At 63.7% G+C, this 207,475-nt stretch carries 192 protein-coding genes and 2 pseudogenes (1 of these 194 running past the window's edge); 86 read left to right on the top strand and 108 right to left on the bottom strand.

Translation table 11 applies throughout. The annotated features are described in order from the left end of the window. Both AC07NV_RS21925 and fliQ read right to left on the bottom strand, forming a co-directional pair. Positions 1–8,060, bottom strand: a pseudogene (locus AC07NV_RS21925) (hypothetical protein); the annotation flags it as partial. A 289-nt stretch (positions 8,061–8,349) separates the two neighbouring features. Further along, positions 8,350–8,619, bottom strand: coding sequence for a flagellar biosynthesis protein FliQ (gene fliQ / locus AC07NV_RS21920; protein ID WP_495168507.1), 270 nt, complete (start codon positions 8,617–8,619; stop codon positions 8,350–8,352). Between the two features lie 160 nt (positions 8,620–8,779). On the opposite strand from fliQ, the gene AC07NV_RS21915 reads away from it, so the two are divergent. Genes AC07NV_RS21915 through AC07NV_RS21805 form a run of 23 tightly spaced genes read left to right on the top strand, consistent with a single transcriptional unit; the run spans position 8,780 to position 24,016 of the window. Beyond that, entirely contained in the window at positions 8,780–9,493 is a 714-nt protein-coding gene (locus tag AC07NV_RS21915; RefSeq protein ID WP_495168506.1) for a flagellar hook-basal body complex protein, read from the top strand. Further along, positions 9,493–10,266 carry a flagellar hook-basal body protein gene (locus AC07NV_RS21910; RefSeq protein WP_495168505.1) on the top strand — a complete coding sequence of 258 codons (774 nt, stop codon included), beginning with the start codon at positions 9,493–9,495 and terminating at the stop codon, positions 10,264–10,266. Before AC07NV_RS21915 ends, AC07NV_RS21910 begins: the two co-directional genes overlap by 1 nt. Before the next feature lie 8 nt (positions 10,267–10,274). After that, entirely contained in the window at positions 10,275–10,949 is a 675-nt protein-coding gene (locus tag AC07NV_RS21905; protein WP_495168504.1) for a hypothetical protein, read from the top strand. Further along, positions 10,946–11,530 (top strand): flagellar basal body L-ring protein FlgH, encoded by a 585-nt coding sequence (locus tag AC07NV_RS21900; RefSeq protein WP_495168503.1) that lies wholly within the window; start codon positions 10,946–10,948, stop codon positions 11,528–11,530. The genes AC07NV_RS21905 and AC07NV_RS21900 overlap by 4 nt, the downstream gene beginning before the upstream one ends. 59 nt (positions 11,531–11,589) lie before the next feature. Next, positions 11,590–12,645 carry a flagellar basal body P-ring protein FlgI gene (locus AC07NV_RS21895; RefSeq protein ID WP_495168502.1) on the top strand — a complete coding sequence of 352 codons (1,056 nt, stop codon included), beginning with the start codon at positions 11,590–11,592 and terminating at the stop codon, positions 12,643–12,645. A gap of 10 nt (positions 12,646–12,655) precedes the next feature. Next, the gene (locus AC07NV_RS21890) at positions 12,656–13,000 is read left to right on the top strand and encodes a hypothetical protein (RefSeq protein WP_495168501.1); all 345 of its coding nucleotides are present in this window, start codon (positions 12,656–12,658) and stop codon (positions 12,998–13,000) included. A 1-nt stretch (position 13,001) separates the two neighbouring features. Continuing rightward, on the top strand, positions 13,002–13,436 hold the full coding sequence (gene flgC, locus AC07NV_RS21885) for a flagellar basal body rod protein FlgC (RefSeq protein WP_495168500.1): 435 nt from the start codon (positions 13,002–13,004) through the stop codon (positions 13,434–13,436). Continuing rightward, the gene (gene fliE / locus AC07NV_RS21880; RefSeq protein ID WP_495168499.1) at positions 13,433–13,750 is read left to right on the top strand and encodes a flagellar hook-basal body complex protein FliE; all 318 of its coding nucleotides are present in this window, start codon (positions 13,433–13,435) and stop codon (positions 13,748–13,750) included. Before flgC ends, fliE begins: the two co-directional genes overlap by 4 nt. 9 nt (positions 13,751–13,759) lie before the next feature. Beyond that, positions 13,760–14,977, top strand: a complete 1,218-nt coding sequence (gene fliF, locus AC07NV_RS21875; RefSeq protein WP_495168498.1) for a flagellar basal-body MS-ring/collar protein FliF — start codon at positions 13,760–13,762, stop codon at positions 14,975–14,977. Beyond that, positions 14,967–15,371, top strand: coding sequence for a hypothetical protein (locus tag AC07NV_RS21870; RefSeq protein WP_495168497.1), 405 nt, complete (start codon positions 14,967–14,969; stop codon positions 15,369–15,371). Before fliF ends, AC07NV_RS21870 begins: the two co-directional genes overlap by 11 nt. After that, the gene (locus AC07NV_RS21865; protein ID WP_495168496.1) at positions 15,368–16,075 is read left to right on the top strand and encodes a FliH/SctL family protein; all 708 of its coding nucleotides are present in this window, start codon (positions 15,368–15,370) and stop codon (positions 16,073–16,075) included. Before AC07NV_RS21870 ends, AC07NV_RS21865 begins: the two co-directional genes overlap by 4 nt. Next, the gene (locus tag AC07NV_RS21860) at positions 16,072–17,388 is read left to right on the top strand and encodes a FliI/YscN family ATPase (RefSeq protein ID WP_495168495.1); all 1,317 of its coding nucleotides are present in this window, start codon (positions 16,072–16,074) and stop codon (positions 17,386–17,388) included. Before AC07NV_RS21865 ends, AC07NV_RS21860 begins: the two co-directional genes overlap by 4 nt. After that, a complete protein-coding gene (locus AC07NV_RS21855) occupies positions 17,385–17,837 on the top strand; it encodes a hypothetical protein (protein ID WP_495168494.1) in 453 nt (150 codons plus the stop codon). Before AC07NV_RS21860 ends, AC07NV_RS21855 begins: the two co-directional genes overlap by 4 nt. Continuing rightward, positions 17,834–18,598, top strand: a complete 765-nt coding sequence (locus AC07NV_RS21850) for a hypothetical protein (protein ID WP_495168493.1) — start codon at positions 17,834–17,836, stop codon at positions 18,596–18,598. The genes AC07NV_RS21855 and AC07NV_RS21850 overlap by 4 nt, the downstream gene beginning before the upstream one ends. Next, positions 18,599–19,045 carry a flagellar hook assembly protein FlgD gene (locus AC07NV_RS21845; RefSeq protein ID WP_495168492.1) on the top strand — a complete coding sequence of 149 codons (447 nt, stop codon included), beginning with the start codon at positions 18,599–18,601 and terminating at the stop codon, positions 19,043–19,045. It abuts the gene before it with no gap. Beyond that, on the top strand, positions 19,045–20,223 hold the full coding sequence (gene flgF, locus AC07NV_RS21840; RefSeq protein ID WP_495168491.1) for a flagellar basal-body rod protein FlgF: 1,179 nt from the start codon (positions 19,045–19,047) through the stop codon (positions 20,221–20,223). Before AC07NV_RS21845 ends, flgF begins: the two co-directional genes overlap by 1 nt. Beyond that, a complete protein-coding gene (locus AC07NV_RS21835) occupies positions 20,220–20,948 on the top strand; it encodes a FliM/FliN family flagellar motor switch protein (protein WP_495168490.1) in 729 nt (242 codons plus the stop codon). The genes flgF and AC07NV_RS21835 overlap by 4 nt, the downstream gene beginning before the upstream one ends. Positions 20,949–20,975: 27 nt before the next feature. After that, positions 20,976–21,230: a FliM/FliN family flagellar motor switch protein gene (locus tag AC07NV_RS21830; protein ID WP_495168489.1), complete on the top strand. Its 255-nt coding sequence runs from the start codon at positions 20,976–20,978 to the stop codon at positions 21,228–21,230. Between the two features lie 12 nt (positions 21,231–21,242). Further along, positions 21,243–21,623, top strand: coding sequence for a hypothetical protein (locus tag AC07NV_RS21825; protein ID WP_495168488.1), 381 nt, complete (start codon positions 21,243–21,245; stop codon positions 21,621–21,623). Between the two features lie 26 nt (positions 21,624–21,649). Further along, a complete protein-coding gene (fliP, locus tag AC07NV_RS21820) occupies positions 21,650–22,327 on the top strand; it encodes a flagellar type III secretion system pore protein FliP (RefSeq protein ID WP_495168487.1) in 678 nt (225 codons plus the stop codon). Continuing rightward, positions 22,324–23,070, top strand: a complete 747-nt coding sequence (locus AC07NV_RS21815; protein WP_495168486.1) for a sigma-70 family RNA polymerase sigma factor — start codon at positions 22,324–22,326, stop codon at positions 23,068–23,070. Before fliP ends, AC07NV_RS21815 begins: the two co-directional genes overlap by 4 nt. A 14-nt stretch (positions 23,071–23,084) precedes the next feature. Next, positions 23,085–23,648, top strand: a complete 564-nt coding sequence (locus AC07NV_RS21810) for a tetratricopeptide repeat protein (RefSeq protein WP_495168485.1) — start codon at positions 23,085–23,087, stop codon at positions 23,646–23,648. Positions 23,649–23,659: 11 nt separating this feature from the next. After that, complete coding sequence (locus tag AC07NV_RS21805; RefSeq protein ID WP_495168484.1) at positions 23,660–24,016, top strand: hypothetical protein; 357 nt, start codon at positions 23,660–23,662, stop codon at positions 24,014–24,016. Between the two features lie 33 nt (positions 24,017–24,049). Here the strand turns inward: AC07NV_RS21805 and AC07NV_RS21800 are convergent, their stop codons facing one another. From AC07NV_RS21800 to AC07NV_RS21740, 13 genes and pseudogenes are all read right to left on the bottom strand, one after another. Then, a complete protein-coding gene (locus AC07NV_RS21800; protein ID WP_495168483.1) occupies positions 24,050–25,171 on the bottom strand; it encodes a tetratricopeptide repeat protein in 1,122 nt (373 codons plus the stop codon). 22 nt (positions 25,172–25,193) lie between these two features. Then, positions 25,194–27,230, bottom strand: coding sequence for a flagellar biosynthesis protein FlhA (locus tag AC07NV_RS21795; RefSeq protein WP_495168482.1), 2,037 nt, complete (start codon positions 27,228–27,230; stop codon positions 25,194–25,196). A gap of 10 nt (positions 27,231–27,240) precedes the next feature. After that, positions 27,241–28,320, bottom strand: a complete 1,080-nt coding sequence (locus AC07NV_RS21790; RefSeq protein WP_495168481.1) for an EscU/YscU/HrcU family type III secretion system export apparatus switch protein — start codon at positions 28,318–28,320, stop codon at positions 27,241–27,243. Further along, entirely contained in the window at positions 28,317–29,039 is a 723-nt protein-coding gene (locus AC07NV_RS21785) for a flagellar biosynthetic protein FliR (protein ID WP_495168480.1), read from the bottom strand. Before AC07NV_RS21785 ends, AC07NV_RS21790 begins: the two co-directional genes overlap by 4 nt. Before the next feature lie 96 nt (positions 29,040–29,135). Then, positions 29,136–30,527, bottom strand: a complete 1,392-nt coding sequence (locus AC07NV_RS21780; RefSeq protein WP_495168479.1) for a hypothetical protein — start codon at positions 30,525–30,527, stop codon at positions 29,136–29,138. 412 nt (positions 30,528–30,939) lie between these two features. Further along, positions 30,940–31,353, bottom strand: a complete 414-nt coding sequence (locus AC07NV_RS21775; protein WP_495168478.1) for a hypothetical protein — start codon at positions 31,351–31,353, stop codon at positions 30,940–30,942. Positions 31,354–31,358: 5 nt separating this feature from the next. Further along, positions 31,359–41,297 (bottom strand): LysM peptidoglycan-binding domain-containing protein, encoded by a 9,939-nt coding sequence (locus tag AC07NV_RS21770; protein ID WP_495168477.1) that lies wholly within the window; start codon positions 41,295–41,297, stop codon positions 31,359–31,361. Between the two features lie 261 nt (positions 41,298–41,558). After that, positions 41,559–42,734, bottom strand: a complete 1,176-nt coding sequence (locus AC07NV_RS21765; RefSeq protein WP_495168476.1) for a winged helix-turn-helix domain-containing protein — start codon at positions 42,732–42,734, stop codon at positions 41,559–41,561. A gap of 251 nt (positions 42,735–42,985) precedes the next feature. Then, a complete protein-coding gene (locus AC07NV_RS21760) occupies positions 42,986–43,435 on the bottom strand; it encodes a hypothetical protein (RefSeq protein WP_495168475.1) in 450 nt (149 codons plus the stop codon). Between the two features lie 38 nt (positions 43,436–43,473). After that, positions 43,474–44,412 carry an SH3 domain-containing protein gene (locus AC07NV_RS21755; RefSeq protein WP_495168515.1) on the bottom strand — a complete coding sequence of 313 codons (939 nt, stop codon included), beginning with the start codon at positions 44,410–44,412 and terminating at the stop codon, positions 43,474–43,476. A 126-nt stretch (positions 44,413–44,538) separates the two neighbouring features. After that, positions 44,539–44,610: pseudogene (locus AC07NV_RS21750) on the bottom strand (zinc-ribbon domain-containing protein); the annotation flags it as partial. Between the two features lie 256 nt (positions 44,611–44,866). Further along, a complete protein-coding gene (locus tag AC07NV_RS21745) occupies positions 44,867–45,958 on the bottom strand; it encodes a flavin reductase (RefSeq protein ID WP_495168474.1) in 1,092 nt (363 codons plus the stop codon). 114 nt (positions 45,959–46,072) lie between these two features. Continuing rightward, positions 46,073–47,053, bottom strand: coding sequence for an NAD(P)H-dependent flavin oxidoreductase (locus tag AC07NV_RS21740; RefSeq protein ID WP_495168473.1), 981 nt, complete (start codon positions 47,051–47,053; stop codon positions 46,073–46,075). Between the two features lie 125 nt (positions 47,054–47,178). Here AC07NV_RS21740 and AC07NV_RS21735 point away from each other — a divergent pair, with 125 nt between their 5' ends. The 6 genes from AC07NV_RS21735 to AC07NV_RS21710 all read left to right on the top strand — a co-directional run bounded on the left by AC07NV_RS21735 (position 47,179) and on the right by AC07NV_RS21710 (position 54,025). After that, positions 47,179–48,357 (top strand): acyl-CoA dehydrogenase family protein, encoded by a 1,179-nt coding sequence (locus tag AC07NV_RS21735; RefSeq protein ID WP_495168472.1) that lies wholly within the window; start codon positions 47,179–47,181, stop codon positions 48,355–48,357. A 110-nt stretch (positions 48,358–48,467) separates the two neighbouring features. Further along, entirely contained in the window at positions 48,468–49,562 is a 1,095-nt protein-coding gene (locus AC07NV_RS21730; RefSeq protein WP_495168471.1) for an acyl-CoA dehydrogenase family protein, read from the top strand. Then, positions 49,559–50,764 (top strand): acyl-CoA dehydrogenase family protein, encoded by a 1,206-nt coding sequence (locus AC07NV_RS21725; protein WP_495168470.1) that lies wholly within the window; start codon positions 49,559–49,561, stop codon positions 50,762–50,764. The genes AC07NV_RS21730 and AC07NV_RS21725 overlap by 4 nt, the downstream gene beginning before the upstream one ends. A 13-nt stretch (positions 50,765–50,777) precedes the next feature. Next, a complete protein-coding gene (locus AC07NV_RS21720) occupies positions 50,778–51,560 on the top strand; it encodes an SDR family NAD(P)-dependent oxidoreductase (protein WP_495168469.1) in 783 nt (260 codons plus the stop codon). Positions 51,561–51,627: 67 nt separating this feature from the next. Then, the gene (locus AC07NV_RS21715; protein WP_495168468.1) at positions 51,628–52,878 is read left to right on the top strand and encodes an acetyl-CoA C-acetyltransferase; all 1,251 of its coding nucleotides are present in this window, start codon (positions 51,628–51,630) and stop codon (positions 52,876–52,878) included. 16 nt (positions 52,879–52,894) lie between these two features. Continuing rightward, positions 52,895–54,025 (top strand): CaiB/BaiF CoA transferase family protein, encoded by a 1,131-nt coding sequence (locus AC07NV_RS21710; RefSeq protein WP_495168467.1) that lies wholly within the window; start codon positions 52,895–52,897, stop codon positions 54,023–54,025. 4 nt (positions 54,026–54,029) lie between these two features. On the opposite strand, the gene AC07NV_RS21705 is transcribed toward AC07NV_RS21710, so the two are convergent. Beyond that, a complete protein-coding gene (locus AC07NV_RS21705; protein WP_495168466.1) occupies positions 54,030–54,743 on the bottom strand; it encodes an acyl-CoA dehydrogenase family protein in 714 nt (237 codons plus the stop codon). Then, positions 54,740–55,879, bottom strand: coding sequence for an acyl-CoA dehydrogenase family protein (locus tag AC07NV_RS21700; RefSeq protein WP_495168465.1), 1,140 nt, complete (start codon positions 55,877–55,879; stop codon positions 54,740–54,742). The genes AC07NV_RS21705 and AC07NV_RS21700 overlap by 4 nt, the downstream gene beginning before the upstream one ends. Positions 55,880–55,929: 50 nt before the next feature. Here AC07NV_RS21700 and AC07NV_RS21695 point away from each other — a divergent pair, with 50 nt between their 5' ends. Together AC07NV_RS21695 and AC07NV_RS21690 are read left to right on the top strand one after the other, a co-directional pair. After that, complete coding sequence (locus AC07NV_RS21695) at positions 55,930–56,733, top strand: crotonase/enoyl-CoA hydratase family protein (protein ID WP_495168464.1); 804 nt, start codon at positions 55,930–55,932, stop codon at positions 56,731–56,733. Further along, positions 56,730–57,518, top strand: a complete 789-nt coding sequence (locus AC07NV_RS21690; protein ID WP_495168463.1) for a tyrosine-protein phosphatase — start codon at positions 56,730–56,732, stop codon at positions 57,516–57,518. Before AC07NV_RS21695 ends, AC07NV_RS21690 begins: the two co-directional genes overlap by 4 nt. A gap of 6 nt (positions 57,519–57,524) precedes the next feature. Here AC07NV_RS21690 and AC07NV_RS21685 read toward each other — a convergent pair whose 3' ends face one another. The 8 genes from AC07NV_RS21685 to AC07NV_RS21650 form a co-directional block, all read right to left on the bottom strand. Further along, the gene (locus AC07NV_RS21685; RefSeq protein ID WP_495168462.1) at positions 57,525–58,859 is read right to left on the bottom strand and encodes a Xaa-Pro dipeptidase; all 1,335 of its coding nucleotides are present in this window, start codon (positions 58,857–58,859) and stop codon (positions 57,525–57,527) included. A 53-nt stretch (positions 58,860–58,912) separates the two neighbouring features. Further along, positions 58,913–59,644 carry a sulfotransferase-like domain-containing protein gene (locus tag AC07NV_RS21680; protein WP_495168461.1) on the bottom strand — a complete coding sequence of 244 codons (732 nt, stop codon included), beginning with the start codon at positions 59,642–59,644 and terminating at the stop codon, positions 58,913–58,915. Positions 59,645–59,747: 103 nt separating this feature from the next. Then, on the bottom strand, positions 59,748–60,668 hold the full coding sequence (locus AC07NV_RS21675; RefSeq protein WP_495168460.1) for an aminotransferase class IV: 921 nt from the start codon (positions 60,666–60,668) through the stop codon (positions 59,748–59,750). Between the two features lie 9 nt (positions 60,669–60,677). Further along, the gene (locus tag AC07NV_RS21670) at positions 60,678–61,310 is read right to left on the bottom strand and encodes a phosphatase PAP2 family protein (RefSeq protein WP_495168459.1); all 633 of its coding nucleotides are present in this window, start codon (positions 61,308–61,310) and stop codon (positions 60,678–60,680) included. After that, the gene (locus AC07NV_RS21665; protein ID WP_495168458.1) at positions 61,307–61,906 is read right to left on the bottom strand and encodes a hypothetical protein; all 600 of its coding nucleotides are present in this window, start codon (positions 61,904–61,906) and stop codon (positions 61,307–61,309) included. Before AC07NV_RS21665 ends, AC07NV_RS21670 begins: the two co-directional genes overlap by 4 nt. A gap of 20 nt (positions 61,907–61,926) precedes the next feature. Further along, positions 61,927–63,324: a dihydrolipoyl dehydrogenase gene (lpdA, locus tag AC07NV_RS21660; RefSeq protein WP_495168457.1), complete on the bottom strand. Its 1,398-nt coding sequence runs from the start codon at positions 63,322–63,324 to the stop codon at positions 61,927–61,929. Positions 63,325–63,351: 27 nt separating this feature from the next. After that, positions 63,352–63,657: a hypothetical protein gene (locus tag AC07NV_RS21655; RefSeq protein ID WP_495168456.1), complete on the bottom strand. Its 306-nt coding sequence runs from the start codon at positions 63,655–63,657 to the stop codon at positions 63,352–63,354. After that, entirely contained in the window at positions 63,657–64,976 is a 1,320-nt protein-coding gene (locus AC07NV_RS21650; RefSeq protein ID WP_495168455.1) for a pyruvate dehydrogenase complex dihydrolipoamide acetyltransferase, read from the bottom strand. The genes AC07NV_RS21655 and AC07NV_RS21650 overlap by 1 nt, the downstream gene beginning before the upstream one ends. Positions 64,977–65,148: 172 nt before the next feature. Between AC07NV_RS21650 and AC07NV_RS21645 the strand changes: the two genes are divergently transcribed. Further along, positions 65,149–65,601, top strand: a complete 453-nt coding sequence (locus AC07NV_RS21645; RefSeq protein WP_495168454.1) for a universal stress protein — start codon at positions 65,149–65,151, stop codon at positions 65,599–65,601. On the opposite strand, the gene AC07NV_RS21640 is transcribed toward AC07NV_RS21645, so the two are convergent. Further along, the gene (locus tag AC07NV_RS21640; RefSeq protein WP_495168453.1) at positions 65,598–65,987 is read right to left on the bottom strand and encodes a hypothetical protein; all 390 of its coding nucleotides are present in this window, start codon (positions 65,985–65,987) and stop codon (positions 65,598–65,600) included. The genes AC07NV_RS21645 and AC07NV_RS21640 overlap by 4 nt on opposite strands. A gap of 118 nt (positions 65,988–66,105) precedes the next feature. Here AC07NV_RS21640 and AC07NV_RS21635 point away from each other — a divergent pair, with 118 nt between their 5' ends. Next, positions 66,106–66,885: a helix-turn-helix domain-containing protein gene (locus AC07NV_RS21635; RefSeq protein WP_495168452.1), complete on the top strand. Its 780-nt coding sequence runs from the start codon at positions 66,106–66,108 to the stop codon at positions 66,883–66,885. 12 nt (positions 66,886–66,897) lie between these two features. Here AC07NV_RS21635 and AC07NV_RS21630 read toward each other — a convergent pair whose 3' ends face one another. From AC07NV_RS21630 to phaR, 4 genes are all read right to left on the bottom strand, one after another. Beyond that, complete coding sequence (locus AC07NV_RS21630) at positions 66,898–69,198, bottom strand: ribonuclease R family protein (protein ID WP_495168451.1); 2,301 nt, start codon at positions 69,196–69,198, stop codon at positions 66,898–66,900. A 48-nt stretch (positions 69,199–69,246) separates the two neighbouring features. Then, positions 69,247–69,984 carry a hypothetical protein gene (locus AC07NV_RS21625; protein WP_495168450.1) on the bottom strand — a complete coding sequence of 246 codons (738 nt, stop codon included), beginning with the start codon at positions 69,982–69,984 and terminating at the stop codon, positions 69,247–69,249. Between the two features lie 168 nt (positions 69,985–70,152). Then, positions 70,153–71,679 (bottom strand): proline--tRNA ligase, encoded by a 1,527-nt coding sequence (gene proS, locus AC07NV_RS21620; RefSeq protein ID WP_495168514.1) that lies wholly within the window; start codon positions 71,677–71,679, stop codon positions 70,153–70,155. 39 nt (positions 71,680–71,718) lie between these two features. Then, positions 71,719–72,258 carry a polyhydroxyalkanoate synthesis repressor PhaR gene (gene phaR, locus AC07NV_RS21615; protein WP_495168449.1) on the bottom strand — a complete coding sequence of 180 codons (540 nt, stop codon included), beginning with the start codon at positions 72,256–72,258 and terminating at the stop codon, positions 71,719–71,721. Between the two features lie 506 nt (positions 72,259–72,764). On the opposite strand from phaR, the gene AC07NV_RS21610 reads away from it, so the two are divergent. After that, complete coding sequence (locus tag AC07NV_RS21610) at positions 72,765–75,914, top strand: TonB-dependent receptor domain-containing protein (protein WP_495168448.1); 3,150 nt, start codon at positions 72,765–72,767, stop codon at positions 75,912–75,914. Positions 75,915–76,006: 92 nt separating this feature from the next. Here the strand turns inward: AC07NV_RS21610 and AC07NV_RS21605 are convergent, their stop codons facing one another. Beyond that, positions 76,007–76,204 carry a hypothetical protein gene (locus AC07NV_RS21605; RefSeq protein WP_495168447.1) on the bottom strand — a complete coding sequence of 66 codons (198 nt, stop codon included), beginning with the start codon at positions 76,202–76,204 and terminating at the stop codon, positions 76,007–76,009. A gap of 90 nt (positions 76,205–76,294) precedes the next feature. On the opposite strand from AC07NV_RS21605, the gene AC07NV_RS21600 reads away from it, so the two are divergent. Continuing rightward, complete coding sequence (locus tag AC07NV_RS21600) at positions 76,295–76,978, top strand: 2OG-Fe(II) oxygenase (protein WP_495168446.1); 684 nt, start codon at positions 76,295–76,297, stop codon at positions 76,976–76,978. Here AC07NV_RS21600 and alr read toward each other — a convergent pair. After that, positions 76,975–78,024: an alanine racemase gene (gene alr / locus AC07NV_RS21595; RefSeq protein WP_495168445.1), complete on the bottom strand. Its 1,050-nt coding sequence runs from the start codon at positions 78,022–78,024 to the stop codon at positions 76,975–76,977. The two genes, AC07NV_RS21600 and alr, sit on opposite strands and share 4 nt — an antisense overlap. Before the next feature lie 43 nt (positions 78,025–78,067). Next, positions 78,068–79,699, bottom strand: coding sequence for an MFS transporter (locus AC07NV_RS21590; protein ID WP_495168444.1), 1,632 nt, complete (start codon positions 79,697–79,699; stop codon positions 78,068–78,070). 107 nt (positions 79,700–79,806) lie between these two features. Here AC07NV_RS21590 and AC07NV_RS21585 point away from each other — a divergent pair, with 107 nt between their 5' ends. Beyond that, positions 79,807–80,571, top strand: coding sequence for a cyclase family protein (locus tag AC07NV_RS21585; RefSeq protein ID WP_495168443.1), 765 nt, complete (start codon positions 79,807–79,809; stop codon positions 80,569–80,571). 67 nt (positions 80,572–80,638) lie between these two features. Here AC07NV_RS21585 and AC07NV_RS21580 read toward each other — a convergent pair whose 3' ends face one another. The 12 genes from AC07NV_RS21580 to AC07NV_RS21525 all read right to left on the bottom strand — a co-directional run bounded on the left by AC07NV_RS21580 (position 80,639) and on the right by AC07NV_RS21525 (position 92,011). After that, positions 80,639–81,046 carry an MAPEG family protein gene (locus AC07NV_RS21580; RefSeq protein WP_495168442.1) on the bottom strand — a complete coding sequence of 136 codons (408 nt, stop codon included), beginning with the start codon at positions 81,044–81,046 and terminating at the stop codon, positions 80,639–80,641. A gap of 61 nt (positions 81,047–81,107) precedes the next feature. After that, positions 81,108–81,479: a tRNA-binding protein gene (locus AC07NV_RS21575; protein WP_495168441.1), complete on the bottom strand. Its 372-nt coding sequence runs from the start codon at positions 81,477–81,479 to the stop codon at positions 81,108–81,110. Positions 81,480–81,483: 4 nt separating this feature from the next. After that, positions 81,484–83,490, bottom strand: a complete 2,007-nt coding sequence (locus AC07NV_RS21570; RefSeq protein WP_495168440.1) for an ATP-binding protein — start codon at positions 83,488–83,490, stop codon at positions 81,484–81,486. A 4-nt stretch (positions 83,491–83,494) separates the two neighbouring features. Then, entirely contained in the window at positions 83,495–83,887 is a 393-nt protein-coding gene (locus AC07NV_RS21565; RefSeq protein WP_495168439.1) for a lysozyme inhibitor LprI family protein, read from the bottom strand. Next, positions 83,884–84,135 carry a hypothetical protein gene (locus tag AC07NV_RS21560; RefSeq protein WP_495168438.1) on the bottom strand — a complete coding sequence of 84 codons (252 nt, stop codon included), beginning with the start codon at positions 84,133–84,135 and terminating at the stop codon, positions 83,884–83,886. Before AC07NV_RS21560 ends, AC07NV_RS21565 begins: the two co-directional genes overlap by 4 nt. Continuing rightward, entirely contained in the window at positions 84,132–85,175 is a 1,044-nt protein-coding gene (gene bioB / locus AC07NV_RS21555) for a biotin synthase BioB (protein ID WP_495168437.1), read from the bottom strand. Before bioB ends, AC07NV_RS21560 begins: the two co-directional genes overlap by 4 nt. 24 nt (positions 85,176–85,199) lie before the next feature. Beyond that, positions 85,200–85,646, bottom strand: a complete 447-nt coding sequence (locus AC07NV_RS21550; RefSeq protein ID WP_495168436.1) for a hypothetical protein — start codon at positions 85,644–85,646, stop codon at positions 85,200–85,202. Then, positions 85,643–86,923 carry an O-acetylhomoserine aminocarboxypropyltransferase gene (locus AC07NV_RS21545; protein ID WP_495168435.1) on the bottom strand — a complete coding sequence of 427 codons (1,281 nt, stop codon included), beginning with the start codon at positions 86,921–86,923 and terminating at the stop codon, positions 85,643–85,645. The genes AC07NV_RS21550 and AC07NV_RS21545 overlap by 4 nt, the downstream gene beginning before the upstream one ends. Beyond that, entirely contained in the window at positions 86,920–89,067 is a 2,148-nt protein-coding gene (gene scpA / locus AC07NV_RS21540; protein ID WP_495168434.1) for a methylmalonyl-CoA mutase, read from the bottom strand. Before scpA ends, AC07NV_RS21545 begins: the two co-directional genes overlap by 4 nt. A gap of 88 nt (positions 89,068–89,155) precedes the next feature. Next, positions 89,156–89,593: a methylmalonyl-CoA epimerase gene (gene mce / locus AC07NV_RS21535; RefSeq protein WP_495168433.1), complete on the bottom strand. Its 438-nt coding sequence runs from the start codon at positions 89,591–89,593 to the stop codon at positions 89,156–89,158. 10 nt (positions 89,594–89,603) lie between these two features. Further along, complete coding sequence (locus AC07NV_RS21530) at positions 89,604–90,353, bottom strand: hypothetical protein (RefSeq protein WP_495168432.1); 750 nt, start codon at positions 90,351–90,353, stop codon at positions 89,604–89,606. Positions 90,354–90,478: 125 nt separating this feature from the next. Continuing rightward, positions 90,479–92,011, bottom strand: a complete 1,533-nt coding sequence (locus AC07NV_RS21525) for an acyl-CoA carboxylase subunit beta (RefSeq protein ID WP_495168431.1) — start codon at positions 92,009–92,011, stop codon at positions 90,479–90,481. 203 nt (positions 92,012–92,214) lie between these two features. On the opposite strand from AC07NV_RS21525, the gene AC07NV_RS21520 reads away from it, so the two are divergent. Beyond that, positions 92,215–93,624 carry a helix-turn-helix domain-containing protein gene (locus AC07NV_RS21520; protein WP_495168430.1) on the top strand — a complete coding sequence of 470 codons (1,410 nt, stop codon included), beginning with the start codon at positions 92,215–92,217 and terminating at the stop codon, positions 93,622–93,624. Here the strand turns inward: AC07NV_RS21520 and AC07NV_RS21515 are convergent. Continuing rightward, complete coding sequence (locus AC07NV_RS21515) at positions 93,621–94,517, bottom strand: LysR family transcriptional regulator (RefSeq protein ID WP_495168429.1); 897 nt, start codon at positions 94,515–94,517, stop codon at positions 93,621–93,623. The genes AC07NV_RS21520 and AC07NV_RS21515 overlap by 4 nt on opposite strands. A gap of 110 nt (positions 94,518–94,627) precedes the next feature. Between AC07NV_RS21515 and AC07NV_RS21510 the strand changes: the two genes are divergently transcribed. Next, on the top strand, positions 94,628–95,413 hold the full coding sequence (locus tag AC07NV_RS21510; protein WP_495168428.1) for an SDR family NAD(P)-dependent oxidoreductase: 786 nt from the start codon (positions 94,628–94,630) through the stop codon (positions 95,411–95,413). A gap of 128 nt (positions 95,414–95,541) precedes the next feature. Here the strand turns inward: AC07NV_RS21510 and AC07NV_RS21505 are convergent, their stop codons facing one another. The 3 genes from AC07NV_RS21505 to pgi all read right to left on the bottom strand — a co-directional run bounded on the left by AC07NV_RS21505 (position 95,542) and on the right by pgi (position 99,579). Beyond that, positions 95,542–96,558 (bottom strand): SDR family oxidoreductase, encoded by a 1,017-nt coding sequence (locus tag AC07NV_RS21505; protein ID WP_495168427.1) that lies wholly within the window; start codon positions 96,556–96,558, stop codon positions 95,542–95,544. A 60-nt stretch (positions 96,559–96,618) separates the two neighbouring features. Further along, positions 96,619–97,965, bottom strand: coding sequence for a glutathione-disulfide reductase (gor, locus tag AC07NV_RS21500; RefSeq protein WP_495168426.1), 1,347 nt, complete (start codon positions 97,963–97,965; stop codon positions 96,619–96,621). 108 nt (positions 97,966–98,073) lie between these two features. Then, positions 98,074–99,579, bottom strand: coding sequence for a glucose-6-phosphate isomerase (pgi, locus tag AC07NV_RS21495; protein WP_495168425.1), 1,506 nt, complete (start codon positions 99,577–99,579; stop codon positions 98,074–98,076). A 196-nt stretch (positions 99,580–99,775) separates the two neighbouring features. On the opposite strand from pgi, the gene lepB reads away from it, so the two are divergent. Genes lepB through era form a run of 3 tightly spaced genes read left to right on the top strand, consistent with a single transcriptional unit; the run spans position 99,776 to position 102,161 of the window. Further along, the gene (gene lepB / locus AC07NV_RS21490; RefSeq protein ID WP_495168513.1) at positions 99,776–100,594 is read left to right on the top strand and encodes a signal peptidase I; all 819 of its coding nucleotides are present in this window, start codon (positions 99,776–99,778) and stop codon (positions 100,592–100,594) included. Continuing rightward, on the top strand, positions 100,591–101,271 hold the full coding sequence (gene rnc, locus AC07NV_RS21485; RefSeq protein ID WP_495168424.1) for a ribonuclease III: 681 nt from the start codon (positions 100,591–100,593) through the stop codon (positions 101,269–101,271). Before lepB ends, rnc begins: the two co-directional genes overlap by 4 nt. Beyond that, positions 101,268–102,161, top strand: a complete 894-nt coding sequence (gene era, locus AC07NV_RS21480; RefSeq protein ID WP_495168423.1) for a GTPase Era — start codon at positions 101,268–101,270, stop codon at positions 102,159–102,161. Before rnc ends, era begins: the two co-directional genes overlap by 4 nt. Before the next feature lie 15 nt (positions 102,162–102,176). Here era and AC07NV_RS21475 read toward each other — a convergent pair whose 3' ends face one another. The 7 genes from AC07NV_RS21475 to plsY form a co-directional block, all read right to left on the bottom strand. Further along, entirely contained in the window at positions 102,177–103,958 is a 1,782-nt protein-coding gene (locus AC07NV_RS21475; RefSeq protein ID WP_495168422.1) for a vWA domain-containing protein, read from the bottom strand. A gap of 137 nt (positions 103,959–104,095) precedes the next feature. After that, positions 104,096–105,223: a lipase family protein gene (locus tag AC07NV_RS21470; RefSeq protein ID WP_495168421.1), complete on the bottom strand. Its 1,128-nt coding sequence runs from the start codon at positions 105,221–105,223 to the stop codon at positions 104,096–104,098. Between the two features lie 68 nt (positions 105,224–105,291). Then, positions 105,292–107,856, bottom strand: coding sequence for a type I DNA topoisomerase (gene topA, locus AC07NV_RS21465; protein WP_495168420.1), 2,565 nt, complete (start codon positions 107,854–107,856; stop codon positions 105,292–105,294). A gap of 66 nt (positions 107,857–107,922) precedes the next feature. Then, positions 107,923–108,591: a hypothetical protein gene (locus tag AC07NV_RS21460; RefSeq protein ID WP_495168419.1), complete on the bottom strand. Its 669-nt coding sequence runs from the start codon at positions 108,589–108,591 to the stop codon at positions 107,923–107,925. Positions 108,592–108,767: 176 nt separating this feature from the next. Beyond that, entirely contained in the window at positions 108,768–110,372 is a 1,605-nt protein-coding gene (locus AC07NV_RS21455) for a vWA domain-containing protein (protein ID WP_495168418.1), read from the bottom strand. A gap of 111 nt (positions 110,373–110,483) precedes the next feature. Continuing rightward, complete coding sequence (gene dprA, locus AC07NV_RS21450; protein ID WP_495168417.1) at positions 110,484–111,569, bottom strand: DNA-processing protein DprA; 1,086 nt, start codon at positions 111,567–111,569, stop codon at positions 110,484–110,486. Next, entirely contained in the window at positions 111,566–112,168 is a 603-nt protein-coding gene (gene plsY, locus AC07NV_RS21445) for a glycerol-3-phosphate 1-O-acyltransferase PlsY (protein ID WP_495168416.1), read from the bottom strand. The genes dprA and plsY overlap by 4 nt, the downstream gene beginning before the upstream one ends. Positions 112,169–112,289: 121 nt before the next feature. Between plsY and murI the strand changes: the two genes are divergently transcribed. Next, a complete protein-coding gene (gene murI, locus AC07NV_RS21440) occupies positions 112,290–113,093 on the top strand; it encodes a glutamate racemase (protein ID WP_495168415.1) in 804 nt (267 codons plus the stop codon). 6 nt (positions 113,094–113,099) lie between these two features. Here murI and AC07NV_RS21435 read toward each other — a convergent pair whose 3' ends face one another. Beyond that, positions 113,100–113,624 (bottom strand): hypothetical protein, encoded by a 525-nt coding sequence (locus AC07NV_RS21435; RefSeq protein WP_495168414.1) that lies wholly within the window; start codon positions 113,622–113,624, stop codon positions 113,100–113,102. A 231-nt stretch (positions 113,625–113,855) separates the two neighbouring features. Here AC07NV_RS21435 and hemA point away from each other — a divergent pair, with 231 nt between their 5' ends. From hemA to AC07NV_RS21415, 4 genes are all read left to right on the top strand, one after another. After that, a complete protein-coding gene (hemA, locus tag AC07NV_RS21430) occupies positions 113,856–115,076 on the top strand; it encodes a 5-aminolevulinate synthase (protein ID WP_495168413.1) in 1,221 nt (406 codons plus the stop codon). After that, the gene (locus AC07NV_RS21425; RefSeq protein WP_495168412.1) at positions 115,073–115,762 is read left to right on the top strand and encodes a nitroreductase; all 690 of its coding nucleotides are present in this window, start codon (positions 115,073–115,075) and stop codon (positions 115,760–115,762) included. The genes hemA and AC07NV_RS21425 overlap by 4 nt, the downstream gene beginning before the upstream one ends. 11 nt (positions 115,763–115,773) lie before the next feature. Continuing rightward, entirely contained in the window at positions 115,774–115,929 is a 156-nt protein-coding gene (locus AC07NV_RS21420; RefSeq protein ID WP_495168411.1) for a hypothetical protein, read from the top strand. A gap of 102 nt (positions 115,930–116,031) precedes the next feature. Then, positions 116,032–117,303, top strand: coding sequence for a YceI family protein (locus AC07NV_RS21415; RefSeq protein ID WP_495168410.1), 1,272 nt, complete (start codon positions 116,032–116,034; stop codon positions 117,301–117,303). Positions 117,304–117,312: 9 nt separating this feature from the next. On the opposite strand, the gene AC07NV_RS21410 is transcribed toward AC07NV_RS21415, so the two are convergent. From AC07NV_RS21410 to AC07NV_RS21390, 5 genes are all read right to left on the bottom strand, one after another. Next, positions 117,313–117,906: a GNAT family N-acetyltransferase gene (locus AC07NV_RS21410; protein WP_495168409.1), complete on the bottom strand. Its 594-nt coding sequence runs from the start codon at positions 117,904–117,906 to the stop codon at positions 117,313–117,315. A gap of 48 nt (positions 117,907–117,954) precedes the next feature. After that, positions 117,955–118,614 (bottom strand): class I SAM-dependent methyltransferase, encoded by a 660-nt coding sequence (locus AC07NV_RS21405; RefSeq protein WP_495168408.1) that lies wholly within the window; start codon positions 118,612–118,614, stop codon positions 117,955–117,957. Positions 118,615–118,616: 2 nt separating this feature from the next. Then, entirely contained in the window at positions 118,617–119,834 is a 1,218-nt protein-coding gene (locus tag AC07NV_RS21400; protein ID WP_495168407.1) for a BtaA family protein, read from the bottom strand. A 182-nt stretch (positions 119,835–120,016) separates the two neighbouring features. Next, entirely contained in the window at positions 120,017–120,463 is a 447-nt protein-coding gene (locus tag AC07NV_RS21395; protein WP_495168406.1) for a hypothetical protein, read from the bottom strand. A 49-nt stretch (positions 120,464–120,512) separates the two neighbouring features. Further along, on the bottom strand, positions 120,513–121,502 hold the full coding sequence (locus AC07NV_RS21390; protein WP_495168405.1) for a threonine ammonia-lyase: 990 nt from the start codon (positions 121,500–121,502) through the stop codon (positions 120,513–120,515). Positions 121,503–121,567: 65 nt separating this feature from the next. Between AC07NV_RS21390 and AC07NV_RS21385 the strand changes: the two genes are divergently transcribed. The 5 genes from AC07NV_RS21385 (at position 121,568) to AC07NV_RS21365 (ending at position 125,968) form a co-directional block, all read left to right on the top strand. Beyond that, complete coding sequence (locus AC07NV_RS21385; protein ID WP_495168404.1) at positions 121,568–122,776, top strand: saccharopine dehydrogenase family protein; 1,209 nt, start codon at positions 121,568–121,570, stop codon at positions 122,774–122,776. Between the two features lie 162 nt (positions 122,777–122,938). Then, positions 122,939–124,024 (top strand): alpha/beta fold hydrolase, encoded by a 1,086-nt coding sequence (locus AC07NV_RS21380; RefSeq protein ID WP_495168403.1) that lies wholly within the window; start codon positions 122,939–122,941, stop codon positions 124,022–124,024. Further along, on the top strand, positions 124,021–124,374 hold the full coding sequence (locus AC07NV_RS21375; RefSeq protein ID WP_495168402.1) for a DMT family protein: 354 nt from the start codon (positions 124,021–124,023) through the stop codon (positions 124,372–124,374). The genes AC07NV_RS21380 and AC07NV_RS21375 overlap by 4 nt, the downstream gene beginning before the upstream one ends. Positions 124,375–124,386: 12 nt before the next feature. Continuing rightward, on the top strand, positions 124,387–125,559 hold the full coding sequence (locus AC07NV_RS21370) for a carboxynorspermidine decarboxylase (protein WP_495168401.1): 1,173 nt from the start codon (positions 124,387–124,389) through the stop codon (positions 125,557–125,559). A 22-nt stretch (positions 125,560–125,581) separates the two neighbouring features. Beyond that, positions 125,582–125,968: a hypothetical protein gene (locus AC07NV_RS21365; RefSeq protein WP_495168400.1), complete on the top strand. Its 387-nt coding sequence runs from the start codon at positions 125,582–125,584 to the stop codon at positions 125,966–125,968. Here the strand turns inward: AC07NV_RS21365 and AC07NV_RS21360 are convergent. Next, a complete protein-coding gene (locus tag AC07NV_RS21360) occupies positions 125,961–127,625 on the bottom strand; it encodes an FAD-dependent oxidoreductase (protein WP_495168399.1) in 1,665 nt (554 codons plus the stop codon). The genes AC07NV_RS21365 and AC07NV_RS21360 overlap by 8 nt on opposite strands. A gap of 255 nt (positions 127,626–127,880) precedes the next feature. Between AC07NV_RS21360 and AC07NV_RS21355 the strand changes: the two genes are divergently transcribed. Further along, positions 127,881–129,074 carry a type III PLP-dependent enzyme gene (locus AC07NV_RS21355; RefSeq protein WP_495168398.1) on the top strand — a complete coding sequence of 398 codons (1,194 nt, stop codon included), beginning with the start codon at positions 127,881–127,883 and terminating at the stop codon, positions 129,072–129,074. Between the two features lie 40 nt (positions 129,075–129,114). Here the strand turns inward: AC07NV_RS21355 and AC07NV_RS21350 are convergent, their stop codons facing one another. Beyond that, positions 129,115–130,005 (bottom strand): PhzF family phenazine biosynthesis protein, encoded by an 891-nt coding sequence (locus AC07NV_RS21350; RefSeq protein WP_495168397.1) that lies wholly within the window; start codon positions 130,003–130,005, stop codon positions 129,115–129,117. A gap of 66 nt (positions 130,006–130,071) precedes the next feature. Here AC07NV_RS21350 and AC07NV_RS21345 point away from each other — a divergent pair, with 66 nt between their 5' ends. The 5 genes from AC07NV_RS21345 to AC07NV_RS21325 all read left to right on the top strand — a co-directional run bounded on the left by AC07NV_RS21345 (position 130,072) and on the right by AC07NV_RS21325 (position 133,919). After that, positions 130,072–130,371 carry an ArsR/SmtB family transcription factor gene (locus AC07NV_RS21345; RefSeq protein WP_495168396.1) on the top strand — a complete coding sequence of 100 codons (300 nt, stop codon included), beginning with the start codon at positions 130,072–130,074 and terminating at the stop codon, positions 130,369–130,371. 56 nt (positions 130,372–130,427) lie between these two features. Then, a complete protein-coding gene (locus AC07NV_RS21340) occupies positions 130,428–131,753 on the top strand; it encodes an MFS transporter (protein WP_495168395.1) in 1,326 nt (441 codons plus the stop codon). Between the two features lie 77 nt (positions 131,754–131,830). Next, positions 131,831–132,976 carry a CaiB/BaiF CoA transferase family protein gene (locus AC07NV_RS21335; RefSeq protein WP_495168394.1) on the top strand — a complete coding sequence of 382 codons (1,146 nt, stop codon included), beginning with the start codon at positions 131,831–131,833 and terminating at the stop codon, positions 132,974–132,976. 64 nt (positions 132,977–133,040) lie between these two features. After that, positions 133,041–133,472, top strand: coding sequence for an MAPEG family protein (locus tag AC07NV_RS21330; protein WP_495168393.1), 432 nt, complete (start codon positions 133,041–133,043; stop codon positions 133,470–133,472). A 12-nt stretch (positions 133,473–133,484) separates the two neighbouring features. Next, complete coding sequence (locus AC07NV_RS21325) at positions 133,485–133,919, top strand: MAPEG family protein (protein ID WP_495168392.1); 435 nt, start codon at positions 133,485–133,487, stop codon at positions 133,917–133,919. A gap of 2 nt (positions 133,920–133,921) precedes the next feature. Here AC07NV_RS21325 and AC07NV_RS21320 read toward each other — a convergent pair whose 3' ends face one another. From AC07NV_RS21320 to AC07NV_RS21285, 8 genes are read right to left on the bottom strand one after another with little or no spacing between them, the layout of a single operon-like run. Next, positions 133,922–135,121 (bottom strand): class I SAM-dependent RNA methyltransferase, encoded by a 1,200-nt coding sequence (locus AC07NV_RS21320; RefSeq protein ID WP_495168391.1) that lies wholly within the window; start codon positions 135,119–135,121, stop codon positions 133,922–133,924. Between the two features lies 1 nt (position 135,122). After that, complete coding sequence (locus AC07NV_RS21315) at positions 135,123–136,475, bottom strand: NAD(P)H-hydrate dehydratase (RefSeq protein ID WP_495168390.1); 1,353 nt, start codon at positions 136,473–136,475, stop codon at positions 135,123–135,125. A 36-nt stretch (positions 136,476–136,511) separates the two neighbouring features. After that, positions 136,512–136,901, bottom strand: a complete 390-nt coding sequence (locus AC07NV_RS21310; protein ID WP_495168389.1) for a hypothetical protein — start codon at positions 136,899–136,901, stop codon at positions 136,512–136,514. Beyond that, the gene (ilvD, locus tag AC07NV_RS21305) at positions 136,898–138,760 is read right to left on the bottom strand and encodes a dihydroxy-acid dehydratase (protein WP_495168388.1); all 1,863 of its coding nucleotides are present in this window, start codon (positions 138,758–138,760) and stop codon (positions 136,898–136,900) included. Before ilvD ends, AC07NV_RS21310 begins: the two co-directional genes overlap by 4 nt. Positions 138,761–138,819: 59 nt before the next feature. Then, positions 138,820–139,551, bottom strand: coding sequence for an N-formylglutamate amidohydrolase (locus AC07NV_RS21300; protein ID WP_495168387.1), 732 nt, complete (start codon positions 139,549–139,551; stop codon positions 138,820–138,822). Then, positions 139,548–140,396 (bottom strand): 4-(cytidine 5'-diphospho)-2-C-methyl-D-erythritol kinase, encoded by an 849-nt coding sequence (locus AC07NV_RS21295; protein ID WP_495168386.1) that lies wholly within the window; start codon positions 140,394–140,396, stop codon positions 139,548–139,550. The genes AC07NV_RS21300 and AC07NV_RS21295 overlap by 4 nt, the downstream gene beginning before the upstream one ends. Next, a complete protein-coding gene (locus AC07NV_RS21290; protein ID WP_495168385.1) occupies positions 140,393–142,033 on the bottom strand; it encodes a tetratricopeptide repeat protein in 1,641 nt (546 codons plus the stop codon). The genes AC07NV_RS21295 and AC07NV_RS21290 overlap by 4 nt, the downstream gene beginning before the upstream one ends. Before the next feature lie 13 nt (positions 142,034–142,046). After that, positions 142,047–143,702 carry an electron transfer flavoprotein-ubiquinone oxidoreductase gene (locus tag AC07NV_RS21285; protein WP_495168384.1) on the bottom strand — a complete coding sequence of 552 codons (1,656 nt, stop codon included), beginning with the start codon at positions 143,700–143,702 and terminating at the stop codon, positions 142,047–142,049. Positions 143,703–143,822: 120 nt separating this feature from the next. Here AC07NV_RS21285 and AC07NV_RS21280 point away from each other — a divergent pair, with 120 nt between their 5' ends. From AC07NV_RS21280 to AC07NV_RS21260, 5 genes are read left to right on the top strand one after another with little or no spacing between them, the layout of a single operon-like run. Then, positions 143,823–144,611, top strand: a complete 789-nt coding sequence (locus AC07NV_RS21280; RefSeq protein ID WP_495168383.1) for a uracil-DNA glycosylase — start codon at positions 143,823–143,825, stop codon at positions 144,609–144,611. Positions 144,612–144,623: 12 nt separating this feature from the next. After that, entirely contained in the window at positions 144,624–146,378 is a 1,755-nt protein-coding gene (locus AC07NV_RS21275) for a lytic transglycosylase domain-containing protein (protein ID WP_495168382.1), read from the top strand. Between the two features lie 11 nt (positions 146,379–146,389). Beyond that, a complete protein-coding gene (gene moaB / locus AC07NV_RS21270) occupies positions 146,390–146,914 on the top strand; it encodes a molybdenum cofactor biosynthesis protein B (protein WP_495168381.1) in 525 nt (174 codons plus the stop codon). Positions 146,915–146,960: 46 nt separating this feature from the next. Next, positions 146,961–148,049 carry a PA0069 family radical SAM protein gene (locus AC07NV_RS21265; protein ID WP_495168380.1) on the top strand — a complete coding sequence of 363 codons (1,089 nt, stop codon included), beginning with the start codon at positions 146,961–146,963 and terminating at the stop codon, positions 148,047–148,049. A gap of 58 nt (positions 148,050–148,107) precedes the next feature. Then, entirely contained in the window at positions 148,108–148,398 is a 291-nt protein-coding gene (locus AC07NV_RS21260; protein ID WP_495168379.1) for a GIY-YIG nuclease family protein, read from the top strand. A gap of 45 nt (positions 148,399–148,443) precedes the next feature. Here AC07NV_RS21260 and AC07NV_RS21255 read toward each other — a convergent pair whose 3' ends face one another. The 11 genes from AC07NV_RS21255 to tpiA form a co-directional block, all read right to left on the bottom strand. Continuing rightward, positions 148,444–150,048: a long-chain fatty acid--CoA ligase gene (locus AC07NV_RS21255; RefSeq protein WP_495168512.1), complete on the bottom strand. Its 1,605-nt coding sequence runs from the start codon at positions 150,046–150,048 to the stop codon at positions 148,444–148,446. A gap of 102 nt (positions 150,049–150,150) precedes the next feature. After that, positions 150,151–150,561, bottom strand: coding sequence for a GFA family protein (locus AC07NV_RS21250; RefSeq protein WP_495168378.1), 411 nt, complete (start codon positions 150,559–150,561; stop codon positions 150,151–150,153). A gap of 10 nt (positions 150,562–150,571) precedes the next feature. Then, positions 150,572–154,060: a DNA polymerase III subunit alpha gene (gene dnaE / locus AC07NV_RS21245; RefSeq protein WP_495168377.1), complete on the bottom strand. Its 3,489-nt coding sequence runs from the start codon at positions 154,058–154,060 to the stop codon at positions 150,572–150,574. A gap of 141 nt (positions 154,061–154,201) precedes the next feature. Next, positions 154,202–154,678, bottom strand: a complete 477-nt coding sequence (locus tag AC07NV_RS21240) for a glutathione peroxidase (protein WP_495168376.1) — start codon at positions 154,676–154,678, stop codon at positions 154,202–154,204. A gap of 27 nt (positions 154,679–154,705) precedes the next feature. Continuing rightward, positions 154,706–155,383: an ABC transporter ATP-binding protein gene (locus tag AC07NV_RS21235; RefSeq protein ID WP_495168375.1), complete on the bottom strand. Its 678-nt coding sequence runs from the start codon at positions 155,381–155,383 to the stop codon at positions 154,706–154,708. Continuing rightward, the gene (locus AC07NV_RS21230) at positions 155,376–156,626 is read right to left on the bottom strand and encodes a lipoprotein-releasing ABC transporter permease subunit (protein ID WP_495168374.1); all 1,251 of its coding nucleotides are present in this window, start codon (positions 156,624–156,626) and stop codon (positions 155,376–155,378) included. The genes AC07NV_RS21235 and AC07NV_RS21230 overlap by 8 nt, the downstream gene beginning before the upstream one ends. A gap of 377 nt (positions 156,627–157,003) precedes the next feature. Further along, complete coding sequence (locus AC07NV_RS21225; protein ID WP_495168373.1) at positions 157,004–157,603, bottom strand: GNAT family N-acetyltransferase; 600 nt, start codon at positions 157,601–157,603, stop codon at positions 157,004–157,006. 191 nt (positions 157,604–157,794) lie between these two features. Continuing rightward, positions 157,795–158,478: a Crp/Fnr family transcriptional regulator gene (locus AC07NV_RS21220; RefSeq protein ID WP_495168372.1), complete on the bottom strand. Its 684-nt coding sequence runs from the start codon at positions 158,476–158,478 to the stop codon at positions 157,795–157,797. Positions 158,479–158,503: 25 nt separating this feature from the next. Then, complete coding sequence (pyrG, locus tag AC07NV_RS21215; RefSeq protein ID WP_495168371.1) at positions 158,504–160,135, bottom strand: CTP synthase; 1,632 nt, start codon at positions 160,133–160,135, stop codon at positions 158,504–158,506. Positions 160,136–160,243: 108 nt separating this feature from the next. Beyond that, entirely contained in the window at positions 160,244–160,687 is a 444-nt protein-coding gene (gene secG / locus AC07NV_RS21210) for a preprotein translocase subunit SecG (protein WP_495168370.1), read from the bottom strand. A 197-nt stretch (positions 160,688–160,884) separates the two neighbouring features. Beyond that, positions 160,885–161,634 carry a triose-phosphate isomerase gene (gene tpiA / locus AC07NV_RS21205; protein WP_495168369.1) on the bottom strand — a complete coding sequence of 250 codons (750 nt, stop codon included), beginning with the start codon at positions 161,632–161,634 and terminating at the stop codon, positions 160,885–160,887. A gap of 202 nt (positions 161,635–161,836) precedes the next feature. On the opposite strand from tpiA, the gene AC07NV_RS21200 reads away from it, so the two are divergent. The 10 genes from AC07NV_RS21200 (at position 161,837) to lexA (ending at position 171,841) form a co-directional block, all read left to right on the top strand. Continuing rightward, positions 161,837–163,762: a SurA N-terminal domain-containing protein gene (locus AC07NV_RS21200; protein WP_495168368.1), complete on the top strand. Its 1,926-nt coding sequence runs from the start codon at positions 161,837–161,839 to the stop codon at positions 163,760–163,762. Between the two features lie 5 nt (positions 163,763–163,767). Continuing rightward, positions 163,768–165,285: an anthranilate synthase component I gene (trpE, locus tag AC07NV_RS21195; protein WP_495168367.1), complete on the top strand. Its 1,518-nt coding sequence runs from the start codon at positions 163,768–163,770 to the stop codon at positions 165,283–165,285. A 35-nt stretch (positions 165,286–165,320) separates the two neighbouring features. Next, positions 165,321–166,400 (top strand): alpha/beta fold hydrolase, encoded by a 1,080-nt coding sequence (locus AC07NV_RS21190; RefSeq protein ID WP_495168366.1) that lies wholly within the window; start codon positions 165,321–165,323, stop codon positions 166,398–166,400. Positions 166,401–166,515: 115 nt separating this feature from the next. Then, complete coding sequence (locus AC07NV_RS21185; RefSeq protein ID WP_495168365.1) at positions 166,516–167,106, top strand: anthranilate synthase component II; 591 nt, start codon at positions 166,516–166,518, stop codon at positions 167,104–167,106. After that, positions 167,103–167,636: a YcxB family protein gene (locus tag AC07NV_RS21180; RefSeq protein ID WP_495168364.1), complete on the top strand. Its 534-nt coding sequence runs from the start codon at positions 167,103–167,105 to the stop codon at positions 167,634–167,636. The genes AC07NV_RS21185 and AC07NV_RS21180 overlap by 4 nt, the downstream gene beginning before the upstream one ends. Then, positions 167,633–168,631 (top strand): anthranilate phosphoribosyltransferase, encoded by a 999-nt coding sequence (gene trpD / locus AC07NV_RS21175; RefSeq protein ID WP_495168363.1) that lies wholly within the window; start codon positions 167,633–167,635, stop codon positions 168,629–168,631. The genes AC07NV_RS21180 and trpD overlap by 4 nt, the downstream gene beginning before the upstream one ends. Further along, complete coding sequence (gene trpC, locus AC07NV_RS21170; RefSeq protein WP_495168362.1) at positions 168,628–169,422, top strand: indole-3-glycerol phosphate synthase TrpC; 795 nt, start codon at positions 168,628–168,630, stop codon at positions 169,420–169,422. Before trpD ends, trpC begins: the two co-directional genes overlap by 4 nt. Then, positions 169,419–169,889: a cyclic pyranopterin monophosphate synthase MoaC gene (gene moaC, locus AC07NV_RS21165; RefSeq protein ID WP_495168361.1), complete on the top strand. Its 471-nt coding sequence runs from the start codon at positions 169,419–169,421 to the stop codon at positions 169,887–169,889. The genes trpC and moaC overlap by 4 nt, the downstream gene beginning before the upstream one ends. Further along, complete coding sequence (locus tag AC07NV_RS21160) at positions 169,886–171,076, top strand: molybdopterin molybdotransferase MoeA (RefSeq protein ID WP_495168360.1); 1,191 nt, start codon at positions 169,886–169,888, stop codon at positions 171,074–171,076. Before moaC ends, AC07NV_RS21160 begins: the two co-directional genes overlap by 4 nt. A 66-nt stretch (positions 171,077–171,142) precedes the next feature. Then, complete coding sequence (gene lexA / locus AC07NV_RS21155; protein WP_495168359.1) at positions 171,143–171,841, top strand: transcriptional repressor LexA; 699 nt, start codon at positions 171,143–171,145, stop codon at positions 171,839–171,841. On the opposite strand, the gene AC07NV_RS21150 is transcribed toward lexA, so the two are convergent. After that, positions 171,795–173,954 carry a ComEC/Rec2 family competence protein gene (locus AC07NV_RS21150; RefSeq protein ID WP_495168358.1) on the bottom strand — a complete coding sequence of 720 codons (2,160 nt, stop codon included), beginning with the start codon at positions 173,952–173,954 and terminating at the stop codon, positions 171,795–171,797. The genes lexA and AC07NV_RS21150 overlap by 47 nt on opposite strands. Before the next feature lie 70 nt (positions 173,955–174,024). Here AC07NV_RS21150 and gltX point away from each other — a divergent pair, with 70 nt between their 5' ends. Both gltX and AC07NV_RS21140 read left to right on the top strand, forming a co-directional pair. Further along, positions 174,025–175,479, top strand: a complete 1,455-nt coding sequence (gene gltX / locus AC07NV_RS21145) for a glutamate--tRNA ligase (RefSeq protein ID WP_495168357.1) — start codon at positions 174,025–174,027, stop codon at positions 175,477–175,479. Positions 175,480–175,517: 38 nt separating this feature from the next. Beyond that, the gene (locus AC07NV_RS21140; RefSeq protein WP_495168356.1) at positions 175,518–176,801 is read left to right on the top strand and encodes a citrate synthase; all 1,284 of its coding nucleotides are present in this window, start codon (positions 175,518–175,520) and stop codon (positions 176,799–176,801) included. A gap of 58 nt (positions 176,802–176,859) precedes the next feature. Here AC07NV_RS21140 and AC07NV_RS21135 read toward each other — a convergent pair whose 3' ends face one another. The 3 genes from AC07NV_RS21135 to AC07NV_RS21125 are packed head-to-tail and all read right to left on the bottom strand — an operon-like array spanning position 176,860 to position 180,432. Beyond that, positions 176,860–178,227 (bottom strand): sensor histidine kinase, encoded by a 1,368-nt coding sequence (locus tag AC07NV_RS21135; RefSeq protein WP_495168355.1) that lies wholly within the window; start codon positions 178,225–178,227, stop codon positions 176,860–176,862. Next, complete coding sequence (locus tag AC07NV_RS21130; RefSeq protein WP_495168354.1) at positions 178,224–179,159, bottom strand: hypothetical protein; 936 nt, start codon at positions 179,157–179,159, stop codon at positions 178,224–178,226. Before AC07NV_RS21130 ends, AC07NV_RS21135 begins: the two co-directional genes overlap by 4 nt. Positions 179,160–179,217: 58 nt before the next feature. After that, positions 179,218–180,432, bottom strand: coding sequence for a hypothetical protein (locus AC07NV_RS21125; RefSeq protein ID WP_495168353.1), 1,215 nt, complete (start codon positions 180,430–180,432; stop codon positions 179,218–179,220). 256 nt (positions 180,433–180,688) lie between these two features. On the opposite strand from AC07NV_RS21125, the gene gyrA reads away from it, so the two are divergent. Together gyrA and AC07NV_RS21115 are read left to right on the top strand one after the other, a co-directional pair. Next, on the top strand, positions 180,689–183,406 hold the full coding sequence (gyrA, locus tag AC07NV_RS21120; RefSeq protein ID WP_495168511.1) for a DNA gyrase subunit A: 2,718 nt from the start codon (positions 180,689–180,691) through the stop codon (positions 183,404–183,406). Then, a complete protein-coding gene (locus AC07NV_RS21115) occupies positions 183,403–183,711 on the top strand; it encodes a DUF952 domain-containing protein (RefSeq protein WP_495168352.1) in 309 nt (102 codons plus the stop codon). Before gyrA ends, AC07NV_RS21115 begins: the two co-directional genes overlap by 4 nt. 97 nt (positions 183,712–183,808) lie before the next feature. Here AC07NV_RS21115 and AC07NV_RS21110 read toward each other — a convergent pair whose 3' ends face one another. Then, complete coding sequence (locus AC07NV_RS21110) at positions 183,809–184,189, bottom strand: glycine zipper 2TM domain-containing protein (RefSeq protein ID WP_495168351.1); 381 nt, start codon at positions 184,187–184,189, stop codon at positions 183,809–183,811. 165 nt (positions 184,190–184,354) lie between these two features. On the opposite strand from AC07NV_RS21110, the gene AC07NV_RS21105 reads away from it, so the two are divergent. Continuing rightward, entirely contained in the window at positions 184,355–185,197 is an 843-nt protein-coding gene (locus AC07NV_RS21105) for a TauD/TfdA dioxygenase family protein (RefSeq protein ID WP_495168350.1), read from the top strand. Here the strand turns inward: AC07NV_RS21105 and AC07NV_RS21100 are convergent. Next, positions 185,194–185,862 (bottom strand): lysoplasmalogenase family protein, encoded by a 669-nt coding sequence (locus AC07NV_RS21100; RefSeq protein ID WP_495168349.1) that lies wholly within the window; start codon positions 185,860–185,862, stop codon positions 185,194–185,196. The genes AC07NV_RS21105 and AC07NV_RS21100 overlap by 4 nt on opposite strands. A 106-nt stretch (positions 185,863–185,968) precedes the next feature. Between AC07NV_RS21100 and trmFO the strand changes: the two genes are divergently transcribed. Continuing rightward, complete coding sequence (gene trmFO, locus AC07NV_RS21095; RefSeq protein WP_495168348.1) at positions 185,969–187,315, top strand: methylenetetrahydrofolate--tRNA-(uracil(54)-C(5))-methyltransferase (FADH(2)-oxidizing) TrmFO; 1,347 nt, start codon at positions 185,969–185,971, stop codon at positions 187,313–187,315. Positions 187,316–187,343: 28 nt separating this feature from the next. On the opposite strand, the gene AC07NV_RS21090 is transcribed toward trmFO, so the two are convergent. Further along, positions 187,344–187,811 (bottom strand): EF-hand domain-containing protein, encoded by a 468-nt coding sequence (locus AC07NV_RS21090; protein WP_495168347.1) that lies wholly within the window; start codon positions 187,809–187,811, stop codon positions 187,344–187,346. Between the two features lie 148 nt (positions 187,812–187,959). Between AC07NV_RS21090 and AC07NV_RS21085 the strand changes: the two genes are divergently transcribed. Continuing rightward, a complete protein-coding gene (locus tag AC07NV_RS21085; RefSeq protein WP_495168346.1) occupies positions 187,960–188,865 on the top strand; it encodes a hydrogen peroxide-inducible genes activator in 906 nt (301 codons plus the stop codon). Here AC07NV_RS21085 and AC07NV_RS21080 read toward each other — a convergent pair. From AC07NV_RS21080 to pgsA, 3 genes are read right to left on the bottom strand one after another with little or no spacing between them, the layout of a single operon-like run. Next, positions 188,862–189,305 carry a molybdenum cofactor biosynthesis protein MoaE gene (locus AC07NV_RS21080; RefSeq protein ID WP_495168345.1) on the bottom strand — a complete coding sequence of 148 codons (444 nt, stop codon included), beginning with the start codon at positions 189,303–189,305 and terminating at the stop codon, positions 188,862–188,864. The two genes, AC07NV_RS21085 and AC07NV_RS21080, sit on opposite strands and share 4 nt — an antisense overlap. Then, the gene (gene moaD, locus AC07NV_RS21075) at positions 189,302–189,559 is read right to left on the bottom strand and encodes a molybdopterin converting factor subunit 1 (RefSeq protein ID WP_495168344.1); all 258 of its coding nucleotides are present in this window, start codon (positions 189,557–189,559) and stop codon (positions 189,302–189,304) included. The genes AC07NV_RS21080 and moaD overlap by 4 nt, the downstream gene beginning before the upstream one ends. A 7-nt stretch (positions 189,560–189,566) precedes the next feature. Next, positions 189,567–190,139 (bottom strand): CDP-diacylglycerol--glycerol-3-phosphate 3-phosphatidyltransferase, encoded by a 573-nt coding sequence (gene pgsA, locus AC07NV_RS21070; protein WP_495168343.1) that lies wholly within the window; start codon positions 190,137–190,139, stop codon positions 189,567–189,569. A gap of 135 nt (positions 190,140–190,274) precedes the next feature. On the opposite strand from pgsA, the gene AC07NV_RS21065 reads away from it, so the two are divergent. Next, on the top strand, positions 190,275–191,546 hold the full coding sequence (locus AC07NV_RS21065; RefSeq protein ID WP_495168342.1) for an MFS transporter: 1,272 nt from the start codon (positions 190,275–190,277) through the stop codon (positions 191,544–191,546). Here AC07NV_RS21065 and AC07NV_RS21060 read toward each other — a convergent pair. From AC07NV_RS21060 to nadC, 3 genes are all read right to left on the bottom strand, one after another. Continuing rightward, positions 191,543–191,767 (bottom strand): hypothetical protein, encoded by a 225-nt coding sequence (locus tag AC07NV_RS21060; RefSeq protein WP_495168341.1) that lies wholly within the window; start codon positions 191,765–191,767, stop codon positions 191,543–191,545. The genes AC07NV_RS21065 and AC07NV_RS21060 overlap by 4 nt on opposite strands. A gap of 94 nt (positions 191,768–191,861) precedes the next feature. Then, positions 191,862–192,557: a ribonuclease T2 family protein gene (locus AC07NV_RS21055; protein WP_495168340.1), complete on the bottom strand. Its 696-nt coding sequence runs from the start codon at positions 192,555–192,557 to the stop codon at positions 191,862–191,864. Between the two features lie 61 nt (positions 192,558–192,618). Next, entirely contained in the window at positions 192,619–193,467 is an 849-nt protein-coding gene (gene nadC, locus AC07NV_RS21050) for a carboxylating nicotinate-nucleotide diphosphorylase (RefSeq protein WP_495168339.1), read from the bottom strand. Between the two features lie 105 nt (positions 193,468–193,572). On the opposite strand from nadC, the gene AC07NV_RS21045 reads away from it, so the two are divergent. Continuing rightward, positions 193,573–194,709 (top strand): NAD(P)H-dependent flavin oxidoreductase, encoded by a 1,137-nt coding sequence (locus AC07NV_RS21045; protein ID WP_495168338.1) that lies wholly within the window; start codon positions 193,573–193,575, stop codon positions 194,707–194,709. 35 nt (positions 194,710–194,744) lie between these two features. Here the strand turns inward: AC07NV_RS21045 and AC07NV_RS21040 are convergent, their stop codons facing one another. Beyond that, entirely contained in the window at positions 194,745–195,191 is a 447-nt protein-coding gene (locus AC07NV_RS21040; RefSeq protein WP_495168337.1) for a peptidylprolyl isomerase, read from the bottom strand. Between the two features lie 173 nt (positions 195,192–195,364). Between AC07NV_RS21040 and mgtE the strand changes: the two genes are divergently transcribed. Together mgtE and AC07NV_RS21030 are read left to right on the top strand one after the other, a co-directional pair. Further along, a complete protein-coding gene (gene mgtE / locus AC07NV_RS21035) occupies positions 195,365–196,816 on the top strand; it encodes a magnesium transporter (protein ID WP_495168336.1) in 1,452 nt (483 codons plus the stop codon). Positions 196,817–197,037: 221 nt separating this feature from the next. Beyond that, positions 197,038–197,166: an entericidin A/B family lipoprotein gene (locus AC07NV_RS21030; RefSeq protein ID WP_447930778.1), complete on the top strand. Its 129-nt coding sequence runs from the start codon at positions 197,038–197,040 to the stop codon at positions 197,164–197,166. 21 nt (positions 197,167–197,187) lie between these two features. Here AC07NV_RS21030 and tatC read toward each other — a convergent pair whose 3' ends face one another. The 9 genes from tatC to AC07NV_RS20985 all read right to left on the bottom strand — a co-directional run bounded on the left by tatC (position 197,188) and on the right by AC07NV_RS20985 (position 204,492). Continuing rightward, positions 197,188–197,943, bottom strand: coding sequence for a twin-arginine translocase subunit TatC (gene tatC / locus AC07NV_RS21025; RefSeq protein ID WP_495168510.1), 756 nt, complete (start codon positions 197,941–197,943; stop codon positions 197,188–197,190). A 41-nt stretch (positions 197,944–197,984) separates the two neighbouring features. Then, positions 197,985–198,383 (bottom strand): Sec-independent protein translocase protein TatB, encoded by a 399-nt coding sequence (gene tatB / locus AC07NV_RS21020; RefSeq protein ID WP_495168335.1) that lies wholly within the window; start codon positions 198,381–198,383, stop codon positions 197,985–197,987. Between the two features lie 32 nt (positions 198,384–198,415). Next, positions 198,416–198,652, bottom strand: coding sequence for a twin-arginine translocase TatA/TatE family subunit (locus AC07NV_RS21015; RefSeq protein WP_495168334.1), 237 nt, complete (start codon positions 198,650–198,652; stop codon positions 198,416–198,418). Positions 198,653–198,677: 25 nt separating this feature from the next. After that, positions 198,678–199,271: an SMC-Scp complex subunit ScpB gene (gene scpB, locus AC07NV_RS21010; RefSeq protein WP_495168333.1), complete on the bottom strand. Its 594-nt coding sequence runs from the start codon at positions 199,269–199,271 to the stop codon at positions 198,678–198,680. Beyond that, positions 199,268–200,056: a segregation and condensation protein A gene (locus AC07NV_RS21005; protein ID WP_495168509.1), complete on the bottom strand. Its 789-nt coding sequence runs from the start codon at positions 200,054–200,056 to the stop codon at positions 199,268–199,270. The genes scpB and AC07NV_RS21005 overlap by 4 nt, the downstream gene beginning before the upstream one ends. 7 nt (positions 200,057–200,063) lie before the next feature. Next, positions 200,064–201,071 carry a beta-N-acetylhexosaminidase gene (nagZ, locus tag AC07NV_RS21000; protein ID WP_495168332.1) on the bottom strand — a complete coding sequence of 336 codons (1,008 nt, stop codon included), beginning with the start codon at positions 201,069–201,071 and terminating at the stop codon, positions 200,064–200,066. Positions 201,072–201,179: 108 nt separating this feature from the next. After that, positions 201,180–201,959, bottom strand: coding sequence for an SPOR domain-containing protein (locus tag AC07NV_RS20995; protein WP_495168331.1), 780 nt, complete (start codon positions 201,957–201,959; stop codon positions 201,180–201,182). Next, positions 201,959–203,686, bottom strand: a complete 1,728-nt coding sequence (gene argS / locus AC07NV_RS20990; protein ID WP_495168330.1) for an arginine--tRNA ligase — start codon at positions 203,684–203,686, stop codon at positions 201,959–201,961. The genes AC07NV_RS20995 and argS overlap by 1 nt, the downstream gene beginning before the upstream one ends. Positions 203,687–203,820: 134 nt before the next feature. Next, complete coding sequence (locus AC07NV_RS20985; RefSeq protein WP_495168329.1) at positions 203,821–204,492, bottom strand: hypothetical protein; 672 nt, start codon at positions 204,490–204,492, stop codon at positions 203,821–203,823. A gap of 153 nt (positions 204,493–204,645) precedes the next feature. On the opposite strand from AC07NV_RS20985, the gene ispH reads away from it, so the two are divergent. The 3 genes from ispH to rnhA are packed head-to-tail and all read left to right on the top strand — an operon-like array spanning position 204,646 to position 207,046. Then, positions 204,646–205,632 carry a 4-hydroxy-3-methylbut-2-enyl diphosphate reductase gene (gene ispH / locus AC07NV_RS20980; protein WP_495168328.1) on the top strand — a complete coding sequence of 329 codons (987 nt, stop codon included), beginning with the start codon at positions 204,646–204,648 and terminating at the stop codon, positions 205,630–205,632. Beyond that, positions 205,632–206,591 carry a homoserine kinase gene (thrB, locus tag AC07NV_RS20975; protein WP_495168327.1) on the top strand — a complete coding sequence of 320 codons (960 nt, stop codon included), beginning with the start codon at positions 205,632–205,634 and terminating at the stop codon, positions 206,589–206,591. The genes ispH and thrB overlap by 1 nt, the downstream gene beginning before the upstream one ends. Next, on the top strand, positions 206,588–207,046 hold the full coding sequence (rnhA, locus tag AC07NV_RS20970; protein ID WP_495168326.1) for a ribonuclease HI: 459 nt from the start codon (positions 206,588–206,590) through the stop codon (positions 207,044–207,046). Before thrB ends, rnhA begins: the two co-directional genes overlap by 4 nt. Before the next feature lie 18 nt (positions 207,047–207,064). On the opposite strand, the gene AC07NV_RS20965 is transcribed toward rnhA, so the two are convergent. Both AC07NV_RS20965 and AC07NV_RS20960 read right to left on the bottom strand, forming a co-directional pair. Next, positions 207,065–207,241 (bottom strand): YegP family protein, encoded by a 177-nt coding sequence (locus AC07NV_RS20965; RefSeq protein ID WP_179496516.1) that lies wholly within the window; start codon positions 207,239–207,241, stop codon positions 207,065–207,067. An 88-nt stretch (positions 207,242–207,329) separates the two neighbouring features. Next, on the bottom strand, positions 207,330–207,475 hold the end of the coding sequence (locus AC07NV_RS20960; protein WP_495168325.1) for an NAD(P)/FAD-dependent oxidoreductase. Its footprint extends 985 nt past the window's final position; the window shows 146 of its 1,131 coding nt (coding positions 986–1,131); its start codon lies off the right edge, out of view — the gene reads right to left on this strand; its stop codon occupies positions 207,330–207,332.

Genomic DNA, 207,475 nt, shown 5'->3' with positions numbered 1-207,475 from the left:
CCGTCGAACAGCTGTGTCGTCGTGCGGCCGATCTCGTCGATCAGTGTCCGCGCGTCGCCGTGGATGTCGTATTTCGTCTGCTTGATCCCGCCGTCGGCGGCAATCTGCTGGGACACCAGCGCTTCGCTGCCGTTGTAGCCGGTACCCGCGAGCAGGGTGAGGAGCGTCAGGTTGCCGCTGTTCGCCACCTTGGTGCCGCTGCCATCATAGCTGCCGTTCGCGTCGCGCGTTGCGACCAGGCGGCCCGATTGGTCGTAGTAGAAGTCCTGTGCAGCGCGGACCGTCTGGACGGCGCCATTCTCCAAAGTGATGCTGGCTGCCGGGCCTTCGCTACGGATCATCCGGCCGATATTGTTGTAGCCATATGTGGTCGTCGCACCCGCGGCATTGGTCTCGCTCACCACCTCGCCGAACGCGTTGGTGCTGCGCGTCGAGGTGAGAGTCTGGACGGTGCCCGCACTCAGCCGCCGCTGTTCCTCGGTGACGCCGACCGCCTGTCCGCGCGCGTCGTACATCGTATAGGTCGCGTTGACATTTTCGTTGCCGGCCAGCGCCAGCGCCTGGTCGAAGCTCAGCCCCGCAAGACTCGCCCCCGCCGAGGTGATCGCGATCGTCTGGTTGCCGTTCTTGTCATAACCGAAATGCTTCCACACCCCGTCGCCCGATGTCGTCGCGACCAGCCGGCCCGCGCCATCGTAGCGGTTCTCGCCGCTCGTCGCGCCGTTCACCGTCGTCGTCACGACCTCGCCATAGGCGTTATAGACGTTGCGATAGGGAACGCCCCAGTCCCAACCGGCGCCGGCGGTATAGTCGTAATAATAGCTGAGCGTCTCCGTCACCCGGCCCAGATGGTCCTGCAGGCTGTATGCCCGCGACGCGATCACCGTGCCATCGGACCGTTGATGGTTGACCAGCGTGCCCGGATTGCGCCCGGCGATGTCCTGATAATGATAGACGGTCTGCCCGCTGGCATCCTGAACCCATTCGAGCACACCGCCCGTTCCATATTGGTACCGGGTCACGCGCGCGGCGGTGTCGCCTGCGCCCGCCGCGACGGTGCGGGTCAGGTCGCCGAGGCCGTTGTAGAAATAGTCGATGGTCGGGGTGACGCTGGTGCCTTGGTGGCTGGTGAAGGCGCTGCGGATCTCGCGCCCTACGCGGCCCGCGCTATCGTAGAGATACTGGATATCCTCGCCCGTCGCTTCATATTTGCGCACGACCTGGCCAAGACCGTTGTACTGGAAATAGAGGGTCGCGTGGATGTTGCTCGTCCCGCCCGAGCCGTTGTGGACAAGGACGTCGAGGCGCTGTTCGATCAGGCGGTTTCCGTTGCGGTCGTAGCTATATTGGGTGACGCGATCGGCGGCGCTCGTCGATACGCCCGGCGGTGAGGCCGTCGTCGGCGATCCGGTGAAGCGCGTCGCATGGCGCCGCTCGGCGAGGACATTCCCTTCGCCATCGTAGCTCCAGGTCGTGAGATAGCCGCCGGCGTCGAGCTGCGCGGTCTTGTTCCCCAGCCGATCGTAATAATAATAGGCCGCGTTGCCGTTGGCATCGAAGCTGCGCACCACATCGCCAATCGCCGAATATTCGTAGGTCGTGACGATCGGATCGGTCGACCGCACCCAAGTCGAGCCGTTGAAGACATAGCTGGCGATCCCCGCGACGCTGCTGGTCAGCAGGCGGTTCAGATTGTCATATGCAAAATGGGTGACGCGTGCGTCCCCGCCCGGCGCCGCGGGTTTTTCTTCCTTGGCGCCGCCGTCGGCGGGTATCGCCACCGCGGTTCCATAAACCGTCGTCGCGGTGATATTGCCGTTCTCGTCATAGATATTGGCCGAATAGGTCCCAACCGCATTGATCGTGACGACAACCCGGTCGAGATCGTCGTAATAATAGACCGTCCGCGCCCCTGCCCCGTCGGTCGTGCTCGTCACATTGCCGCGCGCGTCATAGCTGATCCGGTCGATGCGCGTGTCGACGATGTTGAGGCCGCTCGAGGGAACGACACGGATGACATCCATCCGCGTCTCGGTCCGCCGGTTCGCCTTGTCATAGACATAGCTGGTCGTGCGTGCCTCGGGCAGGCCCGCAGCCTCGATCTTCTGGATACGGTTGCCGCGCGCGTCATAGGCGTAGCTGTTGGTGACATAATAGGCGAGGACATTGGCGTCCTTGTCCGCCGACGGCGCGGGCAAGGTTTCGGCGACGAGAAGACCGCGGCGGTCGTAGGCATAATAGGTCGTGCCCCCCGCGATCTTCGAGGCGCCCGCCGACTTGCCGATCGTCCGTTCGCGGTTCCCGAAGGCGTCGTAGACATGGCTTTCGAACCAGCCCTCGGCATCGGTCGTCTTGATGACGAGCCCGCGTTTGTCATATTCGAACGATGTCGTCGCGTCCTGCGCATGCGCGGTCACGCTGGGCGGGGTCGTGGTGCTGGCTGCGCTCACGGTCTTGTTGTAGCGCCGGGTGATCGTCGCAATTTCGCCGAAGCGGGTGTAACTCGTCTCGGTGACATAATCCTCGGCATCGCGCACCTTCGCAACGCGGCCGAGCTCGTCATAATAGCTATGAGTGACCCCGCCCTTCGGATCGGTCGTCTTCACCACCTCGCCGAACGCGTTATATTCGTAAGCCGTCACCCCGCCCGCAGGGTCGGTCGCGGTGAGAACTCGGCCCACTTCGTCATGGGTGTAATAGGTAACCTTACCGCGTGCGTCGGTCCTGCTGGCCCGGTTGCCGAGCCCGTCATAGCCATATTGGACGACGCTTTGTTCGGCTTCGCCCCACGCCGAATATTCCGCAACGACACGGCCAGCGCCATCGGTGGCAAAATGCATCATGCTCTGATCGGCGGTGCCATAGGCGTAATAGATTGTCGCGGGCACGCCGTCGGCGCGGTATGTATAAACGGTGGCGACGCCTTCGCCGTCATAGGAAATATAGAGGCGCCCGGCGGCATCATAGACCTTTCCAAGCGAAAGGGCCGGGCTCGAAGCGGCGGTTATGGAATCGATGTCGCCAATCGTCGTCGCGTCGGTTACCGTGACCTTGCCGGACCAGAAAACCTCGGCCGTGACGCGTCCTTCGGCATCATAATCGAACCGCCGGACATAGTTTTCGCCATCGACCGTGAAGCGCAGGTCTCCGCCCGCGGTATACCAGTTGCGTCTGATGCGGTTGGCGGCGTTCCCGATATTGGCGTCGCGCCAGTCGTTCATCGTCCCTTCGACCGGAAGCGAGCTCGTCGGGCGCGTCGCCGCGAACGCGACGGTTTTGACGACATTGCCCATGACATCGTAGGTGAAGGCGGTGACCGCGCCGTCGGTGTCGATCGCATAGGAAACGCGGCCCGCCGCGTCGTAGACCGACCAGCTCGTCCGGTTCGCGGCATGCGAGGCGTTCGCCGCGACGAGCGCCTTCACATTGTCGTAGGTGAAGTCGCTCGTCGAAATCGCCACCGCATGGCGGATCGTCGATCGAACATGCCCGATCGCACCCCATTCGACATTGCTCTTATAGACATATTCGGTGACCTGGCCCGCATTGTCGACGGCAAAGCGCAAGAAGCCCTGGCCGTCGTAGACGAAGCGGCCCCGTCGGTTGGCGCTCGATGCCGGCGCCGCGCTCGCGCGGAGCTGGTCGAGGCTGCCCGCATCCCAATAGGAAGCCGGGGTCTTCGCCGCATAGGCGATCTCCTCGACCTTCTGCCCAGCCTTGTCGTAGACGACTTCGGCCAGATAGCCTTCGCCGTCGAGCGATCCGATCAGCAGTCCGTCGCGGTCGTAGAAGTTGCGGCTGACGGTGTCGCGCCCATCCGCCACGGGAACCGTCAAGGCCGTCGGCGGCGTTATCCGGAACGCCGCCAATTGTGCGGCCGAGAGCCAGCTGTAATGACGAACGGTCTTTACCAGCCGGTCCGACTGGTCATAGCTGAACACGGCAACGCCGCCGGTTCCGTCGATGCTCTGGATCAACCGTCCGGCATCATCGTATATGGCCCAGCTCCAGATGTCATAATGGTGCGCCGCGGGCCGCAACGCTTCCATCTCCACCGTGGTGTTCGGATCGCTGATTAGCGCGAGCTGCGCCGCGGTCAGATAGATGGCATAGGTCGCCGTCGCCGCGATCCGCCCGGCGGCATCATAGCGATATTCGGTGACCTGTCCGTAGTGGTCGATGTCGGCGACCTTGCGGCCCGCCTTGTCGTAGACCGTGTAGCGCTTGTTCCCGGTCGCATCGGTCGCGATCCGCAAGCGGCCGCTCTGGTCGTATCGATAGCTCGCCGACCCGCTCACGTCGTAGCTGCCACCATGCGCCGTCCCGACCAGATCGCCCGCTTTGTTATAGCTGCTGATTGTGACGCCGCCCGACGCCGTCGTCACCGTCGTCGTCAGCGCGGCGTCGTTGAAGACGATCGTCGTCGTGCCCCCCGCCATGTCGGTCGAACCGACGAGGCGGCCGAGCCCGTCGTAGACGAAGGTCTCGGCAGCCAGCGTCGCGGTTTGGCGGTTCAGGAGTTTGCCGGACTGATCATAGGTGGAATAGCTGTGCGTGTAGCCTTCGGACGTCCAGCCCGTCCCACCCGAGGTCATATAGCCATAGTCGACCTTTTGCGTCATGTTGCCGCGCGCGTCGTAGACCATATAGCTGTGCTGAAGGCTCTGCTTGTCCGCGATACTATCGCGCCATGCGTTCATCGCCGCTTCGGACAGGGCACCCGATCCCACCGGATAGCCATGCTCCGGATATTCGGTAACCGTATAGGTCTCGCCGCTGCCATGATATGTATATTCGGTGACGCGTCCCTCGGGCGTCACCACATAGCGCAGATGGTTCTCGCCGTCGTAGACATAGCGTGTGGTCAGGTCGGTACTGCCGCCGCGCAACAGGCTGGCTTTCGGCGCGGCCGCCAGCAACTGGGCCCCATCGCGGTATCCGCCGGGATGGTCGACATAGAAATAGGGCATCGCCGGTTCATTCTGGGCGAAGGTACGAGTGATCCGGATGCGCGTGGCCTGCGTGGTCGAAAGGCCGCTAATCTGCCAGAGCGCGCCCACTACGCCGTTCGCTGTCCCGGGGCCCGATAGGATTTGCACCGTCGAGTCCGCGGCCAGCCCCCAACCGCTCAGGGTGCCATATATTCCGAGCGATTGCTCGGTAATCGTTCCCACGGCCTGCAGGGTAAGCTCGAACGTCATTTGATCGCCTGCCGCAACGGCGGTGTAAGCATTCCCCGACGCAGCCGACCAGTTCGCACCAGGTGCGGACGTATAGAGCATCGCAGGGTGGCCATCGATCACGCCTCCCGGAACGGCGGCTACCCCGCCAATCGACCATTGCGTGAGGTCTGCGGGCACGATGTTGTCGACGTAAGCCGCCCCCGCATGCGTCCCTTTGCGCGTTTCGGTGAGCAGTTCGTTCTTCGCGCCATAGGTGCGGGTGACGGCATTGCCGTTCGCGTCGGTGCTGGTCAGCAGATTGCCGTTGGCGTCATAAGTGAAGCGGCTGATCCGTCCGCTTTCGTCATAGGTGACGCCGAACGGGTTGGCATTGTCAGCGGCGAGGTCGCCATTTTCCAGCTCGACGACCTCGGGCGCGAGCCAATCAGCCGACCAGCCGTGCTGCGTTTCGTCATAAAAGTTGAAATAGCGCGCAACCACCGAGGTGCTCGGCATGGTTTCGTTCCAGCGGAAATTATTCACATCCCAGATGCGCGCGCCCGTGACCGCATCATATATGCCGCCGAGGCTGCTATATCCCACATTGGCCGATCCCTGCGGCAGCACATATCCGACAACCTTGTACCAGCGATCCTCCTGCAGAAGACCCCGCTGAGAATCGTCGGTCCAACTCAGGAAATAAGGGTTGACGTTCTCGGCGCCGTCCCAAGCGTTTTTCACCGTGGCGGGACTGGAAGCGATAACGCCGAAATAGAGAAAATGGCGCGACAGGTCCGATTTCCGGACATATTGGGTGAAGCGATAGGTCTTAGTCGGGTCGACCGTGAAGCTGTTGGTATAGTTTCCGCCGCCATCCGCCGTGCCATCGAACTGGCCGGTTTCGAGCCCGACCTGCCACGACCCATCGGGACCCAGCATCTCGCTCCACCGCGCTTCATTGTCGCCATCAACCGTTGTGCCATCGTTCCAGCCCGCGGGAAGCGGCCGTTCGATCAGGTTGCGGTCCTTGACGATGTCGAGCTTTTCGCCGGTCCGCAGGATCGCGAAGTCCGACACCTCGCGGACCTCGGGCTTATAGAAATGGGTGCTCTTGCCGATGGCCGTTTCGTAATAGTTGAAGAAACGGGTGAACGCGATATTCGAGCCGCGATCCTCGCTCCAGCGAAAGGCGTTGACCACCGTGATCCGCTCGCCGGTCGTCGTGTCGTAGATTCCGCCATGATCGTAGCTGCCCACATTTGCCGACCCTTCGGGCAGAACATAACCAACGACCTTGTACCATTTTCCAACCGTCAGATTGGCATTCTGCCAAGCGGCGCTCGCCGAGAAGAAGTAGGGATTGGTCTCGGCTGTACCGTTCTGAGCAAACTCGACAACCGCGGGGTTGCCTGTCGCTGTTCCAAAATAGATGCTGTGTCGTGCGGGCGCATCCAGTTTGAAATAATAAGTGAACTCATAGGCTTTCGAGGCATCGATATCGAACGCAAGGCTTTGTGCGCCACCGCCTTCCGTTCCGGCAGCATCATTCTGCCCCGCCTTCATCGACACGACGGTCGTACCATAGGGACCGGTCGTCACCGTCCACTCGGTTTCATGGGTATAATAGCCGGTCCACCCCGACCCGATCGTGCCGTTAGCCGGCAGCGTCCCATCGACATCCTGCGGCCAGCCGCTGTCGTCGACGAGATTCTCGCCGCGCCCGGCGACTTCGCCGTCGCCCCAGCCGGCGGCGTTGATCAGATTAGCCGGGATCGAGGCATTGACGCTGTCGGTCTCGATGGTGCGGATCAAATTGCCGCTGGTGTCATATTCATATTGCAGCACTTGCGAGACGCCGCCCTTGGTCGCGGGCGGGCTCATCAGCTGCACAAGCTGCTTCTTGTTGTCGTACCAAAGCCGCGTGACCTGGTCGTTGGGGCCGGTGACGCTGGTGACGTTTACGCCATAGCCGATGCGCGTCACGCGCAGGTCGCCCGCGGCGACGGTCTGGGTCAGCTTGGTGACGCGGCCTGCCGCGTCATAGGCAATGGCGAGGCTCGACCCATCGGTCTGCGTGATCGTCGCGACGCGGCGGCTCGACCCGTCGTAGCTGTAGTTGGTGACATAGGTCTTGCCGTCGGCGATGCTGTTGTCGGTCGGGCTGAGGTCGACCGTCACCTGCGTCAGCCGGTTCAGCCCGTCATAGGCATAGCGCGTGCGCGTCAGCGTCTTTGCCGTGCCGGTCGCAAGGTCGGTGTAGCCGGTGACAATCTGGCTGAGATTCTCGCCCGACCACTGATATTCCTGATACTCGCCGTTGCTGGTGGTCGCGCGCGACAGACGCCAGCCGGAGGTGTGGGCGTGATAGGTGAAGGCGACGCTGTTGCCGTCGGTATCGGTGATGCCGAGCAGCGTACCGCCACTGTCGTAGCCCTCTTGCGTCTGGGTGTCGCCGTCGGTCCAGATCCAATGGCCGACATTGAAGATCTTGTCGTGCGCGCCCGCGCCGTCGGTGGCACGGTAATAGCCGAGCCCCGCGTCATAGGTGTAGGTGATGACCGACCCGTCCTCGCCCACCCGGTCGACAGTGGCGCCTGCGGTGTTCGCGGTCCCGGTCCAGTTCTGCAGCCGCCGCTGCGACCCGAAGCGCCAATGATCGCCATTATCGTCGCTGACCTGCGCCAGGCTGTTGTAGGTTCGCGATACCGCGCTGTCGGGACCGCGCCCGATCAGGAAGTCGTCCTGCTGCGATATCAGCAGGTTTCCTGTCGCCGCATTGACCGAAACGCTCTCGCCGCTTCGCCCCTGGACCGCCGATCCCAACAGGCCAGCGCCGCCCAGAATATTGCCCGAACCACGCTGGAAACCCGCTCCAGCTCCAGTGAATATCGATACCATCTAAAAACGTCCCGCAAATATGTTCCATGCAGACTCGTTGGCTGCAAAGGTCCGTTCCGGCGGAATCAGGTAAAGTTTAGGGGCTATGGGCTTATTTGAAGGCTGAATTCATCCAGAATGGATGAAACAGGCATTTTCCCCGTATCGTCTCACGACGCGGCAGAACTTCAACGCGACGCGACAACCATCAAACCGCGAAGCCGGTCACCAGCGGACAAGAAGCGAGTGTGCGAACGCCCGCCGTCCCGACCTGCCGCGAAGGCTTGCTGTCAAAGGGGGCGAGACCAGGTCAGCCGCCCAGTGCGGGTATCGTCAGATACAGATCGCGGGCAAAACCGGTCATGCGCGCGATCATCCAAGGGCCCAGCAAAATCAATATCATGCCGGCCGTCAAAATCTTGGGAACATAGCTGAGCGTGATTTCCTGAATCTGGGTCGCGACCTGGAACACCGATATGATCAGGCCCACGATCAGGGTGGCGACCATCACAGGCCCCGCCACGATCGCGGCGTTCCACAGCATGTCGTTGAGATAGTCGAGTGCCCGATCGGGAGACATGAATCAGCCCTGCCACAGTTAGCGCCAAGATATGCGCGGAAATGCGGGCACTGTATAGTTGCAAAAACCCTTCGTATATTAATGGATTATCCCGCTTGACCGTTGCGCAAAATAGATGAAACTAGGTGATCCCCGAGTCTGGGGATGGGGCGAGAAAATCATGGGGCTTATTGAGGCAGCGACGGCGGCCATTACGGGCGCGGAGCGTCGCATCGAAGTTGCGTCAAAGAATATCGCGAATGTCCAGACGCCCGGTTACAAACGGGAAATTCCCTATACCGAGATTGCCGGTGCGATCGACAATAGCGCGCTGGGGCGAAGCAGCCTTCCCTCTACTCAAACAGCCATTTTTACTGAGCCTGGGGTGCTGACCGAAACCGGCAATCGCCTGGATTTTGCGATCCGCGGCGAGGGATATGTGCTGCTACGCGACGGTGAACGCTTCTTTCTGGCGCGGGGCGGACAGTTCCGGCGCGACCCGGAAGGCGCCCTCGTCGATGCGCAGGGCCGGATTGTCCAGCAAGCGGGCGGCGGCGACTTGCTGCTCGATACCGAGACCCCGGAAATTCTGCCTGACGGAACCCTGCTGTCCGATGGCGTCCCCGTGGCGAATATCGGCCTTTATGCGATCGGAAACGATATCGACGCCGCGTCCATCCGGTCGGGCATGAGCCTCGATCAGGCGCTGATGCTCGGCGAGAGCGATCGGGGCGAAATCGCACAGGGCATGATCGAGCGATCGAACGTCGTCCTGTCGGATGAAATGATCGGATTGGTGCGAACCCAGCGAATGGCCGAAGCCGGTGCGCAAATGGTGCGCGCCTATGACCAGCTGGTGGGCCAGGCAATCTCGACATTCGGCAGGAGAGGATAATGAACCAGGCGTTGGAAATCGCTGCCGTGTCGCTGCGTGCGCAGCAGCGCGCGCTCGAAACCATGGCGAACAATATTGCCAATGTGAACACGCCAGCGTTCAAGCGCTCCGATGTGATCTTTGCCGAGGTGGTCGGAAGCGGCCCCGCTCCCGTGAACCGGGCGGAGGAAATCGCCCGTACGAATGCGCTGCAATCGGGCGGAGTTCATTTTGCCGCGCGCGACATGATCTCCTTGCAGGGCGAAATGCGGCCTACCGGGAACGCGCTGGATATCGCTGTCGACGGGCGCGGCTTCATCGAGCTGGCCGGCCCCGACGGCCAGACGTTGCTGTGGCGCGGCGGCCGGCTGATGGTCAATCGCGACGGATATCTGGCTGCGGCGGACGGCGGCATGCTGCAATCGTTGATCGCCGTCCCCGACGACGCGTCTCAACTGACGATCGGACGCGACGGCGTGGTGGCGGCAAAGACCGCCGATGGCGATACCGTCGAACTCGGCCAGATCATGCTGGTGCGGGTCGACAGCGATGCCAGCCTCGAGCGCGCCAAGCCGGGCCTGTTTCGCGCCCTCGACGACGCGCGCGTGACCGAGACCGTTGCCGGCGAAGACGGAACCGGCACGATCGAGCAGGGAATGACCGAAGAGTCGAACGTCGATTTTTCGGCCGCGATGGTCCAGTTGCTGATGATCCAGCGCGCCTATGCCGCCAACGCCCAGGTCATCCAGGCGGCCGACCAGATATCCTCGCTGTCGAACAATCTGAAGCGATAGAGCGTCAGGTGCCCGCATCGATCTTTCTTTTGGCTCTGCTCGCTGCCGCGGCGAAGCCCGATGCGGAAACCGGCATCCCGATCACCCTGCGCGACGATGCCCTGCGGATCGCAGACATCGCGATCGCACCTTCGGGTGGCGATCGGATCATCGCCCGATTGCCTAGCCGCGTGGCAGACATTGTTCTGACCGAGGAACAGCGCCACAGCCTGTTGCGGAGCCGCGTGCCCGGCGGCCAATTCCGATTGCGCCATGCCGGGCTCGTCCGGGTCGAGCGCGGTGCGACGCAGAGTCCCGCACACCGCCTGGGTGGCCCTTGCTATACCGCGCGGACCGACCTCCCCGCGGGCACCTATCTCGATCGCGATGCTGTGACCGAGGCCGCTTGCAAGGCAGAGGGCGGCGATCGCCGGCTGGGCTATGACGCCGGCGCGGGCGCCGCCATGGCCCGCGGCACCATTCCGGCCGGCACCTATCTGGGACGACTGCGGCCAGATGACCGCGCGCCGATCGCCTCTGGAAAAACGATGGTGCTGCGAACCCGCATTGGGCCGGTCACGGTCGAGCGCACGGTGACGAGCCTGCAACCGGGCCGCCACGGCAAGCGCCTTTTCGTGCGCACCGGCGACGGAAAGCTGCTCGCGTCGCGGCTCGCCGACGCCCCATCGCCGGAGGACAGATGATGCGCCCCGCCCTTCTTTCCGCAGCCTTTCTTTCCGCCGCCCTGCTATTCGGGTCGGCCGCGCAGGCCGAACAACTTTATCGCGGCGGTCAATGGGCGGGGGTCGCGACCGATAATCGTGCCCGTTCGGTCGGCGACGTCGTCATGATATTGATATCGGAAAGCGCGAGCGCGACCAACCGCGTCCGCAGCAATTCGAGCAAGAACACCAGCCTGTCGGGCGGCATCTCGGTCGGCTCGATCGACGAGAGCGCAGACCTCGGCTTGCGCGGCGGTTATTCGGGCAGTGGCGAGGTCGAACGGAGCGATCGCTTCATCGCGCGCATGGCTGCTAAGGTGGTCGAGGTTCTGCCCAACGGCGATTTCATCGTCGAGGGCAAGCAGAACCTGATGATCAACGGCGAACAGCGGAATATTGCCGTGCGCGGGCAGGTACGCCAGATCGATATCACGAGCGACAACTCGATCCTGTCGGCGCGGATTGCCAACGCCGAAATCAATTATGACGGCAAGGGATGGGTCAGCCGCAGCGCCAAGCCCGGCCTGATCAACCGCATCTTCAGCTTCCTGGGAATCGGCTGATGCGCAGGTTCCTCCTATCGTTTTTGGCTCTACTCGCGTGCGCCTCCCCCATTGCCGCGGTGGCACAGGATGCGCCGATCAAGGCTCTGGGGCGGTTCGACGGCTGGCGCGAAAACTCGCTGATCGGCTATGGCATCGTCATCGGGCTTGCCGGAACCGGCGATACCCGCCGCAGCGAGGTGACGCGGCAAGCGCTGCGCAACGTGTTGAGCCGCCTTGGCACCAGCGTCACCGAGGAACAGATCAACAGCCGCAACGCCGCGGTGGTCATCGTCACCGCGACCCTGCCCGCATCGGCCAATCCGGGAGACCGGATCGACGCCGTGGTGTCATCGATCGGCGATTCACGCTCGCTTGCAGGCGGCACCTTGCTGATGACGCCGCTGATGGGTCCCAATCAGCAGCCTTATGCGCTGGCGCAGGGACCGTTGACCGTTGGCGGCCATGACTTCGAAGATCGCTTGAACCGGCAACAGCGCAATTTTCCGACCACCGCGGTGCTGGCCGGCGGTGCCACGATCGAGGCGCCTGTCGATGCGCAGATCCTGAAGAGCAACGGCGAGATTTCCTTCCTCCTGACCCATCCGAGCTTTACCACCGCGTCGCGGATCGCCGGTGCGATCAATGGCCGGCTGGGGAGCGGCATGGCCTATGTCCGCAATGCCGACGAGGTCGTCGTCCGCTTTGCCGGCGGTCAGAACGCCCTCCCCATGTTCGTCGCCGATATCGAGAATCTGCGGGTTGATCCCGATAGCCTGGCACGGATCGTCATCAACGAGCGCACGGGCACGATCGTCGCAGGCACCGACGTGCGCATTTCAAGCGTCGTCGTATCGCAGGGCGACATCCGGGTGACTGTCACAAGCGAGAATTACGCAAGCCAACCGAGCTTCATCGGCGGCTTTGCCAACGACGTGCAAAGCCTGATCGTTACCAATACCAAGCTGGATGTCGATGAAGGGACGAAGGACGCGACCCTGACCTTTCCCAACACGACTGTCGGCGACCTCGTTCAAGGCCTGTCGCGTTCGCGTGTCGGCACGCGCCGCATCATCAGCATCCTCCAGGCGATCAAGGCGGCAGGCGCCCTGCACGCCGACATCGTGGTTCAATAGGGGAATATTCATGTCGTCTGTTTCGGAAATTTTGGCAATCAAGGCGATGGACGGCCTCTATCTGCGCGCGGCCGCGATCGCGGAGAATATCGCCAACAGCAACTCACAGTCGTTCCATCTCCAGACGGTCGATTTCGAGGGGGCGTTGCGACAGGCTGCGCTGCAAGGTCCCGATGCCTTGGCCGATTTCAAGCCCGGCCTGAAAAGAGCCCCCGAGGCGATGACTGGCGGCGATGTACGTCTCGATCTGGAGATGGCGAGCGCGTCGGCAACATCGCTCCGCTACTCGGCGCTGTCCGACATTCTCAATCGCCAGATGCAGCTCAATCGTCTGGCAGTCAGGGGTGGGCAATAAGATGGAAGCAATGCAAATCAGCCGTTCGGGCATGGACGTCGAGTGGCAACGGCTGCAGGTCATCGCCCAGAACGTCGCCAATATGAACACGACGCGAACCGCAGGCGGCGGCGTGTATCAAGCCCGCCGGCTGGTGTCGGGTCCGGTCGAAGGCTTTGCCCAGATCCTGTCGCGGTATCCGGGGCAGCCCCTACCGCCAAAGCGCGGTGTGACCGTCTATGACATCGCCGCAACGAACGCGGCGACGCAGCGGATTTTCGATCCGTCGCACCCCCATGCCGACGATGGCGGCTTTGTGACGATGCCGGCGATCAGCCAAGCGGAAGAGATGACATTGATGATCAAGACCAGCCGCGCCTATGAGGCCAATCTGGTTGCCCTGTCGGCAGCGCAGCAAATTTATTCGAGCGCGCTGCAGGTCGGTCGTCAGGCATGAGCGCGATCGAAGCCGTGGCGGCAATCGGCGCGACCCCGATGGAGACGGCGATCGCGCCCGCCCGTCAGGCCGCGGCGCCCCAGCTTGCGGCGCCCGTGGATTTTTCGACCCTGGTATCGGAAGGTCTGGCGTCGATGGACGCCAAGGTCGCGCACGCCGATCAGATGGTCAGCCGCTTTGCGCTCGACGACAGCGTTCCGCTCCATCAGGTGACCATCGCGCTCGAAGAAGCGCGGCTGTCGGTCGAGTTCGCCATGCAGGTCCGCCAGCGCTTCGTCGAAGGGTATCGCGAACTTATGAACATGCAGCTTTGATATTCGATCATGCCGAACCTTCCTCGCCAGCAAATCATCTTGATCGCCGTCCTGCTCGCCGCGACGGTCGGCCTGCTGTCGATCGCCTATTTCCTGTTCCTTCGCACGCCGATGATCCCGGCGTACCAGAATATCCGGCAAAGCGATGCGTCGGCGATCGTCGCCGAACTGGACAAGGCGGGAATTCCATTCCGCCTCGAAAATGAAGGCCATGACGTCCTTGTCCCCGAGGATCGCGCATCCGAAGCGCGTGTTGCGGTCGCAGGATCCAATGTGGCGATGGGGGGTACTGTCGGGTTCGAACTGTTCGACAATTCGGATATGGGGCTCACCGAATTCGCCCAGAAGATCAATTTCCAGCGCGCGATGCAGGGCGAACTGGCACGCACCATCATGACGATGCAGGGTGTCGAGTTTGCGCGGGTTCACCTCGCCCTGCCCGAACGATCGATCTTCCGCGCAAGCCAAGGCGATCCGACGGCGGCCGTCACGGTACAGATGATCGCGGAGCGGCCGCTGACGCCGCAGCGTATCGAGGGAATCCAGCGGCTGGTGGCGTCGGCAGTGCCGGGATTGGCGCAGACTGCCGTGTCGGTTCTGGATGAAAATGGCGATCTGGTCAGCCCGACTCCCGCGGGTGACAACGGCTATGGCGCACCGCTCGACGAACGATCGGCACTGGGCCAATATTATGCCGCCAAGGCATCCGACGCGATCCGCGATACCGCGCCGGGAACCCGTTTCGAGGTAACGGTCAACGTCCGGCGGCCGTTGCAGCCGGAGGGCGCCGACGGCACCGAAACCGGCCGCGGATTGCCCGACCGCGACACGATGATTCTCGATGTGTCGATTCGGACGGCGGCGGTCCTGGCGAGCGATGCCGAAGAGCGAATCCGCGCCGCAGTCTCCGACAACCTCAGGCTGGATCCTGCACATGGCGACACGTTGAAATTTACCGTTGGCCCGATCGGCATGGCCTTCCAGCAAGCCGACCTGCCGCAGCCCGTGGCTCCGCCCGCTCCCGACATTCGCCGCGATCCGGCCGGTTCCGCTTCGACCTGGCCGTTCGGGACCAGTTGGCGCCCTTGGGCCTTGCTGGTCGCTCTCCTTGCGATATTCGCGCTCGCCGTGCGCCCGCGGCGCCGGCTGGACGATGCACAGACTCAGTCCTTTGCCGAACATCTGAAGTCGACCGCAGCCGATCGCGAGGGCCGCGATGCAAGCTGAATCGATCGACCTCGACACGCTGCTGACGCAGTTCGGCAAGCTTGGCCGCCGGGACCGCAAGGCGGTGCTGGCGCGGTTGGCACCCGCCGAGCGCGATCGGGTCGAAGCCGTCATCGCGGCACAAGGTGAAGCCCGGCAGCAAGAAGCGGAACGGATCCGGCGCGCGGGACGCCAATTTGCGGGCTATTCGCCCTGGCTTGCCGAACTGCTGCAACAGGCCTGCGCGAACGATGGCGAAACAGAATTGCATCTGAGCGATGCGGCGCGGCGCGCGATCGTCGATGCCCACCGCGCGCTTCTCGACGACGATGAGGCCGAGCCGCACGGATTCGCCGCCCAGCTGCGCGCTTGGGGCGCTATGATCCTATCGCCGCAGACGGTAAGAAATCCATGACGCTCATCAAGGGCAATAGCGCCATTGCGAAGCGCGCCGCAGCCTTTCGATCCCCGTCGGTCGCGGCCGAGGTCGCGTCCGCTCGTCATCAGGTCGCGATCCAGAACGACATCACCGCAGAGGCCGAAGACAAGCAGGGCGCGCAAGTCCGGGCGTTGATCGACCAGGTCGAGGCGCTGGAAGCGGCGCTACGCACGGCGCAAGACCAAAATGAAATCGACCGTGCGGAGGCTTTCGAGCAAGGGCGCGAGGAAGGGCTCGCGGCGGCGGAGACGCGCGAGCATGAGCGCATCGCGGTTCTGCAAGGCGCGGTAACCGAGGCGCTGGCGACATTGGAACGAAAGGTCGATCAAGAGCGCGACCTTGCAATCGACATCGCGCGCGCGGCGCTGGACCGCGTCGTTGCCGACCCGGCGCTGTATCACGGACTGGTTGCGGAAACGGCAAGACGCCATGCGGCGGGTTTGCAACGCGGCAGCATTGTCGGATTGCGCGTCAGCCCCATAGACTTCCCCGACGCCGATGCCCTCGCGGCGCTGCCGCAACTCGGTACCCACGCAAAAGTCGAAGCCGATCCCGCACTGGAGGCGGGCGCCTGTATCTTCGACCTCTCGCTCGGGTCGTTCGACGTCTCCATCCCGCGGCAATTGGCAGCCATCGAAGGCGCGCTCGAACAAACCTATCGCAAGGCTGTGTCGGCATGACCCGCCATCACCCCGCGATCGACCTGATCCGGCGCACCGAACTCGGGGCGTTCACGGGGCAGGTTTCGTCGATCGCACAAAATGGCCTCGAAGCGCTCGGTCCGCTTTGTTCGGTGGGCGAATTTTGCTCCATCGCCACCGAGGACCGTGGAAATATGCTGGCGCAGGTTGTCTCGGTCGACGATCGCCGGATTCGTTTACTGCCGCTGGGCCCAACCGATGGGATCCAGATCGGCGCGGAAGTCGTTCGCGCGATCGAACGCAGCCGGCTGAGAGGGGGCGATGCCTTCGCCGGCCGCGCGGTCGATGCGTTCGGTGAGCCGATCGATGGCAAAGGCCCGCTCGCGCTCGCAGCGCACGAACCCGCCAGCGACACAAGGCCCGGCAAGCTTGATCGCACGATCGTTGCCGAACGCGTTTCGACGGGTATCCGCGCCGTCGACGGCTTGATCCCGATTGCCAAGGGCCAACGGATCGGGGTCTTTGCAGCAAGCGGCGTCGGCAAGACGACGCTGGTCGAACAGATGTCCGGCCGTGTCGATTGCGACCATTGCCTATTATGCCTGATCGGCGAACGTGGCCGCGAGGTCGAGCGACTGTGGCGCATGCATCTGGAAGGCGAAGGCGGTAATCGCTTTACCTTGGTCGCGGCGACGTCCGACGAAAGCGCCACCGCACGGGTGCGGGCGCTGGACCAGGCGCTGGCCATTGCGGAGGAGTGGCGCGCGGCGGGGCGCCACGTCGTATTGTTCGTCGATTCGGTCACCCGCCTCGCGATGGCACTACGCGAAATCGGCTTGGCAGCGGGCGAACCGCCGACGCTGCGTTCCTATACGCCCAATGTTTTTGCGGCGATGCCCCATTATGTCGAACGGTGCGGCGCTGACCGGCGCGCCGGTCAAATCACCGCCATTTTCACCGTCTTGGCCGAGTCGGACGATGTCGATGATCCGATCGTCGAGTTGATGAAGTCACTACTCGACGGCCATATCATATTGTCACGCCGCCTCGCCGAAAAAGGGCATTTCCCACCGATCGACATCGGCGCGAGTGTCAGTCGTGTTGCCGACCAGGTGATGCCCGCGGCCGCGCTCGATGCGGCGCGAAGCGTTCGCCAATATTTCGCCGAGCATGACGATGCGCGCCCGATGATCGAAAGCGGCATCTATCGCGCAGGAAGTAGCGCCGATATCGATCGCGCTATCCGATTGCAGCCGCATATTGCCGAGTTCCTCCGCCAGGAGGCAGACGTGGTCGCATCACTCCCGGACACCGATGACATGATGCGCCGGATTCGGGCCATGGTCCAATGATCCGCCACCGTTCCCCGGCGCACTTCGGCCGGCTGGCCATGCTCCAGGATCTCGCCGCGCTCGAACGACGGCGTGCGCTCGAAAACGCCTGTGCCTTGACCGATCGCCGAACGACCGAGGCAGGCGAACTGGCACAGGCCCTTTCGACCGCCGAAATTGCGCTGGAGCAGGTTTACGCCGAAGACCGGCTCTGCCTCGACAGGTTGAGGCTGGCGGCCTGGATTGTCGGAGACAATGAGCGGGCGTTGACTCGCGGCACGGCGGCGCTCGAAGAAGCGAAATCGGACGAGCATGAGGCCGGATCGGAATGGATGGCAGCGCGCCACCGTACCGAATGGTTCGCCGACCAGGCCCGCCTGTCGCACAAGAAAGAAGCCGATAGGCTCGACGAAGCGGCCGAGAGCGAAGCCCGGTCCCTGCGGCTCGCGATGCGGGAAAGCCTGGCGTGAAAGTTTCAGCAAATCTTCCATCGGGCACGAAGCCCGCGAGCCGGTCCCTCCCGGCCTCTCTCCAACAGCCAAAGGGCCGTAATGGCGGTTTTGCCGAATTGCTCCGCGGCGCGAACGGGCATCGCGCGGCGGATTTCCGAGTGCCCAATCTGGTGGTCGGAGCTGGCAATAGCCGGTTCGAAGTCGAGACAAAAATCGGCGACGACGCGATACGTTTCGACGCACGTCCGATCGTTGCGCCGACCGGCGGCACGAAATCGGCAGGCGGTACCGACGCAGGTATCGAGCCTTCGCCGATCGCAAAGATCACCGAAGCCAGCGTGCCGACCTATGCCGAACTGGCGAAGCTGGTCGCGCATCTGGCCCAGAACTTGCCAGCCATCGCGGAACATTTGACGGCGAGGTCCGGCCCGGCTGCGATCGCCGAAACCGCCTCTGCCCGGCCCAGCGGTGCGCCCCTCCCTACCGGAATGCCGGCAGCGGCCCCGCCCGCGCCGGGCGGCCGCGAGCCGCTCCCGCTGATCACCAAATTGACCGAAGCGATCGCCGCGAAGCCAACCGCTGCGCCGCCGCCTTTACAAACCAGCACGCTCGCGGCGCGCGTGACGGCACTGCCGCGTGAAATTGTCATTATGCTGCGCGGGGTGACTTTGTCGGCGGAGGAACGCGAAACACTGGCCGATACCGTGCAGCGTGAACTCGCTCCGCTTCGGCTGAACGAAAGGACGATCCGGATCATGGGCGCTGGGGGGACCGTCTAGATGCAAGCCGTCAACCCCGTCGGGCCCACCCCTTCGCCGTCGCCATCGGGCAATGGTGCCACCAATTCGAAGGCAACCGATGCTTTTGGCCTGAGCTTTGACGCGCTGCTGAAAATCGTCCTGACCCAGTTGACCTATCAGGACCCGTTGAAGCCGATGGACAATTTCCAGTTCGTCTCCCAGCTGGCCCAATTTTCGCAGATCCAGCAAGGGCAGCAGTTGATCGACGGGATGAACACGCTGGTTTCTGCGCAAACCACCGGACAGGCCGCGAGCCTGCTCGGAAAGCGCGTGGACTTTCAGTCGCGCGAGGGGACGCTGAGCGGCAAGGTGAAGGCGGTCGCCTTTGTGAACGGGGCCGCCACGCTAACGATCGAAACCACGCAGGGCGTCACGATCAGCGAATTGCCGCTGGCCAATGTCAGCCAAATCAGGGAGGCAAACTGATGTTCGGTTCAATCTATATCGGGTTGAGTGGGTTGAGTGCCTATTCCAAGGGCCTGCAGGCCGTCAGCAACAATGTGAGCAACATGAACACGCTCGGGTACAAGGCGAGCGACGTGACGTTTGCCGATGTGTTCGGCCGACAGAGCCAAGGCGGGTTGGACTATAGCAACGCGTTCGAGAACGGCGGGCACGGCGTGACCATCAGCGAGCGCTCGATCAACTTCAAACAGGGCGAGATTCGTCAGACCGACCGCGATCTCGACCTGGCAATCGACGGCAATGGTTTCCTGACCCTGATCGACGGCGACTCCAATTTCTATACCCGCACCGGCAGCTTCGAGATTGACGACGACGGCTATATCGTCCTGCAGGGCACCGAATACCGGCTGGCGGTTCTCGACAGCTCGGGCCGCCCGACGGCGGTTAATATCGACACGAGCCGGACCGATCCGCCGGTCGTGACGGATCGGATCACTTTTTCGGACAATCTTTCGCGTACCGCCACGACCCACACCATCCCCGATGTCAAAGTCTATGACGCGCGCGGGAACGAGTCCCGCTGGACGATCAATTTCTCACGTACCGAAACCGTGTTCGACAAGTGGACGGTGAAGGTGACAGACGCCACGGGCCGCGAAATTGGTAGCAAGGAGCTGAAATTCGTAGGCGAGAACGTCGCGGACGATACCAAGGAATTGCTGTTCGCAGACAGCACCACCGGGCTGTCGATCACCTTCGATTTTTCGAAGAATGTGAAATCCTTCTCGACCGGGACGGTGTCGTCCTTGAGCGCCGCCAAAGTCGCGGGTCACGCAACGGGGTCGATCGCCACCGTCAAGGTCAACGAAAAGGGCGAGATCGAAATTGCCTATACCAACAAGGAAAAGAAGCAACTCGGCGCGATCGCAGTTGCCGATTTCCGCGACCCGCAAGCGCTCGAGCAGCGCAGCCGCTCCCTGTTCGTCTATACCGGGCTGGGACAGCGCCAATATCTTCCCGCCGAAGATACGCGGGTCGGTACGATCAAGGGCGGTCGCCTGGAAGCGAGCAACGTCGATCTGGGCGCGCAGTTCGGCGACCTCATCCTTATCCAGCGCGGATTCCAGGCCTCGTCACAGATCATCAGCGTGACCAATGATATGATCCAGCAGCTGTTCGGTATCAGAGGCCAAGGATGAAGGCTGGCCGCCCCTGGATTCCCACGACGGCACTACGCGAAAGCCGTGTGGCCCAGCCGTTCGCTGCAGTTGTTGGAGCATGGGCGGAAACTTGGTTCGCCACGGCTGGCTGGCGTCCGGCCGACGCTTTCGATGCGGGCGTTTCGCTCGACTGGTCGGTAATATGTGACGAAGGATCGTTCCAGTTACAGGCCAAGCCGAAGGCCTTGCTGGAACTCGCCTTTGCCGCGCTGGGCGAAAAGCCTCGGCAAGGCCTGACCGATACCGATTTGCGGTTCCTGCGCCGGCTGGGCAGTCGCATTGTCGACGATCTGGCCCGGGGTGTCGGCGCGATAGCGCCTTCGGGATCCGCGGCGGCCGATGGACCCGCACAGCCCATATGGCGATTGACGATCGGACGCGGCCAACAAGCGTGGCTCGCGATAGCGCTAAGCCAGGTGACGCTCACCGCGGTAGCGCGCGCGAGTTTCCTCTCCGTAGCGGCGAAGTCACCACTGACATCCATACGCGAGGCACTCGACGATGTGCCGGTACCGCTTTCCGGGCGCATCGGATCGGCAAGGCTTGCTGTCGAGCAGATCGGCTCGTTGGAAGTCGGGGATTTGCTATTGCTCGATGAAAGCATCGGCGCGCCGCTTCACCTGGCTGTCGCCGGCCGGCTCAGCAATCTTTGTTTTAAAATCGACGAGGGCGGCGATCGCTTGGCCCTAACCATGCAGGAATGACGAATGCCGAGTAAGGACAAGAATGACATGCCTGATGCTGTGGCAGACAGCGGCAATCGCAAGCGGCTCGTCGATCATGTCGAGGTGATCTGCGAGGCGATCCTGGGCAGTGGCAGCATCACGATCGGGCAGCTCGACAAGCTGGCGCCCGGCGAGACGCTGGTGCTCGATAGCTCGCCCGCCGATCCGGCAGAGATTCGTGTCAATGGCAAGGTCATCGCACGCGGCGAGGTCGTAACCGTGGACGACCGGTTCGCGATCCGCCTGACCGAAATCGGCTGACGCGCCGAACCCATGTCGATTTCGTTTCTACTGACGACTGCCCGTGCTGCGCATGCCTTTGGCGAGAAGGCCGAGCCGGTCATTCCCTGGGCGCGGATTGTCATCGCCTTTCTGATTTGCATCGCCTTTGCCGTCGGCGCGATATTGTGGCTGCGGGCGCGGCAAGGATTGCCGAACAATGTTCGCAAGCTGTTCGACCAGTTCGGGCAAGGTGCGCAAGCCGGTTATTCGGAGCCGTTGGAGATCGAGCGCCGGTTGCGTGTTTCCGCCACCGGCCAACTCATCATCCTGCGCTGCGGCCAGCGACGTTACCTGGTCCATACCGGCCCGCAAGGCGCGCAGAATCTCGATCGTCTGGACGACGCTCCGATAGTTGGCGAACCCGCCCCATGAAAAGGGTGCTCCTCCTCCTTTCCGCAATGGGTTTGGCGTTGGTAGCGATGCCTGCGCTAGCGGCGACGACGCCGGGCGTCGAGACCGAAGTAACGCGCACCGCACTCCTGCTCACTTTGCTTGCCGTCATCCCGGCGCTCATCGTCAGCACGACCAGTTTCTTGCGTATCGTGATCGTCCTCGCCATGGTTCGGCACGCGTTCGGCATGCCGCAGACCCCGCCCAATGTCGTGCTGACCAGCCTGGCGCTCTTCATGAGCCTTTTTCTGATGGGTCCGACACTCGACCAGGTCAACAAGGACGGGCTTCAACCCTATCTTGAGGGCCGCGCAACCACCCAGCAGGCGATGGAAGGCGCCTCGGCGCCGCTCAGGGAATTCATGCTGGCGCATACGCGGGAAAGCGACATCGAGATGATCTATGTCGTCGCGCGAACACCGTTGCCCGAGCGCGCCGAAGACATTTCGATGCTGAAGCTGATCCCCGCCTTCATGCTCAACGAACTGCGCGTGGCTTTCACGATCGGGTTCGTCGTCTTGCTCCCCTTCCTGCTCATCGATCTGGTCGTATCGAGCATCCTGCTCGCGCTGGGCATGATGATGGTGCCGCCCGCGACCATATCGCTCCCGATCAAAGTGTTGATGTTCGTATTGATCGACGGCTGGAGCCTGATCATGCAGGGGCTTTTGGGAAGCTTTTCGTGACCAGGACGGCGGCGAGCAAAGGATTGGCCCTGCTCGTCGACGAAGAGCGCGCGGTTGCCGCATTGTGGCGCAATCATTTGGAAGCCGGATCGGCGAAGACCAGGCTCGCGCTGTTCCGGCATTATCAAAACTATGCCCGCCGCCTGGCCGCGGACCATGCTCGCCGCATGCCGAATCTGGGATTGGATCGGGGCGATTTCGACCAGCTTTCGGTGGAAGCCCTGCTTCATTCCATCGACCGGTTCACGCCTGAACTCGGTACGCGTTTCGAATCTTTTACCCGGTTGCGGATCAAAGGGCATATCCGCAACGCCCTGATCAAAGCCAGTGAAGCGAGCGCCCAATATAGCTATCGCCGCCGCGTCGAGCGCGACCGGTTGCGATCGCTACGCGACCAAGATGAAAGCGGGGCCGTCAAGTCGATCGACGGGCTGGCGGCAATGGCCGCCAAGATTGCCATAGGTCTGATTCTGGAAGATGAGGCGAAGGTCGAGCCCGACGATCTGCCCGCCAGCGAACCATCGGCCTATGACACGCTCGCATGGCGCCAGCTCTGCGGCGAGCTCGGTCGACGCCTCGACCATTTGCCCGACAAGGAAGCTTTCGTGATTGAGCAACATTATCGTCAAGGCCTGCAGTTTCAACAGATTGCAATCCTCATGGGGTTGAGCAAAGGTCGAATATCGCAATTGCACGCTGCAGGGCTGGAACGGCTCCGCAAGCAGATGTCACGGATTGGCTGAGAGGGAGCGGCAGAATGGCAGACGCGTTGGCAAGCGATGCAGAAATTGCGGACCTGATCCAGGCGATCGAGAGCATCGACCGCGGCGACGACGATCATGTCGGCGCGATGATCCGGCGTTATCCCGATGATCCGCGTTTGCATTTCATGCAGGGGTCGATCTTCGCCGGAAAAGGACGCGCGATCGAAGCACATAAGGCGATGAGCCGCGCGCTCGAACTCGCGCCGGCCTTTGCCCTTGCCCGTTACCAACTCGGCTTTTTCGAAATGACGTCGGGTGAACCCGACCGTGCCTTGTCGACCTGGGGGCCCTTGCTTGCTGCACCGCGTGACAATTATTTGCGCGTGTTCGTCGAAGGCATGACGCACTTGATCCGCGACGAATTTGTCGAGGCGATCTCGCGGTTCGAGGCGGGCATCGCGCTCAACAACGAAAACCCGCCGATGAACAACGACATCCATTTGTTGATCGCCGAATGCCGGAAGCTGCTCGAACGCAACGAGGGCAATGGCGATGACGAAATGTCGGCGACGAGCTTGCTGCTGAATCGCTTCGGCGGCAGCGGCACGCTGCAATAGGCGCCGCAGCCTTGGTGATGATCGGAAATGTCGACCAGGTCATGGCCCTGGTCCGGAACCAACTGGAACGGATGAACCGCGACAAGCGGGTCGGATCAACCAGCAAGTCGAGCCGCGGTGGGCAAACGCGCGCAACCGACAAGAGCCGGCTACAAGCCCTGTCGAATCTGTCCGACCTGCCCGATGGCGAGTTCGAACGCCTGCTGGTCGGAGCCCTGCTGTCACGTGAGTTCGGCGAAGAAGTCGCGCAGGATTCCCGTTTTCAATCGGTCGTCGACCGGACCTGGCAGATTATGCGCGACGATCCAGAGCTGCTTGCCGCGATACAGGAGGTACGACGCGGTTTGCAGAGTGCTCGCGAACGCTAAATCGGGAGCGTGGCGGCGGCTAGGGTCAGGACCCTAGAGCGCCATACCGACGAGCAGCTCAGCCAAGGTTTTGCCGTCGGGGGTCAAAGGCTGGCTGGCGGCGATATCGAAAATCCGTTGTGCCCTGTCGTTGTCGCCGTCTGCCGCCGCGATGATCATCGCAGCCAGCGCCGCCGAAAAGGACTCGCGATCGAGCCGCAGCGCAATTTCCAGCCGTCGCCTGGCCGTCTCAAAGTCGCCTGCAAAGGCGTCGAGCGCAGCCAGCGAGCCATGTGCTTCGCCGAAATTATCGTCCTTTTCCAAGGCCGTTTCAAAGCGTGACCGCGCCGTCTCGGCATCCCCGGCAAGCAGGTGGGCCCAGCCCGCGGCCAGCCAGCTGCCAAGATGGTCGCCAAATTGTTCGGCGCCGCGATCGAGGAAAGGCAGTGCAGCATGGCTATTGCCGCTCGCCAGCTCCACAAGGCCGAAACCGACACTAGCCCGTGGGTTTTCCGGTCTGGTTTCGAGCGAGCGCGCGAAGAGCGTGCGGGCTTCGTCGATGTGCTGCTCGCCGAGTTCCAGCGTGCCGAGCGTCGAGAGCGCATCGGGGTGCTCGCCCCCCTTTTCGGCGCAGCGCCGCGCGAGGTCGGCGCGGTCGATGTCCATCGCCAGGACAGATGCCGCTGCGGCCAGCGGTGCATAGTCAGGAAAGCGCGCGAGATAGTCGTCCAGCTTTTCTTCGGCCGCGTCGAATTCGCCGAGATGATGATGTATCTGCAGGTCGAGCATCGCCGCTTGCGGCAATCCACCCTCGCCCACGTCGCCGAGCGTATCGCGCGCCGCCGCATGGTCTCCCGCCAGTGCCTGGCTCCAGGAAAGATTGAAGCGGACCGCCTGATTGTCGGGATGATCGGATAACAGCCGCGCGAAGTGCCGCTGCGCCACGACCTGGTCGCCGGAACGCATCGACGCGATGCCGGCGATGTTGCGGCTGCCGTCGTCGAGGCTATCCGAAGCGGCGAACGGTTCGAGAATTTTGCGGGCCAGTTCGGCACGATCGGCCCCCAGTGCGGCCTCGGCGCAGTCGGCCGCCAGCCGAAGATTGCCGGGATCCTGTTCCAGGAAACCGAGCAATTGTTCGAGCCGCACCTCTGCTTCACTTTTTGTCATGGTCATGGGCCGATCCCTGTCGTCTGTTTCAGCTGGCCGAAGCAGGTTCGAGTTTAATGACGTCGAACGAGCTTAGCGAGACGCGAAGCGGAATTTCTTCCACCGATATCACCGAAAGTTGCGGCATTGTGCGCTGGGTGAGACGTGCCATCGTCCGGCGTAGCGGCCCCGCGCACAGGAGCACGGGTGCACGGCCCTGCCGGATCATCCGGTCGACGAGCGGCGCCAATCCTTTCAACAATTGCTCGGCGAGCCTCGGATCGATCCCGAGCAGATTATGGGTGCCGGCCGCCCCCACCTCGGCGATTATGCGGTTCTCGGCACGCGGATCGAGGCTGAGGACGGCGAGGTCCTCGTGATGCCCCCGCAACCCGTTACAAATCGCAACGCTGAGTTTCTGCCGCAACCGTTCGACCAGTTCGGCGGGGTCGCGCTCGCCGCGCCCCACGTCGACCAGCGTTTCCAGAATGAGGTCGATGTTGGCGATCGAGACGCGTTCCTGAAGGAGCATCTGCAGTACGCGCTGGACGTCCGAAACCGTCATCACATTGGGGATCAGTTCTTCGACCAGCCCCGGCTGCCGCTCGCGGACCTGATCGAGCAGTTCGACCGTTTGAGCGCGGGTCAACAGCGCCGGCATTTCCGCTTTGATGATCTCCGAAAAATGCGTGATAAACACCGTTTCGGCATCGACAACACTATAACCGGCATCGCGCGCGCCGGCGACCTGCCCTTCCTCGATCCATGTTCCCGCTATGCCAAAGGCGGGGTCACGGCCGTTGATCCCTGGCAAGCTTGGCGCATCGGGGTTCGATCGCAGCGCCAATTGGCGGTCGGGGAAAATCTGCCCGCTGCCGTGTGCGACGCCCTGGATCGCGATTTCATAATCGAGACCGCCGATTTCCGTCGACCCGCTGAACCGCACCGCCGGATGGGCTATCCCGAATACCCGCTCGTGCCCCGCCCGCCCGGCCGCGATCCGGTCGAGAAGAAGATCTTGACGCAACTCCCAGCGGTCCATCAACTCGGCGCCGAGGCGAATTTCAATCGCCGGAGGCAGGCGCCCTATCGCCGAGGCCGCACCATCGTCCTCGTCGCCCTTTTGGACCGCTGCCTTTTCCAGACGCCGGATCCGCATCCAGGCGTAAAAGCCGGCCATACCGACGATCGCGATCGGCCATTTCGGCATGCCCGGCAGAAGCATCAACGTCAGCAAGATGCCCGTCACGATTAACGGGATGCGCGGAACCGACGACAATTGGCTGAAGATTTCCGTACTGAGTTGACGGTCCGCCGAAGACCGCGTGACAATGATACCGGTCGCGATGGAAATGATGAGCGCGGGCAACTGGGTCGCGATACCGTCGCCGATTGTCAGCAAAGTGAAGCGCTGCAGCGATTCCTGCCAGCTCATCCCCATCGTCACGATACCGACGATGAAGCCGGCGATGATGTTAATGAGAAGGATGATGATCCCGGCGACCGCGTCACCCTTCACAAATTTGCTCGCGCCATCCATCGCACCATAGAAGGAGGCTTCGCGTTCCAGTTCCTCGCGCCGCGCCTGCGCTTGATGCTGGTCGATGAGACCCAGGTTGAGGTCGGCATCGATACTCATCTGCTGACCCGGCATGGAATCGAGCGTGAAGCGCGCCGCGACTTCGGATACCCGCTGCGCTCCCGAAGTGACGACGACAAACTGGACGACGACAAGGATCGTAAAGACGACGAGCCCAATGACGAAATTGCCCTGCACCGCATAAGAGCCGATCGAACCGATCACGTCGCCAGCATCGGCTCCCGTCAAGATCAGGCGGGTTGCCGCAACGTTCAGCGACAGGCGGAAAAGAGTGGTGACGAGCAACAACGAAGGGAAAGTGGAAAATTCGACCGGTTTGCCGACATAAAAAGTCAGCAACAATATTGTGAAAGCCAAGCCGAAATTCAGGATGATCGCAAAATCCAGCATCGCCGGCGGGATGGGCGAGAAGAGTATGAGGATGATGATCAAGGTGCCAAAAACGAGCACGAGGTCCTTGTTGCGTTGGAAGATACCCTTGAACATCTTTGTAACCTTAAGCTGTCGTCGGCGACGCGATGTCCGCCTGGGCAAAGGAGCGATAAATGGCGGCCACTGAATGGAAATGATGCGGCTGAATGGGCTGCCCGGAGGCGCAATCGGCGTAGAGTTGCCGTGCCAGTCCGACATTGGGAATGATCGGGATGCCCAGGAGGCGGGCTTTTCGTTTCATCAATTGTGCGAAATGGCCCTGCCCCTTTGCCCGCACTTCGGGTGCGCTCATCGTCTGCGGATCATAGCGCAGCGCGACGGCATAGTGATCGGGATTGACGATCAGCATGTCCGATCCCGCAACATTGCCTAGCCCTTCGGTTTGCGCGCGCATCTGTGCATGAATATCTCGCCGCTTCTGTTTGAAACGCGGTTCGCCTTCGCGGTCCTTGGTTTCACGGGTCAGCTCGCGGCGGCTCATCCGCATCTGCTTTTGATATTCACGGCGAACGAGCAGTTGGTCGATGATCATGAAAAAGAATGCGAGCGCGATGAAGACGAACAAGAGCCGCATGACGCTCGATTCCATCGCGACGGCCAGACGCCCGGCATCCGACATGGTCGGGCCGAACTTGTCCACGGCGGCCGAAATGACGAGCCATGCCGCCACCGAATAGACGACCATCTTGAGGATATTCTTCAGCGTTTCCTTCAGCATCCGGATCGAAAAAAGCCGTTTCAAACCCTTCGCGGGATTGAGGCGCTGGAAATCGGGTTTGAGCGGTTGGGCGGTAAAGAAGAAGCCGCGCAGCTGGATCAGATCGAGAGTGACGAGGATGATCAATATGGCGACGCCCAGGGCCAGGAGCGGCTGCAGCGCGAGCCAGAAGAGCGATTGTGCCAGATTCACAGCCTCCGCGGGCCCCTTTGCCGTCGCGACACCGCCGAGAAAGGACTGGCGTAACGTCGCCGCAAGCTGAGAAAAATAGGCATGTCCGCCAATCAGCGCCACCGCGGTCACGGCTAGAAGGCTGCCAACGAACCCGAGGTCCATTCCGCGCGCGACTTGCCCCTTTTCGCGCGCCTTGCGGAGCTTGAAGGGCGTCGCCTCTTCGGTCTTGTTCTGCTCTTGCCCTTCGCTCACCCGACGTTCCACCAACTGGTCGGCGCGGTGACGGCGAGCCGCAATATCCGGAGAAAAAGTGCGCCAGCCAACGCGATAGCCAACGGCAAAGTGACGAGAAGCAGCATCGCCTTGACCTGGAAGCCAAGCAACAAGACGTTCATCTGCGGCAAGGTGCGCGAAAGAAAGGCGATAACGATATCGGCAAGGAAAATGGCCAGCATCGCAGCACCGACGAGGCCGATGGCGAGGATGAACACCGTGCCGATATAGGATCCGAGCGCCGCCATGTCGGGGGTCAGGACACCATAGCCGACGGGCAATGTTTCCACCGAAGCAACCCATAGCGCGAGCAGGTCATATTGCGCACCGGTCGTGAAAAAGAGGGCTGCCGCGCCATAGACCAGAACGGTGCCCGCCAGCGGCATTTCTGCGCGTGTGGTCGGGTCGGCCAATGTCGCGAGACCATATCCGGCCTGGAAATCGAGAACGCCCCCCGCCCATAGGATCGCGCCAAAAGCGAGCTGCAATGCAAGGGCGATCGAGACGCCGATCGCCAGCTCCCCCGCCATCAGGCCGATGAAATTCTGTCCCGCCAGACGGTCCGCGGTCAGTGCCGGCCGCGCATCGACAAGCCAAAGCGAAAGGCCGACCGCGATCAACACGCGAACGGTGACAGGAATGCGCATGAGAGAAAAAGGCTGGGCAAAGGCGAGCGCGGGCGCGAGCCGCAACGACACCAATAGAGACGCCTCTAGCGAATCGACCCAAGCCCCCATAAAACAAGGGTATTGAACCTCGCAGCCGGGCGGTCAAGCGGTCACTTTCAGCTGCAATTATGCGGTGCTCAGCATGTCGAGCGCGGCATCGATCGCACCGGGCGCGGCAGGTATCCAACCATAATCGTCGTCGCGATCCTGAACGCGGCGGATCGTGGCACCAATCGACGGCGTCACGCGGCCACAAGCGCAGGGGCGATAGTCGACCAAGAGATGATCGGCGGTCACGAGGCCGCCCCAGGCGCTGGCAAAAGCGAGGTCGAGGAAAGCGCCGCGCCCTTCCTGAACCCCTTCGCGCGGCCGCGGTTTCCAGCCGCCTGCAGGATCGAGCACCCACATGACGACCCACGGCGGCACGTGGAAACGCCCGGCCGGGCATTTGAGATAACCGGTGTTCATCTCGCTTGCGCCATAGCCCTCGACCGCGAACGAGGGGCCCAGGAAGCGGTCGAGTATGGTTTCATATTCGGGCGGCGCGTTAAGGCCTTTCAGTCCGCCGACAGTGATATGCGCCGAACCGCGCGCGAAGTTACCGCCGACGCCGCGTTGCAGGCCCGCCGCCGCGATGGCGGCGAGTCCGTGCGGACTGCCCATCATCATCACCCTCCGTCCAGCGAGCCGATCCGCGACCGTGTCGAGCATGCGGTCCTGATAGGTGGCGAAGTGGAACTGACGATGCTCAGCCTCGGCCAGTTTTTCGGCGACATGCGGCGACGGCGGCGGCATGTCGAGCCGCCCTTGCGAGCGTGCGAGCCGCGCGCGGACGACGTAGAGTTCGTAATCGGCGCCCAGATCGTCGTCGAACAGCGCAGTGAAGTCGGCGCGCGACTTCGCACTCATGATCCGCGCGCCATCGGCCATCTTCTGCTGCGCCGAGCGTCCGCCTGCGGCGCCGGGCCAGAGGATGTGATACCACATCTCGTCCTCGACCATCCCGTTCGCCCGCATCAGGTCGACGAACCCGACGCGGTTGCGCGTGTGGCGCTGCACCGCATCGTCCATCGCGCGCCCGATCAGGGACAGCCGCCCCGTCGTGCCGGTGCTGTGCGCGACATCGAGCCCGCGCTCGCGCTCGAGCCAATCGAGCCAGGCGTCGATGGTCGCGAAAGACGGCGCATCGGCGAGGCCGAGGTCGACAGTGGTGAACGCCTGAAGCCAGCGGCTCATCTGCGGGAAATCGAGCGCGTTCAGCCAGGCGGGGTCGTAGCTTTTGTAGATCGAGTGCGGGAAGAAGAGCTTCGGCGCATCGTCGAGCGCGATGTCAGCGGAGAGGCCCTGCGCATCGGCGAGCGCGGCGAGCGGCGGAATGGCGGGGAGGAACTGGGTGAGCCGGTAGGCGAGCGCCTGCTGCTGGAGCGGCTCGGCCTCGGCGGGCGACAGCGCGTGCATCGCGGCGCCATCGTTGGAGAAATAGGCGATGGGGTCGTCGACGAAATGGGGCGTCATCATGCGGCAACCTCAGCTGTTGGGTGTGCGCCAGCGAATGACAGAAAACTGCGTAACTTCACGCTGGAAACGCGGGCATCGACGGCGCTGCCCATGGGGCGACTTTACAATCGCGGCGTATCGTAACGGCCCGAACGTCGTGAAGATCGTCCACCGCGCGGATCGGCCAATGCGAAGACGGCGGTTGCCGAAAAAGCCGCGGAAGGGGCGCCGAAATATGTCTTTGGGGGCTCCGGGCGCGGCGGAGGCGACGAACATCCGATGCAACCTGTCCTGAAGGTGAAGGGGCGGGTGAAGATGGGCATGATAGGAGAGACGGCGCGGCATGCGGAAAGGCTAACGCGGCGCGATTTTGTAGGACAGCGGTTTTTGAGAATGGGCGATCATCTAGGGGGGGCGCCTGTTACCATAACACCTAAGCACGCTCCTTACTAAAGACCACGACCTCCTCACCAACCCCAGTTCCACCAATTGCAACACATGGTTTTCTTTTGCATTTATCCGATATCGATGGGAAATTGTATATAGATTCATCTATATTCATCTCAAGATCATTAGATTTATCGAAAGGTATATATCTTTGTAAAAACAAATTTCCAATTTCGCTTTTACCCAATCCTATCAACTTAACGGATGATGCCCTTTCCTCATTATATGATTCATAATTTCCATCTACACAATTATCACGTTCGCAGAATTTAAATATCCCCTCACCTCTGATATCTATGGAGTAATTTAGATCTGAAGATACCCAACGCCCAACAAGACTTACATCCCGCATGTCGCTACATCCTGTCAAAGCGATTGATACCAAGATAACAACTCTCATCCCGCTCAATTTCCTCGCCTTAGATTTTGAGGAATCGGCGTCGCCCAATAGTAACGCATCGTAACGTTAGACATCGGACCACTGCTTGGATTTTCTACCCAATCGACCAAACCTGAACGCCCTAGAATGTTGCCTGCGCCATAGGATTGCATAGACATGACATTCACTGCTTCAAAATACACCCAATCATTCTCTACGTGAATATTTAAGCCACGCGTAAATGTCCCCGTCACATCCGAAAGCTGCGTGCCGTCGGTTATGCCCCATACACCATCCCCTGGGTCCCATGCCCCGTTGGGATGCCGCAGACCAGTCGCCGACATCCCATTGGACAAGTATCCGGTCTGATACTTTCCTAGCAAATAGTTCATCGCATATTCTTGGTGCTGTTCATAATAATATGCCCCCCTGAAATTGAACAATTCCTGGGCATCATCTTGACCAAAAGAAATAACCCGATCCCTGGACGGAGACAAGAACAGTTCCAGAGCCCGGCGGGCCGCTGGAGAAGTGCGAGAGTCACGCAAAACACTCTCGATGTTGGCTCGAGCATTAGCCTGAAGCGCCTCATTTGCCTCTCTGCGCTGCTGCCGCGACCATGAATCCCATCCACGCTCAAGAAGCTCACCCAATTTCTCAAGCGGGTGCCGAGTGTCTATGTCACCGGAATCCCGCCAATTACCGCTGAACGGATCATAGCGAGGCACGTCCTGATAAGAAGCGGGAACAACATGCCCTTCTTCGAACAGGGCGGCAAATCTCAGCGCTCCCTTTATGGACCCATACATGTCGGCATTGCGCAACCCGGCTTTCGCAATCGAACGGTAGGTTCGATTGTCAGGGTCCAAGCCTTCCCCTCTAATAATCCGGTCTGCCCTGATGTTTCTTTCGAGCGACAATATGGGATTGGTCACGGTTGCGCGAACCGCATCGCCAATCAACTCGCTAGGAAAATTCGATATTCTGCGCAATACGTCCAGTATCTGCGGGCTGCGCTTTTCTCCGCTGGGATTGGCTCCGGCTTCGGCCGCGGGGTCTTGGTCTCTCGGTCCGCCTGCCCTGCCGATACGCCCATCACCGTCGCCGTCAAGCCCTCGCGCAAGCGCTCGGCCCGCAACACCACCGATCAGATTTGGCAAGCCGGCGATCAATGCGTCGCCAAAACTATTGCCGTTCAAAGCTGACCGTGTGGCAGCATCGGCTATCGAGCCCGCCGTGGCGGATACCAGGCTATTGGAGAAGCTTTGCGATCCAAAACTTTCCCAGCGATGTGTTTGATCGTTCCATCGTTCCCCCGAAGTACCCACTCCGAGTTCATTACTCGCCCAACTGGATACCCCGCCCGCCAGGCCTGCCGCAGCCACGCCCGCCCAGCTAAACTTGTTTTGCAATCCAGTGGCGACCGCAACGCCTTGGGTAAGTGCACTTGCCGTGGCACCTTGCAGAGCCCCGCGAACGAATGCGCTTTGAATACCGCTAAACGCGCCATCCAAACCCGCCGTCACACCCGCCGAAACAACGCTGAGTCCCAAAGACTTCCAGCTGAAGCCCTTCTGAACACCTATCAGATTGTTGAATCCCTGACTGACGACATTGCCGAGGATAGGGCCAAGGAAATAGCTGGCAGCAACGGCGACAATGGTGGACAGAATCGCACCGAACACCCCGCATTTCTTCTTCGCGTCCTTCGGTTTCGGCGCCGTCGTCGGCGACACGTCGCCAATCGCCTCGCTCGGGTCGTACGGGTTCAGCGTCGAGGCACTATTGCCCGACCGCATCACCCCCGTGGGCAGCGTCAGCCGCTGCCCTTCGATCAGCCCGCTTGCGGCCGAGAGGCCGTTCGCCTCGGCGATCTTGTACCAGAGCGAGCTGTCGCCCCAGACATTCTGCGCGATCGACTGCAGCGTGTCGCCGCGCTGGACGGAATAGCTGCCGCCGCCCGAGCCCTGGCTGAAGCTGTTGATCGGGTCGTAATTCTGCGCGAAGTCGGCGTAGGATCCGCCATACATCTGTTTGTTGCGGAACGTGCCCTGGTTCGTCGGGGAGACGACTTGCCGGTCGGCGATCGAGGCCCCCATCGACATGTCGTTCGTGCCGTTGTTGCCGGTGTAGCCGAACTGGCGGCCGGCGAAGCGGTACCAGACTTCGTGTGGCGCGCCGGTCTGGCCCGTCACCGCGGTTTCATCGCGGCGGATGATCTGGCCGAGCTCGTCGTTGGTGAAGGTCACCGAATGCGGCTTGCCATCGCCGATATAGGCCGAGGTAAGCTGGCCCATGCCGTTATAGCCGAAGCTGGTGGTGTAGGTGGTCGACTGCGACGTGTTGGGCTTGTAGCTGATCGACGACTGCAGCGCGCCATCGTACCAGATATAGCTGTTGGTCGTGCTCGACCAGGTCGTCGACTGGCCGGTCATCCCGTTGCTGCTCGACTGCGACACGACCGCGCCGAGCATATAGCCGGTGCCATAGCCGTAATTATAGGTCGTGCTGGACGTATAGGTCTTGTTGTCGGTCTTGAGGTTCGACGTATAGTCGCTCGTCAACTGCCCCTTTTCATTAAAGGATGCGCTGCGGCTGAACACGACTGTCGTGCCATTGGCGGCATAATCCTGCTGGAGATATTGCCGCCCCATCAGATCATAGGCGTAGGAAGAGCGCCGGACCCCGGTGCCCGTCGCGGCGGGGATCGCCGGATTGACCCCGATATCGCCGACGACGGCGGTTCCCGTCGCCTCGCGCGTTTCGACCAGACGGCCGGCGTCGTCATAGGTATAGAGCTCGCGGACTTCGTTCGCGGTATAGCCGGTGTAGCCATTGATATAGCTATTGGTGATCGCGACCGAGGTGCGCTGCCCGGCGACGTTATAAGCAATATCCTGCCCACCGCCATACAGGCCATAGGCCGAATTCATTCCGCGGCTGATGACGCCGCCTTCCAGCACGCCCTGGTTCACCACGACGCGGTTCATGCTGTCGTAACGGAACCAATAGTCGCGGGTGGAATCGACGGTGGCCGCGACGCCATTGGCATCGAGCGCGCGGTAGGTCGACAGCGTCCGACGGACATTGCCCGCGGCATCAAATTCGTTCGAAATCGACGCTGCAGGGCTCTTGGCAGTGCCCGCTTCGGCCCAGGTCTTCAGCCGGCCGAGCGCGTCATAGGTGGCGGTCGCATTTTTGACGAGCTCAGATGTCTCATAATAGCTTTCGGGCATCCACTCGGGTTCGTACGGGTTGTAATAATACATGTAACCGGGCGTGTAATAGCCGGCCTCCTTCGCCAGTTGCTCGGTCAGTCGGTTGCCGATTTTATCGTAGCTGTAGGTCGCGGTGTCGCGCGTCCAGCTGGATGTCTGGCTGCCGGCATTGGCGCTGCCGGTCGCCATTTTCCCGAGGAAACCGCTATTGAGCCATGTGAAGCTGGTCGTCAGTCCGCCCAGGGAACTGGTGGCGAGCCGTCCGGCAACATCATAGCCATAATCGGTGATATGACCGCCAAGGTCGCGTTTGTAGGTCGCGCGTCCAAACAGGTCGGTCTTTTCGACCGAATAGAGGCTGTTCGCCATCGTCGTCGTTTGCGACCAGCCGCCGAAAGCACCGAGGCCCGTCGTCACCATGCCGGCTTCCCAAACATAGGATGTCAGCGTGATGTCACCGCCGAACGCGCGCTGCGCGATCACGCGGCCCTGGATGTCGTAATCGGTCGTCTCGACATCGGGCGTGTAACCGATGATCGGCGTTTCCCAATGGCCGTTGCCGCCCCCTTCGATGGGAATTTCTGGGTAATAATAGGGAGGGCCGCCATAATAGGGATCCTCGACCCAAACGGGCTCGCCATAAATCGGCGTCTGGATTGCATTGTTCCAATGCTTCAGCTGTTGGCCGACACCATCATAGACATAATAGTCGTAGAAATCGTCGGTGCTGTTCGCGGCGTTGCGGAGTTCCTGCCGAACGGTGATCCGCCCCTTGGCATCGAAGGTCTGCAGGGTGCGGTGACCGAGTTCACCGACCAGTTCGCGCGCATCGCCATGGATGTCATATTTGACCTGCTTCACCCCGCCGTCGGCATGCGTTTCTGCGGTGACCAGAGCCTGGCTGCCGCCATAGCCGCTGCCCGCCAGCAGCGTCAGGCGCGTCAGATTGTTGTTCGCATCGCGTGTCGCAACCAGACGGCCGCTGGCGTCATAATAATATTGCTCGGTCGGACGGACGTTCGCGGTCGTTCCGTTCTCCAGCGTGATGCTGACCGTCGGGCTCTCGCTTTTGACCAGGCGTCCCATATTGTTGTAGGTGTAATTGATCGTCGCGTTCAACGCGTTGGTCTCGCTCGCGACCTCGCCGAACGCGGTATAGGTCCGATTGGTCGACAGCGTCTGCGCGGCGCTACCGATCGCGAGTTGGCGGCCGGTTTCGGTGACGGTCACCGCCATGTTGCGCTTGTCGTACATCGTGAATGTGGGAGCCACGTCGCTCTGGCCGATCAGCGCCAGCGCCTGCGCGAAGGTCTTGCCCGACAGATTTGCACCCGCCGAGGTGATGGCGATCGTCTGGTTGCCGTTGCCGTCGTAACCAAAATGCTTCCACACGCCATCGCCGCTGTTCGTCGCGATCAGGCGGCCGCCGCCGTCATACTGATTCTGTTGCTGCGTCACGCCGCCGATCGCGATACTCGCGACCTCGCCGAACGCATTATAGGTGGTTACCGCGCGCGGGCCATTGTCGGTCCAGCCGTTGGTGCTGTCGTAGCTTGCCTGCCATTTCTGGGTGACACGTCCCGCGGCGTCGTAGGCGGTGAGCACGCCTTCATAGGAGGCTGCGAGACCGGCAGCCGTTTTGGTGTAGGCGCCCGTTGAATCGTAGCGCGAATAATAGGCATAGGTCTGGCGACCCGCGAGGTCGTAATGATAATAGGTCGTCAGGCCGTTCTTGACGTCGCCATCCTGCACTTCGGCATCGCTCATCCAATGCAATTTGCTGCCGCTATAGCCATATGTCGTCACGCGTTCGGCGGCGTTCGCCGACCCACGCTGGCGCGTCCGCGACAGATTGCCGACGCCGTCATAATAATAGTCGACCGTTGGCGTAACCGACGCGCCGCTCTGGTCGACGAACGCCTGCCGCACTTCGGTGGTCAGGCGCCCGCTCAGGTCATAGGTGTAATTCACCTGATCCCCGGTCGACTCGGTCTTGCGGGTGACCTGACCGACGCCATTGTAAAGATAGCTGATCGTCGCGGTAACGATGTTGTAGCCACCCGCGCCATTGTGAATCTCGACCCCGGTCCGCGCTTCGCTGAGCCGGTTGCCATTGAGGTCATAGGTGAAATTGGTGATGCGGTCGCGATTGGCATCGGCGGTGACGGCTGGCGGTGCGGCGGTGTTCGGCGCTGCCGCCTTGTTCCAATAGCGCCGCTCGCTCAGGACATTGCCGTCCGCGTTATAGGTCCAATCGGTGCGATACCCTTCGCCGTCGATCTGCGCCGTCTTGCGCCCGAGCAGGTCGTAATAGGCGTAGCTGGCGTTGCCGTTGGTATCGATCGTTTTGACGACATTGCCGCTCGCATCATATTCATAGACGGTGTGCAGCGTGGTCGCGAGCAACGCATAGGCGGTGCCGTTGGTGATATAGCTGTTCACCCCGGCGACACTGCTGGTCGTCAGGCGATTGACGTTGTCATATGTAAAATTCGTCTCGCGATAGCCACCGGCGGGAACGGCCGGGGCCTCTTCTTCCGATCCGCCGTCGGACGGGATCGACATCGCCGTCGCATAGACGCGCATTGTCGTGACGTTGCCGTTCTTGTCATAGCTTTTGGTGGTATAAGTGCCCACCGAGCTGATGCTCGCGACGACGCGGTTCAGATCGTCATAATAGTTGACCGTCCGCCCGCCGCCGTCATCGACCGTGCTGGTCACATTGCCCCGCGCATCATAGCCGATGTAGCTGTGCGGCGTCATGGTGTTGAAGAAAGTCGGCCCGACCGTCTCGATCAAACGGTTCGCCTTGTCGTATATATAGCTCGACGTGCGTGCCTCGGCGAGCCCCGCCGCCTCGACCATCTGGGTCCGATTTCCGCGCGCATCATAGGCGTAGGTCGTCGTCACCGACGAGGAAACCAACGTTCCCGCGTTGTTGTAAGACGCGACCGGCGCAATTTGGGACGTCAGCAGGCCACGCCGGTCATAGGCATAGCTCGTCGTGCCGCCGAGCTTGTTACGCGACGTGATCCGGTTGCCAAGCGCGTCATATGTGTAGGCTTCATAGCCACCCAGCGCGTCGGTCGCACGCGTGACCCGGCCCAGCTTGTCATATTGGAAGCTGGTCGTTGCACCCGCGCGTACCACGCTCGCCACTTCGCCGAACGCCGTGTAGCTGTAGTCGGTCGCGATCGAAGCGGCATCGGTCGTGCGTGTCAGCCGACCCAGATTGTCATAGATGTTGGCCGTGACGGCGCCGCGGGCATCGGTGGTCTGCGTGACCTCGCCAAAGGCGTTGTAGGCAAAGCTCGTAACCCCGCCCGCCGCGTCGGTTGCGGTCAAAACCTGGCCGACCTCGTCATAGGTGTAGCTGGTAACCTTGCCCCGCGCGTCGGTGACGCTGGTCCGGTTCCCTAGTCCGTCATAGGCATAGACAACCACCGCCTGCTCGGCCTCGCCATAGCCGAAATATTCGGACACGAGCCGCCCCGCACCATCATAACCGCGATAGGTCAGGCTGAGGTCGTTGGTGCCATAGGCATGATAGGTGCCGGCCAGCTGGCCCGTGCCATAATAGGTATAGTGGGTCCGGACGCCCATCGCATCGTAGGACGAACTGACGCGCCCCACCGCGTCATATTCGAAGCGCGCATCGGTCCAGGTGCCCACCGTCAGCGTCGTCACCTGTCCGATCGTTGTCGCGTCGGTGACGCTGATCGCAGCATCCCAAAGCACTTCGCGCGTCTTGCGCCCTTCGGCATCATAGTCGAAACGCCGCACGAAGCCTTCGGCGTCGACCGTGAAGCGCAGGTCGCCCGACGCCGTGTAATAGTTGCGGGTCGTGCGCGCCGCCCCACCGCTGCCCACGACTGTCTTTATGATCCGGCCGGAGTTGTCGTACGTGAAGCTGGTCGTCAACCCGCCCGCATCGACGGTCGAGGCGACACGGCCCTGAGAATTATAGTTGATCGTCGATACGCGGTCGTCGGCGGCATTCGCCACGACTAGCGACTTGACGTTCAAATAGGTGAAATCGCTCGTGCTGATCGCCGCGGTATAGACACGCGTCTGCGTCAGCTTGCCCGCGGCGTTATAGCTGTAACCCGTGACCCTGCCCGCGACATCGACGGCGTAGCGGACCAGCCCCTGCGCATCGACGACATAGCGCGTACGCCGGTTCGTCGTCGCGGTCGGCGCTGCGGTCGAGCGCAGCTGATCGAATGTCCCCGACACCCAATAGCTGGAATTGGTCTTGGTGGCATAAGCCACTTCTTCGACCTTTTGTCCCGCCTTGTCGTAAATGATCTCGCTCAGATAGCCTTCGCCATCGAGGGCGCCGATCAGGCGGCCGTCGCGATCGTAGAAGCTACGGCTGACCGTGTCCTTCGCGTGCGCGGTCACCGCCACGGCGACTAGCGGCGGCGTCGTCTTCAGTGCCGCGATGGCGACCTTATTGAAATAGGCGGTGGTTTTGACGAGGCGGTTCGACGCGTCATATTCGAATGCCGTGACCCCGCCATCGCCATCGATCGACTGGACCACCCGTCCCGCAGCATCATAAACGGTCCAACTCCAGATATCGCTGTACGCCGCGGGTCTGATCGACGCCATTTCCAGGCCGTTGTCCGGATTTTCGAGCGCCGCAAGGTTCGCCGCGCTCAGAATATTGAAATAGGCGGTTGTCGCGATGAGCCGGTTCGCCGCGTCGTAGCGATATTCGGTCACATGCCCATAAGCGTTGATGTCGGCGACCTTGCGGCCCGCCTTGTCGTACAGGAAAAAGCTCTTGTACCCGGTTGCGTCGGTCGCGACGCGCACGCGACCGTTCTTGTCGTAGAGATAGCTGGTCGACCCCCCGATATCGAAATTGCCGCTGCTCGCCTCACCGACAAGGTCGCCGCCCCGGTTGTAGCTCTTGACCGTCGTAAAGCCCGCGGCGGTGGTGACCGTCGTCGTCATCGCGCCGTCGTTGAAGACGAAGGTTGTCGTCCCGCCCATCGTGTCGGTCGACGCGGTCAGCCGCCCCAGTCCGTCATAGACAAAGGTTTCGGCGGTCTCTCCCGACCTGTTTCGCGACAGCAATCGACCAGCCTGATCGTAGGTAAAACCGTCGACCTGATAGCCCTCATTGGGGTTCACATGCGCCCAGTCGTCGGCGATCGCATATTGGCGAAGACCAACGACATTCCCGCGCGCATCGAACGTCGAATATCGGATCGCGACGCTTTTGCGGTTCGCAGCGCTTGGCCCGGCAACGCTTTCGGTCCAGGCGATCATCTGCGCCTCGGTCGGCGTTTGCGCCGCCGTAAGGCCGGTCAGATCGTAGCGCGACTGTGGAAATTCGACCTGCCAATAGAGCTGCCCATAGCCGTCATAGTCGTTCCGGACGACGTTGCCTTCGGCGCTGATGGCGAAACGCAGGTGATTTTCGACGTCATAGACATAGCGGGTGGTGTGACTGACCGCCGCGCCGGCGGCGTTGGAACCGGTGCGCGTTTCGGTCAGCAGCTCATTCTTCGCACCATAGGTGCGCGTGACCACATTGCCATTGGGGTCGGTGCTGGTCAGCAGATTGCCGTCGGCGTCATAGGTAAAGCTCGAAACCTTGCCCGCCGCGTCGGTCGCGCTTGAGAGGTTGCCGTCGGCATCCCAGGCATATTGGACGATCTGCGCCGCGGCGCCGGTGTGGGCCAGCGGGGCGGTGATCTTGGTGAGGCGCTGCGCCGCATCATAATCAAGGCGCGTCACCTGTCCGTCGGGGCCTGTGACGCTGGTGAAGCCCGCGCCATAGGTCAGGCTGGTCAGGCGCGCATCTGTCCCCGTGACGAGCTGCGAAAGCGAAACGATCCTTCCTGAGCCATCATAGGTCAGGTCAACCCGCGACCCATCCGATTGCGTGATCGTCTGGATCAGCTTCGACGCGCCGTGATAGGTGTAGTAGGTCGCGTAATATTTGCTGTCCGCAATGCTGTTGTCGCCGGGCGACAGGTCGACGAGAACCATGTTCAGCCGATTGGACGCGTCATACCCGTAACGTGTGTGCGTCAGCGTCTTCGCGGTCGACGTCGCAAGGTCGGTATAGCCGGTAACGATCTGGGTGATCTGCGTTCCCGACCAGCTATATTGCACCCATTCGCCGTTCGCCGTCGTTACCTTGTCGAGCAGGTCGGAGGTGCCGACATAGCTGAAGGTCAGGCTGAAATTGTCGGTGTCGGTCTGCGCGGTGATCCGCCACGCGCCCGACCCGGCAGGATATTCCGAATAGGTTTCGGTGACCTGGCTCGCGCCGTCGGTCCAAATCCACGTCGTCCCCGATTTGACCAGCCTGTCGTGTGCGCCGTCGCCTTCGGTCGTCCAATAGGCCGCGACCCCGTCGCGCGTGCCATAGCTGTAGGTGATCAGCGCGCCATCGCTGCCGAGCCGCTGGATCGTGCTGCCAGCGGTGTTGAGCGTTCCTGTCAGGTTCGCGAGGCGGCGAACCGTGCCCATCTGCCACTGGTCGTTGTTGTCGCCGTCGGTGGTCTGCGCAAGGCTGTTGTACGTGCGCGAGATGCCGATATCGAGCCCGCGTCCCGCGAGGAACTCGTCCTGTTGCGTGACGAGCAGATTGCCGTTGGCGGCGTTGATCGAAACGCCTTCGCCCCCGCGCCCGAGAACCGCGGACCCCAGCACACCCGCGCCACCAAGCAGATTACCCGACCCGCGCGCAAAGCCCGCCCCCGAACCAACGAAAATCCCAACCATCGCGCCCCTCCGACCGGACAATGCGGGTGGGCCATTTCGAACGACTCTTGAAGAAAGCCGACATTCGACAGGCCCTGCTTGGAAAGACCATCCGGCGAAAGGCGTGGAAGTTTAGGGAAAATTGGGATGGGGACCAGAAGGCCGCAGAAAACTGCGCAACTTCACTCTGGAATCAAGGTGTCGGGCATATGGAGAACGCCGTGCGGGATCGAATTTGCGGGTTGAGGGCAATAGGGGGACGACATGCCCGTCAAGAGCCGGTCAAACCGCCTTCTGGAACCGCTCAAATCTATTGAGTGCAGTCTCTATCCTGCTCCGCAAGCCCTTTGTTTCCGGTACAATCCAGCTCCACTTCTGGATGGTCAAGGAGCCTGTCCTGCGATCCATCTTGGTGTCGAGTGCGGCGACAATCCGGTCGTCCGCCAGCACGGGGAGCGCGAAATATCCGAGGACGCGCTTGGCTGCGGGGACATACGCCTCGAACCTGTGCTCATAGTCGAAAAAAGCGGCCAGACGCTTTCTCTGGATCACCAGCGGATCGAACGGTGACAGAATATGGACCCGCCGGGCCCGCTCCAATGACTGCAGGCTATCCAATGCCGCGGGCGCAGACCAATGGTTTACGCGCCCTAGCCCCTCGATCTCGACGGGAACCAGCGCGCCATGTGCGACCCGGTCAGCCACCAAACGCGCCACATCGGCCTTGGCCGGAGCATCGCCATAGGTCGCACTCTCGAGACTGACGATGCCTTGTGAACGTAAGCCCCTGTCGAGCAAATAGGCGGCAAATTCATCCGGCGTCGCCGTTCCCGGCCTCTCGTTCCAGCCGAAGTGCCGTTCGGTCAGTTCGTAGGTTTTGAGCATGCCTGTCCGCGCGCTGATTGTCAGGTCGCCGACCCAAAACCCGTGAGACAGCAGCCGCTTCGAAGGCTTGCGGCTGGCCCAAGGATGCTGCTTTTCCTCCAGTATCTGGTCATCGATGTCGCGGAGCGAGAGCGGACCATCATCGCGAATCCGCGCAAGCAGCGCTGCATAAGCATCAGGGTCGACTTTTGCGAAGGAGGGATGCGGCCTGATGCGCCAGGCATTCATCGCCGGGATAAAGAAGCGGTAGTCGCTCGCCGGAATGTACGCGAGCGCATGCGCCCAATATTCGAACGCGGTCTTCTCGGCGGATTGCGCCGCCTCCAGCGCACTCTGGCGATATTTGGGAATACGCGACCACAGGATGTGGTGATGACACCGTTCGATAACGTTGATCGTATCGATCTGGACATAGCCGAGATGCTGTATTGCCGACGCCACCGCAGCGGATCCGGTGCCAAAGGGCGCATCTTCATCGAGCCGCTGGGCCCGCAGCCACAGACGGCGGGCATCTGCCTGACTGATCCTTGCTATTCTTACTGCCATACCGTTGATTCCGATAGAAACAAACAAGGAACAAATCAACCATTAGCAACGCGGCGGCTGCAATCCGCGGGCTATGACTGCCAGACGGGTCAGCGGGCGCATCACGATTGGCGTTGGCCCCTTTGCGCCGCGACATTGACCGGATGCGTAGAGACGATCTGGTCGCAGGGCTGTGTGTCGCCGGATTGATGTTAGCCGAAGCGGCCGCTTATGCAGGGACTGCCGGGCTGGTGCGCGCGGGAAGATCGAGCGCACCGTCGGAGGATGCCGGCGTGTCCCTAATGCCGCGAATATGGCGATTCGCCGCCTAGACTGGCATTGGTGTGATCGATCAGGACGCGGCACAGGCACGCCGCATCGGTGCAGGCATCGCGCTTGGCGATGAAACCTGCGTCGCGCGGGGGATTGCCCCGATCGACCTCCTGCTTGGTGGCATTTTCATAGGCGTAGACCCAGGCGAGATCGTCGAGGCGCGCCATGCGCGACAGCGGTCCCGGGGCCTTCGCGGAGGAATCGCACATCAGCCGGCGGGCCGCGTTTACGGGCGTGCCGCACCCGACATCCGACCGGACGTCGCCATAGGATGGTTCGAGGCGTCCGATGCTTTTCTCGACGGCCGCCATGTCGACGTTGCAGTTTTGCGCAAAGGAAACCTGCGGGATCAGGGCGAGTGCGATCGCGAAGGAAGCACACAGGAAGGCCCTTGGAGAATTACGAGATACTGCCATGACTGGAACATCCTTTCTTCAGTTGGGCTGCGCAATGGTCAGACCCCGCAGATCAACTCGCTCTGACCCCGCGATCGAGCGCTGGGGTCGGTCGCGCGAAGCGACGTGACGACGGGAACATCGTCAGGCACGGTAAAGTCGCCGTTCTTGTCGATCTTGAACCCCATTTGCCGGAAGGCCGTCTGAACCTTGCTCGCCGAGTCGCCGAAACCGACCCCGGTCCACTCATAGCCGACGATCACCGATGTGACGCGAAGACCGCGAAACCGCTTGTCCACCGGAAAGCTGTATTCCTCGCCATCCTCTTCATTTCCTTGTGCCAATCGGCGCTCGCGGGCCTTGTCGAAATAAGGCTGGAGTTCGGGACCAAGTTCACAGGTACGAACATCGAACTGGATCAGCGAGTTGGCGACGGCGCCCTTGGCAGACGATGGGTCGGTCGCGCAGGCATCCGACGGACCGACATAACCGACACCGCCTCCGGGCAGCGCGAACTCGGTAAAGCCATCCGCAGTTGCGCCTATCAGCCGGACCGCCGCACCGGGTTTCAATGTGACCTTCACGGCCGCCTCTGCTGCCGCAGTTTCCAGGACCGGGCATGCCCCCGTTGTAATGCGGTCGCTGCCGTCCAGGCTCGCCAGCGCTGGCGGCTGGGATTTTGAAAGATTGGCGAGGCTGACGAAGCGCCCGGCGCCATCGATCTTCAGCCATTGCTTGCCCCGGTTGTCGAGGACAAGCGTGCCGGTCGCTTTCTCGCCCCGCTTCAGCGACCCGACCACCTTCGAACCATCGAGGGTCGGCGCGTCGCGAAGATTGGCTTCCGCGACGGCAAAGAAAGAAAGGCGCTCGGTCGAAGCTTCTTGCGGCCCCGACGCGGCTTCCTGACCAACGTCATCCGTGGTGCCCGTACTGGACAGCCCGAGCCAGGCCCCACCGCCGATCGCTACGGCCAGAAGCGCGGCACCGGCGAGGAGCATCGGAGCCTTGCTCGAAGCCGGCGCGGGGCCTCTGTCATCCTGAGCCTGGCCATCGTGGGCCGCCGGAACCACCGGCGCGCTATCCCCGGCCGTGACCACCACATCTTTCGCCTTGCCCTGGATCGGCGTTCCGCATGCGCCGCAGAAGCGTGCATCTTGCGAAAGCGTTGATCCGCATTCGGAGCAGAAATTGGCCATCTCTTCTATATCCCTCGATTGGTCGAAAACTTATGTCGTGCCGGCTGTTTAGCAACGGCCCGACGCATCCCATGTGATGAAAAGCACATTGCGTCAAAGATCAACGAAATTAGGATGATAGGGTGCGGGGGATCGACGACGAAAATAGATTCTCGCACCCCCGGCTTACGCCTTCGGTATGATTTTACCTGGCTTCCGAAGAAAGTTTCGTCCCGGCTTTTTGGGCGGCGACTTGTAAAACCTGCCCGCTCGCCAATCACGCAAAATGCAGTCGCCGGTACTTTCCACGGAAATACAGCAACGGATCGCGGTGCGGTTCGAACTGCGCGCGCACCACGCGGCCAACGAGGATGAAATGGTCGCCCGCCTCGTGCAGTGATTCGCGTTGGCACTCGAACGACACCAGCGAACTGCCTAGCAGCGGTACGCCCGTCTGGCCCGGCGCCCATGGCTGGTTGGCAAAACGATCCTCGACCTTTGCCGCGAACCGGTTCGACGTCGGCTGCTGCCCGATCTGCAGCACATTCACGCCGAAATGCGCTGCGTCGCGCAGCACCGGCGCGGTTCCCGCCGTGTTCGCAATGCATACCAGCAGAAGCGGTGGATCGAGCGAGACCGATGTGAAGCTGTTGGCGGTCAGGCCGACGGGCGTTCCGGCGCCATCGAGCGCGGTGACAATCGTGATGCCCGTCGCAAAACAGCCCATCGCATCGCGCAGCGTGCGCGGGTCCGATCCGGCCTTGAACTCCATGGCTTCGCGCGGCTGGCGGCGTTCGAGGAATTCGAGCAACTGGCCAAGCAGGGCCTCCATCCGGTCCGACGCGAGCGCGAGATCACATTCTTCGATGTCGGCACTTTCGCCGATCGGTAGCGCGGCATTGAATGCGTCGCTGACCGCGCTGCACTGCGCCGGCGAAAAGCCGCCGCGTACGACGAGCGTCGGAAGGGCCAATCGGGCAGCAATCCCGCTTGCGATGGCGTCGTCGTCGACGGGCATGTCGACAAGAACGAGACCTGCGGCCAGATGGGCGCCGTCGGGCGCCAGTGCGCGCGTTGCGATCCAGCCGCTGCCGCGTGCCGCAACGACGACGGGGCGCGACCCCATTTGCGCCAGTACGAGCCGCAAATCCTCGATATGCGAAGTCAGGTCGTTGTCCTCGCCTGCCTCGCGCAGATCGAGGTTCACGACCCGGCGCCCGGACAGCACGAGCGCGTCGGCGACGTCGCGCCAGGCGGTGCGGCCCTGCCCGATGTCGGGAATCAGGAGTATGGCGGGGTCATTTTCGTCGCCCAGCATGTCGGCCGACAGCGGCACGCCGCCGAAACCCTTATATTCGATGAGGCTCAAAAATCCCCCTTGCCGCGCCGGCAGGCGCGGGCGCCGGCGGCATTCGATGTGACCAGATTGCGATGAATCGGACCATATCGAAAGCCGGCGCGCCGCGCCAGCGTAGCGGGCGAATTAGGCGCGCATCGACGCGAGCCGCTGATCGACGATCGCGTCTGCATCGCCGATGATCCGGTCGATGAGCTCTTTGCAGGTCGGGATGTCGTGGATCAGCCCCTGCACCATGCCGGCCCAGAACACGCCCTTGGTCAGATCGCCGGTCTCCAGCAGTTCGCGGCCCGCCTTGCCATTCACCAGTTCTGCGACATCGGCAAAGGTGGCGTCGGGCACCGCGAGGCGGCGCACCACCTCTTCGCTCACTGCGCTCTTGCCGACGCGCGCCGTATTCTTGAGGCTGCGGAAAATCAGGAAGCTGCCGCGTTCGTCATTGTCGATATAGGCCTGCTTCACATTGGGGTGGATCGGCGCTTCGACCGTGGCGCAGAAGCGCGTGCCCATGTTGATGCCCTCCGCGCCAAGCGTCAGCGCAGCGACAAGCCCGCGGCCGTCGCCAAACCCGCCGCTCGCGAGCATCGGGATCTTCACCTTGTCGGCGGCGGCTGGAATCAGGATCAGGCCCGGAATATCGTCCTCGCCCGGATGGCCCGCACATTCGAAGCCGTCGATCGAGATGATATCGCAGCCCGCGCGCTCGGCCGACAGCGCGTGGCGCACCGCGGTGCATTTGTGGAGGATCGTGACGCCATGCGGCTTCAGCATCTCCCAGATCTCGCGCACCGCCTGCGTGCCCGCGGTCTCGACGATCTTCACGCCGCCGTCGATGATCGCCTGCGCATAGGCCTTATAATCGGGCGCGTTGATCGTCGGGAAGACGGTCATGTTCACGCCGAAGGGCTTGTCGGTCATCGCACGGCAGCGCTCGATCTCGGCGCTCAGCGCGGCGGGCGACGGCTGGGTGAGCGCCGTCAGGATCCCGAGGCCGCCTGCGTTCGATACCGCGGCCGCAAGCTCGGCATAGCCGACGCTCTGCATCCCGCCCTGTACGATCGGATGTTCGATTTCCAGCATTTCGGTGATGCGTGTCTTGAAAGCCATCCTCTATCCCTTCTCAGCGGTCCTGCCCTTACGGCATCTTCGCTCCCGTCCATGAAATAACTTGACGCTTACGTCAACGTCGGGTCCACTAGGAAAATAATTAGATAGCGAAGGGAATCGAATTGATGGCGAGCGAAGGCATATCGGATCGGGCGCTGGCGATCGCCGCAAAGGTCGAAACCTTCGTCCGCGAAATTGTCGTTCCTTTCGAAAAAGACCCGCGCCGCGACCATCATGGCGCACCGACCGACGAGCTTGTCATGGAAATGCGCGAACATGCGCGCGCCGCGGGGGTGCTGACGCCGCACATCTTGGGCGACGGCGATCATTTGAACCAGCGCGAGACCGCGGTTGTCCTGATCAAGAGCGGCCTGTCGCCGCTCGGCCCGCTCGCCTGCAACACGATGGCGCCCGACGAGGGCAATATGTATCTGCTTGGCAAGGAAGGCAGCCCCGAACTCAAGGAGCGCTTCCTGAAACCGATGGTCGAGGGGCGCGTCCGGTCGGCCTTCTTCATGACCGAACCCGCCGAAGATGGCGGCGCCGGGTCCGACCCGTCGATGATGAAGACGACGTGCCACCTCGACGGCAATCACTGGGTGGTGAACGGCCGCAAAACCTTCATCACCGGGGCGCTCGGCGCGCGTGTCGGCATCGTGATGGCCAAGTCCGAACAGGGCGCGTGCATGTTCCTCGTCGACCTGCCCGACCCCGCGATCCGCATCGACGATGTGCCGAACACGATCGACAGTTCGATGCCCGGCGGTCACGCGACACTGACGATCGACAATCTGCGGGTGCCCGCAGACCAGATGCTCGGCGAGGCCGGCGAGGGCTTTCGCTATGCGCAGGTCCGCCTCTCCCCTGCCCGTCTGTCGCACTGCATGCGCTGGCTGGGCGCGTGCATTCGCGCGCACGAGATCGCGACCGATTATGCCAATCGCCGCGAGGCGTTCGGTAAGCCGTTGATCGACCATGAGGGCGTCGGCTTCATGCTCGCCGAAAATATGATCGACCTGAAACAGGCCGAACTGATGATCGACTGGTGCGCGTCGGTGCTGGACACAGGTTCGCTCGGCACGGTCGAAAGCTCGATGGCCAAGGTGGCGGTGTCGGAAGCACTGATGCGCATTGCCGACCGCTGCGTCCAGGTGATGGGTGGCACGGGGGTCACCGACAAGACGATTGTCGAACAGGTGTTCCGCGAAGTTCGCGCCTTCCGCATCTACGACGGCCCGACCGAGGTTCACAAATGGAGCCTCGCGAAGAAGATCCGCCGCGACTGGAAAGCCGGGCTGGCCTGACACGGCCGCCAGTTGCGGCGGGAAAAGCGTAGCGTCAAAGTGCTTGACGTTTACGTCAACGTCCGGTTGACTGGCAGAACAAGATAATCGGGAGAAGGACGGGTGCACGCATGACCATCCTCTATGACGAAGGCCAACTGGCGATCGCGACCGAGTCGCGGCGCGTTCTCGAGGCGAGGAGCAGCAAGGAAGCGTTGTTGCCGTTGCTCGAAACCGTCGGCGAATATTACCGGCCGTTCTGGGACACCGCAAAAGAACAGGGCTGGACCGCCCTCGCCCTTCCCGAAGCCGACGGCGGCCTTGGTCTTGGCCTGATCGAACTGGGGTTGATCGCGCATCAGGCGGGGCGCAGCATCAGCGGCGCGCCGTTCCTCACCTCGAGTTTTGGTGCGGCGAAGGCGATCGAGCTTTTCGGCTCCGAGGCGCAAAAAGCGCGTTGGCTGCCGGGCCTTGCAAGCGGTGAAGCCATCGGCGCCATCGCTTTTACCGCGGGTCCCGACGCACTCCCTGCCCGTCCCGATGCGACCCTTACCGGCGACCGAATCGGCGGTACCGTGCGCGGCGTGTCCGGCGGGCTTGCCGCCGATGTGGCGATCGTCTTTGCGAACGGTGCGGGCATGCCGGTGCTCGCGCTCGTCGACCTCGCAGAGGTCGAGCGCTCCGCGGTTTCAAGCTTCGACAATAGCCGCCTCATTGCCGACCTGAACTTTTCGGGGGCGCCGGCCGAGACGCTCGCCGTGGGCAGCACGGCACGCGATGCGGCGCTTCGCATATTGGCGCTGCAAGCGGTCGTCACCGCACACGAGCAAACCGGCGGCGCCGAGGCGTTGATGGAGATTGCCCGCGATTATGCCCTGACGCGCAAGGCCTTTGGCCAGCCGATCGGCGCCTTCCAGTCGGTGAAGCATCGTATCGCCGAACTTTACGGGCTGGTCGAACTGGCGCGCGCAAACTGCATCCACGCAGCGGCGCGAGAGGGCGCTGCCGATTTCATCACTGCGGCAGCCGCTGCGCGCCTCTCGGCGACCGAGGCCTATGACACTGCGGCGCGCGACTGCATCCAGATCCATGGCGGCATTGGCGTCACATGGGAGATCGGACTGCACCTGCACATGCGCCGGGCGCGCAGCCTCGCGATCGAACAGGGGAGCAGCCTGTTTTGGGAAGATGTCCTCGTCGATCAACTTGCAGGAGAAGCGGCATGAGCGATCTGGAAGCCTATCGCGACAAGGCGGCGGCCTGGCTCGCATCGATGGCGCCGACCTTTGGCCGCGACGCGCGCAAGGGCCTGTCCGAAGCCGACGATCTGGCGCTCGGTCGCCGCTATCAGAAAGCCAAGTTCGATGCGGGTTACGCCGGGATCAACTGGCCGACCGAATATGGCGGGCAAGGGCTCGGCCATCTCGAAAAGGTCACCTTCGACGCGGAGGAAATGAAGCACGGATTCCCGAGCTTCTATTTCGGCATCTCGCTCGGCATGCCGGTACCAGTGCTGATGCAGTTCGGCAGCGACAAGGAATTCGTCAAGGAGCGCGTGCTGAAAGCGCTGCAGGGCGAAGAAATCTGGTGCCAGCTGTTTTCCGAACCGTCGGGCGGGTCGGACCTTGCGGGCCTTCGCACCAAGGCCGAACCCGACGGCAACGGGTGGAAGATCAACGGGCAAAAGGTGTGGACGAGCTGGGCGCATTACAGCGACTATGGCGTGATCGTCGTTCGCACCGACCCCAATGTCCCGAAGCACAAGGGCCTCACCTATTTCTGGGTCGACATGAAGGCGCCGGGCGTCACCGTGCGCCCGATCAAGCTCGCAGGCGGCGACAGCCACGTCAACGAAGTGTTCTTCGACGATGTGAAGATCACCGACGATCATCGCATGTCGCCGGTCGGCGGCGGCTTTGCGGTCGCGATCGCGACGTTGATGATCGAACGCTATGTTGCGACCGATAGCGCGGGTTTCGGCCCACACCTCGACCGGTTCGTCGAGCTGGTGAAAGATATCCAGCTCAATGGTCGTCCCGCAATCGAGGATGGGCGCATCCGGCAACAGATCGCGCGCAACTATGCGATGCGGTCGGGGCTCGATTCGATCAATGTGCGGGCGCGGTTGATGATGCAGGCGGGCATGATGCCGGGCCCCGAAGGATCGCTGAACAAGTTGGTCGCAGTCCGTTCGAGGCAGAAATTGTCGGAGCTTGCGATCGATCTGCAAGGAAGCGACGGTTTCCTGTTCGACGAACATGCCTCGCAAAAGGAGGATTGGGCGTCGAGCTGGATCAATGCCCCCACCGGCCGCATCGCCGGCGGGTCGGACGAGACGTTGCTCAACACCATCGCCGAAAAGGTCCTCGGCCTGCCGCAGGACCATCGCCCCGACAAGGGCATCCCCTTTAACCAGATCCCGGCCTGAGGAGGCGCGCCCTATGAAATTCGATTCCACCACCGCAGCGGTCGTGACCGGCGGGGCATCGGGCCTCGGCCGCGCCACCGCCGAGGCGCTTGCCGCCGTCGGCGTGAAGGTCGCGATTTTCGATATCAACGAAGCGCTGGGCGAAGAGGTCGCAGCATCGATCGGCGGTCTGTTCTGCAAGGTCGACATCACCGACGAGCAATCGGTTCTCGACGGCTATGCCAAGGCGCGCGCAGCGCACGGGCAGGAACGCATTTGCGTCCATTGCGCGATGACCTCGCGGCGCGGCAAGACGCTTGCCTATGACAAGGAAAGTGGAACCTTCCGCCGGACGTCGACCGAGGATTATGCCTATGGCGTCGCCGGCATTTTGACCGCGAGCTATCGCATCGGATCGATTGCTGCCGAAGGCATGGCGACGCTTCCCGAGATGGAAGACGGCGAGCGCGGCGCGATCATTTTCACTGCGTCGGTCGCGGCGCAGGACGCGCAGATCGGACAGGTCATCTATGGCTCGGCCAAGGCCGGCGTAAACGGTCTTGTGCTCCCGATGGCGCGCGACCTGATGGACCTTGGCATCCGCGTCAATTCGATCATGCCGGGCGTGTTCGGTACGCCGCTGCTTGGCAATATGAACCCCAAGGTGAAGGAAAGCCTGGAGGCTTCGGTCCCCTTCCCCAAGCGGCTCGGCAAGGCCGAGGAATATGCGAGCCTCGCGATGGAGATGGTCCGCAACACCTATTTCAATGGCCAGGCGGTCCGTCTCGACGGCGCCATTCGCATGGCCCCCCGTTAAGCTCCCCGCCAACTCGCTTTTCAATCAAACGACGATCCTCAAAGCTCTCCACGAAAGGATATCCACCATGGCAGAAGCCTATATCATCGACGCCGTCCGCACCCCGCGCGGAGTGGGCAAGCCCGGCAAGGGCGCGCTGTCGCATCTTCACCCCCAGCACCTGGCTGCAACGGTGCTCGCCGCTATCCGTGACCGCAACAATCTCGACACCGCGACGGTCGACGATATCGTCTGGTCGACGTCGAGCCAGAATGGCAAGCAGGGCGGCGACCTCGGCCGCATGGCGGCGCTTTCGGCAGGTTATGACACCAAGGCCAGCGGCACGACGCTCGACCGTTTCTGCGGCGGCGGGATCAGCTCGGTGAACTTCGCGGCCGCCAGCGTGATGAGCGGCATGGAAGATTGCGTCATCGCGGGCGGCACCGAGATGATGAGCTACACCACCGCTTTTGCCGCCGAACAGGCGAATGCGGGCTTGCCGCAGCGCCTGATGGGATCGGGTCACGAGGCGCTCGACGAACTTCATCCGCAATCGCATCAGGGGGTGTGCGGCGACGCGATCGCGACGATCGAAGGCATCAGCCGCGAAGCGCTCGACGCGCTCGCGCTCGTCAGCCAGCAGCGCGCCGACCGCGCGATCAAGGAAGGCCGCTTCGACAAGTCGGTGGTACCGGTTCTCAACACCGACGGCAGCGTTGCGCTCGACCATGAAGAGTTTCCGAGGCCCGAAACGACCGCCGAAGGTCTTGCGTCGCTGAAGCCCGCCTTCACCGGCCTTGCCGACTTCGACCTCGGCGGCGGCTTCACCTTCCGCAAGCAGGTCAACCGCCGCTATCCCGATGTTGAAATCCAGCATTTCCATCACGCCGGCAACTCGTCGGGTGTCGTCGATGGCGCCGCTGCGCTGCTGCTGACCTCGAAGGACTATGCCGACAAGCATGGCCTGAAACCGCGCGCGCGCGTCGTCGCTTACGCCAATATCGGCGACGATCCGACGCTGATGCTCAATGCGCCCGTCCCGGCGGCGAAGAAGGTGCTCGAAAAGGCAGGGCTGACGAAGGACGATATCGACGTCTGGGAAATCAACGAGGCCTTCTCGGTCGTTGCCGAAAAGTTCATTCGCGATCTCGATCTCGACCGCGAGAAGGTGAACATCAATGGCGGCGCGATGGCGCTCGGTCATCCGATCGGTGCGACCGGGTCGATCCTGATCGGTACCGCGCTCGACGAACTCGAGCGCTCGGGCGGCCGCTATGGGCTCGTCACCATGTGCGCCGCAGGCGGCATGGCGCCCGCGATCATCATCGAACGTATCTGACGAACAGGAGAGACACATGACCGGGCCGCTGAAGGGTATCAGGATCATCGAATTTGCGGGCATCGGTCCCGGTCCCTTCTGCGGCATGATGCTCGCCGACCATGGTGCCGAGGTGATCCGTATCGATCGCCCCGGCGGCTTCATGGATCCCCGCGATCCGCTGAGCCGCAACCGCACCTCGATCGTACTCGACATGAAGAAGCCGGAGGCGGTGCAGATCGCGCGCGACCTTTGCAAAAGCGCCGACGGGATCATCGAGGGTTATCGTCCGGGTGTGATGGAACGCCTGGGCCTTGGCCCCGATGTGTTGCTCGGCGACAATCCGAAGCTCGTCTATGGCCGGATGACCGGTTGGGGACAGTTTGGTCCCTATGCACAGGCGGCGGGGCACGACATCAATTATATCTCGCTGTCGGGCGTGCTCCACGGCATCGGGCGCGCGGGCGAAAAGCCCGTTCCGCCTGCCAATTATGTCGGCGACTTCGGTGGCGGCGGGATGATGCTGGCGTTCGGCATGTCGAGCGCGCTGGTCCACGCCGCGCGCACCGGCGAAGGACAGGTGATCGACTGTGCGATGACCGACGGTTCGGCGCTGCTCGCGGGGATGAGCTGGTGGTTCCACGCCGCGGGCCGGCTCAAGGACGAAGCCGGCGTCAACATGCTCGACGGCGGCGCGCACTTCTATGACAGCTATGCGTGCGCCGACGGCAAGTTCATCTCGATCGGGTCGATCGAGCCGCAATTTTATGCGCTGCTCCGCGAAAAGACCGGGCTCGACGGCGACCCCGATTTCGACGCGCAGATGGACCCCGCGCAATGGGGGCCATTGAAGGAAAAGCTGACCGCCTTGTTCGCGACCAAAACGCGCGACGAATGGTGTGCGATCATGGAAATGACCGACATCTGCTTCGCGCCGATCCTGTCGCTGAGCGAAGCGCCGCTGCATCCGCACAATGTCGAGCGGGAAACCTTCCTGACCGTCGGTGGCGCCGTGCAGCCTGCTCCCGCTCCGCGTTATTCGGCGACGGCCAACGACACGCCGCGCCCCGCGCCGACCGTCGGGGCCGACGGTGACGCCGTGCTTGCGGGCCTTGGTTATGATGCGGACAGGATCGCCGCCGTTCGCGAAGGCGGCGCGGTACGCTGACGGATCAGTCGGCGCGCGCGGTCATCGTTTCCCACAGGCCGCGCCCGCCGAACCCCGCAACCTGACGCCCGAGGATTTGCGCCCAGTGGGCGTCGTTTCCATGCTCGCCGCGCCAGCGCATCAGCGGGACAGTGACGCGGTGGAGGTCATATTCGCGCGTAAAGCCGATTGCGCCATGGACTTGATGTGCCACAGCGGTGACGATGCCGACGGCGCGGTTGGCGCGCAGCTTTGCGGCGGCAATCTCGAAACCCGCTGCTTCTGCATCGAACCCCGTCGCATCGAGCCGCGCCGCCATCGCCGCGGCGGCGGCATCGACCGCGGCGACCTCGCACGCCATGACGGCGAGCGATTGCTGCACCGCCTGAAATTTCCCGAGCGGGCGGCCGAATTGCTGACGCATGTTCACATGCTCGATCGAGAGCGCCAGTGCCTGCCCCATCGCGCCGGCCATGAGGCTGACCGTCGCGGCGGCGCGGAGCGATGTTGGCACCTCGCCAAGACCCGAGAGGATCAGCTCCGCAATCGGCAGATCGGCCGCTGCGACCCCTGCGATATGCAGGACGGCGTCAAGGTCGCCCCAGTCGCCGCCGAAGCCGTCCTTTTCTTCGGGCACGAGCAGCAAGGCAAAGCCCGCCTCGTCGACCGGCGCGATGTCGCTCGCGCCGGCGAAGACCGCGCGGGCGGTGTCGCACAGCATGTCGCGGGCCGCGCTCATCGCAGGCCCAGTCCGCGCGCAATGATCCCGCGGATCACCTCGCGCGTGCCGCCGCGCAGGGAGAAACTGGGCGATGCGATGAGGAGCGCGCGGAGCAACCGCGCCAGATCGCTTTCACCGTTCCAGTCGCAGGCGAGGATCGCCTGGACGCGGCGCGGCATATCCTGTTCGAAAGCATTACCGAGCTCCTTGACGACCGAGGCGTCGACCATCGGGTCTTCGCCCGCCGCCAGCTTGGCCGCGGTCGACATCGACAATTGTCGCAGTGTCCACATCTCGGCAGCGAGTTCGCCGATCAACGCGGCGACCGCCGGGTCGGGATCGGGGCCCGCGGCATCGATCAGCGCAGCGAACAGCGCATGGCTCGAAAGATAGCGTTCAGGGCCCGATCGTTCGAGGCCAAGCTCGGCGGTGACCTGTTTCCACCCCTGCCCGCGTGTCCCGACCAGCGCGCCGTGCGGCACGAGCACATCGTCGAAGAAGACTTCGTTGAAATCATGGTTGCCCGCCATGTCGATGATCGGGCGGATGGTGATGCCGGGCGTGTCGAGGTCGATCAGCAGCTGGCTCAGTCCCGCGTTGCGCTCGCTGCCCTCTTCGGTTCGCACCAGCGTCAGCATGATGTGCGAGAAATGCGCGCCGGTGGTCCAGATTTTCTGGCCGTTTACCCGCCAGCCCTCCGCCGTTTCGCGCGCTGTCGTCCGCACGGCGGCGAGGTCCGATCCGGCGCCGGGTTCGGACAGGCCGATGCAGGCGTAAAGCGCGCCTTTCGCGATGCCGGGAAGATAACGCTCGCGTTGCTCTTCACTGCCATAGCGAAGGATCAGCGGTCCCGTCTGCCGGTCGGCGATCCAGTGTGCGCCGACGGGGGCGCCCGCCGCCAGCAGTTCCTCGATCACGACATAGCGTTCGAGCGGGTGCCGGTCGCCGCCGCCATATCGCGCCGGAAGGGTCATGCCGATATAGCCCGCAGCGCCAAGCGCCCGGCTGAAATCCTGATCGAAGCTCGCCCAGCAATTGGCGCGCTTCACGATGTCGCCTGTCGGCTGATTGGCCGCCAGCCATGCCCGCAAATCGGCGCGCAGTGCGGCAACGTCGCCGGGTGGATCAAAAGGATAGAGTGCAAAGCCTTGCATGTCGCCACCGCCATGCAATAGCTTTCGGCAACAGCAAAGGAATTTTGAACATGGGCGAGTTTTTGAGTGTCGAGCGGCGGGGAAAGATCGCGATCCTGACGATGATAAAGCCCGAGAGCATGAATGCGATCGGCACTCATGAAGACTGTCAGGACATCATCGACACGCTTCGCGCCCTTGGCGACGACCGCGGCGTCAGCGCGATCATCCTGACCGGCAGCGGCAAGGCGTTCAGCGCCGGCGGAAACCTGAAAGGCATGCAGGACCGCACCGGTATCGGCGTGCTCGACCAGCCCGATTCCACCCGCGCCAATTACCGCAAAGGCGTGCAGGCGGTGATCCGCGCGTTGATGGACTGCGAAGTGCCGATGATCGCCGCGGTCAATGGCCATGCGATCGGGCTCGGCTGCGACCTTGCCTGCACCTGCGATATCCGGATCGCTGCAGAGAGCGCGAAATTTGCATGCAGCTTCATCAAGGTCGGCATCGTGCCCGGTGACGGCGGGGCGTGGTTACTCCAGAAGGTGCTTGGCTATCCGCGCGCGGCCGAACTGTTCCTCACCGGCGACCGCTTTGACGCAGCCCAGGCAAAGGAATATGGTCTGGTGACCGACGTCGTGCCCGACGCCGAGCTGCTCGACCATGCGATCGCCATTGCCGAACGCATCGTCTGCAACCCGCCCCGTGCGCTCCGTCTGACCAAGCGTTTGCTGCGCGAGGCGCAGCACAGCCGGATGAGCGATATTTTGGAACTCAGTGCTGCCTATCAGGCAATCGTCCATGAAACCGCGGATAACCGCGAGGCGATCAACGCCTTTGTCGAAAAACGCCCACCCGTGTTTACAGGAGAATGAAGATGCTTGCCGAACGCGTCCTGCCATTGGCCGGCATCCACAATTTCCGCGACTATGGCGGCTATGCCGTCGAGGGCGGCGGACGATTGCGCGGTGGGATGCTGTGGCGTTCGGCGCATCATGAAGGCGCGAGCGACGCCGATCTTACGGCGGTCGATGCGCTCGGGATCGAAACCGTGATCGACTTGCGCGGCGACGACGAGCGCGAACTGCATCCGTGCCGCCGCTCGGACAATTTCTCGGCCCGCGTGCTGTTCGCGGGCGGCATCACCGCCGGCCTCGCGCCGCATTTGCAAGCGGCGGGCGGCGCAATCGATGCCGAGACGGCGCGAGAGCGGATGATCGACACCTATGCCGGCATGCCATACCGCCCGGCGCTCGTCGCGACGCTGCGGCTCTATCTTTCGGCCTTGGCCGAATATGAGGCACCGAGCCTTGTTCATTGCGTCGCGGGCAAGGATCGCACCGGTTTCGCCGTCGCCATCGTTCACCGGCTGCTCGGCGTCCATGAGGACGATCTGATGCAGGATTATCTGCTGACCAACAGCGCAGGCAAGATCGAGGAGCGCATCGCACAGGGCGCGGCGCATATCCGCTCGCGCTTTGGCGCCGAGATCAACGATGAGGCGATCCGCGCCCTGATGTCGGTCAATCCCGCCTATCTGGATGCCGCGCTGGCCACGGTGCGGCGCGACCATGGCGACATCCCGACCTATGCCGAGGCGGTGCTGAACTTCACCCCCGACATGCGGCAAGCTCTCGCGGACAAGCTGGTGGTGTACTGACGGAGCTCAATTGCCCCGAACCAGCACCCCGCCCTTCACCACCGCATCGACGCTCTCCAGCTGGCGCACATCGGCCAGCGGATTGCCGTCGACCGCCACGATATCGGCGTAACGGCCGACCGCGATCGCACCGAGGTCCTTCTCGCGGCCAAGCGCCTCGGCGGCGTTTTTCGTCGCGGCCTGGATCGCCTGCAGCGGCGTCATTCCATATTCGACCATGACGCGGAACTGGCCGCCGACCTGACCGTGCGGCATGACGCCCGCATCCGAACCGAACACCATCCGCACGCCAGCCTTCACCGCTTTGCGGAAATTGTCGCGCTGGATCTGCGCAATCTCGCGGTCCTTGCGCAGATTATCCTCGAGCACGCCATTCTTCGCGCCCTCGGCCTGCGTATATTCGGTGTTGTAGATGTCCATCGAGAACCACACCGGCTGCTTTCGCGCGACGGCCATCCGGATGCCCTCGTCGTCGACGAGGCTCGCATGTTCGATCGTGTCGATCCCCGCAGCGATCGCGGCACGGATGCCCGCGGCGCCATGCGCGTGCGCGGCGACGCGGAGGCCCCATTGATGCGCTTCATCGGCAATCGCGGCGAGTTCCTTTTCGGAAACCTGAAGCTGCCCGGGTTCGGTGTTGCGCGAAAAGACGCCGCCGGTCGCGCAGACCTTGATCACTTCGGCGCCATATTTGCGCTGGCGGCGTACCTGATAGCGTAGTTCGTCGGGCGTATCGCCGATCCCCTCTTCCTTGCCGTCCTTCTTTTCGAGACTCGGCGGCAGATAGGTGCTGTCGCAATGCCCACCCGTCGCGCCAAGCGCAAAGCCCGCGGGGACGATGCGCGGCCCGGTTGCATATCCTGCGTCGATCGCCTGCTTGAGCCCGATGTCGTTGCGGTTATCCGAACCGACGTTGCGTACCGTGGTGAAGCCCGCGCCGAGCATGTCGTTGGCATTCTTGACCGCAGTCATGCCCCAGAAGCTGTCGGTGAATTCGAGCCCGCGATAGCCGCCGATGTCGGCAGGGCCGTCGAGGTGGACGTGCATGTCGATCAGGCCGGGCAGCAATGTCTTGTCGCCAAGGTCGATATGCTTGACGTTCGATCCCCAGCGCACCGTCCGCGAATCAGCGATGTTCGTGATGCGGCCGTCGGCGCCGACGAAGATCGCGGGATAGTCGACCGTCTTCCCGCTCAGCACGTCGATGTAACGCGCGGCGGTGATGACGGTCTGCCCCGCCGCATCTTGCGCCTGTACGGGGAGCGCCGACGCCGCGAGAAGAGCGGGAACACCAAAAGCGATTCCCCGCAGAAAACTGCCGAACTTTACACTGGATTGCATGTCTGACCCGCCTGTTATTGTTGCCCGTCCGATTGATGGCAAAACAGGACTTATTAGGACAGCGGAATCTTGTGCCGCGCCAAATGATCATAGTCGGGGCGGCAAGCCTCGGCGACCGCCCGTTCGTCGCTGGTCAGTTCGAGCGGCGGCTTGTCGGGCGCGCCGAAGCCGGTGCTCGATACGACGACGTCATACCAGTGCGATCCCCAGACGCCGTCGGTGGGGTGCAACCCCGTTTCCCAGTGCAGCATCGCGGGGTCCCATGCGATGCCGAGCGCGCCGCACAATTTTTGCAGCATCGCGGGCGGGTCGCGCAAGATGTCGGCGCTGTCGATCACCGGCGGCGCATGGCCCAGCCGGTCGGCCTCACGGTCAAAGAATTCGACCTGCTTGTCGGTGCCGAGATGGTCGGGGCGCACCGATACGCGTTTCGCGGAATAGCTGGCGACGACGCGCGCGGGGTCGCGGATCAGGAAGGCGTGGCGCAGGCCTGGCAGGTCGTCGTGCGCGATCGGCCCCACCATGTGGTGCGCCATATGTTTCTGATACCAGATCGGCGCGCCCGACGAACACGCCCCGGTCATGCTTCGCGCGACGCCGTGCCAGTCGCAATCCATCGAAGCCATCACCTCGTCCATCATCGGCTGCGGATCGCCGGTTTGCTTGAGGTAGGCGCCGTAGAAGGGCTCGTCGCTGACCACGGTATCGGCACGGCTGCCAAAGCTGCGCATCATCGCGGTCGAAAGGTTTCGCGGTCCGGACCACATTCCGATGCGGATAGTCATGAAAGCTTCCCCTCTACCCGCTCGCGTCGAGTGAAGTCGAGACGCCCTTCATGCATGCACGGCGTCTCGACTTCGCTCGACACGAACGGGAGATGGGGCGGCATCACGGCCGCGACCGACCCGCGATATCGCGCTCGATCAGCGCCTTGTACAGACGCTGCAACTGCTCCACCATCGGCCCCCTGCCCTCGGTCAACTGGCGTCCGTCGATCGTGTGCGCGGGTACAACGCCGGCGAAGGTGCCAGTCACAAAGGCTTCGTCGGCGCCATAGACGTCGGTGAGCGAGAAGTTCTTTTCGTACACGGGGATATCATTCTCGCGGCACAGCTTGATGACGTTGCTGCGGGTGATGCCGGCGAGACAATAATCGCCGCTCGACGTCCACACCTCGCCCTTTCGGACGATGAAGAAATGGGTCGAGTTGCACGTAGCGACAAAGCCGTGCGGATCGAGCATCAGCGCCTCGTCAGCACCCGCCTGCGCCGCCTGGATGCACGCGGTGATACAGTTGAGCTTCGAATGCGAATTGAGCTTCGGGTCCTGTACCGCCGGGTCGCCGCGGCGGACGTGGACGGTGAACAGCGACAGGCCGTTTTCGACCGTGGCGGGTAGCGGATCCTTATGCTCGGCGATGATGACGATCGTCGCGGGCGAGATGACGACGCGCGGGTCCTGATAGGGTGTCGAACGGATGCCGCGCGTCACCATCAGGCGAATGTGGCACGTGTCCATAAGATTGGCATCGATCGTCGCGTAAAGACGCTGTTCCAGCGCATCGCGCGAAATCCCGACATCCATCGCGATCGCCTTTGCCCCTTCCCACAAACGGTCGAGATGCTGGTCGAGAAACGCCATGCGCCCCTTGTGGACGCGAATGCCCTCCCATACACCGTCGCCGAGCATGAAGCCGCTGTCGAAGACCGACACGCTCGCTTGCGCTCTGGGCAAGAGCTCGCCGTTGACGTTGATCAGGATCGCGTCGTTGCGCGGATCGGGGACGAAGTCGTGCGTGCCTTGAGCCATTCAGCGATGTTAGCCGCTCGCGCCTGCCTGTCGAGCGGAAAGCCTGGCCCACCAGACGCCAAGCAGCGCGAAGGCCGTGCCGAGCATCGTGCCGCTGACGATGTCGCTTGCCCAATGGACGCCGAGCATGATGCGCGAAACGCCGTTGAGGGCGATCATCGCCGCCGCGAGCGTCCAGGCGGTGGCGCGCCACCGCGGCGGGGTAAGCGAGGCGAGCAGAAGATAGACGACCGCCGCGCTCGTCGCATGGCCGCTGGGATAGGAAAAGCTTGTCTGATGATCGAGATGATCAATTACGTCGGGACGAGCTCGCGCGAATCCGAGCTTCATCAGGCTGGAGGCGAGATTGGCGAGCAGTGAGCTGCCGCCGAGTGCGACGGCGCAGCGCGGGCCGCACCAGTGCCAGACGAGCCCGCAAAGCAGGATGACGATAATCCAGCGCGGCGTCCCGCCGCCGATCCAGCTCGCCCATTGCATGAAGGCGATGAAGGCGTCGCTGCTCTGACCGACGCGCAGCGCCAGCGCGTGCGAAATCTGCACGTCGGCCGCCTGCGTCCAGCCTGCGCCCACGGCAAGGCCGAACAAGATAGTCGCGGCGATCAATGCCGCTGATGCCCCCAATAGCCGGTGCGTTCCCGTCATGCTTGGCCACCGTTCGGCGCACGCCGCGATTGGCGCCAGACGTCGAGGTGGGCCGCAAAGCGGCGTAGCTGTTCCGTCCCGCCGTCGACATCATTGTCGATCAGCCTCAGTTCGCGGGTCGCCCCGTCGGTGCGGTAGCCGAGATAGAGACCATGCCGCAGCCGGGCACCGAGCTTTGTCGATCCCGAAGCATCCCCCGGCAAGCGGTCGGCTCGATCGAATATGACCTCAGTGATCGCCTCGACGGGCGTTGGGCCCGCCTCCGCCCCGAAGCTCGAATGAAGATGGAGACGGCCTCCTTCGATCTTTGCTGCCACCTCGCGCGCCACCGCGCGCACCCCGTGCCGACCGGCGTAGAAAAGACACACGCCCCCCATAACGATCAACAAGGGCATCTTGAAGGACGTCAGCGGGTCCTTGCGCGGGGCAGGCGCCGGGAGTTCGACTCCGCCGGGAAGAGACATGGTTTCCGGAAGCGCCTCGCTCTCCGCGTGCATCAGGCTCACGACCGCAAAGGCAATCACGGCCATCCCCAGAAAAAACAGCATCTTGATGATGTTGCCCGTTCTGGAAAAATGAAGAATCGACGGATTCAAGCGGAGATACCCCGGCCCTCCTAGATATGGAGCGGCCGCCCGAATGCCGCGAGCACGCCTTCATGCATCGTTTCGCTGAGCGTCGGATGCGGGAAGACGGTGCCGATGAAATCATCCTCGACCAGCTCGGCGGTCTTGCCGATCGTATAGCCCTGGATCAGTTCGGTCACCTCGGCGCCGATCATGTGCGCGCCGAGCAGTTCGCCGGTTTTCGCGTCGAATATGGTCTTGGTGAAGCCCTCGGATTCGCCGAGCGCTATCGCCTTGCCGTTGCCGATGAAGGGGAAGGTGCCGGCCTTGACCTCATAGCCGAGCTCCTTGGCCTTCGCCTCGGTCAGGCCGACACTGGCGATCTGCGGGCGGCAATAGGTGCAGCCGGGGATGTTGCGCGGGTCCATCGCGTGCGGATGATTGCCCGCAATCGCCTCGACCGCGATCACCGATTCGTGCATCGCCTTGTGTGCGAGCCACGGCGGCGCGGTGACGTCGCCGATCGCCCACAGGCCGGGGACGTTGGTGCGGCACATTGCGTCGGTATCGATATGGCCTTTGGTCGTCTTCACGCCGAGCGCTTCGAGCCCGATATTCTCGGTGTTCGGGACGATACCGATCGCGACGATCGCGTGGGTGAATTCGGCAGATTCGACCTTGCCGTCCTTCGCCTTGATCTTCGCGGTGACGCCGTTGGCGGTGGCTTTGAGTTCCTCGACGCCGGCGCCGGTGAAGATCGTCATGCCCTGCTTCTTGAGCGCCTTTTCGAGGAAGGCCGACACATCGGCATCCTCGACGGGCACGACGCGATCGAGCATTTCGACGACGGTCACCTCGGCGCCCATGTCGCTGTAGAAGCTCGCGAACTCGATCCCGATCGCGCCCGATCCGATCACCAGCAGCTTCTTGGGCATTTCGGGGGGGACGAGCGCGTGGCGATAGGTCCAGATGCGCTTGCCGTCGGCGGGCGCGAACGGCAGGTCGCGCGCGCGCGCACCGGTCGCGACGATGATGTTTTTGGCGGAGAGAGTTTCAGTCCCCTTCTCGCCCTTCACTTCGAGCTTGCCCGGCGCCGTAAGCTTGCCCTCGCCCATATGGACGGTGATCTTGTGCTTCTTCATCAGGAAGGCGACGCCTTGGCTCAGCTGCTTCGCGACGCCGCGGCTGCGCTTCACCACCGCATCGATGTCGGCGCTGATCTGCGCCGCGATCAGGCCATAATCGCCCGCATGCTGCATATAATGATAGATTTCGGCCGAACGCAGCAACGCCTTGGTCGGGATGCAGCCCCAGTTGAGGCAGATACCGCCGAGATTCTCGCGCTCGACGATCGCGGTTTTCAGGCCCAATTGTGCCGCGCGTATCGCCGCGACATAGCCGCCGGGGCCCGAGCCGAGGACGATGAGGTCGTAATTCGTGTCGGCCAAGCGACTATTCCTTTCCGCCAAACATAATCATTGAAAATTTGCCCAGACACCCAGCCCGAGCGCCGGCGCAAGCCAGAGGCCGGCAGCGACGATCATCCTAAGGCTGGCTTCGGTCCTCCGAAGACGAAGGCCGAGGCCCACCGCGACAACGCTCCAAACGCCCACCGTCAAAATCCAGGGCTTCCAGCGCATTCCCTCGGGTTCACCAAGTATTTGCGGTGTGACGACCATCAGCGCCACCAGCGTGCCCGCGCCGAAAAAAGCCAGCAACAGCCCCAAGGCGGACTGACGCGATCCGAGATAGTCGGTCAGTTCGGCCTCGTCGCCTTGCATCAGGCTACCAGCCCCAGCGGGTTCTCCACCAGTTCCTTGAAGGTCTTCATCAACAGCGCACCATCGGCGCCGTCGATCGCGCGATGGTCGAAGCTGCCGGTCGCCGACATGACCGTTGCCATCGCGAGTGCGTCGTCGACGATGTACGGCCGTTTCTCGCCCGCACCGATCGCCATGATCATGCCCTGCGGTGGGTTGATCACCGCGGTGAACTGCTTGATCCCCATCATGCCCATGTTCGAGATCGAGGCGGTGCCGCCCTGATATTCGCTGGGCTGGAGCTTGCCTTCCTTGGCCTTCGCCGCGAGCTCGGACATTTCGGTCGAGATTTTTGACATCGACTTGCCGCCGGCATCGACGATGATCGGGGTGATCAGGCCGCCCGGGATGCTGACCGCGACCGAGATGTCGGCGCGGCTATACTGGCGCATCACATCGCCGCCGAAGCTGACGTTGCAAGCAGGCACGCGTTCGAGCGCCACCGCGAGTGCCTTGATCAGCATGTCGTTGACGCTGAGCTTGACGCCGCGGCTTTCGAGGCTGGCGTTGAGCTCGCCGCGCAGCTTGAGCAGCGCATCGAGGCGGATATCGACGGTCAGATAGATGTGCGGCGATTGCTGCATCGACTCGGTCAGGCGGCGCGCGATCGTCTTGCGCATGCCCGACAGCTTCGTGTCCTCGTGCGGAATGCCGAAATCCGGGATCGCGCCGGCGGTGGCCGGTGCGGGGGCTGCTGCCGGAGCAGCGGCGACGGGAGCCGCCGCGCTCGGCGCCGCAGCGGATGCTGCGGGCGCGCCGGCAGATGCGCCGTCGAGGTCGTCCTTGACGATGCGGCCGCCGGGGCCGGTGCCCGTGACGGTGGAGAGGTCGATTCCGCGCTCGGCGGCGAGGCGCTTGGCGAGCGGGCTGGCCTTGATGCGGTCGCCCGATGCGGCGGGAGCGGCTGCCGGAGCCGGTGCGGGAGTCGGCGTAGGCGCAGCGGCGGGCGCTGGCGCGGATGCTTCGGCCTTGGGTTCAGCGGCCGCAGCCGCAGCGGGAGCCGGCGCAGGAGCAGCCTTCGCGCTCCCGGCATCTTCGCCCTCGCCCGCAATTACCGCGATCACGGTGCCGACCTTCACATTGTCGGTACCTTCGGCGACCAGAATCTGGCTGATGACGCCTTCGTCGATCGCTTCGAATTCCATCGTCGCCTTGTCGGTCTCGATCTCGGCGAGCAAGTCTCCCGATTTGACCGTATCGCCTTCCTTGACCAGCCATTTGGCAAGGGTGCCTTCCTCCATCGTCGGCGAGAGGGCGGGCATCTTCAGTTCGATTGGCATGGTTAGGCGTGTCCCTCTTGAACCTGGGCGTCAGTCTCGCAGGCGTCGCCTGCCGCTACGGATTGTTCCTCGCCATAAGCCTTGCGTCGGTCAAGGTCTAGCGGGGCAAACTTGCGTTTCATACGAATGTGACGCAATCTTGCCCCAAGCAAAAACGCGAGGGGTCGGGGCGATGCGGACATATCTGGTAGTGATCGACGACAGTCCGGAGGCGTCGCTGGCGCTGCGCTTTGCGGCGCGCCGTGCGGCGCGGACGGGCGGCGGCGTCATCATACTCGCGATCATTCCGCCGCAGGATTTCGTCGCCTTTGGCGGTGTCCAGGCGACAATCGAAGCCGAAGCGCGCGAACATGCAGAGGAATTGGTGGCAGCAGCGGCCGACGCCGTGGTGCAGGAGGGCGTCACGCCGCAGACCATGATCAAGGCGGGCAAGCCCGCCGAAGTGGTCCGCGAAGTCATCGGTGCGAGCGACGAAGTTGCGGCGCTTGTGCTCGCTGCGGCGGCGAGCGGGGCGCCCGGGCCGCTGGTGACGCATTTCACCGGACAGGATGCGGGTACGCTTCCCTGTCCGGTGATGCTGGTGCCGGGCGGGATCGATATCGCCCGGCTCGATGCGCTGAGTTAGACGACCAGGGCCGGGGGCGCCCCGGCGTCTTTCCATTCCAGTGCGGCGAAGATGAGCACAGCTAGCGCCTGCACGGCGACGACCGCGATGCCGATGCCGGTCATCCGATCCGCAAAGGTGGCAATGACCCCAAAGCTTGCGGCGACCCAGCCGAGGTTACCAGCGGCGATCAGCTTGACCAGCGCGGCATTCGGCACGCTCTGCGCCGTGGCGACAATCATCAGCAGCGCAGCGGCAAGGCAAATCCAGCCGCCGATCTCGACGACATTTGCGGGCAGGCCCAGCAAGGCGCCGACCGGCGTCGCGGCAAACAGGCCAATGGCAAAAACGCCTCCGCAAGTGACGGCATCGGCGATCAGGATATTCTTCAGGTTGAGGATCGACATCGTGGTTCTCCTTTTGGGTCCCCTCAAATTGGACTCGAAAAGTTATGGCGTCGATTACGCCAGAGGTAATGGAAAACAGGAAGGCCGAGGTATAGCTCCCGGAACGAAGGAGAAGATCATGCAAGTCGCACCCCTTGGCGAACAGCTTCGCGAATGGCGTACACGTCGCCGGATGAGCCAGATGGACCTTGCGCTCGACACCGAGATTTCGACGCGCCACCTGAGCTTTATCGAGACGGGTCGGTCGAAGCCGAGCGCGCAAATGCTGCAGCGGATCGCCGATTGCCTCGAGGTGCCGCACCGTGCGCGCAACGCGCTATTGCTCGCGGCGGGCTATGCCCCCGATTATCAGGAGCGCGCGCTCGACAGCGCCGAAATGGCCGGAATGCGCGCCATCGTCGAGCATGTGCTGAAGGGCCATGAGCCCTACCCCGCCCTCGCGGTCGATCGCCACTGGAACATGGTCGCCGCGAACGAGGCGATTGCGATCCTGATCGAACAGGTCTCACCTGCCCTGCTCGCACCGCCGGTCAATGTGCTGCGTCTCGCGCTGCATCCCGGCGGGCTGGCGCCGCAGATTGCCAATTATAGCGAATGGCATGCGCATATCCTGCACCGGATCGACCTCCAGATCGAAGCGAGTGCGGACGCGGGACTGGTTGCACTGCGTGAGGAGCTTGCGGGTTACGCGGTCGAGGCGAACGACAACGGCAAGCACATAAGCAGCATCGCGGTACCGCTGATCCTCGATACGATCGCGGGACGGATTTCGTTCGTGTCGACGGTGACGATTTTCGGGACGCCCGTCGACATCACGCTGTCCGAATTGGCGATCGAAGCATTTTTCCCAGCGGATGCGGAGAGTGCGGCGTTGTTACAGAAGCTGGCGGCGCGATAACGCAGGGGCGCGTCAGCGTCGCTTGCCCTTATGCTTGATATTGGCAGGCCGTCCGCGTTTGCCGACAACATGCTTGCCGGCCTTGTCCTTCATCCCGTCACGCCGCGGCGGGCGATTGCGATAACCCCCGTCCGGCGTGTCGGGCAATTCAAAGCGCAGCGCGCCGCTGACCGGATTGGCATCCATCAACCGCAGATCGAGCCGCTGGCCGGTCGTGAAACTCACCCGGCCATGTTCGCTGACGAGGCTGCGGGCCGCTTCGTCATAGAAGAAGCGTTCGTTCCCCAGGGTCGACACCGGCACCAGCCCGTCGCCGCCCAGTCCGTCGACGGTCGCGAAGAAGCCGAACGGCTGGACTCCGGTGATACGCGCCGCAACGATCTCGCCCTTTTTGGCAGAAAGATAGGCCGCGACATAGCGATCGACGGTCTCGCGCTCGGCCTCCATCGCGCGGCGTTCGAGCGCGCTGATCGCCTCGCCGATGCGCGAAAGCCCCTTGGCATCGGCTTCGCCCAGCCCGGTGCGCTCGGGCAACCCCTTGGGCTTGCCGGGCACTTCGAGTTTGTAGCTGTCGACGAGCGCACGATGGACGATCAGATCGGCGTAGCGGCGGATCGGCGAGGTGAAATGCGCGTAGCTGCCAAGCGCGAGCCCGAAATGACCGGCGTTGGCAGGGCCGTAATAGGCCTGCGTCTGGCTACGCAGGATGGCCTGCATGATCTCGGGCAACCGGTCGTCTTCGGAAAAACCGTCGATCAGGCGGTTGAACACCGCCGGGGTGATGACCTGCCCCAGCGCGAAGCTCTGTTCGAAGGTTTCGAGATAATCCTTGAGACTGACGAGCTTTTCGCGGCTCGGCGGCTCGTGGATGCGGTACATCACAGGTGACTTCTTCGCCTCGAGCGCATTAGCCGCCGCGACGTTCGCCGCGATCATATAATCCTCGATCAGCCGCATCGAATCGAGCCGGTCGCGGACGCGGATTTCGGCGATACCGCCTGCCTCGTCGAGGATGACCTGCCGTTCGGGCAGGTCGAGATCGAGCGGCGCACGCGCGGCGCGGGCGGCGGCGAGGAGTGTCCAGCAGGCCCACAGCTGTTTGAGCGTCGGGAGCACATCGGCGTCCCAATCGCCCCGCGGCGCGTCGGCGTCATAGGCCGCCTGCGCATGTTCATAAGCGATGTTCGCGCGCAGCCGCACCAGCGCGCGGGTAAAGCGCCATGACGTCACCTTGCCATGTTTGTCGATGACGAGGTGGCACGCCATTGCGGCGCGGTCCTGTCCCGCTTTTAGCGAGCAGACCCCCGCCGACAGCGTTTCGGGGAGCATCGGGACGACCTGATCGGGAAAATAGACGCTGTTGCCGCGCCGCCGCGCTTCGCGGTCGATCTCGCCATCGGGACGGACATAATAGCTGACATCGGCGATCGCGACGATGGCGCGGTAGCCCCCCTTGTTGCCGGCATCCTCGTCGGGCGCGGCCCATACGGCATCGTCATGGTCGCGCGCATCGATCGGATCGATCGCGACGATCGGCAGGTCGCGCAGATCCTCGCGGCCGTCCGGAGTGAGTGGCAGCTTCGCCGCCACCTCCGCCTCGGCGAGCGTTTCGGCGCCAAAGACGTGGGGGATTTCGTGGCGGGCGATGGCGATCATGCTCAACGCCCGCGGAGCAAAGGGGTCGCCAAGGCGCTCGACGACCCTGGCCTTGATCGCGGGGCCGCGTCCGGTCAATTCGGCGCGGACGAGATCGCCGACATTGGCGTCGCCCTTGTCGGCGACGGCAAAGTCATAGCGCGCGCGCTTGTCGGCGGGGCGCAGCCACAGGATCGGCTTGCCGCCGGGCCCCATATCCTCGACGAGCACGCCGATGACGGCTTCTCCGCCGGCTTCCAGCCGTTTCATCGGGTGCGCGACATGGCCGCTGCCGCGTTCCTCGGTGCGTGCGAGGATGCGGTCGCCGACCCCGAGCGCGCCCTTGCGGCCCTGCTCCATCACGCGGAGGCGCGGTGCCGGTGTGGCAGCCTCCCAGCGCTCGGGCACCGCCCAGACATTGCTGCCCTCGATCGCCGCAACGCGCAGCACGGTGACCCGCGGCAAGCCGCCATGCTTGTGGAAGGCGCGGCCGCCGGCGAGGTCGACAAGACCCTCGTCGGTCATGTCCTTGAGCAGCGCCTTCAGCGCGATCTTGTCATTGCCGTGGAGCGCAAAATGCTTCGCGATCTCGCGCTTGCCGACGGCCTCCTTGCTCTCTTCGATAAAGCGAAGGATCTGCTCGGGCGTCGGCAGTCCGTGATATTGTTTGCGGGCCATTGTCCGCGGATAGGGGCTAACGGGCGGCCCGTCACCCCCAAGCGCGGATCAATAGGGCGAAATATCGATCACCTGCCCCGACGCCGTCGCGGTGCAAGTCGAACGATAATGGCCGGTCGCGATTGTGAAGACATAATTGCCGCGATCGTTGCGCTGGCTGACGGCGACGCTGCTTCCCCCCGGGGCATTCTGATATTGATCGCCGCGGCGCTCGCAAGCGGCCTTTGCCGCATCGGACCCGCCGCGAGCATAGGGGCGATTGGCCGCACGGCGATTGGAGGCTTCGGCCTCGCCCGCCATGAAGCCGTCGTGATAGCCTTCGCTATCGTTGCGATCATATTGGCCGCCATACAGGCCGTCATTATAGCCGCGCCCATATTCGCTGTCGTGATCGCCGCCTTGGTCATTGCCATGCTTTTTCTTGTGGCTCGCGAGCGCGGCGATCAGGCCGATCGCCGCGACGCCGGCTATCGCCGCGCCCGCGGCCGAGCCGCCACCGTCGCCGTGCCCGCAATCGCTGGCATCGGTCTTGTCGACGCTCGCATAGCGGCCGTTCGCAACGACAATGCGGGCGCAGGTCTTTGTCCCGCTATTCCACCAATATTGCGCGCCGCCCTTGCTCTTTTCCATCGCATAACCGCGGCTTTGCATCTGCGTTTCTCCGCCGGGCGCGCGTGCCCCCACGAGGTCGGAAACGTCGGACGGCGGCTTGGCAAGTGCGGGAGCCGTGCCGCCGAGAAGCAGTGCAAAAATAGCGGCCGAGCCAATAATCTGTCGTTTCATCATGATCATTCCCCTGCTGAATCAAAGGCGATATGCGACCAGCCGCGGTAACAGCCTGCGGGCGAGCTCCGACACAAACGGGCTTCTGCGCCGCCAGTCTATCAGAGATAGAGCTGGCGGCGAACGAGTTTCAGGGTTGATCGGGCGCTAACCGGACCGGAGGCGGTGACCTCAATAGGTCCGCCCGATGAGCACGCGTTCGACCGCAGGCTCGCCGGTGAAAAAGCAAGCGCCGTCGGCGGGCGCGGCATCGAGCGGGGTGTTGCGCATCGTGAGCTTCAGCGCCTTGAGCTGCTCGACGATGCCGTCGAGCGCCGCGCCGCTCGGGCGCGACCATTGCACTTCAACCCAGCCGACGAATTTCTCGTCCCCGGCGAAATGCGCTTTCAGGTCGGTGATGTCGCGGCGGATGTTGGCGTCGAGCCGCGCTTTCGCTTCGGCGTGCAGGCTCGACTGGATATCCTCGAGGGTCGCGCCGGCTTCGGCCACGAAGTCGCCCTTGGCAACGAACGCGGTATTGAGCTTCCCGTCATCCTTGTACAGCCGGTCGCGGCGGATCACGGCGACATTGCCGCTGGCGACGTCGCGCGGACCGATTTCGAGGATGATCGGCGCCCCCTTCTTCACCCAGCCCCAACGCTTGGTCTGCGCCTTGTTGGCGCCGGCATCGAGATGGACGCGAAGCGGTTCGCGGAAGACGTCCAGCGCTTTCAATTCGGCCTGGAGCGCCGCGCAATAGTCGAGGATCGCCTGATCCTCCTCATTGTCGCGCAGCATCGGGACGATAACGATCTGGTGCGGCGCAATGCGCGGCGGACAGCGCAGGCCATCGTCGTCGCCGTGGGTCATGATGACGCCGCCGATCATACGGGTCGACGTGCCCCAACTCGTCGTGTGGCAGAGACTGTGACCGCCGTCCTTGTCCTGATAGCGGATGCCCGCGGCCTCGGCGAAGCCGGTGCCGAGATAATGCGAGGTGCCGGCCTGCAGCGCCTTGCCGTCCTGCATCATCGCCTCGATCGAATAGGTCGCAACTGCGCCGGGGAAACGTTCGTTTTCGGGCTTTTCGCCCGCGACGACCGGCATTGCCAGCACGTCCTCGGCAAAGGCGCGGTACATTTCAAGCGCGCGCAGCGTCTCGACCATCGCGTCGGCCTTGTCGGCGTGCGCGGTATGCCCTTCCTGCCACAGGAATTCGCTGGTGCGCAGGAACATGCGCGTACGCATTTCCCAACGGACGACGTTGGCCCACTGGTTGACCTTGAGCGGCAGGTCGCGCCAACTCTGAACCCAACGGCTCATGGCGGCGCCGATGACGGTTTCCGACGTCGGGCGGACGATCAGCGGTTCCTCGAGCTTCGCTTCGGGATCGGGAACGAGCTTGCCCTTCCCGTCCGCGATCAGGCGGTGATGGGTGACGACCGCCATTTCCTTGGCGAAACCGTCGACGTGATCGGCTTCCTTCTCAAAGAAGCTCAAGGGAATGAACAGCGGGAAATAGCAGTTCTGGACACCGGCATCCTTGATCGCGGCGTCCATCACCGTCTGGATGCGTTCCCATATGCCATAGCCCCACGGCTTGATCACCATGCAGCCGCGTACACCCGATTCTTCGGCAAGATCGGCTTCGGCAATGACATCCTGATACCAGGCCGCAAAATCGGCCTGCCGGGTTACGCTGAGCGCATGTTTGACCATGATAGTTTGTTTTTCCGTCACTGGGGCGCGCGGCCCCGATTATTTCTTCTTGGCGAGCTCGGCTTTCAGATCCGCAATTTCGGCCTTCAGCGCGGCGATCTCGGCGTCCTTACCCTTCGTGCCGCTCGCACCTGGCATAAAGGCTCCGGCAGCCTGCTGGAACATTTCCATGTTGCGGCGCGCCAGTTCGGCGAGCGGATTGGTCCCCAACGCGCCTTCGAGCGCCGATCGGACATCCTGCTGATTCTTGCGGAAAGCCGTCATCGAGGCTTCGAGATATTGCGGCACCATCGACTGCATCTTGTCGCCGTACATGCCGATCAGATGGCGCAGGAAATTGACCGGCAACAGCGTTTCGCCGCGCGTTTCCTCGTCCATGATAATCTGGGTGAGGACATTATGGGTGATGTCGTCACCGCTCTTTGCATCGACGACGCGAAAATCGCGGCCGTCGCGAACCATCGTGCCGAGATCCTCCAGCGTGATGTAGCAACTGCGCTCGGTATCATAGAGCCGCCGGTTGGCGTATTTCTTGATCGTGACGACGTCATCTTCCGCCGCCCCTCTGGACTTCGCCATTTTGACCTGCGCTCCTTGCATTCCGGGACATGCAGCGACCGCGCCGCGCCGGATATTCGACGACGATGCATTAGCATCAAATTATGATGCATCGCAACATGCGCGGATTCGCGCCTTCCAGGGAAATGAAAGCGATTCGAGACTCTCGAACGAGAGCGAAAGATGTTCGCTGATCGACGCGAGCACGGCGCTGTCTCGTGTACCCGCCCCCCGCACGGGCAAACACGACAATGCGCAACTTCGTTTCAAGAGAAATCAAATTCATGGCATTTATTTTGCCGTAATGCGACACAGGAGGTCGTTCGTTTCGTGGCGTAGCACTTTGATTTCAAAGGAGCGCCGGCATTGGTCGGCGGGTGCTGTTGCGTAAATGCAACAGGCCTGCACGATAGTCTTACGAGTGTCAGAAAAACTTCATCAAAGGCTTGTGCCGCCGAAAATTTCCGTCTTTCTAGCGGGCAATCCGCTCACTCCAATTTTTTGAGCGGCAACCGGGGAATTACATTATGAAGAAAACCAACCTGTTGGTACGGGGCTCTGCCCTGACTCTTGCGCTGTTCAGCGCAATGCCAGCGTTTGCGCAGAGCGCACCCGCGGACGATGCCGCAACCGCCGCAGACGAAGGCACGATCGTCGTCACCGGCTCGCGCATCCGTCAGCCGAACCTGGAATCGGCCAATCCGATCGCGGTTGTTACCGGCGCCGAAATCTTCGAAACCGGCGGCATTTCAGTTGGCGATCTGCTCAACGAACTGCCGCAGCTTCGCAGCACCTTCAGCCAGCAGAACTCGACCCGCTTCCTCGGAACGCGCGGCCTTAACCTTCTCGATCTTCGCGGTCTCGGCACCCAGCGCACGCTGGTGTTGCAGAACGGCCGTCGCCATGTCGGTTCGGACGTGCTGTCGAACGGCGTGTCGGTCGACACCAACACCATTCCTTCGGACCTGGTCGAGCGCATCGATATCGTGACCGGCGGCGCTTCGGCCGTTTATGGTTCGGACGCGATCGCCGGCGTCGTCAATTTCATCCTCAAGGATGATTTTGAAGGCATCAAGCTGCGCGGCCAGGCTGGCGTTTCGCGTTATGGCGATGCGGGCAACCAGTTCGTCTCGCTGACCGCAGGTCAGAATTTCGCTGACGGCCGTGGCAACGTTGCGGTCAACCTCGAATATGCGCACAGCTCGGACTATTATGCTTCGGACCGTCCGAACGTCCGTCAGGCAAATGGATTCGTGATCGTTGACGCCGATCCGGCGGGTTCGCCGAACGGCGCCGCTGGCGGATTTGACCGCTATTTCTTCCGCGACATCCGCAATGCGGGGATCAGCCTTGGCGGCATGGTTCAGGCATATGACCCCGCCAGGGCGCCCTGCGGTCGCGGCGACGGCACGGCTTTTGCCTGCGCGTTCCAGTTCCAGCCCGACGGCAGCCTGGTCGCACAGACCGGCCAGCGCGTCGGGATCGGACCGGTTGGCTCGTTCATCGGTGGCAATGGGATGAGCGGCCGCGAAGGTAAGCTCATCGCGCTCACGCCCGACCTGAAGCGCTATTCGGCCAACCTCATTGCGCATTTCGAGGTTTCGCCGGCGTTCGTTCCGTTCCTCGAAGCAAAATATGTCCGCTCGGAAGCCGTCGGCTCGCAGAGCGGCCCCTTCTTCTCGCAGGGCACGACGCTCGGCGATCCGGGCGGCCGTGAACGTGTCCGCCTCGACAATCCCTATTTGTCGGCGCAGGCGCGCGCGCTCTTGACCGCTCAATTCCTGCCTTCGACCGTCAACGTGAACAATGGTGCCGATTTGACAGCGGCGCAGCTCGCGACGCAGCGGGCTGCGATCAATGCAGGCACGTTCCGTTTCGGTGTGCGCCGCAACTGGGTTGATTTCGGTAGCCGCGACGAGGAAATCACACGCGAAACCTATCGCGCGGTCATTGGTGCGCGTGGCGATTTCAACGACGACTGGAACTATGAAATCTTCGCCAACTATGGCGAGCATAAGGAAAAGAACCTCATCAAGGGCAACGTCAATGTTCAGCGTTATCTGCTGGGTCTTGACAGCGCGCGCGATGCAAGCGGTAATATCGTCTGCCGCTCGAAGCTTCCCGGCAACGACCCCATTTCCTATGTGACGGGCAATCCGCTCAGTGCTGGTGACGATCCGCGGCTTGCAGCCGACATCGCCGCTTGCGTTCCGATCAATCCGTTCGGTCAAGGTTCGGTCACGGACGCGGCGCGTAAATATGTGCTCGTCGACTCGATGGCGACCGGCAAGATTTCGCAGCTCAACATCGGCGGCTTCGTCGCCGGCGACACCAGCGAATTCTTCAACCTACCCGGCGGCCCCGTATCGTTCTCGCTCGGTGCCGAATATCGCCGCGAAACGCTCGACTATGATCTCGACGATCTGACTCAGGCCGGTTACGCTTTCTACAACGCCATCCCGACCTTTGACTCGCCTGCGTTCGAAGTGAAGGAAGTGTACGGCGAAGTTCAGCTTCCGCTGCTGAAGGACGCACCCTTCGTCCATGAGCTGACGCTGCGTGCCAACGGCCGTATCTCGGACTATAAGGGCGCGACCGGAACCACCTATACCTATGGTGGCGAAGTCATGTGGAAGCCGATCGAAGATCTTGGTTTCCGCGGCACCTATGCCCGTGCGGTTCGTGCACCGAACCTCTCCGACCTTTATTCGGCGCAGGGTCAGAATTTCGCTCCGTTGTTTGTCGACCCTTGCTCGGCGGCCAACATCGCGACAGGTTCGGCCAACCGCGTAAAGAATTGTCAGGCAGCGGGCGCGCCCGCCGGTTATGACTATCGTTACAGCGCGTCGCTGCAAATCCAGAGCGGCGGCAACCCAAATCTGAAGGCGGAAAAGTCGGATTCATACACCTTCGGTATGTTAGCGCAGCCCCGGTTCATCCCCGGACTGTCGTTGTCGGTCGATTATTACAGCGTCACGGTCAACGACGTGATCACCGCGCCGACCGCGCAGGATATCGCCAACGCCTGCTATGATCTGGCTGACCTCAGCAACCCGTTCTGCGCGCTCTTCAAGCGTGCGGGTGCCAGCGGTGGTCCGGCTGATGAGATCCCCTTCCAGATTCTCGAGGGCTCGCTGATCCAGATCAGCCAGAACTATGCGAAGCTGAAGGCTCGCGGTATCGATGCGCAGCTCGACTATCGCTACACCGACGGCGACTGGACGTTCACGTTCGGCGGTCAGTACACGCATGTGCTACAGCGTGACGATTTCCTCGACCCGTCGGACCCGTCGTTCAAGGATCGCATTCTGGGCGAACTCGGCGATCCGAAGAATCAGGTGAACCTGAACGTCAGTGGCAAGTACAAGAATGTCACGCTTGGTTACCAGTTCCGCTGGATCGACAAGATGTACCTCAACACTTACGAGGACTTTAACGGACTCAACGGCTTGCCGCCGCAGAACGCCGACTATGCGTCGGTCCAGAAATATCCGTCGGTTGCCTATATCGATCTTCGTGCAGCGGTTGATGTCAGCGAAGGCTTCAACTTCTACGCTGGCGTCGACAACCTTTTCAACCGCAAGCCCCCGTTCGGCGTCACCGGCGTCACCGGCTTTTCGGGGATCTATGACAACCGCGGCCAGTATTTCTACGCTGGTATCGTCGCGAAATTCTGATCTAGCATCAGGAAAACATATTGGGGGCCGGAGTGATCCGGCCCCCTTTTTTTTGCCGTAAACACCGTTACAGTCCGGCCATGTCCCATGGATCACCCGTTGAGCAGGCCAATCTGTTGTTCACCCGAAACCGCGTCGACGAAGGGATGGCGTTGCTGACACGCGCCGGCGAGGCGGGAAATGTCGACGCTTTGATGCAGTTGGCCGTACTCGATTTCGCCGGCACGCATGGCGGCCGCAACTTGCCTCGCGGCCGCAAATGGCTCCGTCGCGCAGTCGAAATCGGCCATGTCGACGGTGCCTTGATGGAAATTGCACTCGTCGCGAACGGTGCGGGTCAGGCAGGCCCGGATTGGAACGGAGCACGGGACCTCTTGCAGGTGGCGGCACAAGGTGACCCGGTCGCGGCCGAACATCTGGCGCTCATCAAACGCATGGCGCTCGACGATCAGGGCCGGCCCGACGTTCCCCCCCGCGCCGAGCTGCTTTCCCAAGCGCCCCATGTCGTACGTTACCCGGCGCTTCTCTCGGCCGACGAATGTGCGCATATCGCCACGGCAGCCGCACCGATGATGGCGCCATCAACGGTCATCGACTCGTCGACGGGCCAGACCCGGGAACATCCGGTCCGGACAGCGATGGCAGCGGTCATCGGCCCGGCAAAGGAAGACCTCGTCATTCGGGCGATCAACCATCGCCTTGCCGCGATTACCGGCACCTCGGTCGAGCAGGGCGAGCCGCTTTCAGTGATGCGTTACGATGTCGCCCAGCAGTATCGGATGCATGTCGACGCGCTTCCCGGCACCGGAAACCAGCGGATCAAAACGGCCATCGTCTATCTGAATCATGGCTATGACGGTGGCGAAACGCTGTTCGAACACGGACCGAAAATCGTCGGACGCCAAGGCGATGCCATCGTCTTCGACAATGTTAGAACCGACGGGTCGGTCGATCCGGTATCGCGCCATGCAGGGCTGCCCGTCATCCGCGGTGTCAAATGGATCGCAACGCGGTGGATCCGGAAGGCCGCGTATGATCCCTGGACCTATCGTCCGGGAACCTAGGCCCAAACCCGTTCGAACCGGGCTCCCAGCCCGGTCAGCAGCTCATATTGCGACAACCCGCTGCGCGTTGCGGCCGTCGGCAAGTCATAGTCGAGCGTGAGCCAATCACCCTCATCGATGGCGCCCGCCTCGCTCGCATCGAAGGCGATCAGGTCCATCGAAACACGGCCAATCAGCGGCAGCGCATGCATCTGCCAGCTTGCGCCGCCGCCCGACCCGGCGTGACAGCGCAGATAGCCGTCGGCATAGCCCATGTTCGCGACAGCGACCCGGGTGTCGCGCCGCGCGGTCCAGGTCGCGCCATAGCCGACCGTCTCGCCCTCGCGCACGCTACGGACCTGCAGCACGCGGGCTTCGGGAAAGACAACCTGGCGGATATGGCCCTGCGCCTCGTCTCGCGGTGTCCCGCCGTAAAGCGCGAGACCCGGGCGCGTCAGATCGAAGGCGTAGTCGGCGCCAAGGCAGATGCCCGCGCTGTTGGCCAGGCTGTATCGCCGCGCGGGGATGGCCTGCCGGAGCGTCTGGAATGCCGCCAGTTGATGCGCGTTCTGACCACTGTCCTCGTCGGCCGAGGCGAGGTGGCTGAGCAGCGTTTCGATAGCGAGCCCGTCGAGAGCGCCGCTCATCGCTTCTTCGATACGCAGGCCAAGGCGGTTCATCCCGGTATCGACCATCACATCGCACGGGCGCCCTTCCCCCGCTTCGCGCCAGCGCGCGACCTGCTCGACGCTGTTCAGCACAGGCCGCGCGGGGAGCGCGCGCGCGGCGACCATGTCGCTCGCACCGACCCCATGCAGCACCGACAGCGATACGCCCTCGGGAAGTGGCATCAGCGCCGCCGCTTCGGCCCAGGTCGCCGTGAAAAAGTCGCGACACCCCGCTGCGGCGAGGTGACGGACGACATCGCGCGCGCCGAGGCCATAGCCGTCGGCCTTGACCGCTGCGCCGCATGCGGCCGTGCCGCTCTGCGCAGCAAGCCAGCGCCAGTTGGCGACGAGCGCGTCAGGCAGGATACGGAGGCGGAGCGGCGACGGAACTTCGATCATGTCCCGCCCCTATACGGGTTCGCGGGCGGCGCCAATGGGGTGATCAGGCTGCGGCCGCCGGCTTGTCCCACTGCCCCTCGACCGGATCCTTCAGCATGAAAGCGGCAACGAGGAACGCCACGAGCACGACACCCCATGTGTACCACAGCCCCGCATAGGCATTGCCCGTCTTCGCGATGATAAAGCTCGCGATCAACGGCAGGAAACCGCCGAAATAGCCTGTTCCCAGATGATAGGGGATCGAGAGCGACGAGTATCGGACATGCGGCGGAAACATTTCGGCCAGCAGAGCGGCGACCGGACCATAGGTAAAGCCCGACAGCGCGCTGAGGCCGAGTAGCGCGAGGAAGATGACGACGATACTCCCGACGCTGGGTATCTGCTTGGCGAAATCATAGCCGGATGCTTCGAGTGCGGGTTGTAACAGCGCCGGATCCTCGCTTGCGACCTCGCGGTCGCCGATGCGGATCTTGACGCTGTCGAAGCCGCTGCTCGTGGCGACGACGGTATAAGGGACGCCGAGCTTCGTCAGCTCGCCGAGCGTGCGACCGCACGCCGTTTCCTGTTTTTGCGCGAACGGATCGAAGCTGCACTGCGATCCTGTGACGGTCACCGGCGCGCGCGCGGCCGCCGCCTGCAGCCCTGGATTGGCGACGCTGCCCATCCACCAGAACAGTGGGAACAGCAGCACCAGCGTCGCGGCATATCCCCAGACGATCGGCTTTTTGCGCCCGATGCGATCGGAGAGATGACCGGCCCACAGAAAGAAGCCCATGCCGACCGCGGCGGCGCACCCGACGATGATTTCGGCGGCGGTGTCCTCGACCTTCATCGGCCCTTTCAGGAAGGAAAGGCCCGAGAACATCGCAGTGTACCAGATCACCGTGAGGCCGGCGGCGATGCCGAACAAGGCGATGAAGATGCGGCGCGGGTTGCCCGGGTAGGTGAAGCTTTCCTTCAGCGGGTTCTTGGCGAGCTCGCCCTGCTGCTTCATCGCCTGAAATACCGGGCTTTCGGACAGTTTCAGGCGCATCCACAAGGAGATTGCGAGCAGGATCAACGAGAGCAGGAACGGCACGCGCCAGCCCCAGCTTTCCCAGAGCGCATCGGACATCAGCGCCTTGCAGCCGAGCACGACAATCAGGCTGAGCACAAAGCCGCCGACGACGCTTGCCTGGATGAAACTGGTATAAAAACCGCGCTTCCCGGGCGGCGAATGTTCGGCGACATAGACCGCCGCACCGCCATATTCGCCGCCGAGGGCCAATCCCTGCAGCACGCGGAGCAGGATGATGATGATCGGCGCCGCGATCCCGATCGTTGCGGCCGACGGGATCATGCCGACGCCTGCGGTGGCTATCCCCATCAAGGTGACGGTGACGAGGAAGGTATATTTGCGGCCAAGCCTGTCGCCGAGGAAGCCGAACAGCACCGCGCCAAGCGGGCGAAAGCCGAAACCAACCGCGAAACCCGCCCAAACGAGCAGGATTTCCAGCGTCGCATTGTCGCTGGGAAAAAAGGCCTTGCCGATGATCGCCGCGAGCGTGCCGTAGATGAAGAAATCATACCATTCGAACACTGTCCCCGCCGACGAGGCGGCGATGACCATGCGGATGTCTTTCTTGCTCGGCTGATAGACCGCGCCATGATCGGCGACGGCGGCACTCTCGGTCATATACTCTCCCCCGCCCCATTGTATGGAGCTTTGGCTCATCTCTACCGGGCAAGCGGCGCGGCGCAAGTCTTCTTGGCGTAGCGTCATTCCGGTGGCAGACTATGCCGATGCAGTTCATCGACCTTTCGATCCCGATCACCAACGACGTCGTTTCCGACCCGCCGGTGATGCGCCCGAACATCACCTATATGACCCACGAACATACGTGGGAGCAGATCGCAATGTTCTTTCCGGGGCTGACGAAGGACGATCTGCCAGGCGGCGAAGGCTGGGCGGTCGAGAGCCTGACTTTGTCGACGCACAACGGCACGCATATGGATGCGCCATGGCATTATCATTCGACCACCGACAGCGGTGCTTCCCCTGCCCCGTCGATCGACGAAGCGCCGCTGGACCTCTTCTTTCGACCCGGGGTGAAACTCGACTTCTCCGACCGCCCGCACGGACATGTCGTCAGCGGCGCCGAGGTCGAAGCCGAGCTCGCGCGGATCGGGCATGACCTGCAACCGCTCGACATCGTGCTGGTCCAGTCGGGGGCGGTTTACGGCACCGACAATTTCACCGATCAGGGTTGCGGCATGGGCGCCGAGGCGACGCTGTACCTGACGGAGCGCGGCGTGCAGGTCGTCGGCACCGATGCGTGGAGCTGGGACGCGCCGTTCAGCCACACCGCCAAGCGCTGGGCCGAAACCCGCGACCCGTCGATCATCTGGGAAGGTCACAAGGCGGGACGCATCAGGCCATATTATCAGATCGAGAAGCTGACCAACCTCGCCGCGATCCCCGCGACGGGCTTCACCTTCAGTTGCTTCCCGGTGAAGATCGAACGCGCGAGCGCGGGCTGGATCCGCGCGGTGGCGTTGATCGACTAGGCTTTTTCGTCATGCCGGGCTTGATCCGGCATCCATGGACCCCGGATCGGGGCCGGGTGACGAAGGGTTAGAGGTTTACCATCGCCAGCATCCACAACGTCCACCCACCAAGCACCAGCAATGTACCAAAGGTCGCGACGACGCCGATCTGGCGCGGCACCGGGGCCTTGCCGGGTTCGATCTTTGCGTAAAGGCCGGCGATATGCGCAACGCGGCCGATCAGGAAGATCGCGCCGATGACCATCAACGCCAGATGGTTGGCGCGCGCGCTTTCGAGCAGGCCGAGCAGGATGATCGTGATCGGCGCATATTCGGCGAGGTTGCCGTGGCTGCGGCTCGCACTGATCAGCTTGGCGTCGCCATGATCGCCGAACGCGGCCTGCACGCGCAGTCGCTGGCGCACCGTATCGATCGCGGTGATGAGCAACAACAGCGCGCAAACCGCTGCCACAAACGCGGTTACCGGTAAAGTCATGGTCCGTCTCTCCCCCTGTTCCCTGCGCGCAGCCTAACGGGCAAGCGCCGTGCGGGGAAGCTCAGAAGAGCCGCGACCCGTCGGGGACAGGTTTGTCGGGTGCGAAGAGGATCACCGCCCCCGCCTCGTCGGCGAAGCCCAGCGTCAGCACCTCGGACATGAATTTGCCGATCTGGCGCGGCGGAAAGTTGACGACGGCGGCCACCTGCCGTCCGGCCAGATCTTCCAGCGCATAGCGGTCGACGATTTGCGCGCTGCTTTTCTTGATGCCGATCGCGGGGCCGAAGTCGATCTTCAGCTTGAATGCGGGCTTGCGTGCCTCGGGGAAAGGCTCGGCCTCGACAATCGTTCCGACACGGATGTCGACGCGGAGGAAATCGTCGAAGCCGATCGCCTCCGCGGCTGCGGCATCCTGATCGTGATTGAGATGCATGGCGTCATTCCATCTCCAAAATCACCGCGTCGACCGCCAGGCTGTCGCCCTGCGCCGCGTTGACGCTTTTCACCGTTCCCGATTTTTCGGCGCGCAGGATGTTTTCCATCTTCATCGCCTCGACCGTTGCCAGCGGCTGGCCGGCCTCGACCTTGTCGCCGGCGCCGACATGCAGCGTGACGAGCAGGCCGGGCATCGGGCAGATGAGGAACTTCGACAGATCGGGCGGGATCTTCTCGATCATATGCCGGGTCAGCGGCGCGATGTGCCACGGCAGGACACGCACATCATGAATATGCCCGCGTGTCGTCATCTTCCAGCCGGTGCGGGTCTTCGCGACCTTCACCGCAAGCTCGGTCTCGTCGATTTCGGCGACCACCAGCCGGTCGCCGGGCGTATATTCGAGCGCGATGTCGATCCGGTCGCCCTCGACCTTGATATGTTTCTCGCCGATCTTGACCTTGTACGGCGTGCCATCGATCGACACCTGCCATTTGGCAGGCGGTTCAAGCCGGTCGCCGAGTTGGCCGTCGGTGCGGCGGGCACGATCGGCTTCGGCGCTCGCCATAAAGCCTGCGATCGCCGCGAGCACACGGGAAATCGTCGCGTCGGTCGGCGCGCCATGGAATCCCTCGGGATATTCCTCGGCGATGAAGCCGGTGGTCAATTCGCCCGAGCGAAAGCGCGGATGCTGCATGATCGCCGAGACGAAATCGATATTGTGGCCGAGGCCCTCGATCTCGAAACGGTCGAGCGCGGCGATCTGCAGATCGGCGGCCTCGTCGCGTGTCTCGCCCCATGTCACCAGCTTGGCGATCATCGGGTCGTAGAAGATCGACACCTCGCCGCCCTCCTCGACCCCCGCATCGACGCGCACGCCATCGACGCCGCGCTCGTCGCCGTCCCACGCCGGAACGGGGGTGCGGTAGCGCACGAGCCGTCCGGTGGACGGCAGGAAGCCGCGATACGGATCTTCGGCATAGACGCGGTTTTCGATCGCCCAGCCGTCGATCTTGATGTCGTCCTGCGTCATCTCGAGCTTTTCGCCCGCAGCGACGCGGATCATCTGCTCGACCAGGTCGATGCCGGTGATCGCTTCGGTCACCGGATGCTCGACCTGCAGGCGCGTGTTCATTTCGAGGAAGTAGAAGCTCTCGCCCGTCGGATCGGCGCCGCTGACGATCAGCTCGACCGTGCCCGCGCTGTAGTAGCCGACGGCCTTCGATAACGCGACGCACTGCTCACCCATCGCCTTGCGCATCTTCTCGGTCACGAAGGGCGACGGCGCTTCCTCGACCACCTTCTGGTGACGGCGCTGGATCGAGCATTCGCGCTCGTTGAGGTAGAGGACATTGCCGTGCTGGTCGCCGAGGATCTGGATCTCGATATGGCGCGGATTGAGGATGAACTTCTCGATAAAGACGCGGTCGTCGCCGAAGCTGTTGAGGCCCTCGCGCTTGGTCGCCTCGAAACCTTCGCGGACGTCTTTCTCGTCATAGGCAAGGCGCATGCCCTTGCCGCCGCCGCCCGCCGAGGCCTTCATCATCACCGGATAGCCGATCTCGTTCGAAATGCGCACGGCATGCTCGGTATCGTCGATCTCGCCGACGAAGCCGGGGACGACATTGACCCCCGCTTCCTTCGCAAGCTTCTTCGACTCGATCTTGTCGCCCATCGCGGCGATCGCGTTTACCGGCGGGCCGATGAAGGCGATATTTTCCTTGGCGAGCGCTTCGGCGAAGCTGGTGCGTTCGGACAGGAAGCCATAGCCCGGGTGCACGGCTTCGGCGCCCGTCTGCTTGCACGCGGCGATGATCTTGTCGGCGATCAGATAGGATTCGGACGCAGGCGAGGCGCCGATATGCACGGCCTCGTCGGCCATCTGGACGAAGGGCGCGCGCGCATCAGCGTCGGAATAGACGGCGACGGTGGCAATGCCCATGCGGCGTGCGGTCTTGATGACGCGGCAGGCGATTTCGCCGCGGTTGGCGATCAGGATTTTCTTGAACATCGTCTCAATATTCCTCGATGAGGTCTTTTAATTCTTTGGTGCGTTGTTCGGTGAGCTTCGTCATGCAGCCGCTGATCACCATCGGTTCCGCCGACCCGCCGCGCATCGTGTACCCCTCGCTGGCGCATTGTTTGTCGCGATAGGTCAGCCACGCGCGCTGCGCGGCCAGAAGCGTGTCGGAATAGCCGGGGCGGTTGTCCTGCGTGCGGTCGAAGTCGCGGTCCCGCGCCTTCATCGCCGCGGCCGTGAGCTTCCATTGGGCGTTGAGCGCCGCGTCGGCGCGCTCATATTCCTGATAGGCGCAGGCGTTCAGTTCAAACTGTGCCATGGCATTGTCACAATCGATCGCGGGCTCGGCGGCCATCGCGGACAAGAGCAGCATCGATGCGATGATCATATGATCGTCTCCTTTGGTGCCGGCTCGGCGGCAGGTGTGCGATACAGGCGGCTGATCTGGCGCGCCCAATAGAAGATCAGCGCGAGCGCCCCGATCCACAGCAGATTTTCGACCCACAGCGGACCGCCTGTGCCCGCTTCCCCGCCCAGTCGCACACGCTGCATATCGCCCGCCGCCACGCCAAGCGCGCAAGAAGCCGGCAGCAGGAAGGTCGACATCAGCAGGGCGAGGAGCGGCTTCCGCGTCACTCGGCCGCCTGCATTTCGGCAGCCATCCGCATAGGCTCTTCGCTCTCCATCGGCTTGAGACCGAGTTTCGCGAACAGCGCCGCATCCTTGCTGTCGCCCGCATTGGCGGTGGTGAGCAGCTTGTCGCCGGTGAAGATGCTGTTCGCGCCCGCCATGAAGCAGAGCGCCTGCGTCGCATCGGACATGCTCTCGCGGCCTGCCGACAGGCGGATCATGCTCATCGGCATGGTGATGCGCGCGACCGCGACGGTGCGGACGAATTCGATGTCGTCGATCGCGGCGAGCGGCGTGCCCGCCAGCATGTCACCGAGCACGGTGCCTTTCACCGGGACCAGCGCGTTGATCGGCACGCTGCCCGGATGTTCGGGAAGCGTCGCCAGCGCGTGGATGAAACCGACGCGGTCGGCGCGGTTTTCGCCCATGCCGAGGATGCCGCCGCTGCACACGTTGATGCCCGCGCTGCGCACCTCTTCCAGCGTGTCGAGGCGGTCCTGAAAGGTGCGCGTCGTGATGACGTTGCCGTAGTTTTCGGGGCTCGTGTCGATATTGTGATTATAATAGTCGAGGCCGGCGACCGCGAGCGTCTGCGCCTGTTCCTTGCTGAGCATCCCCAGCGTCATGCAGGTTTCCATGCCCATCTGGCGCACGCCCTCGATCATCTCGACGATCGCGGGCATGTCGCGCTCCTTGGGGTTGCGCCATGCGGCGCCCATGCAGAAGCGCTGCGAGCCCGAATCCTTCGCCTGTGCCGCCGCCTGCAGTACCGCGCGCACGTCCATCAGCTTGGTCGCCTTGAGTCCGCTGTCGGCGCTCTTCGACTGCGAGCAATAGCCGCAATCCTCGACGCAGCCGCCGGTCTTGATGCTGAGCAGCGTGCACAGCTGCACTTCGCCGCGCGCATGATGGCGGCGGTGGACGCCCTGCGCCTCCCACATCAGTTCGTCGAACGGCAGGTCGAACAGCGCGGCGATTTCTTCGCGCGTCCAGTCGGTGCGCGTTTCGCTTTCGGCGATGTCATGGTCAAGGGAGACGGGGTTCACGGTCGATGATCCTTTCACGAAGGCCTATTTGCAAAAGCGCTGGCGCGCGGCGCTATAGAATTCAAAGGGCGGCGTCTCGCCCGAGAGGGGCTCGAAACGATCGGCCTGCCACGCCTTGCGATCGGCAAAGCGGACACGGACCGTGCGGCGATCCGCTGCGCTGTCATATGCCCCGACGCCATAGAGGATGAGGCCGATATCGGCGTCGGGCCTGGCGCAGTTGAAGCTGATGATGCCCTTGTTGACATATTTGCCGCTGGCTTCGAAATAAATGTCGCGCCAGGGGCCGTCGGATTTTTCCAGCCGGCCAAGCCAGTCGGTGAAAAAATACTCGATCTTCTGATGATAGATGGGCTCGACTTTAATACCGGGGCGATATTCGCTTGGCTGCGCGCCGCCTTTCGCGGATGCGGGCGAAGCGCTCGCGGCGGCAACAGCGGTCAACACGAGGCAGGTCAGCCGCGCGCTCATGCGACGCGGTCCAGCGCTTGCGCGAGATCGGCGATAATATCGTCGATATTCTCGATCCCGACGGACACGCGCACGACATCGGGGCCTGCGCCCGCCTGTACCAGCTCGTCCTCGGACAATTGGCTGTGCGTGGTCGATGCCGGGTGGATGATCAGCGAGCGCGTATCGCCCAGGTTGGCGAGATGGCTGAACAGCTCGACCGACGACACGAGCTTGACCCCGGCGTCATATCCGCCCCTGAGGCCGAAGGTGAACACCGATCCGCCGCGTCCACCCAGATATTTATGGGCGAGCTCGTGATAGGGGCTGTCGCGCAGGCCCGCATAGGATACCCAGCCGATCTTCGGATGGTCCTTCAACCATTTGGCGAGCGCAATCGCATTGCTGCAATGCCGGTCCATTCGCAGCGCCAGCGTCTCCATCCCGGTGAGCGCGAGAAAGGCATTCATCGGAGCCAGCGCGGGCCCAAGGTCGCGCAAGCCCAGTGTGCGGGTGGCGAGAATGAAGGCGAGGTTGCCGAAGGCCTCGGTGAACTTCAGCCCATGATACGACGCATTGGGTTCGCTGAGCGTCGGATATTTGCCGCCCTTCGCCCAGTCGAAGCGGCCCGCGTCGATAATGACGCCGCCAATGGCATTGCCATGGCCGTTGAGGAATTTGGTGGTCGAATGCACGACGATATCGGCGCCATAGTCGATCGGGCGGCACAGCATCGGCGTCGCCATGGTGTTGTCGACGATCAGCGGCACCCCGGCATCATGCGCGACCTTGGCGATCGCTTCGATGTCCTGGACGACACCGCCCGGATTGGCGAGGCTTTCGATGAACACCGCGCGAGTGTTTTCATTGATCGCCGCAGCGACATTGGCCGGATCGTCGGCGTCGACGAAATGGGTGGTCCACGCCATCTTGCGAAAGCTGTGCCCGAGCTGGTTGAGCGAGCCCCCATAGAGCTTCTTCGCCGCGACAATCTCGCACCCCGGTTCCATCAGCGTGTGAAAGGCGAGGAATTGCGCGGCATGGCCCGACGCCACGGCCAACGCCGCTGCGCCGCCTTCGAGCGCCGCAATCTTGCCTTCGAGCGCACCGTTGGTCGGGTTCATGATCCGCGAATAGATATTCCCGAATTCCTGCAGGTTGAACAGGCGCGAGGCATGATCGACATCGTCGAAGACATAGGATGCGGTCTGATAGATCGGGGTGATCCGGGCCTTGGTCGTCGGATCGGGCGCGGTTCCAGCGTGAACCGCCAGCGTTTCGGGTTTCAAATCACTCATGCGGCGTCCTCCAGCGGGGGCATGTTGTGGCCGAGCAGGCGCAGCACATCGGCCGCACATTCGACGACGTTGGAACCCGGGCCATAGATGCCCTGCACGCCGGCGTCGCGCAGATATTGATAGTCCTGCGGCGGGATCACCCCGCCTGCGATCACCTTCACATCACCGCGACCTGCCTCTTTCAGCTTGGTGATCAGTTCGGGGATCAGCGTCTTGTGGCCCGCGGCAAGGCTCGACGCGCCGACAACATCGACTTGCGCCTCGAGCGCGAGCACGACGGTTTCGTCGGGCGTCTGGAACAGCGGCCCGGACACGACGTCGAAGCCCATGTCGCCGAACGCCGAGGCGATGACATTCGCGCCGCGGTCGTGGCCGTCCTGCCCCATCTTGGCGACGAGCAATTTGGGTTTGCGGCCCATGCGGCGCTCGACCGCCTTCACGCCGTCGAGCACCTGCTGCCAGCGGGCGTCGCCTTCATAGGGTGCGGCATAGACGCCCTTCACCGGGGTCGGCTGGGTGCCGTACCGCTCGAAGCTTTCTTCCATCGCCGACGAAATCTCGCCGAGCGTTGCACGCGCGCGCGCGGCGTCGACGGCAAGCGCGAGCAGGTTGTTCTCGATGCTCGACTCGCCCGCCGCGCCGTCGCGCAGCGCCTTCAGCGCCGCCTGACACGCCGCCTCGTCGCGGTTCGCCTTGGTCTTGTTGATCCGCGCGATCTGACCCTCGCGCACCTTGGCATTGTCGATGTCGAGCGTTTCGAGGAGATCTTCGTCCTTCAGGCGATATTTGTTCACCCCGACGATCACATCGTCGCCGCGGTCGACGCGCGCCTGACGCGAGGCCGCGGCGGTTTCGATCATCGCCTTGGGCCAGCCCGCGGCGACGGCTTTCGCCATGCCGCCTTCGGACTGGACGCGGTCGATGATCTCCTGCGCCGCATCGACGAGTTGCTGGGTCAGCGCCTCGACATAATAGCTGCCGCCGAGCGGATCGACGACCTTGGTCATCCCCGTCTCTTCCTGGATGACGATCTGCGTGTTGCGCGCGATGCGCGCCGAGAAATCGGTCGGCAGCGCAATCGCCTCGTCGAGCGCGTTCGTGTGGAGCGACTGGGTGCCGCCCAGCATCGCCGCCATCGCCTCGATCGTCGTGCGCATCACATTGTTGTACGGATCCTGCTCGGTCAGCGACACACCGCTAGTCTGGCAGTGCGTGCGCAGCATCTTCGAGCGTTCGTCCTGCGCCCCCAATGTAGTCATCGCGCGGTGCCACAGCACGCGCGCCGCGCGCAGCTTCGCAATTTCCATGAAGAAGTTCATGCCGATGGCGAAGAAGAAGCTCAGCCGTCCGGCGAATTTGTCGATGTCGAGGCCCGAGGCGACGCCATATTTCACATATTCCATGCCGTCGGCGATGGTGAAGGCCAGTTCCTGCACCTGCGTCGCGCCGGCTTCCTGCATATGATAGCCGCTGATCGAGATGCTGTTGAACTTCGGCATCTCGCGGCTGGTGTAGCCGAAGATGTCCGAGATGATCCGCATGCTCGGTTCAGGCGGATAGATATAGGTGTTGCGGACCATGAACTCCTTGAGGATGTCGTTCTGGATCGTCCCGTCGAGCAATTTGCGGTCGACCCCCTGCTCTTCGCCCGCGACGATGAAGAAAGCGAGGATCGGGATCACCGCGCCGTTCATCGTCATCGAAACCGACATCTGGTCGAGCGGGATGCCGTCGAAGAGGATCTTCATATCCTCGACGCTGTCGATCGCCACGCCGGCCTTGCCGACGTCGCCGGTGACGCGCGGATGGTCGCTGTCATAACCGCGGTGCGTCGCGAGATCGAAGGCGACGCTCAGCCCCTTCTGTCCTGCCGCAAGGTTGCGCCGATAGAAGGCATTCGATTCCTCGGCGGTCGAAAAGCCCGCATATTGCCGGATCGTCCACGGGCGGCCCGCATACATCGACGCGCGCACGCCGCGCGTGAAGGGCGCAAAGCCGGGGAGGCCCGGGTCGACCGTCACATCTTCGGCGGTGTAGAGCGGCTTGACGTCGATCCCCTCGGCGGTGTGCCAGGTGAGGTCCTTGCCCTTCACTTCTTTCGTCGCGGCGGCGGCCCATTGGTCGATGGTCGGCTTGTCGGTCATATGCAGTCTCGTTTCATTTTCGTCACCCCGGACTTGATCGGGCATCCATGGACCCCGGATCAAGTCCGGCATGACGAAGGAATAAAGGTCAATGCGCCGCTTTCGGCGTCTCCATAATCTCGGTCAGCACCCCGCCCATATCCTTGGGGTGGAGGAAGAAGATCAAAGTCCCGTGCGCACCGATGCGCGGCTCGCCGAGCACCCGCTTGCCCAGCGCTTCGAACTCGGCCTTTGCGGCATGGATGTCGGGGACTTCGTAGCACAGATGATGTTGTCCTCCTGCGGGGTTCTTCTGCAGGAAAGCCGCGATCGACGCGTTGCCGGGCAATGGTTCGATCAGCTCGATTTGTGTGCCGTTTAATCCGCTGTCGGTGGGCGTATCGACGAAGCACACTTTTACGCCCTGTTCGGGCAGGTCGAAGGGCTCATGAATCCGGGTCGCCCCCATCACATCGCGATAGAAGGTGATGCTGTCGGCGATCGACGGCGTCGCGATCCCGATATGATTGAGGCGGCCCAGTTTCATCGCATTCTCCTCAGCAGCCCGGAATCTGGTCCTTGCCGACCAGTTCGTACTTGCCGCTTTTCAACACATATTGCTGCTTGATCGCACGCGTCCCGGCATAGGTCACGGTGAAGCTCTTGTCGGGAACCGCCGCGGTGATCTGCCCGTCGAAGCCCTGTTCCTTCTGGTTCAGACCGGCCCCCGAACTCATGCTGTCGGTGAAGCTCGCGCGATCGACCGGCCCGTCGGGCGCCAGTTCGGTCAGCGTGGCGCTGCTGATCGCGCAGCCCTGCCACACCCCGCCACCTGCGGTGATCAGATAGGCGTTTTTGCCCAGCGCGTCGCTGAAGCCCCACGAGGTCGCCGCATTGCCGACGCTGCCGACCGAACCGAGGTTCAGCCACTCGCCCTTGCGTTGCCACCCCGACGGGCCGCCCTGCAGATAATGGATCGCGTTGATCCCGCCTTCGCTATGCCCGGCGTCATCAAGACTGCCGAGGCTCAGCAGCACGCCGACATTGTTCGACAGCAGGTGGATCGCGGCGGGACGGAACTGATATGTTTGCCCATCGATCTCGCGCGTGGCCGTCGCCTCCGCGCCTTTCGGAAGCGCGAAAGCCGCCCGGAACGCGAGGCTGATCGTGGTGTCCTCCTCGCTGTCCAGCGTCACAGGAAAAGCGGGCTTCGGTTCGCCGGCGGGCGTGTCGGGATCGAACGCAAACGCCGCCGGCGCAGCCAGCAGGGCGGGAACAATCAGGGCACCAAGAAGGAATTTACGCATCTTCAAACCTCTTTCGGAATCAAGGACATGGCGGCCATGTTCTAACCGCCTCCCGTCCTTGCCTCCAGTCCGGTGTTTCTTATGTGCCGGGCATCACACACACGGACAATATCCGGGCCTTGCGATCACAGCGGGATATTGTCGTGCTTCTTCCACGGATTCTCGAGGCTCTTGTTCCGCAGCTTGCGCAGCCCCAGCGCGATCCGCTTGCGCGTGTTGTGCGGGTGGATGACCTCGTCGATATAGCCACGCGATGCTGCGACGAACGGGTTGGCAAAGCGGTCCTCATATTCCTTCGTGCGCTGCGCGATCTTTTCGGGATCGCCGATATCGCTGCGAAAAATGATCTCGACCGCGCCCTTCGCGCCCATCACCGCGATCTCGGCGGTCGGCCATGCATAGTTGAGGTCGCCGCGAAGATGCTTCGACGCCATCACGTCATACGCGCCGCCATAGGCCTTGCGCGTGATCACCGTGATCTTGGGCACCGTCGCCTCGGCATAGGCGAAGAGCAGCTTTGCACCATGCTTGATGATGCCGTTATATTCCTGCGCGGTTCCGGGCAGGAAGCCGGGGACGTCGACGAAGGTGATGATCGGGATTTCGAACGCATCGCAGAAGCGAACGAAACGCGCCGCCTTTTTCGACGAGTTGATGTCGAGCACCCCCGCGAGCACGAGCGGCTGGTTCGCGACGATACCGATCGTGCGCCCTTCGATACGCCCGAAACCGCAGATGATGTTCGCGGCATGCGTGGTCTGCACCTCGAAGAAATCGCCCTCGTCGACCGTCTTCCGGATCAACTCGTGCATGTCGTACGGCTGGTTCGCATTCGGCGGGATCAGCGTGTCGAGGCTCGGCTCGGCGCGGTCATAGGGATCGCTCGTCGGGCGAACGGGAACGCCGCTGCGGTTGTTCTCGGGCAGGTAATCGAAAAAATCGCGCGCCGCGAGCAGCGTTTCGATATCATTTTCGAACGCCAGATCGGCAACCGAGCTTTTGGTCGTGTGCGTGATCGCGCCGCCAAGTTCTTCCTGCGTCACCACTTCGTTGGTCACCGTCTTCACCACATCGGGGCCGGTGACGAACATATAGCTGCTATCCTTCACCATGAAGATGAAGTCGGTCATCGCGGGGCTGTACACCGCGCCGCCGGCGCAAGGGCCCATGATCAGGCTGATCTGCGGCACGACGCCCGATGCCAGCGCATTGCGCTGGAACACTTCGGCATAGCCGCCGAGCGATGCAACGCCTTCCTGGATGCGCGCACCGCCGCTGTCGTTGAGTCCGATGATCGGCGCGCCGACCTTCATCGCATTGTCCATCACCTTCATGATTTTCTCGGCGTGGCGTTCCGACAGCGAACCGCCGAAGACCGTGAAGTCCTGACTGAAGACATAGACGAGCCGGCCGTTGATCGTACCCGAACCGGTGACCACGCCGTCGCCTGGAACGACCTGGTCCTGCATTCCGAAATCGGTGCAATTATGTTCGACATAGGTGTCGAGCTCTTCGAACGAGCCTTCGTCGAGCAGCACGTCGAGCCGTTCGCGCGCGGTCAGCTTGCCCTTGGCATGTTGTGCATCGATGCGCTTCTGCCCGCCTCCGAGAGCGGCGGCGGCGCGGCGGCGTTCCATTTCGGCGATATTGGCGGACACAGGGCTCTCCATCGATGCAGAAGAGCGCCGTCTGCTCCGATTGCGCGATCCACGCAAATGTGAATTTGCAAAGTTGTAAATTGTTACTTTGCAAAAAGGCGTATATTGCCCGCTCAAACGTTTTAAGGGTGTCGAGGCGTCGCAATACCCCTCCCAAAAGCCCGCGGCGGCTCGACACCCATCGCAATGGGAACCCATCTTCGATGGCACGGCAGCGTATTTTTGCTGGAGCAAAGCTCAGGGAACTCCGTATCGCGCGGGGCGCCAAACAGGCCGATTTTGCCACCGGGCTCGGCATCTCGGTTTCTTACCTCAGCCAGATCGAGCATGATGATAGACCGCTCACGCCTGCTCTGCTCGACAGGCTGCAAAAGCTGTTTCCGCTGGAATGGGAAGAAGTCGCGGCGGACGCCGGCGACCGCCGCGCCGGGGCGCTTCGTGAAGCTGCAGCAGACCCGCTTTTCGCCGCGTCGCCTCTCGCCCCCGAGCAACTCGAACGCGCGGCGCTCCAACAGCCACAGTTCGCCGATCAGTTCGTCGCACTTCATGCCGCCTATCGCCGCGCGGGGCAGCGATTGCAGATCATCGACGAGGCGCTGACCGGCGGCACCGCCGAGGGTAGCCGCCTGCCGTGGGAAGAGGTGCGCGACTGGTTTCACGATGCCGGCAATTATGTCGACAGCATCGACCGCGCCGCCGAGGCGCTGGCGGGGCAATTGCGTGGCAAGGCCCCCTCTCCGACGGTCGAGACGATCGAACGGCGGCTGCGCGATGCGCTTGGCATTTCGATCGTCTACAATCAGACACAGGCCCTGCGCGACTTCGATGCGACGATGCGCCATCTGGTGATCGACCCGTCGCAGCCCGCCGAGAGCCGGCGCTTCCAGCTGGCGCACCAGCTTGCGGCACTCGCTTTGGCGGGTGAGATTGCCGCAGTCGTCGAGGCCTCGCCGCTCCGCACCGCGGCGGCACGCCAGCTGCTCCACGTCGGCCTCGCCAATTACGCCGCGGGCGCGGTGCTGATGCCATACACGCCCTTCCGCGCCAGCGCGCGCGCGGTGCGGCACGATATCGACCGGCTGCGGATGCAATATGGCGTGAGCTTCGAACAGGCGTGCCACCGCCTCTCGACGCTCCAGCGACCCGGCGCGCGCGGTATTCCGATGTTCTTCTGCCGTGTCGACATGGCGGGCAATATCACCAAGCGGCACTCGGCGACCCGGCTGCAGTTCGCGCGTTTCGGCGGCGCCTGCCCCTTGTGGATCGTGCATGAGGCGGCGGCGATCCCCGACCGCATCCTGTTCCAGCTCGCCGAGACACCCGATGGTCTGCGCTATGTCTCCATGGCCAAGGGGCTGGTGAAACCCTCGGGAAGCTATGCGCGAAGCCCGCGCCGCTACGCCGTCGCATTGGGGTGCGAGGCGCAATATGCCGGCGACTTCGTCTATGCCGATGGGGTCGATGTCGCCGCACCGCAAGCAGCGACGCGGATCGGCCTGTCGTGCCGCATCTGTCCGCGCGACGATTGCGACCAGCGCGCCTTCCCGCCGAGCGACCGCCCGATCCTCGTCGATCCCGACCGGCGCGACGTCGTGCCCTACCGGATCGGCTAGGCCGCGATCACCAGCTCTTCGTCGAGAAAATCGAGAAAAGCACGGATGCGCGCCGCCGCGCGGTCCTCGGGTGCGTAAAGCGCGTGGATATCCTCACCATCGCCGGGGTTATAGTCGGGCAGCACTTCGACGAGCCGCCCCGCCGCCAGATCCTGCGCGACATGAAAACGGCCGTGTCGCGCGATGCCGCCGCCCGCGACCGCCATCTGACGCACGACCTCGCCTGAATTGCCGAAGAAGCTGCCGTGGACGGGGCGTTGAACGATCTTGTCGTTGATGCGGAACGGCCAGCTATCGACCGACCGGCGGAAGCTGAAACGCAGGCAATCATGCGCTTCGAGATCGTCGGGAGTCCGCAGTGTACCGCGCCGCGCGAGATAATCGGGGCTGGCAATCAGCAGCATCCGGCTGTGACCGAGCTTCTTGGCGCGCAGCCGCGTGTCGCGCAGCGGCCCGATACGGATCGCAATGTCGGCGCGCTCCTCGACCAGATCGACGATCGTATCGGACAGCGCAAGGTCGACGGTGATGTCGGGATAGCGCGCGGTGAAGCGCGGCAAGATGGGCAGCAGCCCCATCGTGCCGATCGAGGGCGAGGCGTTGATGCGCAGCAACCCGCGCGGCCCCTGCCGCTCGCTTCCGAGGCCGGCCTCAACCGCCGTAATATCGGCGAGCAACACGCTCATCCGGTCGCGATAGGCGACGCCTTCGGCGGTCAGCGCCAGCGACCGAGTCGTCCGGCGCATCAGCGTGACGCCAAGGCGCTGCTCCAGCCGCGCGACGCTGCGGCTCACGGCCGATGGCGTCAGCCGTAGCGCCTTGGCGGCAGCGGCAAGACTGCCGCCGTTCGCCACCGCCAGAAACGTCTCGATATCGCCGAACCGGTTGTCCATTGCTATTCCTGATTTTGAATCACCACTGAAGTGATGAAGCGCATTCTAATCAACAATGCCGAACAACGCTATCTTCGGTTCATCAAATTGCACCAACGAAGGAGCTCCCAATGGACCTGAAACTCAAAGGCAAGACGGCCCTCGTCACCGGATCGACCGCCGGCATCGGCTTTGCGATTGCCAAGCGGCTTGCCGAAGAAGGCGTCGATGTCGTCATCACGGGCCGCAACCAGCAGAAACTCGATGAAGCGGCGGCCGAACTGGCGCAGGTCGGTACGATCCGCGCCGTGCTTGCCGATCCCGCGACCGCCGAAGGTGCCGAGGCGTTGATCGCGGCGGTTCCCGCGGTCGATATCCTCGTCAACAATCTCGGTATCTATGAAGCCAAGCCTTTCGCGGAGATCAGCGACGCCGACTGGCATCATATCTTCGAGGTCAATGTCGTGAGCGGCGCGCGGCTGTCGCGCCATTATTTCCCCGGGATGCTCGAAAGAAATTGGGGCCGCGTGATCTTCATCGCGAGCGAAAGCGGCCTGCTGCCGCCCGCCGAGATGATCCATTACGGCATGACCAAGACCGCGCAGCTGACGATCGCGCGTGGGCTTGCCGAACAGACCAGGGGCACCGGCGTCACCGTCAACAGCGTGCTCCCCGGCCCGACACGCTCGGAAGGCATCACCGACTTCATCCGCTCGGTCGTGTCGAACCCCGAGGCATCCGAAGTCGAACGCGAAAAGGCGTTCTTCGAAGAGCTTCGCCCGCTGTCGCTGATCCGCCGCCTGATCGAGGCCGACGAGATCGGCGCGATGGTGACGTACCTCGCGAGCCCGCTCGCCGCGGTGACCAACGGTGCGGCCATCCGCGCCGAAGGCGGGATCGTGCCGACGATTGCTTGAGAATCCTCCCCTCCCGCTTGCGGGAGGGGTCGGGGGTGGGCAGCCAAGTCGCATGGCCCACCCCGCAGCGACTAGCGAGCAAGCTCGCAAGTCTCGCTACCCATCCCCTTTACGGGAGGGGTTTTCACTCAGACCTTCACGATCCCGCGCTCGATCAGACTATGCGCCGTCGCGAGGATCGCTTCCTCCGGCGTGCGCATCGTCCAGCCGAGCGTCTTCATCGCATGGCTGCTGTCGCCGCCGCGAACATTCCCGAGTTCGGCGACAAGCTGCTTCAGTTCGGGCCGGACCAGCGCGAACAGCTTGAGCAGCCAGTCGGGCATCTTCCGCGACGGCACCTTTCGTGCCTTCTCGCCCAGATTGGCGCGGAGCAGATCCGCGACATCGATCATCTTCAGGAACGGGCCCGAACAGACATAGCGCTCGTCGCGAATGCCCGGCGTGGTCAAGGCGCGATAATGGAGATCGGCGACGTCGCGCACATCGATGATCCCGAAACCGATGTCGGGACACATCGGCACCTTGCCCTCCAGCAACTGCTTTACCAGTTCGATCGAGGTCGACAGATCGTCCGACAGCAACGGCCCGAACACCGCCGCGGGATTGACCGAGGCGAATTCCATGTCGTCGCCCTCGGCCGCCACCCAGTCGCGCGCCGCGCGCTCGGCGACGGTCTTCGAGCGCGGGTAAGGCATGACATGGGGGTCATCGAGATTGGTCCAGTCGGCCTCGCTATAGATGCCGCCGCCCTTGCCATGTCCATAAGCGACCGCTGCCATCGACGAGGTGAGGATGAAGCGCTTCACCCCGGCAGCCCTGGCGAAACGCAGCGCGCGCAGTGCGCCTTCGCGCGCCGGAACGATCAGCTCGTCGGGATGTTTGGGCACGTCCAGCGGAAAGGGCGATGCGACATGCGCGACATGGCTGCACCCCGCCATCGCCTCGGCCCAGCCGGCATCATTTTCCAGATCGGCGGCGAAGAAGCGCAGCCGGTCGTTGTCGACATCCAGCCACCCGCGCACTTCTGCCTCGCGTTTCAGGCTGCGTACCGTCGTATGCACCGTCCAGCCGTTTTCGATCAGCTGCCGGATCAGGAAGCCCGCGATATAGCCGCTGCCCCCGCTGACCAATGCCGTGCCCGCCATGCGACCCTCCCCTGCCAATAAGGCGGGGAGAATAGCGCATGCGGGTTGCAGGTCGAAACCTTATTTCAGCAGCACCAGCTCCTCGGCCATGCTCGGGTGCAGCGCCACCGTGTTGTCGAAATCGGCCTTGGTCAGGCCCGCCTTCACCGCGATCGCCGCTGCCTGCAGGATTTCCGGCGCGTCGGGGCCGATCATGTGCAGCCCGACGACCTGGTCGGTCGCGGCGTTGACGATCATCTTGTACAACGCGCGCTCGTTCCGGCCCGCGAGGACATTCTTCATCGCACGGAAGTCGCTGGTGTAGACGCGGATGCTGCCCAGCTTGTTGCGCGCCTCGGCCTCGGTCATGCCCACCGCGCCGATCGGCGGGTGGCTGAATACCGCGCTCGGGACATTGGCATAATCGACGAGCGTCGGCTTGTTGCCAAAGAAGGTGTCGGCAAAGGCCTGGCCTTCGCGGATTGCCACGGGGGTCAGCTGGATGCGATTGGTCACATCGCCGACCGCGAATATGCTCGGTACCGACGACTGGTTTCGCTCGTCGACCTTGACCGCGCCATCCTTGTCGAGCTCGACCCCGACATCCTCGAGGCCCAGCCCCTTGCTGTTCGGAACCCGCCCCGCCGCGACAAGCACCGCATCGGCCTGGATCGGGTCGCAATTTTCGAGGTGAACGGTCAACGAGCCATCGGCATTCTTCTCGATCGACTTGAACGGCGCGTTGAATTTGAATTCGATGCCCTTGGTCATCGAAATCTGCAGCAGCCGGTCGCGGATCTGTTCGTCATAGCCGCGCAGGATCGTGTCGCCGCGATTGACGATCGTCACCTTGCTGCCGAATTCGTTGAAGATGCCGGCGAATTCATTGGCAATATAGCCGCCGCCCGCGATCACGACGCGTTTCGGCAATGTGTCGAGATGGAAGACCTCGTTCGACGTGATCGCATGTTCGCTGCCCGGAAATTCGGGGACGTGCGGCCAGCCGCCGGTTGCGATCAAAATGCGCTCGGCGCTGAGTTCCTGCCCGTCGGCGAGCCGTATCTTTTGCGGGCCGATGATCGTCGCGCGGGTCTTGAACAGCGTCACCTTGTGATTGTCGAGCGTCTGGCCATACAGCCCCTCGAGCCGGGTGACTTCGTCGAGAACATTGTCGCGGAGGCGGTCCCAGTCGAATTTGCATTCGGGGACGTCCCAGCCGAACTTGCGCGCGTCCTTCAGATCTTCCGCAAAATGGGCGCCGTAAACGAGCAGCTTCTTGGGCACGCAGCCACGGATGACGCAAGTGCCGCCGACCCGATATTCCTCGGCCACGGCGACGCGCGCGCCGTGCGACGCGGCGATGCGCGAGGCGCGAACGCCGCCCGACCCGGCGCCGATGACAAACAGGTCGAAGTCGAAATTGCTCATGGTAACCCCTGATCTTGATGGTCGCGTGCTATCCGCGCTGGCGGCCTATGTGGTTGTGCCGCACCGAGATGCCAATCGAATTTTGCGGTCACAGTGATAGAGCGCGCTCTATTCGCCAAGCGCAGCCTGCATCAGCGCGCGGGTCGCCGGGTCGAATTCGACCGTCCCTTCGGCCAGCCCTTTTGCCATTTCCTTGCCGAGCTCGACCCCGAACTGGTCGAACGGGTTGATACCCAGCAAGACGGCATTGGCGAACACGCGATGCTCATAGAAGGCGATCAGCGCGCCGAGACTGCGCGGTGTGACTTCGTCGAGCAGGATCGTCGTCGACGGACGATTGCCCGGATAGTTGCGCGCACCGTCGGCGCTGGCGCGTCCGGTCATCAGCGCCGCGCCCTGCGCGATGCAATTGGCGACGAGCGTTTCGTGGTGCGCGTCGTCGAGCAGATGATCGGGCTCGCGCGCCACGACGAACTCGACCGGGGTCAGGTGCGTGCCCTGATGGAGCAGCTGGAACACCGCGTGCTGCGCATCGGTGCCGACCCCGCCCCACGTGATCGGCGCGCTGTCGCGGCCGACCGGCTCGCCATCCAGCGTCACCGACTTGCCGTTCGATTCCATCTCGAGCTGCTGAAGATAGTCGGGAAGCAGGCGCAGCCGCTCGTCATAAGCGAACACCGCGCGCGTCTGGCAGCCCATACGGTTCGCATAGATCTGGTCGGCGAAGGCGGCGAGCAGGCAGACATTCTCGGCCCCGTCGCTCAGCCGGAAATGGCGGTCCATCTCGGCCGCGCCTTCGAGCAGGTCGGCAAAGGCGTCCCAGCCGAGCGCCAGCGCCGCGGGAAAGCCGATCGACGACCAGAGCGAATAGCGTCCGCCGACACTCTCGTTGAACGGCAGGATGCGCGTCTCGTCGATGCCCCATTCGATCGCGCGCTCGGGTCTGGCGGTCAGCGCGATGAAGCGGCCGACGGGATCCTCCACGCCTGCCTCGTCGAGCCACTGCAGCACCGAATTGGCGTTGAGCAGGGTTTCGGTGGTGGTGAAGGTCTTCGACGCGACCGCCACCAGCGTATGCTCGGGGCTGAACCTGGCGAACACTTCGTCAAGCGCGGCGCCGTCGACGTTCGACACCACCGCGACGTCATAGCGGTTGCTGTGGCGGCCGAGCGCGTCGACGAGCAGGTCGGGACCAAGCGCCGATCCGCCAATGCCGATGTGCAGCAAGTGGCGGATCTCGCCGAACGCACCGGCCTCGATCGCATCGATCATCATCCGCATCCGCTGATGCAGCGCCTGCGCGGCGTGAACCGAATCCGGCGCCCCGTCGCCGCGCTCGGCGCTATGCTCGGCGGCGCGGTCTTCGGTCGGGTTGGCGATACCACCGGAAAACAACGTCTTGCGTCGGCCCGCGAAATCCTGCGCGGCGGCAAGGTCGGACAGGATCGCGACGGCGGCCGCGTCGAGATGCGTCTTGGCAAAGTCGAACCGGATGTCGGCGACGCTGCGCACCAGCGCCCGCAACCGCGCTTCGGGATCCGCAGCGACCAGCGCGGTCAGCGTCTGCGGCTGCCAGTCGGAAAGGGCCTGCCAGGCCTGCGGGGCTGTCGTCATGGTCTATCGTCCTCAAACGGGTGAATCTTTCCCATTCTCTAAGCCCGCGGCCCGCCGCGCGCCAGCGCCATCCACCGATATTTGCTTGACGTGGCAACCTATTCATCGCCAATGCCGCGCGATGACCAATGCCAGCATTCCCGCCGATGTGACGCCTCCGACCGGGCCTGCGCCATCCGCCCCCACGCCCGCGCCGGTGTCCGCCAAGGAAGAGGCCGTCGACACGGTTCGCTTCCTTGCGCTGCTCGCCATCGCGGTGTTGATTTTCCGCAGCTTTTTCCTGTCGCCTTTCAACATTCCATCGGAATCGATGCAGCCGCGGCTGCTGATCGGCGACTATCTGCTCGTCAACAAAATGGCCTATGGCTATTCGAAATACAGCCTGCCGTTCAGCGTGCCACTCATCCCCGGCCGCATTTTCGCGCGCACCCCCGAACGCGGCGACGTCGTCGTGTTCAAGGCGCCGCCGGTCGCCGACAATGATTATATCAAGCGCGTGATCGGCCTGCCTGGCGACAGCATTCAGGTGAAAGACGGCATCGTCTGGCTCAACGGCAAGCCGCTCAAGCGCGAAGCCATTGCAGATTTCGTGATCCCGGTGACCCCCAACATGGTCGACGCCTCGCGCGAGACGGGCACCCTGCCCTGCTATTCGCCCGAGTTCGAAGAGGTCGCCGCCGACGGCCAGCGCCAATGCCGGTACAAGCAGTTCCGCGAGACGCTGCCGGGCGGTAAAAGCTATAACATCCTCGACATCACGACGATCGCCGAGGACAACACACCGCTGGTCGTCGTGCCCGCAGGCCATCTGTTCCTGATGGGCGACAACCGCGACCGCAGCGCCGACAGCCGCTTTCCCGCGATGGAAAATCAGGGCATCGGGATGGTCCCCGAGGAAAATCTGGTCGGCCATGCGCTGGTCGGCATGTTCTCGACCGACGGATCGGCGAGCTGGATCAACCCGATCAGCTGGTTCACCGCCGCGCGCTGGAGCCGCATCGGGGATGGCTTTTGAGCGATAAGCTCGACACCGGGGCGCTCGCCGGGATTATCGGCTGCACCCCGGACGACCCGGCGCTCTACGATCTGGCGCTGACCCACGGCAGCACCGGGCGCGCCGATTACCAAAGGCTGGAGTTCCTCGGCGACCGTGTGCTCGGGCTGGTGATTGCGTCCGAACTCTACACGCGCTTCCCGACCGCCAGCGAAGGCGAAATGTCGTCGCGGCTGCATGTCCTCGCTTCGGGCGCGACCTGCGCGGCGATCGCGCAGCGGTTGAAGCTGACCGACCTCGTTCGTTTTGGCGCGCAAGCGCGCAACGATGGCGGCCGCTACAGCGATAATATCGCCGCCGACGCCATCGAGGCGCTGATCGGTGCGCTCTATCTGGATCAGGGCGCCGACGCCGCGCGCCGCTTTATCCTGAGCAACTGGGGCGATATGATCGACGGGCAACAGGCCGCGCCGAAGCATCCGAAGGCGGCGTTGCAGGAATGGGCACTGGCGCGCAAACGCCGTCCGCCCGAATATGAAATCGTCGCGCGCGAAGGCCCCGACCACGCCCCGCGTTTCCGCGTGGCCGTCAGCATCGGCAAGCTCGCCCGCGCCGAAGCCGAAGGCGCAAACAAACAGGCGGCCGAAAAGGCCGCAGCGGCGGCCTTGCTCGCCGAACTCGAAGGAATGAAAATATGACCCACCGCTGCGGATTTGTCGCCGTCGTCGGCGCGCCGAATGCGGGCAAATCGACGATCGTCAATGCGCTCGTCGGCCAGAAGGTCGCGATCGTCAGCCCCAAGGCGCAGACGACGCGCACGCGGCTGATGGGGGTTGCGATGGACGGCGAAACCCAGATCGTCCTGATCGACACCCCGGGCATCTTCGCTCCCACGCGCCGGCTCGACCGCGCGATGGTTGCCGCTGCGTGGAACAGCCTCGATCAGGCCGAAGCCATCCTCGTGATGATCGACGCCGCCGCCAAGCTCGGCGAACGCGCCGAACGCGTGCTGCAGGGGATCGAGGGACGACCCGAGAAGAAGTTCCTTGTCCTCAACAAGGTCGATCTGACCCGGAAGGACAAATTGCTGACGACCGCGACGACGCTCAACGAGCGCGTGAAGTTCGACGAGACCTTTTTCATCTCCGCCAGCACCGGCGACGGGGTTCCCGAACTGAAAGCCACGCTGGCGAGGCTGATGCCCGAGGGGCATTGGCATTTCCCCGAGGACGAAGTCAGCGACGCGCCCGAACGGATGCTCGCCGCCGAAATCACGCGCGAACAGCTCTACCGCCAGCTGCACGAGGAATTGCCGTACCAGTCGACCGTCGAGACCGAGAAATTTACGACGCGTCCCGACGGCAGCGCCGAAATTCATCAGCAGATCCTGGTCGCGCGCGACAATCAGCGCGCGATCATCCTCGGCCACAAGGGCGAGCGGATCAAGGAAATCGGCAGCAAATCACGCGCCGAACTCGCCGAGCTGCTGGGTCGCAAGGTTCACCTGTTCCTGCATGTAAAGGTCAAGGCGAACTGGGACGAGGACCGCGGCGTCTATCGCGACATGGGACTTGATTGGGTCGACTGATCCTGTCGAGCCCGGCTAACTCGTCGCCTCGCGGCGCAGCGAGATGCGCGACTGTCCGTCTTTCGTCCTGAGGTCGAGCCGGTCGCCTTCGAGTCGATAGCGCATTTCAAGATCGCCGCCGGGAATACGGATCATATTTTCGTCGATCTCATAACCCTGGAGCAGCTCGTTCTCACCCTTCCGCGGCCGCCCGAAATAGGTGATCAACTCTTCGTCTTCGGTGAATTCGAGGACGTCGTTGCGCGACAGTTCATCGACACCGTTCAGCGCCACGACGCGCCACTTGCCAACAACGCGCATGGCGTGCCGTTCGGTCTGCGAAGGCATCGGCGGTGCGGCCTCGCTGCCATAGCCGGCGTAGAGCGCGGCCTTGCCATGCATCGTGTCGACCAGCCCGCGCTCGTCGGTCAGATCGGCATAGTCGACCGCCGCGAGCCGCCCCTTCAGCCCGTCTAACAACGCAAAGGCGCGGCGCGGGTCGCCGTCGAGATGAAAGGCGCGCGTCGAAGCATCGAGCACCAGATATTCGTCGACGAGCATATGCGCGAGCCGGAGATTGGCGGGCGGCGCGGCCGTGGGCGCCTGGACGGCAAGCTTTTCAGCGCGCTTTTTCCCGTCGAGCGCGCTGACATAGGACAGGCTGACATCCATCAGCGGCGCGCCGTCGTCGACGGCCGCCGCGGGCAGGAAGCTGCGCCCCTCCGCCTTGCCGAGCGAAGCGTAGATGCCGCCGCCGTTCGACGAGAGGAACGCGCTCGGTACCGTGACCGTCACCGCGCCGTCGCGCCCGTCGCGCATCATGCCGTCGGGGACGCCGAACACGCCGGTGATACGATAGCCGTCGCGCGGCGCCAGCGTCATGACCAGGTCGTGCGCGACCTCGCTCACCATGTTGCGGAAATCCTTCTGCATCAGCTCGCGGCCCTTGTCGGGCCCGTCGATGAAGAAGAGATTGCCGCCGCGCACGCTCGAAATCTGGGTCGCGAGGCGCCCGTCATATTGCACCCCGACACCGATCGTCGTCAGCCCGATCCCACGCTTCGACGCGTCGCGCGCCATCGCCATGAATCCCTCGGCGGAGGTGTCGCCGACATTGGGCTGCTCGTCGGTGAACAGCATCATGCGGACATTGCCGTCGAAGCTTTTTGCCTCGGCAAAGGCCGCGTCATATCCGATGCGCAGCCCCTCCTCCATATAGGTCGAGCCCTCGATCTCGATCGCGTCGATCGCATCGTAAAGCCGCTGCTTGTTGCCCCCCGCGCCCGTCGGCTGAAGGTGGACGTTCGAATCGCTTCCGTAAATCGTAATGCCGAGCCGGTCGCCAGGCGCCATCTCTTCGACGATCTGGTGCAGCGCCGCCTTCACATTGGCGATCGGTTCGCCGTCCATCGACCCCGAGCGATCGACCACCGCCATCAAGCTTAACGGCTCGCGCTTGAGCGCTGCCGCGTCGACGTTGGTATCGAAGCCGAGGCCTACGAAGAGCAGGTCGTTGGCGCGCGTCGGCAGGTTCGCGGTCATTGCGTAAAGGTTGAGGCATAATATTTTGGCGCAGGCCGTTCCCGCGGGCAGCGACAGGTCGTGCTCGCCGAGCAGCCCTTCGACGGTCAGCGATTCGGGGCGCGGCAGCGTGTTCGCCTCTTCGGCCATCATGCGAAAATGCTGGATGTCCTGCGCACCGCCCTGTCGCAGCGCGCCGGTGACAACGATATAGCTGAAATCAGCCTCGTCCTCTTCCTGCACCTCCTGCGCGAACGAGGGGATCGGCGCCATCGCGATCAGCAAGGCAAGGGACATCAACGGTGTGCGAAGGATCTTCGGGCTCGGCATGACACTCTCCCCAAAAAGCGCATTATGGGGAGCCAAGCTATCACGGAAGTAATTGATGTCGTAGCAGATAATATACGTCCGCATGCGCCATGGTGAAACGCGCGCTAAATCCGCCGGCAGTCGTTCGGCGGCGGATTGCCGTCGAAGCGCGACGTGATCCAGCCGATCGTCTCTTGGGCGCTTTCGCGCGCGCTCGCGCCATGATCGCCGGTCATGTCGATCCAGCGAAGCTGCGTCCCGCGCCGGCAGACTGCCTTGGCGAATTTGCGCGTCACGGCGGGCGCGACGATCGTGTCGTTTCGGCTCTGCGCGATCAGCAGCGGTCCCGGAACGCGCGCGGCGTCGATGCTGTTGGCGCGCGCGAAGCTCCCGAACGGTTCGATCTCTGCAATATCCTTGCTCTTCGTTGCGCGAACGATGGTCAGGATGCCGAGAATGGTGCCAAGCTTCGGCTTCTTGTCGAAGCTTACGCAATTATTTTCGGCCAGCCGGTGAATGATGCCCTGGTTCGTGCGGTTGGCGACGGGATCGAGCGAAAAGCCGTAAAGCGTCGACCAACTGTGCAGGGTGAAGGACAGCAGCAGCGCGCGCGCATTCTTGTCGCTACCCTCACGCAAGTTGGCGGCAAGATCGGTTGGCGGCGCCGCCGCAGCCGTGCCGACCAGCGCCAGGTCGGGGGCATAGGAGCGCGCGGCGATCGCGGTCCATAGCGCCGCGTGACCGCCCTGTGATTCACCCCAGACGGCAAAGCTGCTGCCCGCCGCGGCGCCCGGAATGTCGCGCGCCGCACGCACGGCATCGAGGACCGAATTGGCGGTATCGGTGCCGACAAGAAACGGGTGCATCGTCGGGTTCGCAAGGCCGATATAATCGGGCGCAACGACGACATAGCCATTACGCACCGCGTCCATTCCCGCCGTCGCGGCGAAGAAATTCGGGCTGAGCGAGGGCGCGCATTTTTCGGCGACGCCCCATGCGCCGTGAGTCCAGGCGATCACACGGCGCGGGCGCGGTGGGATGGCTTCGCGCGGCGCCGCAACGATGCCTGTAACCTGAAACGGTTTACCATATTGGTTCGTCGTCCAATATTGGACGCGCCATGCTTGCACTCCCGCCGGCGTATTCTGAATCGGGTCCGCAGAGATCAGGCGCCCCGCCTGCTGCGCCGCCGCGGGCTGCGAAGAAAGTACGGACAGGATGGAAAGCAGGAAAGCGGCGAGCAGGTGGCGCATGGACAGTCTCCCGGATGCGCCACCCTATCATGCCTTTGCAGCGACGCAAACGTCGCGCGCCGAGCCCCTTATTCCGCCGCGGCCTTCTTTGCCGGAGCCTTCTTGGCCGGGGCCTTCTTCGCCGGGGCCTTCTTCGCTGCAGCCTTCTTCGGCGCGGCCTTCTTCTTGCCCTTTGCCGGTCCCTTGGCAGCGCGCGCATCGATCAGCGCGATCGCCTCTTCGAGCGTCAACGTCGCCGGATCGGCACTTTTCGGCAGCGTCGCGTTGGTCGTGCCGTCGGTGACATACGGACCGAAGCGCCCTTCCATCAGCTTCATCTCGCCGCCGCTCGTCGGATGCGGGCCGAAGGTGTTGAGCGGTTCGGCCTTGGTGCGCCCGCGCCCGCCGCCCGCTGCCGCCTCGGCGATGCGGACCACGGCAGCGTTCATCCCGATGTCGAAGATTTCGGCAGTGCCCGTCAACTTCGCATATTTGCCGTCGTGGAGCAGGTAGGGACCATAACGCCCCAGCCCTGCCATGATGACCTTGCCGCTTTCGGGATGTGTTCCGACTTCGCGCGGCAGGCTGAGCAGCCGCAGCGCATCGTCGAGGTCGAAATCTTCGCCCGGTATGTCCTTCGGGATCGACGAGCGCTTTGCCTCCTTGCCGTCGCCAAGCTGGATATAGGGGCCAAAGCGCCCGCTGCGCTTGGTCACTTCCAGCCCGGATTCGGGGTCATTGCCCATCGTCTCGGGGCCTGTGTCGGCGCCGTCGCTGCCGCCTGGCTGCGCGAACTTTCGCGTGAACTTACAGTCGGGATAGTTGCTGCACGCGATGAACGGCCCGAACTTGCCGCCCCGCAGCGCCAGCTTGCCGGTGCCGCAATTGGGGCAGATGCGCGGGTCGGTGCCGTCGCCCTTGTCGGGAAAGAGATAGGGGCCGAGGAATATGTCGAGCTCCGCGGTGATCTCCGACGGTTTCTGCTCCATCACCTCGCCGGTGCGCGGTTTGAAATCGCGCCAGAAACGGTCGAGCACCGCCTGCCACTGCGCACGGCCGCCCGACACATCGTCGAGCTCTTCTTCGAGCCCCGCGGTGAAATCATATTGGACATAACGTTCAAAGAAGCGTTCGAGGAACGCCGTCAACAGACGCCCGCTTTCCTCGGGAGAGAAGCGGTTCTTCTCGACCGTCACATATTCGCGGTCCTTCAGCACCTGAAGGATCGAGGCATAGGTCGACGGACGCCCGATGCCGAGCTCTTCCATCTTCTTGACGAGGCTCGCTTCCGAATAGCGCGGCGGCGGCTGGGTCTCGTGCTTCTCGACCTCGATTCCGGTCTTGGCCGGGGCATCGCCCTTCGCCATCGCGGGCAGCAGGCGCGCATCGTCGTCATCGGCCGCTTCATCGCGGCCTTCGTCATAAAGCGCGAGGAAGCCGGGGAATTTGATCACCTGTCCGGTGGCGCGCAGCATCGTCTTGCCGGTGCCGTCGGTCAGGTCGATGCTCGTACGCTCGAGCCGGGCCGACGCCATCTGGCTCGCCATCGCGCGCTTCCAGATCAGCTCGTAAAGCCGGCCATGGTCGGCGCTGCCCGCCTTGTCTTTCGAAAAGTCGGTCGGACGGATCGCTTCATGCGCTTCCTGCGCATTCTTGGCCTTGGTCTGATACTGGCGCGGCTGATCGGGGACATAGCCGCCGTCATAACGCGTCGCGATCGCCTTGCGCGCGGCGCTGATCGCGCTGCCGTCCATCTGGACGCCATCGGTACGCATGTAGGTGATGGCACCATCTTCGTAGAGGCCCTGCGCGATCCGCATCGTATGGCTCGCCGAAAAACCGAGCTTGCGCGCGGCTTCCTGCTGCAGCGTCGAGGTCGTGAACGGCGGCGGTGGGTTGCGCGTCAGCGGCTTCGTCTCGACGAGATCGACGGAAAAATGACCCGCCTTCACATCGGCCTCGGCCGCCCGGGCATCGGCTTCGCTGGTGATCGAGAGCCGTTCGATCTTGTCGCCGCGCCAGCGTGCGAGGCGTGCCTTGAACGGCGTGCCGGACATTTCGAACAGGCCGGTGACCGACCAATATTGCTGCGCAACAAAGGCTTCGATCTCGCGCTCGCGCTCGACAATCATGCGCAACGTCACCGACTGGACCCGGCCCGCCGATTTGGCGCCGGGCAGCTTACGCCACAGCACCGGAGACAGCGTAAAACCGACGAGATAGTCGAGCGCGCGGCGGGCGCGATAGGCGTCGATCAGATCATCGTCGAGCGCGCGCGGATGCGCCATCGCGGTGAGCACGGCATCCTTGGTGATCGCATTGAAGGTGACCCGGTCGACATCTGCCGGCAACGCCTTCTTGCTGCGCAGCAATTCCTGCACATGCCAGCTGATCGCCTCGCCCTCGCGATCAGGGTCAGTCGCGAGGATCAGACGGTCGGCAGATTTCGCGGCGTCCTGGATTTCCTTCATCCGCTTCGCCTTGTCGGGATAAAGCTGCCACTCCATCGCAAAGCCGTCGTCGGGATCGACCGAACCGTCCTTGGGCGGCAGGTCGCGGACATGGCCATAGGATGCGAGCACCTTGAAATCGCGCCCCAGATATTTCTCGATCGTCTTCGCCTTGGCGGGCGATTCCACAATTACCAACTGCATGAAAAACCTTAGTCCTAACTGTCCCTTACGTACGTACGCGTGAGGGTGGCGCCGTCGAGCGCTGCGTCAACCGAAAATTTCCTGTAACGTCGATGCCGGTTGCTCGATATTCAAGAGCAGGCTCACCGCGGCGAGATAAGCTCCGACAACACCGACCGCCGCGACCAGATTTGTCGCGACCAGCCACCCCAATCCATATTCGGCGGCGAGTGCAGGCGCCGACAGCTCGACTGCCAGCGGTGCCACCGACAGCAGGAACAGGATCAGTCCGACTCCGAGGGCGGCGGGCCAGTGCACGGCCAGCATGTCCCAACTGCGCTGCATCGCGGCTCTGCGGCCCGCCCCTTCGCGAACCAGCAAAGGCCCCGCCAGATACCAGCGGGCGAAGATATAGAGCCCCGGCAACACGAGAAAGACCAGCCCCAGCAACACGCCGAGTCCGACCAATATGCCCTGCAAATAGACGCTCAGCGCGTTGGCCACGGGCATGGCAGGCACGATCCCTGCCTGTTCGAGCGCTTCGCGCGTGATCCAGACCTGGATGAAGGTGATCGCGATGCCATAGCCGATCAGGATAGCGCTCCCGCTGCCGCCGACACGCTCGATGGCGACATCTGACACAACACCGGCCATCGCGGTCGCGAGCCATGCGACCACAGCAATACGCGGCATCGCTGCGGCCATGCTCCACGTCCGACGCAAAGTCGGAACCAGCAAGCTTGCGTCATATTGCATGACCGATATTCCCCTTCGCCCTGTTACGCGCGAGGGTGGCGGGCGCCCTGCCATCCCGTCAAGAGGGATATCCGGAACGCCCGCTCCCGGATCGGTCCACGCTGCCCGATCGGCATTGTGCTGGCGAGGCTCGCCGCCTTTGTTGTACCGATCAGATGCGAGGACGAGTCAACGCCTTATTGATTTTCCCATTTGAAGCCGGCGGGCAGGATGCATTTGCCCGCGTCATATTTGCCGACGCTGCGGATGATCTCATTGTCGTCGGGCTCGATCCGGCGGCCGCTGATCTGGGTATCGATCACGCGGCGGACCAGCGCGTCGAGGCGGGTGACCAGATAGCAGTCGATTGCCGGCGGTGCGTGCGGATTGCCCACGCCGCTGTCGTCGGTCAGGAACAAATAGCGCGACTGGGTCGCAGCGGCCATCGCACGCATCGCATATTCGGCCTTGTCGGCGACGCCCGAGGCGGCGACCGGAGTGATATGGATACGTTTGGCGCGTGCCGCTTCTGCCGCTTGCCATGTTCGCCCGAACCGCTCGTCGTGCGGCGGTGCATCGGCGACGAGCAGCAGCGATTTCACCGCGTCAGGGCGCCAGTCCTGTGCCACGGCGCGGATCATCGCCTGATCCATGGCCTCGGGATAATCGCCCCCGCCATTGGCTTCCTGCCGCGCGAGAGCGCCTTGTGCGCGCCCGACATCGCGGTCGAAAGCGATGGTGCGCGTGACATAATCGTCACCCAGATCGCGATAGAAGACAAAGCCGATGCGGATGTCGAGATCGCGGTGCTTCGCGGTGATCGCGCCGATGATCGATCGCAGCTCGGCCTGAAGATAATTGATCTCGTCACCCATGCTGCCCGTCGTGTCGACAACAAGCATCAGATCGAGCTTGGTCACCTTCGCGGCGGCCTGGTTCGCGGTCAGTCCGACGAGTTGCCCGCCCGCCGCATTGGCGACCAGAACGGGCCGCGCGTCGGCGATCGACCGCCCCGCCTGTCGCGCCGAAACGGTGATCCGCTCGCTCAGCCGGTCGAGGCCGGGGAAGAAGACCGCGCTGCCGTCGGCCTGCGTCGCCATGGTGATGCTGTTTCCGTCGCTGCACGTCACGATAACGTCGGCAAAGGGGATCGGCTGACCGCTGCGGTCGTTGACCTTCACCGTCACGACCCGCGTCGTGTCGACGCGCGGCAGATTGCGGACCTCCTGTCCCAGATCGCCGCTGCGATTGACATAGGCCGCGTAAAGTTCGGGGTTGAGCAGATCGTCATGCTCGCCCGCAGTCAGGATACCCGACTGCGGTTGCGGCTGCGGCCGCGGATAGGGCCGCGGTAGCGGCAGACGCGAGTCCGTCGATGAATCCGGGATGGGAGAACTCGCCAAACGCTCGCTGGCATATTCGTCCGCACGGCTTTCCGTCGCCGGCGCGGCAATGCTCGATCCTGTCACCACGACTTCCGATGTGTCGTCCGTCGCATAGGAGGGCGCAGGTGGCGCCATCGGAGGTGGCGGCGGCGGTGGCGGTGGCGGAGGAGGCGCGGGTTCGGCCGTCATCACGCTCTCACGGTCCCTCTTGCTGCCGCCCGTCGTCTTGATCCCGCCGAGGGGCTGTTGCGTCTGCGGCCGAATCTCGGGGTCCAGCTGCGGCAAAGGGGCGGCATTGCGGCAGAAGCCCTGGTCGGGAGCAGATCGGGCATGTGCCATCGCGATCGGGATTGGGGCGGGCGCCGAGGTCAGCACCGCGAACATCGTAACGCCTGTCAGGTAACGGCTTCGCATCATCAAACTCCCCACCATGTGATACAATATCATTAGATTGTGGGTCAGCCGCTGAACGGCGGCTGAACCCCGGTAAGCGTTAGATTGCTGTTGGTTACGCCGCTGTGCGAGCCGTCACACGAGAGAAATTTTCGCTCCCGCGTGGCGCTCGACGCGGCCCGCAAGCTCAAGCTCGAGCAGGACGAGCTGGACTGTCGCCATGGGCTGTCCCGACTGGCGCACCAGTTCATCGACCGCCACCGGCGTCGGCCCAAGCAGGTCGATCAAAGCCCGGCGATCGCCATCGCCCGCATCGGGCCACGCCGGGGTCGTGGAATAGGCGCGCGCGGGTTCGCGGACCATGCGGTTATCGATCGGCCCCACGGCTTCCAGAATATCGTCGACTGTCTGGATCAGGGTTGCGCCTTCGCGGATCAGCAGATTGCATCCCTGCGCGCGCGGATCGAGCGGCGATCCCGGAACCGCCATCACTTCGCGCCCATAATCGCCAGCCCGGCGCGCCGTGATCAGCGACCCCGATTTCGGCGCCGCCTCGATCACCACCGTGCCGTGTGCCAGTCCCGCGATGATCCGGTTGCGCGACGGGAAATGGCGCGCGAGCGGTTCGGTGCCCGGCGGCTGTTCGGCAATCAGCAACTGATCGCTTGCGATCCTTTCCTGCAAAGCAGCATTTTCGGGTGGAAAGGCGATGTCGATCCCGCTGGCGATTACCCCCACCGTCGATCCGCCGAGCGCACCGACGTGCGCCGCGGTGTCGACGCCGCGTGCGAGCCCGCTGACGACCGTGATATCTCGCGCCGCAAGATCGGCGGCAAGCTGGCGCGCGAAACGACACGCGATCGCCGACGCGTTGCGCGCGCCGACGATGGCGACACAGGGACGCCGCAACATCGCAGTATCGCCGCGCACGACGACCACCGGCGGGGCACCTTCGACCTCGCGCAGCAAGGGCGAATAACCGTCTTCGTCGCTGAAGATATGGCGTGCGCCCAGCGTGGCCGCACGATCGAGCTCGCGCTCGGCCATGTCGGCGGACGCGATCCTGGGCTTGCCGGCGCCGCCGCGCAGGACCAGATCGGGCAGCGCGTCGAGCGCGGCCTCGCCAGAACCGAAACGCGACATGAGCTGATACCAGCTCACCGGGCCGACCTGCGGCGTGCGGATCAGCCGCAGCCGCGCCAGCCGCTCGGCGTGCGTCACACCGGCTCCTTTTTTCCGCCGATCCGCGGCTCGGTCCCGGCGCGCAGCCGCACGATATTTTCGCGGTGCCGCCACAGCACGATCACCGCCAGTCCGGCGAGACCGATCGCGTAAACCGGATAACCGAGCGCCAGTGCTGCGACGGGCGCCGAAATCGCGCCCAGCATCCCGCCGAGCGACGAGATGCGCAACAGCAAGACGGTCCCGAGCCAGACGAGCGCAAAAACCAGCCCGATCGGCCAGGCGAGGGCGAGGGCGAGGCCGAGCAGCGTCGCGACCCCCTTGCCGCCCCGGAAATTCAGCCAGACGGGATAACAATGGCCGATCATCGCCGCGGCGCCTGCGATCATCGCGCCGTCCTGTCCAAGTTCGGGCGCAAAATGGCGCGCGAGCAGTACGGCGACCGCCCCCTTCGCGCCATCGAGGATCAGCGTTCCCGCCGCCAGCCCCTTGCGCCCGGTACGCAATACATTGGTCGCGCCGATATTGCCCGACCCGATCTGGCGCAAATCCCCCGCGCCGAACAGCCGCGTCAGGATCACGCCAAAGGGGATTGAGCCGAGAAGATATCCGACGGCGACCAGCAAAAATAACGTCATGAAAATCCCCGTTCCGTTCAAGGCCAGTGTGGCGATGTTGGTCGACGCAATCAATGGATAGGATGCCGTGATCGCCAAAATGGATTTGATAGCCGCCGCTCCGCCCTGCTAGGCGCTGCACATGCACCCTGCTCCCGACGCGCCCATCCTCTTCTTCGACAGCGGCCTTGGCGGGCTCACCGTGCTCGGCCCGACGCGCGCGTTGCTGCCGACCGCGCCGATCGTCTATGCCGCCGACTATGCCGGGCTGCCCTATGGCCAGAAAAGCGAGGCCGAACTCGCAGCACGGGTGCCGGCGCTGCTCGGGCGGCTCGTCGAACGTTACCAACCGCGTCTTGCGGTCATCGCGTGCAACACCGCCTCGACGATCGCACTTGCGCATGTTCGCGCCGCACTCGACCTGCCGATCGTCGGCACGGTTCCCGCAATCAAGCCCGCGGCCGAACTCACCCAAAGCGGCGTCATCGGCGTGCTCGGCACCGAGGCGACGGTGCGCCAGCCCTATGTCGACGATCTGAGCGCGAAGTTCGCCGCCGGCAAGACGGTGCTACGCCATGGCAGCCCCGGCCTCGTGACCGGCGCCGAGGCAAAGCTGCGCGGCGAAGCGATCGATCCCGCGGTGATCGATCGCGCCGTCGCGGGTCTTCGCGACCAGCCCGGCGGCGAAGCGCTCGACGTGATCGTCCTCGCCTGCACCCATTTCCCGCTGCTGCAGGATGAATTGCAGGCCGCCGTCGGGCCGGGTGTCCGGTTGATCGACGGCGCCGAAGGCATTGCGCGGCGTGTCGCGGCCTTGACCAAAGGCCAGTCCTGGCCCGCGACCGCGTCGCCGGGCATCGCAGTCTTCACGCGAAGCGACGACCGGCCGCCTCCGCCGCTCGCCGCGCTGGCGCCCTATGGCATCGGCGCGATCGAGACGATCTAGCCGAAATCATTCGGCCCCGGCGGCGCAGGATGTCAGCCAGGCACGCTCTTCGGGTTCCGGCCCCTGATCGCCCAATGTGCGGACGCGCGGCACTCCGGACTGACGGGTTCTCCCGGCGCAGGTTGCGGCATCGTCCCCCGACGCACCGAGTAGCCGCCCGTTGCACAGAAACAGCTTCTCGTCCGAGACACCCCATCCGACCTTTTCGGCGCCGTCCGGCGCCCGGCCCGCGCAATAGGTATCGGTTTCCGACCCCGGATCGCCGCAGATCTTTTCGATATGGGCGACATTGGCTTTCACGGTGCCGACAAATCTCTGTTCATAATAGGCGTTCGTCGCAAAATAGCGCTGGACGCCGCAGACCCGGGTGCCGCGCTGGGCGAGCAGCGTATAGTCGCAGATTTCGGAGCCCTGCCAGGTTTCGCAGCTCATCCAGGCTCCGTCGAACGGCGCGGGCGCCTGCGCGGGTGCCGGTTTCGCCGCCGAGACACCCGCGGCAATCGACAACAGGGCAATCATGACAAGACGCATATCGGAATCGTTCCTTTCGGTTTCGGGTCTGCCAGGCATCTGGCCGCAACGGGCTTATGCGGCAGTGAAATCGATCACAACGCCAGACAGGTTCAAGGTGAACCAATAGGACAATTTGTCCATGACTTGCGAATCGTTCGCACTGGATTTCAGCCAGATTCAGCGCTATTGGCCCGCGTGTTAATAGCCGCTGGAGGGAGCGGCGGTGCCACCTTACTGCGGGGCTGCAACGTGAACTATAACGATATTTTCGCACGCGCGATCGACCGGCTGCACGAGGAAGGACGCTACCGCGTCTTCATCGATATTCTGCGCAACCGGGGCTCTTTTCCGAACGCACGCTGCTTTGCCGGCCACAACGGGCCGAAGCCGATCACCGTCTGGTGCTCGAACGACTATCTCGCGATGGGTCAGCATCCCAAGGTCGTCACCGCGATGGAAGAGGCGCTGCACGACGTCGGCGCCGGATCGGGCGGCACCCGGAACATCGGCGGCAACACCCATTATCACATCGACCTCGAGCATGAACTCGCCGACTTGCACGGCAAGGACGGCGCGCTGCTCTTCACCTCGGGCTATATCTCGAACGAGGCGACGCTCGGCACGCTCGGCAAACTGCTGCCGAACTGCATCATCTATTCGGACGAACTCAACCATGCCTCGATGATCGCGGGCATCCGCAATTCGGGCTGCGAAAAGCGCGTGTGGCGTCACAACGATCTCGCGCATCTCGAGGAATTGATGGCGGCCGACGATCCCGAAGCCGCCAAGCTGATCGCGTTCGAAAGCGTCTATTCGATGGACGGCGACGTCGCCCCGATCCACGCGATCTGCGACCTCGCCGACAAATATAACGCCCTCACCTATTGCGACGAAGTCCATGCCGTCGGCATGTACGGCCCGCGCGGCGGCGGCATCACCGACCGCGACGAGGCCGCGGACCGTGTGACGATTATCGAAGGCACGCTCGGCAAGGCATTCGGCGTGATGGGCGGCTATATCGCCGCCGACAAGAATATCATCGACGTGATCCGCTCCTACGCGCCGGGCTTTATCTTCACGACCAGCCTGTCGCCGGTGCTCGTCGCCGGCGTGCTCGCCAGCGTTCGCCACCTCAAATCATCGAGCGTCGAACGCGAGGCGCAGCAGGAAGCCGCCGCCTATCTCAAGGCGAGCTTCCGCGACGCCGGCCTGCCGGTGATGGACTCGACGACGCACATCGTCCCGCTGATGGTCGGCGACCCGGTGCGCGCGAAGAAGATCAGCGACATCCTGCTTGCCGAATATGGCGTCTATGTGCAGCCGATCAATTTCCCGACCGTGCCGCGCGGCACCGAACGCCTGCGTTTCACGCCGGGTCCGGCGCATGACGAGGCGATGATGCGCGAACTGACGGTGGCGCTGACCGAAATCTGGGGCCGGCTGGAGCTGGAGCTGCGCAAGGCCGCGTGACAAGCGCACCCGGCTTTGACGAAATCGTCGTTGGTCGCCGCTCGATCCGCGGCTTCCTCGACAAGCCCGTACCCAAGGCGCTCATTGCCGAAGTGATCGAGGTCGCGATGCGTGCGCCCTCGTCCTTCAACAACCAGTGCTGGAACTTCTCGGTCGTAACCGGTGCCGCGCTCGAGGCGATCCGCACGGGCAACACCGAAGGCATCCTCGGCGGCAAGCCCGACAGCCGCGAGTTCCGCCGCTTCGACGGCATCGCCGACGACCATCGCGGCCGCCAGATCGAGATCGCCAAGCAATTGTTCGGCGCCATGGGCATTGCCCGCGAAGACAAGGACGCCCGGCAGGACTGGGTCTTGCGCGGCTTCCGCCAGTTCGACGCGCCGGTCAGCATCGTCGTGACCTATGACAGCGTCCTGCTCGGCAGCGACATCGCTCCCTTCGACTGCGGCGCGGTGACCAACGCGCTGGTCAACGCGGCCTGGTCGCGCGGGCTCGGCTGCGTCATCAACAGCCAGGGGATCATGCAAAGCCCCGTCGTGCGCGAACATGCGCATATTCCGGACGACCAGGTGATCATGATCTGCGTCGCGATGGGCTGGCCCGATGCCGATTTTCCCGCCAATGCGGTGGTGTCCAACCGCAAGAGCGTCGACGAGGCGGTGCGCTTCGTCGGCTTCGACGATTAGCGCAGCGCGCGATGCCGTTCGACCTGCTCGACGCGCTGGGAATTGTTGGTGAAGCAGCCAGCGGCCTTCCCGACCCCCGAAGTCGACGCGAACGCATCGGGTGCTGGCTGGGCCTCGCCGTCGTGGCGATGGTGGTCGTAATCCTCGTCCTCGTGTCGCAAATCTGACCGGGTTCGCGGCTCGTGTGGCAGCGGTCAACCTTCGACAAGATGGCATCGAGCCGATAGTGTAAATTGCGACTCCGGCCTCGCCGACCAAGAAGGATTGTCATGCAAGCACAGCGTTATAGCTACACCGCGATCACCCTGCACTGGCTCCTCGCGCTGCTGCTGGCATTCCAGATCGCGCTCGGCCAGACGCTGGAAGGCCACAACACGTCCGAATTGTTCACGCGTTATCAGCTGCATAAATCGGTGGGCATCCTGATTCTGGTGCTCAGTCTCGCCCGCCTTACGGCGCGCCTTGTCACTCCCCGCCCGCCAGCGTCCGAAGGTCCGGCGTGGACGCGCGCGCTCGCCACGATAGTCCATTGGCTCTTCTATCTGGTGCTGATCCTCGGCCCGATCACGGGGTGGCTGATCGTTTCGACCGCCAAAATCCAGGTCCCCACCTTGCTTTTTGGCGTCATCCCCCTGCCTCACCTCCCCGTCGGCCATGGCTGGCACGAACCGGCCGAAACCATCCACGGTGCCATGGCGCGGCTGGCAATCGCGCTGTTCGCGCTTCATATCGTCGGCGCGCTTCGCCACCAGTGGCTGCTCGGCAAGCCCGAGCTCCAGCGGATGATTCCTTTTGCGCGCGGCAAGCCCGTGTGGGCCGCGATCGGCGCGCTGGCGCTGGTCATCGGCGCGTTTGCCGTGGGCAAGCTGGTCTCGCCTGATCGGAGCCGGCCCGCCGCGGAAAAGGCGATCGCTTCGCCCGCTACGGCCACCGCTGTGCCAGCGGCGGCGCCTGCTGCAGCTGAAACCGACGAAACACTGCCAGCCAACGCGACCGAAACTGCACCTGAAGACGCGGCCCAGCCGCTCGCCGACTGGACCGTCGCTTCGGGCGGGCGGCTCGGCTTTACCGCACGCTGGAACGGCGAAGCGATCGACGGCCGTTTCAGCCGCTGGCGCTCGACGATCCGCTTCAGCCCCGACGAGCTCGCCAAGTCGACCATAAGCGTCACGGTCGACCTCGCCTCGGCGAACACCGGCGACGGGCAGCGCGACGATTCGCTGAAAAGTAGCGATTTCTTCGACACCGGCGCGCATCCGGCCGCGGTCTTCGCCGCACGCGACATCCGTCATCTCGGCGGGGATCGCTACGAAGCGCGCGGCACGCTCGACCTGCGCGGCGTCAGCAAGCCCGCGACCTTGCGCTTCACATTGCGTATCGACGGCGACAAGGCGCGCGTCACCGGAACCGCGCGCATCGACCGCACCGCCTTCGGCGTCGGTCAGGGCGAATGGGCGGCAACCGATGCGATCGCCGCCGGAGTGGATGTCGCCTTTTCCTTCACCGCGACGCGCCCGGCTTCCAAGCCGACGGTCCAGTAAGGGACGCACTCAGCGCGGCGGCCGCATCATTCCCCAGAAATGCGGCCCGCCGCCGGGCACGTCCCATTCGGCCTGCGTGACGAACCCCAGCCGCTCGTAAAGCGGTACATTCTCCGTTGTCGCCGTCTCCAGCCAGCACGGCAGGCCGTCGGCGTCGGCAACGGCAGTTTGCGCGCGGATGATCCGTCCGCCATGGCCCTTGCCCTGGTGCCCGGGGCGGACCCCGACATAATGGAGATACCAGAAACGCCCCTTCGGCCTGTGTGCGTCGATGCCGCCCTGCACCTTCAACCCGCGCGGCAAGGCGGCGCCGAACGTCGCGACCAGCGGAATTACGGTGCGCAGAAATTCGAAGCCGCCGCTATGCGCGCGCCCCGGCGCGCGCCAAAGTGCCGCCGCCTCATCGCCCTCCGACCGCAGCACGATGCCCGCGCGGGCATCGGCGGGAACAAGCGTCGCGAACAGGCTGCGCAATGCACGGGCACGGTGCGCGGGATCGGGCAATATCCATGATAGCGCGGGGTCGGTCTGGAACGCCTGCGCCAGCGTCTCGGCGACGCCGCCCCGTTCGCTGGGTCCCGCCGTAAAGATCATATCGGTCATCGCGCCTCCACTCGCAAAAAGAGCAGGCGCCGCGCCGCTTGGCAAGGATTAGCGCGGGCGCTTGTCGAGCCGCAGCGACCAGGCATAGCCGCGATAGAGCCGTGTCACCGCGAGGCGTCCGCCCGCGTCGTTTGCGACCTCGCGCGCCGCTTCGATCAGCAGCGCGCGCGGCGCAACATGAAAGCGCGCCAACCAGCCGAACAGTGCCGCGCGAAACCAGTCCGGCATGTCTTCCTGCTGCCCGAAATCGACGATGTGGAGCGAGCCATAGGCCGACAGGTGGCGCGCCGCTTCACGGATGGCGCCCTGCCAGTCAGGGATCATCGACAGCGTATAACTCTGGAAGATGCGGTCAAAACTGCGCAGCCGAAACAGGCCCTGCGGATCGAAGTCGGTCGCGTCGCCCTGCGCGACGGTCACCCTTCGCGCCATCCCGGCACGGGCAATCGCCGCACGCGCCGTCTTCAGCATCTCTTCCGAAATATCGATCCCGTGGAAATGCGCGCCTGGCCAACAGCGCGCAGCGGCGATCAGGTTGCGCCCTGTGCCGCAGCCGATTTCGAGCACGTGCCCGCCGACCGGCGGCGCCAATTCGTCGATCAGCCGGTCGCGCCCGAGTAGATAATATTTGCGCGTCAGGTCATAGATATGACGCTGGCCGCGATAGACGCCGTCCATCAGCGCGGCGTGCCCCTCCCCCGCCGCCATGGTCAGCCTTTCAGGACATAGAGATGGACCCCGCCATAAATCGCCGAGCGGTCGCGCCGCGTATAATCGAGCGATTCGGCGGCGCGATAATCCCAGCATTGCAGGATGTCGTCGGAAAGCCGCCCCGGCAGAAGGCTCGGCTCGGCGGCGGTGCGGAACAGGACGCGTGCGCCGGGCCGCGCCGTGCGCGTCACTTCGCTCCACAGCGCGGTCAGCTGCGCGTCGGTCATCCAGTCCTGCGCGTCGAGGAAGATATAGCGGTCGAAGCTGGCGGCGTCGGCGGCGGCGAGCATGTCGGTCATGTTCGCGTGCAGCATCGTCACGCGGTCGGCGCGCGTGCGGACAGCCTGATAATTGGCTGCCTGCAGATAGGGCGGCAGCGGCGCCGCGGCGCCCTTGCCATAACCGCGCCCGAACGCCTGCCACGCGAAATAATTTTCTTCGAGCGGGAAGTCGCAGGTCAGTTTTTCCAACCGGCTGCGCAGCACGTCGGCCATCGGCTTGCCGCCAGCCAGCGCATCATATTGCGCCGGGGGGATGCCGAGGCCGAAGAGCGACGAGCGCTGGTCGGTGATCCAGCGGATGAATTTGCGGTCAAAGAAAGGCGCGAACTTTTCCTCGAAGATCGCGCGTTGCTCCTCGATTGTTTTGGCGGCGAGGAACTGGCGCGGATCGATGCGGTGCATCCGCGCGACGAGGTGCGCAAGCCCTATGAAGCCGCCGAGCAGCCCGCGCTTGTAGAGACCGTGTGCAAAGCCGTTGATCCGGCGGCGTCCGGCAAGATCGCGGCCCTCCCAATAGCGCCGGCTCGTTTCGTCGAGATGCGGGCGGACGAAAGCGCGATAGTCTGCGATGTTCAAATCATTGTCGGCGTCGGCGAAAAAGCGGTGCAGGCTTCCATGATCGGGCAATCGCCGGATTGCGATGCGCTTCAGATTGTTCAGTGCGACATGTGCCGTGTTCAGGTCGACGGCGACGATCTCGGCGGGGTCGGCGACGAGGTAGGAAAAGACATTGCAGCCACCGCTCGCGATCGTCGCGATTCGGTTGCCTGGCTCGATTGCCAGCGCCTCCATGTCGACGACGGGGTCCTCCCAGATCTGGGCATAGACGAGCCCTTTGAAAGCGAAGGAAAAAGCGCGGTCGAGCAGGCGCTGTTTCCGCGCGCCATCTTCACGGACGACGGCGGCGGCGATCTTGCGATTGGGTAGGCTGGCCATGCGAATGGGTTCCCCGGACAATGTTGATCCGTGGCCGCGCATGGCAGGCTTTCATGGGATTTCCGTGCCGGTTCGATGACAATCCGGCGACAGTGCCGATTATACCCGGCACTTCCCAATCGTCATTCCCGCGGAGCCGCAGACGGCGCGTCGCGCCACCGCGGAAAGGACGAAGCCGCTTTCTAGTCCCGGCAATAACCCTCGCCGTCCTTGACGATCAGGCATTCCTTTTTGCCGGCCAGATATTTCAGCCCGGTTTCGTTGCCGGTGCCGCGGCGAAGGCTCAACTCTTCGCTACCGCGCTTGAACTTGATGCCATGCTCGCTGTCGGTGCCGTCATAGGTCGCCTTGGTGTCGAGGTCCGACTGCATTTCCAGCTTATACTTGCCGGGCTCGCCCGGAGTGATCGTGGCGTACATGCCCTCGACCCCGGTCCATTTACCCGCCCAGCTCGCAAAACGATGCGGCGCGGTCGCCGGATCGGTGGCTTCGGCACCTTCCGGCGGCATGGTTTCGACCGGAACCTCGGTCGTCGTCGTGGCAGTCGGCGCAGGCGCCTCGGCCTTTTCGCACCCGCTCAGCATGACCAGCGCCGCAGCGCCGGCCAGGATCAGACCTTGTTTCTTCATCCGAATTCTCCTTCCCCGCTTCAACGCGCCGAGGAGATCAAATATCCCGTCATTCGGCAAGAATTTCCGCATAATGTTTCGGATCGACATTCCCTCCCGACAGCGTGACGAGCGTCGCGTCGCCCAGTTCGACCTTGCCCGCGAGGACGGCAGCGAGCGCCGCCGCGCCGCCGGGCTCGACGACGAGATGCAGTTTCTCGAACACGACGCGCATCGCACGGCGCACTTCCTCACGCGTCACGACGACGCCGCGGACCCCGCGGGCCTGCAACACGGCGAAATTGATCGGCCAGGTCTGCGGTGTCTGCAGTGCATCGCATTCGGTCGGATAGGACAGGTCCTCGACCGACAGGATTTCGCCCGCGGCGAGGCTGCGCGTCAGATCGTCCCAGCCCTCGGGCTCGACCGCGATTATCTCGGCGTCGGGACAGGCGAGAGCGAGGCCTGCGGTAAGGCCGCCACCGCCGCAACAGGCGATGACCTGGTCGGGGCCCGCGATCCCGCGCGCCGCGAGCTGCGCATGGGCTTCGATTCCGGCGCTGCCCTGTCCTTCGATGATCCACGGATCGCCATAGGCGTGGACGAGTGTTCCGCCGCGCTCGGCGAGCAGCTTCGCCGCAACGGCATCGCGCGATTCGCTGACGCGATCGTACAGCACGACCTCCGCACCCAGCGCGCGCGTCGCCGCGAGCTTCATCTGCGGCGCGTTGCTCGGCATCACGATGGTCGCAGCGATGCCCAGCCGCTTCGCTGCCCATGCGACGCCTTGCGCATGATTGCCGCTCGACACCCCGACAACCCCGGCGGCCGCCTGTTCGGGCGTGAGGTCGGTCAGACGGTGCCACGCCCCGCGAATCTTGAAGGCGCCGACGGGCTGCAGGCATTCGGCTTTGCACCAGATCGTCTTGCCATCGATCTCCATGGGTAAAAGCGGTGTCAGCGGCAGCAGTTGGGCAACCTTGGCTGCGGCGCGTTCGACGCCTGCGAGGGTTGGTGCGCGCGACGGGTTGAGCAGGGGATCGGGGCTTTGCTGTGTCATGGCTTCGTCCTATAGGGCCGGTCATACAAGACAAGCGGCGATAGGGCCGCGACAGGAGATTTTCGATGAGCAAGGTTCTGGTGATCGGCGCAGGCGGCGTCGGTTCGGTCGCAGTGCACAAGATGGCGATGAACCCCGACATCTTTCCCGACATCACGCTGGCCAGCCGCCGCAAGTTCAAGTGCGACGCAATCGCCGAATCGGTCAAGGCCCGCACCGGCGTCACGATCAACACGGCCGAGGTCGACGCCGATCATATCGACGCCACCGCAGCGCTGATCCGCTCGATCGGCGCGACGCACGTCGTGAACCTCGCGCTCCCCTATCAGGACCTCACGATCATGGAGGCGTGCCTGTCGACCGGCGCGCATTATATGGACACCGCTAACTACGAACCGCGCGACGAGGCGAAGTTCGAATATCATTGGCAGTGGGCCTATCAGGACCGCTTCAAGGATGCCGGGCTGATGGCGCTGCTCGGCTCGGGCTTCGACCCCGGCGTGACCAGCGTCTTCACGACCTGGCTCCGCAAGCATCACTTCGACCGCATCGACACGCTCGACATTCTCGACTGCAACGGCGGCGATCACGGCCAGCATTTCGCGACCAACTTCAATCCCGAGATCAACATCCGCGAAGTGACCGCGGTCGCGCGCCACTGGGAAAATGGCGACTGGGTCGAAACCCCGCCGATGTCGGTGAAGCAGCAATTCGATTTCGAAGCCGTCGGCCCGAAGACGATGTACCTCATGTATCATGAGGAAATCGAAAGCCTGAAAACGCATCTGCCCGAAATCCAGCGCATCCGCTTCTGGATGACTTTCGGCGAGGCCTATATCACCCACCTCAATGTGCTGCAGAATGTCGGCATGACGCGGATCGATCCGGTGATTTACGAGGGGCGCGAGATCATTCCGCTGCAGTTCCTCAAAGCCGTGCTGCCCGAACCGTCGAGCCTCGGCGAGACGACGAAAGGCAAGACCAACATCGGCGTCATCGCAACCGGGCTTGGCAAGGACGGCAAGGAAAAGACGCTCTATCTCTACAATATCTGCGACCATGAGGACGCCTACGCCGAAACCGGCAATCAGGCGGTCAGCTACACGACCGGCGTCCCCGCGATGATCGGCGCCGCGATGATGGTAACTGGAACGTGGAATGGTACCGGCGTCTTCAACATGGAACAGCTGGATCCCGATCCCTTTATGGACATGCTGAACCGGCATGGCCTGCCCTGGCAGGTGAAGGAATTGGACGGTCCGTTGGATTTCTGACGGCGTTCCGACCCGAAGCCATCGCTTGCGATACAAAAACCCCGGTCGTGCTGAGCTTGTCGAAGCACCGTTCTTTCTTTCGATGTTGCAAAGATAGGACGGCCCTTCGACAAGCTCGGGGCGAACGGGGCATTTTTGTGCCCGTGTATTGAGAGGCATATCATGAGATTGGTCTTTGCGATCATCACGGCGATCGCACTATCCGCCCCCGTCGCCGCTCAAACCGACGACGCCTACGCCCCCGCCCGCGCGATCGTCGCCGACATCGGCAAGATCGTGACGCCCAACGGCGTACAGGAGACGTTCGAGGTCACGCTCGGCGGCGCGCGACAGATCGTGAACGTGCGCGGAGCGGACAGGGATAACCCGGTCCTGATCTTCGTCCACGGCGGTCCCGGCGCTGTGGAAATGCCCTTCGCCTGGGCCTTCCAGCGGCCATGGGAGGATGTGTTCACCGTCGTCCAGTACGACCAGCGTGGCGCGGGGCGCTCGTACCCGCTCAACGATCCCGCAAGGCTTGCCCCGACGATGACACCCGAACGCTATCGCGACGATGCCATTGAACTGATCGAGCTGATCAAAAAGCGCTACGGCAAGCGCAAGGTCGTGTTGATGGGGCATAGCTGGGGTTCAATCGTCGGCCTGTCGGTAGCCGTGAAGCGCCCCGACCTTTTGTACGCTTATGTCGGCGTCGGTCAGGGCATCGATTTTCGCGAAGGGGAAAAGGCCGGCATGGCATGGACGCGTGCCAAGGCGCTTTCGGCCGAAAATAACGACGCCGTCGCCGCCATCGACGCCCTCGCTCCCTATCCGCAGGGCGAATTCACGATCGCCAAGGCCGACGGCTGGCGCAAATATGCGATGCCGTACGGCTCGCTCATGTACAACAAGCCCGACCTCAACCTCTATTTCCAGACCCCGCGCCTGTCGCCCGAGTACAGCGAGGCCGACAGGCAAGCCTGGGGCAAGGGCAGCCTGTTTTCCGTGATGACGCTGTGGCCCCGGCTTGCCGACGTCAGCTTCACAACGGTGAAGAAGATGGACGTGCCGATCGTCTTTCTGCTCGGACGGCATGACTATACGGTCCCTTCGCCAGTCGCCGCCCAATGGTTCGGGCAGGTTAAAGCCCCCTCGAAGAAACTCGTCTGGCTCGAACATTCGGCGCATATGCCGATGGTCGAGGAACCCGGACATTTCTTTGCCGCGCTGCTCCGCGACGTGCTGCCGCTGACGAAGGAGGCCAAATGACAGCCTATCTCGCGCCGATCGGGCTGCTCATCATCTCCAATATTTTCATGACCTTCGCCTGGTACGGTCACCTGGGCGACATGTCGCGGCCGTTGTGGCTTGCGGTACTGATCGCGTGGGGCATCGCTTTTTTTGAATATTGCCTCGCGGTGCCGGCAAACCGCATGGGCTATGGGGTTTATAGCGCCGCCGAACTCAAGACCTTGCAGGAAGTCATTACACTGGTCATATTCGCTGGGTTCGCGGTCTTCTGGCTCGGTGAGAAGCTGACCCTGAATCATCTCGTCGGCTTCGGTCTGATTGCGGCGGGAGCGTTTTTCATCTTCAAGGGACCGATTGCGGTCTCATAGGAATCTAGCGACATGGAAACCCGTGCCGGCGACCCCGGAGCCTTTGCTGGGTTTGATCTGACCCGCGTCCCCTCACCTGCCTTCGTCGTCGACGCGGCAAAGGTACGGGCCAATCTGTCGGTCCTTCGCCATATCGGCGACGCGTCGGGCGCGCGCGTGCTCGCCGCGCTCAAGGCGTTCTCAATGTGGTCTCTGGGGCCAACCGTTGCCGGATATCTTGACGGCGTCTGTGCATCGGGCCTCCACGAAGCGAAGCTCGGCCGCGCCGAATATGGCGGCGAGGTTGCCACTTATTGTGCGGGATATAAGGAAAGCGATCTTCCCGAGATCGCAAAGCTGTCCGACCATCTAATCTTCAATTCGCCGGGCCAGATCGCGCGCTTCCGACCACTTCTCGACACGTTGCGTTCGCAAGGCGAAACATTCGACATCGGCCTGCGCATCAACCCGATGCACAGCGAGGGCGAAGTTGCGAAATATGACCCAGCCGCGCCGTGCAGCCGCCTTGGCTTTCCGGTGACCCAGCTGCTCCCCGAACATATGGAGGGCATCGACGGCATCCATATGCACAGCCTGTGCGAACAGGATTTCCCGCCGCTCGCGCGCACGTGGGAAGCCGTCCAGCCGATGCTGCGGCCTTTCTTCAACCAGCTCAAATGGATCAATTTCGGCGGTGGCCATCATGTGACCCGTGCCGATTATCAGGTCGACGATCTGATCGCCTTTTTGAAACAGGTTCGCGCCGCGACCGATTGCGACGTGATGATCGAACCCGGCGAAGCGATCGCGCTCGACGCCGGCATTCTCGTGGGCGAGGTGCTCGACCTGTTCGACAACGGCATGCCGATCGGGATCACCGATATTTCGGCGACTTGCCATATGCCGGATGTGATCGAGGCGCCCTATCGCCCGGCCATGCTCGATGAGGGCGCCGAAGGCATGGCGGTGCGGCTCGGCGGCCCGTCGTGCCTCGCGGGTGACGTCATCGGCGACTATCGCATGCCCGGCGGCGCGCGCATCGGCCAACGCTTCGCGTTCCTCGACCAGGCGCATTATTCGATGGTCAAGACCAACACCTTCAACGGCGTGCCGCTGCCATCGATCTGGTTGTGGGACAGCGAGAGCGACGATCTGAAACTGATCCGCGAATTCGGCTATGAGGATTTCAAGGCGCGGCTTGGCTGAGAGCGTGGCAAACCCTTTAGACATGACCGGTCTGTGGACCGGTCAATATTGGTATCCCGAACCTTGGGAGCCTCTGATCGGTTTCGTTGCCACGATCAGCGACAACGCCGGTTCGCTGTCCGGCACGACCACCGAAGCCTCCGAGGTTTTCATAGGGGCTGACGAACGCGCCGACATCCGGGGCACGCGGAGCGGCACGAGTGTAAGCTTTTACAAATATTACGACGGCACCGGCGCCTATGGGCATTCGGTGACTTATGACGGGACGCTAAGCGCCGACGGCCAACAAATTGAAGGTCAGTGGTCGCTGGACGGCTATTCCGGTTCCTTCATCATGTCGCGCAGTCTTCAGCAATTTCAGGCAGAAGACCGGGAGGAGACTGTCTGGCTCGATGTCACCGTCAGCTAACCGAAGCACCCTGCAATTCCGCCAGCGCCTGATGGATGTCGCTGACGACCACCGATCCCTCGCCGACCGATGAGGCGACGCGTTTCACCGACCCCTTGCGGACGTCTCCGATCGCGTAGATGCGCGGCCAACTGGTTTCGTAGCGGCTCGGCATACGGTCGAGCGACCAGCCCGCCCTGACCAGTTCGAGCGGTGCGATGTCGACGCCGGTTTTCACGAAACCGCGATCGTCGCATACCATTTCCTTGGGCAGCCATGTCGTGTTCGGGCTCGCCCCGAGAAACAGGAACAGGAAGCCGCAGTCACAATGGCCTTCGGCCCCGGTCTCGCGGCAGCGATAGGTCAGGCCATCGAGCCGTTCTTCGCCGTGCAGCCCGACGACATCGGTCGACGGAACAATCTCGATATTCGGATGCTCTTCCAGCCGCTTGACCAGATATTCGGACATGGTTTCGCGCAGGCTGGACCGGCGAAAAATAACGTAAACCTTCTTGGCGACGCTCGCGAGATAGATCGCACCCTGCCCCGCCGAATTGCCCGACCCGACAACGGTCACCTCGGCATTGCCGCACAGCTGCGCTTCCATCGGGGTCGCGCCATAATAGATGCCGCGGCCCTCATAGGCTTCGATGCCGTCGATCGGCAGGCGCTGATACTGCGCCCCACTCGCGACGACGACCGCGCGGCTGCGCAGCTTGCGCCCGTCGGCCAGATGCAGGCAATAGGCGTCGTCACCGTCGCGGCCGATCGATGCCGCACGCACCGGCGAAACCAGCCGTGCACCGAATTTTTGGGCCTGCACCGTCGCCCGACGCGCCAGTTCGTTGCCCGAGATGCCGGTGGGGAAACCCAGATAATTCTCGATCTTCGAAGACGTGCCGGCCTGCCCGCCCGGCGCCAGCGAATCGAGCGCGATGACCGTTAGCCCTTCAGACGCGGCATAGACCGCCGCCGCAAGTCCGCCGGGGCCGCTTCCCACGACGAGAACATCGGCGGTAGCGCCGTCGGGAAGCAGGTCGAGCCCGAGTCCGGCTGCGAGTTGCTCGGGTGTCGGCTGAATCAGCACGTCGGCGGCGCCCAGGATAACCGCAGGCAATTGCTCGTCGGTTAGTCCGCGTTCGGCCATCAGATGCGTCGGGACTGGTCCGTCGGCCGGATCGAACCAGCGATGCGCGACGCCATGCTTCATCAACAGGTCGCGCAGCGCATAGACACTGCGGTCCATCGCAGCGCCGATCACGATGGTCACCGCAAAACCGCGGGTGTTGCTGAACTCGCGCCGCGCCGAAAGAATACGGATGAAAATGTCCGAATAGTGCGAATTGCCCGCAATCAACCGCTGGAAATCGACGTGGGCAATGCGCAAAATGTCACCGTCGGCGCCCATCTCGACGCGCGACAGATGCCGCTGCCCTGTGAGCACCGACAGGTCGCCGGCAAATTGCCCGCGTTCCATCCAGCCGACACGGATTCGCCCCTCGTCGGTCGATGCAAAGATATCGGTTTGTCCCGACAGGGTGACAATGCAGTCGGGCGCCATCGCCCCTTCTTCGACGAGCAGATCGCCGGCCTTGTGCGATTCGACCGTACCGAACGCGATCAGCTCGTCGAGTTCCGCGTCGGTGAAGTTGTGATTGACGTCGGCGCGAGACACCATGGGAGGCGGGACCTTTCCGGGTTCGATGAACGTTCACCTCTAGCGGCGGCAACGGCCTTTGTCTCGCTTTTGCCCCGCTCGGCGCACATCGGCCCCGGTTCGACCTGAGTGTTACCGCCGTATTACAAAATTACGCCAAAGGGTCTTTACAGGGGGGACCCCCCTGCATATATCGCGCTCCGCTGCCCCAGGGGGACTTCCAATAACCGCAAGGCAGCCTTGTAAGTCTAACGTTATTTTTGGGGGTCCCTTGAGTTGCACCAGCATCATAGCGCCCACGGGCTGATTCAGGCACTTTCGCCGATCGAACCTGTTACGCTTGTCCGCCCGCACGCCGCGCGGCGCGCAGCGCGTTTCTTCATCGAGCGATTTCCCGGCACGACCATGTATGCGGTCAAGGCGAATCCGTCGCCCGACCTGCTGCGCGTGCTGTGGGATTCGGGTGTTACGCATTATGACGTCGCCTCGATTGCCGAGGTCCGGCTCGTTGCGCGCACGCTTCCCGAAGCGACGCTTTGCTTCATGCATCCGGTGAAGGCCGAGGAAGCGATTTCCGAAGCCTATTGGAAGCATGGCGTGCGCACCTTCTCGCTCGACACGATGGACGAGCTCGAGAAGATCGTTCGCGCGACCGAAGGCGCGCAGGATCTGAACCTGCTCGTTCGCCTTCGCGTGTCGTCCGATCATTCGAAGCTCAGCCTTGCCGCCAAGTTCGGTGCAGAGGCCGACGAGGTCGTCGAACTGCTGATGGCAACGCGTCAGGCGGCCGACGCGCTCGGCATCTGCTTCCATGTCGGCAGCCAGGCGATGACCCCGCATGCCTATGCACAGGCGATGGAACGCGTCCGCGCGGCGATCGTCGCGGCGTCGGTCACCGTCGACATCATCGATGTCGGTGGCGGCTTTCCCTCGTCCTATCCCGGCATGGAGCCTCCGCCGCTCGACGCCTATTTCGAGACGATCCATCGCAGCTTCGAAAGCCTGCCGATCAGCTATTCGGCCGAACTGTGGTGCGAACCGGGCCGCGCACTGTCAGCCGAATATAGCTCGCTGATCGTTCGCGTCGAAAAGCGCCGCGGCGAAGAACTGTACATCAACGACGGCGCGTACGGAGCGCTGTTCGATGCCGCGCACGTCGGCTGGCGCTTCCCGGTCTCGCTGCAACGCGACGTCGAAAGCGATGCCGAGATGGTTCCGTTCAGCTTCTACGGCCCGACGTGCGACGACCTTGACCATATGGCTGGCCCCTTCTTCCTGCCGGCGGACATCAAGGCGGGCGATTTCATCGAGATCGGTATGCTCGGTGCCTATGGCTGCGCCATGCGCACCAAGTTCAACGGCTTCGGCGCCGACGAGACCCATGTCGTCAGCGACGAACCGATGGCGAGCCTCTATACCGGCGAAGTCGAACAGGAACGCCGCAGCGCGACGGTGACCAAGCTGTTCTGATTATTTGAGGGGCCGGCCTTTGCCGGCCCCTCTTCCCGCCTCAGCCGCAGTCGATCTCGCCCCGCATCACCGGAACACACATACCGCGCAGCGTCGCGCGGATACCGTCGGGTGTCCGCCGCGCGGTGACGTCGAGCAGGCTCGGCCGCCCCATTTCGACGCCCTGATGGATTTCGAACCGCGCCTCATCGGTATCGGGTTCGAGTGACAGGAGCAGCCCGGCGAGCGGCGCATTCGCGCTGCCCGTCGCCGGGTCCTCCCATGTCCCCGCCAACGGCGCGAACATACGTGCACGTAGCATGCGGCCCTGCTTGCGATAGACATGGACCGACAGCCGCGTGCCGAACTGTGGACGCGCCGCCAGCGCTTCGCGGAACGCCGCCAGATCGGGATCGCAGCGCGCCAGCGCCGCCTCGCTCACTTCGGCGATGAGATAAGGATTGCCCACCGATGCGACGATCGGCGGATGCGTCGTCACGACGATATCCTCGGGCGCGAGGCGCAACATGGCGGCAACAACCTCGGGCGCCACCGTCTCGCCGATGCTGAGCGGTTGCGGCGCCGCAACGGTGGCACCGACGGGCGCACCGTCCGCGTTTCGCGCAATCTCTATCTCCACGATTCCTGCGGGGATCTCGAACGTCGCTGTCGCAAGATCGGGGGCAGCGACCGCCAGAACATAGGCAGTCCCCACCATCGGATGCCCCGCGAACGCCATTTCCTCGGTGCGGTTGAAGATGCGGACACGCGCCGTATGCGCGGGGTCGGCGGGAGGCAGGACGAACGTCGTCTCGCTCAGGTTGAACTCGGCCGCCACCGCCTGCATCACGGCATCGGACAGAGCTTCGCCGCCGACGACAACCGCCAGCGGATTTCCGCCGAACCGGCTTTGGGTGAACACGTCGACGGTGGAAAAGGGCAGCAAGGACATTGGGGCGACTCCGTTGGGTTGGTCCTTCGCGTTGACACATAGTTCGTTAATTGGCAAATTGCCAACATGACTGATGCCGACCTGTTCCGCGCGCTGGGAAATGAACGCCGCCTGCAAATCCTCGCCTGGCTCAAAGATCCGCGGGCACATTTCCGGCCCCAGGTCGATGGTGATCTGGTCGACGATGGTGTGTGCGGGCAGCTGATTGCGGAAAAGCTTGGCATCAACGCCTCGACGCTCAGCGAACATATGCGCGTGCTGCAGGCCAGCGACCTCGTCACCGCAAAACGCATCAGGCAATGGACCTTCTACCGCCGCAATGACGAGCGATTGCGCACGCTCGCCGCGGTGATCGGGGCGATCTAGCGCGCGACAATATTCGGAATGGCCAGATCAAAAGACGCTGCTAGGTTGCGGCGCCTATGTCCCCCTTCCATCAACTCCTTGCCAACAATCTGATCGCCAACATCACCAACTTCACGGTGTGGTTCGCGCTGACCTTCTGGATCTTTCTCGAAACCCGGTCGGTGTTCGCGACGGGGATGATCGCTGGCATCTATCTGGTGCTGACCTCGGTGCTGGGAATCTGGCTCGGCAGCCTCGTCGACCATCATCGCAAGCGCAGCATGATGCTCATCTCCAGCCTGGCTTCGCTGGCGGTCTATTCGCTGGCGCTCGGCGCCTATGCGCTCCATCCCGACATTCGTGCCGCCATCGTCCCAAGCCTGACCCTGTGGCTGTTTGTCCTGCTAACGATGCTCGGCGTGATCGCCGGCAACATCCGCATGATCGCGCTGCCGACGCTGGTCACGATCCTCGTCCCCGAGGACCGGCGCGACAAGGCAAACGGGCTGGTCGGGATGGTCAGCGGCATCAGTTTTCTGACCACCTCGGCGATCAGCGGATTCCTCGTCGCGTGGGGCGGCATGGTCGCGACGCTGGCCTTTGCGATCCTGTTCTCGCTTCTCACCGCGCTCCACCTCCTCTTCGTCCATGTCGACGAGCCGCGCGAGACCGGCGATCATGACGCCCCGCGCCGCGTCGATCTGGCGGGCACCTTTCGCGTTGTGCTTGGCATCCCTGGACTGTTCGCACTGATCCTCTTTTCGTCATTCAACAATCTTCTCGGCGGCGTCTTTATGGCGCTGATGGATGCTTATGGCCTGTCGCTGATGAAGGTCGAAGAATGGGGCCTGCTATGGGCAGTGACGTCCTGTGCCTTCATCCTCAGTGGCGCACTCATTTCGCGCACAGGCCTTGGCGCAAACCCGATCCGTACGCTGCTTTTCGTCTGCATGATCGAATGGGCGGTGGCCGCGGTCTTTACTATCCAGTCTTCGATCCCTCTGCTGGCAATCGGCTGCTTCATCTGGCTCTTCTTTGGCCCCTACGCCGAAGCGGCAGAACAGACGGCACTCCAGAAAGTCGTGCCCTTCGAACGCCAAGGCCGCGTCTTTGGCTTTGCGCAATCGATCGAGCAGGCCGCCTCGCCGCTCACCGCCTTTCTCATCGCGCCGCTGACCCAGTTCGTCTTTGTCCCCTTCATGACCGACGGGGCGGGCGCTGATGCGATCGGCGACTGGTACGGGCGCGGGTCCGAACGCGGCATCGCACTTGTGTTCACGGTCACCGGTCTGCTTGGAATGGTCGTGACCTTTGCGGCTTTCCGGTCGAAATCCTACCGCCGGATCAGCGCCGCCTACGCTGCCGGAAATGGCAGTAGCGAAGCGGCCGCTCCTGCCGCTTAAGGAAAGTTGCGGAAGCCTCTTCCGTTTTACTTTGCAATCATTCTATCCTGCGCGACGGAAGAGGAGGAGCTATGCCTATGCTGTCGGGGATCCGCATCATCGACCTGACCACGGTTATCTTCGGCCCCTATGCGACACAGATGCTCGCCGATCTGGGCGCCGAGGTGATCAAGGTCGAAGCCCCCGGTCTCGGGGATATTTCGCGCTATCTGGGCAATGGCGTCCCCGACCCGACGATGGGGTCGATCCACCTGACCGTGAACCGGGGCAAGCGCTCGATCGCGCTCGACCTCAAGAAGCCCGAGGACGCCGCGACATTGCGCGACCTCATCGCGACCGCCGACGTCTTCTTTCACAATGTTCGCGGCAAGGCGATCGCCCGGCTCGGCTTTGACTATGCGGGTTGCAAGGCGATCAAACCCGACATCATCTATGTCCACGGCACCGGTTTCGGACAGGACGGCCCCTATGCCGATCTGCAGGCCTATGACGACGTCATTCAGGCGGCGACAGGCACGACCAGCCTGCTCCCGCGCGTCGATGGCGACCCGCGTCCGCGCTACCTGCCCTCGCTGATCGCCGACAAGATCGCGGGCCAGTTCGGCGCGCAGGCGATCCTTGCCGCGCTCGTCCACAAGCTTCGCACGGGCGAGGGACAGGACGTCGAAGTGCCGATGTTCGAGTGTTTTGCATCTTTCATGCTCGTCGAGCATCTGCGCGACGCGACGCTCGATCCGCCGATCGGTCCGGCGGGTTATCCGCGCCAATTGGACCCGACGCGACAGCCCTTCCCGACCCGCGACGGTTATCTGGCAATCGTTCCCTATACCCCCGAATCGACCGCGCGGCTGATGGCGCTGCTCGGCAGCGCCGACCTGCTCGAAACCCCCGAATATGAGGCGGCGAAGGCGAAAGGGCAGCATATGCCGATCATCTACAGCGAGATTGCGCGCAAGACGCCCGCGAAGACCTCCGCCGAATGGCTGGACCTGTTCGCCCAGAACGACATCCCCGCGATGGCCGCACGCGATCTTCAGGACATCAAGGAAGACCCGCATTTGGTTGCAACGGGTTTCTTCCGGCATCGTATCCATCCCGACGTCGGCGCCTTTCACGAAATGCAGCCGCCGGTGAAATATGGCGCAATGGCCGATCGCGATCTCGGCTTTGCGCCGCGCGTCGGCGGTGACGGCGATGCCATCCGGAGCGAGTTGGACCGGTGAACTTCGCCGGTTGCAATGTCCGCATCGCACCCTAGCATCGCGGCCAGACAACAAGGGGGAATATATGCCTGAAAGCCTGCTTGCGCCCGGCGCGGTTCTCGCGCTGTGGACGCTCATCATGCTCATCTGGGCCGGGGTGACGCGATTTCAGGCCTTTTCCAAGGTCGGCATCGACCTCAAGGCTGCACCGCCGGGCGGCCGCGGGGCCGATCTGGAGGGTGTGCTCCCCCCGCTCACCAACTGGAAATCGCATAATTACACGCATCTGTGCGAACAGCCGACGCTCTTCTATGCGGTCCTCCTCTTCCTGCATTTGTCGGGCGGCGACACCGACCTGACGCGCGGACTGGCGTGGGCCTATGTCGTGCTGCGGATCGTCCACAGCTTCTGGCAATCGACGGTGAATCGCGTGCCGGTACGCTTCGTGATTTTCTCGCTCGCGACGCTATGCCTGTTGGCGCTGGCGGCGCTCGCGGTGATCGCCACTTTGGGTTGAGGGGGAAAGATTATGGAGACGAATGCAATATTGGGGCCCGTCGCGACGCTCGCGCTCTGGTCGATGATCATGTGGGTGTGGATGTATGCGACGCGGATTCCCGCGATGCAGCGCGCCAAGATCGATGCCAAGAATCTGGTCGGCACGACGGGCCGGGGACTCGACGAGGTGCTGCCGCCCGAAGTGCAGTGGAAGGCGCATAATTATAACCATCTGATGGAACAGCCGACGGTCTTTTACGCCGTCGCGCTGGCGCTCGCGATCGGTGGCATGGGCGGCGGGCTCAATGCGCAACTCGCCTGGGCCTATGTGGCCTTACGCATCCTGCACAGCCTGATTCAGGCGACGGTGAACCGGGTGATGTGGCGCTTCGGCATTTTCGCGCTGGCCAGCCTGGCGCTGCTGGCGCTTTGCATCCACGCCTTCATGGGGTTCGTGCTGCACTGAGTTCAGCGTGAAAACCGGCTCGCCAGTTCCACATGGGTCGACCAGCGGAACTGGCCAACGGGCTGCACCCAGTCGAGCGTGTAGCCGCCCTCGACCAGCATCTTGGCATCGCGGGCAAAACTTGCCGGGTTGCAACTGACATAGGCGATGACCGGCGCATCCGATGCTGCCAGCTGTTTCACCTGCTCCTCTGCGCCTGCACGCGGGGGATCGAGGATGACCGCGCCGAACCGGTTCAGTTCGGCGGGAATCAAGGGTCGGCGGAACAGGTCGCGATGTTCGGTCGCGACAAGCGCGCGGGCCCGGTTCGCTGCTCCGCTCAGCGCTGCGATCGCATCGCGCGCGCCTTCGGCAGCATAGACTTTGCGCCCGGCCTGCACCGACAGTGCGAAGGTGCCGACACCCGCGAACAGGTCGGCCACCGCCCCCGCATCGCCGATCGCCTTGGCTACCGCCTCGATCAAAGCCGCCTGCCCCGCTGTCGTCGGCTGCAGGAACGCAAAGGGAGGCACCTCGACCGTGACGTCGCCGAAGCGCATCGTCGGCGGTTCGGGCTGCCACAGAAGCTCGAGGCCGTCGCCCTGATCGATCGCGAAGCGCGCCAACCTGTGCACGCCGGCAAAATCCTGCAGCGCCATCGCGGCCTCCAGCCCCTCGGCCTTCACGCCTTCGAGGATCAACTCGACACCCTGGTCGAGCATCTGCAGCTTGACCTTCACCGGGCGCCGCTGCTGCGCGATCATCGTCAGCAATTCGCGTACCGGCGCGATCAAAGCAGCCAGTTCGGGAAGCAGCAACGGGCACATCCGCATATCGACGATCTGGTTGCTCTGCGCGGCGTTAAAGCCGAGCGCGACCTGCTTCCCGGTCCGGAGCGCGGTCAGAACGGCGCGGCGGCGGCTTTCGGGCGGCGAAAGCAGCGCGGGCAGGACTTCACCGCAGACCATCTCCTGCCCCGCGAGCCCGCCGATCACGCGGTCGCGCACAAAATCCGCCAGCGCGGGTTCGGCGACATGCTGTAGCTGGCAACCGCCGCATTTGCCAAAATGCCGGCACGCCGGCTCCGCCCGGTTCGGGCCCGGGATGATGATCCCGTCGTCGCGAACGCGGTCGCCCGGAACGCCGCCCGCCACGTGGCGGCCGTCGCCCGTCACGCCATCGCCGCGCGCGGCGATGCGCTCGATCAGCGCAGCTTCAGACATTTCATTCCCTAACCAGATCGTCGGCGACAAGGCCGGGGCCTATACGCGCGGCTTGCGCGATATGCCACCCCACTGCCGCGACGGCGGCGTCGAAGGCATCGCCGCCTCTGGCGAGCATCGCCCCACATGCGCCCGCGAGCACATCGCCTGTCCCCGCGGTCGCAAGCCAGGGGCTCCCCGGCCAGGCGGCTGCAATACGGCCATCGGGCGCCGCAATAATCGTGTCGGCCCCCTTGTAGATCACCACGGCCTGTGTCCGCGCCGCCGCGGCTTTCGCGCGGTCGATCTTGCTACCGTAAAGCTGCGGAAAGGCCCGCGCGAACTCGCCTTCATGCGGTGTCAATATGGCCTTGCACGGCGTTTCGGAGAGGCGCGGCAACGCTGCCCCGATGGCGGCCGCGTCCAGAACGAGCGGCTTGCCCGAATCGAGCGCCGCCTCGACGTCGAACAGCAGTGTGTCGCTTGCAGGAAATCCGGGGCCGATGACGACCGCGCCGACGCGCGGATCGTTCAACCGCTCACCAAACCGTGCCTCGCTCTCTGCGATGATCGCCGCAAAGGGCGGGGCCGCGCCGCCCTCGAGCACGACATAGCCCGCTCCTGCGCGAAGCGCCGCCGCAGCGCTCAGCCCGGCAGCACCCCGCATCGGCCCGGCAAACACCAGGACCATGCCGCGGTTGAACTTGTGCGCGTGCGCATCCGGTTCCAGCGCCCGGGGCTTCGGCAATGTGCGCATCGCCCTGTTCGCCCAAATCCCGATCGGTGCCAGCAGCACGCGGCCGCATGCCGCTGCCGTGGGCATCAGCACATGCGCCGGTTTCAAGGCGCCGAGCGCCAGCGTGACGTCGGCGGACAGCGGCGGGATCCACCCGGCGAGGCCGTCGCCGTCGGCGCCGCTCGGCACATCGATGGCAAGAATGCGGCGATCGGAAAATGTGCGCAGCAGCGCCGCAAGATCATCCGTCAGCGGCCGCGACAGCCCGACGCCGAACAGCGCATCGACGATCAATGGCGCGGGGTTCGTCCGGCCATTCAACGTCTCGACCGGCCCCTCCCAACGCGCTCGCGCGGCCTTCGCAAGCTTGGTCGCGGGGTCCGCCAGCGCCGCCACGCGCACGCTGGCGCCACGGTCGGCGAGCAGACGGGCGGCGACATAGCCGTCGCCCCCATTGTTACCGGGGCCGCACAGGACAAGGATCGGCGCGCCCGCCGCCATTCGCCACGCCGTATCGGCAATGGCGGCGCCCGCGAGATCCATCAACTCGGACAAGGGGGTACCTTGAATCGCGCAGGCCGCCTCTGCCTCGCGCATCGCTTTGCAAGTCAGGATCGGGGCGTCTGCAGGAACGGGCATCGCCTTTTCCCTAGCATATTGGCGCGAAAAGTCGCGCTACTTCGCGCCGCCGGTATTTGCGGGCAGGCGATAACGGTCATTGCCGATGGCCACTTCGATCACATTGTCGCCGACGATGCTCACCTTCGCCGGCTCGGCCCCGTCGGCCGACACGACGCCGCGCCCGTCGGTGGTGATCTGCAAGCGGCGATAACCGACATTGCTGCGCCCGACGATCAGGATCGCCCCGCCCTCACCGCTCATTTCTTCTACGGTGCAGGTGCGGTCGAACAGCTTGGCGCCCTCGAGCGCGCACTCGATGCGGCCGTTCTCGGCCGCGTCGCGCGAACCGCGCGCTTCGGCCTCGGCGAGTTCGCCATTGTCGGGTGCGCGGTTGCAGGCCGCCAGCAGCAACAGCGGCAAGATCGCGCCCCGTTTCGAAATCATCCCTTGCCCCCCTTAAGCTGCGACAGATCGCGCACTGCGCCACGCGCAGCACTGGTCGTCATCGCGGCATAGGCCTGAAGTGCTACCGAAACCTTGCGCGGGCGCGGTTTGGCGGGCTGCCATGCGGCATCGCCTTTCGCTTCCATCGCGGCCCGGCGTTCGGCAAGGACGCTGTCGGCGACCATCAGGTTGATCGTGCGCTTCGGAATGTCGATTTCGATCAGGTCGCCATTTTCGACCAGCCCGATCGTGCCGCCCTCCGCTGCCTCGGGCGACGCATGGCCGATCGACAGACCCGAGGTGCCACCCGAAAAGCGCCCGTCGGTGACCAGCGCGCACGCCGCGCCCAGCCCCTTCGACTTCAGATAGCTCGTCGGATAGAGCATTTCCTGCATCCCCGGTCCGCCCTTCGGCCCTTCGTAACGGATGACGATCACGTCGCCCGCGACGACCTGCCCGGTGAGAATGGCCGCAACCGACGCATCCTGACTTTCATAAACCTTCGCCGGCCCCGAAAATTTCAGGATCGATTCGTCGACGCCCGCGGTCTTCACGATGCAGCCGTCGAGCGCGATATTGCCCGACAGCACCGCGAGCCCGCCATCCTTGCTAAACGCATGCTCCGCCGAACGGATCACGCCGCTTTCGCGGTCGAGGTCGAGCGACTCCCAGCGCCGCTCCTGACTGAACGCGACCTGCGTCGGCACCCCGCCGGGCGCTGCCATGAAGAATTTTTGCACGTCGGGGTCGTTGGTCCGCGAAATGTCCCATTTGTTAAGCGCATCGCCCAGCGTTGCGGAGTGCACCGTCGGCAGATGCGCGTGGAGCAGCCCCGCACGTTCGAGCTGACCGAGGATCGCCATGATCCCGCCGGCGCGGTGGACGTCTTCCATATGAACGTCGCTCTTCGCCGGTGCGACCTTCGACAGGCACGGCACCCGCCGCGACAGCCGGTCGATGTCGGTCATGGTGAAATCGACCCCCGCCTCGAACGCGGCCGCAAGCAGATGGAGCACGGTGTTGGTCGACCCGCCCATCGCAATGTCGAGGCTCATCGCATTCTCGAACGCCTCGAAGGTCGCAATATTGCGCGGCAACACGCTGTCGTCGTCCTGTTCATAATGACGCTTGCACATCTCGACGACGATCCGCCCCGCGCGCAGGAACAGCTCCTTGCGGTCGGCGTGCGTCGCAAGCGTCGACCCATTGCCCGGCAGCGACAGCCCCAGCGCTTCGGTCAGACAGTTCATCGAGTTCGCGGTGAACATCCCCGAGCAGGACCCGCACGTCGGGCACGCCGCGCGCTCGATCTCGTCGACCTCGGCATCGCTATATTTCTCGTCCGCCGCGGCGACCATCGCATCGACCAGATCGAGCGCGACCTCCTTGCCCTTCAGCACGACTTTGCCTGCCTCCATCGGGCCGCCCGACACAAACACCACGGGGATGTTGATCCTGAGCGCCGCCATCAGCATCCCCGGCGTGATCTTGTCGCAGTTCGAGATGCACACCATCGCGTCGGCGCAATGCGCGTTGACCATATATTCGACCGAGTCCGCGATCAGGTCGCGCGACGGCAGCGAGTAGAGCATGCCGTCATGCCCCATTGCGATACCGTCATCGACCGCGATCGTGTTGAACTCCTTGGCGACCCCGCCCGATGCCTCGATCTCGCGCGCGACCATTTGCCCGAGGTCCTTGAGGTGGACGTGGCCGGGAACGAACTGGGTGAAGCTGTTGACCACCGCGATGATCGGCTTGCCGAAGTCGCTGTCCTTCATGCCCGTCGCGCGCCAGAGCCCGCGGGCACCGGCCATATTGCGGCCATGGGTGGTGGTGCGCGAACGATAAGAAGGCATTCGAAGAGCTCCGAGAAATATTATTTCAAAAAATGACGGCTGCGTGCGCGTCTACACGCCTATTCCGCGATGTTCAATGTTACTTTCTTGCACATCGTCGCCAGTCGTTCGGCGAACAGCGCCTGCCCCGCCGCATCCCCGGCCAGATCCTGCCGCATCTCGATCCCCACATAGGGGATCGCATTGCCCTCGGCGTGCCGGTTCATCGTCGCGTTGAGTTGCTTGCCCGAATAGGGCTGCTGGTCGCCGACATTCAGCCCTTCGGCCGCCAGCGCGGCAATCGCGGCGGCCGCAAGCCGGTCGTCCTCATTATAGAGCACCCCGACATGCCACGGCCGCGCCTGATCGGGATGGCTCGCCAGCGACGGCGTAAAGCTGTGCAACGACAGGATCATCGCCGGGCGCTGCGTCGCAATCGTCGCCGCGATATGATCGTGATAGGGCCGGTAGAAGCGCGCCAGCCGCGCCTCGCGCCCTGCATCGTCCAGCGCATTGCCCGGAACCGCATGGCCGTCGCTCGCGATCGGCAATACCCCCGGCGCATCCTCCTCGCGATTGCAATCGACGACCAGCCGCGACACCCCGCCTAGGATCGCGGCGTCGACCGCCCCCTTCTCGACCAGCAGCGCCGCAACCTCGGCGACGCCGATGTCGATTGCGATATGATTGGCGAGCAGGGCCGCATCGATCCCAAGATCGATGTCGTCGGGGACATGGGCCGATGCATGGTCCGCGATCAGCAATATGCCGCCCGCCCGTGCTTCGCCGATTTGCCGCCACGCTTCGCTCATCGCAATGCTCCCGTCATCAACCACCAGCCCGGATGTCGCTGCACCAAGGCGGCAGCTGCCGTATCGCGTTCGGCCTCCGCGTCGAACAGGGCAAAACAGGTCGCGCCCGACCCCGACATGCGTGCCAGCCAGGGTCGCAGCGCACCCAGTTCGGTGAGGACATCGACAATCGCCGGGCATTGCGCGGTGGCCGGACGCTGCAGGTCGTTGCGCCCGGCAAACAATTGTGCCCGCATATCCGCGCCGGTGAACAAGGGCCCGCGGTCGATCCCGTCCCACGCCGCAAAGACAGGCCCCGTCGCCACCGGTTGGCGCGGATTGACGAGCAGCACCGGCGTTCCCGCCAGACGCAGTTCGGGCGCCGCGCTCAATTCTTCGCCGACACCGACACCCAGGCACGTCGCGCTCGCGATGCATGCGGCAATATCGGCGCCAAGCGGGCCGACCAGCCGTGCCAGTGCCGCATCGTCGAGCTCGGGCAGGAAATGCCGCCGTACCAGCCGCGCCATCGCCGCCGCGTCGGCCGACCCACCGCCGATCCCTGCCGCGACGGGAAGCCTTTTGGTCAGCGTCACAGCCAAGGGCGGCACGCGGTCGGCGCCGTAACGGCCGCGCAGCAACGCCAGAACCTGCATCACCAGATTGTCGGCTCCGGCGCTCAACCCTTCGGCGAACGCGCCGTCGATCGTGAGCGCGTCGGCCCCGGCGACCTCGGCTGCAATCGCGTCGCCGTCATCGACGAAAGCGAACAGAGTCTCGATTTCGTGATAGCCGTCGCTACGCCGCGCCCGCACATGCAGCGCAAGGTTGATCTTGGCCCAGCCGGTCTCCTGAAACATGGTCATGGTGCGGTGGTCGCGGGGGTCAGCCCGTCGCGCAGCTTTGTTTCCAGCCGCGTCGCCATATCGGCTTCGGCGAGCAACGCGGCGGCGCGCCAATGATATCGCGCCTGAAACTTGCGCCCCGCCTGCCAATACGCATCGCCCAGATGCTCGACGATCACCGCATTGCCGGGTTCGCCGCGCTGCGCCTTTTCGAGCAGGTCGACGGCATCGTCGGTGCGCCCCGTCAGGAAATAGGCCCAGCCGAGCGAATCGGTGATGCTCGCATTTTGCGGCTCCTGGGCCCACGCCGCCTCGATCCGCGCCAGCGATTGTTTCACATCCTTGCGGCGCTCGAGCGCGGAATAGCCGGCAAAATTAAGGATAGAGGCATCATCGGGCCGCAGCGTTACCGCCTTTTCCATCAACGGCTCTGCAGCATCCCACTTTCCGGCCTGCAACAACAATTCGGCGCGCGCGATCAGAAGGGTGCCGCGCAGCGACCGGTCATTTTCATCGTCGCCCAGTGCGGCCTCGAGCCGTTCATAAGCACGCGCCGCCGCAGCGGGGTCGCTGGACCGCCGTGCGATGTCGGCCAGACGGACGAGCAGGCTACGCGCGCCATTCTCGTTCGCCGCCGTTTCGGCCAGCTTCGCCGCGCCCGCAAAGTCGCCCGCGTCGGCCATCAGTTCGGCGCGCCGCATCGCAAGCACGGGCGGCAAGGCGCCGCGCCCGGTGTCGAGCAGCGCCATTGCGCTCGCTTTCTGCCCATTACGGTCGAGTGCCTCGACCAGCGTCTGCCGGACCGCCCAATCCTGATCGTCGAGCCAATGCGCGGCGCGCGCGAAGAGCAGCGGCAGCTTGGGACTGCCGCCCGGCGTGCGCGCGAGTCCGTCGCCAAGCAGCCCGAGCCACTGCGCCACGCCCGCACGCGGACTCGAAACCGGCTGATCGGGCAGCAACAGCATCGGATCCTCGCGCTGTCCCGACGCCAGCACAATCCGCCCGCGCAGCCGTTCGGCCGCACCGGCTTCCCCGACCTTGTCCAGCGTCGCGGCGACGCGAACTCCGACAAGCTGGCTGGTGCGGTCGGTCAGCGTGACGCCGTCGGTCAGTGCGGCCACCTCTGCCAGACGCTGCGTCGCGATTTGTACCAGCGCGACCTGAAGCGTCAGTGACGGCTCGGGCCGCGCGCGATTATTGACTGCGATCAGATGACGTTCGGGCAGTTTTTCGCGTGCACCAACGTCGATCCACGCATTGATCGTGGGGACGATCAGCCGCGCAATCGCGTCGGCCCCCGCCTTGCTATTCCGGCCCGCAATATAGTCCCGCGCGGCTTTCCAGTCCGACCGGCGCATCGCGTCGACCATCAGGACGAGTTGGGCATCGAAACGGCGCTCACCGGCGGTCCACAGGCGCAAGGCCGCGGCGCGCGCGGCGTCGAGGTCGCCCGCCTCGATCGCCTGTTCGAGCATGCGTCCCCGCAGGCCGGGCAAGTCGGGTGCAAGGCTCGAAACCTGATTGAGCGCCGACAGCGCCGCCGCCGGCTCCCCGCCTTCTTCCGCCAGCCGCGCCCGCACCAGCGCGTTCAGCGCCGCGCCGCTATCGTCCGCGGCCTGCACCGGCATCGCCGCTACAAGCGCACCGACGATCAGCAACAGACGCGCGGGCTTACATGTTCGGGTAATTGGGGCCTCCGCCGCCTTCGGGCGTAACCCAGTTGATATTCTGGGTCGGGTCCTTGATGTCGCAGGTTTTGCAGTGGACGCAATTCTGCGCGTTGATCACGAATTTCGGATCGCCCTCGGCCTCGCCAACGATTTCATAGACCCCCGCCGGGCAATAGCGCTGCGCAGGCTCGTCATAGAGCGGCAGGTTGTACGCGACCGGTATCGACGGGTCCTTGAGTTGCAGATGGACCGGCTGGTCTTCCTCATGGTTCGTATTCGAAACAAACACCGACGAGAGGCGGTCGAACGTCAGCACGCCGTCGGGCTTGGGATAGTCGGGTTTCGGCATGATGTCGGCCCGGTACAGGCTCTCATTGTCCGGATGATGCTTCATCGTGAAGGGGACTTTGATCTTCAGCGTTTCGAGCCACATCGTGATGCCCGACAGGATTGTGCCCGCCAGATCGCCATATTTCTCGACCAGCGGCAGGACGTTACGAACGACGCTGAGTTCCTTCTTTACCCAGCTGTCGTCGAAGGCGGCCTGATAGGCATCGAGCGTGTCGCTCGACCGGCCCGTGGTCACGGCGGCGAACGCCGCTTCGGCCGCCATCATGCCCGATTTCATCGCTGTATGCGTGCCCTTGATACGCGGGACGTTCAGGAAGCCCGCCGTATCGCCGATCAAGACGCCGCCCGGGAAAGCCAGCTTGGGCACCGACTGCAAGCCGCCGTCGCTGATCGCGCGCGCGCCATAGGAAACGCGCTTGCCGCCCTTGAGGATCTTGGCGATCTCGGGGTGCGTCTTCCACTTCTGCATCTCCTGGAACGGAGAGATGTGGGGGTTGCGATAGTTGAGCCAGGTCACGAAACCGAGCGCAACCTGCCCGTTCGCCTGATGATAGAGAAAGCCGCCGCCATTGGCGTTTTCGTCGAGCGGCCAGCCCTGCGTATGGATCACGCGGCCCTCGGCATGGTTCTCGGACTTGACATCCCAGAGCTCCTTGACGCCGAGACCATAGACCTGCGGCTCGCAATCGGCGTCGAGAGCGAACTGCGGCTTGATCATCTTGGTGAGATGTCCACGCACGCCTTCGGCAAAGAAGGTGTATTTCGCATGGAGCTCGAGGCCGGGGGCGTAATCGCCCTTGTGGCTGCCGTCGCGCGCGACGCCCATGTCGCCCGTGGCGACGCCCTTGACCGAACCATCCTCGTTGTACAGGATTTCCGCCGCCGGGAATCCGGGGAAAATTTCGACCCCCAGCCCTTCGGCCTGCTCGGCGAGCCAGCGGCACAGATTGCCGAGGCTGCCGGTATAGGTGCCCTTGTTGTGCATGAAGCCCGGCGAGATAAATTCCGGTAGACCGAACTTCTTGGTTTTCGTCAGCACCCAATGCTGGTTGTCGTTCACCGGCACTTCGGCCAGCGGGCAGCCTTGCTCGCGCCATTCGGGAAGCAATTCGTCGAGCGACCTGGGATCGATCACCGCCCCCGAAAGGATGTGCGCACCGACTTCGGATCCCTTTTCAAGAATGCACACCGACAGCTCGCTGCCCGCTTCATTCGCCAATTGTTTAAGGCGGATAGCCGCCGAGAGCCCCGCCGGCCCCGCACCGACGATGACCACATCATAGGGCATCGATTCCCGTTCGCTCACCGCAAATACCTTTCTGCCGTCCCCGCGCGGGATCATTCATCGTGTCCCGCGCTCATTCTGTCACGAAATGCGATGCCCGCCAATTGACGGGTCCGTCAACCACCTGTTTGGTGTAAATCGATGGGTGGGTCATATTCAGCGTTGCTGGCGGAAAGCACTTGCGACTGGTGGTCGCTGGCGGGGGTCGACGCGCTCGTCGGCGAACAACCCGCGGGCTGGCTGGTCGCGCCACCCGCAAATGACGCTGCCGCGCCGAAACAGAAACGCGTGGTTCACGCCGAACCCGAACTGCCTCCGCTTCCCGCTGCGCTCCAGCGTCAGGAAGCGCCGGACGTCGTCGAAGCAAAGGGCCCCGTCGTCTTTCCCGACGATTGGAGCGAATTCCAGAAATGGCTCGCGGTAAGCCACGATGTACCCGGCAGCCAGTGGGACGCACGTCGCGTTCTCCCTGTCGGCGACGCAGGCGCGCCGTTGATGCTGCTCACGGCCTGGCCCGAAATCGACGATCAGCGCGACGGCACGCTTTTCTCCGGCCCGGCGGGCAAGTTGCTCGACGCGATGCTGCAGGCGATCGGCATGGCGCGCAGCGATTGCTATGTCGCCAGCCTCGCGGTGACGCGCCCTGCGGGCGGACGCTGCGACGGTCCGGACGCCGCCGAGCTCGACCGGCTGCTCTGGCATCACCTGCGACTGGCCAAACCAGCCCGGCTGCTGCTGATTGGCAGTGACATCGTTCGCATGGCTGCCAGCCTGGCCCTGCCCGATGCCCGCGGAAAGTTACTAAATATTAACCAAGATGGCGGCAAGGTGGAGGCCGTAGCGGTCGCCCATCCCGCGATGCTACTGGCCAGGCCCGCGCAGAAGGCGGCAGCCTGGGATAGCCTGAAACTGTTCAACCGGGGACGTTGACGGATGCAGAATATGACCAAAACCCTTATTTCATGCGCCGTTCTGGCGATCTCCTTGAGCTCCGCACCGGCCTTCGCTGCCGATGCAGGCAATCGCGACCTCGTGTCCGCGCCGCAAACGGTACCCGACATATTGTCGTCGAAGCAGAAGCAGCTTTACACGCAGGTCCTCACGGCGATCCGCAGCCAGCGTTGGGCCGATGCCAAGGGGTTGCTCGACGGCGCCGACAACGGCCCGCTCACCGACTTCCTGCGCGCCGAACTGCTCACGGCCGCAAACAGCCCGCGCGCCGAAATTTCCGACATCATGCCGATCCTCTCGCGCTCGCCTTTCCTGCCGCAGGCCGAACAACTCGGGCGGCTGGCGACGCGGCGCGGTGCGACCGATCTGCCGACGCTTCCCTTTCAGGCGCGCCTTGCATGGGCCGGCAGCGCCCCGCGCCGCCTGTCCGCCGATGCCGTGAGCAGCGATCCCGTCGCGGCGACCCTTGCCCGCACGATCCCCGAGCGCATCAAGAACGACGATCCCGCAGGCGCCGAGGCGTTGCTCAACGCCGTTGCGGACCGCTTGACGCCCGAGGCGCGCAACGAATGGCGGCAGAAAGTCGCCTGGTCCTATTATATCGAAAATGACGATGCCAATGCGCTGCGTCTGGCCAGTGACTGCACCACCGGCCAGGGCGCATGGTCGACGCAGGGCGCGTGGGTCAAGGGCCTCGCCGCTTGGCGCACCCGCGATTATCGCACCGCGCTGACCGCGTTCGACCGTGTTTCCAAGGAAGCCCCCGACAGCGAAATGCGCGCGGCCGCCTATTATTGGGCCGCACGCGCGGCGATCGCCGCGGGCGAACCCGCATCGGTCCAGCCACGCCTGCGCGCTGCCGCCGCCAACGAAGAAACCTTCTACGGCCTGCTCGCGGCCGAAACGCTGGGCGTCGAGACGAACAGCCAGCGCGAAAATGTCCGCGCCGACCGCAGCGCCTGGCGCGCGCTGGAGGACCTGCCGAACGTCCGTATCGCGATGGCCCTGTCCGAAATTGGCGAGGACAAATATGCCGATGCGACATTGCGCCATCAGGCGCTGATCGGCGACACGCGGCAGCATGAGCAATTGCTTGCCATTGCCGGAGCATTGAGCCTCCCCGAAACGCAGCTCTACCTTGCCCATAACACACCGCAAGGCCGGAAACCCGCCGCGCAAACACGCTATCCGCAGCCCAAGTGGGAACCCAATGGCGGGTGGAAGGTCGATCCGGCGCTGGTCTTCGCCCACACGCTGCAGGAATCGCGCTTCCAGCGCACCGTCGTCAGCCCTGCGGGGGCGTTCGGCCTGATGCAGGTACGCCCCGGCACCGCGCGCGATGTCGCGCGCTGGCGCGGCGACAGCGGCACGGGCGATCTGCGCATCCCCGCGGTGAACATGGATATGGGCCAGAGCTATCTGCAATATCTGAGCCGCGATCCGTCGACCGGCGGCCAGCTGCCCAAGGTGATCGCTGCCTACAACGCCGGCCCCGCACCCGTCGCGCGCTGGCAGTCCGAAATCCGCGATAATGGTGATCCGCTGCTCTATATGGAATCGATCCCCTATTGGGAAACGCGCGGCTATGTCGGCATCGTGCTGCGCAATTACTGGATGTACGAAGCGCAGCAGGGCAAGCCCTCGGTCAGCCGCGCCGCGCTGGCGCAAGGCAAATGGCCGCGCTTTCCCGACGGCAAGGATCGCACCCGCCTGAGCTATGCGGGCGGCATCGGCAACGCCGACTGACCGGAACGCGAATGCCGATTGACGAGAGCCTCGTTTTCAAACCCGTCCGCATCGCCATATTGACGATCTCGGACAGCCGCAGCGCCGCGGAGGACCGGTCGGGCGACAAACTCGAAAGCTTGCTGACCTCGGCGGGCCATATCCTTGCCGCGCGCGCGATCATTCGCGACGAGACCGACCTCATCGTCTCGCGCCTCCATAACTGGATCGACGATCCGGACGTCGACGTCGTCATCACCACCGGCGGCACCGGACTGACGGGCCGCGACGTGACGCCCGAGGCGCTGCACCGGCTCGACGGCAAGGACATTCCCGGCTTCGGCGAACTGTTCCGCTGGCTCAGCTATCAGACGATCGGCACCTCGACGATCCAGTCGCGCGCCTGCGCGGTCGTTGCGCGCGGCACCTATATCTTCGCGCTCCCCGGCTCGACCGGCGCGGTTACCGACGCGTGGGAAGGCATTTTGTCGACCCAGCTCGACAGCCGGCACAAGCCCTGCAACTTCGTCGAATTGATGCCGCGGCTCATCGAATAGCCCATTTGTTCTTTATTTGTTCCTATCGGTGCGATATCTTCCGTCGGTGGAATCAAGCAAACCCCTCCCCCCGATCGCGGGCCGCGGTGCCCCGACCAATTTGCGACCAACACGCACCGGATCGGCCGAGCGCGTCGCAGACGGCGACTGGCTCGACGCCGCGGAAGAGATCGATGGCGAAGCGCCGCGACTCCGCACCACCGTCACGGTCGAGCACCCCAAGACGATCATCTCGCGCAACACATCGCCCGACATCGGTTTCGACCGCTCGATCAATCCCTATCGCGGCTGCGAGCATGGCTGCATCTATTGCTTTGCGCGCCCGACCCACGCCTTTCACGACCTGTCGCCGGGGCTCGATTTCGAAAGCCGGTTGTTCGCCAAACCCGATGCGGCAAAGCTGCTCCGCATCGAACTCGCCAAACGCAACTATAGGGTCGCGCCGCTCGCGATCGGCACCAACACCGACGGTTACCAGCCGATCGAGCGCGAATGGGGCATCACCCGTTCGATCGTCGAGGTTCTCGCCGAAACGCGGCACCCGCTGATCATCACGACCAAGTCCGACCGGCTGCTGCGCGATATCGACCTGCTCGCCGATATGGCGCGCGACAATCTGGTCGGTGTCGCGGTTTCGGTGACGACGCTCGACCCGCACGTCGCGCGCACGCTCGAACCGCGCGCCCCGCACCCGCGCCGGCGGCTCGCCGCGATCCGCAAGCTGATCGATGCCGGCGTGCCGACGCAGGTCAATATCTCGCCGATCATCCCCGCGATCACCGATCACGAGATCGAGGCGATCATCGCCGCCGCCGCGGCATCCGGCGCGATTCGTGCGTCCTACATCCTGATGCGCCTGCCCCATGAAGTCGCGCCGCTGTTCCGCGCCTGGCTCGCCGCGCATTATCCCGACCGCGCCGACAAGGTGATGCACATGGTGCAGGACATCCGCGGCGGCCGCGACAACGACCCCAATTTTCACACGCGCATGAAGGGGCAAGGCGTCTGGCCACAGCTGATCCGTCAACGCGTGACGCGCGCCGCGCGCGAACATGGCATGGATAGACGCTTCCCGCCGCTCCGCAGCGACCTGTTCCGCCCGCCCGAACGCGACGGGCAGATGGAACTGTTCTAACAGCCATATCCGTCGCCCCCGCGAAGGCGGGGGCCGCTGGCAGCATGGAGCGACCTCGATGAGGCAAGCCTATGTCTACATCATGACCAACAAACCGGTGGGTATTCTCTACGTTGGCGTAACGGCCGATCTCCCTGCCCGAATATTCGCACACCGGTCCGGAACCGGCTCTGAATTTTGCAAGAAATGGGGCTTGGTGCTTTTGGTTTATGCCGAGCCATTTGACCGGATCAACGAAGCAATCATCCGCGAGAAGGCTTTGAAAAAATGGAATCGCGTTTGGAAGCTAAGGCTGGTTTCGGAAGCCAACCCCGAATGGATTGATCTGTTTGAAGGCCTCAACGCCTGATCTCCGCGGCTAGCGGCCCCCGCCTTCGCGGGGGCGACCTTCGTCTTACGCCCCCACCAGCGACTTCAGCTTGTAATTCTTGTAATCGTCGCGGATCTGGCGCTTCAAAATCTTGCCGGTGGCGGTATGCGGCAGCTCATCGACAAAGACGATCTCGTCGGGCAGCCACCATTTGGCGACCTTGTCCTTCAGATAATCGACGATCGCCGCCTCGCTTGCCTCGGCCCCCGGCTTTTTGACGATCAACAGGATCGGCCGCTCGTCCCATTTGGGGTGATAGACGCCGACCGCAGCGGCCTCCTGCACACCCGGCGCACCCACCGCGGCGTTTTCGAGCTCGATCGAACTGATCCATTCGCCGCCCGACTTGATGACATCCTTCGCGCGGTCGGTGATCTGCATGACCCCGTCGGGGTGCAGCACCGCGACGTCGCCGGTGTCGAACCAGCCGTCGGCATCGGCCGCATCTTCATCGGCCTTGAAATAGCGCTGAATGATCCACGGCCCGCGGCATTGCAGCCGTCCGCTCGTCACCCCGTCGCGGGGCAGGACATGGTCCTCGTCATCGACAATCCGCAGTTCGACGCCGAATGGCGGGCAGCCCTGACGGCACACGATATCGACCTGTTCGTCGAAGCTCAGATCGTCCCAGTTCCATGGGCGCTTGCCCATCGTCCCGATCGGGCTCGTTTCGGTCATTCCCCATGCGTGGCCAACCGCGATCCCCGCCTTCATGAACCGCTCGATCATCGCACGCGGCGCCGCGGACCCGCCGATGATCACCCGTTCCAGCTTGCCATAACCGATGCCCGTCGCGTCCATATGCGCGAACATCGCAATCCATACCGTCGGCACCCCGGCGCTGTGGGTCACACCCTCGTCCTGCATCAGGTCGCACAGCACCTGGGCGTCGTTGGTTGCCGAAAACACCAGCTTTGCGCCGACCGTCGCCGCCGCGAAAGGCACGCCCCAGCTGTTGGCATGGAACATCGGCACGATCGGCAGGATCACGCTGCGGTTCGACAGGCCAAATACGTCGGGCTGAATCTCGGTGATCGCGTGGATGACGTTCGAACGATGCTCATACAGCACGCCCTTCGGATTGCCTGTCGTTCCGCTGGTATAGCAAAGCCCGACCGGATCGCGCTCGTCGAGGCGGACCCATTCGAAACTGCCGTCCTCGGCATCGATCAGGTCGCGATAGGAAAGATAGCCTTCGCGTGCCGGGGCGTCGAACAGGATGAAATGCTCGACCGTCGGAAGCTGGCTCCGCAACCGTTCGACGATCGGCAGGAACATCGCGTCGAACAACAGCACGCGGTCTTCGGCATGGTTGATGATATAAACGAGCTGCTCGTCGAACAGCCGCGGGTTCACCGTGTGAAGCACCCCGCCAAGGCCTGCGCTGCCGTACCAGCTGACGAGATGGCGGGCGTGGTTCATCGCCAGCGTCGCGATGCGATCGCCTTTGCGTATCCCCAGCTTCGTCATCGCCGCTGCAAAGCGGCGCGCGTCCTGTCCGACTTCACCCCAGGTGGTTCGGGTGACGCTACCGTCGGCCCAGCGCGAGACAATCTCGCGCGTCGCGTGCTCGCGTGCAGCATGGTCGATCAGGCTGGTCACCAGCAGTGGCTGACCCTGCATTCCCATCATGTAGCATCCTCTATTCTATCGTTGCGCTCTAGGAATAAGGTCGGAGACGAACCGCGCGCAAGGCAAAACCGAGCGTGCCGAGGCCGAACCGCCCGGATTTCAACCGGGAAGGCCGTCCATATGCGGGATATCGCCCAGATCGGTGTCCCAATCGGCCCGGCTTGCGCAGCAAATATGGGCGGTCGGGCGGATCTCGACCGGGCCATCAAGGCTCCCCGCCGGAACGACGAGCAATGCACCGCCCATCCGCACGCCGGGAAGCGCGGAACCGCAGGTCCTGCAGAAACTGCGCTCGTGCCGCGTGCCGGGCAATTGGTAGGAGGCGACATTCTCCTCGCCCGACAGCCAGGCGATCGTCGCGTTCGTGGCGAACAGATTGGCCCCATGCGCCGATCCGCTGTTCTTGCGGCATCGCGAGCAATGACACAGGAAAAACGCATCGAAATCGCCCGATATTTCGAACTGCGCGATGTTGCAAAGGCAACTGCCCGGGGTCTTGCGTGTCGTCATGATGTCCCGACTACCGCACCCGGAATTCGCGCGGAGCGACGAGCGACAAGGCGGATTCGGTCACCCCCGCCACCATTTCGAGGCGCGACACCGTATCGGGGCCGAGTGCGAAACGGCGACCCAGTTCGACATGAAGATCATCACCGGTCAGAGGATCGGCCGTTGCGATCACGACCCTTCCGCGCGCATCGTCGCGCTTTTCGAGCAAGCGGACGATCTCTTGAATCGCGTCCGGCACCTCGACCCGGCACGTCAGTTGAAGCGCAGCGGTCGCGGCAATATCGGCCAGCGGCTGGGCACCGCGAACCGTGACGCGCGGCGTCTCTTCGCCCTCCAGCAAGTCGAGTTCGACAGCCAGGATCGCACAGCCGCCATCGACTGCCAGCGCCTCGAGAATCTTGCCCGCCTGTTCGTCGAAACAACTCGACTGAAACTGCCCGCTGCGGTCGGAGAGCGTCAGGTTGAGGAAACGATTACCGCGCTGCGACACGCGCGGCCGTGCGCTTTCGACCATTCCCGCCATCGTCATCGGGATACGTGTGCCGGGTGTCATTTCGACATTGGCGCAAATCTCGCCATAGCTGCGCGCGCCGCGCGCCACGACGATCGCTTCATATTGCTCGACCGGATGCGCCGAGAAATAGAATCCGAACGCTTCCTTCTCGCGCGTCATCCGCTCGGCAAGCGTCCAGGGTTCGGCGGCCGCCAGTTGCAGCGCGGGCGCGATATCGACATCGCCGCCGAACAATCCGCCCTGCCCCGTCGATCGTTCGTGCGCCGAATTGTTCGCGCAGGCAAGCAGGCTTTCGGCGCCGGCATAAGCGCGCGGCCGGTCGGGTTCGATACAGTCGAACGCTCCCGCGGCCGCCAGCGCTTCGATCTGGCGCCGGTTGAGCAGCTTCGGGTCGATACGGTTGGCGAAATCGTCGAGCGAACCAAAATCGCCCTTGGCATGGCGTTCGACGGCGAGCGCTTCCATCGCCCTTTCGCCCACCCCCTTGAGCGCGCCGAGCGCATAACGAACCGCGAGCCCATCGTCGCTTCGTCCGACCGAAAAGTCGGCCTCGCTGTCGTTGACCGACGGGGGCGCGATCGCAATGTCGAGCCGGCGCATGTCGTCGATGAAGATCGAGAGCTTGTCGGTCTGATGGCTGTCGAACGACATCGATGCCGCAAAAAATTCGTGCGGATAATGCGCCTTCAACCAAGCCGTCTGGTACGACAGCAGCGCATAGGCGGCCGCGTGGCTCTTGTTGAAGCCATAGCCCGCAAATTTGTCGATCAAGTCGAACAGTTCGTTCGCGGCCTTCGGGTTGATATTGTTATGCTCGCCACAGCCCTTGACGAAGGTGTCGCGCTGCGCGTCCATCTCGGCCTGGACCTTCTTGCCCATCGCGCGGCGCAAAAGGTCGGCGCCGCCGAGGCTGTAGCCCGCCAGGATCTGCGCGGCCTGCATCACCTGTTCCTGATAGACGAAGATGCCATAGGTTTCGGCGAGGATGCCTTCGAGCAAGGGATGCGGATAGGCGATCGCCTCGCGGCCGTTCTTGCGCGCGCCGAACAGCGGAATATTGTCCATCGGCCCCGGGCGATACAGCGCAACGAGCGCGATGATGTCGCCGAAATTGGTCGGTTTCACCGCCGACAGCGTGCGCCGCATCCCTTCGGATTCCAGCTGGAACACCCCGACCGTCTCGCCGCGCTGGAGCAGTTCGTAAACGCCCGTATCGTCCCACGCGAGCGTGTCGAGATCGACGTCGATTCCGCGCAGCGCGAGCAGGCGGCGCGTTTCGCGAAGCACCGACAGCGTCTTGAGCCCGAGAAAGTCGAACTTCACCAGCCCCGCGCTCTCGACATATTTCATGTCGAACTGCGTCACCGGCATGTCCGAACGCGGATCGCGATAGAGCGGGACGAGCTGGTCGAGCGGGCGGTCGCCGATCACCACGCCCGCGGCGTGGGTCGAACTGTGCCGCGGCAGGCCTTCCAGCTGGCGCGCCATATCGAACAGGCGGCGCACCCCGTCGTCCTGCTTATACTCGGTCATCAGCTCGGCCACGCCGTTCAGCGCGCGTTCGAGCGTCCACGGGTCGGTCGGATGGTTCGGCACCAGCTTGGCCAGCCGGTCGACCTGCCCATAGCTCATCTGGAGCACGCGCCCGGTGTCCTTGAGCACCGCACGCGCCTTCAGCTTACCGAAAGTGATGATCTGCGCGACGGTATCGCGGCCGTATTTCTCCTGCACATAGCGGATCACCTCGCCGCGCCGCGTTTCGCAGAAATCGATGTCGAAGTCGGGCATCGACACGCGCTCGGGGTTGAGGAAGCGTTCGAACAGCAGGCCGAGCTTGAGCGGGTCGAGATCGGTGATCGTCAGCGCCCAGGCAACGACGCTACCCGCACCCGAACCACGCCCCGGACCCACCGGAATATCGTGATTCTTCGCCCATTTGATGAAGTCGGCAACGATCAGAAAGTAACCGGGGAAACCCATCTGGACGATGACCCCGACCTCGAAATCGAGGCGGTCGATATAGGTCTGGCGCTCCTCATCGGACAGATCGGGATAATGGGTCAGCCGGGCATCGAGCCCGTCGCGCGCGTCGCGCGCAAGCTGCGCGGCTTCGGCTTCGCGGTCGCCGGCCAGGCTCGGGAGGATCGGATTGCGCTTCGGCGCCATGAAGGCGCAACGCTGCGCGATGACGAGGCTGTTGCGCATCGCCTCGGGCAGATCCGAAAACGCATCCTCCATCGCTTCGGCGGGCTTCAGCCATGCTTCGGGGCTGGAAACGCGGCGGTCCTCGCTTTCGACATAGGCCGACTGTGCGATGCACAGCATCGCGTCGTGCGCGGGATGGAACTGCGGTTCGACGAAGCTCGCGGGGTTGGTCGCGACCAGCGGCAGCGCGCGCGTATAGGCCATCTCGATCAACGCCTTTTCGGCGGCCGCCTCGGTGTCATCGCTGCGGCGCGACAGCTCGATGTAGAGCCGTCCGGCGAACAAGGCTTCGAGCTGTTCGACATAATCGTTCGCAGCGGTGACCTGCTCGCCCGCAAGCAAACGCGCCAGCGCGCCTTCGCCACCGCCGGTCAGGCAGATCAGCCCGTCGGTCTTGCCCGCCAGCGACCCGAGCGTCACGTGCGGATCGAGCTCGACCGGACGGCCGAGATGCGCGTCCGACACGAGCGCGCAGAGATTGTTGTAGCCAGTCTCGTCCTGCGCATAGAGCGCCAGCCAGTCGATCAGCGGCGCGCCGTTCGCCAAGCGCTGTCCGGGCCGAGCGACGCTGAGCAGCGCCCCGACCACCGGCTGCACTCCCGCCGCCTTGCACGCATCGCCGAACGCCATCGCGCCATAAAGCCCGTTGCGATCGCAGATCGCGATCGCCGGAAATCCGCGGTCGCGCGCGGCTTTCGCAATCGCTTTCGGTTCGATCGCCCCTTCGAGCATCGTGTAGCTGGAAAAGACGCGAAGGGGGACAAAGGGGCTGAAGGCCATCGAATGACGCTATGCGGGTGCGATGATTCGGGGAAGCAAAGAGTGACGCAATTATAAAACCCGTCGCCGCCGCGAAGGCGGGGGCCGCTATCGGCGTAGTGCAAGGTTGCCAGCGGCCCCCGCCTTCGCGGGGGCGACGGGTCAGCCCAGCAGTTCCTCGATCTCTTTGCGCAATTGATCGGGCTTCGTCGTCGGCGCGTGGCGCGACACCGTCTTGCCGTTCCGGTCGACGAGGAATTTGGTGAAATTCCATTTGATCCCACTGCCGAGCAGACCGGTCTTTTCCTTCTTCAGATGCTTGAAGATCGGATCGGCATCGTCGCCGTTGACGTCGATCTTGGCCATCAGCGGGAAACTGACATCATAGGTCAGCGAACAGAAGTTCGCGATTTCGGCCGCATCGCCGGGTTCCTGCGCCCCGAACTGGTTGCACGGAAAGGCAAGGATCTCGAGCCCGCGATCCTTATAGTCGCGGTACAGCTCTTCCAGCCCTTCATATTGCGGGGTGAAGCCGCATTTCGACGCGGTGTTGACGATCAGCAGCACCTTGCCGCGGTAATCGGCCAAAGATTGCGCGCCGCCGCCGGGCAGTTTCGCCGAAAGATCGTACAAAGCCATAATCCGTCCCCTTCTGGTCGCGCGAGCCTACCCCTCGATCCGCCCGTCATGCAAGCGCAGCACGCGGTCCATCCGCGCGGCAAGCCGTTCGTTGTGCGTCGCGACCAGCGCCGCCGAGCCATGATCGCGGACAAGGCTGACGAACTGGTCGAACACCTTGTCGGCGGTCGCCTCGTCGAGATTGCCCGTCGGCTCGTCGGCGAGCACCAGCAAGGGCCGGTTCGCCAGCGCCCGCGCCACCGCGACGCGCTGCTGCTCGCCGCCCGACAGCTTGCTCGGCTTGTGATGCAGTCGTTCCCCCAGCCCCAGCCGGCCAAGCAGGTCGGCGGCGCGTTCTTCGGCCTCGGCCTGCCCCGCGCCGCGGATCAACTGCGGCAGCACGACATTCTCGATCGCGTTGAAATCGGGGAGCAGGTGATGGAACTGATAGACGAAGCCGACCTTTTCGCGCCGCGTCTTCGTCCGTTCGCCCTGATCATATTGGGTGACGTCATGGCCGTCGATCTGGATCGTGCCCTGAAACCCGCCTTCGAGCAGACCGACGGCTTGCAGCATCGTCGACTTGCCCGATCCCGACGGCCCGAGCAGCGCGACGATTTCGCCGCGCTTCAGATGCGCATCGACACCGCGCAGCACGTCGATCGTCACGTCGCCCTGCGTGAAGCTGCGCTTGAGCGCGCGAAGCTCGAGGATCATGTCACTCATAACGCAGCACCTGTACCGGATCGGTATTGGCCGCCTTGAGCGCCGGATAGAGCGTCGCGAGGAAGCTGAAGACGATGGCCATCACCGCAATCCCGGTGATTTCGAACGGATCGGGCTTCGACGGCAGTTCGGTGAGGAAGCGGATCGAGGGGTCCCACAAAGGCTGGCCGGTCAGAAACTCGACCCCGCGCAACACGCCGGCGCGAAAATAGAGCAGCCCGAAACCGAAGGCCATGCCCATCAGCGTCCCCGCAACCCCGATCGACAGGCCGATCGCCATGAAGATGCGCATCACCGCGTCGCGCGGCGCGCCCATGGTGCGGAGGATCGCCATGTCGCGCGTTTTGGCGCGCACCAGCATGATCAGCGACGACACGATGTTGAACGCCGCGACGAGCACGATCAGCGACAGGATCACGAACATCGCGACGCGCTCGATCGACAGCGCCTCGAACAGGCTGGCGTTCATTGACCGCCAGTCGGAGATCACCGCCTGCGCCGCCACCTTTTCGGCGAGCGGCCGCAATATCTCGCCGACCTTGTCGGGGTCGGTGACCTTGACCTCGATCATCCCGATCTGGTCGCCGGTGAGCAGGAGCAATTGCGCATCCTCCATCGGCATCACCACATACGCCTTGTCGAAATCATAGACGCCGATCTCGAAGACCGCCGAAACGCGATAGCTGATCTCGCGCGGCACGGTGCCGAACGGCGTCGAGCGGCCCGCCGGATTGATGATCGTGATATTCGATCCCACCGTCGCGCCCATATTGCGCGCTAGTTCGCTACCGATCGCGACATTGCCCGAATTGGGGGTCAGCGTATCGAGGCTGCCCTGCAACACCTTGCCGCCCAGCGTCTCGTTCTTGCGGATGTCGGGAACGGTCATTCCGCGCACCAATATGCCCTCGACGCGGCCGTTGAAGGTCGCAAGCAGGGGCTGTTCGATCAGCGGTGTCGCCGACACGACCCCCGGGGTCGCCTTCGCCTGCTTCAAAACGCCTTGCCAGTCGTCGAGGCGGCCGCCGAAGCCCTGCACCACCGCATGGCCGTTCAACCCGACGATCTTGTCGAACAGATCGGCGCGCACGCCGTTCATCACGCTCATCACGATCACCAGCGCCGCAACGCCCAGCGTGACCGCGATAAAGCTGAACGCTGCCGCGACGAAGATGAACCCTTCGCCGCGCTGCGGAAGCATATAGCGTTTGAAGATGGTGCGCTCATAGGGACGCAGGATCATGGGGCGGTGTGCCTTTGCGGCGCATGGGGAAGGACACGCATGCCCGCCGCTTTACGCAGCGCCGACACCGCTGGCAATGGGTGCAGCGCGGGCATCCAGCTGCGAGCGATTCGCAAAATATGTTGCCCATAGGCCACAGCGCCCGGCAAAAGCGGGGCCGAATGCCCGTGAGAGGGTGACAAAGCACCCCCTACGACCTACCCCACAGCTTCTGGTTCAACGCGGCCCAAAGGCCCGGCTCCAGGGAGTGCAAGCCTTTCGCCGGGCTTGCAACAAAGGGGGATGGCGAGTGTTCGTCACAGGCGCCCGGGTCTCGGAAACGAGGCCCGGGCGTTGTGATTCAAGGTTTGGGCGATCTGCGTTGCAAACAGGAACAGCTAGACATGTTGGCGAACCCAGCATCGGGTCAACATGATCGGCCGGAATCCCAGCTTGGCATACAGGTGCCGCGCCTGCTCGCCGACCAGCGCGCCAAGGAACACGCAGACGCAACCTTGCGCCTCCAGCAGGGCCGAGAAATGCGCAATCATGGCGGATGCCATTCCCCGCTGCCGATAGGCAGGCAGCGTGAACAGATCCTCGATCATCCCGGCGCCCGATGGGGCTTTCGCCATCGCACCATAGGCGACAGCTTCTCCCCCGATGCGCGCGAGATGAAAGCGGTAAGGCCCGTCCTTTGCGCGATATCCCGCCACGATAGCATCGGTGACATCGGCTGATAGGACAACGCCGCCGGTCCGCGCGCCCTCTTCATGATCGCGGCGCACCAGCGCGGCCAATGCCCCCCACTCCGCCTCCGTGGTGATCGGCGCAATATCGCTGCCCGGCGCGGCATGGAGTTGCCGGTCAAGGACCATCTGGATGACCGCCTGCTGTTCGACATATCCGTCGAGCGCAAGGCGGGCGGCAAAGGGTTCGGGGGTGAAAGGATCGGTGTGAACCACACGCCACGAGCTGTGCGCAAGATGACGGTCCATGCTGGCAAAGAGCGCTTCAATCTCATCCGGGCGCTCTGCCGTTATCGCATCGGCATGGTTCGCATCCCAAACATCCGGATGCGCTACGCTCGCAACGATCCTGCCATATGGTGTGTCGATGACCTCATGGCCGAGCCCTCTTTGCCAGCGATAAGCCTCGATGACCCTTATCGCTTCCATAAGCCGCCCGCTCAGCTCTCGCTTTCGCTGATATCCTCGAGCATGTCGGTATCGAGCACCCGCACCCGCCCTTGCTCAAGCGAAATGACCCCCGACTCCTCCCAGCTTCTCAGCTGGCGGTTGATATGTTCGCGGCTCATGCCGGCAAAATTGCCGAGTTCGGTCTGGCTCAGTTCGACGCGGTGCGTCGCCTCGACATCCTTGCGGATCAGCCGCTTGAGATAGCGCGCAAGACGCGGGCCGGAGGCGTAGGCGCGATCGCTTTCGATCGTCTGGTCGGCAGTGCGCAACCGCCGTGCGAGTTGCTGCATCAGCGACCATGCGAAGTCGGGATGGCTCGCGGCGAAATCGCGCAGCGCGTTGCGGCCGAGTTGCAGCGCACTCCCGGCGCTCGTCGCAGTCACCGAAGCGGTGCGCTCGCCGCCGTCGAGCAGCGCAATCTCGCCCAGCACCGCACCCGGTTCGGCATAGGCAAGCACGATCTCGCGCCCGCCCGAGGTCAGCATGGACACGCGCGCGGTGCCTTCGGTCAGGATCAGCATCATGTCGCCCGGGTCGCCCTGGACGAGCAATTCCTTGCCCTTGACGAAATTCACCTGCACCGCGCGGCTGGCGATCTGGGCCCAATCTTCGATCGAAAGCCCGGAAAAAATGCTGTCAGGGCCTTGCAGCTCGGCGAGTCTCGCGTGATCCATGCCCTAAATCCCTTTTCGTGCCGTGTCAGACCAACCGGCTCTGTTTCACCGCCGCTTCGATGAAACCCGCAAACAAGGGATGCGGATCGAAGGGCTTCGACTTGAGCTCGGGATGGAATTGCACGCCGATAAACCACGGATGGTCGGGACGCTCAACGATTTCCGGCAGCGTGCCGTCGGGCGACATGCCCGAAAAGACGAGTCCGCCCTTCTCCAGGCTCTCGCGATAGGCCCCGTTGACCTCGTACCGGTGACGATGGCGTTCGCTGATGTCGTTCGCGCCATAGATGCTCGCGACATGGCTGTTCGGCGACAATTTCGCTTCATAGGCGCCGAGCCGCATCGTGCCGCCCAGATCGGTGTCGGCACCGCGCTTTTGCAGGCCTTCGGCGCTCATCCATTCGGTGATCATGCCGACGACGGGCTCGTCGGTCTTGCCGAATTCGGTGCTCGACGCGCCTTCGATCCCGCTCGTGTTCCGCGCGGCTTCGACGCACGCCATCTGCATGCCCAGGCAGATGCCAAAGAAAGGCACGTTACGCTCACGCGCGAACCGCACGCTCGAAATCTTGCCTTCCGACCCGCGCTCGCCGAACCCGCCGGGCACCAAAATGCCGTGCATCGGTTCCAGATTGGCGGCCAGATCCTCGTCACGCTCGAACATTTCGGCGTCGAGCCAGCGAATATTGACCTTCACCCGGTGCGCCATGCCGCCATGAACCAGCGCCTCGTTCAGCGATTTATATGCATCGGGCAGCGATACATATTTGCCGACGACGCCGATCGTCACTTCGCCTTCGGGATGCTGCTTGCGATCCATGATGTCGTACCAGCGCGACAGGTCGGGCGCGGGCGCATCCTTGATACCGAACGCGTGCAGCACTTCGCTGTCCAGCCCCTCCCCATGATATTGGACCGGGACCGAATAGATGCTGTCGGCGTCGAGCGCAGGAATCACCGCTTCCTTGCGGACGTTGCAGAATTGCGCGATTTTCGCGCGCTCGCTCTCGGGCAGCGGTTTTTCGCAGCGGCAGAGAAGGATATCGGGCTGGACGCCGAGCGAGGCAAGTTCGCGCACGCTGTGCTGCGTCGGCTTGGTCTTCAGTTCGCCCGCCGCCGCGATGTACGGCACCAGCGTGACATGGACCGAAATCGCGTTTTCGCGGCCGACTTCATTCTTGAGCTGACGGATCGCCTCGATGAACGGCAGCGATTCGATATCGCCGACGGTTCCGCCGATCTCGCACAATACGAAATCGAGGTCGTCGGTCTGCGCGCGTGCGAACGCCTTGATCTCGTCGGTGACGTGCGGGATGACCTGGACCGTCGCGCCCAGATAGTCGCCGCGGCGTTCCTTGGTGATGATGTCGCGATAGATGCGGCCCGAGGTCACATTGTCGCTCTGCCGCGCGGCAACGCCGGTAAAGCGCTCGTAATGGCCCAGGTCGAGGTCGGTTTCGGCCCCGTCGTCGGTCACATAGACCTCGCCATGCTGATAGGGCGACATCGTGCCCGGATCGACATTCAGATAGGGATCGAATTTCCGGATACGGACACGATAGCCACGCGCTTGCAACAAAGCCGCGAGGCTAGCCGCCATCAAACCTTTGCCAAGCGAGGAGACCACGCCGCCGGTGATAAAAATGAACCGCGCCATGGGAGGAAAGACTTACTCAACAGGAGGGGGACGGCGCAAGCCGTCGAATCGCATCCGGCGGAATTTATTTCCGCCGGGCGGGATGAAGTTGGAGGCCGAAGCCGCCGGTTATTTTTTGGCGGGCGGAGCCTGCGCCGGCGCCGGTGCGGCGTTCTGGCTTGCCGCTGCGGCAGCGGCCGCCAACGGATCATCGCTCGCCGGAACCGGTGCCCCGTTTGCGGGAGCGCCCTGCGCCGGGCCCATGAGGGACGAGGCCGGCGCTGCGCCGCTCGTCTGCGCGGCTTTCGACAGCGAGGTATCGATCGTCGAACCGCTGCGGCCGACCGAGGCCATGGCTGCAAGGACGATCGACAGCGCGACAAAGGCCGTCGCGAGGATCGTCGTCGCCCGGGTCATGAAATCCGCCGCACCGCGCGCCGAAAGCAGGCCCGCAGGGCTGCCGCCGACGCCCAGACCGCCACCTTCCGACTTCTGCATCAAAATGACGCCGATCATCACCGCAGCGACGAGCGCTTGCAGGACGAGGATGAAGGTGAAGAGACTGGACATCATATTTTCCCGAACTTGCGCGGCCTCAAACGAACCGTGCCCGCGGCGCACATAGAGACGAAGGCGCTGCGCTTCAAGCCATAGCCTGCTTCACTAGGCTTCCAATCCCGTTCGTGTCGAGCGAAGTCGAGACACCGGTAAGGCATGCGCTGACGATGGGCATCTCGACTTCGCTCGATACGAACGAGGTATATATAGCCTCACCCTAACACCGCAGCAGCCGAAACAATCGGCACGAATTTGGCCGCCGTCAGGCTTGCACCGCCGACCAGCGCGCCGTCGACGTCGCCCGCATCGAGCAGTTCGGCTGCGTTGTCGCCGTTAACCGACCCGCCGTAAAGAATGCGCATATCGCCAGCCGCGTCGTCGAAGCGCGCGGCCAGTGCTCCGCGGATCGCGCCGTGCATCGCCGCCACATCGGCAACGGTGGGCACGAGACCGGTGCCGATCGCCCAGATCGGCTCGTAAGCGATAGCGAGTCGCTGCGGATCGAAACTGTCCGGCACCGATCCCGCGATCTGCGCGAGCACATAATCGATAGCATCGCCCGATTCGCGGACCTCGCGCGGCTCACCCACACACAGGATCACCGACAGTCCGGCGGCGAGCCCCGCCTCGGCCTTCGCCCGCACCTCCGCATCGCTCTCGCTAAAACCTTCGCGCCGCTCGCTATGGCCGACGATCACCACGCGCGCGCCGATATCGGCGAGCATCGGGGCCGCGACCGATCCGGTGAAGGCGCCCGACGTTGCGCTGTGGCAATCCTGTCCACCGACCGCCGCCCCCGGGGCCGCCGCGACCATGGCGCCGATCAGCGTGAAGGGCGGACAGAGCGCGACATCGACCGTCGGATGCCCCGCCGCTGCGGAAAAAATGGCCTGCGCCTCGCCTACGGCGTTCGACAGGCCGTTCATTTTCCAGTTGCCGACCACATATTTGCGCCGTGCCATTGCCCTGTCTCTCCCGCTGTTCGAATGATGCCCGTGCCCTAGCGGCGCGCGGGGGCGATAGGCAAGCCGCGTTGCATGGACATGAAAAGCCCCTTTCCAGCCTTGATGCGACACCGCCTCCCGCCTAAAGCAGCGCGCAACCGCGCTTAACCCGCGCCCTGCCGGAAAGAATGCCCGTTCCATGATTACCGCTATCCGCGCCATGTTTTCTTCGACGATCGGGAAGTTTCTCGCGCTCGGCTTCGTTGTCCTTGTCGGGCTTGCCTTTGCGCTTGGCGATGTGACCGGCAACTCGAGCTTTGGCGGGATCGGCGGCGCCAATGTCGCCAAGGTGGGCAGCGAAGATATCGGCATCGGCGAATTGCGCGAACGCGCCCGCCAGGCCTTTAATCAGGCGCGGCAGCAGCAGCCCGGCATGACGATGGCGTCCTTCGTCGAATCGGGCGGCCTCGATCAGGTGCTCGATCAGCTCGTCGAGGGCCTCGCCTTCGACCAGTTCGCAACCGAAATGGGTTTCAGCGTCAGCAAACGCCTGATCGACGGCCGCATCGCCGACCTGCCCGCCTTTGCCGGCGTGTCGGGAAAATTCGACCAGAAGGTCTTCGAGAATTTCCTGCGCCAGAACGGCATGACCGAAACCCAGCTTCGCCGCGACCTGCGCCAGCAGTTGCTGATCGAGCAGCTCGCCGCGCCGATCGCGATGATGCCGCGCATCGGACTCGGGATGGCCCGGCCCTATGCCGCCCTCTTGATGGAGCAGCGCCGCGGGCAGGCCACCTTCATTCCCGCCAGCCCCTTCGCACCGGCGGCCGACCCCGGCGACGCCGTGCTTCGCAAATATCTCGCGCAAAATACCGCGAAGTTCACCGTCCCCGAACGCCGCGTGATTCAATATGCGCAGTTCGATCGCAGCGCCGTTCCCGTCCCTGCGGTCACCGACGCCGAAATCGCCAAGGTCTACAAGGACAAGGCCGCCCAATTTGCCGCAAGCGAAACGCGCCGCTTCTCGCAGGTGATCGTCCCCGACCAGGCCGCGGCAAACAGCCTCGCCGCCAAGGTTCGCGCCGGGACCCCGCTGGCGACGGCCGCGCAGGCCGCCGGCCTGTCGGCTTCGACCACCAGCGACCTCACCCAGTCGGCCTATGCGGCGACGAGCAGCGCCGCAGCCGCCAAGACGGCATTTGCTGCCAAGCGCGGCGATCTGATCGGCCCGACACAGACCGGCCTTGGCTGGACCGTCGCACGCGTCGACGAAGTCACCGTTCGTCCGGCCCGCAGCCTCGCCGACGCCAGCGCCGAAATCCGCACCGAGCTTGGCAAGAACAAGGCGAACGAGGCGATCGTCGACTATTATAACGCGATCCAGGACGCTGTGAACGGCGGCGCGTCGATCGAAGAAGTCGCCGCCGACCGCAAGCTTCAGCTCGTCGAAACGCCCGCGCTGCTTCCCAGCGGCCGCGCCCCCGGCCAGCCCGCTTTCACACCCGCGCCTGAACTCGCCCCGCTGGTCGCACAGGCCTTCCAGGCCGCCGGCGAAGGCGAAGGCCATATCGCGACACTCGTCGAGAACGAGAAATTTGCCGTCTATGCGGTGAAGACGATCGTCGCCGCAGCGCCGCCGCCCTATGCCCAGATTCGCGGCAATCTGCTCAGCGAATGGCGCTTTGCCGAGGGGCAGAAGGTCGCGCGCGACAAGGCGCGTGCGATCGTGAAAGCGGTCGAGGGCGGCAAGAGCCTCGCCGATGCGGTCGCCGCCGCCGGCCCGAACATCGGCAGCGCGCAGACGATCGGCGGCCTCCGCGCCGAACTCGGTGCGGGGGGCAAGCCCGTCCCGCCCGAACTCGCCCTGCTCTTCTCGATGGCCAAGAACAGCGTGAAGACGCTCGAAATCCCCGGCAATCGCGGCTGGATGGTCATCGCGCTGACCGACGTCCAGCGCCCCGATCCGAAGGCGATCGAACCGCAACGCGTCGCCGCGATCGCCCAGCCGCTCGCGCCGGCTTTCGGCAACGAGCTGATCGAACAGCTCGCCGCCGAAGCGAAGCGCCGCGTCGGAGTAAAAATCAACAAAGACCTCGTCACCAAGCTGCGCGGCGAACTGTCCGGCACCACGCCGGTCGCCGAATAAGGTCGGTGAGCCTCGAGGGCAAAGCCGCAGCGCTCGAAGCGCTGGCGAAGGGGCGCGGCGCGGTCGTCTGGCAACGGCTGATCGCCGATATCGAAACCCCGGTGTCGGCAGCACTCAAGCTGATCGAACCCGGGCGCGGCGACTGGGTGCTCGAATCGGTCGAAAGCGGCGAAACGCGCGGACGGTACAGCCTGATCGGCCTCGACCCCGACCTGATGTTCGAGGTCACCGGCGACGCGGCGCGGATCAACCGCGACTGGCGCCACGATCGCGAAGCCTTCCAGCCGCTCGCGACCCCGGCGCTGCAGGCGCTGCGCGATCTCGTCGCCGAATGCCGCTTCGACGTCCCCGAAGGGCTGCCCAAGGCGCTCGCAACGCTCGTCGGCTTTTTTGCCTATGAAACCATCGGCCTTGTCGAGCGCATCCCGCGCGCGCCGGGTGCCGGCCTCGGCCTGCCCGACATGGTGTTCGTGCGCCCGACGACGATCCTCGTTTTCGACCGCCTCGCCGATGAATTATATCTGATCGCGCCGATCTGGCCCGACACGGACGCGCCGATCGACCGCATGATCGACGCGGCAAAGGACCGGCTGGAGACCATCGCCGCGCGCCTGTCGCGCGTCAGCGCCCATGCCGACCGCGCCCTCACCGACGCGCAGCCCGGCGATATCGGCCCGAACGCCGCGACGACGCCCGCCGAGTTCGCGTCGATGGTGGCCAAGGCAAAAGACTATATCGCCGCGGGCGATATCTTTCAGGTCGTGCTGTCGCAGCGTTTCTCGACCCCCTTCGACCTGCCGCCGTTCGATCTCTATCGCGCGCTCCGGCGGATCAACCCCTCGCCCTTTCTCTATTTCCTCGACCTGCCCGGCTTCGCGCTGATCGGTTCGTCGCCCGAGATCCTCGTCCGCGTCCGCGACGGCGAAATCACCATTCGCCCGATCGCCGGCACGCGTCCGCGCGGCCGCACCGGTGCCGAGGATGTCGAGAACCGCGAGAGCCTGCTCGCCGATCCCAAGGAACGCGCCGAGCATCTGATGCTGCTCGACCTCGGCCGCAACGACGTCGGCCGCGCAGCGGTCGGCGGCAGCGTCGTCGTCACCGACAGCTACACGGTCGAATTCTACAGCCATGTCATGCACATCGTGTCGAACGTCATCGGCCGCATCGCGCCCGACAAGGACGCGATCGACGCGCTGTTCGCGGGCTTTCCCGCAGGCACGGTCAGCGGCGCGCCCAAGGTTCGCGCGTGCCAGATCATCGCCGAGCTCGAGGCCGACGCGCGCGGGCCTTATGCCGGCGGCGTCGGCTATTTCGCCCCCGACGGCAATATGGACAGCTGCATCGTGCTGCGCACCGCGATCGTCAAGGACGGCGAAATGCATGTGCAGGCCGGCGCCGGCATCGTTGCCGACAGCGATCCCGCCTATGAACAGCGCGAATGCGAAGCCAAGGCCGGCGCGCTGTTCACCGCGGCGCGCGAAGCGGTGCGGCTCGCCGGAACGCCGGGGTACGGGCAATAGCTTGACCTGATCCCGGCGGGCGCTAGCGTCCCGCCATGCCCAAACGCCTCCTCGCCCCGCTCGCCCTTCTGCTCGCCAGCGTCAGCCCTGCCCACGCAGAACCCTATCGCTTCAGCGTCGACGGCGCCGCCGGGGTCGATGCCGTCTTGGCCGACTTCACCTTCGCAAGCGGCGAAAAACTGCCCGAACTCACCCTCCGCTACATCACGCTCGGCAGCCCGCAATATGATGCCAAGGGCGACGTCATAAACGCCGTGATGATTCTTCACGGCACCGGCGGCACCGGAAAGCAGTTTTTCCAGCCGCAGTTCGCCGACGAGCTGTTCGGTCCCGGTCAGCCGCTCGACACCGCCAGATATTACATCATCCTGCCCGACAATATCGGCCATGGCGGCTCGTCGAAGCCCAGCGACGGGCTGCGCATGAAATTCCCGCGCTACGACTATGCAGACATGGTCGATGCCCAGTACCGGCTGCTCACCGAGAAGCTCGGCGTGAAGAAGCTGAAGCTGATTCTCGGCACCTCGATGGGGTGCATGCACGCGTTTATCTGGGGCGAGAAGCATCCCGGATTCGCCGAAAAGCTCGCGCCCTTCGCGTGCCTGCCGGTGGAGATTGCGGGCGAAAACCGCATGTGGCGCACGCTGTCGATCGACGCGATCAAGGCCGATCCGCTCTGGAAGGGCGGCGATTATCAGGAACCGCCGGCGGCGGGACTGCGCACCGCAGCGTCGCTCAGCATGATTGCGGGCGCCAACCCCTACGCGCTGCAGGCGCAATATCCGACGCGCGAAGCGGCCGAGAAGTACAAGGACGAAGCCTTCGCCCGCACCTACGGCCGCAATGATGCCAATGACGTGATTTATCAGCTCGATAGCTCGCGAACCTACAATCCCTGGCCGAATCTCGAAAAGATCAGGGTGCCGGTGCTGTGGATCAATTCGGCCGACGATTTCATCAACCCGCCCGCTTACGGGATCACCGAAAAGGCGGCGGCGCGCATGCCGACCGCGAAATTCATCCTGATCCCGGCAAGCCCTGAAACCAAGGGCCATAGCACGCATACCTGGGCGAAATTCTGGAAGGCCGATCTGGCAAAGCTGATGGCGCAGTAAAGGCCTGCCTCTCGATATGGCGCCATCCCGGCGGAGGCCGGATGCGAAGTTGGGTTTGGTGCGCGAAAAGCTTCTATCCCTTCCCCCTCCACCGCAAAATCGTTAGAGCGCCCCCATGATCCTCGTCATCGACAATTACGACAGCTTCACCTTCAACCTCGTTCACTATCTGATCGAGTTGGGGGCGGATGTGCGCGTCGAGCGTAACGATGCGCTGACCGCCGCCGACGCGCTCGCCAGCGGCGCCGACGCGATCCTGATCTCGCCCGGCCCCTGCACGCCCAACGAAGCGGGAATCAGCCTCGACCTCGTCGCCGCCTGCGCAGAGGCGCAGCGGCCGCTGCTCGGCGTTTGCCTCGGCCATCAGGCGATCGGCCAGCATTTCGGCGGCACGGTCCAGCGCGGCCACCTGATGCACGGCAAGACCTCGCCCGTTTGCCACGATGGCAGCGGGCTCTACGCCGGTTTGCCCTCGCCGTTTCAGGCCACGCGCTATCACAGCCTCGAGGTCGTCGATATTCCGGCCAGCCTCGTCATCAACGCCACCAGCGACGATGGCGCGGTGATGGGATTCCGCCACGCCGAACTGCCGATCCACGGTGTACAATTCCATCCCGAAAGCATCGCGACCGAGCATGGCCACGCGATGCTCGCCAATTTCCTTAGCCTGGCGGGGTTGCCGGTCAGCGCGCGGAAAGCGGCGTGAACGGGCAGTTCGACCTTCAAGTCAGCGAAGCGGACCTACTGACCGCCTATCGCGCCCACTATCCGCTTTTCCCCAAGAGCAAGGTCGCCATTGGCGCGCTGTTTGTCCTGCTTTTGGGGGCGAGTCTCGCGCTTTGGGACAGCCCGGCGGACGCACGTCATGCCGCCGTACTGGCGGGCGGGCTGCTGCTCTGGATGGTATTTCTGCTTTTGGCGATCCAGCTCGTCATGCGCCGCTGGTGGATGCCGCGCTTTACCCGGCGCATCTACGCCCAGCAGGCGGACCTTCGTATACCCTATACGCTTCGCTGGGACGAAAACCGGCTCAACATTGCCAACGCCAACAGCACCGGCGATGTCGCATGGGGCGATCTTCATCAATGGCTGCGCACCGACGGCATGCTGCTGATCTATCGGTCCGAAGCGCTGTTCCACATCATTCCCTTGCACGATGCGGCGGCCGGGCGCGCGGCCGATGCCATAACCGCCCGGCTCGAACAGGCGGGTGTATCCCGAAAGAAGTCTTCATGAGCCGTTTCGGCCCCTTTCCCGACCCGTCGGAGCTGCTCGACGATGACGAGGCCGCCGCGGCCTTTGCGACGATGCTCGACGGCGGCGCGAGCGATGAACATATCGCCGAATTCCTGAGTGCGCTGTCCGATCGCGGCGAGACGATGGTCGAAATCGCCGCCGCAGCGCAGGCGATGCGCGACCGGCTGATTCCCATCGACGCCCCCGCGGGCGCGATCGACGTCTGCGGCACGGGGGGCGACGGCCATCACACGCTCAACGTCTCGACCGCGGTGGCCATCGTCGTCGCCGCCTGTGAAGTTCCGGTAGCAAAGCACGGAAATCGTGCAGCTTCTTCGAAATCGGGTGCCGCCGATACGCTCGAGGTGCTCGGGCTCGACATGGATCGTGCTTCGCGCCTGGCCGAGGCCCAGCTCGCCGACCTCGGTATCTGCTTCCTCTTCGCGGCGCACCACCATCCGGCGATGAAGCGCATCATGCCGATCCGCAAGGCGCTCGGGCGACGAACGATCTTTAACCTGATGGGCCCCCTTGCCAATCCGGCGCGCGTCACGCGCCAGCTCATTGGCATCGCCCGGCCCGCTTATGTCCCCGTCTATGCCGAAGCGCTCCACCGGCTCGGAACCGAGCATTCGCGCGTGATTTCGGGCGACGAGGGCATCGACGAGCTATCGCTCGCGGGCGGCAACGAGGTCGCCGTCATCACCCCCGAGGGCGTGCGGATGCAACGCAGTACCGCCGCCGATGCCGGGCTGCCGACGCGCCCCATCGCGGATATCCGCGGCGGCGACGCGGCATATAACGCCCGTGCCCTGCGCGCCCTGCTTCAGGGCGAAGCGGGTGCCTATCGCGACGCCGTGCTCTACAATGCCGCCGAGGCGCTCATCGTCGCCGGCTCTGTCGACAATCTGGTCGACGGCGTCGAAGAGGCCGCCGAGACCATCGACAAGGGCCTCGCCAACGCGCTGCTCAATTGCTGGATCGCCTATAAATGAACAAGCTCACCCAAATCCTCGCCACCAAGGCCGATGAAGTCGCCGAACGGCGCGCGCGGCGCTCGCTCGGCGAACTCGACGCCGTCGACGCGGGCCCGGTGCGCGGATTCGCTGCGGCCTTACAGGCGAAGATCGATGCCGGCGGCTTTGCGCTGATCGCCGAGGTAAAGAAAGCTTCGCCATCCAAGGGGTTGATAAGACCCGATTTCGATCCGGCGAACCATGCGCGGGCTTATGCGGCGGGCGGCGCGGCCTGCCTGTCGGTGCTTACCGACGCGCCCTATTTTCAGGGCCATGAAGATTATCTGATCGCCGCACGGGCGGCCTGTGCCCTGCCCGCACTCCGCAAGGATTTCATGGTCGATCCGTGGCAGGTCGCCGAAGCCCGCTCGATCGGTGCCGATGCGATCCTGATCATTGTCGCGGCCCTCGACGACGGCCCGATGCGCGAGATCGAGGCCGCCGCGATCGAACGCGGCATGGATGTCCTCGTCGAAGTCCATGACGAGGCCGAGCTCGACCGCGCGCTCGCCCGGCTTCAATCGCGCCTGATCGGCGTGAACAACCGCGATTTGCGCACGTTCGAGACCGATCTCGCCGTCACCGAACGCCTCGCAAAGCGCGTCCCGCCCGGAACGCTGCTCGTCGGCGAAAGCGGCATCGCGAGCCACGCCGACTGCGAAAGACTCGCGGAAAGCGGCGTCCGCACCTTCCTCGTCGGCGAAAGCCTGATGCGTCAGGACGACGTCACGGCGGCAACGCGCCGCCTGCTGACCGGCGCAGCGGCGTGACGCGGCCGACGCATCTCGACGAGACCGGGGCTGCGTCGATGGTCGATGTCGGCGCCAAGCCTGCCACGCAGCGGCGCGCGGTCGCGGGCGGACGTATCACCATGTCAGCGCAAGCCCTCGAAGCGGTCCGCAGCGGCAATGCGCCAAAGGGCGATGTCCTTTCGACCGCGCGAATCGCCGGGATCATGGCGGCGAAACGGACCGCCGAGCTGATCCCCCTGTGTCATCCGCTCGCCTTGACCAAGGTCGGGGTCGATTTCGCATGGGAAGAAAGCGGCATCGCCGTCACCGCAACCGCCGCGACCACGGGCCCGACCGGGGTCGAAATGGAAGCGCTGACCGCGGCATCGGTCGCACTCCTTACGCTCTATGACATGGCGAAGGCCCTCGACCGTGCGATGGTGCTTGGCGATATCCGCCTGCTCGAAAAGAGCGGCGGGCGCTCGGGCGACTGGCGCGCCGAATGACCGGCCTGCTCCCGGTTGAAGAAGCGCAGGCACGGCTTCTCCGGCTGCGCGAGCCCCTCGCGAGCGAAAATATCGGTCTTTCCGAGTCGCTTGGGCGCTATCTTTCAGTCGATGTCGTCGCGCAGCGCGACCAGCCTGCCGCGCCTCTGTCGGCGATGGACGGCTATGCGATCCGCTTTGCCGACCTGCCCGGCCCATGGACCGTCACGGGCGAAATCGCGGCCGGCGCCGCGCCCGACCGGACGGTGCAGCCGGGCGAAGCCATGCGTATCTTTACCGGCGCGATGCTGCCGGATGGGGCCGACACCGTCATTGTCCAGGAAGATGTGACGCTCGTGGACCGGCAATTGCGGTTAACCGGCGATGGCCCCGGGATCTCGGGCCGCCATATCCGGCTGCGCGCCGCCGATTTTGCCGCCGGTGCAACGCTCCTGCCCGCGGGGACACGCCTCACACCGGGCGCCATCGCCGCAGCGGCAATGAGCGGTGCGGGGCAGCTCGCCGTTGGCAGGCGGCCGCGCGTTGCGATCCTGACCACCGGCGACGAGCTCGTCCAGCCGGGCCGTCCGCTTGCGCCCGGACAGATTCCCGACAGCAATGGCGCGATGCTCGCCGCAATGCTTCAGGGCGACGTCGCCGAGGCGATCCTGCCCCACCATATTCGCGACGACAGGGATATACTTTCCAAGATTCTCAAGGATCTGGCGCGACGTCACGACGTCATCGTAACCGTCGGCGGGGCGTCGGTGGGCGATCACGACCATGTCCGCGGCGCGCTCGAAGATGCCGGCGGACGCATCGATTTCTGGCGAATCGCAATGCGCCCCGGCAAACCGCTGATCGCCGGAACGATCGGCGATGCCATATTGGTCGGCCTGCCCGGCAATCCTTCGTCGGCCTTTGTCACCGCCACGATGTTCCTTTTGCCGCTCGTCCGCCACCTCGCCGGTGCGCGCGATCCGCTGCCCGCGGTTCACCGCGCGCCGCTCGCCGAACCGCTGCCGGCGGGCGGAACCCGCCGCGATTATCTGCGTGCGCGCCTGGAAAACGGGCGTTTGATACCCTTTTTCGGGCAGGAGAGCGGGCGGACCCTGCCGCTCGCGTCGGCCAACGCCTTGCTGATCCGCGACATCGACGCACCGCCGCGCAGCGCGGGCGAGATGGCGGACTATATCGTCGTCGCTTGACAAGTTCCGCTTTGTTCCACTATCGTTCTCCCTATGTCCGGCAATGGCATCCATGGAGAATGATCGATGTTGACCGCAAAGCAGCATGAACTGCTCCACTTCATCCAGCAAAAGCTCGATGCGAGCGGCATTTCGCCGTCGTTCGAGGAGATGAAGGAGGCACTGGGTCTGAAATCGAAGTCGGGTATACACCGGCTGATAAGTGCCTTGGAAGAAAGAGGTTTTCTGCGCCGCCTGCCCAATCGGGCCCGCGCGCTGGAAGTTTTGAAGGTGCCCGACGCCGCGAAGCCCGCGGTGCGCAACGATCGCGACAATAACGATCGCGACAATATTGTCCCGCTGCGCAAACCGGCCCCGGCGCTCCGGCCCATCGCCGCCAACGACATCGTCGAGGTGCCGCTGCACGGCAAGATCGCTGCGGGCGTCCCGATCGAGGCGTTCGAAGAGCATAATAATCTCGCGGTTCCCGCGGCATTGCTCGGCTCGGGCGAGCATTATGCGCTCGAAGTGTCGGGCGACTCGATGGTCGAGGCGGGCATTTTCGACGGCGATTATGCGCTGATCCAAAAAGCGAGCACCGCGCGCGAGGGCGATATCGTCGTCGCGCTCGTCGACGGGCAGGACGCAACGCTCAAATATTTCCGCCGCGAAGGCCAGATGATCCGGCTCGACCCGGCGAACAGCGCCTATGAACCGCAGCGCTACCCCGCCGAGCGCGTCATCGTGCAAGGGCGCCTGTCGGGACTGCTTCGTCGTTACCACTGAGTTGCTGCGGCAAACGCCACGGATGGCCGTCGCCCGCGCGAAGCGTGGCGACGGCTTCGGGCTTTTTGCCGAAATAGAGCGCAAGCCCGCCGGTTTCGGCGAGGCTGTCGCGGTCGATGGTCATCCAGCGTCCGATGCATTCGCGCGGTAACCAGCGGTCGCTGATCACGACATCGGCGGCGGCACAGGCCGCCGCCATCTCCGCGCCTTCGATCCGGTCGCGCCCGCGCGACGCGAGGATGATACGCCGCGCGGCGCCTTCGCCCTGGCTCCAGCGGCAGAAATCGCGATTGCATTCGACATGATCGAGGTCGGTCAGCGCGGCGAGCGGGGTATCGATCCCCGCGGCCTCCCCCATCGTATCGCGGATATAGTCGCCTGCCTTGTCGCGAAGCAGCGCATAGCTGCCATCGGGAAGCGCGGCTGCGATATGGCGGCCGTCGCCGGTAACGAGCAGGTCGGGGCGCGGCTGAACCAGCAACGCCGCCATGCCCATGATCAGCGGAACAGCCCCGGCGCGGCGCCAACGGGTCGTCCACAACAGCAGCCAGAGACCGCCGGACACTGCCAACGCGAAGCCCCAGCGCGGAAACGTCGGCAACATGGCAACAGCGCCCGGCGCGTTCGCGACGCTATGCGCCAGTCCGATCAACGCACGCAGCGCCTGTTCGGCCACCCACCAGAAGGGCGCGCCAAGTCCGACGCTGTCGAACAGCAAGGCCAGCGCCTCCGCGGGCATGATGACGAAGGTCGTCAGCGGGATGGCCACGACATTGGCGAGCGCGCCATAAAGCCCCGCCTTGTGAAAATGGAACAGCGCAATCGGCGCCAACGCGACTTCCACTGCAAGGCCGGTGACCAGAAGCCCCGTGACGCCACGCCCCGCGCGGACCAGCCAGCCTTCCTCGCGCCGGGCAAGAAACCTTCGCATGGGGCGACTTTCATGCAGGGCGATGATGGCGGTCACCGCGGCAAAGCTTAGCTGAAAGCTCGGCCCCGCCAGCGATTCCGGGCGCCAGATCAATACGATCAGCGCGCCCGCCGCGACCAGCCGCAATGTCAGCGCTTCGCGCCCCATCAAAAAGGCGACGAGGACCAGCAAAGCGGCGATGAACGAACGCAGCGTCGGCACCTCGGCCCCCGCCAGCAACGTATATCCGCCGCCAGCGATCGCCCCGGCGGCGGCGGCGAGCGGCAGGACATAGCCCGCCAGCGCGAGCCGACGGCTCAGCGCGAACAGCCGCAGCGTCAGGACCATCGCAAAACCCACCACAGCGGTCACGTGAAGGCCGCTGATCGACAGGAGATGCGCGAGCCCGCTCCGGCGCATCGCCTCGTCGTCCTCCTCGCTGATCGCGCCCCGGTCGCCGGTCACGAGCGCCGCCGCGATGCTGCCCGCCGATCCATCGATCTGCCCATGGATATATGTGCTCAGCCGTGACCGAAGCGGTGGAGCCGTCCCCCCTCTGCCGGGCGCACGCGAGACGTCGCCAAGCACCGTGCCCACCGCGCCGATTCCGTCGAACCACGCGCGCTGCGCGAAGTCATAACCGCCGGGGAGGCTCGCGGTGGGGGGCGGCATCAACCTGGCGCGGACGCTGATTGCCTCGCCATCGGTCAAATCCCCCGCCTGTTCGCTGCGCAGGGTCAGTCGCACGCGCGGCGGCAGATCGGCACGATGCCGGGGCAGCGCAAGAATGCGGACCTGCCCTTTGGCCGGCAAGGACTCGACCCGCTCGACGATCGCGGAAAATTCGGTCGTCACCGGTGCAGCGAGCACCGGCGCCGCGACCCAGAGCGCGCGGCCCCAGATCAACACGACCCCCAAGGCCATCACCGCGCATCCGATGGCGACGGCACGCCCGAGCCGACTTTGCCAGCCAATCAAAAAGCCTACAAGCGAACCCGCCGCGAGCGACAAAAGCAACCCGATCCAGTGCGCTGCCGCAGGAAGTGCGAACCACGCGCCGATTCCCGCACCGAGCGCGACAGGCAGCCACAGGCCGATCCGTTCGCGCTCGGCCTCAAGTCGCGCCTCGATCGCATCGGCAATCCGGTGCCGGAAACTTGCCCAGCGCGCGGCAATGGGCGTTTGAAGCTGCCTTGTCGCCATGCTAGGGGCTCCCCGATCCCCGTCCCGCCCACTCCCGCTGGGGACGGCAAATTGAGTGAAAGAGGCCTTGGTGGCAACCGAAAATCAGACCGATTCGACCGAAGCGACCGGCGCTGCCGTGGTGACGCGTTTTGCGCCCTCCCCGACTGGTTTCCTGCACATCGGCGGTGCCCGGACAGCGCTGTTCAACTGGCTGTTCGCGCGGCACCATGGCGGCCAGTTTCTGCTTCGCATCGAGGACACCGACCGCGCCCGTTCGACCGACGCCGCGATCGACGCGATAATCGACGGAATGCGCTGGCTCGACCTCGACTGGGACGGCGAGACGGTGTTCCAGTTCGCCCGCGCGCCGCGTCATGCGGACGTCGCCGCGGAGTTGCTCGCCAAGGGAGAAGCTTATCGCTGCTATCTGACGCAGGACGAACTCGCCGCGATGCGCGCCGAGGCGCAGGAAAAGCGCCTCCCCTTCCGCGTCCGCAGCCCGTGGCGCGATCGGAACGACGGCGATCCGTCGGTGCCCCACGTCATTCGCCTCCGCGCACCGCAGGACGGCGCCGTGACGATCACCGACAAGGTCCAGGGCGAGGTCACCGTCCAGAACGCCGAACTCGACGATTTCGTCCTGCTGCGCAGCGACGGCACGCCGACCTATATGCTCAGCGTGGTCGTCGACGACAATGACATGGGCGTAACGCACGTCATCCGCGGCGACGACCATCTCAACAACGCCTTCCGCCAGCTCGCGCTGATCAACTCGATGAACTGGCGCCGGCCCGTTTATGCCCATGTCCCGCTGATCCATGGTGCCGACGGCGCAAAGCTGTCGAAACGCCACGGCGCGCTCGGCGTCGACGCCTATCGCGACGAGATGGGTTACCTGCCCGAAGCGGTGAACAATTACCTCCTCCGCCTCGGTTGGGGGCATGGCGACGACGAGATCATCAGCCGCGCGCAGGCCACCGAATGGTTCGACCTCGCGCATGTGGGCCGCTCGCCGTCGCGCTTCGACTTCAAGAAGCTCGAGAATCTGAACGGCCACTATCTCCGCGAGGCCGACGATAGCCGCCTCGCCGGTCTTGTCGCCCCGCGCGTCGAAAAACTCGTCGGTCGTACGCTAAACGACGCCGACCGCGCGCTTTTGACGCGCGCGATGGAATCGCTCAAACCGCGCGCCAAAACGCTCGACGAGATCGCCGATGGGGCAACTTTCCTGTTCCAGCCCGACCCGTTGCCGGTGGACGAAAAGGCGGCCGAGGTGCTAAAGGCTTCGCCCGAAGGCCTGCTTGCCGCCGTGACTCAGCGGCTTCGCGGGCTGAACGACTGGACGATAGAAGAGCTGGACGCCGCCGTGCGCGCCGAAGCCGAAGCCGCCGAACTGGGGCTTGGCAAGCTGGCACAACCTTTGCGCGCGGCATTAACCGGCCGGACCATTTCCCCGGGGATTTTCGACGTGCTGCTGTTGCTCGGACGGGATGTCAGTCTGGCGCGACTTGACGCAGCGCAACATTTTCCGGCAGGGGCGTAGCCACTCACTCTCCCCGCCGTCAGAACAGGGAAAAATATATGACCGACACCGCGAAAATCACGCTGGGCGACAAGACCGTCGACAGCCCTGTCCTGTCGGGCACCGTCGGCCCCGACGTCGTCGATATCCGCAAATTCTACGCCCAGACGGGCGCCTTCACTTACGATCCCGGCTTCACCTCGACCGCGAGCTGCGAGTCGCAAATCACGTACATCGACGGTGACGAAGGCGTCCTGCTCCACCGCGGCTATGCGATCGGCGATCTTGCCGAACATTCGAGCTTCATGGAAACCTGCTACCTGCTGCTCAACGGCGAGTTGCCGAATGCGCAGGAACTGGCCGATTTCGACACGACGATCACGCGCCACACGATGCTGCACGAACAGCTCGCGACCTTCTATCGCGGTTTCCGCCGCGACGCGCATCCGATGGCCGTCATGTGCGGTGTCGTTGGCGCCCTCAGCGCCTTCTATCACGACTCGACCGAGATTCACGATCCGCACCAGCGGATGATCGCCAGCCACCGCCTGATTGCGAAAATGCCGACGATTGCCGCGATGGCGTACAAATATTCGGTCGGCCAGCCGTTCGTCTATCCCGACAATTCGCTGAGCTACACCGGCAATTTCCTGCGCATGACCTTTGGCGTACCCGCGGAGCCCTATGAGGTGAACCCGGTCGTCGAGCGTGCACTCGATCGCATCTTCATCCTCCATGCCGATCACGAGCAGAATGCGTCGACTTCGACCGTTCGCCTTGCCGGCTCGTCGGGCGCCAATCCGTTTGCGTGCATCGCGGCGGGCATCGCCTGCCTGTGGGGACCGGCGCATGGCGGCGCGAACGAAGCCGCGCTCAACATGCTGCGCGAAATCGGCCGTCCGGAACGCATCCCCGAATATATCGCGCGCGCCAAGGACAAGGACGATCCGTTCCGCCTGATGGGCTTCGGTCACCGCGTCTATAAAAACTACGATCCGCGCGCGACGGTGATGCAGAAGACCGTCCGCGAAGTCTTCGAAGCGCTCAAGGTCAACGACCCGGTGTTCGAGGTCGCGCTGCAGCTCGAGGAAATGGCGCTCAACGATCCCTATTTCGTCGAGAAGAAACTGTTCCCGAACGTCGATTTCTATTCGGGCGTTATCCTGTCGGCGATCGGTTTCCCGACGACGATGTTCACCGCGCTCTTCGCGCTCGCCCGCACCGTCGGCTGGGTTGCGCAGTGGAACGAAATGATCTCGGACCCCGCGCAGAAGATCGGCCGTCCGCGCCAGCTCTACACCGGCCCGACGCATCGTCCGTTCGTTCCGGTCGACAAGCGCTAAGCTCCGGATACCGTAGATTTTCGGACGGCGGCATGGGCAACCACGCCGCCGTTTCGATTCAAACCTCGCGTGCGGGCAGGCTCAGCGTAAACCGCGCCCCCTGCCCCGGCGCGCTATCGACGGTCAGGTCGCCGTCCATCGCACGCGCCAGGCGCCGCGCGATATAGAGGCCAAGGCCCGAACCGCCACTGTCGGTGCGGCCCAGCCGCTCGAACTTCTCGAACACCACGGCTTGTTGCTCCGCATCGATCCCCTGTCCCTGATCGGCCACCGTCACCATGGCGCGGTCGCCTTCGCGGTCGACGCGAATCCAGATTTGCGAATTGTCCGGGGAATAGCGGATCGCATTGCCCAGCAAGTTGAGCAGCACCTGCAAAACACGCCGGAATTCGCCGGTTGCCGGCGCCTTGTCATCGGTGCGCGGGGCGTCGATGCGAATGCCCTTTTCCTCCGCCTTCATACCCAGCAGTCCCACCGCGCGGCGCGCCAGGTCACCAAGGTCGATTTCGTCGCGCGCTGCCTTGAACCCGGGGCGCTCGATGTTCTGCAGGTCGGCGAGATCATCGACCAGACCGAGCAAATGTCGCCCGGCGTGCGCGATGTCGCCCGCATAGCGCGCATAATCCGCGCGGATCGGCCCGTCGAACTGCCCCGAGATCGTCTCTGCCGTCGCGATAATGCGGCTGAGCGGTCCGCGGAGCGCACCGTCGATCCGCCGTCCGAACTGCGGATCCGACAGCGGTAGCGATCCGAAAACTGGGTCGACCAACGCCCCGCCCGCCGCGGGTTCGGCCGAAGGGCGCGTTTCGGCAGGGGTTGCCAGCCCCCTGAATCCGGTGAAGCGCCCGGTGGCGTCGAACAGGGCTTCGCCGGACAAGGCCATCGCCGAACCCGCGGCTTGAACGCGCTGGCCATCGAAGCGCGACTGCCGCGCCAGCGCGCGCAGAACAGGAAAACGTCCGTCTTCGTCGGGCTGTAGTTCGAATAGTTCCGAAAGCGACCGACCTTCCCACCCCTCGGGTATCGCGGGCGCGTCGGCTGCGGCGCGGAGCGCGACCATGCGGAGTTGCTGGTCGCATTCCCACGTCCAGCTTTGCGGCACGGCCGCGCTGTCGGCGATCGCAGGGATCTGCGGCTGCGCAAGCGGGCGCGTCCGCCAGTCGCTGATCTCGAGACTCGCGCCGTCGGCGTCGGGCGTGATGCGGACCAGCGCATGGATGTCGCTATGATCGTCGGCGGCATAGAGCGGACGACTGATGTCGCGGTGCAAACGCTGCGCCAGCGCGACGAGCCGCGCGAGGTGCGGCAGCGCCAGCGGCTTGCCGAGCCCCGCACCGGCGCGTTGCTGCAGACGCAGCAGCGGCGCATCGGCGCTGACCAGCGCGCCCGACCGGTCGATGCGGCCCCGGACGATACGTTCGCTCATCGCGTCCGCTCCGCCGCTGCCGAAAATTCCGCGTAATCGCCGCCACTCGCATCGGTGACCGCGCGTGCCGGCAACATGACCAGCGACGCCTCGAGCGGTGCCAGCGCGGCATGGTCCAGCCGCAGCGGTGCCAGCAGCGAAGGCAGGGCAGCCGTTTCGGCGGTCAGCAAGGAGATCGCCATATCGTCATAGGTCCGGCGATGCGCCGCCGCCCCGAGCGCGATCAGCGTCGGCCAGTCGTGGCGCATAATCGCCGCCGCCGCCGCGTCGGGCAGTCCCGTGCCCAATATCCTGAAATACTCGCGTCCGGCGTGATCGATACCGGGCTCACCCGCCTGTCGGTCCGACGCCACTCGCACGGCCTCACCCAGTTCGGTGGCACGGTGCTGGTCCCTGCTCACCTCGGCCAGCCGCCACGCGGCGATGTCGAGCAGCAACGCCCGGAATATGTCGCTATCGAGGTCGGCGATCGCGAGGCCGGGGTTGCCGAGCATGTCGAAACGGCGACGGTCGGCAATCTGCAACGCCAGATAGGCGCGCCCGACATCTGACAGCGGTTCGCCGACGGTCGATGCTTCGGTGCCCGCCGCGTCGGCTTCAGCAAGGATGAGCGGAGAGTTGGTCCGCTGCGCGGACTGTTCGCGCCAGCGATGTTCTTCGGCGCGCGCGAAACAAATACCTGCAAGGCGCGCGGCGCGCGGCAATCCGCCCCGCAACCATTCGCTCCACAAGGCATCGGGATCCATCGCCGGATCAAGCCGCGCCGCGACGTCGACGACCAGCCGCCGCGCAATGCCCAACGACAGCGCGCGCTGCTCCTCGGTCAGCCGCCCCACCGCGGGCGCGGCCAAATAGTCCGCCAACTCGCGCAGACGCGCCGACAGCGTCGGCGACGGCGGATCGGCACCGGGGGAAGAAAGGGATTCAATCATGCGCATCCGCCAATAACAGCATGACGTTAATAGGCGCTAAACCTTCAAGACCTCCGTTTTAGCGTGCTTCCGGACGCCGGGCGAGCCGCAGCCAGAGCAATATCTGGAATAGGGCGAGCAGCGGCAGGATCGCAAACATCAACGGGGCAATTCCGAACAGCAGCGCGGGCGCAAGCATCATCCACGCCTGATCGGCATCGGGAAGCAACCAGTGGAATCGCCGTCGCTCGCCTGAATCCTCGTAGAGCGAACGCGCGAGCAGAATCGTCGCGGCGAGACAAGGCGCGAGCGCCGCCTCCGAAAACAGCGGCATCCTGTGCCCCGGTCCGGCAAGCGAAAGCAGCCACGGAAAAATCGCGAGCAGCACCCACGCAAAGATCCGGATGACATCGCGAGTCCGGTCCTGCGCGGCGCTTTCGGCGCGAAAGGCCGACAGAAAGCGCATCGCTGCAAGGCCCAGCCCGCCGAAAATCGCGACAAGTGCCCCCGCCGCTGCGAGGCCGCTAGCCGCAAGCAGCGCGACCATGATCCAGAGCAGCGCCGTGACATAGGGCAAATAGCGCGCCGTCGCGGGCGACTTGACCAATAGCGGCCCGGCGAGCCGGATCAACGGCATCATGATCGCAGAACGGCCGAGCCCCATGCCGCCATATTCGACTTGCTGGAGGCTAGATTGCTCGATCAGCGCAGCCATGGGGCGATCGGAAACGATCGCGATTTCGCCCTGCTCGAACAGCGCCGGCTCGCAATAGAGCCGGCGTGCGCCCGATTGTATCGCGAGCCGCAGCAGGGTGAGCATCATGTCCCATTCGCCCGGCATTGCGGCGAGTTCGGCAACCATCGTGTCGGAAATGCAGGCAAGGCCGCCCCACCGGCGGGTCGCGTCGATGCGCTCGAACGCCTGCGTCAGCGGCGTGTCCCCCGTGACGAGGATCGCAGGCGATCCGGGTCTGGCAATCGCGGCATAATGGGTGCCGCCGGCGCGCAGCCCGTCGGCAACGAGGATGATGCGGTCATCGCCCTGTACCAGCGCCATCAGGTCGGTAGCGGCGCGCACCGGGGTCACCTTCACCCCCCGGCGGCGGATACGATCGCAGGTTGCGAGGAGCTCTGCAGGCACCGCGCCGACCGCGACGGCGATGTGCGTCACGCCGACGTCGGACAGGCGCGCCGCCTGCCGCTCGATCAGCGTCTCGCCTGCCACGGTGACGAGTGCGCGAAGCGACCCTTCGGGCAGCGTTTCGCTGGCGCCAACCAGTGCGATCAGGGCCATCGGCGCCGGGGTTTTACAGCAGCGGTCATCGACGCGCAGCTTTAGGGCCGACGAAGCGATTGGCAAGCCCCGCCATGCGCTGGGATGACGTCACGCCTTCACCCCGATTTACCGCGCTTTCCATGCCTTTTTCGGGGTCAAAAAAATGCCGGAAAAGTGACCGAACCGCTGGCCTTTGCGGCATCCATCGGCTAGGTAAAATTTACCTCCCGAAAAGCAGAAAAAAGGCCGGGTCTTGACCGAAGAAAATACGCCTATGCCGCCGTCCGAAGACGGCGTTTCGCCGATCAACATCGTCGACGAAATGAAGACGTCGTACCTCGATTACGCGATGAGCGTCATCGTCAGCCGCGCGCTGCCCGACGTGCGCGATGGCTTGAAACCGGTGCACCGCCGCATTCTCTATTCGGCCTTCGAAAGCGGCTATGTCGCGGGCCGGCCGTATCGCAAGTCGGCGCGTATCGTCGGCGACGTGATGGGTAAATATCACCCGCACGGCGACAGCTCGATTTACGACGCGCTCGCCCGCATGACGCAGGACTGGTCGATGAGCGTCCCGCTCGTCGATGGCCAGGGCAATTTCGGGTCGATGGACCCCGATCCGCCGGCGGCCATGCGTTACACCGAATCGCGCCTCGCCAAGGTCGCGAACACGCTGCTCGGCGATCTCGACAAGGATACCGTCGATTTCCAGCCCAACTATGACGGCTCGGAATCCGAACCGACCGTCCTTCCGGCACGCTATCCCAATCTGCTCGTCAATGGTGCGGGCGGCATCGCGGTCGGCATGGCGACCAACATTCCGCCGCATAACCTCGGCGAAGTGATCAACGCGACGCTGGCGACGATCGACAATCCCGAAATCACCCTCGACGACCTGATGGCGATCATTCCGGGCCCCGATTTCCCGACCGGCGCGATGATGCTGGGCCAGGGTGGCGCGCGCCTCGCTTATGCCACGGGCCGTGGTTCGATCATGATGCGGTCGACCTATGTCATCGAGGAAGGCCGCAACGATCGCCAGTCGATCGTGCTCACCGCGATCCCGTTCCAGGTCGGCAAGTCGGGCTTGGTCGAAAAGATCGCCGAAGCTGCACGCGACAAGCGGATCGAAGGCGTCGCCGATATCCGCGACGAATCGAACCGCGAAGGCGTCCGCGTCGTGATCGAATTGAAGCGCGACGCGACCGCCGAAGTGGTGCTCAACCAGTTGTGGCGGCACACCCCCGCCCAGTCGAGCTTCCCCGCCAACATGCTCGCAATCCGCGGCGGGCGCCCCGAAATGATGGGGCTGAAGACGATCCTCGAGGCGTTCATCGCCTTCCGCGAAGAGGTCATTACCCGCCGCTGCAAATTCGAGCTCGGCAAGGCGCGCGACCGGGCGCATATCTTGCTCGGCCTCGTCGTCGCGGTCAGCAATCTCGATGAAGTCGTCCGCATCATTCGCGGCTCGTCCAGCCCCGCGGCGGCACGCGATGCTTTGCTGACCCGTGACTGGCCGATCGGCGACATCGCGCCCTATATCCGCCTTGTCGAAGCCATCGACGGCGAGATGGACGACAGTTCGAGCTATCGGCTCTCCGAAGTACAGGTCAAGGCGATCCTCGACCTCCGCCTGCACCGCCTCACGGCGCTAGGCCGCGACGATATCGCCAAAGAACTCAAAGAATTGGCGGACGAGATTGAGGAGCTTTTGAGCATCCTCGCCGATCGCGAAAAACTTTATACGGTCATGCGCGAAGAACTGGTTGCGGTACGCGACGAGTTTGCAAAGCCGCGCCGTACGCTTCTTGCCCCCGCCGCCGACGGGATCGACGACGAGGATCTGATCGAGCGCGAGGAGATGGTCGTCACCGTGACCCTCGACGGCTATATCAAGCGCACCCCGCTTGACACCTTCCGCGCACAGCGCCGCGGCGGCAAGGGTCGCGCCGGCATGGCGACGAAGGACGAGGATGTCGTCACCGAATTGTTCGTCACCTCGACGCACACGCCGGTTCTCTTCTTCTCGACCTTGGGCAAAGTGTACCGCATGAAGGTCTGGCGCCTGCCCGAGGGCGGACCGGCAACCCGCGGGCGGCCGATGATCAACCTGCTGCCGCTGGGCAAGGACGAGACGATCTCGACCGTGCTGCCGCTGCCCGAAGACGAGACCGAATGGGGCAAGCTGCACGTCATGTTTGCAACTGCCAAGGGCAGCGTGCGTCGTAACAGCATGGATGCGTTCACCAATGTGCCGTCGAACGGCAAGATCGCCATGAAGTTCGAGGGCGAGGATGAGGACGACCGGCTGATCGGCGTCGCCTTGCTCGACGAAAGCGACGATGTCCTGCTTGCAACGCGTCAGGGCAAGGCGATCCGCTTTGCCGGCGACGATGTCCGCGAATTCCAGAGCCGCAACTCGACCGGTGTGCGCGGCATGCGCCTTGCCGAAGGCGACGAGGTCATCTCGCTCTCGATCCTGCACAAGGTCGGGACGACCGGCGACGAGCGCGAAGCCTATCTGCGCGCTGCGCCGTGGAAAGATAATGAAAACGAACCGACGCTTCCTGCCGATCGCATGGAAGAGTTGGCCGCACGCGAAGAATTCATCCTGACGGTCTGCGCCAATGGCTATGGCAAGCTGTCGTCGGCCTATGAATATCGTCGTACGGGCCGCGGCGGCCAGGGGATCACCAACATCGACAATATCGCCCGCAACGGTCTTGTCGTCGCCAGCTTCCCCGCCACCAAGGTGCACCAGCTGATGCTGGTGACCGATCAGGCGAAGCTGATCCGGATGGGGCTCGATTCGATGCGCGTCATCGGCCGCGGTTCGGCGGGCGTACGCCTGTTCGATGTCGCCAAGGACGAGCATGTCGTGTCGGCTGCGCTGATCGAGGAAAGCGACGAGGAAGAGGCCGAAGCCGTCGAAACCGAGGGCATCGAGACGGATACGGGAACCGAAGCCGCAACCGACGGCGCTGCCGAATGACCGCCTCGACGGCCTTTAAAGTGCTGACGGCACAGCAATGGGCCGATTTTGAGCGTGAGCGCGTGTTTCGCGGGGCACCGGTGGATATCGCCGACGGCTATATCCACCTGTCGACCGGCGAACAGCTCGAAGCGACGATCGCGAAATATTTTGCGGGCCAGACCGGTCTGATGATCGCCGAGGTGGACCTGATCCTCCTCGGCGACGCGATCCGCTGGGAAGAAGCGCGCGGCGGTGAGCTGTTCCCGCATATCTATGCGGAGTTGCCGATCCATGCCGTGGTGAGCCTGCAAAAGCGCGGCTGAAGCTACTGGAAAGCAAAGCCTCGACGTCCCGGCGCGAGTGGTGGCCGCCAAAATAAAGGCAGACCACCTCTAGCGCCGGGCCGCAGCCGTCACCGCACTAGCAGCGGCGACCACCGCGATCGATCTCGCGTCCGATCAGCGCGCCCGCGGCGCCGCCGATAATCGTGCCCGGAACCCGGTCGCCATAACGGTCGACCTCGCGCCCGAGCAAGGCGCCAGCGGCGCCCCCAACGATCAGACCCGTGGTTCCGCTGCCACGCCGGCAATAATAACGGCGATCGCGATAGTTGCTGCGCCGATCATCGCGGCGGTAATCACGCCGGTAGTCGCGCCGATAGTCGCGATAACGATCATTATCGCGGTGGCTGTAATAGGAATGGCCGCGATGTCGGTCGCGTGCATCGGCTTCCGCCGGCAGCGCCGCGAGAGCGCTTGCACCGATCAGAGCGGTCAATGCCAGTCGTTTTAACAGGAACATCTGTCTTCTCCGTTTTGGTCCCCGCGGGTGAGATTAGGAAAACAAAGATGGCATTTGGCTGAACTGCCGAACTCCTCAGGCCTCGAAATCCTCGGTTCGGCCAGCTTTCGGGGCGGCCTGCCGCGCCCGATTGACCCCGCGCCCCAACAGGCGCACCTTCTCCGCATGACGCTCACTATCACCCTCAGCGGCCAGTCCTGCGGCGCAAGCATTACCGGCGTAGACCTGACCCGGCCGCTCCCCCCCGAAACCGTCGCCGAGATCCGCGCCGCATGGCTCGATCATCATGTTCTCGCCTTCCCCGACCAGCAGATGAGCGAGGATGATCTCGAGCGCTTCACCGGCTATTTCGGAGGTTTCGGCGACGATCCCTTCATCCGCCCTATCGCCGGCCACGACCATATCATTGCCGTCAAGCGCAAGGCCGACGAGACCGCACCGCTCTTCGCCGAAAACTGGCATAGCGACTGGAGCTTTCAGGAGCGTCCGCCTGCCGGCACCTGCCTCTTCGGCATCACCATCCCGCCCGTCGGCGGCAACACAGAATTTTCGAACCAGCACGCCGCGCTCGACGCGATGCCCGCCGACCTTCGCGCCCGTGTCGAAGGATTGCAGGCGGTCCACAGCGCCCGCGCCGGCTACGCGCCCTCGGGCATGTATGGCGCGACAGACAAGGATCGCAGCATGGACATTCGCTCGGGCGAGGAGGCGCTCGAGACGCAGCTTCATCCCTTTGTTCGCGCGCACCCCGAAACCGGGCGCAAAGGCCTGTTCGGTTGCGCGGGCTATATCATCGGGTTCGACGGGCTCGACGATGCCGAGGGCCTGCCCCTGCTCTACGAACTGATCCAGTGGCAGGGGCGCGAGGAATTCCGTTACAGCCACCGATGGGAACCCGACATGCTCGTCATGTGGGACAATCGGTCAGTCCTCCATCGCGCGACCGGCGGCTATGACGGCCATGACCGCCTGCTCCACCGCACGACGATCGCGGCGTGGGAGGGCTAGACGCTCGCTTCCTTGCTTAAGGTGCTGACGACGCCCCAGGCGATCAACGCCTGTCCTGCAAAATAGAGCGGCCAGACGAGCCACATTGTGACGTCCTTGGAGAGAACCGCGCCCTCCCCCGCGAAGATAAAGAAATCGCTCACCAGAAATATCATCGCGCCGATCCCGGTGCGATAGCGCGGAAAGCGGCTGGTCCACGCTGCCGCGGCCATCGCGGCGACGAACAGCGAATAGACGGCGGCATGCCACCAGCCCGCTGCCGGGCTCAGCATTGCCCAGACGATCACCAGCGTGGCGGGCATGGTCACCCAGCCCAGCAGGCGCTGCGACGGCGTCATCTGCGCCCGCCGGTTGGTCAGGTAGAGGATGACGGCGATTACATGCCCCACCGCGAACGCCGCCGCGCCCACGACAAGCCCTTTCGCATCGAGCAGATAATCGCCGAGGGCGCCGAAACCGAGTACGGCTGCGATCAGCCAGCCGCTCTTCTCGCGGGCGTTCGCCGCCGCCCAAACCGCCAGCAAGCCGACGCCGCTCGTCTTCCACGCCCAGATTGCCGGACCATCGAGCCGCAAATACACCGCCGCAAAAAAGCTGATCCCGCCGGCCAGCGCCAGCAGCCACAACCAGCGCGCCCGATCCCAGCCCTGTTCCTCGTTCATCATCGGCCCCTTTGCATCTTGTCTTCAACGGGCCTAGTGCGCGGCGAACGCAGCGCAAGCCCAAATCAACGCGCGCAGCGCATGCAGGGCAAGTCAACGGATACGGCAAATGACATACGATATTCACATCATCGGCGGTGGTCTCGCCGGATCCGAAGCCGCCTGGCAGCTTGCCGAGGCGGGATTTCGCGTCCGCCTCTCGGAAATGCGTGGCGGCGGCGATATGACGCCCGCGCACCAGGGCGACGCGCTCGCCGAGATGGTGTGCTCGAACAGCTTTCGCAGCGACGATGGCGACAGCAATGCCGTCGGCCTCCTCCATCGCGAAATGCGCAGCCTCGGTTCGATCATCATGCGCGAGGCCGATGTGCACAAGGTGCCCGCGGGTTCGGCGCTCGCGGTCGACCGCGATCTTTTCTCGGGCGGTGTCACCCGCGCGCTCGAAAACCATCCGAACATCGCTATCGTCCGTGAACGCATCGATACGCTGCCATCGGAGGGTTTGACGATCGTCGCGACCGGCCCGCTGACCGCGGCCGGTCTTGCATCGAGCATCGGCGCCGCGACCGGCAAGGACGCGCTTGCCTTTTTCGATGCGATCGCCCCGATCGTCTATCGCGACAGCGTCGATATGGACATCGCGTGGATGGCGAGCCGCTGGGACAAGGTCGGGCCGATCGGCGACGGCAAGGATTATATCAACTGCCCGATGGACAAGGATCAATATCACGCCTTCGTCCAGGGGCTCGTCGACGGCGACAAGACCGAATTCAAGGAATGGGAGACCAACACCCCCTATTTCGAAGGCTGTATGCCGATCGAGGTGATGGCCGAGCGCGGCCCCGAAACCTTGCGCTTCGGCCCGATGAAAGGCGTCGGCCTCGACAATCCGCGCACCGGGCGCTGGCCCTATGCGGTCGTCCAGCTCCGCCAGGACAATGCCCTCGGCACCTTGTGGAACATGGTCGGCTTCCAGACCAAGCTGAAGCACGCCGCGCAGGTCGAGCTTTTCCGGACGATCCCCGGCCTTGAAAAAGCCGAATTTGCGCGCCTCGGCGGCCTCCATCGCAACAGCTTCATTCGCTCGCCCGAACTGCTCGACGCACAGCTCCGCCTCAAATCGGCACCGCATATCCGTTTCGCCGGGCAGATCACCGGCTGCGAAGGCTATGTCGAAAGCGCCGCGATCGGCCTCATCGCCGCGCGCTTCGCCGCGGCCGAGCTCGGGGGCCGCGATCTGCCGCCCCCGCCGCCCGATACCGCACTCGGAGCGCTGCTCGGTCACATCACCGGCGGCGCCGATGCCGCGAGCTATCAGCCGATGAACGTCAATTTCGGCCTCTTCCCGCCGCTCGCCGAGGATGTCCGCAAAAAGGACCGCAAGCTGGGGTATACGCAGCGGGCGGGATCGTCGCTGGCTGCGTGGATCAAGCAGGCCGACGGGATCGCGGCGTAAGGATCCCCGGCGCAAGCCGGGGAACATATCAGCAGCTACATTTCGGCTTCACCGCCGGTTTCGGCGCCGTCGTCGCAAACTCCGCCCGCGTCAGGTCGCCCGACTTGTCGCCATCGGCCCCCGCAAAACGCTGTCCCGTCGCCGCGGCCCATTCCTCGAAGGTCAGCAGATTGTTGCCGTCCTTGTCGAGCTTGCGAAACGCCGCGGTGCGCGACGACATCAGCTCGACGCGGCTGATCCTGTCGTTGCGGTCACGGTCGAAACGGTTGAAGCGCCGCTCCTCGCGCGAGGCCTCCTTGGCGGCGGGCAGCGCCGGCGGCGCCGGGCCGCGCTTCGGGGCATTGGCGTTGGCGACGGGAATTGCGGGCATGGCGGGCGGCGGATCGGGGAGCACCTCTTCTTCGGTAATCTGGGTATAGCCTTTCCACATGAACACACCGCCGGTGAGCAGCAGCGCGCTTGCCATGCCGCCAATCAGAAATCGGGAAATCGCCATACGCCCCTCCGCGCCGGTTGATCGGATATAGCTATCACGGCGTGACGGATCGCGGCAACAAACGCCGCCACAAACGCCGCCATATCGGTTTCGAATTTTAATCGAATTATTGTCTCGAAATCGTCGCAATCATCGCTACATTCGATCAATGCACAATTACCTCCCTTCGCTCAAACAGATGCAATATCTCGTTGCGCTGCACGAACATGGTCATTTTGGCCGCGCGGCCGACGCCTGCAATGTCACGCAGTCCACCTTGTCGGCGGGGATTCGCGAGCTCGAAACCCTGCTCGGCCAGACCCTCGTCGAGCGTACGCGCCGCGTCGTGCGCTTCACCGGGCTGGGGAACTCGATCGTCGAAAAGGCGCACCGCGTGCTCCGCGAAGCCGAGGAGCTGGCGGATATGGCCGCCGCCGCTGCGGCACCGCTGGTCGGCGAACTGCGGATGAGTGTAATCCCGACGATCGCGCCCTTCCTCCTCCCCGGCCTGCTGCCGCGACTCCGCAAGGAGCGCCCGTCGCTCAAGCTCTTCCTGCGCGAAGAGCCGAGCGCGCAGGCCTGCGAGTCGTTGCACCATGGTACCGTCGATTGCGTGCTGCTCGCGCTCCCCTATGGCTGCGGCGACGTCGAGAGCGAGGCCCTGTTCGACGATGCGCTGTTCGTCGCCTTTCCGGGTGAGCAGTCCGAAAACCTGCCCGCGATGGTCAGCGCCGACCAGATCGACCCTTCGCAAATGCTGATGCTCGAGGATGGGCATTGCCTGAAGGACCATGTCCTCGCCGCGTGCAATCGCCCCGAACTACGCGCCGGCGCGCGGATGATGGGGACGTCGCTGCACACGCTGGTGCAGATGGTCGACAATGGGCTGGGCATCACGATGCTGCCGCAAATGGCGATCGAGGCCGGCATCCTCGACCATACCGACATCGACACGCGGCCGCTCGATTCGGACCATGACTGGCGCACGATCGCGCTCGTGTGGCGCAAAGGCAGCCCGCGGGCCGAGGAGTTCCGGATGCTCGCGGACATTTTCCGCAAGCATAAGGTGAATTAACCGTCCCACCTTTCGGCACGGTCGTGGTCGCCTTCGCGCTGTTCGACCCATTCGGCGCGCCCGTCGGCAAAGGTCTCGCGCTTCCACAGCATCACATCGGTCTTGAGCCGGTCGATCAGGAACTCGCACGCCGCCAGCGCCCCGGCGCGGTGCGGGCTGCTCGCGAGGACGAGAACGATCGTCTCGCCGGGGCCCATCGCGCCGACGCGGTGGATCAAGGTCAGTGCGGCAAGGTGCCAGCGGTCGGCCGCAGCATGGGCGAGATTTGCCAGCTCCGCCTCGGTCATCACGGGATGATGATCGAGAAACAGCTCGGTCAAATCCCCCTCGCCGCGCACCCGTCCGATGAAGCTGGCGCTCGCGCCGTGCCCGCCCGCGTCGTGAAGGTCGAATTCGCTGGCGACATCGATGGCCGCCGTCTGGACCAGCGCGCGAATCATCCTCCCGTCACCGGTGGAAACAGTGCAACTTCCCGGGCTCCCGACAGCGGAGCATCGGGGCCCATCATCACGCCGTCGATGGCGGCACGGATGCGGCCCGGTTCGGCAAAGGCGCGGGCTCCCTGCGGATCACGCGCTGCAAGCCACGCTACCAAAGCGCCGACGCTGGTAACGCTCGCCGGAATCTCGACCGTCTCCTCCGCAATTCCCATGCGTTCGCGTACCCAGGCGAAATAAGCGAGCGTCAGCGCCATCTTCGGCTCAATCCATATGCTTCAGGCCGACGCGCAGATAATCCCAGCCGGTAATCAGCGTCAGCACCGCGGCCCCCCACAGCGAGGCGAGTCCGACGGTCTTGATCCAGGCCATCGCGGGCAGCGCGCCCGCAAGGATCAGCGCGCCGAACGCGACGAGCTGGAACGTCGTCTTCCACTTGGCGAGCTGGGTCACCGGCATCGACACCTGCAGCGTCGCGAGGAATTCGCGCAGCCCCGACACAATGATCTCGCGCAGCAGGATCATCAACGCCGCAATGACATGATAGCCAGTGATATCGCGGGTAAAGACGAGCAGAAGGATGACCGCGGCGATCATGATCTTGTCGGCGATCGGGTCGAGGAACGCACCCAGCCGCGACACGATACCCCGCGACCGTGCCACATAACCGTCAAAATAATCGGTAATGCCCATCAGGCAGTACAGGCCAAAGGCAAAGGCATAATCCATCGGCTTCGGCTGGTGCGATCCTTCGACAACGCCCGGCCACAGCAGGAAAAGCAGGATGGGCACCGCAAAAATGCGCGACAATGTCAGGATGTTCGGAAGGCTCAGCATGGTCCCCGTCGGCGTATCCGTTCCAAAATGGGCTTTGACCCCGCAAGCCCTAACCGATAAGTCGCCCGGGCGACAACAATATTGCCTCATGGCTCCGGCCCTGCCCGGATGTCGGGTTAAAAAAGTGGATTTTCAATGACCGGTTCCTTTGCGCTGATGAAGCAACGCCGGTTCCTGCCCCTGTTCGCGACCCAGTTCCTCAACGCCTTCAACGACAATTTCTACAAGATGGCGATGGTGATCCTCGTCACCTTCACAATCTACAAGGATCCCGAGACCGAGGCGTGGTTCAACGCACTCGCGGGCGGCCTCTTCATCCTGCCCTTCTTCCTTTTCTCCGCGCTTGCCGGCCAACTCGCCGACAGCACCGACAAAACCCGCATGATCAGGCTCATCAAGACAGCGGAAATCGCCATCATGATCGTCGGCGCAGTGGGGATCTGGCTGCACAATGTCCCGCTGATGCTGCTCGCACTGTTCGCGATGGGGACGCATTCGACCTTCTTCGGCCCGATCAAATATGCCATCCTGCCCCAACATCTGGAGGAGGACGAGGTTCTCGCCGGCACCGGCTGGGTAGAGGCGGGAACCTATATCGCCATCCTCGGCGGCACGATCGTCGGCGGGCTGACACCGCCGCATATCGCAATTCCGGGTATCGTCATCGTTGCCGTGATCGGCCGGATCACCGCCAGCTTCGTGCCCGCCGCCCCGCCGGAGAAAGAAGCCGAGGGGCTGGTGATCGACCATAATGTGTTTCGCTCGTCCTGGCGGCTCGTCAATTCGACGATGCACATTCCCCGGCTGTTTCTCGCCATCGTCTCGATCAGCTTCTTTTGGGCGATCGCGGCCATCCTCGCCGCCCAGTTCCCGCCGTTGGTCAAAAACGCCCTCGGGGGCGACAAGACGGTCGCAACATTGTTCACCGCCATTTTCTCTGTCGGGGTCGCCATCGGCTCGATTGTCGTCAACCGCCTGCTCAAAGGCCATGTCTCGGCGCGTTACTCACCAGGTTCGGTGATCGTGATGGGGCTGTTCGTTCTCGATCTGTGGTGGTCGGTGACGGGGTGGGTCCATGCCGACGGCGTTTTGATGAATTGGCGTGAATTCCTCGCGCTGACTGCGGGCGACCGTATCATCGTCGACCTTCTCGGCATTTCGATCGCCGGGGGCATGTTCGTCGTACCGCTCTATGCCTTCCTGACGAGAACGGTCGCCAAGTCGCAGACCGCACGCACCATCGCGGCGAACAATATCGTCAATTCGGGTTTCATGGTCGCGGCGACGCTGTTGCTCAGCGTATTGATCGGCTTGGGCCTGACGATCGACAATACGTTGCTGATGGTCGCGGTGATGTGCCTCGTGTCAGCCTTTCTCGCGTGGCGCCTGCATAAAGCCTGCGATTAAAGCAGAAACATCATCGCTGCGGTGAAGAAGACTGCGAAGCTCTGAAGAAACAGCCGAAGGTCGCTGCCCGCGAAGATCGTCGCGGGTTCGCGATGCGCCGCGAGCGCGGTTCGGAGCTCGCCCTGCCAGTCTGCGGGGGCGTTCAGCCGCGCGATCACCAGTTGCCGTGCGCCGTGCGCGCGGATGCGACCGCGAATGTCGATATGATCGTCCGAGTCCATGAACTCGAAGCTAGGACGAGCTTAACGAGTCGATAAGGTTAAAAGAGTGTTAACGCGGCGGCGTCCCGCGGCGGGACATTTTGCGGCGCCGGGTTTAACGCGTCGGCAGCGGCTGGATTCGCACCGTACGCCCGTCCTTGGCTCCGGTCTGGAACGGCTTGCATCGCGCGGGCTTCATCCGCGTGCCGAGGCACAGCCGCACTTCGCCGAGCCACCCCTGCTTGTCGATCGACACCGCGATCATCGGTGACGTCACTCCGGGATTCACCGCGGCAAATGCGCGGCGGATGCTGCCCGCCGTCTGCGGCGCCTGCGACAGTGCCGTCATGTCGGGAAAACGCACGGCACGGAACAGGATTTCGGCCGAGCGGAAATAGGCGGCGGGGTTCGGGCTCATGCATGTGCCATGCTTCGCCCATTCATGCTGGAGCAGCTGCGCCGACGGTGTCATGCATAGATGCTGGCGCAACACCGGCTGCGGAACGATCTTTGCCGGGCGGCACCATTGGGGGTAACCGGGATTATCGGTTTCGGGCCACAGACCGTGGAGCACCCAGCCAAACCGGCCATTCTCGCCCGAACATTGGAAGCGGTCGCGTGCATCGCGCGGGTTACGGACATTGGCACAATGCTGCGGCGACCAGCTCATGCTCAGCAGGTAACCGGTCGTCGCAGGCTTGCGCACAGGTTCGTCGCGGCGCGGCTGTTCGAGGCGCGGGACCGGAATGCGATCGGGAATCCGGCATGCCGGCGCCTGTGCTTCGGCGGCCGCCGGCGCGAACAAAAGCATGGAAGCAACGCCGGCCAACCCAAAACGTCGCCCCCGCGAAGGCGGGGCGACGGCTTGTTCTTCAGGCCAGCGCAAAATCGAGCCCGATATCCGCCGCTGGAGCCGACTGGGTCAGCCGCCCGACCGACACATAGGTCACGCCCGTTTCCCCGATCGCGCGGATCGTGTCGAGCCGCACCCCCCCCGACGCTTCGGTCGGTACCTTGCCATCGACAATGGCAACCGACGCGCGCAGGTCGTCGAGGCCCATATTGTCGAGAAGCAGGTGCGTGGCCCCCGCACTCAGCGCGGGTTCGATTTGCGCAACACGGTCGACCTCGACGATGATGCTCGCGATTCCGGCGGCGACCGCGCGCCGCACCGCTTCCTCGACCGAGCCCGCGACGGCAACATGATTGTCCTTGATCATCGCCGCGTCCCACAGGCCCATGCGATGGTTGGTCGCGCCGCCCATCCGGGTTGCATATTTCTCTAGCACGCGCAGGCCGGGAATCGTCTTGCGGGTGTCGAGCAGTGTCGCGCCCGTTCCCGCCAGCGCATCGACATATTGGCGCGTCATCGTCGCAATTCCCGACAGATGCTGGACGGTATTGAGCGCCGACCGTTCGGCGGTCAGCATCGCACGCGCATTGCCCGACAGGCGCATCAGGTCGCTGCCGGGCGCGACCTGCGCGCCCTCTTCGACCAATATCTCGATCTCCATGGCAGGTTCGAGCGCGTGAAAGAAAACTTCGGCGATCGGCAAGCCCGCGACGGTGATCGCATCGCGGCTGTCCATTACCCCGCCGAAGCGGGCGTCGGCGGGAATCGTCGCCATCGAGGTGATATCGCCCCCCGCCCCCAGATCTTCGGCCAAAATGGCACGAACAAAGGCATCGAGGTCGAAATCGGGCAGGGAAAATTGGGTCATGTCCCTGCGATAATCAGCCCGCCCAGCAAATCAACTTGACGTTTACGTAAACTAGCGCTGACATGCACGCTACGTGGCAACATAGCCAACATCGGAGAGGTCTTTATGCAATCCCCCATCTGCGCCATGCTCGGCATCGAATTCCCGCTGCTCGCCTTCTCGCACTGCCGTGACGTCGTGGTCGCCGTGTCGAAGGCGGGGGGCATGGGCGTCTTCGGCGCCGCATCGCTGCCGCCCGAACGGCTCGAGGAAGAACTGGCGTGGATCGACGAACATATCGGCGGGCGTCCCTATGGCGTCGACCTGATCGTCCCCAACAGTTTCGTCGGCAAGGGCGAAGCGCCTTCGTCCGCCATCGCGCTGGTTTCCGAAACCCATCTGAACTTTGCCGCCGGATTGCTCGAAAAACATGGGGTCGATCCGGCGGGCCTGTCCGAGGCGATGGCGGGCCGGCAGAGCTTCGGCGACAATATGCATGCGCAGGGCGCGGCCAAGCTGCTTGAAGTCGCATTTCGCCACCCGATCGCGCTGATCGCCAATGCGCTGGGTGTCCCCCCGCCATTGATGCTGGAACTCGGCAAGCGCCACGGCGTGCCCGTCGCGGCGCTCGTCGGAACGCGCGATCATGCGCTGACGCAAGTGCGCGCCGGTGTCGATATTCTGGTGGTCGCCGGCGGCGAAGCAGGCGGACATTGCGGCGAAGTCGCGACAATGGTGCTGGTGCCCGAGGTTGCGGCGGCGGTCGAAGCCGTGGGCGCGAACACGCCGATATTGGCGGCAGGCGGCATCGTCACCGGACGGCAGATGGCGGCCGCCATGGCGATGGGAGCGCATGGTGCCTGGACCGGATCGGTCTGGCTGACGACCTCCGAGGCTGAAACCAATCCGGTGGTGAAGGAAAAGATGCTCGCCGCCTCGTCGCGCGACACGGTGCGGTCAAAGAGCCGTACCGGAAAACCGTCGCGCCAGCTCCGCTCGCCGTGGACCGACGCCTGGGAAGCCGAAGATGCGCCCAAACCGCTCCCGATGCCGTTGCAATCGCTGGTCAGCGAACCCGCGCTGCGCAAGGTCGATAAATTGTCCGAAGGCGGCCATGAGGGGGCGAAAGCGCTCGCGACCTATTGGGTCGGTCAGGGCGTCGGCCTGATGAACGAGGCGATGGGCGCCGGACAAGTCGTTCAGGAATTCAAACAGGACTGGATCGCCGCCTGCGAGCGGCTCAATGGCTTTATCGGCGACTAGACAAAAAAATCCCCGCCGAAGCGGGGATTTTCAAATCAGCTGACGGTCGCCTTGACGATCTTGCCGGGTTCGCGCGGCGGCTCACCCTTCGGCAGCGCATCGACATTGTCCATGCCTTCGATCACTTCGCCCCAGACGGTATACTGGTTGTCGAGGAAGCGTGCATCGTCGAAGCAGATGAAGAACTGGCTGTTCGCGCTATTGGGGTTCTGCGACCGCGCCATCGAGCAAACGCCGCGGACGTGCGGCTCGCTGCTGAATTCCTGCGGCAGGTCGGGCAGCGGGCTGCCGCCCATGCCGGTGCCCGTCGGATCGCCGCCCTGCGCCATGAAACCCGGGATCACGCGGTGGAAAACGACATCGTCGTAAAAGCCTTCGGCCGCTAGGCTGGTGATGCGCTCGACATGCTGGGGCGCCAGGTCGGGGCGCAGGCGGATGACGACATCGCCGGTCGACAACGAAAGAGTGAGCGTATCGGACATAAGAGGACTCCTGCCTATTAAAGTTGGCGGTCCCATAGCCGGGCCGACCGCCAAAGCCACGCATTAAATGCGTCAGTTGGCCTCCCCGCCGTTGCCATATGGCGGTGCCGGCACTAGGGGAAGGTCCGGCCCGCCGGCGACCCGCGCCGCACAATCACAGGGAGGACCGCGCGATGGATAAACGCGAAGATTCCCTGCCTCCCGAAGAAGTGGCGATCATTGACGATCGCGACCGTGACCAGCCCGCGCGCGAGGCCGAGACCGAGTTGGACGAAGACGACCGGTTGAAGCCGGAATTCGTTCGCGACGTCATCGAGCTCGCCGAGGCCGGTGAAAGCGAAGCAGCGCGCGAGCGGGTCGGCCGCCTCCACCCCGCCGACATCGCCGATCTGTTCGAACTTGCGCGCAGCGACGAGCGTCCGATGCTCGCCGCGGTGCTGGGCGATATGCTGTCCGCCGATGTTCTGGCGGAAATGAACGATTATGTTCGCGAAGAACTGATCGACCTTCTCGACCCCGAACAGGTTGCCGAACTCGCGGCAGAACTCGATACCGACGATGCCGTCGCGATCATCGAGGATATGGAGGCCGACGAGCAGCAGGCGGTGCTCGACGCGATGGAGCCCGAAGATCGCGCCGCGATCGAGGACGCCCTGTCCTTCCCCGAGGAATCCGCCGGTCGCCTGATGCAGCGCGACCTCGTCGCGGTTCCCGAACATGTGACAGTCGGCGACGTCATCGACCGGCTGCGCGAAGACGTCGACATGACGACCGATTTCTGGGAAATCTATGTCGTCGATCCGATGCACCGCCCCGTCGGCACCTGCCAGCTGAGCTGGATATTGCGCACCCCGCGCGACATCGCGATCAGCGACGTGATGAAGCGCGAACAGACGCTGATTCCCGTCGATATGGACCAGGAAGAAGTCGCGCTGCGCTTCCAGAAATATGCGCTAATTTCGGCCGCCGTTATCGACAGGTCCGGACGCCTCGTCGGGATGATCACCGTCGATGACGTCGTCCATATCATTCAGGAAGAAGCCGGCGAGGATATCCTCCGCCTGTCGGGCGCCGGCGATGGGGACATCAACGAACCGATCCGCGAGACATATAGCGCACGCGTGCGCTGGCTGATCGCCAACCTCGGCACGGCGCTGCTGGCGTCTTCGATCGTCGGATTTTTCGGTGGCGCGATCGAGCATATGGTTGCGCTCGCCGCGCTGATGCCGATCGTCGCAGGCGTTGGCGGCAACGCCGGTACGCAGACACTGGCAGTGACCGTGCGCGCCCTTGCCATGAACCAGCTGACCGATTCGAACAGCTGGCGCGCGATCTGGCGTGAAATGAAGATTGCGCTGCTCAACGGCGGGACGATTGCATTGATCGCGGGAACCGCGACTGCGCTTTGGTTCGGTAATCCGCAGCTTGGCGTGGTCATCGCCGCCGCGATGGTCGTGAACATCTTTGTGGCAGGCGTCGCCGGGGTTGCCATCCCGCTATTGCTCGACAGGCTCGATCAGGATCCGGCGGTTGCCAGTTCCATTTTCGTCACGATGACGACCGATTCCATGGGTTTTCTCGCCTTCCTCGGCCTCGCAGTGCTTAGCGGACTGACTGTACTCTGAGTATAAAAGCTTGAAATCCAAGCGATTCAAAAGGCTCCAAAAAAAAATTCATCACGGTGATTTTTTTTGGGAACTTATCGAACATTTCGGTCGTTTCCCATTCGAGCAGCGGTCATCGCCCCCCCCGCAGCGCTGCTCAGCAACATTGGCCCGGCCCGCATTCCCTCCCCCCCCTCGAAGCGTGCCGGGCCATTTTGCACCACATCCTGAGAGGTAGAAATATGACGAGTTACCGCGCAATCCTTCTCGCCCTGATGGCAAGCTTTCTGGTCGCTGGCTGCAACACGGTAAAGGGTGCCGGTCGCGACATCGAATCTGTCGGTCAAGCTGGCAGCGACGCCATCCACTGATCAGGGTTGAGTAACTTACCCCTAAGCCTCTTCGAGAGGCTCGACAGGCGCCTCTCCGGCGCCTGTTTTGCGTCGGCGCTGGGTAAACCAGATCGCGAGCAGCGACATTTCGTACAGGAACACCAGCGGTACCGCGAGCAGAAGCTGACTGAGGATGTCGGGCGGTGTAAAGACCGCGGCAATCGCAAAAGCCGCGACGATCATGTAGCGGCGCGCCGAAACAAGCTGCTCGCGCGTGACCAGGCCCGATCGTTCGATGAGCATCAGCAGGATCGGCAGCAGGAAGGCGATGCCGAACGCCATGATGAACTGCATCGTGAAGCTCAGATAATTGCCGACCGAAGGCAAGGCTTCCTGCGTGATCCCGCCGACATTGCCTTGGTATCCGAGCAGGAATTTAAGCGCGATCGGGATGGTGATAAAATAGGCGAAGCTGGCGCCGATCGCGAACAGGACCGGCGTTGCGAGCAGGAAGGGCAACAGCGCGCGCTTCTCCTGTTTGAACAGGCCCGGCGCGACGAATTTCCACAGCTGGTTCGCGATCACGGGAAAGGCGATCATCATCGCCGCGAACAGCGCGACCTTGATCTCGACGAAAAACGCCTCGAACAACTGCGTATAGATGAGCTTGCCCTGCCCTGCCTTCACGAGCGGCTGGACGAGGATACCGAAAATCGGTTTCGCATAATAAAGGCATACGCCAAAGGCAGCACCGATCGCGAGCAAGGATTTCAGCAAACGCGAACGCAGTTCGACCAAGTGATCGAGCAGCGGCATTTTGCCGCCGGCACCATCCTCTTCCGTCGTCGTCTCTTCGGTCACGGCAACGGGCCGTCCTTCGGCGGTATCGCGTGCGTTTCGGGTGAATTGGCCGCCGCAGCCTCGTCGATCTCAGCCTCGGTCACGGGTTCGGTCTTCGCCGGTTCGGCCGATGCTGTATTGGTCGAAGGCGTTGTCGGCGATGCGTTCACATCGTCGATGCGCGGAAATTCGCGCATGATCGCGTCATTCTGTTCGCGCCACTGCTTTTCGAGCTCTTCGAGCTCGGCCTCGCGCATCATCGTGTCGAGGCCGGACCGGAAATGACGCGCCATCCCGCGCGCCTTCGCCATCCATTTGCCGACAAAGCGCATCGCCTTGGGCAGGTCCTTGGGGCCGATAACCACCAAGGCCACCACCACGACGAGCAGCAACTCGGTGGGCGCGACGTCAAACATGCCTTAAAACTTCCCCCGCAAGCGGACGGCGATCAGAGCTTGTCGTGCTCGGCAGTCGGCGTCGAAATCGGAGCGGCGGCGTCGGGCGCGCGCTGGCCCTCGATATGCTTGGGCGCGGGCGTCGGCGCGTCGTCTTCCGACATGCCCTTTTTGAAGCTTTTGATGCCCTTGGCGACATCGCCCATCATGTCCGAAAAACGGCCCTTGCCGAACAGAAGCAGGACGAGAATCCCGACCACGAGCCAGTGCCAGATGCTGAAGCTACCCATCTTAAATTCTCCTTGAGGCCGTCATCTAAGCCTCTTCGCCGTCTTTTACTAGGTCCAGCTCGCCCATTGCCTCGTCAAAAGCGAGGTCGACCGGATCGAGCAGTCCTGCCGCGCGCAAATCCTCGATGCCCGGCAGGTCCTTGCGGCTCGTGAGGCCAAAATGTTGCAGGAAAGCGTCGGTCGTCTTGTAAATTAGCGGACGCCCCGGCACTTCGCGCCGCCCGGCGGGAGCGACCCATTCGGCTTCCATCAGCACGTCGAGCGTCCCTTTCGAAGTCTGTACACCGCGGATCGCCTCGATCTCGGCGCGACTCACCGGCTCATGGTACGCAACAATAGCCAGCACCTCGGCGGCCGCACGCGACAATTTGCGCGGATCGTCGCGTTCGCGGCGAAGCAGGTGGGCCAAGTCGGCGGGTGTCTGGAAATGCCAATGCCCCCCGCGCTCGACGAGTTCGATACCACTGCCTTCATGCCGCACCGCAATCGCCGCAATGACCGCACGCACGGCGCCCGGGGTCATTTCATCGCCCAGCCGTCCGGCGACCTGCCGCGCATCGAGTGGCTCATCGCTGGCGAAAAGCATCGCCTCTATGGCGCGTTCGAGATCGTCGATCATGCGGGTTGTTGTCCCATTTGAGCGGCCTTTAGATACAGGGGTTCGAACGCCCCCTCCTGCTTCAGATCAAGGCGGCCCTGCCGTGCGAGTTCAAGCGCCGCAACAAAACTTGACGCGATCGCCGAACGCCGCAGCGGTCCGTCATAATCGGGCGGCAGGAAATCCGCCAGTTCGGCCCAGTCCAGCTTGACGCCGATCATCCGCTGGAGATGGTGAAGCGCGGCGTCGAGTGTGACCACCGGGCGCCGTGACACCATATGCACAACCGGCTCGCTGCGCAGCTTGACCTGTCCATAGGCCGAAAGAAGGTCGTAGAGGCTGGCATCCCAGCGCCGCACCCGGACGTCCCGGAGCCCTTCGGGTTTTGCGCGCAGGAACACGTCGCGGCCGACGCGGTCTCGCGCCAGCAAGCGCGCGGCCGCTTCGCGCATCGCGGCCAGCCGCTGCAAGCGCAGTTGCAACCGGAGCGCGAGTTCGTCGGGCGACGGATCCTCGAGCGGATCCTTGGGAAGCAGCAACGCCGATTTGAGATAGGCGAGCCAGGCCGCCATGACGAGATAATCGGCCGCGACCTCCAGCTTCAATTCCCGCGCCTCGGCGATGAAGGTCAGATATTGCTCGACCAGCTCAAGAATCGAAATCTGTTTAAGGTCAACCTTCTGGTTACGCGCGAGCGTGAGCAACAGGTCGAGCGGCCCTTCCCAGCTTTCGAGGGAAAGCTGAAGCGCATCGTCACGTTCGGGCGGCGCCGCTACAATCTCGAAGTCGAGCGGCAGCTCTTCCATCGGCCGCTCAGGCGACCGCAAGCAGCGCGTCGCGCTGATTGACCAGCGTTGCGAAAGGGCGATCGTCGCCATTCCCCGATATCCGCTCCATCGCGCCTTCCAGACGGGCTAGCGAAACGGTGCTGATCGGATTGAGTGCATTGGCGATCCCGACCATGTCATCCATCTTGCCCCAGCAGTTGAGCGCAATGTCGCAACCCGCCGCGACCGCATCGGCAGCGCGCGACGGGACGTCTCCCGACAGCGCCTTCATGTCGAGGTCGTCCGTCATCAGCAGGCCATGAAAACCGATACGCTGGCGGATGACGCTGTCGATGATGATCGGCGACAGCGTCGCAGGCCGGTCTGGGTCCCACGCCTCGAATATGACATGGCAGGTCATCGCCATAGCGGCATCCCGCAGCGCCGCGAAGGGAGCAAGGTCGGTTTGCAAGTCGCGGTCGAGCGCCGTCACAACGGGCAAGGCTTCGTGGGTATCAAGCAAGGCCCGGCCGTGCCCCGGGATATGTTTGACAATACCGACGACACCGCCAGCCTGCAGCCCACCGAGAATGGCGCGACCAAGCGCTGCAACGCGCATTGGCTCACTGCCGAGGGCACGGTCGCCGATGACGTCGCTCGCACCGGGCTGACGAACATCGAGCAACGGCAGGCAATCGACCGTGATGCCCACTTCGGACAGCATCGCAGCGAGCGCCATCGCGTTGAGCCGCGCCGCCTCGATCGCGCTGGCGGGCGCCCGTTCGTACAGCGCATCGAACGTGGCGCCGCTCGGAAAAGCAGGCCATTCGGGCGATTTCATCCGCGCGACCCGCCCGCCTTCCTGATCGATCAGGATCGGCAGATTGGTCCGTCCATCGAGGCTGCGCAGTTCGTCGGTCAGGCGTCGCAACTGCTCGCGGTTTTCGATATTGCGCCCGAACAGGATGTAGCCCGCAGGATCGCTGTCGCGAAAAAATGCCCGCTCGTCGTCGGTGAGGGTCAGGCCCGACAGGCCGAAAATCGCAGGGATCATTGTGCGTCAAACTCCATCAGCCGCCGCCCCCTGATGCGGAAAGCAGGGTAGGCAACATGCCATAGTGACAGGATTGTACCAACGGAGTCTGCGGCCAAGCGGGCCGAATCAGCGAACGACGACGCAATTTTCACCGGCAACGCGCAATTTCCCGCACAAACTCGCAGCGTTGGCGGCCGTTCCTGCCGATACGCGCAGGCGATAAACGGTGCCGTTCCCGACCTTTGCAGGCGAAACCGATTTGTTGAGCTCCGCCAGATAGGCAAAACGCTTCGACATGTTCGTCCATGCCTTTGTCGCCGCCGCATCGCTGCTGAATGCACCAAGCTGGATCATGGCCGATCCCGAAGCCGATTGCGCGGGCTTGCTTCCGACGTTCACGGCCGTGACCGGCGGGATGGCAGGCTTGGCTTTTGCCTTGTCTGCCGGCGCAGCGGGTGCCGCTGCGGCTTTCGTCGCGCCCGCCTTTGCGGCCGCCGCCTTTGCGGTCGCAGCTTCGCGCTCCTGCGGCGTTACAGCAGGCTCCTCGGGCATACGGGTCGGATCGACCTTGCCCGCGGGCTCAGCCCCCTCGCTGGCTGAGAAGCTCGCGTCGCCTTCGCCTTCGAACGTCTTCGCCCCGTCATTCTTGGGCGCAACCTTGTAATTGCCTTCCTGGGCGGCGATCAGTTCGCCCTTGCTGCGCGATCCACCGTTCTGGATCCACCACAGGCCGCCGAGCGCGGCAGCGATCAACAGCAGTCCACCGAACACCATCATCAGCAGGCGCGCCGGCGAAACTTCGCCATCCTCCTCGAATCCGTCGGCGGCTTCGAGCCACGGCAGACGGTCCTCATCGCCGAGCCCGAGACCCGCATCCCCTTGTTCTATATCCTTGTCCCCCGCCATCACACCATCTCCTCGAGCGCCTCGACCCCCATCAGGTGCAGCCCGTTACGGATAACCTGCCCGATTCCATCCGCCAAATAAAGGCGCGTCGCGGTCAATTCGGGATCATTGTCGAGAACGATCCGCAGCCCCGGATCGTCGTTGCCCAGATTATACCAAGCGTGGAACGCCGCCGCGACGTCCGCAAGATAAAAGGCGATCCGGTGCGGTTCGCGTGCTGACGCCGCCGATTCGACGAGCCGCGGGAATTGCGCGAGCAATTTTACCAGCCCGAGTTCATGTGCATTCAAGCGTTCGGGGGCCGGTGTCGGCAGATCGATCCCGGCATCCGCGGCCTTTTTGCGCAACCGCGAAATTCGGGCGTTGGCATATTGGAGATACCAGACGGGGTTGTCGCGCGACGCTTCGACCACCTTCGCAAAGTCGAAATCCATCTGCGCGTCGGCTTTCCGCGTCAGCATGGTGAAGCGAACCGCATCCTTGCCGACCTCGTCAACAACATCTGCCAACGTCACGAAGTTGCCCGCACGCTTCGACATCTTGAACGGCTCGCCATTTTTGAGCAGCCGGACCATCTGCACCAGCTTGACGTCGAAACGCGTCTTGCCGCCGGTCAGCGCCGCAACCGCAGCCTTGATCCGCTTGACTGTCCCGGCATGGTCCGCGCCCCAGATGTCGATCAACTCGTCGGCATTCTGGCTCTTCTGGAAATGGTAAGCGAGGTCGGCGCCGAAATAGGTCCAGCTACCGTCCGACTTCTTGATCGGACGATCCTGATCGTCGCCGAACTGCGTCGAGCGGAACAGCGGCAATTCGACCGGCTCCCAATCCTCGGGCGTCTCGCCCTTCGGCGCTTCGAGGAGGCCATCGTAGACGAGGTCATGGTCGCGCAGCCATTTTTCGGCCGCAGCGGGTTTACCCTCGGCCTGCAATTCGGCTTCGGACGAAAACAGGTCGTGGTGAATGCCAAGTTTGGCGAGGTCGGCGCGGATCATGTCCATCATCGCGCTGACGGCTTCGGCACGGAACAACCCGAGCCATGCGCTTTCGGGCGCTCCGACGAAACGGTCGCCATATTCGACTGCGAGCTTGCTGGCGACGGGTATCAGATAATCGCCCGGATACAGGCCCTCGGGGATCGCGCCAACCTCCTCGCCGAGCGCCTCGCGATACCGCATATGCACCGACCGCGCGAGCACATCGACCTGCCCTCCCGCATCGTTGACATAATATTCGCGGGTTACTTCATGCCCTGCAAATTCGAGCAGCGCTGCGAGCGCATCGCCGACAACCGCGCCGCGGCAATGGCCGACGTGCATCGGGCCGGTCGGGTTTGCCGACACATATTCGACGTTGACGCGGCGCCCCTGTCCCATCGTCGAGCGCCCATAATTTCCGCTCTCGCTAAAGATCAGAGCGAGTTCGTCGCGCCAGCTGTCGTCGACGAGACGTAAGTTGATAAAGCCGGGACCCGCGACGCTTGCTTCGGTCACTTCGTCAATTGCACCAAGCTCGGCGACGAGCAGGTCGGCAAGCGCGCGCGGGTTCACACCCGCGGGCTTTGCGAGCACCATCGCGGCGTTGGTGGCGACATCGCCATGCGCGGGGTCGCGCGGTGGCTCGACGCTGATTGCGCTGCGATCGAGGCCGCCGGGTAATGCGTCGCGGGCGGCGAGCGCATCGAGCGCGGCGCCGATATGGTCGGAAAAGCGGCTAAACAGGGTCACGGGCTGGGCCTATCTTCGATCGAAAAAAGTCTTGCGGGCGCCCTATCCTGTCTGAACGGGCGCGAAAAGCCCCGCGTCACCGGTCGGCGCGCAGGGCTTGATGATGCGAACGGCACCGCAGCGCCGCCGCGGTCCTATCGTCGGACGTTATATTCGAGCTGATCCTGTGTCAGCTGGAAGCCGATGAGCAGCTCGAAGCTCGACCGCTGCACCGCGGCGCGCACTTCGGGAAGGCTGAGCGGGTCGACCGCCGCGTCCTGATCACCTGCCTTGCGCTTGCGCGTGATACGTTCCTGAATGTCGGCGGGCAGCGTTGCGGCGGTGCGATCGACATAGGCCGACGCCTGCCCACGGCCAGTGCCACGGACCTGTCCTTCGGCAAAGGTCACCGCGACATTGCCGAGCCGTTTTGCAACGACCGCGGTGCCGCCCTGCAGGACGGTTGCGTAATAAGGCAGCGTGACCGTGCGCGCCGGCCCCGCGTCGCGTCGCGTCGCAACGACGTCGAAGCTTGCGAGTTGATAGACCTTCTCGCTCGCGTCATTGCACTGCGGCGTCACATTGGTGATCGTAGCGACGACATCGACGGCGCGCGCATCGCGGCTGGTGGCGGGATCGAACAGCGTAACGTCACCGGTGTGAAGCGGCACGGCGACCGCCGGGCAGGTGCTACGCGTCGCGGTGATGCCCACGCCACCTGCAAGATCGATTTCGTTGTCCTTCGCGCAGCCCGCCACCGTCGCCATGGCTGCCGTGCCGCACAGCACGGTCAGAAACTTACGGGACGGAAACGAAGTGGACATCATGATAAACGGGCTTTCCAAACAGGCGCACAGACAATGCGTCGGGACAGTTGATCCCGCTTCATGCGCGCCGCTTCTTATCGGCGCGATGAACAAGGCGCAACGGTGCGAAGTGGCTTTACCGCATGGCGGGCCCTGCGCTAGAGCGCCCACGAGATGAATGTACCCCATCATAACAGCTCCGCAAGCGGCAGCGAAGCGGCAGAACTCAAGGTTTTGATCGCAGCACCGCGCGGTTTTTGCGCCGGTGTCGACCGCGCGATCCGGATCGTCGAACTGGCGCTGCAGAAATATGGCGCGCCGGTCTTTGTCCGGCATGAAATCGTCCACAATCGTTATGTCGTGGACTCGCTGAAGGCAATGGGCGCGATTTTCGTCGAATCGCTCGACCAGGTTCCCGACGGCGTCCCGGTGGTCTTCAGCGCCCACGGCGTCCCCAAAGCGGTCCCGGCAAAAGCCGAGATGCGCGGGCTCGACTACATCGACGCGACCTGTCCCTTGGTATCGAAAGTGCACCGCCAGGCCGAACGCGCGCATGAAGTGGGGCGCCACATCGTCTTTGTCGGCCATGCCGGACATCCCGAAGTGATCGGCACCTTGGGCCAGTTGCCAGAGGGCGCGATGACGCTGGTCGAATCGGTCGACGACGTCGCGGCCTTGTCGCCGCCCGATCCCGCCATGCTGTCGTTCCTGACGCAGACGACCTTGTCGGTGGACGACACGCGCGACATCATCGCGGCGCTGCAGCATCGTTTTCCGGCGATCACCGGCCCGCGCGGCGAGGACATTTGCTACGCAACGTCGAACCGCCAGGAAGCGGTGAAAGCGATTGCCGGCCAATGCGATCGCCTGATCGTGATCGGCGCCCCCAACAGCTCGAACAGCTTACGCCTCGTCGAGGTCGCCGAACGGTTGGGAACTCCTGCCCATCTGGTCCAGCGCGGGACGGACATCGATCCGGCGTGGCTGCAGGGGATCGACACGCTGGGCATCACGGCCGGCGCCAGCGCCCCGGAAACACTGGTCCGCGAGGTCATCGATGCGGTCGCAGCGGTTCGCACCATCATCGAAGATGTGGTCGTGACGGCCGAGGAAAACATGGTCTTCAAATTGCCGCGCGGGCTCGAACCGGCTGCGACCTGATGGCAGTCTATACGCACGTCGAACCCGACGACCTTGCCGCACTTGTGGCCCGTTACGACATTGGCACTGTCGTGTCGTGCAAGGGCATTGCCGAAGGCGTCGAGAACAGCAATTTCCTGCTCGAGACCACGGGCGGCCGCTTCATCCTGACACTTTACGAAAAGCGCGTGAGCGAAGGCGACCTGCCCTTTTTCGTCGACCTGCTGAACCATCTCGCGAGCCGGAACTGCCCCGTCCCGGCAATGATCCGTGACCGGACGGGTGCGGCGATCCAGCAGGTTTCGGGCCGCGCCGCCTGCGTTATCCAGTTTCTCCCCGGTATTTCGCTAACCCATCCAACACCGGAGCAATGCGAAGCGGCGGGCGCCGCGCTTGGCGCCATGCACAAGGCGCTGGAAGGATATGCGGGCGCACGCAAGAACAGCATGGGCCGCAGCCATTGGCGCGCCGTTGCCGAGGCGGCGGGTGATCTCGATGTGGTGCAGCCCGGATTGCAGGCGATCGTCGACGACGAACTCGACTATCTCGATGAAAATTGGCCGACCGGCCTGCCAGCCCATGTCATCCACGCCGACCTGTTCCCCGACAATGTGTTGATGCTCGGCGACCGGGTCACGGGGCTCATCGATTTCTATTTCGCCGCGAGCGACTTTCGCGCCTATGACCTCGTCATCACGCATGCGTCATGGGCTTTTTCCGCGGACGGCAAGCATTGCGATCCCGCACGGGCACAGGCGCTGATGCGCGGCTACGCCCGCGATATCACGCTTTCGGACGCAGAGGTTGCCGTCCTGCCTCTGCTTGCACGCGGTGCATCGTTGCGCTTTTTGCTGACGCGCGCACACGACTGGGTCCATACCCCAACCGATGCCCTTGTCACGCGCAAGGACCCCTCGCCCTTCCTCGCCCGCCTGCAACGTTATAGCGCCGCCGACGCAGCCAGCCTGTTCGCCGCATGACCGAAACCACCGCGAAGACCGTGATCGTTGCCACAGACGGGGCGTGCAAGGGCAACCCCGGCCCCGGCGGCTGGGGCGCCGTCTTGCGATGGGGCGATGTCGTGAAGAAGTTGTCCGGGGGCGAACCCGACACGACGAATAATCGCATGGAACTGATGGCAGCGATCGAAGCGCTCGCCGCGCTCAAACGCAGCTGCAATGTCGAACTGTCCACGGACAGCGTCTATGTGCGCGACGGCATCACCAAATGGATTTTCGGCTGGCAGAAAAATGGCTGGAAAACAGCAGCCAAGAAACCCGTCGCCAACGCCGATCTGTGGCAGCGCCTCGTCAAGGAAAACGCGCGGCACAAGGTCGAGTGGCTGTGGGTAAAAGGCCACGCAGGCCATGGTGACAACGAACTCGCCGACCAGCTCGCCAGCGACGCAGCACTGGAGATCGCGCGGGCGCGCTAAGCACCCGCGCGCACCGGATCATTCGGTTTCGCGGACTTCCGCGCCGGGACCATTTTTCAGAATCGATTCGATGGCATTCTTGGCGGAAGCCTTGCTCGAATAGCCTTCGGTCCAGAAGATCGGCTCGCTGTTATATTTGAAATAGGCGACGAATTCGCCAGCCTTGTTCTTCTTGATTTCGAAATAATGGGCCATGAAATCCTCCACTTGCCATGCCCGCGCCAAGCTGGCGCGACACCGTCATGTTAAGCAGGAAGGGGCCGCGCGCAAGCCGCCAGATCGCTCAGGCGAAACGGGATGGCGCATAGGGCGCGGGATCGACGCCGCCGATCGGGCCGTTTGGCGCGGGAGCGCCGAGTTGGGCTGCTAGCAGCGCGGCAATTGCAGGCGAAGTCTGGATACCGAAGCCGCCCTGCCCCGCACACCAGA

The organism is Sphingopyxis sp. GW821-FHT10B01, from assembly GCF_059415685.1.
Note: the sequence above shows the minus strand (reverse complement) of the source record. Positions and strands in the feature narration are given on the sequence as shown.

Coding starts and splice junctions, on each gene's coding strand:
- alr (WP_495168445.1), bottom strand. CDS start 78,024: ATGATCGAAGTTCCGTCGCCGCTCCGCCTCCGTATCCTGCCTGACGCG.
- AC07NV_RS21400 (WP_495168407.1), bottom strand. CDS start 119,834: ATGGCCAGCCTACCCAATCGCAAGATCGCCGCCGCCGTCGTCCGTGAA.
- nagZ (WP_495168332.1), bottom strand. CDS start 201,071: ATGATCCCTGCGATTTTCGGCCTGTCGGGCCTGACCCTCACCGACGAC.
- AC07NV_RS21580 (WP_495168442.1), bottom strand. CDS start 81,046: ATGACTTTACCGGTAACCGCGTTTGTGGCAGCGGTTTGCGCGCTGTTG.
- AC07NV_RS21040 (WP_495168337.1), bottom strand. CDS start 195,191: ATGTCCGATACGCTCACTCTTTCGTTGTCGACCGGCGATGTCGTCATC.
- AC07NV_RS21520 (WP_495168430.1), top strand. CDS start 92,215: ATGGCACGGCAGCGTATTTTTGCTGGAGCAAAGCTCAGGGAACTCCGT.
- AC07NV_RS21160 (WP_495168360.1), top strand. CDS start 169,886: ATGACCGGCCTGCTCCCGGTTGAAGAAGCGCAGGCACGGCTTCTCCGG.
- AC07NV_RS21370 (WP_495168401.1), top strand. CDS start 124,387: ATGGAAACCCGTGCCGGCGACCCCGGAGCCTTTGCTGGGTTTGATCTG.
- AC07NV_RS21105 (WP_495168350.1), top strand. CDS start 184,355: ATGACGCTCACTATCACCCTCAGCGGCCAGTCCTGCGGCGCAAGCATT.
- AC07NV_RS21605 (WP_495168447.1), bottom strand. CDS start 76,204: ATGGCCGATTTCGACTGCGCGACGGAGCCATTTGCGGCCGCGAGGCAA.
- AC07NV_RS21575 (WP_495168441.1), bottom strand. CDS start 81,479: ATGCATCTCAATCACGATCAGGATGCCGCAGCCGCGGAGGCGATCGGC.
- tpiA (WP_495168369.1), bottom strand. CDS start 161,634: ATGGCACGGCGCAAATATGTGGTCGGCAACTGGAAAATGAACGGCCTG.
- AC07NV_RS21405 (WP_495168408.1), bottom strand. CDS start 118,614: ATGGCGGCGGGGGAGGGGCACGCCGCGCTGATGGACGGCGTCTATCGC.
- AC07NV_RS21470 (WP_495168421.1), bottom strand. CDS start 105,223: ATGCGCCACCTGCTCGCCGCTTTCCTGCTTTCCATCCTGTCCGTACTT.
- fliP (WP_495168487.1), top strand. CDS start 21,650: ATGGGTTTGGCGTTGGTAGCGATGCCTGCGCTAGCGGCGACGACGCCG.
- pgsA (WP_495168343.1), bottom strand. CDS start 190,139: ATGCTGAGCCTTCCGAACATCCTGACATTGTCGCGCATTTTTGCGGTG.
- AC07NV_RS21640 (WP_495168453.1), bottom strand. CDS start 65,987: ATGTCGATCCTCAACCTGAAGAATATCCTGATCGCCGATGCCGTCACT.
- plsY (WP_495168416.1), bottom strand. CDS start 112,168: ATGACGTTATTTTTGCTGGTCGCCGTCGGATATCTTCTCGGCTCAATC.
- AC07NV_RS21310 (WP_495168389.1), bottom strand. CDS start 136,901: ATGATTTCGAAACGGGGCGCGATCTTGCCGCTGTTGCTGCTGGCGGCC.
- AC07NV_RS21610 (WP_495168448.1), top strand. CDS start 72,765: ATGAAGAAAACCAACCTGTTGGTACGGGGCTCTGCCCTGACTCTTGCG.
- AC07NV_RS21695 (WP_495168464.1), top strand. CDS start 55,930: ATGGGCGAGTTTTTGAGTGTCGAGCGGCGGGGAAAGATCGCGATCCTG.
- AC07NV_RS21650 (WP_495168455.1), bottom strand. CDS start 64,976: ATGCCAATCGAACTGAAGATGCCCGCCCTCTCGCCGACGATGGAGGAA.
- AC07NV_RS21475 (WP_495168422.1), bottom strand. CDS start 103,958: ATGTCCCTTGCCTTGCTGATCGCGATGGCGCCGATCCCCTCGTTCGCG.
- trmFO (WP_495168348.1), top strand. CDS start 185,969: ATGACATACGATATTCACATCATCGGCGGTGGTCTCGCCGGATCCGAA.
- era (WP_495168423.1), top strand. CDS start 101,268: ATGACCCACCGCTGCGGATTTGTCGCCGTCGTCGGCGCGCCGAATGCG.
- AC07NV_RS21410 (WP_495168409.1), bottom strand. CDS start 117,906: ATGACCGATATGATCTTTACGGCGGGACCCAGCGAACGGGGCGGCGTC.
- AC07NV_RS21220 (WP_495168372.1), bottom strand. CDS start 158,478: ATGGATCACGCGAGACTCGCCGAGCTGCAAGGCCCTGACAGCATTTTT.
- AC07NV_RS21865 (WP_495168496.1), top strand. CDS start 15,368: ATGACGCTCATCAAGGGCAATAGCGCCATTGCGAAGCGCGCCGCAGCC.
- fliE (WP_495168499.1), top strand. CDS start 13,433: ATGAGCGCGATCGAAGCCGTGGCGGCAATCGGCGCGACCCCGATGGAG.
- AC07NV_RS21760 (WP_495168475.1), bottom strand. CDS start 43,435: ATGGCAGTATCTCGTAATTCTCCAAGGGCCTTCCTGTGTGCTTCCTTC.
- AC07NV_RS21565 (WP_495168439.1), bottom strand. CDS start 83,887: ATGATCATCGCATCGATGCTGCTCTTGTCCGCGATGGCCGCCGAGCCC.
- gyrA (WP_495168511.1), top strand. CDS start 180,689: ATGCCGCCGTCCGAAGACGGCGTTTCGCCGATCAACATCGTCGACGAA.
- AC07NV_RS21375 (WP_495168402.1), top strand. CDS start 124,021: ATGACAGCCTATCTCGCGCCGATCGGGCTGCTCATCATCTCCAATATT.
- AC07NV_RS21315 (WP_495168390.1), bottom strand. CDS start 136,475: ATGCCCGTTCCTGCAGACGCCCCGATCCTGACTTGCAAAGCGATGCGC.
- mce (WP_495168433.1), bottom strand. CDS start 89,593: ATGAAACTGGGCCGCCTCAATCATATCGGGATCGCGACGCCGTCGATC.
- AC07NV_RS21110 (WP_495168351.1), bottom strand. CDS start 184,189: ATGTTCCTGTTAAAACGACTGGCATTGACCGCTCTGATCGGTGCAAGC.
- AC07NV_RS21225 (WP_495168373.1), bottom strand. CDS start 157,603: ATGGACCGTCATCTTGCGCACAGCTCGTGGCGTGTGGTTCACACCGAT.
- fliF (WP_495168498.1), top strand. CDS start 13,760: ATGCCGAACCTTCCTCGCCAGCAAATCATCTTGATCGCCGTCCTGCTC.
- AC07NV_RS21730 (WP_495168471.1), top strand. CDS start 48,468: ATGACCATCCTCTATGACGAAGGCCAACTGGCGATCGCGACCGAGTCG.
- AC07NV_RS21630 (WP_495168451.1), bottom strand. CDS start 69,198: ATGGCCCGCAAACAATATCACGGACTGCCGACGCCCGAGCAGATCCTT.
- AC07NV_RS21280 (WP_495168383.1), top strand. CDS start 143,823: ATGGGTGGGTCATATTCAGCGTTGCTGGCGGAAAGCACTTGCGACTGG.
- AC07NV_RS21770 (WP_495168477.1), bottom strand. CDS start 41,297: ATGGTTGGGATTTTCGTTGGTTCGGGGGCGGGCTTTGCGCGCGGGTCG.
- gor (WP_495168426.1), bottom strand. CDS start 97,965: ATGAGCAATTTCGACTTCGACCTGTTTGTCATCGGCGCCGGGTCGGGC.
- AC07NV_RS21140 (WP_495168356.1), top strand. CDS start 175,518: ATGACCGACACCGCGAAAATCACGCTGGGCGACAAGACCGTCGACAGC.
- AC07NV_RS21855 (WP_495168494.1), top strand. CDS start 17,385: ATGATCCGCCACCGTTCCCCGGCGCACTTCGGCCGGCTGGCCATGCTC.
- AC07NV_RS21150 (WP_495168358.1), bottom strand. CDS start 173,954: ATGGCGACAAGGCAGCTTCAAACGCCCATTGCCGCGCGCTGGGCAAGT.
- AC07NV_RS21690 (WP_495168463.1), top strand. CDS start 56,730: ATGAAGATGCTTGCCGAACGCGTCCTGCCATTGGCCGGCATCCACAAT.
- AC07NV_RS21835 (WP_495168490.1), top strand. CDS start 20,220: ATGAAGGCTGGCCGCCCCTGGATTCCCACGACGGCACTACGCGAAAGC.
- AC07NV_RS21710 (WP_495168467.1), top strand. CDS start 52,895: ATGACCGGGCCGCTGAAGGGTATCAGGATCATCGAATTTGCGGGCATC.
- AC07NV_RS21720 (WP_495168469.1), top strand. CDS start 50,778: ATGAAATTCGATTCCACCACCGCAGCGGTCGTGACCGGCGGGGCATCG.
- AC07NV_RS21045 (WP_495168338.1), top strand. CDS start 193,573: ATGCAATCCCCCATCTGCGCCATGCTCGGCATCGAATTCCCGCTGCTC.
- AC07NV_RS21185 (WP_495168365.1), top strand. CDS start 166,516: ATGATCCTCGTCATCGACAATTACGACAGCTTCACCTTCAACCTCGTT.
- AC07NV_RS21065 (WP_495168342.1), top strand. CDS start 190,275: ATGACCGGTTCCTTTGCGCTGATGAAGCAACGCCGGTTCCTGCCCCTG.
- flgF (WP_495168491.1), top strand. CDS start 19,045: ATGTTCGGTTCAATCTATATCGGGTTGAGTGGGTTGAGTGCCTATTCC.
- AC07NV_RS21890 (WP_495168501.1), top strand. CDS start 12,656: ATGTCGTCTGTTTCGGAAATTTTGGCAATCAAGGCGATGGACGGCCTC.
- AC07NV_RS21510 (WP_495168428.1), top strand. CDS start 94,628: ATGGACCTGAAACTCAAAGGCAAGACGGCCCTCGTCACCGGATCGACC.
- AC07NV_RS21080 (WP_495168345.1), bottom strand. CDS start 189,305: ATGATTCGCGCGCTGGTCCAGACGGCGGCCATCGATGTCGCCAGCGAA.
- AC07NV_RS21915 (WP_495168506.1), top strand. CDS start 8,780: ATGGGGCTTATTGAGGCAGCGACGGCGGCCATTACGGGCGCGGAGCGT.
- AC07NV_RS21515 (WP_495168429.1), bottom strand. CDS start 94,517: ATGGACAACCGGTTCGGCGATATCGAGACGTTTCTGGCGGTGGCGAAC.
- AC07NV_RS21435 (WP_495168414.1), bottom strand. CDS start 113,624: ATGCGTCTTGTCATGATTGCCCTGTTGTCGATTGCCGCGGGTGTCTCG.
- AC07NV_RS21060 (WP_495168341.1), bottom strand. CDS start 191,767: ATGGACTCGGACGATCATATCGACATTCGCGGTCGCATCCGCGCGCAC.
- AC07NV_RS21590 (WP_495168444.1), bottom strand. CDS start 79,699: ATGACCGAGAGTGCCGCCGTCGCCGATCATGGCGCGGTCTATCAGCCG.
- AC07NV_RS21055 (WP_495168340.1), bottom strand. CDS start 192,557: ATGCTTTTGTTCGCGCCGGCGGCCGCCGAAGCACAGGCGCCGGCATGC.
- AC07NV_RS21810 (WP_495168485.1), top strand. CDS start 23,085: ATGGCAGACGCGTTGGCAAGCGATGCAGAAATTGCGGACCTGATCCAG.
- AC07NV_RS21275 (WP_495168382.1), top strand. CDS start 144,624: ATGACCAAAACCCTTATTTCATGCGCCGTTCTGGCGATCTCCTTGAGC.
- AC07NV_RS21125 (WP_495168353.1), bottom strand. CDS start 180,432: ATGGCCCTGATCGCACTGGTTGGCGCCAGCGAAACGCTGCCCGAAGGG.
- pgi (WP_495168425.1), bottom strand. CDS start 99,579: ATGACGACAGCCCCGCAGGCCTGGCAGGCCCTTTCCGACTGGCAGCCG.
- AC07NV_RS21360 (WP_495168399.1), bottom strand. CDS start 127,625: ATGGTGTCTCGCGCCGACGTCAATCACAACTTCACCGACGCGGAACTC.
- scpB (WP_495168333.1), bottom strand. CDS start 199,271: ATGATCGACGATCTCGAACGCGCCATAGAGGCGATGCTTTTCGCCAGC.
- flgC (WP_495168500.1), top strand. CDS start 13,002: ATGGAAGCAATGCAAATCAGCCGTTCGGGCATGGACGTCGAGTGGCAA.
- AC07NV_RS21680 (WP_495168461.1), bottom strand. CDS start 59,644: ATGACTATCCGCATCGGAATGTGGTCCGGACCGCGAAACCTTTCGACC.
- AC07NV_RS21135 (WP_495168355.1), bottom strand. CDS start 178,227: ATGAGCGAACGTATCGTCCGGGGCCGCATCGACCGGTCGGGCGCGCTG.
- AC07NV_RS21335 (WP_495168394.1), top strand. CDS start 131,831: ATGCTGTCGGGGATCCGCATCATCGACCTGACCACGGTTATCTTCGGC.
- AC07NV_RS21190 (WP_495168366.1), top strand. CDS start 165,321: ATGCCCAAACGCCTCCTCGCCCCGCTCGCCCTTCTGCTCGCCAGCGTC.
- AC07NV_RS21550 (WP_495168436.1), bottom strand. CDS start 85,646: ATGAGCGCGCGGCTGACCTGCCTCGTGTTGACCGCTGTTGCCGCCGCG.
- AC07NV_RS21295 (WP_495168386.1), bottom strand. CDS start 140,396: ATGACCATGTTTCAGGAGACCGGCTGGGCCAAGATCAACCTTGCGCTG.
- AC07NV_RS21780 (WP_495168479.1), bottom strand. CDS start 30,527: ATGATGACGCCCCATTTCGTCGACGACCCCATCGCCTATTTCTCCAAC.
- AC07NV_RS21675 (WP_495168460.1), bottom strand. CDS start 60,668: ATGGCTCAAGGCACGCACGACTTCGTCCCCGATCCGCGCAACGACGCG.
- AC07NV_RS21005 (WP_495168509.1), bottom strand. CDS start 200,056: ATGGAAGAGCTGCCGCTCGACTTCGAGATTGTAGCGGCGCCGCCCGAA.
- AC07NV_RS21545 (WP_495168435.1), bottom strand. CDS start 86,923: ATGAGTGATTTGAAACCCGAAACGCTGGCGGTTCACGCTGGAACCGCG.
- AC07NV_RS21845 (WP_495168492.1), top strand. CDS start 18,599: ATGCAAGCCGTCAACCCCGTCGGGCCCACCCCTTCGCCGTCGCCATCG.
- secG (WP_495168370.1), bottom strand. CDS start 160,687: ATGATGTCCAGTCTCTTCACCTTCATCCTCGTCCTGCAAGCGCTCGTC.
- pyrG (WP_495168371.1), bottom strand. CDS start 160,135: ATGGCGCGGTTCATTTTTATCACCGGCGGCGTGGTCTCCTCGCTTGGC.
- nadC (WP_495168339.1), bottom strand. CDS start 193,467: ATGACCCAATTTTCCCTGCCCGATTTCGACCTCGATGCCTTTGTTCGT.
- AC07NV_RS21100 (WP_495168349.1), bottom strand. CDS start 185,862: ATGATGAACGAGGAACAGGGCTGGGATCGGGCGCGCTGGTTGTGGCTG.
- tatB (WP_495168335.1), bottom strand. CDS start 198,383: ATGTTTGACGTCGCGCCCACCGAGTTGCTGCTCGTCGTGGTGGTGGCC.
- AC07NV_RS21715 (WP_495168468.1), top strand. CDS start 51,628: ATGGCAGAAGCCTATATCATCGACGCCGTCCGCACCCCGCGCGGAGTG.
- trpC (WP_495168362.1), top strand. CDS start 168,628: ATGAACAAGCTCACCCAAATCCTCGCCACCAAGGCCGATGAAGTCGCC.
- proS (WP_495168514.1), bottom strand. CDS start 71,679: ATGGTCAAACATGCGCTCAGCGTAACCCGGCAGGCCGATTTTGCGGCC.
- AC07NV_RS21505 (WP_495168427.1), bottom strand. CDS start 96,558: ATGGCGGGCACGGCATTGGTCAGCGGGGGCAGCGGCTATATCGCGGGC.
- AC07NV_RS21825 (WP_495168488.1), top strand. CDS start 21,243: ATGTCGATTTCGTTTCTACTGACGACTGCCCGTGCTGCGCATGCCTTT.
- trpD (WP_495168363.1), top strand. CDS start 167,633: ATGAGCCGTTTCGGCCCCTTTCCCGACCCGTCGGAGCTGCTCGACGAT.
- AC07NV_RS21635 (WP_495168452.1), top strand. CDS start 66,106: ATGCAAGTCGCACCCCTTGGCGAACAGCTTCGCGAATGGCGTACACGT.
- moaB (WP_495168381.1), top strand. CDS start 146,390: ATGCCGATTGACGAGAGCCTCGTTTTCAAACCCGTCCGCATCGCCATA.
- AC07NV_RS21755 (WP_495168515.1), bottom strand. CDS start 44,412: ATGCTCCTCGCCGGTGCCGCGCTTCTGGCCGTAGCGATCGGCGGTGGG.
- AC07NV_RS21345 (WP_495168396.1), top strand. CDS start 130,072: ATGACTGATGCCGACCTGTTCCGCGCGCTGGGAAATGAACGCCGCCTG.
- scpA (WP_495168434.1), bottom strand. CDS start 89,067: ATGACCGACAAGCCGACCATCGACCAATGGGCCGCCGCCGCGACGAAA.
- AC07NV_RS21910 (WP_495168505.1), top strand. CDS start 9,493: ATGAACCAGGCGTTGGAAATCGCTGCCGTGTCGCTGCGTGCGCAGCAG.
- AC07NV_RS21900 (WP_495168503.1), top strand. CDS start 10,946: ATGATGCGCCCCGCCCTTCTTTCCGCAGCCTTTCTTTCCGCCGCCCTG.
- AC07NV_RS21200 (WP_495168368.1), top strand. CDS start 161,837: ATGTTTTCTTCGACGATCGGGAAGTTTCTCGCGCTCGGCTTCGTTGTC.
- AC07NV_RS21870 (WP_495168497.1), top strand. CDS start 14,967: ATGCAAGCTGAATCGATCGACCTCGACACGCTGCTGACGCAGTTCGGC.
- AC07NV_RS21415 (WP_495168410.1), top strand. CDS start 116,032: ATGCAAGCACAGCGTTATAGCTACACCGCGATCACCCTGCACTGGCTC.
- AC07NV_RS20965 (WP_179496516.1), bottom strand. CDS start 207,241: ATGGCCCATTATTTCGAAATCAAGAAGAACAAGGCTGGCGAATTCGTC.
- topA (WP_495168420.1), bottom strand. CDS start 107,856: ATGCAGTTGGTAATTGTGGAATCGCCCGCCAAGGCGAAGACGATCGAG.
- AC07NV_RS21250 (WP_495168378.1), bottom strand. CDS start 150,561: ATGACGACACGCAAGACCCCGGGCAGTTGCCTTTGCAACATCGCGCAG.
- AC07NV_RS21860 (WP_495168495.1), top strand. CDS start 16,072: ATGACCCGCCATCACCCCGCGATCGACCTGATCCGGCGCACCGAACTC.
- AC07NV_RS21800 (WP_495168483.1), bottom strand. CDS start 25,171: ATGACCATGACAAAAAGTGAAGCAGAGGTGCGGCTCGAACAATTGCTC.
- AC07NV_RS21240 (WP_495168376.1), bottom strand. CDS start 154,678: ATGGCTTTGTACGATCTTTCGGCGAAACTGCCCGGCGGCGGCGCGCAA.
- mgtE (WP_495168336.1), top strand. CDS start 195,365: ATGGATAAACGCGAAGATTCCCTGCCTCCCGAAGAAGTGGCGATCATT.
- AC07NV_RS21700 (WP_495168465.1), bottom strand. CDS start 55,879: ATGCAAGGCTTTGCACTCTATCCTTTTGATCCACCCGGCGACGTTGCC.
- AC07NV_RS21460 (WP_495168419.1), bottom strand. CDS start 108,591: ATGCAATATGACGCAAGCTTGCTGGTTCCGACTTTGCGTCGGACGTGG.
- AC07NV_RS21085 (WP_495168346.1), top strand. CDS start 187,960: ATGCACAATTACCTCCCTTCGCTCAAACAGATGCAATATCTCGTTGCG.
- AC07NV_RS21585 (WP_495168443.1), top strand. CDS start 79,807: ATGCAGTTCATCGACCTTTCGATCCCGATCACCAACGACGTCGTTTCC.
- AC07NV_RS21705 (WP_495168466.1), bottom strand. CDS start 54,743: ATGAGCGCGGCCCGCGACATGCTGTGCGACACCGCCCGCGCGGTCTTC.
- AC07NV_RS21090 (WP_495168347.1), bottom strand. CDS start 187,811: ATGGCGATTTCCCGATTTCTGATTGGCGGCATGGCAAGCGCGCTGCTG.
- AC07NV_RS21350 (WP_495168397.1), bottom strand. CDS start 130,005: ATGTCCTTGCTGCCCTTTTCCACCGTCGACGTGTTCACCCAAAGCCGG.
- thrB (WP_495168327.1), top strand. CDS start 205,632: ATGGCAGTCTATACGCACGTCGAACCCGACGACCTTGCCGCACTTGTG.
- AC07NV_RS21685 (WP_495168462.1), bottom strand. CDS start 58,859: ATGCAATCCAGTGTAAAGTTCGGCAGTTTTCTGCGGGGAATCGCTTTT.
- AC07NV_RS21530 (WP_495168432.1), bottom strand. CDS start 90,353: ATGCGTAAATTCCTTCTTGGTGCCCTGATTGTTCCCGCCCTGCTGGCT.
- AC07NV_RS21015 (WP_495168334.1), bottom strand. CDS start 198,652: ATGGGTAGCTTCAGCATCTGGCACTGGCTCGTGGTCGGGATTCTCGTC.
- AC07NV_RS21260 (WP_495168379.1), top strand. CDS start 148,108: ATGAGGCAAGCCTATGTCTACATCATGACCAACAAACCGGTGGGTATT.
- AC07NV_RS21365 (WP_495168400.1), top strand. CDS start 125,582: ATGACCGGTCTGTGGACCGGTCAATATTGGTATCCCGAACCTTGGGAG.
- AC07NV_RS21330 (WP_495168393.1), top strand. CDS start 133,041: ATGCCTGAAAGCCTGCTTGCGCCCGGCGCGGTTCTCGCGCTGTGGACG.
- fliQ (WP_495168507.1), bottom strand. CDS start 8,619: ATGTCTCCCGATCGGGCACTCGACTATCTCAACGACATGCTGTGGAAC.
- AC07NV_RS21830 (WP_495168489.1), top strand. CDS start 20,976: ATGCCTGATGCTGTGGCAGACAGCGGCAATCGCAAGCGGCTCGTCGAT.
- AC07NV_RS21725 (WP_495168470.1), top strand. CDS start 49,559: ATGAGCGATCTGGAAGCCTATCGCGACAAGGCGGCGGCCTGGCTCGCA.
- tatC (WP_495168510.1), bottom strand. CDS start 197,943: ATGCCGCTGCTCGATCACTTGGTCGAACTGCGTTCGCGTTTGCTGAAA.
- AC07NV_RS21320 (WP_495168391.1), bottom strand. CDS start 135,121: ATGTCTGAAGCTGCGCTGATCGAGCGCATCGCCGCGCGCGGCGATGGC.
- AC07NV_RS21420 (WP_495168411.1), top strand. CDS start 115,774: ATGCCGTTCGACCTGCTCGACGCGCTGGGAATTGTTGGTGAAGCAGCC.
- moaD (WP_495168344.1), bottom strand. CDS start 189,559: ATGGCGCTGACGCTCGCTTATTTCGCCTGGGTACGCGAACGCATGGGA.
- AC07NV_RS21655 (WP_495168456.1), bottom strand. CDS start 63,657: ATGCAAGGCGACGAGGCCGAACTGACCGACTATCTCGGATCGCGTCAG.
- rnhA (WP_495168326.1), top strand. CDS start 206,588: ATGACCGAAACCACCGCGAAGACCGTGATCGTTGCCACAGACGGGGCG.
- AC07NV_RS21255 (WP_495168512.1), bottom strand. CDS start 150,048: ATGGGAATGCAGGGTCAGCCACTGCTGGTGACCAGCCTGATCGACCAT.
- AC07NV_RS21230 (WP_495168374.1), bottom strand. CDS start 156,626: ATGATCCTGCGTCCCTATGAGCGCACCATCTTCAAACGCTATATGCTT.
- AC07NV_RS20985 (WP_495168329.1), bottom strand. CDS start 204,492: ATGATGTCCACTTCGTTTCCGTCCCGTAAGTTTCTGACCGTGCTGTGC.
- AC07NV_RS21325 (WP_495168392.1), top strand. CDS start 133,485: ATGGAGACGAATGCAATATTGGGGCCCGTCGCGACGCTCGCGCTCTGG.
- AC07NV_RS21390 (WP_495168405.1), bottom strand. CDS start 121,502: ATGACACAGCAAAGCCCCGATCCCCTGCTCAACCCGTCGCGCGCACCA.
- AC07NV_RS21115 (WP_495168352.1), top strand. CDS start 183,403: ATGACCGCCTCGACGGCCTTTAAAGTGCTGACGGCACAGCAATGGGCC.
- AC07NV_RS21380 (WP_495168403.1), top strand. CDS start 122,939: ATGAGATTGGTCTTTGCGATCATCACGGCGATCGCACTATCCGCCCCC.
- AC07NV_RS20995 (WP_495168331.1), bottom strand. CDS start 201,959: ATGGCGGGGGACAAGGATATAGAACAAGGGGATGCGGGTCTCGGGCTC.
- AC07NV_RS21395 (WP_495168406.1), bottom strand. CDS start 120,463: ATGAAGAAACAAGGTCTGATCCTGGCCGGCGCTGCGGCGCTGGTCATG.
- AC07NV_RS21385 (WP_495168404.1), top strand. CDS start 121,568: ATGAGCAAGGTTCTGGTGATCGGCGCAGGCGGCGTCGGTTCGGTCGCA.
- AC07NV_RS21570 (WP_495168440.1), bottom strand. CDS start 83,490: ATGTTCAAGAAAATCCTGATCGCCAACCGCGGCGAAATCGCCTGCCGC.
- ispH (WP_495168328.1), top strand. CDS start 204,646: ATGAATGTACCCCATCATAACAGCTCCGCAAGCGGCAGCGAAGCGGCA.
- murI (WP_495168415.1), top strand. CDS start 112,290: ATGCACCCTGCTCCCGACGCGCCCATCCTCTTCTTCGACAGCGGCCTT.
- phaR (WP_495168449.1), bottom strand. CDS start 72,258: ATGGCGAAGTCCAGAGGGGCGGCGGAAGATGACGTCGTCACGATCAAG.
- AC07NV_RS21235 (WP_495168375.1), bottom strand. CDS start 155,383: ATGAGTGACATGATCCTCGAGCTTCGCGCGCTCAAGCGCAGCTTCACG.
- lexA (WP_495168359.1), top strand. CDS start 171,143: ATGTTGACCGCAAAGCAGCATGAACTGCTCCACTTCATCCAGCAAAAG.
- AC07NV_RS21740 (WP_495168473.1), bottom strand. CDS start 47,053: ATGGCTTTCAAGACACGCATCACCGAAATGCTGGAAATCGAACATCCG.
- AC07NV_RS21130 (WP_495168354.1), bottom strand. CDS start 179,159: ATGATTGAATCCCTTTCTTCCCCCGGTGCCGATCCGCCGTCGCCGACG.
- ilvD (WP_495168388.1), bottom strand. CDS start 138,760: ATGCCTTCTTATCGTTCGCGCACCACCACCCATGGCCGCAATATGGCC.
- AC07NV_RS21300 (WP_495168387.1), bottom strand. CDS start 139,551: ATGAGCGAAGCGTGGCGGCAAATCGGCGAAGCACGGGCGGGCGGCATA.
- AC07NV_RS21645 (WP_495168454.1), top strand. CDS start 65,149: ATGCGGACATATCTGGTAGTGATCGACGACAGTCCGGAGGCGTCGCTG.
- AC07NV_RS21735 (WP_495168472.1), top strand. CDS start 47,179: ATGGCGAGCGAAGGCATATCGGATCGGGCGCTGGCGATCGCCGCAAAG.
- AC07NV_RS21795 (WP_495168482.1), bottom strand. CDS start 27,230: ATGTTCAAGGGTATCTTCCAACGCAACAAGGACCTCGTGCTCGTTTTT.
- dnaE (WP_495168377.1), bottom strand. CDS start 154,060: ATGGCCTTCAGCCCCTTTGTCCCCCTTCGCGTCTTTTCCAGCTACACG.
- AC07NV_RS21455 (WP_495168418.1), bottom strand. CDS start 110,372: ATGATGCGAAGCCGTTACCTGACAGGCGTTACGATGTTCGCGGTGCTG.
- AC07NV_RS21775 (WP_495168478.1), bottom strand. CDS start 31,353: ATGAGAGTTGTTATCTTGGTATCAATCGCTTTGACAGGATGTAGCGAC.
- AC07NV_RS21030 (WP_447930778.1), top strand. CDS start 197,038: ATGACGAGTTACCGCGCAATCCTTCTCGCCCTGATGGCAAGCTTTCTG.
- AC07NV_RS21670 (WP_495168459.1), bottom strand. CDS start 61,310: ATGACGGGAACGCACCGGCTATTGGGGGCATCAGCGGCATTGATCGCC.
- AC07NV_RS21340 (WP_495168395.1), top strand. CDS start 130,428: ATGTCCCCCTTCCATCAACTCCTTGCCAACAATCTGATCGCCAACATC.
- AC07NV_RS21625 (WP_495168450.1), bottom strand. CDS start 69,984: ATGATGAAACGACAGATTATTGGCTCGGCCGCTATTTTTGCACTGCTT.